A 230,686-nucleotide genomic window follows, 5' to 3' on the forward strand; every position below is an offset into this window, starting at 1 on the left:
AAAACGGCATATCGAATCAGTATTTAGACTTTTGGTCGAAGCGGCCTTTGCCCGATTACCCACAAATAGCAGATATTCCCGTGACGGTTATTGCCTCAGTTAAAAAATATGAAAATCCATCGGTGTTATTTTTTACTGATAAAGGGCGTGAAATGTGGGGAGAACTGCATTTAAACTGGGCTAATGCTTTTCCTCAAGGTGAGATAGTGCTAACCAGTAAAAGTTACCACTATCCACAAAATGATGAGCCAGAAATGGTAGTTAAACAAGTTTTGAAGCTATTATCACGCACTCAATAGCGAGATCGGATTATGTTTTTTAATTACGACTAACTATGAGTTCTTTTTGTAATAGGTGCCATTTTTTACTTATTGTGTTGTTTAATACGCTCTGCATTAAAAGAGTAAATTAAACCCTAAACAAAGCACTGCAGGTTTACTGCAGTGCTTTGTTTAGGGAAATGATATTAATTATTTTGCAGTTGCAACAAGCTTAACCCAATCGTAATTAGTGACACCTAACAAGCCGATTTGTAATGTCTGGCCTGAACTCACCTCTAAGATACAACTTTCATTGTTGCCTTTGTTGTTCGATAAGCAATCATATTGTGTTTTTGTTACCGCTGCATCCGCTCTAACATAGAGGTTAGTATTTCCCTCGCCACCCAATGTTTTTATGTTTACAGTAGTTGTGCCTGTAGGTACTACATAACTATAGCGCTGCCAAAAATCTGGAAATCCATAAGCACGAGAAGTTAATACACGAGTATCATTATCTGTAGGTGGTGCGCTATTTTCATAATCAGCCATAATAGTGACATTACTGTAGCTGCTATAGGCTTTAAGCATAACGTAATAGCGACCTTCTCCTTGACTTATATTACAGCTTTCAGTGTTACCATTTCTAAATGGTCGGCAGTCGTAATCGTTTGTGGTAGGTATTGTATTTTTCTTAACGTAGAGGTCTGCATCACCCGAACCACCTGTTATGCCGATTGAAATGTTAGTGCTATTTGCAGGTACATCAATATAGTAAATAGTCTCTTGATTTAATGCTGCACTTTGGCCTGTTAATGCTTGGCCTTTAGTTAATTCAATTTCTGTTGGTGAACCATCGGAAACACTAATAGTTTGGGTTAGTGTATTTGTATTATTGTTACTATCTTTCACAGTAACAGAAACGTCGTAGTCACCCGCAGAGACAAAACTATGCATCACAGTTGCGCCTGTATCGGTTTGATTATCGCCAAAGTTCCAACTGTAGTTAATGATTGTACCTGCGGAGCTGGAACCAGTTGCATCAAAATTACACTGTAATTGTTCACAGCTGTATTCAAAACGCGCGGTAGGTGGCAGTGGTGTATTACCGTCGTTATCGCCAACAGGCACTGTGTTATTAAAGTAAGTTGCGACTTGGGGCCAAATCTTACTTATTTTGGCGCCTTTATTGTAGCATCCGCCTAAGTGATGAAGTGCAATAACACGATTACTTGATGCTGCAACAACAGGAGAACCGGAAGAGCCACCTATAGTGTCACAATAGTATCCAATATCAGTATTACTTCCACGCCCATTCGTTGAGGGGGCATTAACTTGGCACAAACCATTGGTGTCTTGATCCGATTCAATCGACAGCTCCTTAGGATTACCTGAACCATGTTGCGGAATATAAATACGTTCACTTTGCTCTGCGTTTCGCACATCAAGCCCTAAGTAGCCAAACTGTTCAATATTGGCAAAGTCATTAACACTGAACAGCGTATAATCTAACGTGTAGTCAGTTTTAAAAAACTCTTTACCCGTTACTTTTACAATGGTTTCTCTGGTTGTGCCATTACAACTTTTATTTTGGTAGTTAAACCACACTTCTGTAGAGGCAAGCTCAGATGCAGTCTCTATACAGTGGTTATTGGTAAATAACTTATTATCGCTGCCAACGCGCCAACCGGTACATAAGCTGCGGCCACCAATTACTAAGCGTGCTACCGGGCGGCTGCGGTCAAACTCTGTTGGGTTTGAGTCGGCCCAACATTGCACGTCTTTGCGTTCATTAATGCCACATGTTGACAAGGGGGCAGGTGTATTGTCTTCGCTGAGTTTTATATTAGCGCTTTCGGTACCGTAAAAGTAACTATCAATAATACCAAACTGGTGATGCTGCTTACTGGTTTTTGGATCAGGGTAATATTCAATGATAACGCTGTCATTTGATACCGACATAGAAGAAAATGAATGCACACCATCATCCCCGTTTAAGCTATCGATTGTTGCTGCGTCCATATTATTACTACTATATTCATATCGCTCTGAGTTGTCTTCGCTTCTAACGACTAACTTTGCGTCACCATTTAGATCTACTTGGCTAAAATGTAGCTTTATGTAATCAGCATTAGGGTGCGATACAGTTTGAGTAATTACGTGTCCTTGCGCAGTTTCGATAGCAAATTGCTTAGAAAGTTTTACATGGGTAGAAGCGTGTTTGGCGATTGTGGTTTTCTTTGCTTCTTGAGTGTGTTGTAAAATAGTGAGCTCATCGATTGCAGCAAAACTGCATTGTCCATAGATAGCTGTAGCGAGCAATGCTGCGTATTTACATTTATTCATCTTTATATCCTTTTCACTAATAAGTGGTTTGATGTAACGTAAACGATCAACTGCATGCCCATATGATTTAACTTTGAGCAAATAATCAGTACCTAATTTACATACTAAGGGTAGGTCGCATTTTAATCTTCGCCAGTAAAAAATTTAAATTTTTTTAACTTTACTCGGAAATAATTGCAATTTTCACTTTGAGATCAGCTCATTTTAAAAAGAATAAATGGCTTAGTATTCAATATGAAAGTTTGAACAGAAGATGTTCACTGTTGAGTCTAATAGGCTGTTACCAATACAGGTAATAACTTTTACTAACACTCACTAAAAGTAATATTGTAGATATTGAGACTTCTGATATTAAACTTTTCTATTTTAATTTTTACAAAAATATACAAGGGCCAAGTTTTAATTCTGTTATTTGGGTCGTTATTCTGTAAAATTATCGGCTTAACATTTGTGATTTAACCGTTACATTTGTTGTTATGGTTAATTATTCAATTAATATAAGCAGACGTTATGATTTTTTATATTATTGGGTTAAGTACGCTTGTTATTATTTTGTGTGTGGCGCTTTATGTGATTTACAGCAATGTACGTAAGAGCCGAGTAAGAAAGTCAAAAGAATATAATGTGTTATTTGATAAAGACACCATTATTGATGAACTCATTGCTCAACTTAGCGAGAAAAACCAAACCCAAGAAAACCAGGAAAAAACAATTAAAGGCAAACAAGAGATCCTTGCAACTTTTATAGATTTGCATCGATCGGGTAGTTTTTGTGCGCATTTAAGCGAACAAGAAATTACGTATTTTGTTAAAAAGAAACTAAACATGGAGAGTACTAAAAATGGATAGCGAACAACAAGCAGTCGCTGAGGCAAAAAACACCTCATTTATGGCACGTTTTGGTCGTCGTAATGTGATTTTACTAACATCCGTTGTCGTGGTGTTAGCCGTGATTGCAACATTAACGTCGCAGGTTATTTCATGGAATGAAGCCGATGAACGGCTAGTTCATCAGTCAGCTTTTACCGGTAATTTAACGGTAATAAATCAAGCGGGCCCTTACTTAAAAGCATTTGGTACGACATCAGCCTATAAAAAAGTTATTTCAATTAACTTTACCGGCGATAGCAGCGCAACAGCCAGTGCCATTGTACCACTCATTCCTATTCGATTCTTAGATACCACGACCGGTGGGGCACGCGGTGTTTCCCGCTTTAGATTACCTGGCAACGTACCCGCTAGTGAATCGGGTGCTTTGCGTGGTTTATTAAAAATTCATGAAGAATTTGGCTCCCAAGAAACCCTAATTTCTAACCTTTTAATGCGTGCAACAACAGAAAATGTAAAAGCGTCGGCTCGTATGATGTCGGTGGAGCAACATTATTCAGGTGGTAATGGTCAATTAAGCCAAGATTTTTCTGATCAACTTACTAATGGTATTTTTGTTACTGAGCAAATTATTAGTACCGGTGAGCGTGATAAGTCAGATGATTTAAGTAATTTAAGTAAGCAACAACGCGTTACCATTAATATAAAGAAGGATGCTGAAGGTAATCCGCTACGTAATGCGCCTATTTTAGGCTCTTATGGGATCACAGTCGTTGATGCGAGTATTATTGATATTGATTACGAAAATAAAGTAAATGCACGTTTAGAGGCGCAAAAACAAGCGGCTGCTGATGAAGCGCTGGCAAGACAAAACCTTAAAAAAGCAGAGCAACAAGCACGTACTGAAGTGGCATTAGGCGAACAAGCGATTGCAAAGCAAAGAGCTGAGTCTGAAAAGCTAAAAATTAAAGAGCAAATTGATGCAGAACGAATAAAAGCGAATGCGATTATTTCTGCCCAGCAACGTGTAGCTGTTAAAGCGGAGCTTGCAAAAGAGCAAGAAGAAATTTTAAAACAGCAACGCTTAGAAGCATTAGGTATGGACGTTTTAGCTGAAGCACGTTTACGCGCAAAATCAGCAGCGCTTGATCCTAAGTATGTATTTGATGAAACACTTAAAGCAGAAGTTAAAATTCAAACGGCTTTATTTAATAGCTTAGGTAACAGTCGCTTAGTGCCTGAAATTGTTATAGGTGCAGGGCAGGGTGAGCAAAATAATGGTTCTGAATTTATGCGCTTACTGGCGGCCGACGCGGCATTGAGCCTTAAGAAGCGTTTAGAAAAAGAGAAAAAATAAACGTTAAAAATCATTATAAAGCCCTAGCTTTAATTGCTAGGGCTTTTTTTGTGGTATCGCTTTGTAAGTGGTGAGTTTAAAACTTAGGACACAAAGCGTGGCTAAAGCCTTTTTCGGTTAGCAAAAAAGTGGCGCTGGGCGTCGAAAATATATATTCCTCATGAAGAAGAAACGCAATTGTTCCTTTTATTTGCTCACCGTGATGATCTGAGGCATCGCTAATTAATTGTTCAGGATCTAACTGGCTTGGGCTTGGAAAGTTATTATAAAGATGCTTAAAAATTAACGTAGCAATTGTGTTAAAGGTATCGTTATTTTTCATTTTTGGAGAATCCTTAATTTATATATGTAGCAACAAACTGGCTGTTTTAAAAATGATTTTTAAATAATAACACATTAAAAATAGGTACATGATCATCCTACTATTTTTTTAAGCTTTAATTTTGCAAGCTGCTGCTTTCATTTATTAAAATGATGATTAATTGTCATGCTTACCCTGCTAAAAAGTAGTTTGTGTGTTGCTGTTGTGTTGCGCAAAATCACAAGGTGTAATTGAAGAGTTGTAAAAATACGTTATCATTGTAAAACAACATGTAAAATCAAGCAGGTACTTAGCTCACGCTGACCAAGTTCGAGTTAATAATATCAACAAGGCAAGCAAGGACAAATTATGACACCTATGAAACCTTTAGCACTAGCAGTGGCTATGGTTGTTTTTTCACATCAGGCACATGCAGATACAGATCTTGATAAAGTAAAGCAGCAATTAAGCAGTTTACAAAAACAAGTGGAAATGCTGCAAAAGCAACTTGCAAAAGCAGAGCAAAAAAGTGAAAAGACAATCGAACGCACCATTGAAGTGAAAGAAGATACAGCTGAAGTTAAAGTAGCTAAACATGAACACAAGCCTCAGGGAATTAAAGTTGGTGGTGCTGTTCGAACCAACTACAGCCATACTTCGTATGATGACGATAATAAAAATCGCGGCGGCGATTTTGACTTTGATATTTTTCGTCTAAATTTCTCAGGCGATGTGGGTGATGTAAAACTAAACGCTGAAATTCGTTTTTTTGATTACATGACAGCTGTTAAATACGCCTATGCTGCTTACGATTTTGCTGATGATTGGCAAGTTCAAGCAGGTATTACTCAGGTTCCTTTTGGTAACTGGCCTTACAATTCACATAACTACTTTTTCAGCACTAACTATTACGTTGGCCTTGAAGACGACCACGATTTAGGGGTGTTATTTAAGCGTAAAATTGCCGATAACTGGCAGCTTGATTTAGGTTTTTTCAAAAATGATGAATTAGGTGGTGTTGATGGTTATGTAGATAACCGCAGCGATCGCTATTCTTACGACATTGTTGGCTTTAGAGAAGCTGGAGATGGTGTTTATGCCGAGCCAACTAATGCTATAGGCGAGTACAATACGTTCTCAGGTCGTTACGGCTACCACCTAGAGCATGAGGGTGGTAAAACTGAAATTGGTGTGTCAGCGCTTTCTGGTGGCTTGCATGATGGTGTTGACCGCGCAGGTGACTATAACGCATGGGCGCTTCACTTAAACAGTAATATGGGCCCTTGGAACTTGCAATTACAACATGGCGAATACAATTACGATATTGATAACGTAAACCGTATTGCTGTAGGCGCTTACTCGTTTTACGATAGCATGGCAGCGGAAGCAACCATGTCGAGTGCAAACGTAGCATACAGTGTGCCGGTGCAATGGGGCGCAGTAACAAACTTACAGTTTTATAATGACTACAGCGCTATTTACGACAAATCAGACAACAGCAAAGATACCTGGATGAACGTAACCGGTTTCTCGGTCGCTGCAGGTGGTTTATTTACATACTTTGACTTAGTTCATGGTAAAAACATGCCGTTTGTTGGTGGCTCATTAGCGGGCGATAGCAGCGAAACTGAACGCCGCTTCAACATTAATATTGGCTATTACTTCTAATAAGCTAGTATTCAAAGCACACGTCTATATACTGGGCGTGTGCTGCTGTCGTTTTAAAAATTATTTTTACCCTACCAATTTCAGCACCTACAAATTGATAAATCTCTAATCAACTTCTAGTATAAAAGTTCAAATGGAATTAAATAAATAATCCATATAGCTTAGCTGGAGGCTAGACATCGATGTTTGTCGTTAATGAGCAGGTATTATCTGATGTAAACAAAAACTTTATTATTCCCCCAAAACCGCAAATTTTAGATGATCTTGATAGATTAGCACGTCAAAATGAGCCGTCTTTAATGGCTGCTGCAGATATAGTTGCTAAAGATGTGGCCATATCGTCTGCTATTTTAAAAATTGTTAATTCACCCGCTTACGGCTTAGTGCGAAGCATTGCTGACATAAAACAAGCCATCATGTTTTTAGGTTGGAATGGCATAGAAGCACTTATTCCTGCGCTTAAATTAAAGCAAATGTTTTTACAAAAAACATGTTGTATTAGTTTAGAGCGTTTTTGGGATAACGCGTCTGAAATTGCTAATGTAAACATGATTGTTGGGCAGCGAGTAAAAAATAAAATTCCAGTTGAATACTTATACACTCTCGGTTTATTTCATGATTGCGGCATAGTTCCGATGGCGATTAAATATGACGACTACGTCAATGTGCTGCATGGTTCAAATAGAAGCAGTAAAGAAAGTTTAGTTGATATTGAAGATCGTGTTTATGGCGCTAATCATGCCATTATCGGCTATTACTTAGCATCGAGTTGGCATTTACCAAGAGATATTTGCCAGCTTATTCTACGCCATCATGATTTAAGTTTACTTGAGGACACATCCGATCCTAATCAACAGCTCTGTTTTTGTGTGTTAAAGCTCTCTGAAAGCATAGTAAATAGTATTTTACGTGATGAAAAAATTAAAGATTGGGAGCGCCTTGAACCGTTTATACTTAAAAAGTTAAATATGTCTGAAGACGAATACATTGATTTACAAGAAGAAGTTATTGATTACTTAAATCAGTAAATAATCATATCGGGTTTGCAGCCTAGTTAAACGAGCGGTTATTTGTCGCTTTTATTAAAACGAATATGCTCAGTTTAATTAGACTAAAGTCTATAGGTTAGTTTTTTTCACTTATTGGTTTGTTTTTAATCGTTTGTCGAGATTAAGTAAACACTCTAAAGTTTAGTTGTCGGCAACAAGCACGACTAACCAAATAGGAAACTAATCATGAAACGCTCACTTATCAAAACCATCGCTCTTGGCTCTTTATTAACTTGCTCAGCTGCTGTAATGGCTGATCAAAGTGACTACAAGTTAATGGTTATTGAAGAGGCTGCAACAGCCCCACAAGAATTCGAAGTTGCATTTAACAGTTGCGCATTAAATGTAAAATCAAAAAACTACAGCCAAGCTGAAGAAATTTGCTCAAAAGCAATTACATTATTACAGCAAAGTACAGGCCCACGTTTTAAAGTACGTGAGCTGACCTCATTTGCTTTAAGTAACCGCGGTGTTGGCCGTTTAATGGCTAAAAACGAAACCGCAGCGTTATCTGACTTTTACGAAGCACAGCAAATATCAGGTAACGAGTTAGTGTCGCACAATTTAACACGTGCTAAGCAAGATCTTGCTCTATAAAATCTATTAGTGATTAAAAAAGCCCATGCTAATTTAGTTAGCATGGGCTTTTGCATTTATGTAGTTGGCTTATTTCATGTCTGTAAATTATTGTCGATTAAAAGTTGAGTCAATTTTTTTAATCCTTTACCTTTGTTGGTTATTTTCCATGCAAGGTATAAGTCTTGAATAGGACGTGGTTCAATGAGCTCCACAACATGAAGTTTTTTAGCTTTAATATGTTCAGCAATAAGGTTTACTGGTAAATAACCAATCCCGATTCCCGATAAAATAGCGGTAATTTTTTGTTTTACGGAGCTTACATAAAAACGTTGACTACCTTCGATTAAATTAGCTGACCACGGAATACTTTGTTTTGCAGAGTCATGAACTATCACTGTGGTGTATTGACCAAGCTCACTAGGCTTGATGGGTTTTTGCTCTTTTGCTAAAGGGTGGGTTGGGTGAACCACAAGTACATTTTGAATATCCGTTATTTTCACTGCTCTGATCCCTTTTTGAGCAGGCACGGGGGCGGGTGCACCAATCACTAAGTCAACATTGTCTTCTATTAACGCCTCCCATGTACCGCTCATGACCTCTTCTTTTACATCAATTTCAATGCTTTTATGTTCAATTAAAAATTGTTGCAAAGCAGCAAAAACATTAGTTACGTCAATAATTGAGTCACAAGCAATCCGTATTCTAGGCTCCCAGCCATTAGCTATAGTTTGTGTTTGCTCCGATAAATTATTTATAGCATTGAGCACTTTACGCCCCTCGCTCAGTAAATGTTTACCTGCGGGGGTTAAAACTGCTCGCCGACCTTGGCGCTGAAATAAAGTTACATTTAATTGCTCTTCAAGTTTATTAACAATATACGACAGGGCTGATGGCACTTTATTAAGTTGCTCTGCAGCGGCTGCATAACTGCCACGATGCTCAATGGCGTCTAATACCAGTAAAGCTTCTATGCTAATAGGGGGTGTATTCATCATCATACCAAATATTAACTGTTCAAAATATTTGAACATATAAAGCAAATAATAGGAGTTATTTAATTTTAATTCAACTTATACAATAGCTGCATAATCAACAGAAACAATACAGGTAAACATTATGACGATTAAAAATATCACAGCTGCCATCACAAAAACTGAACAGTCTTTTGCAACACTACCATTAAGGCTTATTGCAGGATTAGTGTTTAGTGCTCATGGGGCACAAAAACTGTTTGCGTGGTTTGGTGGCTATGGCTTGGAAGGCACAGGGCAATGGATGGAGTCGATTGGCTTAGCACCGGGCTATTTAATGGCATTAATGGCGGGTGGCGCTGAATTTTTTGGTGGATTACTACTCATCGTTGGTTTGCTGGTGCGTCCTGCGAGTTTTGTACTGGCTATCACTATGGTGGTTGCTATTTTTACCGTACATATAGATAACGGCTTATTTATGAGCAACAACGGTTACGAGTTTGGTTTATCGTTGTTGGCAATTACCTTGGCCTTATTTATTCAAGGAGCTGGAAAGCTATCCCTTGATGGAAAAATTCATAACAAATTAAACCAATAAGCTGAGCATATAACTGATTGAACTTTAAGCTGCCAATCTGCGTAAGGTTGGCACATTCTACATACTTAGGAGACGGACATGGGATTACTTGTTAACGGTGAATGGGTCGATAAATGGTACGACACCGAAAAAAGCGACGGTAAATTTGTACGCCAAGACAGCCGTTTTAGGGATACTATTTCATCAGCGCCACAAAGCAAATTTACCCCTGAGGCGGGGCGTTATCATTTATATGTATCGCTGGCGTGCCCATGGGCGCACAGAACGATTATTTTTCGTAAATTAAAGCAGCTCGAAGACATTATTTCTATGAGTATTGTTGAAGCGCCCATGATGGAAAACGGCTGGGAATTTGGCGAGCAGGGCGATCCACTTTATAACTTAGATTACGCCTATCAATTATATTTAAAAGCCGATCCTAGTTATGAAGGGCGGGTTACTGTGCCGATTTTATGGGATAAAAAAACGCAAACTATTGTAAATAATGAATCAATAGAGATCATTCGTATGCTTAATAGTGCGTTTAATGAGCTCACTGGCAATACTGATGATTATTATCCAGAGCCACTTCGTGAAGAAATCGAAGCCGTGAATAACCGTGTCTATAACACCATTAATAACGGCGTATATAAAGCCGGTTTTGCTACTACACAAGAAGCTTACAACGAGGCTTACACCGCACTATTTGATAGTTTAGACTGGCTAGAAGCGCGTTTAGCTAAGCAGCGCTATCTCGTTGGTGATGTTATTACAGAAGCTGATTGGCGTTTATTTACAACCCTTATTCGCTTTGATGCGGTGTATCACGGGCATTTTAAGTGTAACCGTCAAAAATTAAGCGAGTTTCACCATATTAGCAATTACGTTAACGAGCTGTACCAAGTACCGGGTGTTAAAGAAACAGTCGATTTAGAGTACACAAAGGTGCATTACTATGTAAGCCACTTAACGATTAATCCAACACAAATAGTACCGCTGGGTGCAAAGCATCATTTTGATGCTCCACACGACCGTGAACGTCCATATTAATTAATGTTTATTCTTTTTGAGGAAAGACCATGATCAATCATTATCCAAAGAATAGTTTAGGCAGTGCCGATCACGGTTGGCTTAAATCTAAACATCATTTTAGTTTTGCACATTACTATAATCCGGCACGTATGGGCTTTGGTACATTACGCGTTGTTAATGATGATTGGGTTGCACCTGAAATGGGATTTGGAGCGCATCCACACAAAAATATGGAAATTATTAGTTTCATACGCAGTGGTGCCATTACTCATCAAGATAATATGGGTAATAAAGGCATAACCGAGCAAGGTGAAGTGCAGGTAATGAGTGCAGGCACAGGCATTGTGCATTCTGAGTATAATCGTACCAATGAGCCACTTACTTTTTATCAAATTTGGATTCAAAGTAATAAACAAGATGTGCCGCCGCGTTGGGAAAGTAAAAAATTTCCGACCGACGTAGCTAACGAGCTTACGCTTTTAGTGTCGGGTTATGCAGAAGATGCGGGTAACACCTTATTTATCAATCAACAAGCACGCATTTATGGTGGAAAGATTGCAAAAGGTACCACCATCACTCAGCGTATTGATCATCAAGCTTATGTACTTGCATCTGATGGTGTATTTACTGTAGATGACAAAAGCAGTGTAATTACCATGAACAAAGGGGATGGTGCTGAGGTCACTCATGCTGATTTTATCACGCTAACTGCAACAACAGAGTGTGAAATAATTATTATTGATACATTAGCCTAGGCTATTCGGCTTAGTTGGGTTTAACTTAATGGCGCAGTAAACACTGCGCCATTGTTTTAAAAACTTACAGCACTATACTTTAAAGCTATCTACTTGCGATTTCATTTGCTTGTAAAGCGCTGATACATTTTTTGACTGCAATGTTGTTTGCTCAGAGATTTGTTTCATTTGTGCTGACTGTTCTTTTAACGATACCAAATTTCTATTAATCTCGTTTGCTACATGGGATTGTTCTTGTGTTGCTTGTGCGGTTTCGGCCGACATTTGCTGCACTTTTTCAAAGGCGTGAGTTAGGTTGCTAAAAATACTAATAACGGCATCAAAATTACTGAGTGTGGCATTAGCATTTGTTTGACTGTTTTTAATAGAATCTGATGACGCTTTTACATTGTTATTTAAGCGTTGGATCATTGTATCTATTTCATCGGTGCTTTGTTGTGTGCGAGTAGCCAACGTTCTAACCTCATCAGCGACAACGGCAAACCCACGGCCTTGCTCGCCAGCTCTGGCAGCCTCAATCGCGGCATTTAACGCTAATAAGTTAGTTTGTTCGGCAATATTTCTAATGACCTCAAGTACAGACGTAATATCGGTTGAGCTGCTTTCTAATTCAATAGAATTAGATAAAGCCGATTGAATATCATTGATTAAATCTTCAATTGCTTTACTCGATACATCAATGGCTTGAACTCCTTGCTGTACCTGCTCGCTAGAAATATCAGCTTCGTGGGCGGTATTTTTAGCCAGCTCAGCCATTTGCTGGTTTGCCATATCCATTTCATGACCAGCGCTTACAATAGAGTCAGACGCATTAGCAAGTTGCTGGGTCACGTCCATCGCGGTATCAGAGACATTATTAAGATCGCCGGTCACAGTACCTAGTTGAATGGATTGCTGCTGAATGTTTTTTATTATTTGCTGCAGGTGCGCTAAAAAGTTATCAAACTCATTACTCAGCTCACCGAGCTCGTCATGTGATGTAGTATTAATTCTTTGCGTTAAATCACCATCACCAGCGGCAATTTCTTGGATTCGTAGAGTAATATTATTTATATTGTCGGTGAGTTTTTTAGGGATGTAATAACCCACAGCTAAAGCAACAATAAAGGCAATAATAATGATAACAAACACAATTTTTTCAAAAAGTTGAATGCTAGCTTGCACTTCATGTTTTACTTTTCGGGCATAGGTTCGCGCTTCTTCGCCCGCTATATCAAGTATTTCTCTCAATTCATTAAAGCTTTTATCTGCTTGCGCTAAATTATCATCAATTAAGGCTATTTGATTAGCCGAACTTGAGTAAACTAACGCTTTTCCTTTCTCGTACCACTGTTGATAAAGTTGATCAAAATTAGCGTATTTTTGTGTCAGTTGTGGCTCATCAATTAAGTAGCTGCGGTAACTATTAAAACGACGAATAACCTGAGCTGCATTTTCTTCAAATAGTTTTTGGTTTTGTGCCAATTCGCCATGTTGGTTTACAATTTTTTGTTTTGCTAGTCGAGCTTGGTATATATCTCTATCTGCATTGAGCACCTCGGCCATTGCTTCTACATAGCGACTTAATAACTCTGAGCCGACTTTATCTTGCTGCTGTTTATTGGTATGGATGCGAAGCTCTTCACCTGCTTGATCCATCATTTCTCGTATTTGTAAAAATTCAGATTCAGTTTGATTCAAATCACTTTGCATTTTACTTTGTGAGTGACTCGAATCCATTAACGTTTTACTGTGGTCTAGCCATTGATTGTATAAAGGCTCAAAACGAGAAAAAGAGTCATGTTTTGACAATAATGCTTGTTCATCTTTTAAGTACGTTAAGTATTTGTTGAAGCGGTCTTTGACTTGTTCAGCGTTTTCTAAAAACTCTGCTTTATTGGTCTCATTATCGCCTGTGGCACTGAGTAGATTTTCCAGTGCAATACGTGCTTGGTATATGTCTCTGTCAGCATTTAAAATAACGGTAACGGCTTCAAAAAAGGTTTCGGTTTGCCTTTTCATCGCGTTGTCTTGTATGTAAGTAATTGATGCAATTGATACAAGTAAACCTGCAAGGATCAGTGCTAAAAAAGCAATAGGTAAAATAACTTTGGTTCTAATTGAGTTAATTCGCATGTTTCAATCCTTGTTAAATCACTGTATGTAGAGTAAATATTAGTCACAATAGGGAGTTATGCCAAGGAAATGGATAAATTGATTGTTGTTTTTTGTTCTACTTTAACGCGTTGAAAATTTTACCGCCAGATTTATTATCCTTACAGCGCGTATTACCTTAAAATAGCGTTAATTGGTTCATTTTTATAAAGGAATTCTGCTGTTAATGAATTCTATTTTCCCCAGCGTATTTGGCCGCCTGTTTACCCCACACCTCGCTGTTGATATTAATCAACAAGGTTTAGTCATTAACAACAAAAAGCACACAGATACACTGAATTGGTGCGATTTAACCTCGCCTATTTGTTATGAATATGGGGTGCTTGGACAAACACTACGTTTTTCAACAAAGTCTAGGCAGTATCGAGTGTGGATGAGGGCTTATGGCAGTCACCGAATACTTAAAGCCAAGACGGATCAGCTATGGGTCAATAATAATATTGAACCATTAAATGAGCTGCTAGAAAATATTAACCAATTTGCACATCATCAATTTTTGCGTCAATCCTATGTGGCAGATATAAAACAGCGCGTTAAACAACAATACAACCGCTGGTTACCTTGGATAAAAAAGAGTGAGGCATTGGCAGTTGTTAGCACGCAAATAAAACTGCTCGAACAATATAGTCAGTGGAGCGATTCATTAACTCGCTTTTTACAGCATAAATACACACAGACCCAGTTGCAGCGTTATGCTGGTTTTTTCGATAACGTTGAAGCAAACCCACTTACTGAAAAGCAAAGACGGGCATGCATTATTGATGACGATAATAACCTCGTATTAGCCGGTGCCGGCACAGGTAAAACCAGTGTAATGGTTGCGCGAGCGGGCTATTTAGTTAACAGTGAGCAAGCTAATTACGATGATATTTTATTACTCGCCTATGGTAAGCAAGCTGCCAGTGAAATGGACGAACGTATTAAAGCTAAGCTGAATACACAGGCTATAAAAACCGCTACTTTTCACAGCTTAGGTTTAACAATTATTAGTGAGGTTGAGAGAAAAACGCCTAAAATATCTAAACTTGCTGAAAACGAAAAAGCTAAAATAAAATGGGTTGAAGGGTGTTTTGAATCGCTTGCTAATGCTAAGCCACAGTATGCTAAAGCACTGGTAAACTATATAAATAACAATCTTAATGACGTTAAAAGTGGGTTTGAATTAAGCACTGCAAAGCCTAATCATATAGCGCTTCTACAAGAGATAAAAGCTGGCGGTTATTTAACCAAATTAGCGACTTTATTTAGTCAATTAATTAGCGTGTATAAAACAGCAAATATAACGCTTGAGAACGATTCAAAGCAGATACAGCAGGCTTGGAAATTATTAAAGCCATTACTAGCCAACTATAACCATTATTTACATACTCAAGGTGAAATAGACTTTGACGATATGATCCTCAAAGCCCTCGATTATGTTAATACAAGAAAGTTTATATCACCTTGGCGTTATATCATGGTTGATGAATTTCAAGATATATCGCCTACGCGTGCGGCGTTGGTTAAAGCGCTGCGCGATAGTAAGCCTAGAAGCTCTTTGTTTGTAGTAGGCGATGACTGGCAAGCTATTTACCGTTTTAGTGGTGCTGATATGCGCCTTACCACAGAATTTGCCGCACATTTTGGTTTTACCACACAAACCATACTGGATGTTACGTTTCGTTTTAATAATAAAATTAGTGAGGTTGCTTCATGTTTTATCATGAAAAACCCTGCCCAGTTAGCTAAGCAAATTAACTCATTATCACAAGTGACAAAGTCCGCTATTAGCGTATTAAAAACAGCGAATGTTGTCTCAAGCAAAAATACAAAAATAGCTGAGCTAAATAATGGGGCACTTGCCCATGTACTTGGCGCTATCAACACAAATAAGCCCGCTGTTGTGTATTTACTAGCACGCTATCGCTTTCAGTTACCTATTAAAGCCGATATTAACGCCTTGCAGCACACCTTTTCTTCATTACAAATTGAGTGTGATACCTTTCATGGTTCAAAGGGTAAAGAAGCCGATTACGTAGTTATATTAGGTATGCATGGCGGGCAATTTGGATTTCCGAGCACTAAGCCATCGCCTGCAATGTTAGAAGCTCTGTTACCCGCTAAAGATTTGTATGCCCATAGCGAAGAGCGACGCTTATTTTATGTGGCGCTCACTCGTGCTAAACACAAGGTGTTTATCATAAGTGATGACAACAACCGCAGCTGTTTTGTTGACGAGCTCATAAACGAGTATCAAATTGAGCTAAAAGAGTTAAAAAACATAGCTAGTAAAGTGGTAGCGCAGGTATAAACCGCTTAGTGGCAAACGAATAAGCTTAAGCGGTTTATTGCGTTAATTAACCTGCAACAGGGGTGTTACCTGTGGGTATTTTTTTCATACTTTTTATGAGCATATAAATACAGGTGGTAATTAAACAACCACCTAAATAAATAAGCACACCATGGCTTGCATCAGAAAAATGCGTTGCCAACAACGGGCCTAATACAGAGCCGACACTGTAGCTGAGCAGCATTATTTCAGTGGCTGACACTATTTTTGCCATAGGTAAGGAGTCGCACGCTAAAGTAATTGCAATCGGATAAAGTGCAAAACTACACGCACCTAATACAAAGTAACTTACAACTAATCCGCCAAAGCTATGTGCGTTTAATATTCCCATTACGCTGGCAGCACCAACAAAACAAAAAATAGCCATAAGTAAGCTTTTTATAATACGGGTTGATAAATAACTCACTAAAGGTTGCACCAGCATACCACCTAAAATAATCACCGCCATAAGTAAGCCGGTATATTGGGCTTGATCAGTTTGCGCGGCTATATAAACAGGTAATAACCCGTAAATAGGGCCTAGTAATAATCCTGATACTAAACAGCCTAAAATAGCAGGGCGGCTGAGAGTTTTTAACTCTTTAAGTGGCAGCTTTTGTAATTGCTGAGCATTAGGTTGGCCTGTGGTAATTAATAATGGAGCTAAAATAGCCAACGCCAAAAGGGCCACGACAAATAAATACGGTACGGCACCTTCAGTGCCAAGCGGTGTGATTGCTAATTGCCCCACAGCGCTGCCACCATATAAAGAGGTCATATATAAACCTAAGCGTTTAGCTCGCGCCTTAGGTGTATTCGCCATTAACAACCACGACTCGACCACTACAAATACTCCCGCAACAGCAATACCAGCAACAAAGCGAGCAATTAACCACATTGTGGCTGTAGGGGAAATGATCTGCGCAATAACACTGATGATCAGCAACATTAAAAATGCGATAAATGCCATACGGTGGCCAATTTTTACTACCACACGCTCAATACACAGCGCGCCAATAAGTAAACCAAAATAAAAGACGCTGGCAAGCCAAGGCGCAAGATCAATACTTAACTTAAAAGCACTCAGTGATAACGGGATCAGGCTCATTAAAAAGCCCGAAGCAATAGCAAAAAAAGATAAACCAATAACAGGGGCTAAAGGATTATTTGATTTACTATTAGCGGCAAGTTCCACCATTAGATTATTCCGATAAAAAGGGTTTAAATAATTGCTGATTTAGGTGTGATAGTGGCGCGATTATTTGAAGCAGGTTAATTTGGCTGCGAATTTATGCTGCTTTTTATACCAAGTAAAGTGTTTTTTAATTGCTCAATCAAAATAATTTTTAAAATGTTTTTTTACGTAAACTAATCGCTTAATTGCAATCTGATTGTAGAAATAAGTTAGCGTTTTTGTTTTATATTTGTTGATTTTTTAAAGAGGGTGATAACGTAGTAATGGCGGGGCATAGTTAAAAAATAAAAGCCCATGTTGGGCTTTTATTGGTGTTTATTTTAGTGCATGGCAAGCGCAAGCTTATGGTACAAACCAATACCAACAATCACATTAAACGGAAACGTTACCCCTAAAGAGCTGAGCATAGCTAGGCCAATATCAGCCTTGGGAACGGCTGCTTTAATTGCCGCAGGGGCTGCAATATAAGACGCACTAGCCACTAAGCTACCGAGTATCACTACCGAGCCTAATTCTAATTTTAATAGTGTGCCTACAGCCACGCCGATAGCACCTAAAAATAGCGGAGTAATGATAGCAAATGCAGCGAGTCTCCAATGCTGCCAAGGAAATGGGCGCAGAGTTTGCGCAGCCACTAAACCCATTTCAAGTAAAAACAATGCCAGTACTACTTTAAAACTACTGGTTAAAAGACTGGTTACTTGACTGCCTTGCTGTGTGCCATACATCATTCCGATGATCACACCGCCAACTAACAAAATCACGCTTTTGTTAGTAAGTGTTTCGTGCCAAAGCGCTTTGAGTGACAGTGTATTACTTTGGCTATGTTTTTTGTCGAGTTTACGATACAGCATTAAACCGACAATAATGGCAGGTAATTCGAGCATCACTAAATACAGTGTAACCTCAGCACCTACCTCTAATTTAGCTGACTCTGCATAAGCCAATGCAACTGCAAAGGTACCTGCGCTTACCGAGCCATAATGCGCAGCAATACTGGCGCTATTGGCCACACTGAGTCTAACAACATATTTTAAAATAGGGTAAAGAGTAAGGGGAATAAGACCACCGAGTAACATAACCGAGGCCATTTCAGGAAGAAGTTGCCAGCTTAAGTTACCATGCAGCACCATGCCACCTTTTAACCCTATGGTGAGCATTAACAATAGACTTAGTGTGTCATAAGTTGCTTTAGGTATCGCTAAATCAGAACGTAAAATCCCCGCCACTAATCCTAAAATAAAAAACATCACTACGATATCAGGCACACTGTTCTCCTTTTTGTTATTAGTTACTCAATTTGTTAAGCGGCGCTATTGTAAACCTATCTTTGTATAGCAAATAATAAAATGAATGATAGTATCTTATAGATAAAAATCTATGAGGTGAGTAATGAACATAAGGCAACTATCATTTAGGCTACTCGAAGTCTTTATGAGTGTAGTTAAAACCGGCTCCATTAGCGAAACAGCTCGGCAATTGCATTTAACCCAGCCTACCGTTTCTTTGCAAATTAAGCGCTTACAAGAAGCCGTTAATGAGCCTTTAATTGTTATGCAACAGCAAAAGTTACAGGTTACCGAGGCTGGCTTACAATTATTTAGAACTTGTGAGCAAGTGTTTGGGCACTTTGATGATTACCAAGACTATTTAGCCGAGCTTAAAGGCGGGGAGCGCGGGCGCTGTAAAATTGCCATGGTAAACACTGCACAATATATTTTGCCTAAGTTACTTGGGCCTTACAGTAATGCCCATCCCCATGTAGAGCTGCCATTGGAAATTGGCAACCGCTCTGCAGTGTTAGCGCGTTTTGAGCGTGGAGAAGACGACATTTATGTGTTTAGCCACCCACCATCACTTGAACATGCCCAAGCCGCGCGTTTTTTACATAACCCCTTGGTCTTTATTGTGCCGCTTGATCATCCGCTTGCCGATGTAAAAGCATTAACATTAGCTGATTTAATGCCATATCGATTTTTATTAAGAGAGCCAGGCTCTGCTACGCGTATGCTTTTTGAAAGCGAATTACAAAGCCGTGGTTTAGTCCTTAGTGATAGTGTGCAAATGGCCAGTAACGAAGCCATACGAGTTGCAGTTTCCTCGGGAATGGGGATTGCGGTGCTTTCCCATCATGTATTACCAAAAGGCGATAACAGTTTTAAAGTGCTCAATGTAACCGACACCTGCTTAGCCAGCCATTGGTATTTTGTAGTGCGCACAGACAGGCATATTTCTCATGCTGCGCGCAGCTTTTTAAAATTTGCCCAGCTGAATTTAGAGCAATATCTCGATAAGCAATGGGTGCGTAATGAGCTAAATGGGCTTAATTTAAAATAAAGATTTAAAGCGAAGCGAAAAAATATAAGTTGGTATTAAAGTTGCTGTAGTTATTCACATACAAGTATCTAAGTGAAAATAGTTAAAGATAGATACTTTAACGCAAAAATGGATTTGAGCTGATGACATCAATAACCTTTAAAAATCAATATAGTACTTATGTTAGTACAATAAATAAACCGGCAAAAGCTGACGAAGTTGCGGCAACTTCTGGCCCTGCGGCAACAGCTAAAACCAGCTATAGCGAACAAACGCAAATCGCAAGCGCTAAGCCACATGACAAAAGCTTTTTAGAAAATGCGCAAGAGGCGCTTATCTATCAACGATTAGGAGTTGATAAAGAAAAAATTGTTGAGTTAAAAGCAGCAATCGAAGCATTGGCAGAAAAACTTCAAGAGCAAGGTGCTGATATAGACACCATTAAAGAGCAGCTTGCAGAGTTACAAAAAATGCTGGAGCAAGAATACGAAAAAGGCACTGATCGAATGGCCATGCAACCTACGCATGAAAAAGGCAAGCTTGTAACCGCGTTAGCTTAGATAACGACACGTTGCAAGCTCATTTACTTCTGATTTTAAATAGATTTTAAGAATTATGCACAAAGAGGGCAATGAGACGCTGCGCTTTTAGAGCAGTGATCTAAAGCATATTTTTTATGGCTTCTCATTTTCTTCTCATTCAATTCTCTCAGTTCATACTGTTTTTTATGATCAATTTACAAAGAGGGCGAAGAGACGCTGTGCTTTTAAAGTAAGCATCTGAAATAAATAGATTTTTTCTACTCATTTACTCCTCATTCGCTTCTCTGTGTTCAAATAGGGTTTAGTGAATTATGCACAAAGAGGGCAAAGAGACGCTGCGCTTTTAGAGCAGTGATCTAAACCATAACTTTCATCTGCAACCAAAAAACCAAGCTTGGGCTTATAAAAAGTAACAACATGCCTACACTAAGCAAATTGCCTTTAAAGAGATTAAAGTCATCAAGAATTCTCTGCCACTTATATTTAAATAAATACCGGCCAACAAAAATATCTAAACTAAGCATTATTATTAGCCACATTAAGCCTAATTTAAAACAATCTAGGTAATTTGTAGGGGCAACCCATGGCAGGGCTAACCAAGCTATAGCAAAAATAATGGCGATGCCTGAGAGTAAACTAAGTGTTTTAGCGCGTCGTTGCCCATATAATCGATGCAGAACTCGCACCCGAATGTTGCCATTAATTATCTCGCCTAAAGCAAGTAATAAGCCTATGGCTAGGGCTTTTAATAACATGATGATTTCCTTATATTACAAAGGCCAACAGTTAAACATTTATTTCAAATAGTTTACATCAATACCCAATTATAGAGCCATTAGTTAGCCTTTTAATTTATAACCATCGGTATTTGTTGTTATTGTGCGCACTTTTTTATAAGGTGAACTTTGCTTATAAAAATAACAACGGGATCAACCGATGAAAACTCTACAACAACAACTTGGCCAGTATGGCTTGTATCATCGTTCAAAGCGTAACGTATTAACTCACTTTTTTGGTATTCCACTGATTGTATTTGCGGCATTGTGCTTACTAGCGCGTGTTGAAATTCCCATAGGGAGTTTTAATGTCGATGGGGCGCAGCTTTTTGTCCTTGCCAGTGTGGTTTACTATTTTATGCTGAGCTTTTCGCTAGGTTTAATCATGGGCATCATTTTTACTTTATTGTTAGTGGCAGCGCAGCCTATCGCCGCAATGCCCTTTACATCTTGGCTGACGATTGGTGTGGGTGTGTTTGTATTTGGCTGGCTGTTACAGTTTATTGGTCATTATTTTGAAGGCAAAAAGCCCGCCTTTGTTGATGATTTAGTGGGTTTAATTATTGGCCCTTTGTATGTCACCGCAGAGCTGTTATTTTTAATGGGTTTTTATAAAAATTTAGAACAGCAAGTTAATGAAATAGCGGGCCCAACTAAAGCATAATCAGTCAAAGACTATAAGGTAAACCATGGATTATAATAATAAAACAGTGTGGATCACCGGTGCATCATCAGGTATTGGTGAAGAGCTTGCAAAACAATTTGCAGAGCAAGGTGCGAAGGTTATTTTATCAGCGCGTAACGTTGATAAACTCAACGAGATAAAAGAACAGTTAAAAGGGCAAGGGCATCGGGTAATACCCCTTGATTTATCAAAGCCCGAAACTGTACTGCAGGATGTATCAGCGCAAATAGATAGCTTAGGCCCAATTGATATTTTAATAAATAATGGTGGCGTATCACAGCGTAGTTTATTTTTAGAAAATGACTTTAAAGTGTACCGCCAACTCATGGAAGTAAATTACTTTGGTTTAATTGCCCTCACTAAAGCAGTGCTACCTTCAATGGTGGCGCGAAAAAGTGGTTCTGTAGTGGCTATTAGTAGCGTGGCAGGCAAAGTGGGCTCTAAGTTTAGAACGGGTTATTCAGGCAGTAAATACGCTGTAGTAGGCTTTATGGATTGCTTACGCGCCGAAGTCGCGCAGCACAATATACATTGCTTAACTATTTGCCCTGGCTCAATTAAAACAGCGATTGCCCATAATTCATTGAACGGGCAAGGAGAGGCACAAAACAAACCTGAGCCTTCAATAGAAAATGGTATGAATGTAAATGTAGCCGCATCGAAAATGCTCACCGCAATCTATAATAAAAAAGACGAAGTTGTAATAGGCCAAGGGTTAAGCGGTTGGGCACCGTTTATAAAACGGTTTTTCCCTAGTTTATTTAATCGCTTAACCGCCAAGGTAGAATATAAATAGCCTGAGAATTAGTGGACTGTTAGCAAAAATTTAAGTTAAATTTGTGCTGACAGTGTACTTCTATTTTTTAAATAATGGAGACGTTAAAGTTAATGATGCATAGTGTTAAGCTAAGAGTATCTTTATCTGTAACTTTCCTTTTAGATAACAATTCGTTACGAGGCTTTTACTGCTGACTCTTTTGATTTATTGAAGATCACAATAGAAAATATAACTTCTGTTATGCCGCCAACAAAAGCACCAATGACGAAGTTAGCATTTAATAATATACAAACTACTCCCGCTAGCATAAGCACAGCACCTAAAAGCCAATAAACTTTTGCACCATATAAAGTATTAAAAATTAAATAACGCACACCTATTGCCAACAGCATTATTGGATAAAACCATTGCAGATGCAGCTTAGAAACATAGAAGGCGAGGAAAAAACCAACAAATAAAATAACGGTACTTTCTAAAGCAAGTTTGCCTAATGGGTTTGTGGAGTCATGTTGTCCAGGGCGCTTAAGTACTTTTGATAGCAACATAGCCAGCGGGTGTATAAACATACCACCAATAAACAGGGTAAGCATACTCGCTTTAGTTGAATACAGTACTGCAATTAAACCAGCAAAACACCAAACTAACCCAGAAATAAAAACACCTGTTGCGCCACCAAAATAGGCGAGATCCATGTCTTTTTGTGCTTGCTTAAATTCCATAAATACCCCGTGACCTAAAAGTGGATATCCCTCAAACAGAGGAAAGTAATTATTGGTTAATAATTCCACTAATTAACTTTAATGTAAACAACTGATTATGCGAGAAATAAAATGGCTTTTAGTGTCGCACCAATAGGGCTGTAATAACGTGATGGGGGAAATGCAAAGTGAACTTATAAGAAGTGTATTTAATTTTACTTAGTTGGGTAAATGTTTATCGAAGTTATTTAATCGGGGAAATACAAACCCCGCACTGTTAATGCGGGGGATAGGCTTAAACTTATTAGGTTTAATGTTTACTTGGCTTTTTTGGCTTCGAGCGCTTCTATTTCATTCCAAATTTTTTCAGCCTCGTCAGTTAACATCGCATAGCTTTTTATATCGCCTTTTCTTTGCGCTTGCATGCCTTGTTCTAATTTTGCGTCGTATTCTTTACGTAATTTTTTGATTGGATCTGGCTTTAAAAATGAAAACATCAACACCCTCGTTGTTTATTAGCTAGTTACAGTAACAATACGCAGTGAAGGCGCAAAAAGTTTGCTGTTACTGTAATTAGCGTATTAAAAGATTACTGTGGGTCAAGGCGCACAATGCCTTGGCCGTCTAATCCTAAGTAAATAGTGCCATCATCACCTTGTGCTAGGCTGCGAATGCGGCCAATGCCTTCCAGTAATTTACTTTGTTTAACGACATTGCCATCTGCTATTTCAAGTACGCTAATAAACGCGTATTTCATTGAAGCGAGTAAAAACTTTCCTTTAAGCTCAGGATATTTGTCACTTTTTACGAGCAGCATGTCTGAAGGGGCAATAGACGGTGTCCACTGCAATGTGGGCGCTTGCATGCCTGATTTTTCGGTTAAATCGGTAAACGAGGTGCCGCTGTAGTTAATACCGTAACTCACCACTGGCCAGCCGTAGTTAGTTTTAGGTTTAATCATATTAAGCTCATCGCCGCCACGGGGGCCGTGTTCGTGTGCCCAAAATACATTATTTTCACCATCGAACCACATGCCTTGTGGGTTACGATGCCCGTATGACCAAATCGCTGGTTTTGCGTCTTTTTGGTTTACAAATGGGTTGTCGGTTGGAATTTTACCATCGTCGTGTAAACGATAAATTTTACCGCCATCGCGGCTTAAATCTTGTGGGTTAATATCTCGTGAGCCGCGATCGCCAATCGAAAAATACACATAGTTTTGGTTATCAAACACAATACGACTGCCGTAGTGCTGGCCTTTTTTAGAATTATGTTCGCCTTTGTATAATTGTTGTGGCTCGCGTAATTGGCTGTGATCGTTACTTAGCTTTGCACGCATAAGTGCGGTGTTACTGCCAGCGCCGTCACCTTCACTGCTTGAGTAAGTGATATACAGCCATTGATTATTAGCAAAATCAGGATGCAGTTCTAAATCAAGTAGGCCGCCTTGGCCGTTGGCATCAATTTTAGGTAGCCCAGAAATTTTAGTTAAGCTGGTGGTATTTTTACGCAATAAATATAAGGTGCCACTGCGCTCGGTTATTAATAAATCACCGTTTGGTAGAGCCTCAATAGCCCAGGGAATAGAAACCCCTTGGGCAACAGTGACCGGTTTTACATTAAGCGCTAATTTATCCAGTTCTTTAAAATCAACTGCATGAGCACTAAGGCTGGTAAGCGCCGAAAATGCCAATGCAAAACTGGCTGTGGCGAGTGTAGAAAATTTTTTACGCGTTGTTACTTTGTTCATAATGGCTTCCAAAATTAACTAAATTTTAACTACCTTAGCACGCTATTAATCACAGTGTTAAGTATTTGGGATGAATGAAATTGCACGCTATTTAACCGCTTTAATGTTGGTTTTTAGCTTAATGAGTTTGTTTATGTCCCTCAGGTGTTTAACTAACTTTACGGGTATAGGAATTCAAGACCGCTTTAAAAAAATTGAATAATTACTCTATTAGGGTTGAAATTTAAAAATTCGAGCGTACACTTGTGCGCTGAAAGTTGAGCTTACACGTGTAGGCTCAAATATTTAAAGCCCAGCACATGTGTTTGCGTGAATTCGCTTAACACAAAGTGATGGGTAGTCGATTTAAGTAGAGAATTAATAACCATGCTAACTTCGGTATTAGACCAATTTTCAAAATGGTTTTTACACCATCAAAGCTTTGCCGCTTACATAGAGCCTTTAATACAGGTCGTTAAACCTGCATGGCGAGCCGGCTTTTTTCGTGCGCAAATTATTGATGTACACGCGTTGAGTGGTCAGTTTTTAAGTGTAACGCTTAAACCCAATAAACAGTGGCGCGCCCACATTGCGGGCCAGCATATTAGTTTAACGCTTGAGCTCAACGGGCGTTTGCTTACCCGTGTATTTACGCTTGCTTGCAGCCCCGCGCAATACAAAGCAACCGGATTGCTGCGAGTTTTAATTAAAACCAATGAGCAAGGACGTTTTACAGCTCAGTTGCAAAGCACATTAAAGGCGCCGTCGTGGTGTAATATTTCTGCGCCAAGTGGCGACTTTGTATTTAAAAGCTGGCATAAAGCCAGCACCTTTGTTGCTGGTGGCTCGGGTATTACACCTATGCTGGCAATGCTTAGCCAGCAATTAGCAAATACTCAGCACACCATCAAATTACTGTATTTTGCAAAAGCTAATGAGCACCAATGCGTTGAAGAACTTGCCGCATTAGCAGAGCGTTATGCGCATTTTTCTTACTTGTTACTCACTCGCGATATGAGCCCGCAATTAACTACGCATATAAACATCGATGACAATCCTGATATTTACTGCTGTGGGCCAGCAGCGTTTATGCAAAAAATTGCACATTTTGCAAACCAGCATCATTTAACCTATTACCAAGAAGCCTTTAGCCCTGCATTGCCAAGCTTAAATGATGACAGTCAATTTACTGTAAAAATTAATAATGATCACCACGACGTAGCAGCGAATGAGGTGTTGTTAACTCAGTTTGAGGCAAAAAAACTACCTGTGCAGCGAGGGTGTGGGATTGGTATTTGTCATCAATGCCAGTGCATTAAAAAAACGGGCGTGGTGCGCAATTTAAAAACCGGTGAGTTATCAGATAACGGCGAGCAGTTAATTCAACTGTGTGTTAGCCAAGCGGTCAGTGATTTGGAGTTACAGCTATGACAACCATAAATTATCAACAATTAGCCGAAGATTTAGATGGCATAAAAATGTCGACGCTTGCCAAAGTAGGGCAAAAGGATGCTAATTATATACGCTCTATTGTCCGCAAGCAGCGACTGTGCGAAATAGGTGGGCGCATTTTATTAATGCTTGGTTTTGTACAGCCTTTATTGTGGGTGGCGGGTGTGTTGTTACTGGCTTTGGCTAAAATTCTTGACAACATGGAAATTGGCCACAATGTAATGCATGGTCAATACGATTGGATGAACGACAAACAGCTTAATTCAAAAACATACGAGTGGGATATAGCCTGCGACGGCCAAAGTTGGAACCGAGTACACAATTTTGAGCACCATACTTACACTAATATTATTGGCAAAGACCGCGATTTTGGTTATGGCTTATTAAGATTAAGTAATGACTTTAAATGGCGTTTAAAAAATACTTGGCAGTTTATTACCTATTTAAATTTAAGTGTGCTATTTCAGTGGGGCGTGTCGTACCATGAGCTGGCGGGTGAGCGTGTGTTTATAGGTAAAAAGAAGCCAAACCGCAAAGGGGCTGTAGCGCATAGTACGTTAAAAAAACGCTTTTTTAGTAAAGGGGCGCGCCAATTAATTAAAGACTATGTACTGTTTCCACTTTTAGCGGGGCCTCTGTTTTTATGGGTGCTAAGCGGTAACTTATTGGCGAACCTAATTCGTAATTTATGGACATCAACCATTATTTTTTGTGGCCATTTTACCGAGCAAACGCATACCTTTTACGAGCAAGATTGTGAAAACGAAAGCCAAGGTCAGTGGTATTATCGCCAAGCGCTTGGGTCGTCAAACATTAAAGGGGCGCGTTGGTTTCATATTTTAACGGGGCATTTAAGTTTTCAAATTGAACACCATTTATTTCCAGACTTGCCATCGTCACGCTACCAAGAAATAGCACCACAAGTGCAAGCTGCTTTACAAAAGCAGGGCATTGCATACAACACCGGCGGTTTTTTTCACCAATATACCTCGGTGTTAAAACGTATATTTCGTTATTCATTTAAATAGAGGTTAATAAAATAGCCGCTACTATAATGTATGCATTAAATAATCAGCTAACCTTAAATTGTTAGCTGATTATTGCATTAAAGAGTTAGTAAGTGCTTTTTTGATTAAATAATCATCAGTACATGCAAAAAATTCGTCTAATTAATTTAAAAACAGCCTGTTTTGCTATGGTTAAATAGTAGCGGGTTGTCATACAATGGAGAAAAATAGACCACACAAGAGAGAATAAAAATGGCCGCATTTGGTACTGTGTTTATGCCGCAGATGATTCAAGCTAAGTTTTCTGACAATCAGTGGGGCGAAAGCTCAATTGTTCCTTGCGATAAGCTTGAGTTGCATGCAGGTGCACACGTTCTTCATTATTCAAGTACATGTTTTGAAGGTTTAAAAGCCTTTCGCCATGAAGATGGTTCGGTAAATATTTTTAGAATGGATGCAAACATTGCACGAATGCAGCAAAGTTCTGAATTATTAAGCTTACCAGCGGTTGATGGCGAGATGCTAAAAACAATGATCATCGATATTGTTCGTGAATACGCCGATGAAACGCCGCTTCCTCCTGGTTCTATGTATATTCGCCCAACCCACATTGGTACGGAAGCTGCCATTGGTAAAGCGGCGGCACCATCAATGAGTTCATTGCTTTATACGTTATTATCGCCAGTGGGTGACTACTTTTCAGGTGGTGCTACCGCGCTACGTGTTTTATTAGAAGAAGACGGCATGCGCTGTGCCCCGCATATGGGTATGATCAAAAGTGGTGGTAACTACGCCAGTGCATTAGGGCCAATTTCAGCAGCACGCACTAAATATAAAGCGGATCAAATTTTATTTTGCCCAGGTGGCGATGTGCAAGAAACCGGCGCGGCCAACTTTATATTAATTGATGGCAACGAAATCATTACTAAAGCACTCGACAGCACCTTTTTACATGGTGTTACTCGTAACAGCATTTTAACCATTGCGAAAGATTTAGGAATGACGGTAAGCGAGCGTAACTTTACCGTAACTGAGCTTTTAGAGCGTGCAGCAAAACCAGGCACTGAAGCAGCACTTTCGGGAACCGCTGCAGTATTAACACCAGTAGGTACGTTTATCCATAACGATAAAGAATACAAAGTGGGTAATGGTGAACCAGGGCCAACAACAGCACGTTTACGCCAAGCATTGAACGATATTCAATGGGGTAAAAGTGAAGATACACACGGTTGGTTAACTAAAATCTAATCGGGTTCTAGGGTCTGTTGACCTTTGCGGATTAAAATTTGTTCAAACTAGGGGCGGTTTAATCGCGGCGCGAGGTTTGTAACCTAGTGGGCTAAGTAAAAACCGATCAACAAAGAGTAAATCGTCCCTAGGCAGAACCCTTCGGGCAGCGCCTGTTTGGCATTGATGCTGCGTTATCGCCTATTTATGGGGAATAACCACACCACATAGGCTCTGCCTTGCCTAAATACCAAACAGACTGCTGCAAATTTAACCTTGAAAGATCAACAGACCCTAATCTATTAAAAAGCCACACTAAACAGTGTGGCTTTTTGTTATAAGCTGCAGCTTAAAATTTCATTTCAACTTTGCCATAAACATAACGGCCATTAAAACCAAATGGCGAAAAGCCCGAATACGAGAACAAACGTGAGAAGGTAGTTATATCGCTCACTAAATCACGCGTTGGATCTGGGTATACATCAAACACATTATTAGCGCCTAAGCTCAGAGTAATGTTGTTATTAAGTGCATAGGCAACATCTAAGTCGGTGATCCACTTTGGCTTGAGCACTTCGTTACGCTCTGGAATTTCTGATGGGTCTTGTGTTTCACCATAGCGAGTGCTGCGAAGTGTGGTACGCCATTCGTTTAGTGTCCATGTAGCGCTTAGGTTGTATTTATTACGCGGGGTACTTACTTCAAAACGACGCAGTTCATTACCCGAGAACAAATTATCTTGTTCAACACCTACGCTTTGTAGCTCAGCGGGTGGGGCAATAATATTAGTCACTTCGTTTTTGCCGTAGTTATAGCCTAAATTAAACGCTACATCACCGTAGTTATCGGTCATTAGGTTGTAAGAGGCAACCACATCAACGCCACGGGTTTTGCTATCAATCGCGTTTAAGAAAAACCGCCCTTGGTTAGCTCCAGTGCCCTCAAGTAAGCTTGCTACACCTGCACCCGACAGGTTATTTGATAACACAATACGGTCATCAATTAATATTTGGTAATAATCCACAGATAAGCTGAAATTAAAGTCGGTTGACCAGGTAAAACCTACCCCGTAGTTGGTGGCTTCTTCTGCATCTAAGCCCGGTGATCCCAATGCAACGGCTACATCACTACTTGGGGCAAACGTCCCTGTTTGTGTTGGAATACCATCAACAAACACGGTGGCCACTGAAGTAAAATATTGCTGTTGCAGAGAGGGCGCTCTAAAGCCGGTTGATACAGAGCCGCGTAATGCTAAATCTTCTGTTAGCGTATAACGGGTGGCAATTTTACCATTAAGCGTATCGCCAAAATCAGAGTAGTCTTCGTAACGCGCAGCGACGGCAACGTTCCAGTTATCTGTAATAAAGGCTTCTAAATCAATGTAAAGGCTAACATTATGGCGGCTGTTATCACCCGCAGACTCAGGTGTGAAACCTGGGAATACTTGCGAACCTGCAGAGCCAAATGGGCCATTAACTGGGTCGGTTACTGCGCCACCAGGGCCAAAAGTGCCTTGTGCGTATGAGGCTTCTTCGCCTGCCTGAATTTCGTAGCCTTCACGACGATACTCAGCGCCCACTGCGACGTTAATTCCGCTAGCTAAAAAGTCTGCATCAATCTCGCGGCTAAAATCAAGATTAATAGTCAGCTGATCGTAGGTAAGTGTACCGGCATCAAAACTGGTTTGACTGCTAGGTCCATATGAGGTGTTTAAGCTATCAATAACACCAAAGTTAAAGGCATCTTTGCCGTATACAGCAGAAGCGTCGTAATTCCATTCATTAGCAAAACCTTTTACGCCAAGTGCTAATGAAAAATCGTCAATATCTGAGGTGATCACCGGTAAAAAGCCATCAGGATAAATTTCTGTTACGTTACGGCTGTCTTGTGCGCGACGATAAAAACCTCCGCCTTCGCCTTCACGCTTGCTGTAAGAGCCAAACGAGTAGAGCTCTGCATCGTTAGTTAATTGATAACCGGCATTATAAAACAGCGCGAAGTCTTCAACGGTGCCATTGCCAAAGTTATGATTGTAACGATCCCATGTGAACTCACGCGGATCAAGAGAGCCATCAGGTAGGCGGGCGTAATTTTCGCGCTGGTCATAATCAGAGCGATTCGTTGAGCTACGGTCGCGATATTCAGTAGAAATACTTAAAAAGCCGTTATCGCCCAATTCAAACCCCATATTACCTTGCAGGGTTAAGGTTTGGCCGTCGGTCAGCGAACGGTCGCTGCCTTCATTAAAGGCTAAGTTGCCATTGGCATCTTCAGAAACGGATTCTAGTTGAGGCACACCCTGCATTTCGGTGATGTTTGCTCCATATACAGCACCTAGGCTGCCGCCACTGCTATTACTTTTAAGGACAATATTAATCACACCGGCAATGGCGTCTGAGCCATATTGCGCAGCGGCACCATCGCGCAATACTTCTATTCGCTCAATGGCATTGGCTGGAATAGCGTTTAAATCAACCGATGATGACCCACGACCGGTTGAACCATTTAAATTAAGCAGTGCATTACTATGGCGACGTTTACCATTTACGAGCACTAAGGTGTGATCAGGTGCTAAGCCACGCAGTTGAGCTGGGCGCACATGGTCGCTGCCATCGGTGATTGATGGCTGAGGGAAATTAAAGCTTGGTAATAAAGTGCTCAGTAGTGCATTGGTTTCAGTTTGCCCTGAACTTTTTAGGGCATCACCGCTAATGATATCAATCGGAACTGGGCTGTCTTCAACTGTGCGGCCGAGTCGGCGAGAGCCAATTACACTAATTTGTTCAATATTTTCTTCTGCTTGTGTGTCTTGCTGTGCGGCATTTACCGACCACGAGCCAAGTAGTGCAGCGGCAACACTGAGTGTAATGGTTTTTTTTGCTGTAAATAGCTGTTTTAGTTGCATGATTAGTTTCCCTCATTCAATGCTCTACAGGTAATTCAATTATTAATGAACTAATTGAAATTTCTGTTGTCAAGGTAGACCATTTTTACAACCAAGGTCAATTGAATTACATTCAATCTACAATTTATTTACAGCGGCAGGTGGACTATTTGAGTAGCCTGTAGCGTAAGTCGCCATTTACCATTTAATTTTACCTGTGAGCATATCTTTAAACATTACCCAATCGCCCCATAAACTATATAACGGGTGCTTAAATGTAGCAGGGCGGTTTTTTTCAAAAAAGAAATGCCCAACCCACGCAAAGCCATAACCAATCACTGGTAATAACCATAACAACATAAGTTGTGAGCTAAAAAACGCATAGCCTGCCAGTAACAGTACTAAGCTACTGCCTATAAAATGCAATCTACGGCAGGTTTGATTACGATGCTCTTTTAAGTAATAAGGGTAAAAGCGTTTAAAGCTTGTAAAGGATTGGATTTCTGTCATTACTTAGCCTATTGGTGTTTAAACGTTGTTCATTAATGTATTTAAGCGTAACTAAGCGCAGGTTAACAGCGATAAATGACGTTTACCGCATCTTAATAGACAAAAGCAGTAAAAGTTAATAACTTAGAGTGATTATCAACAAGGGAATAAAATAACAATGCTAAAAAAAACACTGACCTGTGCGGTTGTAATCGCACTTGCGGGTTGTTCACAACCTGCAGAAAACACCACTCAAAATGAAGTAAAAACAGCAATGAAAGCAGTTAACTCTCTAGATTACCCTGAAACTAAAAAAGGCACAGTGGTTGACACTTACTTTGGTGAAAATGTGGCTGATCCGTATCGTTGGTTAGAAGATGATATGAGTGATGAAACGGCTCAATGGGTTAAAACACAAAATAACCTAACCTTTTCATATTTAGAGCAAATACCGTACAGAGATACGTTAAAGCAGCGCCTTGAAAAGTTAATGAACTACGAAAAAATCAGCGCGCCGTTCACCGAAGGTGATTACACCTATTTTTACAAAAATGATGGCCTGCAAAATCAGTACGTTTTATACCGCAGTAAAGACGGGGGCGAGGCTGAGATTTTCTTAGATCCTAATACCTTTAGTGAAGATGGTACCACTTCAATGTCGGGCTTATCATTTTCAGAAGATGGCTCATTGTTAGCATACCAAATATCGGAAGGTGGCAGTGATTGGCGTAAAATCATTGTTATAGACACCGAAACCAAAGAGCAAGTAGAGCAAGCACTGGTTGATGTTAAATTTAGTGGCGTGAGTTGGTTGGCAAATGATGGTTTTTATTATTCAAGCTACGACAAACCAGAAGGCAGTGAGCTTTCTGCAAAAACTGATCAACATAAAGTGTACTACCATAAATTAGGTCAAGCCCAAAGCGAGGATACGCTAGTATTTGGCGATACCGCTGAGCAAAAACACCGTTATGTAGGCGCTAAAGCGACCAAAGATGGCCGTTATTTGTTTATTAGTGCTAGCGTATCGACCTCAGGCAATAAGTTATTTATTAAAGATTTAACTAAGCCAGATAGCGAGTTTGTTACCGTAGTGGGTAATACGGACTCTGATACCAGTGTGATTGATAACGAAGGCAGCAAGCTATTTTTGGTTACTAACTTAAATGCTCCGAATAAAAAAGTAGTGACGGTTGATGCAAGCAACCCGCAACCTGAAAACTGGCAAGACTTTATTCCAGAAACCGAAAACGTACTTAATGTAACGCTTGGCGGAAATACGTTTTTTGCCAACTACATGGTTGATGCTATTTCTAAAGTGAAACAGTACAACAAAAAAGGCGAATTGATCCGCGAAATTAGCTTACCAGGTGTTGGTACAGCGAGTGGCTTTGGCGGTAAAAAAGAGCAAACTACGCTTTATTACTCATTTACTAACTACAAAACACCTGGCACGACTTACAGTTTTGACGTACAAAGTGGTGAGTCTAAAGTATATCGTAAGTCAGGGATTGATTTTAATAGCGACAACTACACCTCTGAGCAAGTATTTTATACCTCTAAAGATGGCACTAAAGTACCGATGATTATTACTTACAAAAGTGATATTAAATTAGACGGTAGCAACCCAACTATTTTATATGGCTATGGTGGCTTTAATATAAGCTTAACACCTCGCTTTAGCTCTACAACAGCGGCTTGGCTTGAGCAAGGCGGCGTATACGCAGTGGCAAACATTCGTGGTGGCGGTGAGTATGGTAAAGAGTGGCATAAAGCGGGTACGCAATTGCAAAAGCAAAACGTATTTGACGACTTTATTGCCGCCGCACAATACTTACAAGATAAAAAATACACCTCTAAAAAGCGCCTAGCACTGCGAGGTGGTTCAAACGGCGGGTTATTAGTCGGTGCCGTAATGACCCAGCGACCTGACTTATTTCAAGTGGCGCTACCTGCGGTAGGTGTACTGGATATGCTGCGTTATCATACTTTTACAGCGGGCGCTGGCTGGGCATACGATTACGGTACTAGCGACCAAAGTAAAGAAATGTTTGATTACTTAAAAGGCTACTCGCCAATTCATAATGTAAAAGCAGGGGTTGAATATCCGGCGACTATGATCACTACAGGCGATCATGATGACCGCGTTGTACCGTCGCATTCATTTAAATTTGCAGCAGAGCTTCAAGCGAACCAAGCGGGCACTAATCCAACGCTTATTCGTATTGAAACCAATGCAGGCCACGGTGCGGGTACGCCAACAAGTAAAATTATTGACCTTTATGCCGACATGTACGGTTTTACGCTATACAACATGGGCATTAAATCACTTTAATGTGACTTTATAAGCTAACGAAAAGCCGAGTTACTTAAGTGACTCGGCTTTTTTAGGCTCACTACTTTATTGTATGGGAGAGAACAACCGTTGATAAGTTTTATAAGCGTATTCGTCGCTCATACCGCTTAAGTAGTCACAAATAATTCGCATGCCTTGATGGTGCTTTTCGGCTTCTAGGTAAAGTGCTTGCGTGGTTTCGGGTAATAACCGCATTGGATCGCTGGCAAATGCGGTAAACAGCTCAATAAGCAGGTTCTGCCCTTTAAATTCTATTTGCTGCATTTGAGGGTCGCGTATCAAGCGTTGAAACACAAAATGCTTAAGTATTTGTAATACGCTTTCGTATTGCTGATCTAATTTAGCGGTGTGCTTTAAAATAGGGCATTCAAAGGCATCGTTTTGTAAGTCTAAATGAATATGAATAATAAAGGTATTCACTAATTCACCAATGGCATCTTTACGCTCATGTTCGTGTTTTGAAAATAATCGCTCTGTAAGTGATTTAAGTAGCGTATTTAACCAATCATAGTTGAGTGCTTGTAAGTGCGGCAATGCATGGGTTAACCAATCGTCTAGGCTTAACACATCGGTGGCTATGGCATCTTCAAGATCGTGAACGGCATAGGCAATGTCATCAGCCAGTTCCATAATGGCACTATCGAGAGATTTATAGCGTGTTTTAGCTCGGTATGAATCTACAATATTTTGGCTGGTTAATAATGCTTTATCGTTTTGACTCAGTGGTTCAATGATCCAATTAAATATAGGTGCATCGTCATTGTAAATACCTTTAGCAGGTCGCCAGTCGTCGGCTTTTATAAACGCGCGTTGTTTATCCACTTTGGGAATGTTGTACCACAACTGATCGATAAAACCAGGGTACTTTATAAACCCTAATAATGTGCGCCTTGTTAAGTTCATGCCATAGCCATTACTATAAGGCTCTAGTTTGGCGACTATTCGTAGCGTTTGTGCGTTACCTTCAAACCCACCATGATCACGCATCATGTAGTTAAGTGCAATTTCTCCACCGTGCCCAAAGGGCGGATGGCCGATGTCGTGCGCTAAACATAAGGTTTCGAGTAATCCTGTTGACGGAAAATGTTCAAAACGAGGGTGCTGGGCTTTTAAGTGACGTAATATGCCCGTGCCTATTTGCGATACTTCTAAAGAATGGGTAAGACGTGTGCGATAAAAGTCATTTAAACCAATACCCATTATTTGAGTTTTGGCTTGAAGGCGTCTAAATGCTGCAGCATGAATAATTCGAGAGCGGTCTATTTGCCAAGGAGAGCGGTTATCGTTTGGGCGGTGCTTATATTGTTCAATTATTCTATTTTGCCACTGTTTATCCATGTCACAACCTATCTCTATATCTACGACTTTAACGCTTAGTATATTATAAATAACTCACAATAGGCGTATGAATTTTATTCAGTTGTTCGGTATTCGCGTTTATAAAGTGGCTTAGGTATAATGAGTGTTCGTATGTATGTGACTACACCATACATAACTTAGAGTTTAATTGAGATAATACATGTTAAAAACTATTTTTCAGTTGTTGTTAGCCGCCGTTGTTATTTGGGCGTTGACCCTTCCGTTTATTGATGCTGATGAACTAGTATCAGACGAGCAAACCAGCTCTAACGACATAAAAAAAGAGAAGAAAAAAGAAAAACCATTGCATAATGTTAAGTTGCCAAAATTCTCAGAATACACCGATGTAAAAGAGAAAAAACATGCGTTTTTTAACTTCATTAAGCCCCATGTAGAAGCCGAAAACAAAAAGATTTTACAGCAACGTGCAAACATTGAAATTGCGCGCATGATGCTAGAACACGACGAGCCGTTAAGTAAAAAACAAGCGAGCGATATTAAAAAAATACTTAAATTATACCGCTTACCTGAAACCTTAGACACGCTTACACTAACTCAAGCGCTGCGCCGTGTAGATATTATTCCTAAAGAACTTGCCCTAATGCAAGCTGCTAATGAGTCGGCATGGGGTACCTCACGCTTTGCCCGAATAGGCTTAAACTTTTTTGGCCAATGGTGCTACAAAAAAGGCTGTGGCATGGTGCCAAGAAGACGTAATAATGAAGCCGAGCATGAAGTGGCTGCATTTAAATCGGTTCGCGCTGCTGTAACGTCATATTTTAGAAATATTAATACGCATAATGCCTATAAACAATTACGCAGTATACGTGAAGATTTACGCGCACAGCAAAAGCCAATTAAGGCGACTAAGCTAACCCTTGGGCTGATGTCCTACTCAGAGCGTGGTGAAGCGTATATTGAAGAGCTAAATACGATGATCAATCAAAACCGAGCGTACTTTGATGAATAAACCAGTATTAAAATTAGTTACGACTATAGCGACCTGCTTTTTAGCAATAGCGGCAAATAACACCTATGCTAAAGAGTTTGTTATGTCGTATGACGGTTTTTACGACCGTTTAAAAGTAGTAAACAAAGGCGATTTTCAGTACGCCCGCGTAAACTTTTATATTAGCGATATTGGTACTAACGAAGTATGTAGTATCAAAAGCGGGACTATTTTAACTGAAAAAAATGAGTACCCGCTTAATTACACTGACAAAGCGCAACTGTTATTACCGTATGATAAGCAGCTTGATACTGACAAAGCGGTTATTGTGGTTCAGCCTAAAAATCCGATTCATGATTGTCAGTTAAAGCTTCAAATAGAGGCCAACGAGCTAGAAGGGCTAACCTTTTCAAAGCAATCATTATTAACCATTAATAATGAGCTTGAAGCGCTTTTAACAGACTTGTCGGGCTTTTTTGTTAGCAAACTAATGTGGTTTTTACTGCCTGAGCAAAAAGGGGTGGTTGTTACTTTTAATGCGCCTAAACAATTTGATGATGAGCGCATAACATGCGAAGAATCAGTATGTTATTTTGAAGTAACAGACAGCTGGCAAAACGACACCAAAGTATTGGCTGATATAAACGAGGTAGTTAAAGTAACGCCTTGGATCAGTAAGTAATAAAATTAATTGGTTTGATTATAAAGCGGGGTCAGGTTTGACCCCGCTTTTTTTATTGCTAAATTAAATAATGGCAGAGGGGCTATTCATGAGCGCGCTTTTTTCATCATGAGTAACAACTTTATTTCGGCCCGTTTCTTTAGCAAGGTAAAGGCGTTTATCAGCTTGCAATAGCAGCTCTTGCATATTTAAATCGCGAATAAGTGCGCTACTTACTCCAGCACTAACAGACAGTGCAATACTATTACCGTTAAAATAAAAGGGATATTGATCAATACTTCTGCATAGCTTTTGGGCTAACTGCCTTGCTTGAGTAAGGTTTTTTTGGTTAAGGAAAATAGCAAACTCTTCTCCGCCAATTCGAGCGGTAATGCCTGCTTCAAAAAACAATTCGTTAATATGTTGTGCAATCCACTTTATTGCTTCGTCGCCAGTTTCATGGCCATATTGGTCGTTCACTTGTTTAAAAAGATCGATATCGAGCATAATTAACGACACTCTGCTGTTAAGCGGTGCAGTGTGGGTTATTTTTTTACATAGGCGGAAAAAGCCTCGCCTGTTTAATAATTGTGTAAGCGGATCGTGATTCGCTAAGTTTATTAGTTTTGATTCTTCATTGGCAAAAGCAATAAACGGCAGAATTAACGCACTGGCTGTGGTTAAAAATAAATGCGAGACCAATAATAGTTGTAACCCCGCGGCTAAGTTCGCCTGACTAATTTGGCTAAAGTAGGGTAAAACAAGGAGTACAACTTGCAACAGCATTACTACACTGTGTAGTGAAAAGCAGGCAATTAGTAGTCGTTGCTGTACTTTAGCAACACTGGGGGTTCTGATCATTAAATAGGCCGCGTAGCTAAATAGTACGGCAGTAATGATACTGGTAATAATTTGCCCCGCATCAATGAGATACACAGCAAGTAGCAATGTGCAACATATAGCACAGGCATAATATAAAGGCGTTAGCTTTACTGCAGGCACCGTACTTTGTGGTATTAACCCTAAAATAAGCAGGAGTGGGGTTAAAATAATAAACAGGTAAGCAAAAAAGTAAGTTAAAAGTGGATAGTCAATCACCCCTCTCAAACCAATTAGGGCAATAGCGGTTATAAACGAGCAGCAGGCAGTAGCAAAAAATAAAAAGCTAGGTTGTTTTTTATATGAATACACAGAAAAAAAGAACACTGCAATAAACAAGTTAAGAATAAAACAGAGGCTAATTAATGTGGGTAAATGAAGCATGTTTTAGTTGCTCTTTTAGCTGAATAAGAAATAACGCTTAATTCATTATTAGGTAGTAACACTAAAATAGCAAGGGAGTAAAAAGTATTAACTTTATACTCCCTTGCTACAAACTTAACCCTTTAAGGTCAGTCGTTAAACTAAACTTTTTAATGCGGCATCGATTTCAGAAAAGTGAAAACGGTAATTATTTTCTAATGCTTTTTTAGGCACCACAAATTGGCCGGTTGTGAGTAGATCTGCCATTTCTCCCATTAAAACATTGAGCACAGCTGCAGGCATGGGCATAAAGGCAGGGCGTGACAATGCTTTACCCAATGATTGGCTAAATTGTTTATTGCTTACCGGATGCGGGGCAGTGGCATTTACAGCACCAGAGATATCTTGATTACGAATCAAAAATAAAATGAGCTGCACCATGTCATCAATGTGGATCCACGACATACCTTGCTCGCCATTGCCAATTGGCCCGCCTAAACAAAGCTTAAATGCAGGCAACATTTTTCCAAGTGCGCCGCCTTTTTTAGCCAGTACAATGCCTGTGCGAAGTAAGCAAACACGAGTATCGTCAGACTCAGCTTTTAATGCAGCGAGTTCCCAATCCCTACAAAGTTGGTGACTAAATTCATCGTGTGGTTCTGTGTTGTTTTCATCAACTTGGGTTTTACCTTGGCGACCATAATAGCCTATTGCACTGCCTGAAATAAACGTATGTGGCGGTGTATGACACTGATTAATTGCATCGCTTATGGCTTGGGTAATAATAATTCGGCTATCGCGTATTTTTGCTTTTTGTTTATCACTCCAGCGTTTATTAACGATAGGTTCGCCGGCTAAATTAATGACAATATCGACAGTATTAAAATCTACATCGTCTAAGCTGCTAACAGCATTTACTCTGTGGCCTAACAACACTTTAGCTTTGGTTGGGTTTCTACTTAGTACCGTAATGTCGTGGTGGTGCAACAAGAAAGGGCAAAGGTGCCTACCAATTAAGCCCGTGGCGCCTGTAAAAAATATATGCATTGCAACTCCAAAATTATAAATAAAGCGGGATGTTTAAAATTTATACTCCCCAGCTCAACGATTTGCAAATTTATACGTACTAATCATTATTATGATCACTCATAAATATTTCATTCTATTGGGTTTTGCCTTACACTGAAGCCAAATAACAGCAATAGGATAAGAGTATTGGCAAGTTTAACTGGGGTAAATAAAAGCTTAATTATTTTTGCAGCGTTGGTCATTGTATTAGCGGGCATTAAAGCCGCAAGTGCTATTGTTATTCCGTTTATTTTGGCAGCATTCATCGCCATTATTTGTAGCCCACTCATTAATTTTTTTGCTCGCTACCGTATTCCAAAAGGCATAGCGGTGGTGCTTGTAGTGCTTATTATTATGGGCTTAGGTGTTAGCTTAGGCGGTTTAGTGGGGCAGTCGGTTAACGATTTTTCAAAGCAGTTACCAGAATACAAAGCACAGTTAAAAGAAGAATTTGTATGGCTGGTTGATATGGCTTCGCAATACAATATTTTAATTAATAAAGAACAAATTTTGTCTATGTTCGACCCCGGTAAAATGGTTGATGTTGCCACCAATATGTTAACCGGCTTAGGTAGCGTAATGGCCAATATGTTTTTAATTATTTTAACGGTTGTTTTTATGCTGTTTGAAGGGCCCATACTTGGCAAAAAAATTCATTTAGCACTAGACGACCCCGACAGCAAAATTAAGCAAATTGACCGCTTTTTAGACTCTATTAACTCTTATTTGGCCATTAAAACCCTAGTAAGTTTAGCCACCGGTGTAATTGCTGGTTTTTACTTATGGATACTCGATGTTGATTACTTTGTACTTTGGGGCGTACTGGCATTTATGCTTAATTATATTCCTAACATTGGTTCAATCATAGCGGCTGTGCCAGCACTGTTACTGGCGCTTATTACTCAAGGTCCTTTAGTGGCAGGCCTCGTTGGCGCGGGTTATTTAACTATAAATACCGTAATGGGTAATATTGTAGAGCCTAAATACATGGGTAAAGGGTTAGGGCTTTCTACGTTAGTGGTGTTTTTATCGTTAATATTTTGGGGCTGGCTATTAGGCTCTGTGGGAATGTTGTTATCGGTGCCGTTAACTATGATTGTAAAAATAGCGCTAGAAGCCAGTGATGAGGGGCGTTGGTTAGCAACCATGCTTGGTACAGGTGAAGAAACCGTCATTAAATCAGAAGACTAATACCTTACTAAGGCGTGTCTAAGCACGCCTTTAACATTATTAAGTATTTATTAAATTAGCTAAGGCGCTATCTACGGCGTTTATAGCCCCCTCTAAATAGCCTGCTTCTTGCTTAGCAAACTCACTGCCCACAAAATGCACTTTTAACTGTTTAAGCTGCTCGCTAAGCCCTGAAAAATTAAATTCAGGATGCTGCGATACACCTAGTTGGTCATCCTTGTTGGCCACAAATTCATCCTCAGCCCAATCTTTTATCGTGCAATCAGTGGCAGTATAAGCCTGCTCACCATAAAAATAGCCAAGCTGATCAAGGCAGGCTTGGGTTAATTGCTCGCGAGTTACTTTACTGCGCTGTAAGTAAGGCACGCCAATAAAGCCAAATAGAGCAGGGTGAGCATGATCACTTGCTGAGGCATCATGAATTTCTACTAACGGGCCAACACGGCTAAAACATTGCCCCGATAAGTTTTTATCTCGCCAAAAAGCGTGCTCAAAAGTGGCAACAAACTTTGCTTGGCCTGCCATCCACGTCGGCACCGACGCTAAACGCTGGGCTAAAACATTATCAGCCCATAAATGCGGGGTTAAATGCTGGCTGATCATTCTAGGGGGTAACGCCAACAGTAACTGATCGCAAGTAAAGTACTGCGTACTCCCTTGGTAATTAGCGCTAATATGCCAGCCATCGGAAAGCTTTTTCACTTCGCTAACAGCGTGTTCTAATTTAACGGTGTTTGGGTCAAGCTGCTGATAAAGCGCATTAATAAGCTGGGTCATGCCGTTTTGTATTCTAAATAGCTGCATTTCACCCGCCCCTGCAATTTGCTGGGCAGGGGCAGTATGCGATGCTTGATACAACACATCGCCTTGGGTGTATTGCTCAAACACAGGGATGTTTAAAGCAGCAACTAACTGTTGAATATTAGGCTGGTGCGGAAATATCCAGGTAGGGCCTAAATCGTGGCCAATGGTGTTGTTGGCTGCCAAAAAGTGAGACGAAATACGACCGCCCAAATTGGCTTTGGCCTCTAATAATAAAAACGGAATATTTCGTTTTTTTAGGCTGTAAGCGGCATATAAGCCCGCTAAGCCACCACCAATAATAACCACAGGTTTATGCATTTTAAAATCACTTTAGCTAAATCAATCTACTGGTAGGTAGTTTGTGGTTTTTATGCAGATTTGTCAAAACGTTTTATGGGCTAAGTGAGTAAGCTTTAGTGTGCAATCATACTCAGGAAAATGAGCGACGCGCATATAGTATGCTAATTAGCACTGCTTAAAAGAATAAAACTTAATGATAGCAATGTGTTAGCTAATTTGTTAAAACTATATGTAGTAGAAAAAATAAGCGCAGCGCTGGTGGAGATATACGCGAGTCGCGCAATATAAAATTGTTAGCTGCTTTTGGAAAGAATCATGGATGTAATAGATATAAAAACATTTATCCCAAGTAAGGACTTCGAAATTTCAAAGTCTTTCTACTCGGAAATTGGATTTAAATCAGAGTACGTAACCGACGATCTCACACTTTTTGAAAACGGTGATTGTCTTTTCTTTTTGCAGCGCTTTTACAATGAAGATTTTGCCAAAAATTTTATGTTGCAAATCTGCGTTTCAGACATCTACGAAGCATATGAGTTATGCTCTAAATCCGAACACAAAACAAAGATTACCCCAATCCAACAAGAAGCTTGGGGTAAGATCTTTTATTTATGGGGGCCAGTGGGTGAACTGTTGCATATCACGCAGCTGAGCAGCTAACAAAACGCTGTTGTGGCTCCATTTGGTCGCTGGGACGCTAACACGTGGGTTGACTCGCTTCGCTCGGATTTTAGCCCATGAGCTTATTATTCAATAAAAATAATGTAGACACCCAATTTAAAACAAAAAATAGAAAACACCCATTAAAAGTGTTGATATTTTATAGACTTAAACAATTTTTGTTAATCTTTCTATGCAGTGCGGCAAGACATTACAAACAGCAACCGTCCCCATGATCGTTTATGATGCAAATCAAATTTTAGTAAAGATAGTTCTGTTTCAATGGAGATGAAGAGTGATATTAGTTTTGTTTTTTATGTTTATATCTTTTTTTAGATGGTGTTATCTTTACTTCATCTTAGTTAAGTTAAAAAGAAATAGAGCAACGGCTATCAGGATCGATATTGTAATATTATTGGTGCAAGTATACGTGGCAGTCTGTATTGAAAACTCGACTTATTTTTTATCGGATTCTGGGTTTGTTTTTGTTCTCATCGCAATGGTTGAAAGTATGGTGCTCAGGAAGAAATCATTAGATTAGTAGCAAGATCGTTCCTAATTTTTCAGAAGCTGAAGTAATTTCACTTAAGTCTCAGACGACTAAGGCAATATTTAAACATAGTGTGGTTGGCAGTAATTAAATTTCCGCACTTGTTCTGTTAACTTAAAACGACATTGATGCCACTAAAGTTAACCAAGAAAATTAAACTATAAAACTTTTTAAAAGATAAAAATGACAGGACTAATTTATCAGTGAGAATGATTGATAGAGTTTATGTCTGAAAATAATCCTTTTATGAAGAACAATTAACAACAGAGTAAAGTTGATGCATGTTTCGCTAAAGCCAGTATTCGTTAATAGGATAAGATGAGTGAGGGAATATACATTCAGTTAGTTGCTATTCTGGCAGCTTTAGGCTGGACCTTTTTACAGGTTTGTTGCCTGTTTATCGCTACACAATGTGTTTTTGGAATTGTGAATTTGGGATCTAATAGCTCAAGTATTCGTGAGAAAATATTACTGCATGCTGTTACGGGAGCTTTTTACTCTTTGTTTATTCTGCCATTTATTTCGTTAGGGATGTTTTACTTTGCCACGATTAATATTCAAGGCTGGTATGAACTCAAACCGTCAATTTGGGTGTTTGCAACTTGGTGCGGCGGATTGTTTATGTTCTTTTTTTTCATATCCTTAACGGAATGGTTTGTGCGATCTAGTAAAAATAAACAAAAGAAACGTATGAATAACGATAATTAATATTAAATCAGCCCTTAATTTTGTACCTTCAAATGTTTTATAAGTGGGTTTTATTCAGTATTAATTATATGTAGTGCCTGAGCGCATTCTTATCAAACTTTATCAGTTGTTTATGCTTTTGCTGCTATCTTTATTTATTACCAGCTCAAATCGCAAATAATATAAACAAGAATAAGGGTAAAAACTAAAATGGCTCAAAATAATAAAATTAACTATATTGAAATTCCTGCACAAAATATTGCAGCTACAAAGGCTTTCTTCAGTACGGTGTTTGGCTGGTCATTTGTAGATTATGGCCCAGAATATTGTAGTTTTACCGCGCAAGGGGTTGATGGTGGTTTCTTTAAGTCTGATTTAGTTGTTTCTACTAAAAATGGAAGCCCGTTAATTGTGTTATACAGTAATGACCTTGAAGCGACTCAAAATAAAATTGAAAAAGCTGGAGGCAAAATAATTAAGCCTACATTTTCATTTCCCGGTGGTAGACGATTTCACTTTAGCGATCCTAATGGAAATGAATTTGCGGTATGGTCAGAGTAATCACATTTCAAACTATATAACTACAAAAATGCAGTCTTTAAGGCTGCACTTCCCAAAACACCAATAAACTATTCACTTAATTACCAAGCCACAACATAAATCGCTTCCCTATGAGCTAATTAAAGAGACGTTTTAAGCTGCTGAATAAATTGCTCGGTCATGGCTATTTCACACTCTTTATAAGTTACTACAGCTTGTTGTGCATTAGGTTGTTTTAGCATGTAGCGCCATTGGCAGCTTCTTTGAATGTAGTTGTCTTTAGCGTTAATGCTTAGCTTAAATAATGACAAAATTTGGGTGTTGCCGGTTTCGCTTTCTAATGCAGATAGTTCAAAGGTACGCTTTTGGATCCAGCTATCTTGTTCTTGCTGTACTCTATTTAATTTGGCATCTAAACATTGTGTATATGCTTTGATTTGTTCGGGTAGGGCGTTTTTTTCAAGTGTGCATTCAAGCGGCGCTGCAACGCTTGGAACAGCCCAAGCAAATAACAGAGCTAGAGTAAAAAAAAGGATATAGTTATTTTTTTTCATGGTAATTAAACTCGAGAATAAATTTTGCGCCGCCCAAACGTTGCGACTGAGAAATAGTTAACAACCCGTGATACGACTTCACCAAGTCAGATACAATCGCCATGCCAACACCATGGCCACTTTCGTAAGTATCAAGGCGAGTACCGCGTTGAAGCAATGACTCGCGTTTGTCTGGTTGAATACCCGGGCCGTCATCACAAATACTAATGCTAAGTGTTTTAGCTTGTGAAACGTCAATACTTACTTGGGAGCGACAGGCTTTGCAGGCATTATCTATTAAGTTACCTAATAACTCCATTAAATCGGTTTTATCGCCTAAAAAGTAATCTTTATCACTCACTTTGCAATTAAATATGATGTCTTTATCGCGATAAACTTTACCCATTGCACTTAAAATAGAGTCGATAACCGGTTTGATGGGGGTTTGCTTTTTCCATGTATCGGAAGCCCCAGTAGCAGCACGTTTTAATTGGTGCTCGATCATCACATTAATTCTGTCGAGTTGTTCTTGTGCGTCGGCATCGTTGGCCAGTGGGCTTGATTTTAATACAGCTAACGGCGTTTTAAGTGCATGTGCTAAATCACTGAGTGAGGCTCTGTAGCGCTCTTTTTGGCGTTGCTGCGACTCTAATAATAGGTTGAGGTCGGCTTTTATTGTTTGTAGTTCAACGGGGTATAAGCCTTTAATTTCTTGAATATCGCCTGATTCAATAGCTTTTATTTCTTTATCTAAACGCTGCAGAGGTCGTGCACTCCAAATAAAACCAATGGCCATTAATCCTGCAATGGCAATGCCCATTATAAACATCCAATCGACTAAGGTTTGTTTAAACCCGTCCATTAAACGCAGTAGGGCATCGTTGCGTTTTAATAAAATAAATCGTGCTTGTTCTGATTGGTCAATATTATTAAGAATGACCGTTAAGCTTAACTGCCAATAGGCGGTGTTGTTATAAACCACGCGTCTAAAGTCTGCAGCACCGGCTTTGGGCTCTATATATTGGGGAACAAAGTTAACGTTAACCGCCGACTCAGAATGCCAAATAGGCACATCGTCACGGTAAATCATGGCGTAGGTGTCTGAGTTTAGGTTATTAAGTTCGGGCGTTAAGATAGAGCTGGGCATGATAATACCGCGCTCGGTAAAATCAACCTCGGAGATGAGTGAATACAGGTGCGCTTCGAGGTTTTTTTCGGTGGCATCAACAAGTGACGCGTAATACGCCTTACCTATGGAGTAAAACAAAATAGGTAAGGCGACTAATAAAACAAAGACAAGGATAAATCCTTGCCTTATTTTTAACGAAATTTGCGGTGCTACCACTGGCTTTTAAGCCTGTAACCACGCCCACGTAGTGTTTCTACTGGGTTAAGCACACCGTCAGGGTCGAGCTTTTTACGTAAACGCAATACAAACACTTCAATGACGTTTGAATCAAGATCGAAATCTTGGTCATAAATATGTTCTGTTAACTCAGACTTTGAAATTACTTTTTGCGGGTTAACCATTAAGTATTCAAGCACTTTATATTCGTATGCGGTTAAGCTTAGCTCTTTGTCGTTTACCCATACTTGTTGTGAACGCGTATGAATTTTAATAGGGCCGGACGTCATTTCTGGGTTTGCTTTACCTGCACTTCGACGAATAAGCGCATTACAGCGAGCAATGAGTTCTTCAACATGAAATGGCTTAGTTAGGTAGTCGTCAGCGCCCGCATCGAGGCCTTCAACTTTGTCTTGCCAGCGATCGCGTGCTGTTAAAATTAAAATAGGGATAGTGATCCCTTGGGCGCGGGCTTTGTTTATAAGCTCTATGCCATCTATTTTAGGCAGGCCTAAATCAACCACTGCCATGTCTAAAGGGTATTCTGTTATATGAAAAAGGCCCGCTTCGCCATCGTGACATAAATCAACACTGTAACGCTCTTTTTCTAATGCATTGCGCAGATTGTCTGCCAAATGTAAATCATCTTCTATTACTAAAATTCGCATTGGTTAATCCTTTTTCACTTCGCCAGTTTTTTTGTTTATCTTCAAATCGACGACGTGGCCGTCAGCTTTTAAAATTCGTACTGTATAAAATTGTGTTTCTTCTGAAATTTTTAATGTTGTACCGTCTGTAGTTTGTTTTGCAAGTATTACTGCTTTCTTTTTGCTTATCTCAATTTTATCGGGTGTGCTGTTAGTATTATTTGCATGGGCAACATTAGCCAAACAAAAAACAGCGATTAAATTGAGTGTTAATAATACACGCATTACGAAACTCCTAGAACATACCTGCTTAGCCTAAAAAACTAAGCCACTAAAATTTAATTACTCTATTGGGTATTTAAATTTTTATAAGACAAAGTCTAATTAAAAATGAGTGAACAAACCCTGAATTACTGGTTGCAGTTAAACAGGGGAACTCACGTTAATGTTAAGCAGGGAACACTTTTTTGAATGGTTTAACGATTGAGTTTTCATATACGCCACCCGCAACATAAGGATCATCTGCGGCCCATTCTCTGGCATCTTCTAAAGAGTTAAATTCAGCAATCACTAAAGAGCCAGTAAAGCCAGCATCTTGAGGGTCTTCACTATCAACCGCTGGAAGGGGGCCGGCTGTTAATAGTCGACCTTCGTTTTCTAGCGTTTGTAAACGTGCTAAATGAGCAGGGCGAGCAGCTTTTCTGTGCTCTAAGCTGTTCTGGACGTCCGTTGAATAAATCATATACAACATAAAAATACTCTCAAAACTTGTTAAATTTAATTAACTGCATACTAGCATAGCGTTGATAAATGGTGAATTAAAAGTGTTTATGGCGATGTTTACAGCAAGAATGTTTTTTTACGCGGTAATTGCTTGAAAAGCGTTGTGTAACACTGGTAGAGTCCCTTGGATAAGATAAATAATAACAAGGTTATTACATGAGTGAAAATAGAGAGCACTTTAGCTCCCGCTTAGGATTTATATTAGCAGCGGCGGGTTCTGCTGTGGGCATTGGTAACTTAGTAGGCTTTCCAGTTTCTGCGACTAAGAATGGCGGTGGTGCATTTTTGCTCGTCTATGCTTTGTTCGTCGCATTCATTTGTTTACCCGTCATGATGGCCGAAATGGCTATGGGTCGCCACGCACAAAAAGATCCTCTTGGTGCATACAAGGCGTTAGCCAATAACGATAAGAAATGGAAGTTTGCTGGCTTTTTAGCCGTGTTAACGCCATTTATGATTGCCGTTTTTTACATGGTGATCACGGTGTGGATTTTTGGTTACTTAAGCCAAACCGCATTTGGTAATTTGGATAAGTTGGCAAACCCTGGGCACTTTGATGAGTTTATTAACAGCTACACGGTGTTTGGCTACATGGCACTGGTTGTGGTGATTGTTAACTTAATATTGGTCGGTGGCGTAAAAGATGGCATAGAAAAAGCGGCTAAATTTTTGATGCCGGCGTTATTTGTCATGCTTATTATATTAGTGGGTTACGTACTCACCCTTGATAACGCAATGGCGGGTGTGAAGTACTATATTATTCCTGATTTTAGTAAAATGAATGCCAGTGTTCTTAATGGCGCATTGAGCCAAGCGTTTTTCTCATTGTCGTTAGGTATGGGTATTTTAATTACGTATGCCTCTTACATTTCTAAAAAAGATGACATTGTGGGCAGTGCGAAAATGGTTGCCATTACCGACTCATTAGTTGCCTTTGTTGCAGGCTTAATGGTGTTACCGGCTATTTTTAGCTTTGACCCAAATACCGACCCGACAAAGTTATCTGACTCGTCAGTTTCAATGATTTTTGTGTACTTACCAAAAATCTTATTAGCGTTACAACACGATATTGGCTACTTTGGCGCATCAGCCGTGGCGTTTATTTTCTTTTTGCTGGTATTTTTTGCCGCAATTACATCATTGGTATCGATTGTCGAAGTGCCGACTGCCACACTAAGTGACCGTAAAGGCATTAGCCGTAAAAAAGCGCTAGGCATACTGACCTTATCAACCGGTGTGTTAACCATTATGTGTATTATGTCGTTTGGTATGATTGACAGCCTAACAACGTTTACTAGCTACGGCAGTGGTAACAAGAGCTTTTTTGATATTGTATATGACGTGTTCTACGACACTATTTTGCCGCTCAATGGTTTAATGGTGTGTTTATTCGTGATGTATAAATGGAAGAAGGTTCGTTTAAGTGAAGAGCTAAGACAAGGTTCGCCTAATTATGCGAATAGCTTTATGGAAAAGTACGTTAACTTTTCACTGCAAACGTTTATACCAGCGATTTTACTGCTTATTTTTGTAAATACCGTTGCGACCAAGTTTTTTAATATCAGTATTTTTGGTTTTTAATTAAAACTTAATTTAATAAAGCCGCGCTTGTCGCGGCTTTTTTGTTGCGGTTAGTTAATTCAGTGCACCCGAATCTAAGTAGTCACCAATCCCTAGGGTAAACATCCAAATCCCCCATAAGCTGTGCTCAATAACACAGGCAAAAGTTGAGCGGCTTTGCGCGTAGGTATAGGCAAACAGTAAGCCACCGACAAACGCTAAACTAACAGCTATCCAATTGGCGTAAATAATATGTGCCAATGCAAATACACTGGCGCTAATAATAATGCGCAACCATTTACTGGGCATAATGCGCTTATAGCGATGAAAAAAATACGTTCTAAATATTAACTCTTGCGGGATCACCGACAATAAAGGGTAGAGCAGCAATAGCATCAGCCAATCGGTGAGGTTTTCACGCGGTAAAGTAAACCAGTGTCCTTGGTAGAGTAGGTTATAAAACACCCCTGAAAATAATGCGCCAATAAAGAAAAAGCTAAACATACGGCGCTTCACAGCAGAAAACTGCCCCATACTGGTTAATCTAAAGCGCTTAAAGTGAATGTCGTTTAGCAGCAGCATACAGCACACACTCATTAAAATGATCAGTGCTGGAATAAGCCAGTTAGATAAATACTGGCGAATATTAAAGCCAATTAAAGGCAGGATGATAAAAATAAAGGTAAATTCAAACCAGCGGTATTGATTAGCGTTCACGTTTGCTCACGGTGATTTTTATTTCACCTTAGCAAGCGATTAAGTCATCTTTATGACTATAAAACAGCCAAGCTGATTATATTTAAACCCAATGACTCTCACTAAGGCCCTTAGCCCTTGGTTAAGGTTGACTTACCCCCTTGCAACCCTTAGCCTGCCTGCTTTTATTTTTACATCATTGTATTGCCACGCTAGTTGGCTAAAGCCAGCGCGTGTATTTAGGAGCAAAAAATGAATAAGGCAGAACTTGTTACAGCCATGGCACACACGAGCGAGTTAACAAAAAAAGAGGCGCAATTAGCGTTAACCAGCTTACAAAAGGTGATTACCAAATCATTGTCTGAAGGCGATCAGGTACAAATATCTGGTTTTGGCACTTTTGCATTAAGTTATTACCCAGCCCGTACGGGTCGTAATCCACAAACCGGCGAAGCAATAGAAATAGAAGGGGCTAATAAAGCCGTATTTAAGCCAGCCAAAGCGTTAAAAGACAGCCTTTAATTGTCAGTGCTTGTAAGGGAGTTTTGTTATTCAAACAAAGCATGTACCTTGCAGGCTATTTTTATTTTTAAAAAATGGCTGTGTAGTATCTGCAACCACTGTAAATAATTTACATAGCACTCTCATCTCTTTATATAAAACGCCAATATTATCAGTATGTTATTTTTGGTATGTGATATGCAAACCTCTCTGTGTATCAAAAAATAAGATAAGGAGTATTTAATGAGTAATTTACATAGCAGCACCCGTTTACAAGGTAAAAAAATTGCCATTTTAGCCACCGATGGATTTGAACAAAGCGAGCTACTTTCGCCGCAAAGCGCATTACTAGAGGCGGGCGCCGATATAGAGGTGGTGTCTATTAAAGAAGGGCAGATCACTGGTTGGAATAAAGATAATTGGGGTGAAAAAGTAACCGTTGATAAATTAGCTGCCGATGCCAATGCCGCTGACTACGATGCACTTTTATTGCCGGGTGGTTTGTTTAATCCCGATAGCTTACGTCAAAATACAGATGCCAAAGCGTTTGTTGATGGCTTTTTTGGAGCTAAGAAAAACAAACCCGTGGCCGCTATTTGCCACGCGCCGTGGTTATTAGCTGAAATTAATAAGCTCAGAGATAAAAAGGTGACTTCCTTCCCTAGTATTAAAAGCGATTTAATTAACGCCGGAGCTCACTGGGTAGATCAAGAAGTGTGTGTTGATAACGGCTTAGTCACTAGCCGCAGCCCTGCAGATTTAGATGCATTTAATGCAAAATTTATTGAAGAAATACTCGAAGGTAAGCACCAAGCGCACTAACTCTGGGCTTTTAAATAGAAAAGGGCATATTACATGCCCTTTTTTATTGATAATGATAAAACACAGCTCGCTATTAAAGCGCAGTAGCGGCTTTCATATCGCTTACAAATGTTTTTAGCTGCGAGGTCATCGCATCTAAATCATCTAAGTTTGCTTCAATAATTTTTACCACAGCAGAGCCCGAAATAGCCCCCGCAGCACCGGCTTTAAGTGCCGCTTTTACATCTTCAGGCGTCGAAATACCAAAGCCTAATAATGCAGGTGCACTGTGGTACTCTTGTAAGCGCGTAACCACATGGGTTGCTGGCATTTGTGCTTTTGTGTCTGTACCTGTTACCCCAGCACGAGAAAGCAAGTAGGTGTAGCCACGGCCGTATGATGCACATTCACGCAGGGTATCGTCACTGGCGTTCGGTGTAGCGATAAAAATCGGGTCGATACCATTGGCCATGGCGGCTTTTCTAAACATTTTAGACTCATGTAATGGCACATCAGCCACTAAAATAGAGTCAACACCCACTGCTTTTGCATCGGTGTAAAACTTTTCTAAGCCACGTTTAAATATTAAGTTTGAATATAATAACAAACCAATTGGAATGTCGGCGTTATATTCACGGATCTCTTTAATAATATCAAAGCAGTCTTGCGTATTAATATGCACGTTTAAGGCACGAATATTGGCTTTTTGAATGACAGGGCCATCGGCAATCGGGTCGGAAAAAGGAATACCTAATTCAAGCCCGTCAGCGCCGCCATCAATTAAGCTTTTAATAATTTCGATGCTTTGCGCTTTACCTGGATCGCCAATGGTTACAAACGGAACAAAAGCACCCTGGTTTTGCTCTTTAAGCGCGGCAAACATTTTTCCATAACGGTCAGTTTTTACGTGGCTCATAGTTGACCTTCCTCTGATAATACCTTGTGTACGTGGGCTAAGTCTTTGTCGCCACGACCACTTAAATTAATAACAATGATACTGTCTTGCGTTTGCTCTTCTGCATATTCGAGGGCATAGGCTAGCGCATGACTTGATTCAAGCGCAGGAATAATCCCTTCGTGTTTAGCTAATGCTTGAAAGGCATCAAGTGCTTTGGTGTCGGTAATACCGACATATTGAGCACGGCCAGTTTCGTGCAAAAAGGCATGTTGAGGGCCAACTGCGGGGTAATCTAGTCCCGCCGATACAGAGTAAGACTCTTCAATTTGGCCATCTGTATTTTGCATAATATAAGTGTAAGTACCGTGCAAAATACCTTTTGTTCCCTTACAGATGGTTGCGCCATGCTCGTGCGTGTCTAACCCTTTACCTGCAGGTTCAACGCCAATGAGTTTAACGCTTGGCTCATCAATAAAATCGGTAAACATACCAATTGCGTTAGACCCACCGCCTACACACGCAATAACCGCATCAGGCAAACGGCCTTCGGCTTTAAGTACTTGTTGTTTTGCTTCTTCACCAATAATTTTTTGATATTCACGAACAATAGTCGGGAATGGGTGAGGACCCGCTGCAGTACCTAAAAGGTAATGAGCCTCTTGATAATTGGCAGACCAATCACGCAGTGCCTCGTTAACCGCATCTTTTAATGTACCCGAGCCTGCGGTTACCGGAATAACTTCAGCGCCCATGAGTTTCATTCTAAATACATTTGGTTGTTGGCGTTCAACATCTTTTGCACCCATATAAATGCGGCATTTTAGTCCAAGTAACGCACAGGCAAGTGCCGTTGCAACGCCGTGCTGGCCGGCACCTGTTTCAGCAATCACTTCTTTTTTACCCATACGTTTGGTAAGCAGTGCTTGGCCTAAAACTTGGTTTGTTTTGTGCGCACCACCGTGGAGTAAATCTTCACGCTTTAAGTACAGTTTTACTTTTGGGTTTTTAACTAAGTTACGCGTTAAAGTAAGCGGGGTAGGACGACCCGCATACTCGTTAAGTAATTTACTTAGCTCTGCCTGAAATTCAGGATCTTTTTGTGCTTTATTAAATTCGTTTTCTAACTGCTTAAGCGCAGGGACAAGCAGTTCGGGTACAAACATACCGCCAAACTCGCCAAAATAAGCTGGATTTTGCATTTTAACCTCAATAATTTCTGATACTTGTAAAAGCATGATGTAGTTTGTTTGCACACTTTTTACCTGGAGACTCTTCAACACCTGAATTTAAATCAAGCCCAAGAGCACCTTGAAAAAGTGCATCGCTAATATTGTCTGGGTTTAAGCCGCCAGCAAGCATAAATGGGGTCGTGGCATCGCGAAGCACCGACCAATCAAATGTTTTGCCTGTGCCGCCAGCCTGTGAATCACTGTGAGTGTCGTATAAATGGCGATCGGCACCTGTAATAGGTTGAGGTAAAGCATCTTTGATTGCCTGTGCTTTCCATATTTCACAATTACGTGGTAGTTCATTACGTAACGACGCAATGTAATGTTCATCTTCTTGGCCATGTAATTGAACAGCAGACAGTTTTAGTTGTTTAGCGTGCTCAGCAACCTCTGCTATGGCGGCATTAACAAACACCCCAACAAATTTTAGAGGGGCACTTTGGCTGATTTCTTTGGCGCAATCTAAATCGACAAAGCGCGGTGATTTTGGATAAAAAATTAATCCGCCATAAAGGGCACCGTTGTCGTAAGCCGCAATGGCATCTTGATTACGGGTTAATCCACAAACCTTGTTTTCGCCTAGAATTACGCGGCGACACGCTTGTAATAAATCAGCCTCAGCCATTAATGAGCTGCCAATTAAGAAACCATTACACAAAGGCGCTAAACGCTTTACATCTTGATGGGTATAAATACCTGACTCTGAAATAACCACTTTATCGTTAGGAATAAGCTTACGTAGTCGTTCGGTTGTGGCTAAGTCGGTGCTTAAATCGCGCAAGTCACGATTATTAATCCCAATTATTTGTGCATTGAGTGCCAGTGCACGATGCACTTCTTCTTCGTTACTCACCTCAGTTAGTACCGACATATTTAACGAATCGGCGACGGCATGCAGTGCTTTATACTGCTTATCGTCAAGCACTGATAGCATCAGTAAAATAGCATCACCACCATAAATACGTGCCATATAGACTTGGTATTCATCAATAAAAAAGTCTTTACAAATAAGTGGCTGCTCTACTTGGCTGCGCACAAACGCAAGGTAATCAAAGCTACCCTGAAAGTACTTTTCGTCAGTTAATACACTCATACAAGTGGCATACTGCTTATACGCTTGGGTGATTTCTGTTAAATCAAACGGCTGACGAATTAACCCTTTAGAAGGCGATGCTTTTTTGCACTCTAAAATAAACTGCGTGCCTGGCGCTGCCAATGCTTTGTAAAAACTACGCTCAGTCGGTTCAGCTTGATGTTTAAAGCTCTCAAGTGGGCGCGCTGCTTTGCGTTCAATGAGTTCTATTTTTTTATCGGCAATAATTTTGTCTAATACATTAGCCATGACTTACCTCAATAATTGCATTTAGTGTGTCCATGGCCTTGCCTGAACGTAATAATGAGTGTGTTATTTGTGCACCTTGTTTTAACGATTGTGCTTGGCCAGTTAAGTACAGCAATGCAGCAACGTTAACAATAATAGCGGCGTTATGTGCCTCGCTACCTTTGCCCTGTAAAATGGCAAGGCTGGCGTTAGCATTGTATTGTGGGCCTTCACCGGCTAATTGTTCAAGTGAATAGTTTGCAAGGTCAAAATCACTAGGGTTGAGCGTGTATTGGGTGATTTTGCCGTTATCCAGCTCTACAACCTGTGTTGGGCCATGCAAGGCGATTTCGTCGGTGCCAGAGCCGTGAACTATCATAGCGCGTTTAGTGCCAAGAGTATGAAGAGTTTGCGCCATAGGTAGGCACAAGGATTCATCGTATACCCCCAGCAATTGAACATCTGGGGCAGCAGGATTAGCTAGCGGCCCAAGAATATTAAAAATAGTACGGGTTTTTAAAGTCGTTCGTACGTTCATCGCATGGCGCACGCCGCTGTGATAGTGCGGTGCAAATAAAAAGGTAAAATTTGTATGTTCAAGGCATTTAGCCGCTTGTGTGGGAGTCATATCAATATTGATCCCCAAGGCTTTGAGTAAATCAGCAGACCCTGAGTTACTCGATACACTGCGATTTCCATGTTTTACCATATTAACACCGACAGCGGCTGCGACAATTGCCGCGGTTGTACTGATATTGATAGTGTTTGAACCATCGCCACCGGTACCACAGCTATCGGCAAGTTGAGTTTTAATGGTTGTAAATGCCACGGCGTTTTCACGCATTGAGGCCGCAGCACCAGCGATTTCATCGCTTATTTCACCTTTCATTTTAAGGCTAATTAACAGTGCAGAGAGCTCAATATCGCTCATATTCCCTTGCATTATTTGATCAAAAAGTGTTTTTGCTTGTGCATAGCTCAATGATTGCTTGGCAATAACGTGCTCAATAGCCTGTTGAACATTAAGCGAGTTTTGTAATTGTGTAGTCATAATGTTCCCTTTATTTGGCACGCGTTAAATAGGCAACGCTTTGCTGTAGCAGCATAGCGCCATTGGGCGTTAAAATAGATTCTGGGTGGAATTGATAACCCAGCGCAGTGTCTTGATGATGATAAATAGCCATTGGAATATCTTGATACTTTGCAATAACCGCTAAGTTATCAGGTACTTTTGTGGCCATTAATGAGTGATAACGCGCCACTGGCATAGTGCTGCCCATTCCGTTAAACACCGGGTGATCGTCTAACTCAATTATTGATGATTTACCATGTACGGTTTCACCAGCATGACCGATTACTCCGCCGTAACTTTGTGTTAGTGCTTGTTGGCCTAAACAAATGCCCAGCATCGGGAATTTACCTTTGCACAGGCTAATTAATTCCATTAGGCAGCCCGCATCACTCGGTGCCCCTGGGCCTGGCGATAAAACCAATAATACCTGCTTATGCTCTGCCTGCATTTTGTTGAATATTACTTCAGCGCTAATGTTATTTCTGTAAACAACTAACTCAGCACCTAGCATTGTTAGTTCATCAACAAGGTTATAGCTAAATGAGTCAAAGTTATCTAAAAAGTAAATTTTAATAGGGTGTGCTTCACTCATTTTATACAGCCTCATATGTCGATTTAATCGCGGTGATCACCGCTTGTGCTTTAGCGCGGGTTTCGTTAGCCTCTGACATTGGGTCTGAATCAAACACAACCCCAGCGCCAGCTTGCACATAAGCAATATTATTTTTAACAAAGGCTGCACGAATAACAATACAGCTATCCATTGCACCATCACCAGTTAAATAGCCAACTGCGCCGCCATAACTGCCGCGGCGTTTCCCTTCGGTTTGGCGCACAAGCTCTGCAGCTCTTACCTTTGGCGCGCCCACTAATGTGCCCATGTTCATACAGGCTTGATAAGCATGTAGGGCATCTAGTTCGGGTTTTAATTTACCCACCACGCGCGACACTAAGTGCATTACTTGTGAGTAACGGTCTACTTTTAAAAGCTCTTTGGCATGGCGCGTACCCGGTACGCTAATGCGGGCTACATCATTACGCGCTAAATCAACCAGCATTAAATGCTCTGCACGTTCTTTTTGATCGTTTCTAAGTTCAAGCTCAATACGGCTATCTAAATCAGGGTTGATTTGTCCATTAGCAAATTTGCCGCGAGGGCGTGTGCCGGCAATCGGATAAACCTCGACCTGTTGAGATTGAACTTCGTATTTAAGCGCGGACTCAGGAGATGCGCCAAATAATGAGAAATCTTCATCGCGCATATAAAACATGTACGGACTAGGGTTTTGTTTTTTTAGCTGGCTGTAGGCATGTAAAGAGTCAGGGCAGGGTAGTGAGAAGGTACGAGAAGGCACCACTTGAAAAATATCGCCATCGACTATGTGTCGCTTGAGCTTAATTACTTGCTGGCAGTATTGCTCATCACTAATATCGACACTCACTGGGCAGTCGCCAGTTTGGCTTGGTGCGTTAAAGTCAGCAGCATGGTCGCATAATGTATTCAAACGCTCTAATTGTTTGCCTACTTCAAAGCAGTTTGCATGTACATCAGGGCCATTAAATACGTTACCAATTAATTCCGTTGTTTGTTTTTGATGATCAATAACAACCAGTGTTTCTGCTAAATAAAAAACATAGTCTGGACAGGTGTTTTCCCCGTCGGGTACATCGGTGAGTTGTTCAAAATTAGCCACCATGTCGTAGGCAAATACGCCGCCTAAAAACACCGAGAATGGATTGTTGGTGGTACTTTTAATGCTATTTAAACAGCTGCGTAATGCACTAAAAGCGTTATCTGCAATAAGCTTACTGGCTTGGTCAATGGTGTCATCTACTGGGTGATACTCCAGTGTTAATGTGGTATCGGATAACTGTGATGCGCAGTTTTTTACATTAGCTTGTAAATAACTGAGTAACTGCTGACCATTATTTGATTGTGCTGTTACGCTCACTTGATTGCCTTGGCAGACAATACGCAGTGCACAATCAACGAGTATTAAGCTTTTTACGCTATCTTTAGAATCTATCTCTGCAGATTCAAGTAATAGTGAGTTAGGTTTATCAAGTGCGGCATACAATGCAAGTGGGCTACTTATGTAGTCTCGTACTTGCGTTATGCTGGTCACTTCACCTGGTGTTGTTGTTATATGACTAAAAATCAAACCTCATCCCCTAAAAAATAAAACCCCGCAATGCTAAGCAGTGCGGGGTTTGAATAACGATGTCTAAATTATAGATAGACCATTACCGTCCCGCTATGCCAGGCGCCACCACCAATGATGTGTAAGAGTATTTACGTTATTCATGTTTTTAATTCCTGTTAATCTTGTATTGCAAAATTTAGTGATAAAAAAACCCGCATGGTAGCGGGTTAGAATTTTTTGTTTAGACACGACAATTCATCACCCTTGATTTTAAGAGTGCCACCACCAAATGATGTTGTGAATTGTATTTTTCATTGTTGTTAATTCTTTAATGTCTAAAAGTGGCTACAGTAAAACGTATCAACTGCTTTTGTGTCAAGTGTTTATTTAAAACAATTTAGTTAAAAAACTTGTTATACTGGGTGAAACACCGTTAAACCCTAAATTTAAGTAGTTTTCATTTGATAAAATACGACCTACATAGTCACACCACGCACTCAGACGGCCACTTAACCGTTGAGGAATTATTAGCGCGAGCAGTCGATAAAAATATTGATGTATTTGCTATTACCGATCACGATACGGTGGCTGCTATTGAACCTGCACAGGCTTTTATCAAACGTGAAAACTTGCCGCTTAGACTTATTAATGGGGTTGAAATATCAACCAAGTGGGAAAGTTTTGAAATTCATATTGTTGGACTAAATATTGATACCAACGATAGCACCTTGCATACATTACTGAGCGAGCAGCAGCAAAAACGTGAAACTCGCGCAATAGAGATTGGCCATCGACTAAATAAAAACGGATTCGATGGTATTTACCAACAAGCTCGCGAGCTGGCCGAAAATGCACAAATTACTCGCGCTCACTTTGCCAGAGCATTGATTGAGCGTGGTGTAGCTAAAAACTTTCCTGGGGTATTTAAAAAGTATTTAGGGCGAGGTAAAACCGGTTACGTGCCAAGTAATTGGTGTGATATGCAAACAGCTATTGCGGCGATTCATGCCGCAGGTGGGGTGGCCGTTTTAGCGCACCCAAGTAGCTATAAAATGTCGAACAAGTGGCTACGTAAATTGTTAGTGGAATTTAAATCAGTAGGCGGAGATGCAATGGAAGTTGCTCAGCCGCAGCAGGCGCCAAGTGAACGTCAGTTTTTAGGGCTATTGAGCCAAGAATACGAGCTACTTTGCTCACAAGGCTCTGATTTTCATTTTCCGACTAGCTATTTAGAACTTGGAAAAAATTTATACTTACCTAAAGATTGCCAAGGGGTTTGGCAAACATGGGAAAAGCACGAAGGAGTTGCATTATGAGTCAATTATTTCATATACATCCAGATAATCCACAGCCTAGATTAATTTCTCAAGCTGTTGATATTATTAAACAAGGCGGCGTAGTTGTGTATCCTACAGATTCAGGATACGCGATAGGCTGTAATTTAGGTAATAAGCAAGCTAAAGAGCGCATTGAACGTATTCGTGGTATTGAAAAACATCACAATTTTACTTTGGTATGCCGTGATTTATCTGAGCTGTCTACTTATGCGCGTGTTGATAACCAAATGTTTAGGCTTATTAAAAATAATACCCCAGGGCCTTACACGTTTATTTTTAAAGGTACAAAAGAAGTGCCTAAGCGGTTATTAAACGACAAGAAAAAAACCATAGGCATACGTGTTATAGAGCACCCAATAGCGTGTGCTTTATTAGCTGAGCTGGGTGAGCCCTTAATGTCGTGCTCACTTATTTTACCGGGCGAAGAGTTTACTCAAGCTGATCCCGATGACATTTTAGAGCGCCTTGATAAACATGTGGATTTAATTATTCATGGTGGGTATTTACCTGAGCAGGCGACCACAGTGATTGATTTATCAGAAGATGATATTCAAATTCTTCGTATTGGTTGCGGTGATACAACGCCATTTGAATAACAATGAAACAGTCTGAGACGCTATCATCAACGCCAACACCTGATATGCCAGTGCAGCAAAAGCTGCCTCTGGCTTTTTTACATGGTAAAGCCGTTGTCGATAAACCCGAAGATTTATATATCCCGCCTGATGCCCTTGAAGTTATTTTAGAAACCTTTGAAGGGCCTTTGGATCTGCTGCTTTATCTAATTAAAAAGCATAAGCTAGATGTTCTTGAGTTGTCTATTTTTAGCATTACTGAGCAGTATGTAAAATATGTTGAAATGATGAGCGAGTTTCAGCTAGAACTCGCGGGTGAATATTTAGTAATGGCGGCATTGCTGGCCCAAATTAAATCTAGGCTGTTACTGCCTGTTCATGAAGAGTTAGAAGAAGAAGACGATCCCCGCGCCGAGCTTATAAAACGTCTACAAGAGTACGAACAATTTAAAAAAGCGGCCGAAAATATAGACAGCCTACCTCGTGTTGGCCGCGATATCTTTATAGCGCAGGCAAGCGTGCCAGAACTAGCAGAAAAAAACCAGCCATTACCTGAACTGGCAATCAAAGATTTATTGTTAGCGCTAAGCGATGTCATGGCGCGTGCAAAAACATTCGAGCATCATTTAATTAGCGCTGAAACCCTTTCAACGCGTGAGCGCATGAGCTTGATTTTAAATACCTTATCCCAATCAAAAGCGCCTGTTGCGTTTACTCAATTATTTACCTTTGAAGAGGGACGCAGTGGGGTTGTTGTTAGTTTTATCGCTATGTTAGAACTAATAAAAGAGGGCCTGATTGCCTGCTTACAGGTTGAACCTGATAGCCAAATATACGTGTCTCTTAACGAGTCAGCTGCTAGCTAATCCCTTCTCAACGTCATTTGCAATTATATTAACCTTATACATTTTACTGTGCGTATACGCACGATGAGTGTTTGCATATGCTATTTTAATCACCACTTAATCATTATATCGTAGTGTTATTACTAAATAAGAGATTGGCAGTAGGGAATGTTTAAAAACTCAAAAACCAGCTATGGCGTGGTGGCTATATTTTTACACTGGCTAATGGCGCTGACCGTGTTTGGTCTGTTTGGTTTAGGTTTATATATGGTTGAGCTGACTTATTATGATAGTTGGTATAAAGGATCATTAGACCTACACAAAAGCATTGGCCTTAGCTTAGCAGCGGTTTTTGTTTTTAGGCTGTTATGGCGACACTTTAGTGTTAAACCAAGTCCGGTTGGCAGTAACAAGCAGTTAAATCAATTAGCCCAAACAGCACATATTTTAATGTATCTGTTTTTACTGATCATTATGGTGTCAGGGTATTTAATTTCGACGGCTGATGGACGACCCATAGAAGTATTTGGCTTTTTTTATGTAAAAGCTATCGACTTTGCGTTTGATTCTCAGGCTGATATAGCCGGGCAAATCCATTTCTATAGCGCATGTTTATTAATTGGATTTGTAGTATTGCACGTGTTAGGTGCGCTAAAACATCACTTTATCGATAAAGATAAAACATTAATTAGAATGATCACATTACAAAAGGATGATTAAAATGAAAAAATTATTTTTAACTTCAGCGTTATCAGCAGCGATGTTTATGACAGCGACCACTGCGAATGCCGCAGATTATGTTATTGACACAAAAGGTGCGCATGCTTTTGTAAACTTTAAGATTAAACATTTAGGCTACAGCTGGCTGCACGGGCGTTTTAATACCTTTGATGGCAAATTTAACTACGATGCTAAAAATCCAAATGCGTCTCAAATTAGTGTAAATATTGATACGGCAAGCCTAGATTCAAATCACGCAGAACGTGATAAACACTTACGTGGTAGTGACTTTTTAAACGTAAGCAAATACCCACAGGCAAGCTTTAAGAGTACAGCGATTAAGTTTGACGAAGACGGTGAAGAAGCCACAGTAACCGGTGACTTTACTCTACACGGTGTTACGAAGACAATTACCTTTGAAATAGATAAAATTGGTGAAGGTAAAGATCCATGGGGTGGTTACCGTGTTGGTTTTGAAGGAGAAACTAGCTTAAAACTGGCCGACTACGGTATTGACTATAACTTAGGCCCAGCATCTACCCATGTTGATATTGGTTTATTTATTGAAGGTATTCGCCAGTAAGACTATTTTAAAAAAGCTAAGCGCTAATTAGTAATACGCTTAGCTTTTTATTATTGTAAATGTGCTTCTAATTTGGGTTTTAAATGACTTGGTAACCACCGAGTTAATATCTGTTTATAGTTTTCAGTCTGCTTAATCAGTTTGAGTTGTTGATTAAGCGTAGCAATATCCTCTGCACCTTGCTCGTTTTTAGTACAGCCAATGTAACCGTAACTTATTTCTGGTGCTTCAGTGAGCATCCGCTGGGTTAAATTATCAGTAAACCCCATTGTTTTTGCTAAATAATAATGTTCACTTGGGTAACCTAATAAAATATCAATTCTTTTAAGGTTAAGCATATATGTTAACGTACTGAGGGTATCGCGGGTTGGTCGAATGACCAGATTTATACCGGGTGTGGTGTTGATTATTTTATCAATTTCACTGCCATAGGAGCGATTCATAGATACACCTAAGGTAAGCTTTTTATTAACTAATAAATTGGTTAATGACACCGGTTTAGCGTCTTCAATCTCAAGCGCACTACTTAGCTTGGTATGCATGGCAATTGATGGCGAAAGCCCTGCTGTAGAGCTTTGATGTGTGAAATAAACACGCTCTTCGCGGTATTTATTCTTATAGAGCGACAAAGCACAAGCATTAGACTGCAGGTTTGCGAGTTCCTGAATCACTTTACCTGAGGGGATGATCACTCTTTCAAAAGTAATATGCGGCAGCTGCTGTTCTAAAAGCGAAATAATACTTTCGTCACGACCTTGGGATTTGTTCGGCCCGCTTATAATGTAGTAGGGCGCAAAATCATGTGTTAACCATTTTATTGTTCTAGCATTACACTTTGTGCATAAAAATACACAGACTAACAGTATTAACCACGAAAACCGCATTTGCACTACAACGAATAAATAAACAAGGATTTAAGTGTAGTCAATAATACACCAAAAAGTAAAATGCCAGCTTCACGCTGGCATTTAGATTTATTTATAAGTGTTTAACTTATCAATAATAATTAGCTGGCTTTGAGCCACTTTACAAATTGACGTGCATCACTTGCTTTTTGAAACAATGCATTTTTCAAACCTTGTGTATCGCTAAAGATTACACGATGTTTGTTAACCGAAATTGATTGCACTGGATGTGCTATTTGGATCATAGATCCGTTATATTTGTATGACATAATAAAACTCACTTTATTTTTGTTATTTATTCTGGGCTTTTTCTTAAAGCACATTACAGATAATAAATAATCTAATTGTGTTTAGCTTCATTACAGTGTTGACGATCTTTATGACACTTTTACGATGATATTAAAAATAAATCATCAAGGTATTAATAGGGGTTCTCGCCGTACAATAACTTAGCTTTTGAATATACGTTTTGCGGGGCTTACTGGATCAGGGTAAAGAGGTTAACCGCTAGGGCTTTTTATAGCCAAGAAGCGATACTACTTCACAACATTTTACTTTGCAAGCAATTTATTAAAATACTTTGAATCGAGTGGAATTCACATATAGCCATAAATATTAATTCGCAAAGGTCAACAGACCCTAATATATCTGACTATACTCAGTTTTTAACTGAGGGGGTCAAATGAGCTCACTATCTACGCCATATCAACATTTTTTATCTAATCCAATAGCAAAGCCGCCTTGTCGTATGCACAATGCGAATATGTATGGTTTTTTTGCTGAGATAGAATTAGCTAAATCACAAAGATATATTGATTCAACGCTAAACGTAGGCGTTAAAGGGAATATTCGTTTTAAAATACTTGGCGAGTTTGCACTTATTACATTTACAGATATTGAAAAAATAGCCTCAATGACACCGCCTTTCGATCAGCATGGTTGGATGCAAGAAACAGATATTATCATCTGGTTGCCTGTCGCTAAAGTTGAAGATGAGGATATAACCTACCTATATTGGTATCCTGCATTTATCTGCGTTAATAACATTTATGCACTCATAAATGGTCGCGAAACGTGGGGCTATAATAAATATTTATGTGATTACATTATGCCCGAGTGTGTAACTGAGCTTTCGAATTTTTCACTATCTTTAGAATGCTTTGATCATTTTTCGCCTGAATCAAAGCTGCAAATGCATGAGTTATTTACAATTACAATAAATTCTCAGGGGCACGAAAATGACTTTTTCTCTGTCCTAGATGATTTTGGCGAGCAAGTAGCAAATTTGTTTTCTCGTAAACATTTAGGCATTGATTTGTCATTATTAAAGCAGCTATTGAGTGGGTTTGTTAATCCACAAATGGATCAAATATTGTTTAAGCAATTTCCCGATGGCAGTAGTGATTCAGCGGTATACCAAAGCGTAATGCACTCACCCTCTATGATAAAAAAAATACATCGCTTTAAATTTTTGAAACCTGAGTTTACGTTACATCTTAATAAATTAGATAGTTTCCCCCTTGCCGATATGTTTGGTCTGAAGTTAGGTAGTCAAGCGCTGCACTTACCATTTTATGTTCAAATGGATTTTGACCAGTTAGCCGCAACTAAGATTTAAATTACTTAGAAGGATTTATCATGGGCCAAGAAAAAATTGTGATAATTGGTGGCGGTGTATCGGCTATGACTGCTGCACTGTATTTAACCGAGCAGCGTGATTGGCAACAGCATCGAACTATTACTGTATACCAACAAGGTTGGCGTTTAGGTGGTAAAGGCGCAAGTGGCCGTAATGCGGCTCGTGGGCAGCGTATTGAAGAGCATGGCTTGCATGTATGGTTTGGTGCTTATGTAAATAGCTTTAAAACAATAGAAACGGTTTACACTCAGTTACAACGCCCAGTCGATTCACCTTTATCTACATGGCAGCAAGCATTAAAGCCGCATAGTTTTATAGCACTAGAAGAATATATTAATGATCAATGGCAAACATGGCCAATAGATTTCCCCTTATTACCTGGAAATCCTGCGGAGGGTAGTTTGGATATTACGCCATGGGACTTTATTAAAATGACCCTAGCTTGGCTAAAAAAGTGGATACTGGATTTACAATTAGCCGCAAAAAAAGCCAATAAAAATATAAAACTGAGCACAAAAAAATCTCGTGATCAGTCTTTATTACGCCATTTACATCAACAAATAGCGGACTTGGTTGATGATACAGAGGAAACTTGGCAACACTTTGCTGATGATATAAAACAATACTCGAGTGAAATAGCCTCTACTCCCAGCTTATTAATAAGTAAATTAAATCAGTTTGCTCACGCTGACAATACATTAAAACCCCAAGTACAAGAGAAAAAAGATGGCCTTGTCATTTGGTATATAGTTAGAAAACTAAAGCGTTGGCTAAATAGCGAAATGATTGAGTTATTAGACAATAATGCGCAGCTTAGACGATTATATATTTGTGCAGACCTTGCTATTGCAATGTTGGTTGGCCTGGTCAAAGACAAAGTATATCGAGATGGGTTTGGGGTCATAAACAAATTTGATTTTAGACAGTGGCTGATAAGAAATGGGGCAAATGAGCATTACAGCGCTAGTTCTGCGCCAATACGGGGATTTTATGATTTAGTATTTGCTTACGCTGATGGAGACATCAGTAAGCCTAATGTTGAAGCCGGTGTTGCATCACTAGCTATGTTACGTATTGCGCTGTGTTATCGCGGTGGCGTCATGTGGAAAATGCAAGCGGGGATGGGCGATGTCATTTTTGCTCCACTGTATGAGCTACTAAAAAAAAGAGGGGTTAAGTTTGAATATTTCCATCAATTGCAAAACCTGGAACCCAGCCTAAATGAGCAGGGTGAACGTTTTGTTGAGGTAATTAAGTTACAGCAACAAGTTACTTTGAAATCAGATGCTGAATATCAACCACTTGTTGATGTGAAAAAACTACCTTGCTGGCCAAGTGAGCCGCTTTATGCGCAAATTAATAGTGAACATGCCGCACTATTAAAACAGCATAATATTAATTTAGAATCTTTTTGGTCTGACTGGCCAGCTCAATATGAAAACCATTTTGGGCAGCCCCTGCCAATAAAAAAATTACGCTACAAAGATGACTTTGACAGGATGATTCTTGGCGTATCTGTTGCCTCACTTGAGCATGTATGCCCTTCGTTATTAGTATGGGATACAAATTTTGCAGCTCAAGCAAAACAAGTCAAAACGGTGGCAACGCAGGCAGCCCAATTATGGCTTAGTAAGACTGACGAGCAATTAGGTTGGCAATATAGGCCACCTAGCAAAGAAGGCCCCATTCTCAGTGGCTTTAGCGAACCATTTGATACATGGGCGGCGATGATGAATTTAATCGACAAAGAGCAATGGCCTATCGATTGTTCTCCTAAAAACATTGCTTACTTTTGCAGTGTTTTTCCTTGTGACTATTACCCGCCACAAAGTGAACATCAATTTGTTTTTCAAGCAAAATCGCAAGTAAAAGCTAATCTTAAAGGTATGCTAGAAAATAACATACAGGCTATTTGGCCATTAGCGTATCAAAATAATCAATTTGACTGGTCTGTTTTGCATGGCTCTCAGTTATCAGGGGATGAACGATTAAATGCTCAATACTGGCGAGTAAATGTGGATCCCAGTGAGCGATATGTACTGTCAGTTGCGGGCTCAAGTCAATATCGTCTGGCAACCGATGAAACACAATTTACCAATCTTTTTATTACCGGTGACTGGATAAAAACAGGCGTTAATGCCGGTTGTGTTGAAGCGGCTGTCATGGCTGGTATGCAAACAGCAAGAGCAATGGTAGGTTACCCACAACACATTAGTGGCGAAGATGCATTTGCAGCCCTCAAACATTAAAATATTATTCATATAACCGTATTATCGATTGATTAGTATATAATTAAACATGCTGTTTACATTTGTCTAGCGTAAAGGTCACAAGAAATGAAAAATAAAGGCAAGCTTCTCAATAAGAAAATAGGGTTGATATGCTTACCAGGCTTTTTACTGCCACTGCAGGCGAAAGTACTTGTAGATGATAAAAGTACGAATGCGCGTAATATGGAAATCATAGAAGTTTATGCGCAAAAAAGAGCGCAAAAAATTGAAGAAGTTGGCATTTCTGTAAGCACCATTAAAGGTAATGATCTTCAAGTACAACACGTTAAAGATTCGACAGAGTTGTCTGTATTTGCTCCTAATCTAAAAATTAGTCAAAACGCAGCGGAAGGCACACCGCCAGCGGTCAACATTCGTGGTGTAGGGCTAGTTGATTACAATACGGCGAATACATCCCCTGTGGCGATGTATGTTGATGACATTGCTGTTGGCTCTGCAAGTAACCAAATTGTTAATTTATTTGATATTGAACAAATTGATATTTTGCGTGGTCCTCAAGGCACTTTATTTGGTCGCAACTCTACTGGGGGCGCTATTTTAATCCGCTCTAAACGCCCTGAGTTTGAACAAAGCGGATACTTAAGTGCTGGTATTGCTAATAACAACGCGACCAGTGTTGATGCTATGTTTAATTCAGCACTTAGTGAAAACACTGCCGTTCGTATAGCGCTTAATCATCGAGATTATGATTATTCCACTAACAATATTTTTGCTGACTCACCGAAGGCTGGCATGCGACAAACGAATGGCCGAGTTTCCTTTTTAGCTGATTTTGACACGGTACAGCTATTGATAAAAGGGCATATTTCCGATTGGGATGGCATAGTACAGCCGGTTGGCAGTATTGGGGTTGTTGCCAATCCACTAACAGGAGAGCGATGCTCGCCAGCGCAAGCGGGTTCAACCAACTGTTTTGATAATTTTGGCTTTAATGATGCCAGTGATGATTTTTATACAGTAAGCGTCAATAATAATTCGCCCCATAAAACAGATGGTAAGGGCATTAGCGCCCATGCTAATTGGCAATTGGACACACATAATGAGCTTGTTTTTTTAAGCAGTTATAACAAATTAAAACGGGACCATGCTTTTAATTGTGATGGCTCTCCCGCACAGTTATGTGAGGGCAACTTAGGGTTAAATACTGATTTGGTGACGCAAGAATTGCGATTGCAATCTCAGTTGGGTGAGCATTTTTTAACGACGGGAATATATTATTCTGATGAGGCTATTCATCAGAATAATGTGAATGATATTTTACGGGACTATCGGGGCATTTTGCCGACAAATTTAACGACTACATTTTTCTATGATAATAAAATAAACACAAAGAGTATGGCTGCGTTTACGCAATTCGATTATCAATTAAACCAACATTGGTTGATCACTGCAGGGCTTCGTTACTCTTATGAATCGCTAAACTACGACTCAGTGTCACAGCTTAATGTTATTTTAGATGTTAACGATTTAACGGGGGTTAAGGTTCCATTTTATCGTGTTCAGGGAGAGCAGTCAGATAATGGCATTTCTGGCCAGTTAGGTGTGAACTTTAAAGTCGATGATTCAACCTACGCCTATTATCGTTTTGCTAATGGCAGCAAAAGCGGAGGCTATAATGGTGGCTTTTTGTCATCACCTGAACAGGCCCAACTTGCTGACTATCAAAAAGAGCGGTTGAACTCACACGAAATCGGATCAAAGTCCTGGTGGCCACAGCGGGGGATTCGATTTAACTGGGCTGCATTTTATTATGATTATAATGATCAACAAGTCTTTATGAATCAGCCTTCAGCATCTGAGCAGAGCCCGCCAATTCAATTATTAGAAAATGTAGCTGACTCGATTATTTACGGCCTAGAGGCTGATCTTGAGTATTGGCTGACCGATAATTTGAATGTTAAGTTTGCTATGGGTTATATACCCCATGCAGAGTTTGAAGAATATGTTGATCCATTAGGGAACGCGTTAACTGATAATCGTTTGCCGTTTACCTCAAAATGGAATCTCAGTGCGGGTATTGATTACACTTTTGAGCTGGCTAATCACCCACTAACAACTCAATTATTAGTTGATTATCAATCCGACTACTATTTTGATCAGAATCAGAACCCCTATGCGATGCAAGACGGCTACAGTATTTTTAACGCTAATATACACTATCAACACGATAACTGGGGGGTTGCCATTTGGGGTAAAAACCTCTTTGGTACTCAATACAGTCACTTAAAATTTGATTTAAGTTCTTTTCTTGGCATGCTTGAAGATTTTAAGGGTGAAGGTCGGCGTTTTGGCTTGGATATTAGTTATCAGTTTTAATTTCGGTTTTTCATTTAAGGTGCGAAGTATGCCAATAAAGGCAGCTCTAAAGCTATTTATATATTGTGTATTTATATGCTTTAGCAATTTAGCAGTGGCAAATGCACTTGAGCCTTTTGCTTATACTTTGAAACAACACGATACTGATTTGTTTAATCAAGGCAGTGTATTTCAAGTAACTAATGGCGCTTTTCCTCGAGACCATAGTGAAATTGAAACCTGGCTTGAAAAAAAGCAACCACAGTCGAGAACAACGTTTTTTGGTGGTAGTTTTTGGTTTGTTATTAAGCTGGAAAACAAAACTGATTTAAATGAACTTGTGTTATATCCATATAACACGCTGCTTTCAAAAATTGAGACGCGTATCTATGATATGTCGAACTTTGGTGAGCCAATAAAGCGCTATGCAACGGGTGGCATTTACCCTAATGAGTTTGCATTTCATTATGGTAATAGAATCGAGCTTACGCCTAATCGGCCCTACATATTAATTGCAAAATTTCAAAGTGAATACTTTTATACCCCACCTAAATTAGTGCTTTCACCTTATGATGATTTTTTTGTGAAAAAAACATCAGACAACATGATTATGCTGCTGTGCTTTGGGGTTGGTATTGCATTAGGTTTATATAATTTTCTTATTTACTTGGGTGATAGAGATAAAACCCATTTATATTACGCCCTGTTTACCGCGTGCTGGGTGTTAGCCTGGAGTCAGTTTTTTCATATACCTGATCAAATTTTTGGTTTTTATAACGCCCATTTTCATTGGCTAGGTTTTACCTTAATTCCCATCACAAATATCTTATTTTTTAACAGCTTACTTAAATTAAAAGAAACGTCCCCTCAATTATCACGGTTATCAATTTACTTAGGCATTATTGCTACCGCAGGTACTCCATTTGCAATCATTTGGCCTGGTTTTGGCTTTATCTGGGCTACTTTAGTTACGGGGGCTACTTTGTGTCTGGGTATGATTGTTGGTATACGAAGTTGGTTAAGTGGCTTTAAGCCCGCTCGCTATTTTGTTTTAGCGTATTTGGCGATGGCCATTCCTAATATGGTCGGCAATTTAACTAATTTAGGGCTAATTGAACCCATAAAGATGGATCTCTATTTACTTGGGCTCATTGGTACCGCACTCGATGCAGTGCTACTTGCTTTTGCCGTGGCAAATAAATTTAGCATTATACACCATGAGAATGTTGAGTTGACTAAAAATTTAGAACACAAAGTACAGTTGCGTACTCAAGAGTTACAACAATTAGCTGAAGAACTTCGTGATGCAAGTGAAGCTAAAAGTCGATTTTTAGCCAATATGAGCCACGAAATTCGCACCCCAATGACATCAATCATTGGTTATGCTGATGGTATTATTTTAGGTGATATACAGCCTCATGAGAGAAACCATGGCATTCGGGTGATTTTGCAAAATAGTCGTCATGTTCTTGGCTTAATTAATGACATTTTGGATATGTCAAAAATTGAGGCTAACCGTCTAGAGATAGAGCTAGTTGAAACGGACTTATTTGCCACTATTGCTGAAATCGAATCGTTATTAGGAAAACAAATTCGTGATAAAGGCTTAAAATTTAAAGTTGATTATCAATTTCCGCTACCGGATTGGATTGTCTCAGATCCAACTCGATTGAGACAAATATTATTAAATTTAGCAACCAATGCGCTTAAATTTACCAGCCAAGGTTATATAAAGCTAACGGTTAGCTGTAATAAAAAACAACTGATTATTAAAGTAAAAGATACGGGAATTGGTATGACCGAAAGTGAGCAAAAAGACTTGTTTACTCCCTTTCATCAAGCTGACTCGTCGATTTCTCGCAAATACGGTGGCACTGGACTTGGGTTAAATATATCAAAAAGCCTAGCAACTAAACTAGATGGCGATATTATGGTTTATTCTGTGCTCGGAAGCGGCAGTGAGTTTTGTTTTACTATGGCACTGCATACAACGTCTCATACAAAATGGGTTAACGCATTTGACGATATTTGTAAGTCACAAAACAAAGAGCTCCCTTTAAATAGTAACCAGCGAAATTTGATTGGTAGGGTACTCGTGGCTGAAGATCACCCAGAAAACCGACAGCTGATTAAGCGTATTTTAGAACGAATGGGTTTAACCGTGGTGGCAGTAGAAAATGGCCGAGATGCCGCGCAAGCGACACTTGATGAACAATTTGATTTGATTTTATTAGATATTCAAATGCCAATTATGGATGGTGAACAAGCAATTAATATTATGCAAGCCACGGGTGTAACGACCCCGATTGTGGCGCTTACCGCCAATACGATGAAGCATGAGGTCGATCGCTATTTAAGACAAGGTTTTACCGATCATATTGCCAAACCTATCGATAGACGGTGTTTTAGCAGTAAAATCGCAAGTTATCTTGATATTGATATATGCGAAAATATTAAGCTGCCTGATGATGAGTTTGCACTGCTCAAGCAAGAATACATTAAAGGATTAAAAAAACAAAAACACACATTACAATCGCAATTTAAGCAGGGTGATATAACCGGTTTTGCACGCAGCGTACATATGATTAAGGGAACGGCAGGGATGTTTGAATGCCAAGCGCTGTATCAACAAGCTGTTGAGTTTGAAAAACGATTAAAATCCGCTAACGCCGTGCTTGATAGACATCAAGTAGAGGCTTTACTCAATACAATTGACGTTATTTTAGAAGCTTAAAACCATACTTTTTAAAGCCTTGTTTCCTGTGTTGTTATGATCTGTTTATAATAGGAAGATAATTTTTAAAATACAGTGTTATTAAAAAGGAAATTTTGTGAAGCTATCTGTTTGTATTATATGTAAAAATGAAAAGGATAAAATTGAGCGTTGTTTAGAGTCAGTAAAGTGGGCAGATGAAATCATTGTACTTGATTCAGGTAGCACTGATGAAACACGTGCTATTGCAAATAAATACACAGATAAAGTATTTGTGCGTGATGACTGGCAAGGGTTTGGTGAGCAAAGACGTAGAGCAGAAGCATTAGCAACTAACGATTGGATTTTTGCAATTGACTGTGATGAAGTTGTCAGTGAGCGTTTAAAGGAAGAAATAATAACGACATTGGCAAAATGCAATGAGAGAAATATTTTAAAGCTTAACCGTTTAACGTATTTTTGTGGCCAATTTATTCGACACAGCGGCTGGTATCCTGATCGTATTGCGCGTATCTACAATAAAAAAATAACAGGTTATAACCAAAACTTAGTGCATGAGTCTGTTGTAATGCTTGATTGTAAACCAATTGAGCTGAAAGAAAATATATTACATTTTCAGCATGAAGATATTTTTGGCTATATGAATAAAAGAAACCATTATGCGCACATAGGTGCAGAGCAAATGGTAAATAAGGGTAAAAAACCATCACTCTTGAAGGCAAGTAGTTCCGCTTTTTTTTCTTTTATCCGCCATTATTTTTTAAGACGTGGCTTTTTAGATGGTAAAGCAGGATTTGTTATTGCGGTTATACAAAGCCAATATAGTTTCAATAAATACTTATTTGCCTATTACAAATAATCTCACTTAGCAGGTTAATTTTATAATCATCCGGTGGCTAAAATTAATCTGCAGTTATGCTCTACTCAGTAATGTTCTATTTGGTCGGGTGTTAAATAAAATGCCTGATGCCACCTTGGTTAAAAAATCGTTCCCTTATTTTTACTAATAGTGAATACCGTGCAGTTATTCGCTGCGGTGATATCAATTATAAAAATGCAATTACAGACACCTATTAACGAACATGCTTTAATGAAAAGAGGATGTTTTTCTAGGTGTTAACAATGCAATATCAACATATTACTGTGCCAGAAAATGGTGAACATATACTTATTGATGAACAAGGACAGTGGCATATACCCGAACACCCTATTATTGCTTATATTGATGGTGATGGCGTCGGGCTCGATGTCATGCCAGTGATGCGAAAAGTAGTGGATGCCGCCATAGAGCATAGTTATGGCCCAAGACGCAAAATTCATTGGATGCAAGTTTACAATGGTGAGCAAGCTGCCAAGCTTTATGACGGTGATTGGTTCCCTCAAGAAACGATTAATGCAGTACGAGATTGTAAAATCGCGATTAAAGGCCCTTTAACAACACCGCTTGGAGGCGGATTTCGCTCGCTCAATGTCGCGCTTCGCCATGAAATGGATTTGTATGTAAATATGCGAACCATTAAAGGATTTAGTGCATTACCGTCACCATTAAAAAACCCATTTACCACGCATATTACCGTGCTGCGTGATAGCAGTGAAGATGTGTACTCAGGAATTGAGTGGCAAGCGGGCAGTGTTGAAAGTGAAAAAATGCTCGATTTTTTATGTGAAGAAATGGGCGTAACTCGGCTTCGTTTTACCCAAGAGTGTGGTTTAGGTATTAAAAATATCTCTAAAGAGGGATCAGAGCGATTAATACGCTATGCAATTAATTATGCCCTAAAAAATAATAGTGAATCACTCACTTTAGTTCACAAAGGCAATGTACTTAAGTTTACCGATGGCGCATTTAAGCGCTGGGGATTTGCGCTGGCCAAACGTGAATACGCTGCCGTTGAGCATCAAAACGGGCGCTGGCTTGAAATACAACGTGCTGATTTACCGCCGCTGGTTATTAAAGAAGTGATTGCCGATAATATGCTTCAGCAGTGTTTAATGGATCCTGCTCAATTTGATGTGGTGGCCACCACTAATCAAAACGGAGACTTTTTAGCCGATATGCTCAGTGCACAAGTCGGTGGAGTAGGGATTATGCCGGCAGCAAACTTAAATACCGAAGTTGCGTTTTTTGAACCCACACATGGTACATTTGAGCGCATAGCAGGACAAGATAAGGCAAATCCGAGCAGTAGCTTATTGAGTGCGGTGTTAATGCTTAAGTTTATGGGATGGAGTGAGGCTGCTTATTTAATTGAAAACGCGCTTGAAAGCACATTTGCCAGTGGACAGGTTACATTTGATTTAGCTCAATCAAATCATAACTCGACAACCTTAAGTTGCAAACAATTTGCCAACAAGGTTATCGAGCACTTTTAAAGGGCAGCATTTTACGCTGCAGAGGCGTTAGCTGTTTGCTCGCGATGAACGCATGGACGCTCTGTCAGCTCTGCAGCTCTGTGGTAAAGTTTATGGGCGCTTGGCTCATCACAGAGTGTGCCACTAAGCGTATCCATTAAAGCAACCACGATAATCGCAGGCACTTGGCAACAGTATTCATCTAAAACGGCTGCGGTTGTTTGTGCATCTACATGACAATGTGGATGACTCTTACGTTGATATGCATTTAATAAAGTATTCACGTCGAGAATGTCGTTTTCTTGGTGTTTTGTTTTACGACATGCACACCCAAACTCATCAACTAGCGTGGCTAACGCTTGGTAAACGTGTTGCGTTTGAAGTGTTGTTTTACGACACAATTGTTGTTCAATGAATTGATGTAAATTTGCATCAATGAATAATCCGTCTTGTTGTGTGAAGCTTGCTGATGTTTGCATAATTATTACTCTTAGTTTGTTGGCTTAACTTCACTCTAGCGCTAAGTGTAATATTAATGAAATTGTTGTTTTCAATAACTGATATTGATTTGATCAATATTTTAATTCTTTACCTATCAATCACTGTATTTGCAAACGCCAACAACTCGCGTCTAAGCCATTGGTGCGCTGGTGTATGATGTAATAACGGGCTCCATATCATTTTTATTTCTATGGGGACGATTTGAAATGGCACAGGGCTAATCACTAAATTAGTATGGCTAGTTAAAAGCTTTGCTTGACGACGCGGAAGGGTTGCAATAAGTTGCTCAGATTGACACAGTAAACTGGCAATCATGTAATGACGAGTAAATACGCGTATTTTACGTGTTTGTTCTAATTGCCATAATGCCTCATCGACCCAGCCTAATTTTTGTTTACCTGATTTATTGGTTACAGCGGGTTCGGGGCCCCAGCCGGCTCGATTAACCCAAATATGTTCACTTTTTAAGTATTGGTCTAAGTTTGCATCGTTTAAAAATGGATTATGTGGATGGGTTAAACAACAGTAGTTATCTCGCCATACAGTAGCTTGATGAAAAGAGCGCGGCAGACCATTAAAACGGTTTATTGCCAAATCGATAGTGCCTTTTTCCATATCCTGTAGGTTCACGTCGCTGGGGCTAAGTACATCGAAGTCAATGCCCGGATTTTTAGCTAGCTGCTCGCAAATAAAGGGGGCAATTAGCGTCGATTCTATATAATCGTTTGCCATAATACGAAACGTCACGTGGGCGGTAGCCGGATTAAACTGCTCACTGGGCTGCGTGATCTCTTCTGCCATTTTTAACAGCGCTTCAATTTCGGGCTTAAGGGCAATGGCTTTAGCTGTTGGGGTCATGGAGCCAGCTGCACGAACAAGCAAAGGATCGTCAAATAAGTCTCTTAGGCGTTTTAACGCATTGCTCATAGCCGGTTGTGTTAATGCGAGTTTATTGGCCGCTTTAGACACACTTTTTTCATCTATTAATACATTTAAATAGACGAGTAGGTTGAGATCGACATTTCTTATATTCATATGATCAATTTTATTTATTTGCTGTATTAATTATCTAAATTAAAGCGTGCTTGCTAAGGTGTAAACCTCTAATAAAAAATAATCAGCATAATTGCTAAAAATAGAAGCGCCTATACTATGCCTAGCACGTCGTTAACGTCTACCCACAATCCTATACAAGAACTCATAGCCACTAAGTTAGCACGCGCTGTATTTGCTGGCTTTGAAGCTATGTTTGCACAGTTCTTAAATATTACCTTAGGGGCACAAAGTCGCTTTGAACAACGCCAATATCATGAGGTGCAAGCGGCAATGCGAGCGCGCTTGCAAGTGTATGAGCGTCAAGTAAAGCAGGTGAGTGAGGCCGTTAAAGTGATTGCCTATGATGAACTAAACTGTCCACAAACATGGCAACGAGCAAAAAATATTTATGGCGAAATGGTTAAAGAGCATGAAAACCAGCCAATTGCACATACGTTTTTTAATTCTACTTTTGGCGCTATTTGGGATGATAAAAAAATTCGTACGGTGCATTTATTTGTCTTAAAAGCAAAGTACCGGGGGCAACCACGTTCTTATGAAGGGCTTGTGAGTCGTATTTCCTTAAAAGAAGGCTTTGATAGCGCAGTTAAAACTTTAGTCAATGAACAAGTGTTTAGAGTGCCATTTAAAAATTTAAACGAGGACTTAGCTAAACTACAAGCAACGTTAACCCAAGGGGCGCAGCAACAATGCAGACAAGTGTATGAGCTAATAAGTTTAAATGACGGCTATATTGAGTACGCCAATTCACACTTTTACCGAAATAAAGCGTGTTATGTAATAGGACGATGTATTGCTAAAAATGGCGATAATATGCCCTTTGCAATAGCCATTTTAAATACCCCTGACGGGCTTACAATTGATGCTGTGATGATGGGCGCTGATCAGCTGAGCTTGTTATTTGGCTTTGCGCGCACGTACTTTATGGTAGATACCGACCAACCTGCAAGGTATGTAGATTACTTAAGTGTGTTAATGCCTCACAAACAACGGTTTGAATTGTTTAATGCGATAGGTTTTATTAAACATGCGAAAACAGAATTTTATCGCTATAAGGTGGATACGACTAAAAGTAGCCCCGAGCAATATAAATATCATTTAGCGCCAGGTACACCAGGTATGGTGATGCTTGTTTTTACAATTGATGGCCTAGACTATGTGTACAAAGTAATAAAAGATAAATTTAGTGCACCAAAAACAGCGACAAAACAGCAGGTAAAAGATAAATATAACTTTGTAAAACAGGCTGATAGAGTAGGGCGATTAGTTGATACTCATGAATTTAGATACCTAGCCTTTGATTTAAGTCGTTTTAGTAATGAACTGCTTACTGAAATGAAAAAACACATTGGTGATAGCTTAATTATTTCGGGTAAAGCGTTAATACTCAAACATGTCTATGTTGAGCGAAAAATGACACCGCTTAATTTATATATCGGTCAATGTACCAGTAAATCACTGCAGCAGGTGATGGTTGATTATGGTAAAGCGATTAAAGAGCTTGCCAGTGCTAATATTTTTGCCGGTGACATGCTAATGAAAAACTTTGGTGTGACACGTTGGGGGCGAGTGGTGTTTTATGATTACGATGAAATTTGCCCTCTTACTGATTGTAATTTTAGAGAAGTGCCAAATACTGACAACGCGTTAGAGGAAATAAGCTCACATTCTTATTTTGATATAGACCAAAATGATATATTCCCGAGTCAATTTAAGGTGTTTTTTAGTGCCAGCAGCAGTGCCTTTAGCCATTTTAATCATTATCATAATGATTTATTTACGGCAAAGTACTGGCAAATGACTCAGCAAGGTATTGAGCAAGGTCAGCTTCCTGATGTATATCCTTATAAACAAAGCTGGCGCTTTAATAATTTATAGTTTTGTTTATCTTTCAAGGTTAAATTTGAAGTTGTGTTTTTAGGCAAGGCTTCCCCTGCAATTGCTGATAACGCAGCATAAATGCAGAAAATGTACTGCCCAACGAGTTCGGTCTAAATTGAACAAAGGTTAGTCCACAAAGGCCAATAAACTGATTAAATCAGCACTGAATTTTTGTGCTTAAGGCGCTGTTAACTCCAAAAGGAGTATTATGAGTTTAAATTAGTTGGCTTCGCTTTTTTGTCAGGCTTTGTGTTTGCCAGTGCTAAAACCCCGAGGTTACATCAATAAAATTACTAACCACTACACACTTTAAATATATTACACAGAAAATAACGAGTTAGTTGAAGCCGAAGTATGGCGAAAATCAAATAGAATAAAATACGAGGAGATTTATGCAGTACATTTCACATCAAGATCAGCAGTTAGCGTTTGAACAAACCGACAAGCCGAAGATTAGCAGTAATGAAGTACTGGTAAAAGTAGCAGCGATTGGCGTTAACCGCGCCGATTGTATGCAGCGTCAAGGTAAGTATCCTGCTCCTGAAGGGGATAGCCCTATTCTAGGACTCGAATGTGCAGGTACCGTGTGTGAGCTTGGCAGTGAGGTAGACCCTAAATGGCAAGATAAGCGTATTTTTACTCTATGTGCTGGAGGTGCTTACAGTGAATATGTCGCGGTAGATGCGCAGCAATTAATGGAATTGCCAGATAATATTTCTATGGCACAAGGTGCTGCTATTAGTGAAGTGTATTTAACTGCCTTTGGCGCACTCTTTGAGTTAGGAAAACTACAATCAGGGCAAACGGCGCTTATTCATGCCGGTGCCAGTGGCGTAGGCGGAGCGGCTATTCAAATGGCAAAAAGTGCCGGTGCACAGGTGGTAATAACAGCAGGGTCTGATGAAAAATGTGAACACGCTAAAGGCTTGGGTGCTGACCATGTGATTAATTATAAAACCACTGATTTTGTTGAATATATGAAGGCACATAACTTAAGTGCAAACGCTATAGTCGATCCGGTTTCTGGCCGCTATTTGAATAAAAATGCCAAAGTGGCCGCAATGGATTGTCAGATTGTGATGCTCGCATTTTTAGATAGTCGCTTTGCCGAAGTCGATTTTGCACGCTTATTACAAAAGCGCATTTCGTTTCATGCCTCGACATTACGTAATCGCAGTATCGCGTTTAAACGTGCGTTAAGAGATGCATTTGTAGCGCGCTTTTATGATGATATTGCCAATCAGAAATATGACTTTAATATTTATAAAATCATGCCATGGCAACAAGCTAGTGAGGCACATGCCATTTTAGAGGGTAATGAAAACTCAGGTAAAGTTGTATTGTTGGTAGAGTGAAACAAGTAATGCCACAGGGATTAATATTGTTAATCCCTGTATGAGGCCATATACTTTAACAAACTATTTCGATTTTAAGGTTAATAATGAATCCAATTATTGCAATATTAAAAGAGCACAATGTCAGCGATGAAAAAGTAGCGGCATTATTTGAAGCATTTACCCAAAACCCAATGATGGCTATGGCTTTAGTACAAGAGCTGGGTATTCCACCAGAAAAACTTCAGCAATTGATGGCGGTAGTAATGACCCAACCTCATTTAATTAAAGAAGCAACGGATGAATTAGGTTTAGATTTTGCAAAAGTACAAGAAGCGAAAGATAAACTAAATCAGTAGTTTTTTATTGTTAAATATAGGTGTGTCAGCACACCTATATTCCCTCCTTAAACATGTTTTGTTACATACTTGATTGAACTGCTTGCGATTATTTTACTCTGATGAAGTAATTACCCACAGCAGAGTGTACAGATGAATCTAATAACAAAGTTATATAAAAAAAATCGTTCCTTAATCGTATTTATTATTTTAATGAGTGTGTTTCGTAGTGCCGTCGCCGATTGGTACGAAGTACCTACAGGTTCAATGAAACCGACCATTGAAGAAGGCGACCGAATCCTTACCGATAAAATGGCGTATGATTTACGTATACCATTTACGCATTTATCCCTGATAAGATTGGCAGAACCACAAACCGGCGATATTATTGTATTTGATTCTAAAGTGGCGGATAACCGTTTAATAAAACGCGTTATTGGCACACCAGGTGATATAGTTTCATTGCAAAATAACGAATTGACCATTAATGGCGAGAAAGTAAGTTATAGCACTTTAAACGAGAGTATTCGGTGGCTAGATAAAACTGAGCACTTAAAGGGGCATGCTCATACCATACGGCTTACCAAATCGGCAGCAAGCTTAGTGCAGTTTCCGGCAACACCAATAGCAGCAGATCATTATCTGGTTATGGGTGATAACCGCGATAACAGTGCGGATTCGCGGGTCATTGGATTAGTTCCACGTGATGAGTTGCTTGGTCGGGCAGAGCGTGTGATTGTCTCGCTTGATTATGATGATTACTACTTGCCAAGAAGTGACCGGTTTTTGAAGCGTTTAGAATAAAAAACTAACTATTACAATGGCTAAGCAAGATTGGTTAGCCATTGCTGTTTCTGCAGGTAGGATTATTTAAGGCATTAATCAATATCAATCGAGTAAGCTTCTAACAGCTTGTTAAGCTTAACTTGCTCTGAAGCATCAAACTCTATACCAACGCTAAGGCGGTTGCCTTTCATTTGGTTATTCCTAATGTAAGACGTAATAATAACAGGCTCGTTGTCTAATGGAGAAAGTATATGCACAAAAACTTGACGTTTTTTTAGTGCAACAAATCCAGAGCTTACGTGAATAGCAAAGCGACAACCACTCGGAGAAATATCAATAATTAAACCGTGCAATAAGCTTTTATTATCAGCATCAATATCGCCTTTATGTAAACTAATTTTAGCCGGAATGTGTGTAGGCAACCTGCTAGTTTCACGTAATTGTCGGCTTTCAATTTTTTTAGGGTAAGCTAAATAAATTAATCGTTCAGGGCGAAATGAAATCGCTAATATGCTGGTTGAAAAAGCAACACATTCGCCCCGTTCGTCTTCAATGATATAACGTACAATAGCCCCATTACCTTCAACTAAAATGTCGCTGTAATCATTTTTACCTGCTTGAGCAGGGTATTTTAATATTAAATATTTACCGGTGTCGTAGCCGATTAAAGTGAGTTTAAAGCGAACCTGAATGGGATTGTTAAATTGTATATCAATTAGCTTTCCCGGGAGTAAATCGAGGAAAAACTTCTTTTGATCTTCAGTTGGTTTATCTTTAACAGTAGTATTATTTTTATTTGTTTCCACAAACACTTTCTCAATATTAACAGACGCTTAATTATCTTTTAATATAGTGTAAAAATCACTAGTATAAAAGAGGGCATTTAGTAAAAGAAAATAATACTTTGTGCTTGTAATAGTGAGCGGAGTTAGTATTTTACTCCGCTGTGGAGATTAGATTGTTACTCTTTTGGCAACAAAACAGTATCAATGACATGAATCACGCCGTTGATGGCTTTTACATCTGCCATTACTACGTTTGCATTGTTGATCATAACAGAGCCATCATTGGTGGTTACATTCACAGACTGGCCTTGCACGGTCGTTGCACTGTCTAATTTTACAACGTCTGCAGCCATTACTTTACCTGATACCACATGGTAGGTAAGAATTGCAGTTAACTTGTCTTTATTTTCGCTCTTAAGAAGGTTTTCAACGGTACCTGCTGGTAGTTTAGCAAATGCTTCATCAGTTGGCGCAAATACAGTAAAAGGGCCATCTCCTTTTAACGTATCAACGAGGCCTGCCGCTTTGACAGCTGCAACGAGTGTTGAAAAAGAACCATTGGCAGCAGCTACATCAACGATATCTTTTTTCATACCATGATGATCGGCATGAGCTGCTGAAGATAGGGTTAAACTTGCTAATACAAAAGTCAGAACAGACGCTATTTTCTTGAACATGTTACTTTCCTTTAAATTGATTAGTTGTCGGTTAAATGTTACGCCGGGTTGCTAGCTTACGATCATTTTAAAAAAGGGTGGGTCATTGCCTTATCACAATAAAGGTATTTAATAAAAAGCAAAGCCTGCTATTAACCCTCCTAGTGAAAGCTTTTATGAGTAAACACGGTCTGTTTATTTTCAATTTTTTATATCCAGTTCAGCGATATAACGTCATTAATTAACAATAGGAAATAAACCATGAAAAAACGGGCTATTTTTACAGCGCTCATTGCATCACTTTCTTCATTAGCGTCTGTTGCTGGACAAACTGAAATGCAGATAAATACTCATAATCAACAGCTTGAAAATGTGACTATGGTGGCACAATTAACGGGTGAAATGGCACAGCGTATAGTCAATGCAGCGTCTGCAGCGGCGCACAAAGACAATTTAGCTGTATCAATAACCGTTGTGGATGCATCTGGGCAAACGCTGGCAGTACTTCGTGATCATCGTGCCGGTGTTCATACTATTCGTGCCAGTTATAAAAAAGCCTATACCGCCAATTCGCAAAAGCGAGAAACCGCAGTTATAGCAAAAGGCATAAAAGAGGGCACTATTCCAGCAGACCTTCGTTATTTAGATGAAAACATTTTAATATTGGATGGCGGGGTGCCTATTTATATAAACGATACTGTGGTGGGGGCTGTGGGAGTTGGCGGTGCTCATGGCAGTGAGGATGTACGTGTTGCAAAAGCAGGGATCAAAGCGTTATGGTTAGCGCAGTAGAAAAACAGATCACGTTACTAAATATCCCCAAAAGTGATAGTAAAGGAGTTTACAGATTATGAACGAGACTGATTTAGCGCACTTAAAACGCACCGTAGTACTAGCTAAAGAGGCGTTAGAAGCAGGAGATGAACCGTTTGGCTCTGTGCTTATTGATGCTGAAGGAAATGTATGTATGGAAGATCGTAACCGTGTTGCCGGTGGCGATCATACACGTCATCCTGAGTTTGAAATTGCTCGTTGGGCAGCCAACAATATGACCCCTGAGCAACGCGCTGGGGCTACTGTGTATACCTCCGGGGAACATTGCCCTATGTGCGCCGCAGCACACGCATGGGTAGGTTTAGGTCGAATTATGTATGTCAGTTCATCTGCGCAATTAACTAGCTGGCTTAGCGAGCTCAAAATGACTAAGTCGCCGGTTAACCCGTTACCTATTGAAGCGGTTGCTCCTAATGTCGCTGTTTATGGGCCCGTACCAGCACTTGTTGAGCAGGTTCACGCCCTACATCGTCAATTTCACCAAGCAGATTAACAGCGCAGCAGCGCATGGTATTTAGACTAAAGCGACTACCTGTTATAGTTAACGGTATTCACTTTTATTAAACGCAGCACAAGGGATTATTATGATCGTTAACCTGTTCGATAAGTTAATATTTGCTTGCGCTTTTATTGTTTCATTGCAACTACCGCAGCTGAGTGATCATTACCAACAACATTTAGCGGGCTTATACCATGCAACAAAATGGCAAGTCGACGGCTATGCAAAAACGGCCAAGCAATATAACTTTTCTAGCACGCAAGCGATGATAAACCGCCATTTAGCAAACACTGAACCTAGTGTCAGAGCCGATGCAAATCAAAAACAGCAAACATTACTGCAATTTGCCGATTTAAAAAAAGGGATGGCTATTTTTGAACAAGGTAATTTAGTGCAAAAAATGCTGTATATGTTCTCCCCTGAGCGCGTTGACAGATTACAAAGTACACTTGATAACTTTAAGTTAGGTATTCCTTTAACCACGAGTGCAGTGTTGTTTGCATTGGTATTAGCTATTTTATTAAATCAATTACTTATGCTGCCACATACTTTATATGTTAGGCGTAAAAAGCGTATTGCATCCGATGCGGTAAAATTTAATAGCTGATCGTCAATGAGTTATCATTGGTGATTTTCACTGGCCCTTTTAACAACAAATGCGCCACGAATGTCACCCAGTTTAAAATCAGTTGCCTGATCATTAGGGTATAAAGTCGCTATTTTTTTAGAAACTGTGGGGTCAATCTGACTGCCATGACACGCTAAACACGCTTTTTGAGTAGGAATCGCTTTTACAAAATACCAGCCATCCGGTCTTTGCTCTTGATATTCTATGCTTGCTACCGGCTCGCCATTGAGCTTACGTTGTTCAAAGTTTAATAAAACATTTTTGAGCCATGCATCGGGTTGATTATCTGAGTTACGAGTTTTCAAAGCACTGCGGCTAATTTGCCAAGGACTATTGCTATGTTGTGAAGCGATAGCGGGTGCAGCTGTATTACATACACTTATTGCCGCTAGTGGGCCGCTTTGTTTCATAGTACTAACCAGTACCTGTTTTAAATCACTTGAAAATGCCTTAATGGTTTGTCGTGCCTCGTCGGTATTGCTAGCAAAAGCAGCGAATGAAAGAAATAAACTGGAAAAAAGCAAAATAATGCGCATAATACACCTCTAAATATTAGAAGGTTCTAATATACAGGGTGTCAGGTGTTTTTCAAGTAAATCGTTTAGCGTTTAAGCACTTTTTTACTTAAGGTACCGCGCCTAAAATCGATAAACAGTTTCAAGAGAAAAGATATGCACAATAAGCACGATGAGAATAAAATAATAAACCAACAAAATAACCATGATGCTGGTGGACTTAATGTACAAGATCCATTAGCCGCTATTAAAGCAATTCGACTCGAACAGTTAGCGCAATGTCTGCTTAAAACACAAAAAGAAATACAGCAAATGCAAAACAAAAAATAGCCTTGGGCGATAAAAACTTGCTAAGTTAACGTTATTAATTTTAAAGGCTGGATAGTGCAATTAATCCGTTATCTATAAAACATCCGCATCAAATTATTACTTTTATAGCTTGGCTGTGCGCTTTAGCTGTGATGTTAATAGGGCTACTTGCGCCTGAAAATAAACGTGTTTTAATGCTATTGACACTGAGTTCGCTCTGCTTACTTGTGTTTAATAGTGTAACGATGTCAGCTTGGGTATTTAAACGTTTTAAAGACCAACAATTACGCTTTATTGCTCTTTTAGGCAGTGGCGCTTTTATGTTGTGTATCGCGGGTGATGTGGTTAATTTTAATTTACCCCAACACTATTATCGCTATAGTACCTTGATAAAACATGATTACTTAGTGGATTCAATCTTATTTTTTGCACCTGGTTACAGCCTTTTATTTATAGCCTGTGTGTTAGCTTTTAATATAAAACGTCGGGTGTCGTTTATAAAAAGTGCACTTTTTTTTGTTGTTGTGTTGGTGCTAAGTAGTGCGTCGCTCTCTTCTATGTATCTTGAGGGGGCAGGAGATACTATTTTAGCTATGACTGGGGTCTATAGTTTAGTGATAACGGCTGTTGGGCTTATGGGTCTGGTATTAGTTGTTGGCTATGGTGGGATTAACGCACCCAAACCAATAGTGTGGGTGAGCTTAGGACTTTTCCTTGCTGCATTGGCTGATGCCATTATTGGTGCTTTTTGGATTTATGGTAATCAGGGGCAAGGCTTTTACCCTCAAGTGCGCTATATAAACTGGTTTGTGTATATTAGCTCGCAAAGCTTGGTGATTCACTTAGCAAAAGTTGTTGCAGTAATACCAAATCGCAATAATGCTTAATTATTTTTCAGGGAGCAAACCAGAGAATAGCGGCGTTAAAAATTCTCATTAGAATAGCTAAATAACAGGTGAAAAAAAAGCCGCTAAATATTAGCGGCTTTAAGCGATAATAATTACATTACGCGCATACCCGGCTCAGAGCCGTCGTCTGGGTTAAGAATGTAAATTTCTTTACCACCAGGGCCTGCCGCAAGTACCATGCCTTCAGACATTCCAAAACGCATTTTACGTGGTTTAAGGTTAGCAACCATTACCGTTAATTTACCTTCAATGTCTTCTGGTGCGTAAGCCGATTTAATTCCAGCAAACACTTGGCGAGTTTCACCGCCTAAATCAAGGGTTAATTTAAGCAGCTTGTCAGCGCCTTCTACGTGCTCTGCTTTGGCAATTTTAGCAACACGCAGGTCTACCTTTGCAAAGTCATCAAACTCAATCTCTTCGCTAATAGGCTCTTTCGCAAGCGGGCTATTAGGATCGATTTTGTCTTTTTCAGCAACTAAGCTTTCTTTTGATTCTTCAACCATTTTATTCACTTTATCCATTTCTACACGTTGCATTAACGGCTTAAATTTATTGATAGGGTGGTTTACTAACGCTGTTTGCGCACCCTGCCAAGATAATTCATCATTTAAAAAGGCTTCAACATTACTTGCCATGCCAGGTAGCACTGGTTTTAAGTAAGTGATCAACACGCGAAATAGGTTAAGTCCTAGTGAACAAACCTGATGCGCTTCTTCTTGCTTTGACTCATCTTTAATAAGCACCCAAGGCGCGGCATTATCAATGAACTGGTTTGCTTTATCAGCAAGTGCCATGATTTCACGAATTGCACGGCTGTATTCACGGTTCTCGTAATATTCGGTGATTGTCGCTGATGCGTTCTGGAATTCTGCAAGCAATTGAGGTTGCATAACTGTATTGCTCAGCTTACCGTCGAACTTTTTAGTAATAAAACCAGCACAACGACTGGCAATATTCACTACTTTACCCACTAAGTCTGAGTTTACACGTTGTGCAAAATCTTCAAGGTTTAAATCTAAATCGGTAATGCCACTATTAAGTTTAGCTGCGTAGTAGTAACGTAAAAATTCTGGGTCTAGGTTATCTAAATAAGTACGCGCTTTAATAAACGTGCCTTTTGATTTAGACATTTTTGCGCCATTGACCGTAACAAAACCATGGGCGAATACGTTAGTTGGCTTTCTAAATTGAGCGCCTTCTAACATAGCAGGCCAAAATAGGCTGTGGAAATAGATGATGTCTTTACCAATAAAGTGATAAAGCTCAGCGTCTGAACCTTCTTGCCAAAATGCATCAAAGTCGATGCCCTGTTTATCACATAAGTTTTTAAAGCTCGCCATATAACCAATAGGCGCATCTAGCCATACGTAAAAGTATTTACCCGGTGCGTTTGGAATTTCAAAACCAAAATAAGGTGCATCACGGCTAATGTCCCATTGCTGGAGACCATCGGCAAACCACTCATCTAACTTGTTGGCCATTTCTTGTTGAATTGTGCCTGAGTGTAGCCACTCTTTAAGCATGTCTTCAAAGGCGGGTAAGTCAAAAAAGTAATGCTCAGAATCTTTTAAGATAGGCTCAGCACCCGACATAACAGAGCGTGGGTTGATTAGCTCGGTTGGGCTGTAGGTTGCGCCACAGGCATCACAGCTATCCCCGTTCTGATCTTCTGATTTACATGTAGGACACGTGCCAGTAACAAAGCGATCTGGCAGAAAAATGCCTTTTTCTGGATCGAATAACTGTGAAATAGTGTGCTTTTTAATATGGCCTGCATCGTTAAGGCGATTATAAATAAGCTCACTAAATTCTTTATTCTCTTGGCTATGGGTACTGTGGTAATTATCAAATTTGATATTAAAGTCAGCAAAGTCGCGTTGGCGCTCGATACTAACGTTTTTTACCATTTCCTCAGGCGTGATCCCTTGCTTTTGCGCATTAAGCATAATAGGTGTGCCATGAGCATCATCGGCGCACACATAGTATGCTTCGTGGCCTTGTAGTTTTTGAAAACGCGACCAAATATCAGTTTGAATATACTCTAATAAATGCCCTAAATGGGTAGGGCCATTGGCATAAGGTAATGCGCTAGTAATCAGGATCTTTCGCTGTGCCATAATCATTCCGAATTAAGCGTTCCTAGTCAGGAACAGATGAAAATTATTACATTATCGATAAGCAAAGTGATAACAGAGCACACTGCTTATCGATATTTACTAATTGACTGGTGTTAATGCCCTGAATGTTACATAATTCCGTGGCACTTTTCATCAAAGAAACGCTATTTTATTGCTATGTTTGGACTGTCGAAACTATTCTCTGCAAAATCGGTGCAAAAACAACCGATTATTTCTGCTCTAGCGGCCTATCGCAGTGCCGCTTTCGCTGTGGGTATTGAGCAAGATTTCATTGCTGATATCACTCAAAACACCGATAAATCAATTACGGTTAAACTCAATCTCCCTTTTGCGGCGCAATCTGAAATGCCGCATGTGGCTCAATTTTTGACTGAGCGTTTAAAGATTGATGTAAACGTAACGGCTAGTGTTCACCTTAAAGAGGCTGCGAAATTTAAAGCCATTAAACATATTGTTTTAGTCGCCTCAGGCAAAGGTGGGGTGGGTAAATCTACTACGGCCGTTAATCTGGCGGGCTCGCTTAAAAATGAAGGCGCAAAAGTAGGCATACTGGATGCCGACATTTATGGTCCGTCAATTCCTATGTTGTTAGGATTAGTTGGCAGTGAGCCGGTTACAAAAGACAATAAACAATTACAACCGTTTGATGCCAATGGTATTAAAGCGCAATCTATCGGTTTTTTAGTCCCCAGCGATGATGCCACCGTATGGCGCGGCCCAATGGCCTCAGGCGCGCTTAGTCAACTTTTAAATGAAACCGATTGGGGTGAACTTGATTATTTAATTGTAGATATGCCGCCAGGTACCGGTGATATTCAATTAACCATGAGCCAAAAAGTGCCAGCCAGTGGCACCGTGATTGTCACGACGCCACAAGACTTAGCGCTTGCTGATGCGCAAAAGGGTATTGCTATGTTTAATAAAGTAAATGTGCCAGTGCTCGGTTTGATTGAAAATATGAGCCATTACATTTGTGGGCATTGCGGCGAGGCCAACCATGTATTTGGTAAAGACGGTGCACAAAAATTAGCCCTTAAGCATGGTGTGCCTGTGCTTTCGCATATTCCGCTTGCGATTGATATCAGAGAATCCTCTGAGCAAGGTAAGTTGATTGCCGATGATACAGATGCGGTTATTAGCAAAACTTACAGCGCGGCCGCACGATTGATTGCCAGCACGCTTTACTATCAACAACATCACAACGCGATTGACGTTGTGATTACGGAAGATTAAAAATGAGACTTTCAGATACACATATTAAAGAATACTTAAACGATGGGCGCATTGTTATCGAGCCCGCGCCAACGAGTGAAATGATTTCAGGGGTTACCGCTGATCTTCGCTTAGGTAATAAGTTTAGAACATTTCATGCCCATAATGCCGCTTATGTTGATTTAAGTGGTCCAAAAGATCAGCTTAATAAAGCGTTAGAATCAATCATGAGCGACGAAATTGTATTAGCTGAAGGCGAAGCGTTTTTTCTACATCCTGGCGAGCTTGCGTTGGCAATAACCTATGAAAAAGTAACCCTACCTGCAGACATTGTTGGTTGGTTAGACGGGCGTTCATCGCTGGCACGTTTGGGTTTAATGGTGCATGTTACAGCACACAGAATCGATCCTGGTTGGAGTGGTAATATTGTTTTAGAGTTTTATAACTCGGGTAAGCTGCCGCTTGCGCTCAGACCTATGATGAAAATTGGCGCAATGAGTTTTGAAACACTTACCGGTCCGTGTGAAAGCCCTTATAACACCCGCATTGATGCAAAATATAAAGATCAGAATAGTGCGGTAGCAAGTCGTATCAGTGACGATAAATAACTAAGCTAAACAATAGCTTATTTTTCTAGTTGATGAAGCGCATAACCTAATAGTTGAAAATAATGGTTAAGCGCTTCATTGGCGTGTAACGCGTGATTTAGCTCAGGATAAATTAAGTTATTATTACTCAAACCGCCGACTAAAAAACTGTTTTTGATTGTTTGATGCTCGTTGATACAGGCTTCAAAACACCGAGCAGCAAGCTCCTCTGGCATACTCATATACTGCTGATTATGCGCTTTATCAAACGCAATGCATTTATTTACAAATTCATTGGCATGTTCACCGCTTTGCTCTAAAAACACCTGTTTATAAAATTGATTAAGTGCATCATTAAGTGGATGGCTTAAGTCGGGAGAGTGTGATAACCATAACTTAGAAGCGAAACCAAAGCGGGTTTTTGATTTAAACAAATGCTCACTAATATGATGATCAAAAGCATGAAACCATTCATGGGCTAAAGCGCCACCGCCTGCATTTTTAGCCAGTGCTAAGGTTTGGTCATACGCATTATAATGTGCTTGCACGCCTTTTTGTCCACCGTGACCAAAAGCGAAATTAAGTTTGCCACGCAGGCCAATGGCTGTGGGTGGTAAATGCAAAATCTGCGCTAAATCAGCCAGCGCATCATAAATTAAGTTGGCACTAATAAAGCGCTCTTCTTTAGTAACCCATTTACCAACCACCATAGAACGAAAACCAAAAGTGGTTCTTATATCATTAAAATCGACTTGATCGTCAAAACGATAGTCGGGGCCTTGGCGAGAAAATCCGCGTTTTAATCGAGATGTGGTATTACGCATCGGTTATTTTATTTCAGCTCATACATTACAAGTAACGTGCTTTTACGTGAGCGGGCATGTGTTGGGTTTGTTTTTTTATTAATTCCTCTAATAAACCATACAAGGGCGCAGGGTTTAGTGCTTCTATGAGCCATAAACTATGTGCTACTGCTTCTAGTGTCGATAAACTATCTGCTCTAGGGGCTTTACGAATAGCATAACGGTTGGTGGGAATATGGTTAAAGCTTACCGTTTTAAACTGTTGTAATAACGGGGTTAATTGCAAAATTTTAAAGGCTTTATTCCATGTACCATCAATCACAATTAAATGCGTAATCTCTTGTAGATTTTCTTTACTATTCGGTCGGTCTAATTTTACGGCGCTCTCGCTTGGGTAGAGTAATACGCTCGATTCTATAGGCAGGTTTTGTAAACAGGCGAAGTCTTGATTATTTTCGCCTCTAATAATTTTACAGTGGGTTAAACCCAAAGCTAATAGCTGCGCCGTATTTTTGCTAACTTTTGCTTCACTGGGGTGCTGCAAAATAATAACCTGTGTTTGGTTATTAACACGGGTAATTGCGCTGCAAATACAAGTGCTTAGCGAAAAGTTACACTGTTTACAAAGAGGACGTGCCATTGAATACACTATTTCGTTGGTACATTTGCCGTAATTATACATTTTTGCACTAATAAAGTTGGTTTTTTTTGTGCTTAGATATAGAGTAAGAGATAAGAAGAAAATCGATGGACCGTATTGAAGGGCATGAATATGACAGAGATCAATATTGACGAATCCGCTTTAGAAAGTATGGAATCGCTATTAGGTGAACAATTTCCAGATACGCTGGAATTTTGTTGTGCGGAATTTGAGCGATTGGGGAACGAAGCAATTGCTGCGCTTGGGCAAGATAAAGAGGCTGCTATTCGCCACTCTCATAGCCTTAAATCAAACGCCGCTCAATTTGGTGCGGCAAGTTTAGCCGAAGTTGCTCGTTTAATTGAATATAATTTAAATAACGGGAATGACGAGCAGGCTGTTAATGCAGCCGATGGATTAATGGCGCAAGTTACTGGTTCACAAGCAAAACTAAATGCATGGTTAGCTGGGCGCTAAACGCGTTTCAATAGTAATAAAAAAGAGTGTTAACGTGAATTTTTTTCAGTTTTAAGCGCTTAATTTTCCTAGTAATTCACGGCTTTACTGCGTTAGTCTAATGGCTAACTTGCTCTTTAGAGGTAACAATGTCAGAAATAAAAAAGAGTCATAAATTAGACGGCGTCTGTTATGACATCCGAGGTCCCGTTTTAGTGCAAGCTAAAAAAATGGAGGATGAGGGCCAAAAGGTATTAAAGCTTAATATAGGCAACCCCGCCGCATTTGGCTTTGATATGCCAGAAGATATGCATCGCGATATCATTCGTAATTTATATTCAGCTCAAGGATACTGTGACTCTAAAGGTCTTTACTCTGCGCGTGTTGCTATTTATCAGCACTACCAACAGCGTGGCTTACACAATTTAGACGTTGATAATATTTACATTGGCAACGGTGTGAGTGAGCTTATCCAAATGGTTACTCAAGCACTGTTGAATAATGATGATGAAGTGTTAATTCCTGCCCCAGATTATCCGCTTTGGACAGCCTCGGTAAAATTAGCAGGTGGTAATCCGGTTCACTACTTGTGTGATGAAGAGCAAGATTGGTTTCCTGACATTGATGATATTAAAAGTAAAATCACCTCTAAAACCAAAGCATTAGTGCTGATTAATCCCAACAACCCAACTGGGGCTGTGTACAGTGACGCTTTACTTGAAGAGTTGATCAATATTGCTCGAGAGCACAAGCTTTTGCTGTTAAGCGATGAAATATACGAGAAAATTCTATACGACGGCGTTACCCATACTTCTATTGGTTCATTATGCGATGATCTCCCTATCATCACCTTTAATGGCTTAGCTAAAACATACCGTGCTGCTGGGCTGAGAATGGGCTGGATGGTGTTAAGTGGTCGCACCGCATTAATGACAGATTTAATTAAAGGCTTAGATATTCTTGCCTCAATGCGTCTTTGTGCCAATGTGCCCGCACAATATGCAATTCAGCAAGCATTGGGTGGCGTTCAGTCAATTGATAGCTTAATTGACCCCGGTGGGCGTTTATATGTGCAACGTGATATTGCTTGGCGCGGCTTAAATGCGATTGATGGAATTAGTTGTAAAAAGCCTAAAGGGGCGCTTTATGCTTTCCCTAAAGTGGATACCGCTAAATTCAATATTAAAAGCGATGAACAAATGATGTTTGATTTGTTAAAAGCAGAAAAAATATTGTTAGTACATGGGCGCGCCTTTAACTGGCCAGAGCCTGATCACTTTAGATTGGTGTTCTTACCTAATAAAGATGATTTATCGAGTGCAATGATGAAAATGCAGCGTTTTTTCAAAGATTACCGACAAGAATAAAGAAAAAAACGAGCCAAGAGGCTCGTTTTTTCGTTAATGCACTAAAGTAAATGGTCGTGTTTCAAAGCATGCAATAGGGCACTGCATACGTTGCCTTGGGATACCTGCTTCCATAAAGACGTGGCCTTGCACAGTAAACCCATTATTTTTGAATCGTTCTACTTCGTTTAAAATACAATTAATACTGATTGCTTCAATACCTTGCTCCGCTGCTAATTTAACAATGAAATTAAGCAGTGACTTATAAACATTGCGGTTGCGATGCTGCGGCAATACGGCGATTCTTCCAATTAAACCATCATTACATAATCGACCTGTGGCAACAGGTGAGTGCATATTATCGGTGACCAGAATATGTTGAGCGAGTGCATCTAAGTTATCAAACTCAATACGCTTAGGAATATGTAACTCATATACAAACACTCGCTCCCTTATATGTTGCAGTTGACTTTTTTCACTTTGCCAATCAACTTTGTCAACGGTATAAACCATGACCTCCTCCTAGCTAAACCAAATACCCTCATTAACCAGTGTAGTAAAAGTTTCGATAAAATCTAGGCTAGGTGTGGTTGCATTAAGCACGCTGCTATCAAATTCAATAAAATCAGTAAGCTGTTTTACCGCTTCTAAATCAGATAAGGGTAAAGCGTAGTTTTCGCCATTGATACTTAGAAGTAACTCTGTATCCATACATTGATAAATAGCACGTGTGCCCCCTAAACGCTCAAATGTTACTTGGTTTTCAAGCAGTTGTTGTATTTGTGCGACACTAAATGGGTCTTCTTCAGGGGCTAAGTCCATATCATGCTTAGGTTGGCTAAGGGTATTACCTAACCAGTGTTTAAATAAACTATCGTCTTCTAGCAATGCTTGCATTAACGTTTTTACTTTATCGACTTCGCCTTGGGTTAGCTCACCTTTGGAATCACGTAGGGCGAGGGTATGGTCGGTATACCTTTTTTGGCCGCTTTCTGTGTCGATAATATGATCAGCAAAACTTGAAAGTAAATCTTGTTGATTAGGTGCTCTAAAACCGACTGAATAGTTAAGTGCATTCTCAACCGCATAGCCTTCATGAGGACAACCGGGTGGTATATATAAAATATCACCGGGCTCCAGAATACAATCAATTACTGCACTAAAAGCTTCAACTTGCAGTAATGTTTTATTTTGAGCAAATTGTTTTAGTGTTGGGTCGGGTAATCCTACCCGCCAATGGCGCTTACCTTCACCTTGAATAATAAATACATCGTATTGGTCTAGGTGTGGGCCAACACCGCCACCTGGGGTTGAGTAGCTGATCATCAAATCATCTATTCGCCAATTAGGTATAAAACGAAAAGGTTCAAGTAACTGAGCAGCCTCTGGATGCCAATGATCCACTGCTTGCACGAGTAGTGTCGAGTGCTGATCAGTGAGTATTTCAAAATCGTCAAATGGTCCCTGATGCGATTGCCATTGTTGATTGTGGTTAGTAATAATACGCGATTCTATGCTGTCTTCCATAGCAAGGCCTGCGAGTTCATTCGCATCAAGTGGGTCTTGAAAATCTTTAAAACCAGCTTTGATCAACAGTGGTTTTTTTTGCCAATATTGACTTAAAAACGCTTGCTCTGATAATTCATTTATTTTTAATTGATACATAGAATGCCTATAACGTTAAGACCTAAATGAAAAAAGCGAAAGGCAGGTACCTTTCGCTTTTTATTAGTAGATTTGAGTGATTAAACTAAATCATCAATAAACTCAACAGCGCGACCAATGTAGTTAGCCGGCGTTAGTTTTTTCATTTCAATTTTTGCAGCTTCTGGTAGGTCTAAACCATCGATGAAATCAGCCATAATTTCTTGATTTACACGTTTACCACGGGTTAAATCTTTTAGCTTTTCATATGGTTTTTCAATACCGTATTTACGCATAACGGTTTGAATTGGCTCAGCGAGCAGCTCCCAGTTTTGGTCAAGCTCATCTGCCAAACGTTGCTCGTTTACTTCAAGTTTGCTTACACCTTTAAGGGTTGATTGGTATGCAATTACCGCATAACCCATACCTACACCTAAGTTACGTAATACGGTTGAGTCAGTTAAATCACGTTGCCAGCGAGACACAGGTAGTTTTTGTGCTAAATGACCAAAGATAGCATTGGCTAAGCCTAAATTACCTTCTGAGTTTTCAAAATCAATCGGGTTCACTTTGTGTGGCATAGTTGATGAGCCAATTTCACCGGCAATGGTTTTTTGCTTAAAGTGATTAAGTGCAATGTAGCCCCACATGTCGCGGTCAAAATCGAGCAAAATGGTATTAAAGCGTGCAATTGCATCAAAAAGCTCTGCTATGTAATCATGCGGTTCAATTTGCGTGGTAAACGGGTTGAGTGTTAAACCTAGGCTAGTTACAAACTTATCGGCGTGGGTATGCCAATCGTAGTCAGGGTACGCACTTAGGTGTGCATTGTAGTTACCCACAGCACCGTTTACTTTACCTAGCATTTCTACTTGTGCAATTTGGTCACGTTGACGCTTTAAACGCATGTAAACATTTGCAAACTCTTTACCCATAGTCGAAGGCGTTGCAGGCTGTCCATGTGTACGAGTCATCATTGGAATGGCTTTGTACTCAATTGCTTTTTCTTTAATGGCGCTTAATAACTCATCACAATAAGGTAAAACGACGTGGTTACGCGCTTCAGTTAACATTAAACCATGAGATAGATTATTAATATCTTCAGAAGTACAGGCAAAGTGAATAAATTCGTTAATTGCGTGTAGCTCAGCATTATCAGCTACTTTTTCTTTTAGTAAATACTCTACGGCTTTAACATCATGGTTTGTCGTGCGTTCGATGTCTTTAACCCGCTGAGCATCAGCTTCACAGAAGTTATCTACAATTGCATTCAACAGCGCATTTGCTTCGTCGCTAAAAGCGGGGACTTCTTTAATCTCGCTTGCTGCAGCTAACGCTTGCAACCAACGCACTTCAACGGTTACGCGGTATTTGATTAATCCAAATTCGCTAAAAATACTGCGTAGTTCAGTGGTTTTGCTGCCGTAGCGACCATCAACCGGAGAGATAGCCGTTAACGCTGAAAGCTCCATAATAACTCCTAAATTTTAGTTTGAACGATAATTAAATTTTTGTTTTAGCTATGGCGAGAATTTTTCTTTTCGCAAAAAAGAAATGACGACGTTTGCCGCCCATTTGTCGCCATAATACTGCACTGCGAATTCCGGCTAAAAGTAATGCGCGGATTTTATTTTGCGTGAGCTGCTGTTTTAATAACTCGGGTTTACCATAAACCTGAATTCGGTGCCCAAGGGGGCTTAGCACCGACGAGTATATATCTGCTAAACCGGCAACAACACTGTCATCGGTAATAGCAAAATGATCTAAACGACGATGAATATCATCAATACGTTTACCTAATTCATTGAGGCTTTTACTGTTAGCACTAAGCGCACGCTCTAACTGCATTAAACCACCTACATATTTGACTATTTCTACATCTTTTTGAGCACCGGCACTCAGTTGTGCCATCAATGTTTTATAGCCGTCACGTAAGTTATGTTCACCTTGATAAACATCTTCTGGGGAAGCTGGCGAGGTTTGTACAATACTCGATAATAAAATCGATAAATCTTGTTCATCAGCGCGGCCATATTGGGCAACCTTCTGAACTTGCTTAGCCACTTGGCACATGGCAGCAAGCGCCATGACTTGATGTTGATTCATTATTTGATCACCGAGTCAATAATACCACCACCTAAACACACTTCATTAGCGTAAAATACCGCAGATTGTCCTGGGGTTACCGCTTTTTGTGGCTCATCAAATAATACGCGTGCCATACCATCTTCACCGACTAACAAGGTACAGCTTAGGTCTTCTTGACGGTAGCGTGTTTTTACGGTGCAACGAGTAGTACCTTGAGGACCAACACGATCTACCCAGTGTAATTGGTTGGCATTTAGGCCATTACTGTAAAGGCGAGGGTGATTTTTACCTTGGCCCACAATCAATACATTGCGTTCAACATCTTTGTCTACAACATACCAAGGTTCGCCTGAGCCTTCTTTCATACCACCAATTAACAAGCCTTTGCGCTGACCTAAGGTGTGGTACATTAAACCTTCATGTTCACCAACGTTGTTACCATCTGTGTCTTCAATAACACCAGGTTGAGCAGGTAAGAATTTTTGTAAGAAATCTTTAAATTTACGCTCACCGATAAAACAAATACCAGTACTGTCTTTTTTATCGTGGGTAATTAAATCTTGCTCTTCAGCAATACGGCGCACTTCTGGCTTGGCAATATCTCCGACAGGGAACAGCGTTTGCGCGATATGTTCATGACTCAATGTGTACAAAAAGTAGCTTTGATCTTTATTATCATCTAGGCCACGGCACATAACATATTTATCATCTCTGAGCTCACGACGCACGTAGTGGCCCGTTGCTATAAAGTCAGCACCAAGTGCTTGAGCCGCAAATTCTAAAAAGGCTTTAAATTTAATTTCTTTGTTACACATGATGTCTGGGTTAGGTGTGCGACCAGCTTTGTACTCTGCTAAAAAGTATTCGAATACGTTGTCCCAGTATTCCGCTGCAAAGTTAACGGTATGAAGTTCAATACCTAATTTGTCACAGACAGCTTGGGCATCTTTTAAATCTTCAGCGGCAGCGCAATATTCATCATTGTCATCTTCTTCCCAGTTCTTCATAAACAAGCCTTCTACTTGGTAGCCTTGTTGTTTTAATAAATATGCAGATACAGAAGAATCAACACCGCCGGACATACCAACGATGACTTTAATGTGACTATTTTCGCTCATGAATAATTTCGCTTATACAGATTACTGTTAACTTGGAAAGGCCGCGATTATAGCATGTATTTTGTAAGTGCTTAAAGAGAGGAAGGGCTATTGAATAGATTTTGTTGCTTTTTTTTATGTTGGTTAGGGATGATTTACTCTTTGTTAGTCGATTTTTACTTAGCCGATTAGATTAGACATTTTGTGGTGATATTATAGCCCCTTTGTTTGAACACATTTTAATTTGCAAAGAACAACAGGTCCTAGATGTCAGACCATTAAATTATAAACACTCATTTAAGTTATAAATGATGAGTAAATGTTGTTTATTTAAGGTGTTAGTACTATTTATAGAATATCAAAGAATATATTTATTATTGTTCATTAACAAACCTTTACAACCAAATGATTATGCAATACCTTTAGATGAGTTTAAATTGAATAAACACTCAAATAAGTATTTATAATATAGTCAATGGAATGAATATATGAATTATGCTTCTCAAGCACAAAAGGTAAAATCTTACGTTGTTGAGTTATCAACAAAGGTACAACGCGATGATTGCTTAGTAGCAGAACAATTACCACATAACGTTAAAGAATCAGCTTACAAACTGTTTTATCAAACCATTAGGGTTCCTCGCCCTTACCGCTTTGAAGAACCCAACCCTATTTCAGCGCTATTTAGGCTCATTGAACATTCTTTAGACTTTATTAATCCCTTTCAACAAGTCATTTTAAAGCAGCTAGAAAAGTGGTGGTTAGAATGGCATTTTGTTGCCACTATGAATGCTTCTCTTGAAATGAAACACGTTGAGCAGCAGCGTTTTGTTAGTAGTGCAACTGAACATCCAATGCGAAAACATGAGCTGAGCCATTATGCAAAATTATTTACTATTTTGCCTTTGCCCGTGTGTAATGTTTGTATGGTAACCGGCGATATTTTAAAGCTTAATCAACGCTTTGTAGATGTATTTGGCTATACAATTGATGATATCCCTAATTTAAAACAGTGGTGGAAGGTCGCGTATCCTGAGCCTAGTTATAGAGAGTCTGCTCAAACGATGTGGGGTGAGTCTTTAGCGCAGGCAAATAAAAATAATGACGATATTCCTGCTAATGACTATCAAATTGTATGTAAAGATGGTTCGAAAGTGATAATGCAAGTGTCAGGTATTAGTGTAGAAAGTGAATTTATTGCTGTATTTAACGATGCGACGGAGCGTTTGAAAACCCAAGAGATACTCAGCGATATGGCCTTTTTAGACTCATTGACTAAAATTGCCAACAGACGCCGTTTTGACGAAAAATTACATGCTGAATTTAAAAAACTGATAAAAGTAAATACTCAACTTTCTATGATCATTATTGATATAGATAATTTCAAAAAATTTAATGATAGGTATGGTCATATTGCAGGGGATAAGTGTTTACATAGCGTAGCGCAAAAGCTAGCAGAAACAGTCAGTCGTCCTGAAGACTTTGTAGCGCGCTATGGCGGAGAAGAGTTTGTTGTTTTACTCCCACAAACAGATAATCAAGGTGCACTCTTTATTGCAGAACAAATACAAAAATCTATTGAAGATTTAGCGATAGCTCATGAAGATAGTTTTACTGGCTTTCTCTCTGTGAGTATGGGAGTTCATACGGTAAAACATGGCGAAAAAACTAACCATGTCGATTTCTTTAAAGCAACGGATAGTGCGCTGTATTATGCAAAAAGGCAGGGCAGAAATTGTATTGCCTTAGGAAGGCATGAATAACACAGCATGTTTAACCTTTGCTTTTAATACCAGATAAGCAAAGGCTAACGTAAAGTATTAACTGTTGGTTGGTGGCCCACTGATTTTATATTGACCTGTTTCAATTCCATCGAGTGTGTATTTACCAATACTATAGCGAATTAACCGTAACGTTGGGTGGCCAATGTGTGCGGTCATTCGTCGAACTTGACGGTTCTTCCCCTCGTTTATAGTGATACTCAACCAAGATGTTGGAATTGATTTACGTTCTCTCACTGGGGGAGTGCGTGGCCAAAGCGCTGGTTCATCGATTAACTTTACCTGTGCAGGTAAGGTTAATCCATCTTTGAGTTCGACCCCTTGACTGAGCGCATCAATAGATGCTTCTATAGGCACCCCCTCAACTTGTACCCAGTACGTTTTGTTGGTTTTTTTACCAGGAGCGGTTAAGGTATTTTGTAATTTCCCGCAATTGGTCAATAATAACAAGCCTTCACTGTCTCTGTCTAAGCGACCCGCAGCATAAACATCTTTAATAGGAATAAAATTAGCCAGTGTTTGTCTATTTTGCTCGTCTGTGAATTGGCAAAGGACATCATAAGGTTTGTTAAATAAAATAACTTTTTTATCGCTTTGGGCTATCTGCGGCTTAATTGCTCTTTTTATCGGGCTCTTTGTTACAGCACTGCGCGAATATGTACGACCTGTATTGCGTTTACTTGTTGAAGATGACGTGTTTGTAGCTTTGTGTTTCATTAAATACACCGTGCAGGTTTAGGTAAGCCCGCAATTTTAGTGGCTTGTTTGGCCGGTCCCTTCGGAAAAAGCTTATACAGGTACATGCTATTACCTTTATCCTCACCGAGCGCTTTAGCCATCGCTTTGACTAACATTCTAATGGCTGGACTGGTGTTATATTCTAGATAAAATGCGCGCACAAAGTTAACAACTTCCCAATGCTGCTCGGTTAATATAATGCTTTCATGTTGTGCAATAACATCGGCTAACTCTTTTGACCAATCAGTATGATCTAGCAGGTAACCTTGCTTATCTGTGTCTATTGTTTGATTATTAAATTCCAGCATAAATCACCAAGTAATTGATTGTTTAGATGATAAACTTAGGGTAACGAACTCATCATAGCTAATCGCTTTATCATTCAAATTTAAAGAGATATCACGCGCCGCTGCATCGTCCTTTAAAATATAAAGCGAATCGGCAAATTGCCTGTACTGCCCTTTAGCAAAACAGGCATCACCCACTAATAAAACCGAGTCTGTTAGCATAATCAGATTATCGAGACTGTTTGCACTGTAGTAATTCAGTGGTTTTGAAAATATATGTAAAGTGCTCATAGCGTTACCACGTGCTGCTGATTTTGAATTAACTGTTTTTGGGCATTAAAGTTAACGGTTTTTACTTCAATAAGTAGCTCATTTTTACTTAAACCGTAGTCAATGAGTGACTTCTCACACACATAGATATTGTCAACATCATATATTTCTAGTGTTTTAATATTTTTAAAAAAATCTTTAAGCCCCAAACTCTTAGGGCTTTGATTTTTTTTAAGAGCTAACACCGCAGGACCGCTAAACAACCAACTTATATTTTGATCAACTGCGGCAAAAATAAGCGTCATATCGAGTGCATCGCGAATATGCATGTCATCAAATGGACTTGATTGACTGATAACGAGTACATTAATCATTTAAATTGTATCCATTTATCTGCTTCACTGGCTAACATAGCAAATTCAGCGATGCCTGCTACAGCGAATACACCAGTATTTTGCATATCTAAGCCACGCTTTTCAGCTGCGGTAACGCACAGCATTAAATTAATATTTTTGTCGGCTAGCTGCTGCCAAAGTGAGGATAAATTTAACTCATCAGAGGCAAGTTCAAAATGCGTTGAAGCATGATAGATACCATCTTGGTATAAAAATATTGCATTAATACTATGCCCTTGTGCTAAACAGGCGTGAGCAAATTTAACAATTCGCTGTGTGGTATCGTGATCCGATGGTGGAGTATGTAAAGAAAGTACAAAGCGTGCCAAAACTATTCCAATAAAAAAGCCCCAATAAAGGGGCTATTTTAACAGAACTATTTAATTAGTCATTATTTGCGCCAAGTAACGCAAGTAAAGACGTAAATAAGTTATAAACGCTCAGGTATAAAGAAACCGTTGCGCGGATATAATTCGTTTCGCCGCCATTAATGATTCTGCTCGTATCGAACAAAATTAGGCCAGACATGATTAGTACCACGGCTGCGTTTAGTACCATAAACATTAAAGAGCTACCTAGGAAAATATTTACAATACTTGCCACGATAACCACAATTAAGCCCACAGTTAAAAAACCACCCATGAACGAGAAATCTTTTTTAGTGTTAAGTGCATAAGCAGATAAACCAAAGAAGATTAACGCCGTAGAACCTAGCGCTTGCATAATTAGCATAGGGCCATTAGGTAATTGTGCATAGTGATTAAGGAGTGGGCCTAAACCAGCTCCCATTAATCCTGTAAACGCAAACACCCAAAATACACCAGATGCTGTGTCGGCTTTTTTGTTTACAACAAAAAGAAGGCCAAACGAAACCAGAGTGAACACTAGTCCCATGAAATAAGGTAATTGCAGTGCCATTGAAATGCCGGCGGTGACGGCACTAAATGCAAGTGTCATTGCAAGTAGAAAATAAGTGTTTTTAAGCACTTTGTTTGTTTCAATGGTCGACATTACCGGCTTTGCAGTATTGTACGATTGATTAAATGCCATTGTAGAGCTCCTGTAAGTGAAACTAAGTAGTTCCTGTAATTTAACTAAAATTAGATTACCAACTCTTATATGTTTGGGCAAACCTTTGTAGATCAATAGACAACTAAATTTAAATAAAAGTTCACTCGGCGTATAGGAATCGCCCTTTTTGCTTTATGTTTAAACAAATTAGTTGTTTTTTAATCACTTGAACAAATAATTGAAAAAAAAGCTTCACAAAGCCCATGGGTTTCCCTATTATTCAGGCCGTGCGGAGAGATGGCAGAGTGGTCGAATGCACCGGTCTTGAAAACCGGCAGGGGTTTATAGCCCCTCTAGGGTTCAAATCCCTATCTCTCCACCACCTTATTAAAATAACTATGAGTACACGCTTACTTGTAGTTTATGCACTTTCGGAGAGATGGCAGAGTGGTCGAATGCACCGGTCTTGAAAACCGGCAGGGGTTTATAGCCCCTCTAGGGTTCAAATCCCTATCTCTCCACCATTATATTAAAGCCCGCTTATTAGCGGGCTTTTTTGCGTCTAATTTTCTCTATACCTAACCTCAAAACCAAGTATATTTAGTTAAAAAATACGACCATAGTCTCTATTTATAAGCTACAGCTCTTAGGGCATGCTAAGAAATAAGATTTATGCTTGTGTATTTAAGGTTCTTACTATGAAACATCAACTTGCTAAAAGCGTCGCACTTTCATTATTATCTCCTGTTATTATCGGCAGTATGCTAGGAATATATTACGCATTGACTATGCGTGGTGACGCGGTGTCTATCTTTTTAGGGCTATTGATGACGGCCATTGCTAATGCCCACATAGTAGGGTTAACGATGGCTGCGTTTGTGGTGCCAGGCTACTTACTTATGTTTAAGTATTCTAAGGTGAATTATTCTGGGGTATTAACTCTTGGCTTACTGGGTGGCGCTATTTTTAGCTATCTGCTTAGTGCGACTACTGGCGAGATATTTTTAATCAATAGTGTGATGTCGGGATTTGCTGCAGGACTGTTTTTATTTGGCTTGCGTAAATCGGTACAAAGCTAATTGCAGAATATTTAATCAAGTGTGTCGTAAAACCATGTAATTTCCTTTTTTTTACCCGCAAAAGGTTTCAATTTTTAGTGACAAAGAGTACCTTTAGCTACTGTATGTTTAATAAGAAGTAGTTTGGTATGCAAAAGCACGATTTTTACCAGTCATTAGTTAAGCAAACTGAATCGCTGATAGGCGGTGAATCAAACATAATTGCCAATATGGCAAATATTAGCGCGCTGTTATTTACTTCTTTAGAAGATGTGAATTGGGCGGGCTTTTATTTTATGGATTCACCGACAGAATTGGTACTTGGTCCATTTCAAGGCAATCCAGCTTGTATTCGTATTCCGGTAGGGAAAGGGGTATGTGGCACTGCTGCGGCAACCGAGCAAACCCAGTTAATTTCAGATGTGCATGCGTTTGACGGTCATATAGCCTGTGATGCGGCGTCAAATTCTGAGATAGTTGTACCTATCATGAAAAACGGCCGTGTATTTGCGGTACTTGATATAGATAGCCCAAGTATTGGCCGATTTGATACTGATGACCAAGCAGGGCTTGAAGCACTTGTAAAATGCTTAGAGGCTAGCCTGTAATGAAAGATTTGCTAAATGTTCAAGATTACCTATTCGCCGTTCAAGATGTAGGTGATTGGGAAGGTGAAGAAGAACATGTAGCGGAAACGCTCAATGATTTGATTCACATGGCCTGGGATCGTCTACCTGATGATTTAGACTGTGATTCAATTGATGAAATTATAAATGGTATTTGGGAACATTTACGTGGTGATATGGCTGTGATTGAAACTGACTTTGAAGAGTTAGTTGATTGGAGCATCCACTATGTTGATTCTGCCCTTGATGAAAAGATGTGATTAAATAGGTTCTAAAATGGAAACCACAAACAAGCTAAAAGATATTAATGAAGTATTGGAGTTCTTATACCAAGAATTTCCACAATGTTTTAAACAAAAAGAAGGCATTCAGCCGCTTAAAGTAGGTATCTTTAAAGATATCGCTGAGCGTATTGAAGGGTCTGAAAAAGTTAGTAAAACACAAGTACGCCAAGCACTTAGAAAATACACATCTAACTGGCGCTATCTTGAAGCGGTTACTAAATCTGAGTTCCGTATTGATCTTGACGGAAATCAAGGCGAGAAAGTTGAGCAAGAGCATATCGACCACGCACAAAAAGCGTTGGAAGAAAGCCGTGCTAAAATGGCAAAGCGCAAAAAGCAGCAACGCCCACGTCAAGACTCAGATGCAAAATCTTTTAAGAAGAAGCCAGCGCATTCAGCTAAAAATCCATCAGCTGCAGCAAAACCTACCAAAGCCGCTGCGCCTAAGCGTTCAGGAAAAGTTGAACCTTTACCTGCAGGCGAGGTCAAGGTTAATAACAAGGTTAAAGTTAAACTTGGCCAAGCACTTGTTAATGCAGTAATCACTGAAGTAAACAAAGACGATGTTCACGTTGAACTAGTGACAGGTATGCAAGTAAAAACCAAAGCCGACAGCTTATACATTATTTAAGTTGCGAAAAAAAATTAAGGAGTTGTGTATGAGTAAAAAGTTTACGCTCATTCCGTTAGTTGCTGCGCTGTTTTCAGGTTCGTTATTTGCTGCAGTAGAGCCGGTAACATTAGAAGACTTACCCTTGTTAAAACAAGAAAGTCAGCACGGTACAGCCAGCAAACGAGTGGCTAATCTATTTACTCGTTCACATTACACACCCGTTCGATTTAACGATGAGCTTTCGAGTAAAGTATTTGATCGTTACATCGAATCCCTTGATTTTAATAAAAGCGTGTTTTTAAAAAGCGATATAGACTCATTTGAGCAATATCGTAACCGTTTTGATAACGCGCTGCTTAGCGGCCAGTTAGGGTTTACGTTTGATATTTTCAACTTAAGCCTTAAACGCCGTTTTGAACGTTATGAATTTTCACTGTCGCTACTTGAAAACGAAATGACGTTTGACGAAGAAGATGAATATTTTTATGACCGCGAAGATGCACCGTGGGCAACTACCCAAGCTGAGCTTGATGAAATTTGGCGCGAACGGGTAAAATATGATGCACTGCGTTTAAAAATGACTGGCAAAGATTGGCCAGGCATTAAAGAGGTGTTGACTAAGCGCTATAAAAACGCAGAAAAACGCCTTGTTCAGTCAAAATCTGAAGACGCATTTCAAATTGTAATGAACTCGCTAGCACGCAGTATTGAAGCGCATACTTCATACTTGTCACCTCGTCGTGCTGAACAATTTAAAATGGACATGGACTTAGAGCTTGAGGGGATTGGCGCAGTATTAACGCCTGATGAAGACTACACGGTTATTCGTAGTCTAGTTCCAGGAGGCCCTGCAGACAAATCTGAGCAGATTAAAGCCGATGATCGCATTATTGGTGTGGCTCAAGAGGGCGAAGAGTTTGTTGATGTTATTGGTTGGCGTTTGGATGACGTGGTTGATCTTATAAAAGGTCCTAAAGGCACTAAAGTACGTTTACAATATTTAAAGGGTGCTGATGCTCACGGTACGCCAAAGGTAGTTGAGATAACCCGTGATAAAATTCGTCTGGAAGACCGAGCAGCAAAATCAGAAGTATTTGAAGCCAGCTATTCAGATCTGACTAGTAAAATAGGGGTAATCGAAATCCCTGGCTTTTACAACAACCTTTCTAAAGATGTAAAAGTAGAACTTGCTAAATTAAAAGAGCAAAAAGTTGACGGTATTATTATAGACCTACGTCAAAATGGCGGTGGTTCGCTATATGAAGCGACGCAGCTGTCAGGCTTGTTTTTTGATCAAGGCCCAGTGGTACAAATTCATACATTAAATAATCGCATTGAAGAGCAAAAAGACCGTGATGGCATTACCTATTACGATGGCCCACTGACGGTACTTGTTGATAGATACAGCGCGTCTGCATCTGAAATATTTGCAGCGGCAATGCAAGACTATGGCCGCGCAGTTATTATAGGTGAACAAACCTTTGGTAAAGGCACTGTGCAGCAGCATAAAGGCCTCGCACGCGCTTATGATTTATACGATAACCCGCTAGGCAGTGTGCAATACACCATTGCTAAGTTTTACCGTATCAACGGCGGTAGTACGCAGCATAAAGGTGTGATCCCAGATATTACGTTCCCATCTGCCATTGACCCAGCTGAGTGGGGCGAAAGCAAACAAGACAATGCATTGCCATGGGATAGCATAGTAAAAGCACAGTATAAACAAATAGGGCGTTTAGATCCGGTCATCAATCATCTTGAAAAACAACATGATGAGCGAATTAAAACAGAGCCTGAATTTAATTATGTATTTGAAGATATTACCCGTTACAACGAAGAAAAAGATCGTAAAACGATTTCTTTAGTTGAGAAAAAACGTATTAAAGAAAAAGAAGAAAATGAGGCACGTGCATTAGCTCGTACTAACGAGCGTTTAAAACGTTTAGGTAAAGAGCCAGTAGAAAACCTTGACGATGTACCAGAGGTGATTGAAAAGCTCGACCCATTCCTTGAAGAAGCGGCACTAATAACGCAAGATTATATTAGATATGGTCGTATGGCTAAGCGCTAATTAAGGCTTTGCTCGTTAAAAAAAAAGGCGCTTAGGCGCCTTTTTTACTATCGATAATTTGCTAAATTGTTATAATCGCGGATTACCAAAAGTTGAGCTAGATCAACACTGCTCAATAAATGCGCGTACGTGCTAATAAAAATAATCAACATGCATCGAATGTGTGTAGGAGTCTATATTTTGAAGCCCATTGAAGAAAAACCACTTAAAAGTGCCACACTTTTTGATGCACTCATTCCAATTGCTGTATTAATTTGTTTGTTAGGTGCCGCCGTGTACTTATTTGGCGATGATTCATCATCAGGCCCGAATCAAATTGCATTACTGTTTGCAACTTTTGCTGCAGCACTGATTGGTTTAAAAAATGGCTACACATGGAAAAAATTAGAAGATGCAATGATTGAGGGAATTACCTTATCTCTTAGCGCTATTTTAATTTTACTCATGGTGGGGGCACTTATCGGAACATGGTTATTATCAGGAACGGTTCCGACCTTAATTTATTACGGCTTACAAATTATCAACCCTAGCTGGTTTTACGCCGCGAGTTGTTTAATTTGTGGCATTGTAGCAATGAGTATTGGTAGTTCGTGGACCACGGCAGCGACCATAGGTGTCGCATTACTTGGCGTTGCTTCTGGACTTGGCCTAGAGCCGACAGTTACCGCCGGTGCAGTTATATCAGGCGCTTACTTTGGCGACAAGCTTAGCCCGTTGTCAGAAACAACCAATTTAGCACCGGCTGTTGCTGGCGCTGATTTATTTGAACACATTCACCATATGTTATGGACAACTGTTCCAAGCTTTGTGATTGCATTAATCATTTTTGTATTTATGGGCTTCAATGCCACCGCGGCAGGCGAGTCGGGTCAAATTGATGAAATAACATCAATTCTTCAACAAAACTTTAATATTGGTTTAGAAATGTTGGTGCCTTTAATCGTGTTACTAGTTTTAGCAATAAGAAAAATGCCAGCGTTTCCGGCTATTTCTATTGGTGCTGTAATAGGGGCTGTATGGGCATTGTTATTTCAATCTGATTTAATTGCTAACCAAATAGATATGACTCAAGGTGAGTTTGTTGGTTACTTTAAACTGGTTTGGACCACTTTTTTTGACGGTTTTACTATTAGTACCGGTGATGCAAAAATGGACTCGTTACTCAGTGGCGGCGGCATGTCAGGCATGCTAACCACGACATGGTTGATCATGACGGCACTTATGTTTGGTGCGATTATGGAAAAAACGGGTCTACTTGATATATTTGTTAAAAGTATTCTTAAAATCGCAAAAAGTACCGGTTCATTAATTGCTTCAACTATTGCTACCTGTATTGGTACCAATATTATCGCAGCAGATCAGTATATTGCTATTGTTGTACCCGGGCGTATGTTTAAAGAAGAATATAAAAAGCGCGGGTTAAAGCCGGTTAATTTGTCACGCACACTAGAAGATGGTGGCACAATTACCAGCCCGCTCATACCATGGAATACCTGTGGTGCGTATATGCAAAGTGTCCTATTAATCAATCCGTTTGATTATGCACTTTATGCATTTTTCAACCTTATAAATCCTTTCTTAGCCGTTATCTATGCTTACTTAGGTATTAAGATACTGCGTATCAAGCCTAAGCAAACGGCTTAATTTAAGTAGCTCCTTTTATCACTAAAAGGGGCTATTTTTTTGGAGTGATCATGACTGAACTACAAAAACCTCAAGCAGAATATTTAAAAGACTATAAAGCCCCCGATTTTTCAATCGAGCATACTGAGCTGACTTTCGACTTACAGCCATTAACGACTCAAGTAAATGCTTTATTAACGCTTAAACGCGTGGGTGATTCAAATGCCCCTCTGGTATTAGATGGCATTGACTTAACCCTGATCTCTTTATCAATTGACGGTGCAGAGCTCACAGATTATAAAATTATAAATCAGCAATTAATCATTAATAATCTGCCTGATGAATGTCAGTTAAGCATAGTGACGCAAATTTCACCGCAAACAAACACATCACTTGAGGGATTGTACTTATCGGGAGGCGCTTATTGTACTCAATGTGAAGCGCAAGGGTTTAGAAAAATAACCTACTACATGGATCGTCCTGATGTACTTTCAACTTTTGATGTCACTATTATTGCCGATACGGCATTTCCGCATTTGCTCTCTAATGGTAACCAAGTGGACAGTGGTGAAACGCAAGATGGACGCCATTTTGTAAAATGGCAAGATCCGTTCAAAAAGCCGAGTTATTTGTTTGCTCTAGTGGCAGGGGACTTTGATGTTTTACACGATAAATACACTACCCGCAGTGGTAAGGATGTCACCCTAGCGTTATTTGTCGATAAAGGAAACTTACCTAAAACAGAGCATGCTATGACGTCGCTTAAAAAAGCAATGGCTTGGGATGAGTCACGTTTTAATTTAGAGTATGACCTTGATATTTATATGATTGTTGCCGTTGATTTCTTCAATATGGGAGCAATGGAAAATAAAGGGTTAAACATTTTCAACAGCAAATGCGTGCTGGCAAATCAAGAAACGGCAACCGATAAAGATTACCACACCATTGAGTCTATTGTTGGCCACGAGTACTTTCATAACTGGACCGGAAATCGTGTAACTTGTCGTGATTGGTTTCAGCTGTCTTTAAAAGAAGGTTTAACGGTATTTAGAGATCAAGAGTTTAGCAGTGATTTAGGCTCTCGTGCGCTAAATAGAATTGACGCGGTAAAAGTGATGCGCACTCATCAATTTAGCGAAGATGCCGGCCCAATGGCACACCCAATACGCCCAGAAAAAGTCATCGAAATGAATAACTTTTACACCGTTACAGTGTATGACAAAGGGGCTGAAGTTATTCGTATGATGCATACATTGTTGGGTGAGGAAAATTTTCAAAAAGGCATGACACTGTATTTTCAGCGTCATGATGGACAAGCGGTTACCTGCGATGATTTTGTTGCGGCAATGAGTGATGCATCATCAATTGATTTATCACAATTTAAGCGTTGGTATAATCAGTGTGGGACACCACGTTTAAACGTTACCAAAGCGTATGATGAAAGTGCACAAATCTTCACGCTCACTATAGAGCAACTTGCGCCCCTGAATCAGCCTGATAATGCGATGTTACATATTCCTTTTGCGATTGAACTTTTAGATCAGCAAGGCCAAAGTATTGCATTGCAATACCAAGGTAAAAAGGTTGATAGCGTATTAAATGTTACTCAAGCTAAACAAACATTTCATTTTAATAATATTGAACACAGTCCAACCGCCGTATTGCTAGAAGATTTTTCAGCACCGTGTATTTTGAATCAACAGATCACTGAAGCTGATTTATTACATATTATGCGTTTTGCACGCAGTGACTTTTCACGCTGGGATGCACAACAACAATTGTTTATTAATGCACTCAAGGCAAACGTTATTTCAGCTAGTAATGCACCACTAAGCGATGCCGTTATTGATGCACTTAGGGTGCTAATATCGCAACGAGAGGGTGATTTAGCGCTGATTGCTGAACTCTTAAAACTGCCTAGTTTTGATACTTTAGCTGCGGAGTTTGACGTTATTCCGGTTGATGACATTATTGCCAATATTGAGCTATTCGAACAACAAATTGCCAAACAACTACATACTGAGTTATTAAGTTGTTATCAGGCAATCACCGATGATGGTAGTGTGAGTGCCAAAGCGGTGGCTATTCGCGCTTTAAAACAACTTTGCTTGCACTATTTAGCAAAAACAGATAGTGCTAAGGCGGCAAGCTTAATTGAGCAGGCAGCAGCATCAACAAATATGACTAATGTGCTTGGCGCTTTGAGCAGTGTAGTTAAAGCTGCGCACCCATTATCAAATCAATTACTTGCGCATTTTGACAGCCAATGGCGCCATGATGTGCTAGTAATGGATAAATGGTTTGCTTTACAAGCAATGAATAGCGCTGATGATGCCATTGAGAAAATTAAGGCCTTGTATACACATCCATGTTTTGATCTTTCAAATCCGAATCGAGTTCGTGCATTAGTGGGGAGTTTTTCGCACTTTAATACCGCACAATTTCATCGCTTAGATGGTCAAGGTTATACATTACTTGGCGATTTATTAATTAAGCTTAATGCGATTAACCCGCAAAATGCATCACGTATGTTAACGCCGTTTATGTCATGGCGCCGCTATGATGAAACCCGCGCCAGTGCAATGAAAGCGCAATTAGAGCGCCTTTCGAATTTAGAAGGTTTAAGCGATGATTTATTTGAAAAGGTTGAAAAAGCTTTACAATAAATCATGATAGAACATTATTTTTATATAAATTTGAGCTATAACGAGTGCATGGATTATTACCATGGCCGGTATAGCTCAATTCAAGTAACAGCTGATAGCGGCAAAACAATTCGTTTTGCTGCGCATTATCTTCGGCCCTTCATGTCTAGTTTAGGTATTCGTGGTCGGTTTAGACTTATTTTAAGTAATGAAAACAAGTTCATCCGTCTCGAACGAGTAGCCTAGCTGTTGTTTTTTGTGATATAGATATACACAAATATTGCCTTTTTGTTAATTTCGATTTGTTCTATTGTTAATTTACGTGTATAAATTATCTGGTATGACGTCTTACCAATACGTAAACGTTAAACAAATAAAAAACTTATAACTGATTGAAGGCGACCATTTGTAATTTGTTTAATTCGCTTCTATCGTTACGATTACACTAAAAACAATAACTTGATCACACAAAAAATACCCGCGACAGGGGGGAACCAAAATGATAAGAAGATCGCTTTTTGTTAAAAATAAAATAGTACTCGGCTTAACAGCTGCGGCTATCGGTTTATCAGCAGCACAGACACAGGCTGCAACATTTGAGGTAGGCGGTTTTGATATCGCTTTCGACTCTACTTTTTCTTATGGGCAAAGCATTCGCGTAGAAGACCGTGACTTTAACCTCATTGGTAAAAGTAATAACCCATCATTTGATTGGACAGGTTATAACCCAGCAATCAATACAATTTATTCATCTCAAGATGTCTGGGCTCAACCGGGCTCTTACTCAAATAATGGTGATGCAGGCGATTTAAACTTTGATAGCGGCGAAACTTTTTCAAAGCTATTAAAAGGTACGCATGACCTATCAATAAGTAAAGATAACTACGGCTTATTTACTCGTTTTATGTATTTTTATGATTTTGAATTAATGGACGGCGATCGTGCCTACGTTAATCCAACATCTGGTCAGGGTGTAGATCCGTGTGATGATGATGATACTAAAGAGCAAAGCTGTGCTGACATTCGTTTACTTGATGCGTATGTGTGGGCAAACTTTGATTTAAATGAAGGCAAAAACCCGCTTTCTATTCGAGTTGGTCAACAAGTGGTTAACTGGGGGGAAAGTACATTAATCTCTCATGGTATTAACGTAAACCCGGTTGATATTGACCGATTAAAAGCACCAGGTGCTGAACTAAAAGAAGCGTTTATTCCGGTTGGTATGTTGTGGGCCTCATTAGGGCTTACAGAAAACATGACCTTAGAGGGCTTTTATCAGTATCAATGGCATGAAACACGTTTACCTGCAGCAGGGACTTATTTTTCTACCAATGATTTTGCGGCTGAAAACGGTTATCAACAAAATGTACAGCTTGGTTTTACCTCAAACCCTGATATTGACTTAGCGTTTTTAACAGATAACTTGAATAACCTGATGGCAACTTATGGCCAAGTGGCTGCGAGCCAAGGTATTGACCCTTCAAGTGCAGCTGGACAACAATTACTGGCCAATATGTACTTAGCGTACCCAACTAAGGTTGCTCTTAAAGGTAAAGGCTATGATGGAAAAACAGAGCCTGATGATGGCGGTCAATATGGTCTGCGCTTAGGTATGTTTTTACCAGAGTGGAACGATACAGAAGTGGCACTTTATCATGTAAATTATCACAGCCGCCGTCCACTTATTTCGGGCCGCGTATCTAATTTCACGCAAGCATCATTGCAACAAGATTTAGCGATGATTGCCACCACTGAAATTACCTCTGATAACGTCTCTGACTTAAAAGCATTTGCTAAAGCGACAAACGAATACCCTGAAGATATTAAACTATATGGTTTGAGTTTTAATACCTCGCTGGGTGAAACCGCGTTTGCAGGTGAATTCACTTTCCGTGAAGACGAACCATTACAAATCGATGACGTAGAATTACTTTATGCAGCTATGCCTGAGCAATTAGCGATTGCCGGCTTACGCCCTGAATTTGCGGGTATTTCGCAAATGAGTATAGGTGATGCTGCAAGTGTTGTAGGTCCAGGCGAGCTAGCTAAAGGTTACATTGAACGTAATACTTCACAGCTACAGTTTACGGCAACGCATTTATTCGGCCCTTCATTAGGTGCTGATAGCTGGGCAGTTGTCGGTGAAATTGGTGGTGTTCGCATCAACAATATGCCTGAATACGATGAAATGCGTTTAAATGTTTCTGGTACTGGTCGAAGCGGCATCATGCAAGGCCCAGGTAGTTCAGACTATTCTGCATTGCATATGGCTTTATCAAATGGTCCTGAGCAAAAATCGTTTGCTACGGCGTCGTCTTGGGGTTATCGCTTAATTGCCAAAGGTGATTACTTTAATATTTACAATGGTATTAACTTCTCACCTCGTTTTGTGTTCTCGCATGATGTTAATGGTAATACGCCTGATCCAATGTTCTTATTCATTGAAGATCGTAAGTCACTAGGTGCTACTATGAGCTTTAATTACCAAAATGCATGGTCTTTAGATGTAAGTTACAACTCATTTTGGGGTGGTGGCGACACCAACACTTTCTCTGACCGAGATTACGTTTCTTTTAACTTAAAATATTCTATCTAGGGGTAACATTATTATGATTAAAAAACCTACCCTCATTGCTACAGCGTTTTGTAGTTTGTTTGCAAGTCACACAGCACTGGCTAAAATTAGTCCAGAAGAAGCTGCGCGTCTAGGTAAAGACCTAAGCCCAATTGGGGCAGAAAAAGCAGCTAATGCAGATGGTTCAATCCCAGCGTGGAACGGCGGTATTACTGCTGCACCAGCAGGTTATGAGCCGGGTATGCACCACTTAGACCCTTACGCAACTGATGAAGTATTGTTTACTATAGATAAAAGCAATATTGATAAGTACAAAGAAAATTTAAGCCCAGGGCAAATAGCATTATTTGAAGCGTACCCAGATACGTTTAAAATGCCTATTTACAAAACACGTCGTTCAGCGTCATACCCACAGTTTGTATACGATGCGACAAAGAAATTTGCTACTACAGCTGAATTAGTTGAAGGTGGTAACGGGATTAAGAACACAGCAATTGGTATTCCATTTCCAATTCCTAAAACAGGTTTAGAAGCAATTTGGAACCATTTACTTCGCTATCGTGGTCAATCAATTGAGCGCTTCGGTGGTCAGGCAGCGCCAACAGCATCGGGGTCGTACAACTATGTTGGCTTTGATGAGCAACTATTAGTTAAATATTCTGATCCAAGTGCAACGCCGGCTGAACTACAAGACTCTAATATTTTGTTTAAGTTTAAACAGCAAGTGACAGAGCCAGCACGTTTGGCAGGTACGGCATTGTTAGTACATGAAACCATGGATCAAATATTAACACCACGTCAAGCGTGGACGTATAATTCAGGTCAGCGTCGTGTTCGTCGTGCACCTAATGTAGCGTATGATGCTCCGGGTACAGCAGCAGATAGCTTACGTACAACCGATGATTTTGACATGTTTAACGGCTCGCCAAATCGTTATAACTGGACGCTAAAAGGCAAGCAAGAGCTTTACATCCCATACAATAGCTACAAGCTTCACAGTGATAAGCTAACCTATGATGATATTTTAAAGCCGGGCCACATCAACCCAGAGCATACACGTTATGAAAAACACCGTGTGTGGGTTGTTGAAGCGAACTTAAAAGATGACACGCGCCATATTTATAAAAAACGTGTGTTCTACATTGATGAAGACAGCTGGCAAGTACATGTTACCGATATATACGATAATCGCGACCAACTTTATCGTGTAGCAATGGCTTATGGCCTTAACTACTACGAAGTACCGACTCAGTGGAGTACGCTTGAGGTATACCACGACCTTAACTCACGTCGCTACTTAGCCATTGGTTTAGATAACCAAGAAAAGATGTATGATTTTTCTCAGTCATTTAATGATAATGAGTTCACATCGAGCGCTTTACGTCGCGCTGGTAGATAGTATAAAAGCAGGCACCTAGTTTCCTAGGTGCCTTTTTTCTTTCACATCGCGTTTGTCTATTAACGCACAGGTTTTCCTCTTTATAACAGACAAACAAATCCTCAGTTCAAGGCGAATTTAATTTATGAAGTATTTGGTTTATGCCAGCCTGATCCTAAGCGGTGCGAGTTTTGCACAAGACGCACCTTTAAGTGCGATTAGCGCGATTAATGCAGATAAAACACTCCTTACCGATATCACACAAACCTCAGCAGGGCTCATTGCTGTGGGTAAACACGGTACGGTAATTAAAAGTGTTGATGGTAACAATTGGCAACAAGCACAATCAGTGCCTACACAAGTATTACTAACGGCGGTTGAATTTACTAATGATTCTCACGGCTGGGCATGTGGACATGACGCCACAATTATAAATACCACCGACGGTGGTGAAAACTGGCAGTTACAACAAGCAAAGCCCTCACTTGATAAACCCTGTTTAGATATTTATTTTAAAGACGATTTACATGGTTATGCTGTGGGCGCCTACGGTATGTTTTATCAAACCAGTGATGGCGGCGAATATTGGCAAAAACGGTTTTTAGATTCACTGTTATTTAGTGAAGATAGAGCGTACTTAAACGATTTAAAAGAAACCGATCCCGAAGGGTATGAAATAGAAACCTCGTCTATTTTGCCACATTTTAACCGCATAGAACCGACTAGTACGGGTTTAATACTAGTGGGAGAGATGGGCTTAATGGCAAAAAGTGATGACGATGGCCAAACATGGCAACGGATAGATGAAATTTATCCTGGCTCGTTTTTTGGTTTTGCTTTTGATTCATCGCAACAAATCGTCGCGGGGCTACGCGGTAATATTTTCGTAAATAAAACCGACAGTGGACAATGGCAGCATTTAGAAAATGACAAAACCGCCACTATTAATAGCATTATCAACTACAACAATAAACAATGGCTATTACTGGCTAATAGCGGTGTTATTTTTCATCTAAAAGATGATGAGCTGTCATACGAGCAATTGGCCGATGGCAAAGCAATACTTGATGGTGTAATTGTTAAAGATAGACTTATTATGGCGACAGAAAATGGCATTAAAGTGAAGGAGTTGACCCCTTAATGCAAGCAATTTTAGATTTCTTAGAAAAAGCGATTTTTAGGCACCGCACAGTAGTACTCATAAGTTTTGTGCTAATTACCTGTTTGTTGGTTTTTAAAGCAACACAGATTCAACTTGATGCGTCATTTAATAAAAATATCCCGCTCAATCATGAATACATGAAGGTATATACTAAACATGAGAAACAGTTCGGTGGTGCAAATAGTATTTTAATTTCTGTATGTGACGACAGCGGAGATATTTTCAATCCTGAATTTTTTACCCAATTAAAAGCAGTGCACGATCAGCTTTATTTTATTCCTGGGGTAAATCGTCCTTTAGTAAATTCTATCTTTTCACCCAGTGCCCGTTTTGTTGAAGTCGTTGAAGACGGTTTTGCCGGTGGCCCTATCATTCCAGCTAACTTTAAAGCAGACAAGCAAGGGTTAGGCGTTGTAAAAGAAAACATTGAAAAGGCAAAAGTAGTTGGTCGTATGATAGCAAGCGATTATTCGTGTGCCATGGTCACCGCCCAACTGTTAGAGACTGATCCGCAAACACAAGAAAAATTAGACACCCTCGCGTTTGCAAAAAAATTAGAAACCGAGATTCGTGAACCTTTAAGTACTGATAATATCAGTATTCATATTATCGGTTTTGCAAAAATGGCTGGCGATATCGCTGAAGGCGCAAAAGGGGTTGTTTTATTTTTTGCCATCGCGATTGCGTTTACATTCGTCATGGTATGGCTGTTTTGTGGCAGCTTGAAACTCACTATTTTACCAATTGTGTGTTCTATTATTGCCGTTATTTGGCAGTTAGGCTTATTGTCTAGTTTAGGCTTTGGCCTTGATCCTATGTCAATTTTAGTTCCTTTTTTAGTCTTTGCAATTGGTGTAAGCCACGGTGTGCAGATGATCAACGCCATTGGTAAAAAAGTCACTGAGGGCAAAACGACCGCCGTGTGTTGTCAATCTAGCTTTAGAGCTTTGCTGGTGCCAGGTGGGATTGCGTTGTTATCAGATACGGTTGGCTTTTTAACACTTTTAACTATAGATATCGGCATCATTCGTGAACTGGCTATTACAGCAAGTTTAGGGGTGGCTGTTATTATATTTACTAATCTTATTTTATTGCCTGTATGGGCATCGTATATGCGTTTTGAAAACAGCATCCATATTCAATCGGGTGATGCCAACAAACCTAATATACTCGATGCAATGCGCGATTTATTAGTTAAAGCAACTGACCCTAAAACAGCAAAAATGATCATAGGTTTTACCTTGGTTTTATTTGCATTGGGTTATTGGCAAGCAGATAAAATGCGTATTGGTGATTTACACGCAGGTGCGCCATCGTTGCACCAAGATGCACGTTATAACCAAGATACCTTTTTAATATCGGACAAATACACCATTTCGTCTGACATTTTAAAAGTGATTGTGGAAGCATACCCTGCGGCCTGTACAGAGCACGATGTAATGGAACGTATATCGCGTTTTCAATATAAAGTTGAAAACTTAGCGGGCGTGCAGTCAGCAGTGAGCCTGAGTTCAGTGGCACAATCAGTCAATGCCGGTTACAACGAGGGCAATTTAAAGTGGCAAAGTTTGCCGCGCAATTCTGCCAGTTTAGTGCAATCAACGTCACGTGTAGAAACCAGTACAGGGTTATTAAACGGTGATTGTTCGGTAATGCCGGTGATTATATTTTTAGACGATCACAAAGCACAAACAATTGATAACGTGATTGCAAAAGTAAAACAATTTGCCGATGAAGAGGGCACAGATAAACTTGCCTTTAAATTAGCGTCAGGACCAGTTGGTGTTATGGCTGCAACGAATGAGTCTGTTTCAGCAGCGCAAATACCTATGATGTTGTATGTTTACGGTGCGGTTATTATTTTATGCTTACTTAGTTTTAAGAGTGTAAAAGCAACAATTGCGGTGGTATTACCCTTGTACATAGTATCAACCCTTGCACAAGCACTGATGGTACAGCTTGAGATTGGTCTGACTGTTTCAACGTTACCAGTGATTGCTCTGGGTGTAGGTATTGGTGTTGATTACGGTATTTATATTTTGTCATCGATGATGGGGCAGTTAAAACAAAACGTACCATTGAGTATTGCTTATCGTAATGCATTAGTTGAACGTGGTAGTGCGGTGTTATTTACCGGTATTACATTAGCGATTGGTGTAAGTACGTGGATTTTTTCTGATTTGAAGTTCCAAGTTGATATGGGAATTCTGCTTACCTTCATGTTTTTAGTAAATATGTTGGGCGCAGTGTTACTTTTACCAGCAATTGGCAGCTTGCTCTGGACTGACCAGAAAAAATAAGGTGAATAAATTTGCTCCAAAATGGCCAGTAATGGCCATTTATATCTATATTTTGTGAATAGATGACCAAATAGCTGAAATGCTTAAAATGTTTTCATCGAAAAGGCTGTTTATTAGTTTCAAAAGGGTTAGAATTTAACTGACTCCACGCTAATAAATGGCTGTACAAATACTCTGCTAAACTAGCAGTGATAGATTAAGGAACATACAATGACACGAAATGAAGGCCAAGCCTCGGTTATTTTAGATAACGTCTGTAAGCTTATCCAGAAAAAAGTTCGCGCTGATAATGTGTTACTCGTTGAGAAATTCGCCAAAGCCTTGTACAGCAATATGTCTAAAGAGGATTTGGCAAATCGCAACGACAGTGACTTATATGGTGCTGCACTTAGCCTTTGGAATTCGCTAGAAAAAAATACATCAGATGACGCAGTTATTCGCGTTTTCAACCCTGAAGTGGCAAAAGATGGCTGGCAGTCATCGCATACCATTGTAGAGATCATTGCTAAAGATATGCCATTTTTAGTTGACTCTGTGCGTATGGCCATGACACGAGAAAACATTGCCTCTCACTTACTTCTACATAGCCCACTGAAAATTCAACGTGATAAAAACGATAAAATATCAGGGTTATCAAGCTTAAAAGCAGAGCAAGAATCAACATCAACAAAAACAGTATTCTTCATAGAAATTGACCGTCAAACAGATGCTACTGTTATTGAGTCTTTCAAAAAAGAACTTGAATCTGTACTCGTTGATGTATCGGTTGCGGTTGAAGATTGGCAGCCTATTCGCGAAAAACTAATCGCAGTTAGCAAAAGCTTGCCTAAAAGCCACAAAGATAAAAATGATAACGAAATAAATGAAACCGTTGAGTTCTTAGATTGGCTAGTAAAAGACAACTTTACATTAATGGGTTACCGCCAATATGAGCTCTCGCCAGTCCAAGGTGATTATCAATTAAAAGGTAAAATGGATACCAGCTTAGGGTTAATGAAAAACTCAGATGCTGAGCATACACGTTTGCTTTCTGAGTTACCTGAAGTGGCTCGTCAAGAAGCACGTAGTAGTAACTTATTAATTTTAACAAAAACCAATTCATTATCTCGAGTTCATCGCCCAGCCTATATTGATTATGTGGGTGTTAAGCGTTTTGATGACAAAGGTAATGTGATTGGTGAAGACCGTTTTATAGGTTTATTCTCATCTAACTTTTATAACAACAGCGCTGCTGATGTCCCGGTTCTTAAAAGCAAGATTAATCGCATTATGGATATGTGTGATTTTGCTAAGGGTACACATGCATACAAAGCGGTATTAAACATCTTAGAAACCTACCCACGTGACGAATTAGTGCAAGCTCGCGAACATGAGCTACTTGAAGTTGCTATGGGCGTGTTACAAATTCAAGAACGCGATATGTGTCGTTTATTTGTTCGCAAAGATGCATACGGTCGCTTCCTATCTTGTATGGTGTATGTACCACGTGAACGTTATAACACGGCGCTGCGCCGCGAAACGCAGGCTATTTTAGCGAATGCATTTAATTCTGACGTTAAAGTCGAATTTACTACCTATTTCTCAGAGTCAACACTGGCGCGTACTCATTACACCGTTCGTGTGACCGATAACAATATTGAATATAACGTGAAAGACATAGAAAATAATCTAATTGAAGCCGCTCGTACCTGGGAAGATAAACTCCAATCAGCCTTACTCGAATCTGCTGGTGAAGCACGTGGTAACGAATTAAACCGTAAATACTGCAACGCTTTTGCACGTTCATACAAAGAAGAAGTACTACCAAGTGCCGCTGTTGTTGATATTGAAAAGCTAGAAATGCTAAACGATGACAACAAACTTGAGATGTTGTTTTATCGTCCACAAGAAGAGGCGAGCAGCAATATTGTTCGTTTAAGCTTATTCCACAAAGATGAGCCAATTCACTTATCAGATGTGATGCCAATGCTGGAAAACTTTGGTTTACGTGTTGTAGGTGAAACACCTTACTCAGTTAAAACCAGTGATGGTGGCATTAATTGGATCATGGACTTCTCAATGCTGATTGATAGCAAAGGGATGGCCGATTTTGATAAAATTTCCGCACGTTTTCGTGCCGCACTAACCAGTGTGTGGGCAAATCGTTTAGAAAACGATGGTTTTAACCGTTTAGTGTTAATGGGTGGGTTAACCGGTCGCGAAGCATCAATTTTACGTGCGTACGCTAAATACATGCGCCAAATTGGGGTTACTTTTTCGCAAACGTACATCGAAAGCACCTTTGCTAATTACCCACACATCGCGGCTAAAATCGTTAATTTATTTGCTAAAAAATTCTCAGTTAAAAGTCCTGCAAGTGCTAAAACACTTGAAAAACTAGGCTTAGAAATTTATGCAGAGTTAGAAAACGTAGCGAATCTTGATGATGACCGTATTATCCGTTTATACGTTGATATGATTGTTGCAACGCTGCGTACAAACTACTTCCAAAAAGATGCTGAAGGTAAGTTTAAGTCATACATTTCACTTAAAATTCAACCAAGTTTAATTCCAGAAGTACCACTGCCTGTTCCTGCGTTTGAGATTTTCGTTTACTCGCCGCGTGTTGAAGGTGTGCATTTACGCTTTGGTAAAGTTGCGCGTGGCGGCCTTCGTTGGTCAGACCGTCGTGAAGACTTCCGTACTGAAGTTTTGGGCTTGGTAAAAGCGCAGCAGGTTAAAAATACCGTAATTGTACCGGTTGGTTCAAAAGGTGGCTTTGTATGTAAACAACTACCTAGTGAGCGCGAAGCGTTTATCAAAGAAGGCCAAGAATGTTACAAAATCTTCATTCGTGGCTTATTAGATATCACAGATAATATTGAGCGCGGCGAAGTTGTACCTGCTGTTGATGTTACTCGTCATGATGAAGACGATGCGTACCTAGTGGTTGCAGCGGACAAAGGAACTGCGACTTTCTCTGATATCGCGAACGGTATCGCAATCGAATATAACTTCTGGCTGGGTGATGCGTTTGCATCAGGTGGTTCAGTAGGTTACGACCATAAGAAAATGGGTATTACTGCGCGTGGTGCATGGGAGTCTGTTAAGCGTCATTTCCGTGAAATGGATATTAACTGTCAAACCACAGACTTTACTGCCGTTGCCATTGGTGACATGGCCGGTGATGTATTTGGTAATGGTATGTTGTTATCAAAGCACATTCGTTTGCAAGTGGCGTTTAACCACTTACATATTTTTGTGGATCCAAACCCTGATGCAGCTGCTTCTTACCCAGAGCGCGAGCGTTTATTTAATTTGCCACGTTCATCATGGGAAGATTACAACAAAGAGTTAATTTCAAGCGGCGGTGGTGTGTTCTCTCGTGCAGCCAAGTCGATTACGCTAACCCCAGAAATGAAAAAAATGTTGGGCACTAAAAAAGCCAGCATGACGCCTAATGAATTGATCAAAGCCTCACTTATGATGGAGTTTGATTTATTGTGGAATGGCGGTATTGGTACATACATTAAGCACTCTAAAGAAACAGATGCGGATGTAGGGGACCGTGCAAACGATGCACTGCGCATTAATGGTAAAGACCTTGGTGCTAAAGTCTTTGGCGAAGGCGGTAACTTAGGGGCAACCCAGTTAGGTCGTATTGAATTTGCTGCTAAAGGTGGCCGTGTAAATACTGATTTTATCGATAACGTAGGCGGTGTTGCGTGTTCAGATAACGAAGTAAACATTAAAATCTTACTTAATGGTTTAGTTGCCGAAGGTGATTTAACACGTAAGCAACGTGATGAGTTACTTTACTCAATGACCGACGAAGTATCTGAATTAGTGCTTAAAGACTGTTATCGTCAAACACACACTTTATCGATTACCCAATCGAAAGGGACCTCAACGCTTAAAGAAAAAATTCGTTTTATTCATGCGCTTGAAAAAGAAGGCAAGTTAGACCGTGCGATTGAGTTTATTCCGACGGATGAGGAGTTAGCAGAGCGTGCTGCCGCAGGCAGAGATTTAACACGTCCTGAGCTTTCAGTGTTGGTCTCTTATGCGAAAATGGTTCTTAAAGAGTCATTAGTAACCGACGAAATTACCGAAAACCCTTACTATCGTCAGTTATTGGTTAAATCATTCCCACGTCCATTACGTGAGAAGTTTAACGATGCTATGAATAATCACCCACTACGCAAAGAGATCATTGCCACTAAGTTAGCAAATAATATTGTTAACGATATGGGCTTAAACTTTATGGTGCGTATGAATGAAGAAACAGGTGCAAACGAAGCTGAGATTGCATTATGTTATTCAATCGCAAGTGAAATATTCCAAATGCGTGACACTTGGTTATCAATTAGTGACTTAGATAACAAGATACCGTCTAACGTACAAACAGAAATGTTGTACCAGTTACGTCGTACTGTTCGTCGTGCAACTCGTTGGTTCTTACGTCACCGTACGAAAGCACAAACAATTGAGCAATCAATTGAAGCATTTGCACCAACATTTGCCGATTTAAGTGAAAACTTAAATAAATACATTGTTAAAGCAGAAAGCGATCGTATAGAAAGTGCACGTGAAGAGCTAACGCAAAGCGGTGTTCCGGTTGAGATTGCTCAGCGTATTGTATCGTTATCAAGCTTGTTCTCTGTAATGGACTTGACACAAATTGCGCAAAACTCTAATCGTAAAATCGATATGGTATCGCACACTTACTTCAAACTTGGTGCGCAAATGGGGCTACATTGGTTCTTAGACCAAATTACTAATCAACCTGTTTCAAACCATTGGCAAGCACTTGCGCGTGCTTCATATCGTGAAGAGTTAGATTGGCAACAACGTACATTATCTGAAGTAGTGTTAAACAGCTTTGAAGGTGATAGTAGTGATGTTGATGGCCAAATTGAACAGTGGATGGATAGCCAAGATCTGTTGTTACAGCGCTGGAAACAAATGCTAACTGAATTTAAAACATCGCAAAGTCATGACTTTGCAAAATTCTCAGTTGCACTTAGAGAGCTTATGTTACTAGGCCACAACTGTGATACCTCTGCAAAGTAATAAACTGCAACTGATTAAAATTAATCGTTAAACAGTTTTTTGTTATATAATACCTCAGCCTTGTCTGAGGTATTTTTTTGTCTACAACTTTAAGAGGATTATATTCATGTTTTACGATTTAGCTCGCCGTTTTATGTTTACCCGTGATGCGGAGTGGGCCCATGATTTTGCTCTTAATAACTTACGTCGCTTTGCTAATACACCGTTAAGTGCCGCGTGGTCACAAAGCGTGGCAAATAAGCCTGTGAACTTTTTAGGCCTCGAATTTAAAAATCCCGTAGGGCTTGCCGCTGGTCTTGATAAAAATGCCGAGTGTATTGATGCATTTGCCCAAATGGGGTTTGGTTTTGTCGAAGTAGGCACAGTAACACCGCGTCCACAAGCAGGTAACGATAAGCCTCGTATGTTTAGATTGCCACAGTCGAATGCAATTATTAATCGCATGGGCTTTAATAATAAAGGCGTTGATAATCTAGTAAATAACGTAAAAGCAGCAAAGTATGATGGCATTTTAGGTATTAATATTGGTAAAAATAAAGATACGCCGAATGAACAAGGCAAAGATGATTACATTCACTGTATGCGAAAAGTGTTTGAGTATGCATCTTACATAACCGTCAATATTTCATCACCTAACACACCAGGATTGCGTGACTTACAATATGGCGCAGCATTAGATGACCTATTGCAAAGTTTAAAAAATGAACAGTTAGATTTAATTGCCAAGCATAATAAAAATGTACCTATGCTGGTTAAAATTGCGCCAGACTTAGATCCTATTCAAATTGAACAAGTGAGCGAATCATTATTAACGAATAAAATTGATGGTGTGATTGCCACAAATACCACCCTTGAGCGTAGCCTAGTGCAAGGTCAGCAGTATGCTGATGAAGCAGGGGGGTTATCGGGTGCTCCGGTTAGAGAGCGTTCAACTCATATTGTTTCTGAACTAAAACGTTTAACTAATAATCAATTACCTATCATTGGTGTAGGCGGTATTGATGACGTTCAATCGGCTAAAGAGAAGATGAACGCAGGGGCTGATTTGATTCAAGTTTACACTGGATTTATTTATAAAGGACCACAATTGGTCAAGTCGATCATTAAAGGCTTATAAGGATCTTTTATCTAAGCTTTTGATCGTTCGATAAATGTTCTAAAAAGACATTTTAAAAATGGTCAAAAGCAGCTATACTCTAAGCTTATTGTCTTATTTACATATTAAGTACTAGGAAGGGAGGAGCATATGTTACAAGCGTCAAAGCAATGGCAGTGGATAGTGTGTGCTAAAAAAAACCGCTTATTGCTAGATTTAAATGACGATTTGCAACTATGCACCCCTTATAAACTAAGGCAATTAACGGATTGCACCTTTAAAAACCCTTACTTTAGTTTAGAAGACGCCGCTTTTTATGAGCAGGTATATTATTACCTCGAGCAGTTTAACTTATGGAATCCTGCGCAATTATGTCAAATAGCGCTCAATGCCACCGCGGTTAAGTTTCAATTAAAGCCCGTTTTAGCTAAAAGTTGGTTTTTTAAAACTTACACGGGTACAACACCTAGTACTGAAGCCGTTATCAACTTGAGCTCTGAATCTCAAACTGGCGAGTTTTTAATTGTGGAGCATTGCCCTGATGCTTCTGTGTGTATTAATTTAAGCGAAACCTTTGCGCTTGACGATAATTTATCACTCTCACAGTTTGAAGTGATCCGCGTATTAAACAACCGTGTTCACCCGCTTATTATCTCACAGTACGATAGTCAAACCGCTTAATCTAATTTAGTTTTCCCACCGTGTTTATGGCGTATTTGTACGCAAACCTATGTTATAATCCCGCGCAATTAGCTATTAAGGGTTTTTACTTTGCAATTTATCGCACTTACTTCTATCGGAATCGAAAATTTATTGGTTGATGAACTTACAGAGCTTGGCGCTACGGTGTCAAAACAAACTGTGGGTTCTGTTCGCTTTGAGGCTGACTCATTGCTAGCGCAAAAGGTGTGTTTATCAACACGCTTTGCTACGCGTGTACTTATGCTTATTGAAGAAAAAGAAGGCGTAAATGACAAAGACAGCTTGTATAAATTTGCACGCTTACAACCTTGGCAAGAGTGGTTTGGGCCTACGCAAACCTTTGCTGTTGACTTTAATGGCACAAACGACTCGCTTAAAAATACCCAGTTTTCAGGGTTAGTGATTAAAGATGCGATTGTTGATTATTTTAATGATCTGTATGAACAGCGCCCAAATGTTGATAAGCAAGATGCCAATGTACGAGTGGTTGCACGTTTAAATCGCCATGGTGTTTCACTTTATATTGATTACTCTGGCCCGCGTTTATCAGAGCGTGGTTACCGTCAAGGTCAAGGTAAAGCACCAATTAAAGAACATTTAGCTGCAGCAATTATTAAGCGCAGTGGCTGGCTTGAAAATGTTAATCAGCCTTTATTTGATCCCTGTTGTGGTGCTGGTACTATTTTAATTGAAGCCGCTGGAATGGCGCGTAATGAAGCGCCAGGTCTATTTCGTGAAGGCTTTGCGTTTGAGCGTTTACCTAGCTTTAGAGTAGCAAAATTCAAAGAACTTAAAGAGCAGCTTTTAGCAAATATTACCGACCCTAAATTGTGGTTGATTGGCCATGATTACGACGCAAATGTCCTTGATAAAGCCATTGCCAATGCGCAGCGCGCAGAACTTGATACGGTAATTAAGTTTAAACAAAGCGATGCAACTAAATTGACTGCAGTTGCTAAATTGCCGGGTGTTGTTATTTCTAATTTACCTTACGGTGAGCGAATTGGCTCTATGGCTGAGCTGGTTAACTTACATCGCAGTTTAGGTGTTGGCTTTAAAAAACACTTCAACCACTGGAAACTAGCTTTATTAGGCATGGATGAAAGCTTGTTTAAACTGCTTAAATTGGTTAAGCAAAAACGTTATAAATTTAAAAATGGCCCACTTGATGTTGAATTAAACTTGTATCAACTTGATGACAAGCAAGTGAGTCTTACCACGGATGATAAACCGGCTTTAAACTTTGAAGGCTCAATGGCTTTTGCTAATCGCTTGAAAAAGAATAAGCAAGGCTTAAAAAATTGGCTTAAGCAAAATCAAGTACATGCCTATCGCGTGTATGATGCAGATATTCCTGAATATAACGTTGCGGTTGATATTTATGGTGATTCAGCGGTTATTTTTGAATACGCAGCACCAAAAGAAATTGATGAAAAAACCTCAGAAAAACGCTTGCAAGACGTTATTAGCTTAACAGCGCAACAATTGGATATTGCACCTGAAAACATTGCGGTAAAAGTACGTAAAAAGCAAAAAGGTGAAGAACAATATACCCCCATGGCTAAGCAAAACAGAACCATGGTGGTAGAGGAGTTTGGTGCTAAGTTTAAAGTTAACTTATTTGATTACTTAGACACCGGACTATTTTTAGATCACCGTCTTGCACGTCGTTACATTCAAGAAAATGCAAAAGATAAGCGCTTTTTAAATCTGTTTGCCTACACGGGAACAGCGTCGGTTCATGCTGCATTAGGCGGTGCAAAAGCGATTACTACCGTTGATTTATCTAAAACCTACCTAAAATGGGGGCAAGATAACTTTGCGCTTAACGATATTAGCAATACGCGTTATCGGTTTGAGCAAGCAGACTGTTTAAAATGGTTAGAGCATGCAAAAGGCCAATACGACTTGATCTTTTTAGACCCTCCAACATTTTCTAACTCTAAGCGAATGAAAGATGCGTTTGATGTACAAAATGATCACATTAAGCTGTTAACTTGGGTTAAAAAAATATTGAGCCCATCGGGTACGCTTATATTTTCTAACAATAAACGCGGCTTTGTGATGGACGAAGTAGGGTTAATGGGCTTAGGCTTAAAAGCGGAAAATATTTCAGAAAAAACCTTATCTCCCGATTTTAAACGTAATAAAAAAATTCATAATAGCTGGTTAATTAAACATGGCTAATTGGGTTTTATATCACACAGACGGTTGCCACTTGTGTGAGCAAGCTGAGCAACTGTTAAAACCGTTACTTTCATCAGCTGATGAATTACAACTTATTGATATTATGAGCGATGACTCATTAATTTTAGAGTATCAAATCAGTATTCCGGTTTTAAAAAATCAACAAGGCCAGCAATTGTTTTGGCCGTTTACTGCACCTCAGGCGCAGCAGTTTTTAGCGCAAGCAGAATAAGAGTAAAGATTAATTATGGATTTAATTAGAATTTCAAAAGCACAATTAGCCTACGGTACGCACCCATTATTAGATAATGCCGATGCGGTTATAGAAAGCGGCGAACGTGTGTGTATTGTAGGGCGTAACGGTGCGGGTAAATCAACGCTTCTAAAAGTCTTAGATGGCCAAGTAATACTCGATGACGGCGAAATAAACCAAGTCGGTAGTTTAAAAATATCGCGTTTAGAACAAGATCCGCCTAAAGGGGCAAGCGGTACTGTATTTGATTATGTTGCCCAAGGTATGCCGGAAATTGCTAACTTACTGATTGATTTTCATCATGTAAGTACACAATTGCAAACAGATTGTACTGATCAGTTACTCAATAAATTAGAGCGCTTATCAAATAAGTTAGAAGCAGCTGATGGCTGGCGTTTTGATAGCCGTATTCAACTGGTTTTAACCCAACTAGAATTAACCCCCGATGCAAAACTAGAATCACTTTCTGGTGGTTGGTTACGTAAAGTTGCACTTGCGCGTGCGCTAGTGAGCGAGCCTGATTTATTATTACTCGATGAGCCTACCAACCACTTAGATATGACAAGTGTAATGTGGTTAGAGCAATTTTTAAAAGAGTTTAAAGGCGGGATTGTATTTATATCGCATGACCGTGCTTTTATTCGCGCCGTTGCAACACGTATTTTAGATTTAGATCGCGGTAAACTAATTTCTTATCCAGGTGATTATGCCACTTACTTAGAACAAAAAGCGCATGATTTAAAAGTGGAAGAAACGCAAAATGCATTGTTCGATAAGCGTTTAGCAGAAGAAGAAGCGTGGATCCGCCAAGGTGTTAAAGCGCGTCGTACGCGTAACGAAGGGCGAGTTCGTGAGCTTAAACAATTACGTAATGAGCGTAAAAAACGCGTTGATCAAGTAGGCAAAACCGATTTCAATATTGAAACGGCTGATCGTTCAGGTAAATTAGTGTTTGAAGCGAAACACTTAAACCATGCATTTAAAGATAAAATCATTGCTGATGACTTCTCTACTTTGGTTATGCGTGGTGATCGTATTGGATTAGTCGGCCCTAACGGCATTGGTAAAACAACACTATTAAAATTACTATTTGGTGATTTAAAAGCTGACAGTGGCGAAATAAAGCAAGGTGTTAATCTAGAGTTTGCTTATTTTGATCAGTACCGTGAAAAGCTTGATGAAGAAGCGACCGTTCAAGATAACGTGGCTGAGGGTAAGCAAGAAGTGATGATGGGCGGGCGTTCTCGTCATGTATTAGGTTATTTACAAGACTTTTTGTTCCCGCCAGCACGTGCTCGTACCCCCGTAAAAGCGCTCTCAGGTGGTGAAAAAAATAGATTACTTCTGGCTAAGTTATTCTTAAAGCCATCAAATATATTGGTTCTTGATGAGCCTACCAACGACTTAGACATAGAAACGTTAGAGTTACTAGAAGATATCATCAATCAATACCAAGGTACTGTGCTGATAGTTAGCCATGACCGTGAGTTTATTGATAATACGTGTTCGAGTGTATGGGCCTTTGAGGGTAACGGCAAGGTAACAGATATCGTTGGCGGTTACAGCGATTATGAAGCCTATACCAACTATTTAGCAGAGCAGCAAAAGCAGCAGCAACAGCAGCCAGTTAAAAAGGTTGAAAAATCTGAGCCGGCACCCGTTAAAAGTAATAACAAAGCAAATAAACTCTCTTACAAATTAAAACTTGAACTAGAGCAACTACCTAATAAAATGGAACAACTTGAAGCTGAGCTTGAAAAACAACAAGAACGAGTAAGTCACGAAGACTTTTTCAAGCAAGACAGTGATGTAACAGCTAAGGAATTGAACCATTTAGCCCAACTCGAGTCTGACCTTGAAGCCGCTTTTGAGCGTTGGGAAGAACTTGAAGAATTAAAGAATCAGTAGTAAGGAATAAAATGAAATATAAATTACTCGCGGCCAGTGTTTTAGCAACACTGAGTACATCGGCATTAAGTGCTACCTATGCGTTAACGGAGTTAGGTAACTTTGAAAACGCAAAACATACTTATGTTACCGATGTGAGTGAAAACGGACATGTCATTGGGCTTGCTAATGGCTTATACAATATCCCAATTGATATTAGTTATATTGATTTTACCGATAGTTTAATTAAGAACGCTTATACTAATGAAGTAAATTCATTTGAACTAAGTGACAAAGAAATTACGTTTACACTTGATGACATCGAAAACAACGACGCTATTTATACCAATGCTGATGCGCATACTTTTATGGTTCGTTTTTTGTCAAACTTATCTGCTAACTTTGAATATCAAAAAATTAGCTCAATTGTTGCTACAAATTACAACAGTGGTGTAATTACAGAGCAATCTTTGTTTGATGTGGCTTCGGTTGATTATGATGGGTTAACGCGATCGACCAGCAATTTTTATAATGCTGTTGCACAGGACGGTACGACCGTAGGTTGGGGCAGTGCACCGTTTGATAAAATCACTTTTACACCAGATGGTGAAACTGAAGAAGAAACTTGGTTTACCCGAGAGTTTATAGAACGTGGTATTTTAATTTCTGAAGGCGGTGTAGAAGTGCCGCTTGTTCCAGAATTTACTGAACATGGTGGGACGAGTAAAGCGTCTGATATTGTTGCCACTGACACGGGTTACGTTGTTGTTGGTAATGTATCAGTGAGTATCCCTTCAGAGAGACAAACCTTAATTGCTGATAATTGTGATGGTCTTGATGAACCACTGATGGCCTGTGTTGAGTCTTATAATAGTGGAAGAAATAGCCGTAGTCGTGGTGTGTTTAATAAAACAGCGGTTAAGTGGACACTAGACAGTGCCTATAATGTAACCTCAACAGAATTGTTAGGTTTAGCGCTGACACCAAAAGAAGATGAAGACAGTAACCCATTTATTAGTAATGCATTAGCGGTTAATAAAAATGGCGTTGCGGTCGGTTTCTCAGATACTCGTGATATCGATAATGAGAATAGAATTTTCAGTATGCCATCTTATTTTAAAGATGGTGAGGTGGTTGACTTTATTGATCAAAAAGGTGATTGGCAGGGTGGTAAAGCATTTGCTATTAACGATAATGATATTGTTGTAGGTTATGCGACAAAGCCTATTGAACGCAACTTTCGCAATAAACTTTTTTACCATGATATAAATACAAACACGACTGTGTTTCCAGAAGATTACTTTTTAAGTTCAAGCTCATATGCAAATGACATTAATAATCAAGGCTACATTGTTGGTGAAGGTGAAATTGGTGAGTCTGAGAACACCCGCCGTTCAGAAGCCTTTATTTATAAAATTGGCGATGACAAGATCACTAACCTAAATAAATTACTGCCTTGTTATGACAGTGATGGTGAAACCAGTTTCAGCTATAAAATGGTAGAAGCTAAATCGATTAATGAAAACAACGAAGTATTTGGTGTTGCGACTAAAACAGTTGAAAAACGAAATTCATTGGGCGGAGTTGTTACCGATGTAAATGGTAATATTGAATATGAAAGTGTAGCCGTTGCGGTAAAACTTTCGCCTATCCCTAATGGTGAAGTTGAGAATTGTAAAGCCCCAGATGCTGAATTTTACGAACGCAGTTCTGCGAGTTTTTCTTGGTTTGGTTTATTATTACTACCACTTGTTGGTTTAAGACGTGTATTTAGATTTTAAATGAGCTTAAATCGTTAAACAGAACGACTAAAAAACCCAACTTGTTAAGTTGGGTTTTTTTTGTCTATAGTAATGTAAGCATTTAAAGGAAGAGAGGCTAATTATTTCTCATTCCCCATGCCCGCCTTACAGAGCGGCGCCACATTAGATCTATTCCAAAGTAGCCAATAACACTGGCGATAGAGGCGCATACCAAAGAACCGACTAAGAATGCAGGGCCAATTGTCGTTAAGCTTTCTATAAACCATGCCCAACTGGCTTCGAACGCAAAGTGTTGTTCTGGTTGATTAAGTACTAATGTACCAACAAGGTAGGAGCCGTAAAAAATTGGCGGCATAGTCAGTGGATTAGTGATCCATACTAGCGCAACAGAAATGGGTAAATTAACTCTCAAAATTATCGCTGCGGCAGCCGCGAGCACCATTTGAAAAGGAACAGGGATGAAAGCAAAAAAAAGCCCAACAGCAAAAGCACCTCGTGCCGAACGTCTATTTAAATGCCAAAGGTTAGCATCATGTAAAAGACGGCCAAATATTCTTAGCGATTTGTGATGTCTAATTTTATTTGGATCGGGTAAAAACCGTTGGATCGTTTTTTTAGCCATTTAAAGCAACCATTTACTTCTGTGTGGATGAGTCTTGGGTTTGTTATCGGAGTTGTTGTTACCGTATTTTATTACCAAACCCTTGAATTTACAGTTATCACAATTTCAATCCTCATTGTGAGCACGTATTTTAAGCCGTTTTTAACTGTATTGTTAGGCTTTATTTGCGGTATTTGCTGTGTAGCGGCACATTTTATCTTGTTTTATTCATTTGAATTACCTAATGAGCACGAAAAATATGCTTATTCAGTCAATGTTGTTGTCGAAGAGGTTATTTCTTCAACACCTCCACAATACGTAAAAGTGAAAATAACCCGTTTGGAAGATAGCGAATATAGTCAGTTTAGAGCACCTAATGCCTTATTAAGTATTAATTCAACACAACCTATTCAGCCAGGTGATGCTTTTACTGCTCAAGTTAGGTTAAAAAATTTTAGGGGGATTAAAAATTTTACTGTGTTCGACAGTCAACTCTATGCCTTTACACAAAAAATAGCGTTTAAAGGCACAGTATTAAATAAGCAGTTAGCGATTTACAACCGCCCACAAAATAATCATATCGCGGATTATCGGACTTATGTCAAAAAGCTCGTAAGTAGTGCTGAGCTTAATTGGCTATATTATGTGCTCTTAACCGGAGACAAGTCGTTAATGACCTTTGAGCATAAACAATTAATGCAAAGTCTTGGGTTAAGTCATTTACTGGCTATTTCTGGATTGCATATCTCTTTGGTTTTCGGCTTTTGTTATTTTTCAGTGCGCTGTTTACTTAAGTTGATTAAGCCTGAACTAAATCAATCATTAAATATTGCTATTTTTTATAGCGCTGCTGGCTTTGTTGCCGCTTTTATTTATGTTTACTTGAGTGATTTCATTATTTCGGCAACCCGCGCCTTAATTATGTTGGGTTGTTATTTGTTGCTTTATTATTTAGCGAAGCAAGCGCTTAGATGGCGAAGTATTTTATATGCGTTGGTTATTATTCTAGCGGTTAATCCATTTAGTTTGCTTAATCCTGGCCTGTATTTTTCCTTTTTAGCGGTATGTATTATTTTTATGGTTTTAAAACAGTTTCCGCTGCGAGGTCATTCATTGTTAGCCAATATTCGCACTCTTTTTGTTATTCAACTGGGATTATTTATTGGCTTATTACCGCTGTCATTATACTTTTTTAATGGCGTGAGTTTAGCAGGTTTAGTTTTAAATCTTGTCGCTATTCCCATTTTATCTTTTGTATTAATGCCTGCTTTATTTTTAAGTGTGTTGCTGGGGTTATTAACCGACTGGCATGCGTTTATTGTGTTGTATGATTTTCCACTGACCTATATTTATCAAATGTTGCTGGCTATACCGCAGCACATACGTTGGCTTAATGTTGGTCAGGTAAGTATAACCACTGTGGTGCTGCTTTATAGTGTCGTTCCTTTACTTTATTTTATTGAGCTTCGCGTACTGGCGTGTATTCCGCTTTTGACTCTACTGTCTAATTATTACTTTACGCAATCTAGCCTTTGGCAGTTGAACGTATTTGATATAGGCCATGGCCTTATGGTACTGATAAAAAAAGATAAGCATGCGTTTATTTATGATTTTGGCCCGAGTTACTTTAATCGCTTTAGTCGTGTGCCTAGTGTATTACTACCCTATATTGACGCCCATAATCTAACGGTAAGTACCGCGATTGTCAGTCATCAAGATAACGATCATGCCGGAGGTGTTGCGCATTTTAAAGCGGCCGGTTATGCATGGAGTTTTGATTATTTTCATCCAAATGGTGTATATAACGACTGTATAGCAACAACACGCGATTTTAATGGGTTGAGTATTCAAACCTTTGCTAAAGAGGAATTTAATAATAGTAATGATAATTCCTGTATCGTTAAAATCTCAGCTGCAAACTATAGTGTGCTACTTACCGGTGACATATCAAAAACGCGAGAGTCGCAATTAATTAAAAAGAAAGATGATTTACAAAGTACCGTTTTGATAAGCCCACACCACGGCAGTGACAGCTCCTCGGGTGACGAGTTTATTAAGGCAGTAAACCCAACGATTGTGATTCATTCAAGTGCCTATCAAGGTCAGTGGCAATTTCCAAGTAAAGCGGTAGTTGAGCGTTACAATAAAATAAACGCCAAACAATATAGCACCGGTGATGTAGGACATGTTAGGGTTGATTTTTATGCTAAGCACCATGAGCTTACTACAGCGAGGGCGCAGGAAAGTTATTGGTTTATCAAAGATTGACGTTTTGTTTTGCTGTTGCTAAGGATACAATAGAGGCTGTCAGTGGTTTTAGAGAGTGTTATGGATCAAAGTACTACACAAATTTATAAACGGCTTGTTTCTTACGTTGGTGCCTATAAGTCGGTTGCCATCGTCGCAATTATTGGAATGATAGGTTATTCAGGTATGGATGCATTATTCATCCAACTGATGAAGCCGTTTATTGATGAAGGTTTAAATGAGCGTAATAGTCAGGTACTTACTTATGCGCCATTTGTGGTTATTGCGTTGGTGATCGGGCGTGGCGTATTTAATTTTATGTCATCGTACTGTTTAAGCTATGTTGGTTCGCAGGTAGTGCGTGCGCTTCGCCAAGAACTATTTGAGCATATATTACATTTGCCAGTATCGTTTCATGATAAAAACTCGACTGGCGACCTTATTTCAAAAATTACCTTTGATACAGAGCAAGTACAGCAAGCGATTACCAAAGCATTGCTTATTGTAGTTCGTGAAGGCGCTTTTGTGGTGTTTTTACTTGCAGTTATGTTTTATACCAGCTGGCAATTATCGTTAATCTTTTTAGTTATTATTCCATTAGTGGCTATTATAGTGGCGGTGGTATCTAAACGTTTTCGTCATATATCTAAAAATATTCAGTCTGCGATGGGGCAAGTTACCCGCAGCTCAGAGCAAATGCTCAGTGGTCACAAAGTGATCCACGGCTTTGGTGGTCAAACTCAAGAAATCGATCAATTTTCTAAAATTAATAATCATAATCGCCAGCAACGTATCAAAATGGATGCGACTAAGGCGTTAAGTGTCTCTATCATTCAAATTTTAGCCGCCAGTGCAATGGCCGTTATTTTATGGGTGGTGTCTATGCCCTCAATGATAGACAGTATTAGCTCTGGGGATTTTGTAGTGCTCATTTCTTCGATGATGATGTTACTACGCCCGTTAAAACAGCTTGCCAATGTGAACAGCGATTTACAACGCGGTATTTCAGCTGCGCAGAGTGTATTTTTAGTGCTAGATGAAGAAATAGAAAAGGACACAGGCACCTTATCGGTTGATAAAGTTAAAGGTCATATTGAGGTAAAAAATGTCACCTTTAAATACCCAACCAAAGACGAGCCGGTATTAAATAATTTGTCTATGACTATTAAAGCGGGCGAGAGCATTGCGCTTGTTGGCCGCTCAGGCTCGGGTAAATCCACCATATCAAACTTATTACCTCGCTATTATGATTTAGAAGCGCCCAGTGAAATATTACTGGATGGTATTGCTTTAAATGAATATAAGCTCACCGATTTACGTCGTCAATTTGCTTTAGTATCGCAGCAAGTGGTGCTTTTTAATGACACGATTGCAAATAATATCTGTTATGGCCTCCAACGCGATGTATCGATGGAAGAGCTTCATGCTGTGGCTAAACAAGCTCATGTCTGGGAGTTTGTTAAAGATTTACCGGAACAACTTAACACTATGGTTGGTGAGAATGGAGTGATGCTTTCAGGTGGTCAGCGTCAACGTATCGCGATTGCTCGCGCAATATTAAAAGATGCACCAATTTTAATTTTAGATGAAGCGACCTCGGCGCTGGATACTGAATCAGAAAAACTCATTCAACATGCCCTCGATACATTAATGAAAGACAAAACGTCTATTGTAATTGCGCATAGGTTATCGACTATTGAAAATAGTGACCGCATTTATGTAATAGACAGTGGTCAAGTTATTGAAAGTGGTACCCATACAGATTTACTTGCTAACGATGGCACTTATTCTGCGTTATGCAAAATGCAGTTTGGTGAGCAAGGGTGAGTAAAATAGAGCAAAGCTGGTATAAACCTTTTAGCTTAATTACGTTATTGCTATTACCACTGTCCGCTATTTTTGGCTGTATTTCTTTGCTACGTAGATATTGCTATAAGTTCGGCTTTTTTAAATCGTTTATCAGCAAAACACCGGTTATTGTGGTTGGTAATATAAGCGTTGGCGGTAATGGTAAAACGCCGTTTGTATTGTGGCTTTATGATTATTTAACTGCTAAAGGCTTATCTGTTGGTTTAATTAGTCGAGGTTACGGCGGGCAAGCAACTCATTACCCGTTATTGGTTACTGCACAAACGACTACACGAGAGGCTGGTGATGAGCCGGTGCTTTTATTTAATCGTTTACAGTGCCCATTAGTGGTTGGCCCTAATAGGCAACACAATATAGAAAAGCTCAACGCAAACTTTAAGCTTGATGTGATCATTTCTGATGATGGCATGCAGCATTACAAAATGGCACGCAGCATAGAATGTTGTATTGTTGATAGCGAAAGAAAATTTGGTAATGGTTTGCTAATGCCCGCAGGGCCACTGCGCGAAACCGTCTCTCGATTAAAGAGCGTAGACGTAGTAATTGAAAATGGCTCTGAGGATGAGTTTAGTTATCGCTTGCAGCCATCGGTTATTAAACGCGTTGCCGATAACACGGATATAGCGACGCCTTTAAAGGCTGCGCATGCGGTGAGTGCTATTGGTAACCCAGGTCGTTTTGAGGCTTCACTGCAAGCACAGGGTATTAAATTACTGTCTACACATCATTTTCGCGATCATTATGCTTATAGCGCTGATGATTTCGCTCAATTTGGCGATGACTGTGTATTAATGACAGAAAAAGATGCGGTTAAATGCCGTGATTTTGCAAAACCTAATTGGTATTACCTGCCTGTTGATGCTCAACCAACAGCGGCGGTAATAAACACATTAAATTTACTATTAAAAGAAAAAGGGATCCATCATGGCCTTTGATACAAAGTTACTCGAAATTATTGCTTGCCCTGTGTGTAAAGGTAAGTTGCGCTTTGATAAAGAAAACCAAGAGCTGATCAGTACAGCTGCAAAGCTTGCTTACCCGGTACGCGATGATATTCCGGTATTACTTGAAAATGAAGCCCGAGAATTGTCTCTTGAAGAGGTAGAAAAGTGGAATTCGTAGTTGTTATTCCTGCGCGTTACGCTTCTACTCGTTTGCCAGGTAAACCACTTGCTGATATTTGTGGCAAGCCAATGATCCAACATGTCTATGAAAAAGCGTGTTTGTCGGGAGCGAGTAAAGTGGTTATTGCCACCGATCATCAAAAAGTATTTGATGCGGCTAAACACTTTACCAATGATGTATTGATGACTCGAGAAGATCATCAATCAGGGACTGAACGGTTAGCAGAAGTCGTTGATTTACTAAATTTATCAGAAGATACTATCGTGGTTAATGTGCAGGGCGATGAACCATTATTATCCCCTGATAACGTGTCACAAGTGGCTACATTATTAGCGCAATCAACCGCGCCTATGGCAACCCTCAGTGTTGCCATTGAAGAGCGTGATGAGGTGTTTAACCCTAACGCGGTTAAAGTGGTCAGCGATATCAATAAAAATGCCTTATATTTTTCAAGAGCCAGCATTCCATTTGATAGAAGTGCCATGATGGCAGAGCAGCAACCACTTAATTTAGCGCCTTTTCAACGCCATGTGGGTATTTACGCGTATCGCGCAGGGTTTATAAAGCAATATATTCAATTATCGGTATCACCATTAGAAGTTTTAGAATCACTAGAGCAGCTAAGGGTGCTTTACCATGGCTATGCGATTAAAATAGAGCAAGCGCTGGTGACCCCTCATGCTGGGGTTGATACACCAGAGGATTTAGCTAAAGTCGTTGCGCATATTCAAAGTAAAGCGCGTGAATAAAGCAGATACGCCTGTGTTAAAGGTGCAATACACGCACGATGATTTTTATATTATAACTAAACCTGCAGGGCTTAATTTTCATTCAGAAGAAAGCCCTGGTTTTGTGGTTCTTGCTGAGCAACAACTAAACGAAAAATTGTTTGCGGTTCATCGTCTAGACAAAGTGACTTCAGGGCTGATCATATTAGCGCGGCATAAAGACGCTGCGGCAAAGTTTACCCAGATGTTTACTGAGCATACTATTAATAAATTTTATTTAGCTGTAAGTGATTCTAAGCCTAAAAAAAAGCAAGGTTGGGTTAAAGGAGACATGGCGAAGTCACGTCGGGGTACTTTTAAATTATTAAACTCGCAAATAAACCCCGCTATTACGCGGTTTTATTCATTTAGTTTTAAAAGTGGTTTTAGAGCTTACCTATTAAAACCCTATTCGGGTAAAACCCATCAGCTCAGAGTTGCTTTAAAGAGTTTGGGTGCCCCCATAATGGGTGATGCAAGTTATGCAGGCAGCCCTGCAGAGCGTACCTATTTACATGCATTTTCGCTGGATTTTTTATGGAAAGGGCAAAAAATACAACATACCCTGTTGCCAGAATCTGGTGAAGAGTATGCGCAATTGATTAAACATCAAGATTTTAATTCTTGGCAAACGCCGTGGAAACTGGATTGGTAAATGAGTGAACAAGTAACTGATATCCGCTTTGGTGGTATTAAACGTCTGTATGGTCAACAGCAATTTGAGTGGTTACAGCAAGCACATTTTTGTGTTGTGGGTATTGGTGGTGTAGGCAGTTGGACTGCTGAAGCACTAGCGCGTACCGGCGTAGGTAAAATCACCTTAATTGATTTAGATGATATTTGTGCAACTAATGTAAATCGTCAAATTCATGCCTTAACAGGCACAATAGGAGAAGCTAAAGTTGAGGCGATGAAAACTCGCTGCAAGCTTATCAACCCTGAGTGTGTGGTGAATGTGATTGATGACTTTATTAGCCTTGATAATATTCAAGAACATATTCAAGGTTTTGATTATGTAATAGATTGTATTGATGCGGTTAAAGAAAAAGCGGCGTTAATAGCTCACTGTAAACGTAATAAAATGCCTATAATTACAACTGGCGGTGCAGGTGGTCAAACCGATCCGAGTCAAATTACTTTTGGCGATGTGGCAAAAACCACTCAAGATCCATTACTTGCAAAAGTGCGTTACATTTTGCGTAAACAATATAATTTCAGTTCAAACCCAAAACGTAAATTTAATATTGACTGTGTATATTCCACTGAACAGCTTGTTTACCCAGGTAGTGACGGCAGTGTGTGTCATGCGAAGCAAAATGCTGATGGCAGTATGAACATGGATTGTAATAATGGCTTTGGCTCAGTGACGATGATCACCGGTAGTTTTGGTTTTTTTGTTGCCGCTAAAGCGGTTCGAAAATACTTAGACAAGCGTGCGCGTCTAAATACTTAGATAAAGTGTTTTGGTTTAATAGTATTTAAAAAGCGCTTAAAGCGCTTTTTGTTTGGCCATGGTTTGTATTGTTTCAACCATGGCTTTTACTCCATTACCCCTTGACGCACTCAAATGACTGATTAAGCCAAGCTTTTCAAATTCATCATAAGCATTTACTGCTAACACTTCTTCGGGTGTTAAACCGTTATACAGGGCTAAAATTAACGCCAATAAGCCTTTTACTATGCGAGTATCAGAGTCTCCAATTACAACCAGTGCATTCTCGGTTAGGTCAAACTCAACAAACATCCATACTTTACTCTCACAGCCTGGCACTAACGCATCATCTGTTTTTAATATATCGGCTAAAGGTGGCAGCGTTTTACCGAGTAACATAATTTCACGGTACTTTTGTTGCCAGCTACTACTGCTTTGAATACTTTTAGTTACGAGTTGATATGTGTGTGTCATTATTTATCCAAATTAGTCTAATAAAGCAATGCATTCTTTGAGTGCGGCAATAAATTGGTCTACATCTTTAGTCGTATTATAAAAAGCAAAACTCGCTCTCAGTGAGCCATTTAGGTTTAAATGACTCATTAAAGGTTGGGTACAATGATGACCACTTCGTACAGCAACACCATAGCCGTCAAGTAAAGTTGACAGATCATAAGGATGTTCATTTTTATAATTAAAGCAAAGTGTGCCAATATTCGATTTGAGGTCGCTGTAGATAATAATACCGTCTATTTTGCCCAATGCGTTCGCTGCATAAATAAACAACTGCTGTTCATAGTGCTGTAATGTTTGCAGATCAAGCGCCATTAAATACTCAAGTGCAGCGCCAAAACCTAAAACGCCGGCTATATTTGGCGTTCCTGCTTCAAATTTAGCGGGAGCGTCACGATAAGTACTGTGCGTTAAGGTTACTTTCTCAATCATTTCACCGCCTGTTTGATAAGGCGATAGTGCATTAAGGGCTGTATAACGGCCATATAAACCGCCTAGCCCTGTCGGCCCCACCATTTTATGAGCAGAAAACACGTAAAAATCACAATCGAGCTTTTTTAAATCCGGTCTTAAATGCAGCGCCCCTTGTGCGCCATCCACTAAGGTTAGCGCACCTACCGCCTTCGCTGAGGCTATTAAGGGGGCTAAATCAGTAATATTGCCTAGTGCATTAGAGGCGTGAGTAATAGCCAGTAGTGCAGGGTTGGTGCGCTTAATCACTTCACAACACTGTGCTATATCAAATGTAGCATCTGCGTTAAGTGGTAAAGTTTTTAATGTTGCCCCGGTTTGCGCTGCCAGTTCTTGCCACGGCACGATATTAGCGTGGTGTTCGATTGGGCTAATTAAAATAGTGTCAGTAGCTGTTAATGTATTTCTTAAGCCATGAGCAACTAAGTTAATCGCTTCAGTGGCACCTTTGGTCCAGACTATTTCGCTACTGGTTACTTGAAAATAATCGGCAACGCGTTGACGTACTTGCTCATAAGCCGCTGTAGCTTGCTCACTCAGCGTATGACGTCCACGGTGAACATTTGCATTCTGTAAGGTGTAAAACTGTGTCGTAGCGTCAATCACGCATTGTGGTTTTTGTGTTGTTGCTGCTGAGTCTAAATAAACCAAAGGGTAGCCATTAATTGTCTGATTTAGAGTAGGAAAGTCATTACGGATTTTTTTAGGATCAAACGAGGACACAGACATAGGCTCATAAAGTTAATCAAGTGGGCAGGAATTGTAATCTGTTTAAGATAATTCTCAAGTAGCAGGTAATAAAAAAGGCCGCAGAGGCGGCCTTTTAAACTAACTTAATGCTTAGCGCTTGTCAGTTGCTTTATAATCACGGTGTGTTTCACCTGTGTAAAGCTGACGTGGACGGCTGATCTTATGACCAGGTTGAGAAAGCATCTCGTCCCAGTGTGAGATCCAACCTACAGTACGTGCCATTGCAAAGATTACAGTGAACATGCTGGTAGGGATGCCGATTGCTTTTAAGATAATACCTGAGTAGAAATCTACGTTAGGGTAAAGTTTCTTCTCAACAAAGTACGGGTCTTCAAGGGCAATTTGCTCTAGTTTCATTGCGATATCAAGTAATGGATCTTGAATGTTTAGCTCTGCTAACACTTCATGACATGTTTGACGCATTACTGTTGCACGAGGATCGAAGTTTTTGTAAACACGGTGTCCAAAGCCCATAAGACGGAACGGGTCCGCTTTATCTTTTGCTTTTGCTACGTATTCGTCAATGCGATCAACTGAGCCAATTTCTTCTAACATGTTTAAACATGCTTCGTTAGCACCGCCGTGAGCAGGGCCCCAAAGTGATGCAATACCCGCAGCAATACATGCATAAGGGTTAGCACCAGAAGAACCTGCTAAACGTACTGTAGAGGTTGATGCGTTTTGCTCATGGTCAGCATGAAGCATGAAGATTTTATCCATTGCTTTAGCTGTGACAGGGTTTACTTTGTATTCTTCAGCAGGCACAGAGAACATCATGTGTAAGAAGTTTTCTGCATAGCTTAAGTCATTGCGTGGGTATACAAATGGTTGACCGATGTTTGTTTTGTACGCCATTGCTGCAATTGTTGGTAACTTAGCAACTAATTTAATAGCGCTTGTTTTACGTTGAACTGCATCAGTGATATCCAGATCTTCATGGTAGAAAGAAGATAAAGCACCAACCACACCACATAACATCGCCATAGGGTGAGCGTCAAAACGGAAACCTTGGAAGAAGTTTGCGATTTTTTCATCTAGCATAGTGCTACGAGTGATTTTTGTAGCGAAATCATCGTATTGCTCTTTAGTTGGTAACTCACCATTTAATAGTAAGTAGCATAACTCAACGTAGTTAGAGCTTTCTGCTAACTGTTCGATTGGGTAACCACGGTGTAATAAAACACCCTTGCCACCATCGATGTAAGTGATGGTAGATTCACAAGAACCAGTCGACATGAAACCTGGGTCATAAGTAAAGTGACCATGTGAGCCGAGTGTACGTACGTCAATTACATCTTGGCCAGCAGTACCTTGATAAATTGGAAGTTCGATTGGATCTAGCCCATCAATATGGACCGTGGCTTTCTTATCTGCCATCTATGTATCTCCTATTAAGATAACTATTCTGATTTTTATATTCTAAAATCTATTCTAAGCACATCTTTACATTTTAACGTGAAAGAGGGGTATAAAGTCAATTTTTATAAGTATTATGCACATATGTATAATAAATATTCGGTATAGATTGAATATTATACCATTGGCTAATTCGCAAACGACTCAAAGTAAACAAGAATTGTAAAAGAGTCTCCGGCTATATATACTAACGGAGGTTTTTAACCAATTTGTATTTGGGTAAACTTTTTTTTACATAATAATTTTCATAAAAAGTGAACTTTATTAGTATCAATACGTTTATTTTGATAGTTCCACCAGAAACATTTGGTGGGTTTTAGAAAAACAAGTAGATGAGCCCCACTGCGGGCAAGATGGGCAAGTAACTGTGAAAAAGCAAAGACCTGTAAATCTAGATCTAACAACTATATCTATGCCGGCAACGGCTAAAGCTTCAATTTTTCACCGCGTCACCGGTGTTGCATTATTTTTTGCTTTAACGTTTGTCATTTGGGCTTGGTCAGAGTCTCTTTCTTCAGCTGAAGGTTTTGAATTCGTCAAGAGTCTGTTTAACGGATTCATTGCCAAATTTATAGCTTGGGGCACCCTTTCTGTATTGGGTTATCACCTTATCGGTGGTATCCGTCACATTATTATGGATATGGGGCATTGGGAAGAACTTGAATCAGGCAATACTAGCGCTAAAATTGCGATGGCACTTGGCGTTGTGTTTGCTGTATTGGCAGGGGTGTGGATATGGTCTTAAATCAAGCAACTCTTAAACGTGATGGCGTACAAGATTTTGTATCTTTACGCACAACGGCATTAATAATCAGCGCGTATGCAATCTTTATTATTGGCTATTTTTTAGCAATGCCAGAAGTCACATATGAAGCCTGGACAGGCCTATTCTCAAACCTAGCAATGAAAGGGGCAACGTTAATCACCCTAGTTTGCATTATGGTTCATACCCGTATCGGCCTTTGGCAGGTTCTTACCGACTATGTAAAGAACGCTAAATTGCGTGCTTTTTTAGGCTTTGTACTAAACCTAATGGCTGTTGCTTACGTAGCTGTGGGTTTAATCGTTTTATGGGGTGTTTAAGTGAAATATTCTGTTCGTGAATTTGACGCCGTAGTAATTGGTGCCGGTGGTGCAGGTATGCGCGCTGCTCTTGCTATTACTGAATCTGGCAAAACATGTGCGCTAATCTCTAAAGTTTTCCCGACACGCTCACACACTGTATCTGCTCAAGGCGGTATTACAGTCGCGTTAGGTAACTCGCATGAAGATAACTGGGAATGGCATATGTATGATACCGTTAAAGGTTCCGATTTTATCGGTGACCAAGACGCTATCGAATACATGTGTCAAACTGGCCCAGAAGCTATTACTGAATTAGAAAACATGGGCTTACCATTTTCGCGTTTTGAAAATGGCCGTGTTTACCAACGTCCTTTCGGTGGTCAATCGAAAAACTTTGGTGGTGAACAGGCTGCGCGTACTGCAGCAGCAGCTGACCGTACGGGTCATGCATTATTACACCTTCTTTATCAACAAAACGTTAAAAACAAAACCAATGTATTCTCAGAATGGTATGCACTTGATTTAGTTAAAAACGATAATGACGATGTAGTAGGCTGTACAGCGATTGAAATTGAAACAGGTGAAATCACCTTCTTCAAATCAAAAGCAGTTGTGTTAGCGACAGGTGGTGCAGGTCGTATTTTCGCATCAACAACCAATGCTCACATTAATACCGGTGACGGTGTTGGTATGGCTGCACGTGCTGGTATTTCTATGCAAGACATGGAAATGTGGCAGTTCCACCCGACAGGTATAGCTGGCGCTGGTACGCTAGTAACTGAAGGTTGTCGTGGTGAAGGTGGTTATCTTTTAAATAAAGATGGCGAACGCTTCATGGAACGTTACGCACCAAATGCTAAAGATTTAGCGTCTCGTGACGTTGTTGCTCGTTCAATGATGACAGAAATTCGTGAAGGTCGTGGTTGTGATGGTCCTTGGGGTCCTCACCTTAAGTTGAAACTTGACCACTTAGGCGAAGAAACGCTTAACTTACGTCTTCCAGGTGTATGTGATCTTGCTAAAACATTTGCTCACGTTGACCCTGCAAAAGAACCGATTCCAGTTATCCCAACATGTCACTACATGATGGGTGGTGTGCCAACAAACGTAAATGGTCAAGTACTTAATATCGATGCTGCTGGCAACGAAAAAGTAGTACAAGGTTTATTTGCTGTTGGTGAGATTGCCTGTGTATCTGTACATGGTGCTAACCGCTTAGGTGGTAACTCATTACTTGATTTAGTTGTATTTGGCCGTGCAGCAGGTAACTTCTTAGGTAAATACCTAAATGACGTTGAAATTTCTAAAGCGGCTTCAGAGTCTGACCTAGAAGCGTCTCTTGCGCGCTTTAACCGTTGGGAAAACTCAACAGCTGGTCAAGGCGAAGACCCAGTTCAAATCAAGAAAGACCTACAACAATGTATGCAGCTTAACTTCTCGGTATTCCGTGAAGGTGACTCAATGGCTACAGGTCTTACTGAACTTAAAGAAATCCGTGAACGTTTACAGCACGCGCGTCTTGATGACAAATCATCAGACTTTAACACCATGCGTATTGAATGTTTAGAACTAGACAACTTAATGGAAACAGCTTACTCAACTGCAGTAGCTGCAAACTTCCGTACTGAAAGCCGTGGCGCACACTCTCGCTTTGACTTCCCAGATCGTGATGACGAAAACTGGTTATGTCACTCAGTATTTAATCCGGTAACGGATGAAATGAGCAAGCGTAAAGTAAACTACGAGCCTAAAACACGTGAAGCTTTCCCACCTAAAGCACGTACCTACTAGGAGCGAGACGATGGCACAAGTACAATTTTCAGTTTATCGTTACAATCCGGATGTTGATAACGCACCTCGTATGCAAGATTACACTTTGCAAACTGAGGAAGGCCAAGACATGATGGTATTGGATGCACTTTTACTATTAAAAGAGCAAGATCCTACACTATCGTTTCGTCGTTCATGCCGTGAAGGCGTGTGTGGTTCAGACGGCGTAAACATGAATGGTAAGAACGGTTTAGCATGTATTACTCCTTTATCTACGCTGCAAAAAAATGGCAAAGGTAAAATCGTAGTGCGTCCATTACCTGGTCTTCCTGTTGTTCGAGACCTTGTTATTGACATGAGTCAGTTCTACACTCAATACGAAAAAGTAAAACCGTATCTAATTAATGATGAGCCTGCTGCAGGTGAACGTCTTCAATCTATCGAAGAACGTGATAAATTAGATGGGCTTTACGAGTGTATTTTATGTGCATGTTGTTCTACATCGTGTCCTTCTTTCTGGTGGAATCCAGATAAGTTTATAGGTCCAGCAGGCCTTCTTCATGCTTACCGTTTCTTAGCTGATAGCCGAGACACAGCAACAGAAGAGCGTTTAGCTGACTTAGACGATGCATTCAGTGTGTTCCGTTGCCACAGTATCATGAACTGTGTTAGCGTTTGTCCTAAGGGTCTTAATCCGACCAAAGCAATTGGACAAATAAAATCTATGTTATTAAACCGCTCGGTTTAATTTCTAGTAGACGAAAGATGGCTAATAATTTATTAGCCATCTTGTTATATAACTATTAATTTCTGCGCTAAAAAAAAGGGCTTATAAATGCACGAAGGTGTGATGAAGGCATGGCTAGAATCTTCACATTTAAACGGCGGTAACGTTGCTTATGTTGAAGAGCTTTATGAAGCGTATTTAGACGATGCGACTTCGGTGCCAGAAGAATGGCGAGAAGTGTTCGAACAGTTACCAAAAGTAGATGGTGTGGATGTTGAAGTAAAACATTCAGAAGTTCGTTCACAATTTGCGGCGCTTGCTAAAAACAAGCATAGAGAAGTAGTGGTAGCAGAGGGCAGTGGTGGCGACCTTAAACAGGTTAAAGTACTGCAACTTATTAATGCTTTCCGTTTTCGTGGACACCAAAATGCAAACCTAGATCCACTAGGTATTTGGCAACGAGAACGTGTACGAGATTTAGAGCTAGAGTACCACGACTTATCGGATGCTGACTTTGACCGCGAATTTAACGTAGGATCGTTTGCCGTTGGCCGCGATACTATGCCTTTAGGTGAGTTATACCAAGCACTAAAAACCACTTACTGTGGTTCTATTGGCGCCGAGTATATGCACATCACATCAACAGAAGAAAAGCGTTGGTTACAACAGCGTTTAGAGTCTGTTCAGTCTAGGCCAAAATTTGATAAAAATGAAAAGCTACGAATCCTCAAGGGATTAACAGCGGCTGATGGTCTTGAAAAATATTTAGGGGCTAAGTTCCCGGGTGCTAAGCGTTTCTCACTTGAAGGTGGCGATGCGTTAGTGCCTATGTTAAAAGAGCTTATTCACCGTGCCGGTGAAAGTGGCCAAAAAGAAGCCGTTATTGGTATGGCTCACCGTGGTCGCTTAAATGTTCTTGTTAATGTGCTAGGCAAAAATCCATCAGAACTTTTTGATGAGTTTGCTGGCAAGCACAAAGAAACGTTAAGCTCAGGTGATGTTAAATACCACATGGGTTATTCATCAGATTTCGCGACTAAAGGTGGCAACGTGCACATGGCACTTGCGTTTAACCCGTCGCATTTAGAAATCGTAAATCCGGTGGTTATGGGCTCTGTGCGTGCACGTCTTGATCGTCTTAATGACAAAACAGGCAGCAAAGCACTTCCAATCACTATCCACGGCGACTCAGCAATTGCAGGTCAGGGTGTTGTTCAAGAAACGTTTAACTTATCGCAAACTAATGCATTTAGTTGTGGCGGAAGTATCCGTATTGTTGTTAATAACCAAGTTGGTTTTACAACAAGTAAAAAAGACGATGTACGCTCAACTGATTACTGTACTGATATCGCAAAAATGGTTCAATCGCCAATTTTCCACGTAAACTCTGATGATCCTGAAGCGGTTGCTTTTGTAACTCAACTCGCGCTTGATTTTAGAAATCAGTTTAAACGTGACGTTGTGATTGACCTTGTTTGTTACCGTCGCCATGGTCATAACGAAGCTGATGAGCCTAACGCTACACAGCCAATTATGTACCAAAAAATTAAAAAACACCCAGTACCTCGTTTAATCTACGCGGATCAGCTGATTTCTGAAGGTTCTTTCACAGAAGATGAAGTGAAAGCGCTTGCTGATGATTACCGTAATGGTTTAGACGATGGCAACTGTGTAGTTGAAGAAATACAGCCAGAAACATCACACTCTTCAGATTGGGCTAAGTATGTAGGCCATGAATGGAGTGTTGATTACGATGCTAGCGTTTCGGTAGAAAAGCTTAAAGAACTTGGTAACATAGTTGCAAGTTACCCAGAAGAGTACAAAGCACAATCTCGTGTTAAAAAAATATACGATGATCGTAAAGCAATGGCTGCTGGCGAAAAACCACTTGATTGGGGTATGGCAGAAACTTTAGCGTATGCAACTATTGCAGCTGAAGGCACTGATATTCGTCTAACTGGACAAGATTCAGGTCGTGGTACCTTCTTCCACCGTCATGCGGTTGTTCATAGTCAAAAAGATGGTGCAACGTATTTACCATTACAGAACCTTAGTGAAGATCAAGGTACGTTTGAAGTGTTCGACTCAGTGCTGTCTGAAGAAGCGGTATTAGCATTTGAATATGGTTATGCAACTGCAGAGCCGACTTCATTAGTATTGTGGGAAGCACAATTTGGTGATTTCGCTAATGGTGCACAGGTGGTATTTGACCAGTTCTTAAGTTCAGGTGAGCAAAAGTGGGGTCGCTTATGTGGCTTAACGTGTTTGTTACCTCATGGCTATGAAGGTCAGGGTCCAGAGCACAGCTCGGCTCGTCTAGAACGCTTTTTACAGCTTTGTGCTGATCACAACATGCAAGTATGTGTGCCATCAACACCGGCGCAAGTGTACGCAATGTTACGTCGTCAATCAGTTAGACCACTGCGTCGTCCACTGATTGTAATGACACCTAAATCATTGCTACGTCATCCACTTGCAACGTCATCGCTAGAAGAGCTTTCTGAGGGTGTATTCCACAACATCATTGATGAAATTGATGAGATTGATGCTAAGAAAGTAGAACGTGTTGTATTTTGTAGCGGCAAAGTTTACTACGAACTATTACAAGAGCGTCGTAAACTTGAGCAAGACAATATTGCAATCGTTCGTGTTGAGCAGCTTTACCCGTTCCCACATGACGAAATGAAAGCAATTATTGAACGCTACCAGCACGTTACTGATTTTGTGTGGTGTCAGGAAGAGCCGCAAAACCAAGGCGCTTGGTACTGCTCACAACATCACTTTGTTGATGCAATTCCTCAAGGTGCAAAATTGAAATATGCAGGTCGTAAGGCGTCAGCATCTCCTGCATGTGGATATATGTCAGTACATACTAAAGAACAACAAGCGCTCGTTGCCGACGCGCTTACTATAGAAAAGAAAGGATAAGCAATGAGCACAGAAATTAAAGTTCCTGTTCTTCCTGAGTCGGTTGCAGATGCTTCCGTTGCTACATGGCATGTAAGTGTTGGCGACAAAGTAAGCCGTGACCAAAACTTAGTAGATATTGAAACAGACAAAGTGGTTTTAGAAGTGGTTGCACAAAATGACGGTGTAATCACTGAAATTTCACAAGAAGAAGGTGCTACGGTTCTTGGTGACCAAGTGATCGGTTTAATTGGTGATGCGCAAGAAGCATCACCAAGTAAAGAGCCAAAAGAAGATAGTTCAGCATCAGAAAAATCAGAAGACGCGCCGGCGGCGCAATCAGCACCAGCATCAGAAGGTAAAGAAGTGGATATTAAAGTACCTGTACTTCCAGAATCAGTTGCAGATGCAACAATTGCTACTTGGCATGTTCAACCAGGTGACGCGGTAACACGCGACCAAAACTTGGTTGATATTGAAACAGATAAAGTTGTACTTGAAGTGGTTGCCCAAGAAGACGGCGTTATGGGTGAAATCATTCATGACGAAGGCGACACTGTTCTTGGTGAGCAAGTAATTGGTAAAGTAAAAGCAGGCGCTGCACCCGCTAAATCTGACGCTAAAGCGGACGCACCAGCAGCCAAAGAAGAAAGCTCAAGCGAGGGTTCAGATGTGTTAACGCCATCTGTTCGTCGTTTAATTGCTGAGAAAGGCCTTGATGCATCAAAAATCAAAGGTTCAGGTAAAAATGGTCGTGTGACTAAAGAAGATGTTGATCAATTCTTAAAATCACCTGCTCCAGCAGCAAAAGCTGAAGCAGCGCCAGCAGTACCTATGGGTGACCGCACACAAAAACGTGTGCCTATGACACGTTTACGTAAAACCATTGCGAATCGTCTTCTTGAAGCGAAAAACTCAACTGCAATGTTAACTACATTTAACGAAGTTAACATGAAGCCAATCATGGATCTTCGTAAGCAGTACCAAGAAGTATTTGAAAAGCGCCACGGTATCCGTTTAGGTTTCATGTCTTTCTACGTGAAAGCAGTGACTGAAGCGTTAAAGCGTTTCCCAGATGTAAATGCATCAATTGATGGCGATGATATTGTTTACCACAACTATTTCGACATCAGCATTGCTGTTTCTACACCTCGTGGCTTAGTAACACCTGTTCTTAAAGACTGTGACAAGCTATCTGTTGCAGAAATCGAAAAGGGGATTCGTGAGCTAGCGCTTAAAGGTCGTGATGGTAAGTTAACGCTTGACGATATGACCGGCGGTAACTTCACTATCACCAACGGTGGTGTATTCGGTTCGTTACTATCTACTCCAATTATTAACTTACCGCAGTCTTCAATTTTGGGTATGCACAAAATCCAAGATCGTCCAATGGCTGTAAACGGTAAAGTTGAAATCTTACCTATGATGTATTTAGCGTTATCTTACGATCACCGCCAAATCGATGGTAAAGAATCAGTTGGTTTCTTAGTAACAATTAAAGAGTTACTTGAAGATCCAACACGTTTACTGCTGGATGTTTAATTAAGTAGTATGAAATATAAGCTGTGAGTTAAAATCACAGCTTTTTTTTTGTGCCTATGGTCATACTGGGGTTTTCATGTAGCGCCATGAGATCTATACTAGGCACGCAATTTGGGATAGTTGTTTATTTGCATAAATATTCAACTCTTTTAATATAAAAAATTGGATAAAGCATCATGAATTTGCATGAGTATCAGGCAAAACAACTTTTTGCCGAATATGGTTTACCAGTTTCTCAAGGTTTCGCTTGCGATACACCTGAAGAAGCTGCAGCAGCTGCTGAAAAGATTGGCGGCGATATGTGGGTTGTTAAAACTCAGGTTCACGCAGGTGGACGTGGTAAAGCTGGCGGTGTAAAGCTAGTTAAAACTATCGACGAAGTTAAAGCGTTTGCAGCTAACTGGTTAGGTAAAAACCTAGTTACTTACCAAACAGACGAGAAAGGCCAGCCAGTTGCTAAAATTTTAGTAGAAAGCTGTACTGACATCGCTAACGAACTGTACCTAGGTGCTGTTGTTGACCGTGCTTCTCGTAAAGTTGTGTTCATGGCGTCTACTGAAGGCGGCGTTGAAATTGAAACTGTTGCTGAAGAAACACCAGAACTTATCCACAAAGCTGAGATCGATCCATTAGTAGGTCCTCAAGCTTACCAAGCACGTGAGCTTGGTTTTAAATTGGGTCTTAACCCAACGCAAATGAAACAGTTTGTTAAGATCTTCATGGGTCTTGGTAATATGTTCAACGATTTCGATTTCGCATTACTTGAAATCAACCCGCTAGTAATCACAGATGAAGGTAACCTTCACTGTCTAGATGGTAAAATCGGTATCGATGGTAATGCACTTTACCGTCAACCTAAAATCCGTGAAATGCACGATCCATCTCAAGAAGATGCACGTGAAGCTCACGCAGCAAGCTTCGAGCTTAACTACGTAGCCCTAGATGGTAACGTAGGTTGTATGGTTAACGGTGCAGGCCTAGCAATGGGTACTATGGACATCGTAAACCTACACGGTGGCAAGCCAGCTAACTTCCTAGATGTTGGCGGCGGCGCAACGAAAGAACGTGTATCTGAAGCATTCAAAATTATCCTTTCAGATGACAACGTTAAAGCTGTTTTAGTTAACATCTTCGGCGGTATCGTTCGTTGTGACATGATTGCTGAAGGCATCATTGGCGCAGTTAAAGAAGTAGGTGTAACAGTACCAGTAGTTGTACGTTTAGAAGGTACTAATGCTGAACTAGGTCGTGAAGTACTTGCTAAGTCTGATCTAAACATCATCGCTGCTGAATCATTAACAGACGCGGCTGAAAAAGTTGTTGCTGCTGCGGAGGGCAAATAATGTCTGTATTAATCAATAAAGATACAAAAGTTATCTGTCAAGGTTTCACTGGTGGTCAAGGTACTTTCCACTCAGAGCAAGCGCTTGAGTACGGTACACAAATGGTTGGTGGTGTAAGCCCAGGTAAAGGCGGTCAAACGCACCTTGGTCTTCCAGTATTTAACACAGTACGTGACGCTGTAGAAGCAACTGGCGCAACTGCATCAGTTATCTACGTACCAGCACCTTTTTGTAAAGATGCAATCTTAGAAGCAATCGATGCGGGCATCGAGCTAATTGTTTGTATCACTGAAGGTATTCCTACACTTGATATGGTTGACGTTAAAGTTAAACTAGATCAAACAGGTACACGTATGATCGGTCCTAACTGTCCAGGTGTTATCACTCCTGGTGAGACTAAGATTGGTATCATGCCTGGTCACATCCACAAGCCTGGTAAAGTAGGTATTGTTTCTCGTTCTGGTACTTTAACGTACGAAGCGGTTAAGCAAACTACAGATGCTGGTTTTGGTCAGTCTACGTGTGTTGGTATTGGTGGCGACCCAATCCCAGGTACTAACTTTATCGACGTTTTAGAAATGTTCGAAAAAGACGACCAAACTGAAGCAATCGTAATGATTGGTGAAATTGGTGGTACTGCTGAAGAAGAAGCTGCAGAGTACATCAAAGCTAACGTAACTAAACCTGTTGTTTCTTACATTGCTGGTGTTACTGCACCAGAAGGTAAGCGTATGGGTCACGCTGGCGCAATCATCGCAGGCGGTAAAGGTACTGCTGATGAGAAATTTGCTGCATTAGAAGCTGCGGGCGTAAAAACTGTACGTTCACTGGCTGATATCGGTAAAGCACTTAAAGAAAAAACAGGCTGGTAATCAGCGTTTATTCTTTAAAAAAGGCTCGCAATTGCGAGCCTTTTTGTTATCTATGACTAGAGCGTATTACCCTTAATCTTAAAACGGGTAACTAATATGTTGAAAAAATCGCAGAGATAAATCTTGGCGCTGCTTATTAATAGCTAATTCATCACAGAATGCATGAACGGTTTTCTCTACTTGGTTCATAAAGCGACCATAGCCAATCTCATGTTTGTTATGTGCGGCGGCAACAATCACAAAATGTAGCGTCTCTACGAGTTTATTTTCATCAAAAAATACTTTTATTTGCGGCGCTGAATCTTCTATATCAAAACTAATTTTTTGTAACTCACCATTTCCCTCATTTCTATCTACTTCACTATTACGAATTATTGGCATTGCCCCATTGGCAACCATCGCTGCATGGGTGAGTTTATTATCTTCACAAAGTTGAGTAAATAACTGCAAAAAGTGGTTATAAAACGGTTTATAAGTATGGCTATTAATTTGTGTTTGAAATTGCGTTTTAATATTACGTGACACGGGAATAGAGAAGGTGACGTAAGTCATTTCAGCATGGCTACTAGGTATTGCGCATTGTCTGGATTGATAACGAGGGTATAAACTTCTTAGTTTATATCCATAGCTTTCTTTATTACCTTTTTCTTTAGCGAATAAATCATAGGTTAAATGTTGATGATCGCGCAGTTTAAAGCTTGGCTGGTCTAAAAATAACTGATCTTGTAAATGACTCAATACTTTTTGTACATTTGTATGAAACTGCGCTGAGTGGGCACGTATATCTTCACCAGTAGCTAAAAACAATAGGCGTATTTTTTTACTTTGCTGATTTTCTGTGTGATGAAGTTTATGCGCTTCATGGTAACGAGGGTTATAAAAAAACAACATTTGCTTATCGGTTTCAAGTTGGTAAGACTCATCATGAAATCTCACCACTGGGAGTTTATCATTTGCGAGTAAATGGACATTATGCAGTTCATATTCATCACATGATGCAAATAACTGACGCGCAATTCGTTCATAGCAAGCATTAATATTACTGAAGTTTTTATAAAAATCTTCATTAGGTGTAATTTCGGCTAATAAGTAATGATTTGCACGTGCATTACTTGGAATATATATGCGGTGTTGATTTAATGAGGCCATCTTCGTTCCTTTAAGTTGGGGTTATTCGTTTACTATAAATCGCTTTAATGACTTTAATATTGCGCTAAAACAAATTTTGCTCATAAACTATCCCTTATCTAACAAACTTTGGTAATAACTGCATAAACCCGCATCTATTACTGTATGTTAAGGTTGGTTTTTGTAATAATGCAGTAGTTTTGTTATCACGCAATATACAGAGGTTTATAATCCTATGGCGGAAATCGAGAATCGCCCAAATAACTTTATTAGAACCCGAATTGATGAAGATTTAGCAAGTGGAAAACATGCCACAACGCATACCCGTTTTCCACCTGAACCTAATGGCTTTTTACATATTGGCCATGCAAAATCAATTTGCCTAAATTTTGGTATCGCCAAAGACTATAACGGTTTATGTAACCTTCGTTTTGACGATACAAACCCAGAAAAAGAAGATATTAACTACGTTAATTCTATTAAAGAAGACGTACAGTGGTTAGGGTTTAATTGGGATGGTGAGATTAAGTATTCGTCAAACTATTTTGATCTACTTTATGGTTATGCGGTAGAGCTTATTAATAAAGGCTTAGCGTATGTTTGTTTCTTAACTGCAGATCAAGCTCGCGAATACCGTGGTACATTAAAAGAGCCTGGTAAAAACAGCCCATACCGCGAAACATCACCTGAAGAAAACCTCGCATTATTTGAAAAAATGCGTAACGGTGAATTTAAAGAAGGTGAATGTGTCCTTCGCGCTAAAATAGATATGGCCAGCTCATTTATGGTGCTGCGCGATCCAATTATATACCGTATACGTTTTGCTAATCATCATCAAACAGCGGATAAGTGGTGCATTTACCCAATGTACGACTTCACGCATTGTATTTCTGATGCACTTGAAGGCATTACTCATTCATTATGTACGCTAGAGTTCCAAGATAACCGTCGTTTATATGACTGGGTATTGGATAACATCAGCCTTGAATGTCACCCGCAACAAATTGAGTTTTCACGTTTAAACCTTGAATACACAATTATGTCAAAGCGTAAGCTTAATGACTTAGTGGTTAATAAGCACGTAGAAGGGTGGGATGATCCGCGTATGCCAACCATTGCGGGTCTGCGTCGTCGTGGTTATACACCGGCATCTGTGCGTGAATTCTGTCAGCGTATCGGTATTACTAAGCAAGAAAATATGGTTGAAATGGGTATGCTTGAAGCGTGTATCCGTGATGACTTAAACGAAAATGCACCGCGTGCAATGGCCGTGCTTGATCCGGTTAAAATTGTGATTGAGAATTATGAAGCCGATAAAGTAGAAACGCTTTCTGTGGCTAATCACCCAAATAAAGAAGAAATGGGTCGCCGTGAAGTGCCTTTCACGCGTGAAATTTTTATTGAACGTGAAGATTTCCGTGAAGAAGCGAACAATAAGTTTAAACGTTTAGTGCTTGATAAAGAAGTACGCTTGCGTGGCGCTTATGTAATTAAAGCAGAGCGTGTTGAAAAAGACGACAATGGTGAAATTACAACTATTTACTGTACTTACGATCCTGAAACATTGGGTAAAAATCCAAGCGATGGTCGTAAAGTAAAAGGGGTTATTCATTGGGTATCTGCGCCTGAGTCAGTGACAGCTGAAGTACGTTTATATGACCGTTTATTCAGTGTGCCTAACCCTGCAGCCGCAGAGGACTTTGAAAGCACGTTAAACCCAGACTCATTAGTGGTTATTTCTAATGCTAAACTTGAACCTTCATTGGCTAATTCTGTACCTGCACAAGGTTTTCAGTTTGAGCGTACCGGTTATTTCTCACGTGATACTAAATCAGAAAACCTGGTATTTAACCAAACGGTAGGCTTACGTGATTCGTGGGCTAAAATAGAGCACAAATAATATTGCTCTATTTTTTAGTTATAAAAAAACCTGCTAAATCGCAGGTTTTTTTTTATTAAACTAAATAGGCTTTTAACTATTGCTTTGCGCAAACGCTTTACACGCGTCTTTATCTTCACATTCGCCATATAGGTAAAGAGAGTGATTGGTCAGCTTAATACCGTTTTCTTCAGCTATTTCGAGTTGACGACGTTCAATTAAATCATCTTCAAACTCAACAACCTTGCCACATTTTAAACACACTAAGTGGTCATGGTGAGTGCTGCCAGAAAGTTCAAATACTGACTTACCGCCTTCAAAGTGGTGACGGCTTACAATTCCTGCATCATCAAATTGATTTAAAACACGGTAAACAGTCGCAAGACCAATTTCTTCGCCTAGATCTAATAAAACCTTGTAAACATCTTCAGCGCTTATGTGTTGGTTATCTGGAGATTGAAGAATCTCTAAAATTTTAATACGCGGTAAAGTTACCTTTAGCCCGGCTTTTTTAAGTTCCAAGTTATGATCAGTCATTAAATCTGTCTCAATTTTATTTAGTTATACTAGACATCTTGCAAGATGTACTCGTCACAATAACAGTTAGGATAACGTGCCTTAGCAGGAAGTGCAAAGAACAATTGATCTATATCAATATTAACGCGGAAAATGCTAACTGTTTGATAATATTTTAAACAGTTAGCATTTAAAAGGGGGGGATTAATCTGCTAACTCACTTAAGCACATTTCATCATATACCTGAGCACACCACTGCTTAACACGCTGCTCAGTCAATTCTGGCTGACGGTCTTCATCAATACCTAAACCAACAAAATGTTTGTCATCAGCCATGCCTTTTGATGCTTCAAAATCATAACTGTCTGTTGGCCAATGGCCAACAACAATAGCGCCACGTTCTGTTACGATATCGTTGATCATGCCCATAGCATCTAAGAAGTATTCTGCATAGTCTTCTTGGTCGCCACAGCCAAAAATAGCCACTAGTTTACCTTCAAAGCTTACTTCTTCAAGCTCAGGAAAGAAATCATCCCAATCACATTGCGCTTCACCATAATACCAAGTTGGAATACCGAATAAGATCAGATCAAACTCAGCAATCTCTTCTTTAGAGCTTTTTGCAATGTCATGCACAGCAACGAGCTTTTTACCCAATTCTTTTTGGATCATTTTTGCTACGTGTTCTGTGTTACCTGTGTCACTTCCGAAAAAAATGCCTACACTTGCCATGGATTTAAACCTTTTATCTATCAATAGCCAATCTTTCTTGTAAAATTGTTTCGATCAACGCACTGCGGCTAATATTTTGTGCATCTGCCATATCACTCAGTGCCTGATACAGCTGTGACGAAACTTTAAATTCAACACGCTTTAAACCACGTGCCTTATCTCTTTTTATTTGATTACGTTTATTAACCTTTAACTGCATATCCCGAGGAAGGGGATTAGTTTTAGGTCTACCTGGACGTTTCTCGTATTCAAATAAATCAAGCGTTGTTCTATCTGTTTCTGACTTGGCCATGCTTAACCTACACCCGCACCTTGCCAAAATACCTGAATAAGTCCTTTGGCAATAAAGCCAGAGCAACCTAAAAAGAGTACCAGCCACACAATATAACGACCAAATTTAGGCACATTGCCGCTTTTCAGTACGTCTTTAATTGCCAAGCCGATAAAAATAAAAATACCTGCTAAGCCAAAATACAACCCTAAGGTATCAAATTCGTTAATAAACTGACTGACCATCGACGTATAACCTTTAAATTAAACGGCGCGTACTATAGCACATAAATCTTTAATTATTTAGTGTGATAAATCAAAAACACGCCATAAAAATAACATTAAACTGCAGTTAAAAAATCATTGATTGCTTTGTTTACAGCCTGTGGTTTTTGGGCATGTAACCAATGACCCGCACCATGAATGATTTTTGCACTGACGTTTTTAAACAGCCCATTAATCGCTTCGCGATGCTCGGTTAAAATGTAGTCAGAGTCATTACCTTTAATAAACAGAGTTTCGCACAAACAAGAATTATTTGCATTAATGTTTGCTGTAATAGTTGAATATTTATCATCGAGCACAGGTAAATTAAAGCGCCAAACAAAGTGCCCATCATCATTTTTATATAAGCTTTTTAATAAAAACTGACGTACACCTATCTCCTCTATATACGGTTGCATTACTAAATCAGCTTGCTTTCTATCACTAATATCTGCATTTTTAACTGCATTTAAAGCCTCAAGTATTTGAGTATGGCGCGCAGGGTAGCTCACAGGCGCAATATCAAGAACCACTAGTTTATCGACTAAATCAGTATGGCTCAGTGCTATTTGCATCGCCACTTTGCCGCCCATAGAGTGCCCAACCAGATGCGCTTTTTGTATGTTTAATGCCGTCATTAATTCAACAACATCATTAGCCATTGCAGTATAATCCATTTCATCGCTGTGGGGCGAAAGGCCATGATTACGTAAATCAACGTTGGTTACACAAAAATGCTCGCTTAATGGCTTTGCAATTACATTAAGGTTTTCTAAAGAGCCAAACAGTCCATGGATCAAAATAACATTTGGACCTTGACCAATTTGTTTGTAATTTAATTGCATAGACGCCTCCTTCAATTTTGCGCATAGTTTGCCGAGCATTACCCTAAAAAGCAAAAAATACAGATATTATTTGTATGTTGGACTCAAAAATACCTAGCTTCCTGATTATTTAGTAATTATTAATTACAACTATGTTTAGGGTCGCGTGGGTTGTAACTCGCATTTCTAACTGGATTGGGTATATACCCAAACCATCACAAGATACAGAATTCAGCGTTTCACCGGGGCTTAATATCAAGGCGTTAGTTTGCAACAATGGTGATCCCTTTTAAAAATTAACAACGATGAGAGTAAGTTCCTGTGAAACGCCCAGAGGGTTGGTTTAAAAGCGATTTATACTGCGTTATTGGTTTTAGCAATAGAACGACTATTGTTTGCAATCAATGCCTTGCCTAAATCGCTTTTAATTCCAACTGAAACTCGCATCTTGAGGTGATTTGGGTATAATCATATCGAAAGAAAAATGTGACCCGTAATGACAGGAAGAACATGAAACAAATCGACATAGACGACGAGTTATATCAGTACATTGCAAGCAATACACAGAGTATTGGTGAGAGTGCATCCACTATTTTACGTCGTTTATTAAATCTCAACGGCGAAAAAATTAACACCACTAAACTAGACACTGATCATAAAAATGAAACCGTTAGTGTGTCTAATTCATCACTTGAACAACCTATAGCAGACGTTGAACAGCCAACCCAAGTGGTAAAACCGCCGGTAAATAAAAAAAATGCAAACGTATTTAATATTTTAAATAAAGAAGAATTGGCGATGCAAAAAGGCGTTGTAGGTCGTTTTTTATTTATTTTAAGTGCATTTTATCGAACGCATAAAACAGACTTCTCTGCGGTGCTAGATATTAAAGGTCGAGATCGTGTTTACTTCGCGACCAGTAAAGAAGACTTAGTGAATAGCGGTAGTAGTATGAACCCAAAAAATATCACTGACAGTGAATATTGGGTGATGACCAATTCTAATACCACGCGTAAAAAAATGATGCTGCATGAAGTTGCACTTAGTTTAGGCTATAGCAACGAGCAAGCTGAAAAAATTCGTGATTATCTTTAAGGAAAGACCATGGCAATTCATTCCGGCGCAGGTAAAACTGCACCACAATCGGCTTTAGTGAATGTACCAAAGTTAGTGTCTGCGTATTATTTAAATGAGCCTGACTTAGAGCAAAACCCCGAGCATTGTGTTGCATTTGGCACCTCAGGGCACCGAGGCTGTGCCTACGATGTAAAATTTAACGAATCGCACATATTATCAATCACCCAAGCTATTTGTGATTACAGAAAACAGAACGATATATTTGGTCCGTTATTTTTAGGTAAAGATACCCACGCACTGAGCGAGGCGGCCTTTAACTCAGCAATTGAAGTGTTGGTTGCTAATGAAGTCCAAGTGATCACCCAAGAAAATGGTGACTTTACTCCAACGCCAGTTATTAGCCATGCTATTGTTAGTTATAATAAAAATCATCCTAATGAGCTTGCCGATGGCATTGTAGTGACTCCATCTCATAATCCACCAGAAGATGGCGGTTTTAAATATAACCCGCCCAATGGCGGTCCTGCAGATACAGACGTTACAAAATGGATTGAAGACAGAGCCAATCAATTATTATTAGAAGACTTAGTTGAAGTAGAACTGTTTCCTTTTGCTAAAGCTTCACGTTCTGGTTTTATTCGCTACGAAGATTTAATGATGCCTTATATTGATGATTTAAAAAACATTATTAATTTAAAAGCGATTAGCGATGCAGGCATCAAGATTGGTATTGATCCATTAGGTGGCTCAGGCATTAACTTTTGGCCAGTGATTGCGCAAAAATATAATTTAGATTTAACGGTCGTTAATGACAGTGTTGATCCGCGTTTTGCATTTATGCCGCTTGATAAAGATGGCAAAATTCGTATGGATTGCTCATCACCTTATTCAATGGCTAATTTAATTGCCCTTAAAGATGATTTTGATTTATCGATTGGTAATGACCCTGATTATGACCGTCACGGCATAGTAACACCAGATGGGTTAATGAATCCTAATCACTTTTTAGCCGTAGCGATTGACTATTTACTAACGCATCGCGATTGGGATGCCAGTGTTGAAATCGGTAAAACGCTGGTTTCTAGCTCAATGATTGACAAAGTGACTGAGCGCAACAAGCGTAAAGTAAAAGAAGTACCCGTTGGCTTTAAATGGTTTGTTGAGGGTTTAAACAAAGGCAAATTGGCCTTTGGTGGTGAAGAAAGTGCTGGAGCGGCTTTCTTACGTTTTGATGGCACGGTTTGGTGTACAGATAAAGATGGCTTTATCATGGGCTTACTCGCCGCTGAAATTCTTGCAGTTACGGGTAAAACCCCGTCTGCGCTGTATAAAGAACTAGAGCAAGAGTTTGGTGCGCCACTTTATAAACGCCTAGATGCGCCAGCAACGCCTGAGCAAAAGTCGCGATTAAAAGCACTCAGTGCTGATGACGTAAAAGCAGATACCTTAGCGGGTGAGCCTATTTTACAAAAGCTAACTCATGCGCCAGGTAATAATGCAGCTATTGGTGGGCTAAAAGTGGTAACTGAAAGCGGCTGGTTTGCGGCGCGTCCGTCAGGTACGGAAGATATTTATAAAATTTACTTAGAATCATTTAAAGGCGAAGAGCACTTAGCCTTATTAGAAAAAGAAGCTAAAAAACTGGTTGATTCAGTGATTAGCTAATATGCAATTACAACTAAAAACGGCTGATTTTATCAGCCGTTTTTGTATCTATAATTTACAAAAAAAAAGGGCTTTTATCGTTATGTCAGCCACTGCAGAATATATTAATCAATTAAAACAAGATGGTGATTTTTTAACGCTTTCGCGAAACCATGAATGGCATTTAGAGGCAGGTCAATTTACGCTTAACAACCAGACTAAAGTAACCGTGCATGACACCGGTGTGATTGAGTTTGAGCCTGATTGTGTTACCTCAAAAAATGTGGTGCTATCCAGTGCCATTCATGGCAATGAAACAGCCCCCATTGAAATTTGCGATGAACTCATTAAACACATTATTAGTGGGCAACTTGAATTACAACAACGTGTTTTATTTATTTTTGGTAATCCTCAGTCAATTAATATTGGTAAACGATTTGTAGAAGAGAACTTAAACCGCTTGTTTAACGGCCACCACACTGTTGATGGTATAGCGATGAACGACGAACGCGTTCGCGCTGATAAACTTGAGCAATATGTTAGCGATTTTTACACCCGTTCAGAGCAGGGTACGTATCGCTGTCATTATGATTTACATACCGCTATTCGCGGTTCTAAAAACGAAAAATTTGCTGTTTACCCATTCTTACATGGCAAGCCTTGGAAAAAGTCGCAACTGCAATTCTTATTAAGCTGTGGTGTAAATACAGTATTGATGATGAAGTCGCCTGCTACCACGTTTAGCTACTATTCGTCGTTTGTGCATGGGGCTGACTCATTTACTGTAGAGCTTGGGCAAGTGAAACCCTTTGGTGAAAACGACATGTCACGCTTTGCAAAAACAAAACAAACTTTAACTGCATTAATTAGCCAAAAAGAAGTAAAATACCCAGAATTTAATGCAAGCGACTTTGAGTTGTTTTCTGTTCATCGTACTATTAACCGCACAGAGCAAAACTTTAGTTTTCCGTTTTCTGACGATGCCGAGAATTTTACAGGGTTTGCAAAGGGTGAGCTTTTAGCCACCGATGGCGACAATGCCATATATGCCGACGTAGAAGGGGAAGCAATTATTTTTCCTAACGCACAGGTTGCCATTGGGCAACGTGCATTACTTACAGTAGTCCCTATGCAAGTGGATAGCCGCTTTAGCTAAATCAACACGTCAGACCACTTGTTATTAAAGTTTAACCAACTGATTAATAAGTGGTTAATTATATGTATAGTTAACTTGCCAGTTTTTTGCTCATTATTTACTTTTCTTTGGTCACAGTTTTGTTGAATAACACTTTACGTTAACGTAAAGTGTTGGCAGCTTTAATTAAATACAGTGCAGATGTTGCAAAGTTTATTCAGCAACTATCACCCATAATAATAATCCAAAGGGGCGCTGTGATACCGACAACAAAAGAAGGTAGGTTATGAGTAATCCCAATAACGTATCGCTGAATATTAATCATGAGCTTGAGTTTATTGACGGCCACGCACTTAATATTCCAACCCTGAGTATTTTAACTGAGGACGGCGACATTCATCCTAGTGCTCCTGCACCTGATATTTCTAAACACACCGCTATTAAATTATACGAAACCATGCGTTTTATTCGTTTATTGGATGAACGTATGCAGGGTGCTCAACGCCAAGGGCGTGTTAGCTTTTACATGCAGTGTTTAGGGGAAGAAGCGGCGGTAACAGCCTCTGCTGCAGCCCTTGAACAAGATGACATGATCATGGCGCAATACCGTGAACAAGCAGCCTTACACTATCGTGGTTTTACCCTTGATCAATTTATGAACCAAATGTTTTCTAATGAATTAGATTTAGGTAAAGGCCGTCAAATGCCGATCCATTATGGTTCTAAAGCACTTAACTACATGACCATTTCATCACCTTTGGGAACACAAATTCCACAGGCTACGGGTTACGCATATGGTCAAAAAATAAAACACATTGATGCTAAAACAGGTGAACTAGCAAGTACTATTGATAACGTTACTATTTGTTATTTTGGTGAAGGGGCTGCTTCAGAAGGTGATTTTCATGCAGGCTTAAATATGGCTGCAGTACATAAAGCACCGGTTATCTTTTTTGCACGTAACAATGGTTATGCTATTTCAACCCCAGCCGATGAGCAATTTAAAGGCGATGGGATTGCATCGCGTGGTGTGGGTTATGGTATTAAAACCATTCGTGTTGATGGCAGTGATGCGCTCGCCGTTTACGCGGCAACTAAAAAAGCTCGCGAAATTGCTGCAACACAAGGTGAACCGGTATTAATTGAATCGATAGCGTATCGTTTAGGTGCGCATTCAACATCAGATGATCCAAGCGGTTACCGTTCAAAAGATGAAGAAGCAAACTATAAAACATGCCCAATTGAGCGCTTTAGAAAATGGTTAGTAAAACAAAATTGGTTAGATGACGCAGAAGATATCAAAGCGAAAGAAACAATTCGTGATGATATTTTAGCGGCACTAAAACGCGCTGAAGTAATTGATAAGCCGGCGTTAGAAGAGCTAATTTCAGATGTTTACGATACGCCAATTCCATCTTTACAACGTCAATATGATGAACTTAAAACGCATATAAAAGCACATCCAGACGCCTATCCAACAACAGCAGGGAGAATTAAGTAATGGCTAAAATGAACATGCTACATGCAATTAATTCTGCTTTAGATATCACCATGAATGAACATCCTCAAGCGTGTATTTTTGGTGAAGACGTGGGTTATTTTGGCGGTGTTTTTAGAGCAACATCAGGGTTACAAGAAAAGTACGGTAAGCATCGCGTATTCAATACCCCGCTCACAGAGCAAGGTATTTTAGGCTTTGCAAATGGTTTGGCAGCCTTTGGTGCCCCCGCGCTTGCTGAGATTCAATTTGCTGATTACATCTTTCCTGCGTTTGATCAAATTGTGAATGAATCGGCTAAGTTTCGCTACCGTAGCGGTAATGAATTCAACGTAGGTAATCTAACAATACGCACACCTTACGGCGGCGGGATTGCTGGTGGTTTGTATCACTCGCAATCGCCAGAAGCATATTTTGCTCATACGCCAGGGTTAAAAATTGTCGTGCCGCGTAACCCGTACCAAGCTAAAGGCTTACTGCGTGCGTGTATCAAAGACGATAACCCAGTGCTATTTTTTGAGCCCAAACGTTTATACCGCGCCTCAACCGGTGAAGTGCCAGAAGAAGATTACAGCATTGAACTTGGTAAAGCTGAAGTGGTTCAAGAGGGTACTGACGTTACTTTATTAGCGTGGGGTGCACAAATGGAAATTATAGAAGCAGCGGCAAAGCAAGCCAGTGAACAGGGCATTAGCTGTGAAGTGATTGACCTTCGCAGTATTTTACCATGGGATGTTGAAACGATTGCTAAATCAGTGACTAAAACAGGCCGTCTTATTGTTAGTCATGAAGCACCTATTACTAACGGTTTTGGCGCAGAAATAGCCGCAACCATCTCTCAAGAGTGTTTTCTGCATTTAGAGTCGCCTATTTTACGTGTTTGTGGTCTAGATACGCCATACCCGCTGGCGCTCGAAAAAGAATATGTTCCAGATGCATTAAAAGTAATGGCCGCAATTAAACAATCAGTGAACTTTTAGGGGTTTCCATGGCTAAAGATTTTATATTACCCGACATTGGTGAAGGCATAGTTGAATGCGAAGTAGTCGAATGGCTGGTACAAGAGGGCGACACTGTAAAAGAAGATCAGCCTATTTGTGATGTGATGACAGATAAAGCCTTAGTGCAAATTCCAGCGGTACACGATGGGGTGATCACTAAGCTGCATTGTAAAAAAGGCGATATTGCTAAAGTACATGCGCCGTTATTTGCAATGGATGTTGCCGGTGAAGCGCCTAGTGAAGAGACTCAAACAGCTTCTTCACCAACAAGTACTCGTGAACACTTAGAAGACTTTATTTTACCCGACATTGGTGAGGGTATTGTTGAGTGTGAAATTGTTGAATGGTTAGTGGTAGAGGGCGATGAAATAGAAGAAGATCAAGCCGTTTGTGATGTAATGACCGATAAAGCGCTAGTACAAATACCGGCTAAATACACCGGTACAGTGCAAAAGCTGTATTATCAAAAAGGTGAAATTGCAAAGGTGCATAGCCCATTATTTCAAATGACGGTTGCAGGGCAAGTCGCAAAAGAAGACGTTGATGTTAACCAAGCAGTTGTAAAAGCACAAAGTAACGCAACGTCAGACGCACCTGCTAAGCAAACGCAAAATGCAATAGTTAACAAAAAAGCGGTTGCATCACCGGCGGTTAGGCGTAAAGCGCGTGAGCTTGACGTTGATTTAACCTGCGTACCAGGTAGTGGTAAAAATGGCCGTATTTATAAACAAGATATTGAAGCGTTTATAAAAAATGAAGTGCCATCTGGCATGGATACCTCTGAGCTTAACAAGCCACAAACGACTCAGAGTAACGCAACTAGTTCGGGTGGAACGCGAACAGAAGCGATTAAAGGCATTAAAGCGGCCATGGCAAAACAAATGGTGGCGTCGGTTTCTACTATTCCACATTTTACCTACAGTGATGAAATTGACTTAACTGATTTAATTGCACTTCGAACTGATCTTAAAGAGCAATATAAAGCACTGGGCGTTAAGTTAACTATGATGCCGTTCTTTATTAAGGCGTTATCGTTGGCAATGACTGAATTCCCGGTACTCAACTCAAAAGTAAACGATGATTGCAGTGAAATTACCTACTACGATGATCACAATATCGGGGTTGCAGTGGACTCTAAAGTGGGCTTATTAGTACCAAATATTAAAGCCTGCCAAACTAAAAGTATTGTAGAGGTAGCTAATAATTTAACGCAATTAACTGACTCAGCTCGAGAAGGCCGCGTAGCGCCAGATGATTTAAAAGGCGGTACTATTAGTATTTCTAATATTGGTGCGATTGGTGGCACTATAGCTACGCCAATTATTAATAAGCCAGAAGTGGCGATTGTTGCCTTAGGTAAATTACAACACCTTCCGCGCTTTGACGAGCAAGGGCAAGTGGTATCGCGTGCAATTATGCAAGTAAGTTGGTCAGGGGATCACCGTGTAATTGATGGCGGCACTATCGCGCGCTTTAATAATTTATGGAAAGAATACCTAGAACAGCCAGCTAAAATGATGATGGCAATGCGCTAACTCTTTATATTCATTTATAAATTAAAAAACCAGCAACTAGCTGGTTTTTTTATAACTTAATAAATAAAAGCTAGACTGATTTAGCGCAGAAAATACAGGCCATAACCAACTAATAACGCGGGAATAGCGGTATATAGCGTGGCAATAATAGCCGCTTTGGGTGTCATGGCAATGGCTGGGAAAAGCGCATCGCCATCGTTGGAAATGGCATTGGCCGCTAATGCGCTAAACGGAATAACCCCTTGAATATATAAAGTGGTAACAATTATTTGCGGGCCACAGCCAGGTAAAAAACCAATTAAAACCGCTATGAGCGGGGCCATATAAGCATAATTTAAAAACCATGTTTTTAAGTCAAGGCCAAACACGGTAACCAGTAGTTCAAATAATATAAAGGAGGCAACCACCCACGCGGTTACAAAATGAGTATCTTGCAGTACTTTTGTGAGTTTTGAAGGTGGACTGCATATATCATCTTCTGAGGTTACTTCTTTATAGCTTTCACCTTTTGAAGATAACGCCCACATAAATACGACAAACAACGCCATTAATGCGCCAAAATGAGTAACAGTGAATGTGGTGTACTGCCCAAATTGGCTCAAATCAATATTAAAAGCGAGTAAAAAGGCAATGAGTAACCCCGGAATAATAGCGATGTACCAAATAGGCTTACTGAGCGTAATTATTTTCGTCGGTAAAAGGGTAACCTGTGGTGTGTGCTTTTGATCAGTTGGGCATAAGTAGCCTGTTTTATGAAGTGTGTTGACGATTAAACCCGTTACTGAGCCAACCACAAACCCTATTGCCATGATGGTTAAACCCTCGGTAGGGCGAGTCGCTAACAATAAAAACGCGGCATCACCCATAGTGGCCGTTAATACAGCAACAATTGCGCCAAAGCTAGCTTGGCCTTTTGTAAATTGAGTCACCACAATAATCGCGCCACCACAGCCTGGTAACATGCCTAAAAAAGCAGCAAAGCTGACCTCTAATACCGGTGACTTAGCATTTAGGTAACGAAGCTCTAGTTGGGGTAAATGATCAATCGCGTAGTAGTAAATAAATAAGGTTGCAGCAACAAACACACTGACTTGAAAAAAAGCATCACTCAGTGCAGTAATTGTTATGGCGCGTAAATCGGGCAGGGCTAAACAGACTAAAATTAACAGAGGTAAAATTAGGCGTTTATTTTGATGAAAAACACGTTTTGCAGCTGGCGAAATAACTCCTAAATGGGATGTTAAAAACATACAGTACGACCTAATTAAAGAATGAGATCGCACTGTACTATTTTATTAAATGATAATCAATATCATTTACGTGTTGTCGCAGTAGTTACTTTTTACGTTGAAACTCTGAGTTTTCATTCCACGTAGGCCACTGAGTTTGTTGTGAAATATCAAAACCTACTTTATAAAATAATTGTAAATCTTGAACCGCACCTGATAAATCCCACTCATCACGGTATCTATCACAAGGTTGATGGTAACAACCACGCAGTACTAAGCTCATACGCTTACGGTAGTTTGCGGTTTCATCGTCAAACGCTTGTGTACCGCCACCGGCATACATGGCAGGAACACCCATATTAGCAAAGGCAAAGTGATCTGAGCGGTAGTAACCACCTGAAGATGGTTTAGGGTCGCCCGATACTGTTCTGCCTTGCTCTTTGGCCGCAGTTGCTAATAGCTCATCCATTTGTGATTTACCAATACCCACCACACTAATATCTTTTACTTTACCTAATAGGTTTAAGCTGTCCATATTAATATTTGCAACGGTTTTATTAGCTGGAATAACTGGATTCGCAGCATAATATTTCGAGCCTAATAAACCTTGCTCTTCAGCGGTTACCGCTAAAAAGGTCATTGAACGGTCAGGGCGTTTACCAAGTTTGGTAAAGGCTTCGGCAACTTCTATCATACCGGCTGTACCTGTTGCGTTATCGTGTGCGCCGTTATAAATTTGATCGCCTTTACGGTTTTTATCCGTTCCTAAATGATCCCAATGCGCAGAGTAAATAATATGCTCATCGGGTGTTTTACTACCAGGAAGAGTGGCAATAAAGTTATAAGATACCGATTTTTTGATGGTGTTTTTTACATTTACAGTGGCTGTTAAATCGCCCATATCAACATGGTAAGCACCTTTGGCAGCGTTTGCTTTGGCGGTTTCAAAATCAAGGCCTGCTTTAGAAAAAAGCTCTTTTGCTACATCAACAGTAACCCAACCTTCAACAGCAACACGGTCCATATTATTGTTTTCTTTTACGAAACCAAATTGCTCGCCACTCCATGAGTTCTCAACCACAGACCAAGGGTAAGACGCTGGAGCAGTTTCATGAATAATAATAGCGCCTGCAGCGCCTTGACGGCTTGCTTCTTCGTATTTGTAAGTCCAACGCCCGTAATAGGTCATTGCATCGCCGGTGAATAAAGCAGGATCTTTAGTTGCAAAACCCGGATCGTTTACCAGCATAACAACGGTTTTACCTTTAACATCTAGGCCTTCGTAATCATTCCAGTTATATTCAGGTGCGTTAACACCGTAGCCCACAAATACAAGCTCCGAGTTTTCAATTCCTTCTTGCGCACTAATACGGCTACTACCCATAACCATGTCTTTTTTGTATTGGTAGTCTTTACCGCCAATATTAAGCACCATATCAGAGTCTGCTTCTAACGATACAAGCGGCACTTCTTGGAAAAAGCTGTCGCCATTACCCGGCTCAAAGCCTAAAGCAGTAAATTCTTTTGTTAAGTAATCAAGCGTAAGCTTTTCACCTTCAGATGAAGGAGCACGTCCACCAAATTCATCAGAAGCTAACACTTTTACATGCTTAGCAATTTCATCCGCTTGAATGCTGTTGTAGCCTTTAGCGACATCATCAGATGTAATACTTGTTGTTGCACAGCCGGCTAAAATTGCCGTTGTTATTAGGGTCAAAGAAAAATAACGTTTCATATTGGCTCTTTTTTTGTTCTAAGTGGCGTTAGTATATGAACTTCTGTTAATTAGAACCAGTTTTTGCGGTAAACTGTTGCTGATAAAAATGTACAGTAAAGGTAACAATGAAGCGTTTTACTCCCCCAGAACAATTTCAAGTAACGAGTATAAATGGAGGTGCATTTGAGCACCTTCGTCAGCTGTTTAAAATAGATCAGCAAACAGACTGGCCTGAGCCTGCGTACTTTACCCCGTATTTAAACGCCATCAATGCTAATAATCTGCCCATTCGTTTTGTCGATGATGCCAAGGTTGATTTTGCTGAGCGCTATTATGAACAAGTCATTTTTGAAACAGGGGACGTGCCCACCCGACAACAAAACTGGCATGATCTGTTTGGTGGTTTTATTTGGTGCTTATTTCCAAAAACAAAAGCCCTTATTAATCAGCGTCATGTTGATGAAATAGCGTTGCATGGGTTAAAACAACGAAGTAAACACCGTAACGCACTGACCTTGTTTGACGAATGCGGTGTGGTTTTAGCTATTAGCGAATCACAGTGGAAAGAGTGGTTAAGAGATCATCAATGGAAAACAGCCTTCATCGAACATAGAGAGCAGTGGGGTAAAACCATTGCACCTTTCATGTTTGGCCATGCCAATTATGAAATGTTAACCAAACCTTATATTGGACTGACTGGCAAAGCCTTATTTGTAAATGTACCGGATGAAATATTTTGTAAAGATTTAGTAACTCAATACCAGTACCTAGATCAGCGCCTTTATGAGATGATTAAAACTGATGATTGTTTAGCCGATAACAAACAGCTTTCACCTTTACCTTTATTAGGTGTTCCTGGTTGGTGTGATGAGAATAACAATCCATCATTTTACGATAACACGGACTATTTTAGACCGAAACGAAGGACACGAAAATGATAGAAGTTACCGCGCTTAAAAAGAAGTTTAAGCTCACTAAAGATCATAAAAAAAATAAAATAGATGATATAGACCCCCGTGAAGATAAAGATTATTTTCACTCGGTTAAAAATGTCAGCTTTAGCTGTGCAAAAGGCGAAGTATTAGGGCTGTTAGGGCCTAATGGTGCAGGCAAAACCACAACATTAAGAATGATCTCTACCGCTTTAAAACCAGATGATGGCAGTATTACTATTGCAGGAAATGACATAATTAAAAAGCCACTCATTGGGCGTAAATCTATCGGTTTTTTATCCGGCTCTACTGGTTTATATGGTCGTTTAACGGTAAAAGAAAACATAGAGTACTTTGCAAAACTGCACGGCATGAGCAAGCCGGCTATTAAGGCACGCTGTGAAGAGTTATTTACCTTACTTGATATGCATAAATTTATTGATAAACGCGCTGAGAACCTATCAACCGGCATGAAGCAAAAAGCCAACATTGCGCGTGCTGTGGTACATCACCCAGACGTTGTTATTCTCGATGAGCCAACTACCGGCCTCGATATTATGACCACCCAAACGGTGATCAACTTTATTAAAGGCTTAAAAGCACAAGGTACTCCTGTTATTTTTTCTACGCATCATTTAGATGAAGTTGCGCTTTTATGTGACCGCGTTGCGGTAATTAATGAAGGCGTTAGTTGTTTTGATGGCACGCTTGCTGAATTTAAACAGGCAGGCAACAGTGAAGAATTAAACCAAGCGTTTATGAACATATTAACGGAGAAATATGATGTTTGAAGTATTTAAAAAGGAATTAACCGAGCTACTACGCGATAAAAAAACTTTATTGTTCGTGGTGGTATTTCCTATTGTGGTTTTCCCGTTGTTATTTGCTGTGGTTGCGTTTATATCCTCGCAAGCTGCGCTTGATGCTGAACAAAAAGTAAATACCTATGTGATTATCAATGGCGACTATGCACCAGAATTTACTGATAAAGTGTTTTATCACAAAAGCTTTGAGTTATATAAAGGTGATAAAACTTTCAACAGTGTTGAGGAGCTAAAAGCTGGTGTAAACGCCGGCGATATCGACATGGGAATATACCTGCCAAGTGATGCAGTGCAAACATTAAATGAGCAAAAGCAAAGCGAATGGCAAGTTGTATTCAATGATTCAAAATCAATTAACTTCTTATTTGAGCGTGTCAAAGAGCTTGCTAAAGAGTACAGTGATACTTTACAAGAAAGTAAATTATTGAGCTTTGGTATAGATAAAAGCGCACAAGAAGCTATTTTAAAGCCAGTTAATGTAGTTAAAGTAGACACTGCCGATAAGCGCGAAAACCTAGGTGAAAAAGTGGGTGGGTTTTTACCTTATCTACTTATTCCGTTAGTACTGGTAGGCGCAACGTATCCGGCTATTGATTTAGGGGCCGGTGAAAAAGAACGAGGTACCTTAGAAACTTTATTACTTACACCTATTACTCGTACCGAGCTAGTATTGGGTAAATTCATTACTCTACTCACTACGTCAATTGCATCAACCACGATAACCGTTATTAGTATGGGGTGTTGGATAGCCTTAGCGCTGGCTTTTGCTGATCTTGAATTTATCAAAGCCGCTTTTAGTACATTGGCTATCACAGACTTACTAATGATTTTTGTCTTATTATTGCCTATAGCTGCCACCTTTTCTGCATTAGCTCTGGCAATATCAATCTATGCACGCTCGTTTAAAGAAGCGCAAAATTACATGACGCCATTAAGTATGGTCGTGTTTTTCCCGATTATTATTTCAATAATGCCTAACATGGAACTGACTTCTAAAACGGCGTTTATTCCGGTAACTAACGTCGCCTTAGCGATTAAAGAAATTGTTAAAGGCACCGTTGATTACACGCTGGTGGGATTGATATTCCTAGCAACAGCACTCATCGCTGGGGCACTCCTGGCATTTTGTGTGAAATGGTTTAACCGTGAAGATGTGTTGTTTAGATAATTCATAAGTATAAAAAAGGTCGCAGAGCGACCTTTTTTATTAATTATTATTAGGTTTTAGTGCTGAAATGAGTACTTAAAAAATCGAGCTTGGCTTACAGGAATTAATAAAAAACCGCTGTATGAAAAAATCATACAGCGGTTTTTTTAATTAATTTTAAGCTTATGCATTAAATTGATTTTTGATTGTTTCAATCGCGCTATCAATATCTATCATTAGCTTTTCACCAGTGCGGCGGTTTTTAAGTTCTACCTTGTTTTCATCAAGGTTACGCTCACCAATTACAAGCGTGTAAGGTACACCGAGTAATTCCATGTCGTTAAACATAACACCAGGGCGCTCTTTACGGTCATCAAATAGCACATCTAAACCTGCATCTTTCAAACCTTGATATAGATTATTAGCAATATCAGGGATACGATGCGATTTATGCATATTCATTGGCACAATTGCTAAATCGAAAGGGGCGATGGCTTTAGGCCAGGTAATACCGTATTGGTCGTTATTTTGCTCAATAGCTGCAGCAACAACACGCGATACACCAATACCATAACAACCCATAGTCATTGTTTGGTTTTTACCCGATTCGCTTAATACACCTGCTTTCATTGCTTCTGAGTACTTAGTACCTAGTTGGAAAATATGACCAACTTCAATACCGCGCTTAATTTGCAACGTGCCTTGACCACACGGGCTAGGATCGCCCTCAACAATATTACGGATATCAGCAACTTCGTAGTCTGTTACGTCGCGATCCCAGTTAATACCACTAAAGTGCTCATCGTCTTTGTTGGCACCAGCTACAAAATCAGCCATTACATTCGCTGTTCTATCAACAATAATTGGCATGTTTAAGCCAACAGGGCCTAAAGAACCCGGTTTTGCGCCAATGGCAGCCACAATATCTGCCTCGGTTGCCATTTCTAATGGTGCAGCAACCAGTGGGTGTTTTTCAGCTTTAAGTTCATTAAGCTCGTGATCGCCACGCAGTACTAGTGCAACTAAGCCACGTTTTCCGTCTTCATCAGGGGCGCCATAAACAATCAGTGTTTTAACACCGCGATGTGGTTTTACACCATAGTGTTTTTTCAGCTCATTAATTGTTTTAGCATCAGGCGTTGGGAATGCTTTTAGCTCTTTGCTTGCTTCAGGGCGCGATTCAGTTGGCGCTAGCGCTTCTGCTTTTTCAATATTAGCGGCGTAGTCACTAGCATCACTAAAGGCAATAGCGTCTTCGCCAGATTCAGCAAGTACGTGAAACTCATGCGATACACTACCGCCTATAGAGCCGGTATCAGCAATAACAGGGCGGAAATCAAGGCCTAAACGTTCAAAAATATTACAGTAGGCTTTGTGCATAACTTGATAAGTTGCATCTAAACATTCATCGGTTAAATGGAATGAGTAGGCATCTTTCATAGTAAATTCACGAGCACGCATAACACCAAAGCGCGGACGACGTTCGTCACGTACTTTAGTTTGTACTTGGTACAAAGTAATAGGCAGTTGCTTGTAGCTGTTAATTTCTTTGCGGACAAAATCGGTGATCACTTCTTCATGGGTAGGACCCATAGCAAATTCACGATTGTGACGATCGGTAAAGCGCATAAGCTCTGGACCAAACTCACTCCAGCGGCCCGATTCTTCCCATAAGTCAGCCGGTTGAATTACTGGCATGAGCATTTCAATTGCGCCTGCTTTATCCATTTCTTCGCGTACAATGTTTTCTACTTTTCTAAGCACACGTAAACCAGAGGGTAGCCAAGTGTATAAACCCGAAGCGACGCGACGGATCATTCCGGCTCTAAGCATTAATTGATGCGATACAATTTCCGCATCTGATGGCGTTTCTTTAAGTGTAGCGAGTATATATTGACTAGTACGCATGTTTTTTCCGAAATAGAGTAATATGTTCTTTTAATTAAGGCGCTCAGTTTACCAGCGGATGCATTGACACTAAAGCGCTAAGTGATTTTTTATCGCATTTTATAGCTATAGCAGGGTTTTAAAGTTAGTTTAACTGGGCTCTATATGAGTAACCAGATGATGAGAGTCAGTCACTTGCCAGGTAATGTTGTATTCATACAAATTCATACCATAACTTTGCATGCCTTGTTTTTGCTTTTTATACGCTGGGCGAGGATCTTGTTTTAGCACATTGCTGATAAACGCTTGTAGCTCAGGATAGTGGCTTTGTTTATTTATAAATTCCAAAGCTTGCTCACTAAATTCAACACTCATGTGAGTTTCTGGGCGCGTGTCGGCAAAGCCTGCACTGGCATCAGGTAAAGCGTCTGAATAGGGCAAATAAGGCTTAATATCAACAATAGGTGTACCATCAAGTAAATCAATACCGGCGAGCAATAACGCTAACTGCCCATTTTTGTATTCAATTCCCTCTAACTTGACAGCACTCATCCCTATAGCGTTAGGTCTGAATGTAGCGCGTGTGGCAAAAACGCCTTTACGCTCATTGCCACCAAGGCGCGGCGGGCGCACCATTGCTGAATAGCCTTTATCTGCGGTTTCATGAAAACGAAATAATAGCCAAATATGGCTAAATTCATCTAAACCACGAACAAACTCTTCACGATTAAAATCTGGAGCAAAAATAAGTTTAGCTTTTGCTTCTGGCACTAATCGAGGTTGTCTAGGAATGGCAAACTTTTGTTTATACGGTGATTGAATATGGCCAATAGCCGAAATCTGATAATCGCTCATAATGCTCGCTAACAAATAAAATAGGGGGGTATTCTACCTGTAATTACCATTGGTGGCATTAGCTTAATATAATCAGCATAAAGAGAGTTTAGACTGATTGGTTTAAATGTGGAATAAAAAAGGGCAAGACTAAACCTAGCCTTACCCTTACATTGCAACTATTGAGTTGTTATTAAAACATATATTGGAAAGATACTGACGCAACGTCCATTTCTGGATCAATATCATCATCTAATTCGTAACGCTCATACTCTAAACGCACTTGCATATTGGTTGTGAAAGCATATTCAATACCTGCACCATAAAATACGTCACCACCGTCTTGTGATACGCTAACGCTGCCTACTGGTAGTTCTTGAGTTAAATCAGCATCCCATTCAAACCAACCGCCTTTTGCATAAACAGAAAAATCTTCAGTGATTGGCGCTGCAAAACGCGCTGCTAGTGATACCCCATCAATTTCTGCTTTACTGTCTATGTCACTCACTTCATCAAAATTTTGATAGGCAAGTTCAAGGCTTAAATGTTCATTAAATTGAGTACCGATATAACCTTTTAACATTTGCGCGTCGTCATCGAAATCGGTGTCGTTTTCGCTATCTTCAAACTGAAATGAATATTGGCCGTAACCAATACCCGTATAAATACGTGGAGAGTCCATGTCAGTAACATCAGCCTGTGCTGCTGAATTAAAACCCAGTGTTGCTAAAGCAAGTGCAGAAAGAGAAAGTGTTTTAATCATTGTATAGCTCCTTTAAAAAATAAAATCTAATGTTCGATAGATTCATCAAACGTCGATTTACTAATTGCAGTGAACATGCCAACAATTTTTTTGTTTAATATTTGCTCTTAAAGTGTGTTTATTGAACTTTTTTGGTGGTTTAAGTACGCAAAACATCCAGTTGTTAAGCGTACTGTTAATTTGTAAAAAAATAAAAATTGTAGAATTTACAGCTTGTTGTAGTTTATACATACCTGCAAAAGGTACTTAATTAAACTTGATAAAGTAAGTTTTCTGTTTCTATCGCTATTTGTTTCATTTTGATGGCGTAATTTTCTAGCTTTTTATCTTCGTCAGTAACAGATGTGAATTCAGGCACGGCAACAGGGTAACCCGTCTCATCCATAGCAACAAAACTTATAACACAATGATTAGTTTCAACTAAGTTTTGGGTTTTAGGATCGCCACAGCGTACTTGTATGAAAATTTGCATACTGGTTTTACCGGTGTGTGCAATTTTGGCTTCCACTTCAACAATTTGGCCAACCAAAATAGGACGGCTAAACTTAACGCCCGCAACCGATACGGTTACGCAGTAATGACCGCTCCAACCTGCAGCACAGGCATAGCCTGCTTGGTCAATCCACTTCATGACCACACCACCATGCACCTTACCACCAAAATTTACATCTGTAGGCTCTGCTAAAAAACGAAAAATTACACTCGACGACGCCATAACACACTCTCATTTATTCATATTACTTAACAGCATAGCGCAAAAAAGGGGCCGAAGCCCCTGCAATTTAGGATAAGTTTATAATTTCTTTAGAAAGGTTGTTACATATTGGGGTAGTTAGGACCGCCAGCACCTTCAGGAGTGACCCAAGTGATATTTTGGCTTGGATCTTTAATATCACAGGTTTTACAATGCACACAGTTTTGTGCATTGATCACAAAGGCTTGCTCGCCTTCGACTTCTTGTACTTCATAAACGCCGGCAGGGCAGTATCGCTGTGCAGGTTCATCAAATTTAACTAAATTTACCTTAATCGGAATTGATGCATCTTTGAGTTTTAAATGACACGGCTGCGATTCTTCATGATTAGTGTTTGATAAAAATACCGAAGAAAGCTTATCAAAGCTGAGTTTGCCATCAGGCTTTGGATAGGCAATTTTTTCAGCTTGATCAGCGTCTTTTAAAGTGGCGTGATCGGGTACGTTATCTTTAAAACTAAACGGTAGGGCACCCTTAAATATGTTTTGATCAAGGGTGTTGTATGCACCGCCTGCAAATTTACCTAATGTATGCATTGCAGGGCCAAAGTTACGAGATTGATACAGCTCTTTATACGCCCATGACTTTTTAAACTCAGCGGTGTACTGGGTTAAATCAGTGTTAGCTAAATCGTTTTGTAGCGCATTAAAAATGACCTCAGCGGCTATCATGCCTGACTTCATAGCCGTATGATTACCTTTAATTTTTGCAAAATTAAGCGTGCCTGCATCACAGCCCACTAACAAGCCACCCGGGAAATGCATTTTAGGCAAAGAGTGTAAACCGCCTTTGGCAATGGCGCGCGCACCATAAGCAATACGCTCACCCCCTTCAAGGGTGTTTTTAAATACCGGGTGGTGTTTTAAGCGCTGAAACTCATCAAATGGGCTTAAATGTGGATTTGAATAATTTAAATCAACAATTAAACCAACCACCACTTGGTTGTTTTCGCTATGATACATAAAAGCACCACCGCCAGTATCGCCACTCAATGGCCAACCGGTTCCGTGAACTACTTTACCAAGCTGATGTTTAGATTCATCCACTTGCCAAATTTCTTTAAAGCCTAAACCGTAATGCTGTGGCGAGCTTTCATCGTCTAAAGCAAACTGATTGATCAGTTGCTTACCTAAATGGCCGCGACAGCCCTCAGCAAATACCGTGTATTTAGCACGTAACTCCATACCCGGCATGTAACCGTCTTTTTCGTCGCCGTTTTTATCCAGCCCCATATCACCGGTAATAATGCCTTTCACAACATCATCTTCAATAATAAGTGAATGAGCACTAAAGCCTGGAAATATTTCAACGCCCAAGTTTTCTGCTTGCTCAGCAAGCCAACGACATACATTCCCCATAGAAACAATGTAGTTACCGTTATTATGAAATGTGTTAGGGGTTGCAAAATGAGGGATAGAGGTTGCTTTTTGTTCGTTATTAAACCAATAAATTTCATCACTTTGGACTTTAGTCGTAACAGGCGCGCCCAATTCTTGCCAGTTTGGCAGTAGCTCATCCAATGCTTTGGTTTCAAAAACAGCACCCGATAATACATGCGCGCCCACTTCAGAGCCTTTTTCAACCACACAAATCATGCACTCTTGTTGTTTTTCTTGTGCTTGCTGCGCGAGTTTAATTGCTGTTGAAAGCCCAGCAGGGCCTGCCCCTACAACAACAACATCAAATTCCATGGTTTCGCGTTCAATCATAATAACCTCTTTATCTATGACGGACTCACTTTTGCCCTGTAGGCAAAAAGTAAGCTAAGCAACCTGTTATTTTGTGATGCAAATTAAACGTTACAGGTTGTGAATAGTTTAAGGTTATTTTAGGTTGACGTTTACGTCAACAGGAAGTAGTCTGATTTCATAAAATAAATAGGTTGACGTATACGTTAGCTTATAGGTTTAAATAATTATGGAGTCCCTATGAAAGTTCTCGTACCAATAAAAAGAGTGATTGATTACAACGTAAAAGCTCGCGTTAAACCTGATAACAGCGGTGTTGATTTAACAAACGTAAAAATGGCAATGAACCCATTTTGTGAAATTGCGGTAGAAGAAGCGATTCGTTTAAAAGAAGCGGGTACTGCAAGCGAAGTGGTTGTTGTGACTATTGGCGCTAAAGCATCACAAGAGCAATTACGCACAGCACTTGCCCTTGGCGCTGATAAAGCGATTCATGTTGAAACCGAGCAAAACCTAGAATCTCTCCATATTGCAAAGTTACTTGCGAAAGTGGTTGAGCAAGAATCTCCTGAGCTGGTTATTTTAGGCAAGCAATCTATCGACTCTGATAATAATCAAACGGGCCAAATGCTCGCTGCATTAACTAATCGCGGCCAAGGTACATTTGCTTCAAAAGTGGTTATTGAAAATGGCAAAGTGAATGTAACCCGCGAAGTTGATGGCGGTTTGCAAACTGTTGCACTTAATTTACCAGCGATTGTAACCACCGATTTACGTTTAAACGAGCCTCGTTATGCGTCGCTACCTAATATTATGAAAGCTAAACGTAAACCGCTAGAAGTTATTGCGGCTGATTCGTTAGGTGTCGATTTAACACCGCGTATTGAAGTCGTTCGTGTAGAAGAACCAGCAAAACGCAGCGGCGGCATTATTGTTGAAGACGTTGCACAGCTTGTAGAAAAACTTAAAACAGAGGCAAAGGTGATTTAAATGAAAACTCTTGTAATTGCAGAGCACGATAACGGTGCCTTAAAACCAGAAACCTCAAAAACCATTAACGCCGCTAAAAAATTAGGCTTTGATGTCGATGTATTGTTAGCCGGTATAAACTTAGGTGCCATGAGTGAGTCACTTGCGAGCATTGAGGGTGTTACAAATGTATTACTTGCAGATAACGTGGTGTACGAGCATCAACTTGCTGAAAGCATGACAGATTTAGTGTTATCACTAGCTGACAGTTACAGCCATATCGTGGCTAGTGCCACAACGACAGGTAAAAACTTTATGCCGCGTGTTGCCGCATTATTAGATGTTGCACAAATTTCAGAAATTATTGATGTTATTGACGCAGACACGTTTAAACGTCCAATCTATGCGGGAAATGCCATAGCAACGGTTAAATCACTCGATAGTAAAAAAGTGATCACCGTGCGTGCAAGTAGCTTTGATTTACAAGGCGAACAAGCGCCAGCTAATGTCACAACCTTAGATACGGTCTCTGATTCACAGTTAAGTAGCTTTGTTAGTGTTGAGCAAACCGAATCTGAACGCCCAGAGCTCACTGCAGCTGATGTGGTTATTTCAGGTGGTCGAGGCATGCAAAATGGTGAAAACTTTGCGCTACTTAATGGTATTGCCGATAAGCTGGGGGCTGCAATTGGCGCTTCACGTGCAGCGGTTGACGCAGGCTTTGTCCCTAACGATATGCAAGTAGGGCAAACAGGTAAAATTGTTGCGCCTAATTTATATATTGCCGTAGGTATAAGTGGTGCCATTCAGCATTTAGCAGGCATGAAAGACTCAAAAATTATTGTGGCCATAAATAAAGACCCAGATGCGCCTATTTTCCAAGTGGCTGATTACGGTTTAGTTGCTGATTTATTTGATGTATTACCCGAGCTTGAGCAGGCTTTATAAAGTTAAATAATCACAGCATTATATAAAGTTAAATATTCTGATTTAAAGCCGCCGTTTCATTACTGATTCTGCGGCTTTTTTAATTCAATAACGCCACTTATCTAAATTACTTGCGCTTGGCTTTTTTTTATAACAAAGTGACAGCGTTGTCATTTGTAGTCATACAAATTATTAAATAGGAGCCAAAATGACAAGGTATAAAGCGCTTGATGCTATGCGGGGGTTAACCATCGCATTAATGATACTGGTAAATACACCGGGTTCGTGGTCCCACGTGTATGCCCCTTTACTTCATGCCGATTGGCATGGATGTACACCAACGGATGTAATTTTTCCGTTTTTCATGTTTATTATTGGCTCTGCGATGTTTTTTTCATTTAAAAAAACCAACAGCACAGCTAATGCAAGCCAAGTGTTACGGCTGATAAAACGCGGAGCAATTATTTTTGCTGTTGGCTTAGCGTTAAATATTTATCCCTTTACCACGAGCATTGAAAACTTAAGAATACTGGGCGTATTACAGCGAATAGGCATTGCCTATATTTTAGCGTCTTTGTGTGTATTGTTACTCAATAGGCGAGGGGTGATCAGCTTATCGGTTGTTATTTTAATTGCATATTGGTTACTGCTTTTAAGTGTTGGTACTAATAACGCTTATACGCTAGAGAATAACTTGGTTAGATCGGTTGATATAGTGGTGTTAGGTGAATCGCATTTGTGGCAAGGTAAAGGATTAGCGTTTGATCCAGAAGGGCTTTTGAGCACCTTACCAAGTGTAGTAAGTGTTTTATTTGGCTTTGAGGTTACCCGTTTACTTACCAGCTCTAGCAGTCAATGGATAAGTATTAAGCGTTTGTTGTTCATTGGGGTTATTGGTATCGCTTTAGGGCAATTAGGCTCGCTGATTATGCCAATTAATAAATCGCTTTGGACCAGTACCTTCGTTATTTACACCTCAGGGATTGCCTGTATTGTACTGGCCTTTTTTGTGTGGCTTTGCGACATAGTAAACCCCGAACGTCTTGTTAATCCATTAATTGTATATGGCTCGAATCCGTTGTTTATTTATGTGTTATCGGGTGTGTGGGTACTGAGCTATTCACTGGTTAATATTGGCGAGCTAAACTTGGAGGATTGGATGTATGAGCAACTCGCTTTAGTTATGAGCGCTAAATTGGCATCGTTCACCTTTGCTTTATTACATGTTATTGGCTTTTGGTTAATTTCAAATATGCTTTATAAGCGCAAGATATTTATAAAGATTTAGGACAATAAAAAACCAACCCTTAGGTTGGTTTTTTTATTTAACGTTACAAAGCGTGGCTTAGTACGTTGCGCTGCCTTTAGTACGAGGGAATGCAATTACATCACGTACGTTACCCATACCGGTAACATAAGCAACTAAGCGCTCAAACCCTAAACCAAAGCCAGAGTGTGGCACGCTACCGTATTTACGTAGGTCGCGGTACCAGCTGTAGTCTTCTTTATTTAAGCCCATTTCGTCAAGGCGTGCATCTAATACATCAAGACGCTCTTCACGTTGTGAACCACCAATGATCTCACCAATGCCAGGTGCTACTACGTCCATAGCCGCAACAGTTTTGCCGTCTTCGTTTTGACGCATGTAAAATGCTTTAATATCGCGCGGGTAGTTTTTAATAACAACCGGTGCTTTAAAGTGTTCTTCTGCTAGGTAACGCTCGTGCTCAGACTGTAAATCTACACCCCATTCAACAGCGTACTCAAATTTCTTGCCACACGCTTTTAGAATCTCTACAGCGTCTGTGTAATCAACTTGTGCGAAGTCTTTTTCAACAAATTCTTCTAAACGGCTAATGGCTGTTTTTTCGATACGTTGAGCAAAAAACTCCATGTCGTCACGGCGTTCTTCTAATACGGCTTTAAACACGTACTTAAGCATGTTTTCAGCCAATTTTGCGATATCTTCTAAATCAGCAAACGCAACTTCTGGCTCTACCATCCAAAATTCAGCTAAGTGGCGAGATGTATTTGAATTCTCTGCACGGAACGTAGGACCAAAGGTGTAAATTTTTGACATAGCTGATGCATATGTTTCACCGTTTAGCTGGCCAGATACCGTTAGGAATGCTTCTTTACCAAAAAAGTCTTCGCTGTAATCAATCTCGCCTTTATCTGTCATTGGCAGGTTTTGCATATCAAGGGTCGATACGCGGAACATTTCACCCGCACCTTCACAGTCACTGGCTGTGATGATTGGTGTGCTGATCCAGTAAAAGCCTTGCTCATGGTAAAAACGGTGGATCGCTTGCGCTAAACAGTTACGCACACGCGTTACTGCGCCAATCATGTTGGTGCGCGGGCGAAGGTGAGCGTGCTCACGTAAATACTCAATGCTGTGGCGCTTAGCCGACATTGGGTAAGTATCTGGATTTTCAACCCAACCTAACACAGTCACTGAGTTAGCTTGAATTTCGAAAGATTGACCTTGTCCTGCTGATTGTACTAATACACCGGTAACCGATACAGAACAGCCTGCTGTTAAGCTTGTAACTTCATCATAATTATTCAGTGAATTAGGAACTACCGCTTGAATAGGATCAAAACACGAACCGTCATGAACGGCTAAAAATGATATTCCTGCTTTTGAATCGCGGCGTGTACGGATCCAGCCCTTAATTGTTACTTGGCTGTCTACCGCAACATTGCCTTTTAATAGCTCTGAAATCGCTAAATGGCTCATCTTCACTCCAATGATATAAGTTGCCTAACTATATAAATTAACTGTGCGTTACTCATGCATTTATGCATGTAAGATCACTGCACTTGAACCTTGTATAATACCTAGTAAAGTAAAATAAAAAAACTGTTGTGGGCAACTCTTTAAAAGTTTTTAGTCATGCGCAGTTTTTTTAACCAGTTTTTAGTGTTAAATAGCCACTATTACCATTTGTTACTCTGAAAATTCATCAATTTGTGGCATTATTAGTAAACAAGTCGAATTAACGTTTACCATTAATAAAAAAATGGATGCTATGAAACAAGTTTTTATTTTACGAGGACTGCCAGGCAGTGGTAAGTCATATTATGCGCAAAATCTCGCTGACGAATTGTCGGGCGCAGATGAAAGCAACTATTTTATTTGCTCAACAGATGATTACTTTGTAAACGAGCAGGGTGAATATCATTTCGATAAGTTTAAATTATCGCAATACCACAACCTAAACCTAGCACGTTTTATTAACGCGTTAGCACAAGGCATTGAACTGGTGATTGTTGATAACACCAATATTAAAAAATGGGAATTTATTGCCTATTCGCAAGCAGCGATAGCTTTAGGGTATCAAGTAAAAGAAGTGATTGTTGGTGAAGTAAAAGACAAATCAATGCAGCACTTATATGCCAAGCGCAATAGCCATAACATCCCGCTTAAAACCATTAGTAAAATGGCCTACATGTTTGAGTGGTAATGGTTAAATTTTAGCTAACACGTCTATATCAGCGTGGGTAATGGCATCTAAATGAGCGGTGATTTTTTCGCTGCTCCAATCCCACCATGCAATCGCTAAAAGTTGATTGATAGTTGTTTCATTAAAACGCTTTTTTATCACTTTTGCAGGATTACCGCCTACAATGCTGTAGGCAGGTACATCAGTGGTTACCACAGATTTACTCGCTATAATGGCGCCGCTGCCAATTTTTATCCCCGGCATAATGGTGGCATTGTAACCAATCCATACATCATTACCTATTTCAGTATTGCCCTTAAATGGTAAGTCACCTTGTTGAGGTGCAGACTTTTCCCAACCGTTACCAAATATAAAAAATGGATAAGTAGAAAAGCCGGAGGTTTGATGGTTAGCCCCATTCATTATAAAAGTAACGTCTTTAGCTATGGCGCAAAACTTACCAATAATGAGACGGTCTCCGATAAAATCGAAATGGTAAAGTACATTTTTTTCAAAATTCTCAGGGCCATCTGGATCGTCGTAATAAGTATAATCACCTACTTCAATATTGGCCGAAGTGATAAAATTTTTTAAATAACCTACTTGAGGAAAACCGTCCATAGGTGAAGGATTATTTGGGTTTGGTCCGTTCATGGTTTCCTCTCAAGTAAGATAAATAGGCTACTAGCTTTTAAATGCCGCCAATGGGTGAGACGTACTGAGCGATACATGCACCTTGTCACCTGGGTGTACAACCACTTCATGGCTTACTCGGCTAGTTACCACGGTTTCGCATGCAAGTTTAACAGCGCATAAACGGCTACCGCCTTCAAAGCGTACCCAAATTACTTCACCATTATTACCAATACTGCTTTGTACTAGTAACACATCGTCTGGGCGTAATAATACGTCAACCTCACCAGTGTCACAATCAACGCCGTTTGCAGGCACATTACCAATATCGGTAAGCGCTTGGCCGTTATTTAGGGTTCCTTTTATAAAGCTGGCTTCACCTAAAAAGCGGGCAACAAAGCGGTTGTTTGGTGTACTAAAACACTGCTCTGGGGTGTCAATTTGTTGTATTTTACCGCCTTTTAAAACACCCACACGATCGCCCACCGATAGTGCTTCTTCTTGGTCGTGCGTTACCCAAATTGCCGGTACGCCAGCTTTTTTAAGCGCATTTCGTATATCCCAACGCAACATATCTTTTAAGGCGGCATCAAGGTTAGATAACGGCTCATCAAGTAATACAAAGTCAGGCTGGTGGGCAAGGGTGCGTGCTAATGCTACGCGTTGCTTTTGCCCGCCTGACAGTGTGGCTGGTTTTTTATGCCTAAATGCATCTAAACCAAGAAGTTTTAGCCAGTGATCGGCAGGGCTGGTGTCTTTTAATTTAAAACATACGTTTTGTTCAACTGTTAAATGGGGAAACAACGCAAAGTCCTGAAACACCATACCCACGCTACGTTTTTCAGGCGCCACGGTATGTTTTGGCGTAGCAGTCCATTTAGCCACTTTAATTTCACCGTCGCTAATCGGTAAAAGCCCCGCTAACGCTTGTAAAATCGTACTTTTTCCGCAACCTGTTGGACCAACAAGCATTAATATTTCGCTTTCACCTAGGGTGAAATTTAAATCGCTAACAACACGATTACTGCCATAATCTATAGACAACTGACTTACAGATAGCATTTTTTATAAATCCTTAATGTTCAAACTGGTTGCGTTTTTCGCCAGACATCATAATAGCTAAAGCACCCGCAGAAATCACCACCAATAATAAGCCAGGAATAGCAGCACGGCCAAAATAACCGGCTTCGTAAACACGCCATAAGTAAGTAGAAAGCGTTTCAAAGCCGGTGGGGCCTAATAAAAGTGTGGCTTCTAATTCGCGCATTGATTCTAAAAAGACCAAGGCACCACCTGCAATAATACCACGCATAGTTAGGGGTAAAGTAATACGCGTAAAGGCTTCGCGCGGGCTTGCGCCTAATACCCGCGCTGATTTTACCAAACTCGGGTCAAGGTGCTCGGTGCTGGTACGCACAGAACCTACCGCAAGTGGTAAAAAACGTAGCATATAAGCAATAATCAATAAGCCCAGCGTTTGATATAAAAAGGGCAGTTGTAAGCCGCCATACACAAGCGCTGTGCCCATAACAATACCCGGAATACCAAAACCAAAGTAAGTAACGCGTTCCATTACTTTACCGGCCTTACCACTTAAAGCCGCATGGGCAACCGGAATGGCAACAATAACTGTAATAATAGCGGCAATGGCTGAAGCGTAAGTTGAATGCCAGGCAATACTAAAATCAAACGAGTTAAAGCCATCACGCACTAACCACAAAGTAAATACTGCTAAAGGTAGGCCAATAGCGAGTAATAAAATAGGCGCAAAGGTGGCAAACATAGCGCCTAGTTGCCATTTTTTAGGGAATAAAATAAGCGAACGACCTTGACGCTCTGAGGCGGTTTTTATTTGTGATTCAATCATTAATAAAAAGCCAACAATCACCATCAGTTGCAGTGACAACATAGCCGCACGGCTTAAGGCAAAGGCATTGTATTCCACATAAATAACACGGGTAAACGTATCTAAGCGCATCATTGCGGGGGTACCAAAGTCAGATAAGGTATACAGCGCAACCAATAATGACCCTGCAGCAATGCCATTTATTACGCGGGGTAAAATAACTTTAAATACGCTTTGCGTCATCGACATACCCAGTGTGCGAGCAGCGTTGACCATACTGGCATCTAAACTAAGTAAAGACGAACGGGTAGTCATCATAACAAACGGAAAAGTATACAAGGTCATGACAATGGCGGCTCCCGTTAACCCATACATAGAAGGGGTTTCAAAACCAAGTAAGTTGTTTATTTCACCGCCGGGACCAAATGCAGCATAAAGCGTAAAAGCGCCAATGTAACTAGGAATAGCAAGCGGGGCTGCAAACACCACCAGCCAAAACTTTTTAAACGGTAACTGCACATAGGCGCTAATGAATGCTAAGGGCACACCAATTAAAATTGAACCTAATACGGTTAACCCCATTAACGACAGGGTATTGCCTAAAATAGTTAAATTATGGCTATCAAAAAAAGAGCTTGCGTCAGAGGCAAGCGTAATTAAAACAAAAATAGGAGTCAGGGTTACTAGCGCTGCAAGCAGCGCCATTGGGTAAGATGTAGGTATTCGCATTATAAAACGCCGCTGCTGCGCATTAAATCTATAGTTGGGCGTAAATCAGCCAACTGAGTTAAATCAATTTTAGGTGGCGAAATACTGGTTAACTTAGGCAATCCATCGGGTTGAGTAATGCCATTAACCAAAGGGATTTCATAGGCTTCGCTTGCTAAATAACTTTGCACTTCAATGCTAAGTAAATAGCGCATAAAGTTGATTGCCAGTGGGTCTTCAGATAACGATAAAATACCTGAAGCGTTAACTAAACAGCCAGCATCATTTTGCGTAAAGGCTAAATCAAGTTTTGCATCTGGCTTACCTGATTTTAAGCGCAGCGTGTAGTAATGATTAGCAAAACCAATGTCTACTTCACCACGTTCAACGCCCATTACCACACCGAGTTCACCTGCGTAGGTTTTAGAACGTTTTTTAACTTTTTTGAGCCACTTAGCCGTTTTATCATCACCTTCTAAAAGTCGCATAGCAGTAATAAACGATTGAAAAGAAGCATAAGCAGGCGCCCAACCAATACTTAAATCACTGTCGGCAATGTCCATAATGCTTGTTGGAATTTGCTCTTTGGTTAAACGCTCAGTATTAAAAGGCAAAGTACGTATACGACCAGTAACAGGTGCCCATTCATCGTATCTAAATTGTGGCTGTAATTGCGCTGATAAATCACTCGGCATGGGCTTGGCAAGGCCGGCATCGGTAACTAAACCAATTGCCCCAGAGTCGACTGCCCAAAATAAGTCGGCACGTTTAACCCCTGCATTTGCTTCGGCAACAATAGTGTTGGCAAGCGCTGCGGTAGGGCCGCGACGAATGGCAAGGTCAAGATCAGGGTTCTTTTTTTGAATGGCTTGTAATACGTTTTCGTATAAGCCACCCTCACCACGGCCTAAATAAAGCGTCAATGCACCTTTTAATTTAGGCAATGTATCAACAGACACGGGGTTTGCAATAGCAATATCAGCGGCAAAAGCGCGTGAAAGCGATAGCGGTAAAGCACCCGCTACCCCTAACGCAGCTAAGCCTTGAATAAAGGTTCTGCGTTTCACTTAAAATACATCCTTACGTGCTTTTTCTGCTTTTTCAATCAGCGTTTGAGCGCGGCTTAGTTTGGTTTGCATATCAACAACCACATCACGAACTTCATCAACACTTTTATTATTAGAAATTGCTTGTGGAAGTGTTACGTTAAAGTCTTTTTCTAGAACTTCTACTAACTTCGCGTCTTGTTCAATTAGTGTACCTTCAACACCTTCAAATAAATGTAGGTAAGTATCGTGCACTATGTTGGTGGCTTCATCGCTTAAACGTTCTGCGTATTTAGCGACCACTCGGTCTAATTTATGTTTAATTTCGTCGATAGTCGCGCTTTGCGTCATTTCTTTGGTTGCTGTTGCTTTAACGCTATCTAATAACCCTTTTTGTTGAAACTTAGCCGCCAATTTAACTGCGCCTAATCCTTGCCATAGGGCATTGTTCATTGCTTGTTGTTGTTTGCGTACTTCTAGCGCTGGTTTTTTATTATCGATAGCCATTTTTATGCCATACAAACCTTGCCAAATAGAGGCATAGACAGGCACGTAATTAGTTTCTATTGCGCTGTGGAATTTAACTGACTCCCAGTACTCAACCAAATCATCACTATTGACTGCTTTTGCGCCTTTTTTCTCGTAATCGCTTACCATGGTATCGACTTTAGAGATCATCCATTCAACGTCTTCATTGTAAGTTTTTAAATTAGCTTGAAGGTGATTAACATGCTCACCAATAGGGCCATTAGCAAATACAGGTTGTGCAAAAATCGCAGAGGCGAGTAAAAAACTTGCACTTAATGTCTTGGCAGGCTTAAGTAATATTTTCATAGCAAGTGAGTCCATAAATGTTATTGTAAATGATAGGCATTATCATATCCCTAAAGATCACTCAGATCAACACACTAAATGACAGGTCAGGGCTAAAAATACCAATGTTTTGGGACGAATAGGCAGCAAACTAATTATTTGCATAAATTTTAACGTAACCCTTAATAATAGTTAACCTACCTATACGTAATGTTTACCTTTTATGGCGTTATAAATAGCATCACATAAAGCGCGAATACTGTTTTTGTCACTTATATACGGTGGCATTAGATAAATTAGTTTACCAAAGGGGCGTATCCATACTCCTTGAGATACAAAATAAGCCTGAATTTTAGCGACATCAATGCTACCAGCCTCTTCTGTTAGCTCTACTACGCCAATAGCTCCTAAAGTACGTACATTCGCCACGGCCCTGAGCGCTTGGCATTTATGCAGCTGCTGTAATTGAGTATTTATTTCGCTGATACGGTGTTGCCAGTTTTGGCTTAGTAATAAATCAATACTGGCGCAGGCAACAGCGCAGGCCAGCGGATTTCCCATAAATGTAGGCCCGTGCATCAAAACCCCAGCTTCTCCTTCGCTGATTCCTGTGGCTATTTTGTCGCTAGTTATGGTTGCCGAAAGGGTCATTGCGCCACCAGTCAGCGCTTTACCTATACACAGTATATCGGGCTCTATATTGGCATGCTCTACAGCAAACAATTTGCCGGTGCGGCCAAATCCGGTGGCAATTTCATCGCAAATAAGCAGCACATCATATTGAGTGCAGAGCTTACGCACACAGGCTAAATACTCAGGATGATAAAAATTCATCCCCCCGGCGTTTTGCACTATAGGTTCAATAATAAAGGCGGCGACTTGCTGGTGGTACTTTAAAAAATAGCTTTCGAGTTCATCGGCCTCAGCTTGATTAAACGCACTATTAAATTGGCTAATAGGGGCAGGCACAAAAATATGCTCAGGCAAAAAACCTGCGTACAAACTATGCATAGAATTAATAGGATCGCACACACTCATCGCTGCAAACGTATCGCCATGGTAGCCTTTGAACGGGGTCATTAATTTTTGTTTTGTTGTAACCCCTTGGCTTAACCAATATTGCAGCGCCATTTTTATAGCTACTTCCACACTTACTGAGCCACTGTCGGCTAAAAACACCTTTGTTAATCCCTCTGGCGTTATCGCTACCAGCTTTTTACAGAGCTCTACTGCCGGCTGGTGGGTTATGCCACCAAACATTACATGGCTCATTTTATCTATCTGGGCGTGCATCGCTTCATTTAAAACCGGATGGTTATAGCCGTGAATAGCACTCCACCATGAGGCCATACCGTCAATGAGTTGTTCGCCCGTTTCTAAGTGAATAAGGTTGTGACTTGCATGCGTTACGGGGTAAACCGGAATAGGTTGAGTCATTGAGGTGTAGGGGTGCCAAATGTGCTGACGATCAAAATCAAGGTCTATCGTTTGTTTATTAATCATATGTAAACTTTAACTAAGTGGGCTTCGTTGACAATGGTACGGCAATACGTATTCTAAGCCAATAACACAAAGAGCAAAAAATAAAAGAGAGTATTATGGAGCTTGCAACAGTTCGACACGATTGGACCCACAGTGAGGTGAAAGCCTTATTTGAAATGCCATTTAACGATTTATTATTTAAAGCCGCCTCTGTGCATCGCGCTAATTTTAATCCAAACGAAGTACAAATTTCTACGTTGTTATCTATTAAAACCGGTGCCTGCCCAGAAGACTGTAAATATTGCCCGCAATCAGGGCATTACAAAACTGATTTAGAACGCGAGCGCCTAATAGAAGTAGAAAAAGTGGTAGAGCAAGCGCGGTTAGCAAAACAAAAAGGCGCTACCCGTTTTTGTATGGGGGCTGCATGGTCAGATCCAAAAGACAGAGACATGCCATACATTTCGCAAATGGTAAAAGAAGTAAAAGCCCTTGGCCTTGAAACCTGTATGACTTTAGGCATGTTAAATAACGAAAAAGCCCATGAACTGCGCAGTGCAGGGCTTGATTACTATAACCACAACCTCGACACCTCACCTGAATACTATGAGCAAATTATATCAACTCGGACATTCCAAGATCGTTTAGACACCATTGGTAATGTGCGAGACGCTGGTATGAAAGTATGCTCCGGCGGTATTGTCGGTATGGGTGAGCAAGCAAGCGACCGCTATGGCTTATTAATGCAGTTGGCTAATTTACCCCAGCAGCCCGAAAGCGTGCCAATTAATATGCTAGTAAAGGTAAAAGGGACACCGCTTGAAAACGTTGATGACTTAGACCAGTTTGAGTTTATTCGTACCATTGCCACAGCACGTATTATGATGCCCCATAGCTACGTACGTTTATCAGCAGGGCGCACAGCAATGAACGAACAAATGCAGTCAATGTGCTTTTTTGCCGGTGCTAACTCTATATTTTATGGTGATAAACTTCTTACTACCGAAAACCCAGAAGCAGATGCCGATATGCAATTAATTAAAAAGCTGGGTATGAACCCTGAAACGGCCGAAGACTATTCAGATGAAGCCGTTGCTGCGTCTTTATCTTCTAAAGTGGCCGATAAAGCCAGTTCAGAATTGTTTTACGAAGCGTAAAGTGCTCAGTACTATGGTAATGGTTTAAAGTATTGCGTTGAAGGTTAAAGCATTTATGTCATTTGAATTTATAAATACCCATTTAGATGAACGCAAAGCACAGCAGCTCTTGCGTAAACGCTATGTAGTGCAAAGCGCAACGGCGCGCACTATTACGGTTAATGATAAAACCTACCTTAACTTTGCGAGTAACGATTATTTAGGGTTTGGCGATTCGCCGGTGGAGTTAACCAGCGCGCCATTACTCGGTAGCCACAGTTCAGCATTAGTGACGGGTTATCAACAGCCACAGCAAGCGCTTGAGCAAGCTTTATGCAGTGCTTTGGGTTATGAGTCAGGTATGTTGTTTAATTCGGGCTTTAGCGCAAATAGCAGTGTGATTAAAGCCTTGTTCCAAGATAAAGCGACAGCGCAACACAGTGCGATTTTTCAAGATAAACTCAATCATGCCAGTTTAATTGATGGCGCATTACACGCCAACGCCGCGTTAATACGCTTTAACCATAACGATATAAACCATTTACGCTCACGGCTAGAAAAATCAAAAGCGCGCAATAAGCTCATCGTGTCTGAAGGTGTGTTCTCCATGGATGGTGATACCGCGCCAATTAAAGCGCTATTTGCCTTAGCAAAGCAGCATAACGCGTGGTTAATGATAGACGATGCCCATGGTTTTGGTGTTTTAGGAAAATCGGGGCTAGGCAGTTGTGAAGCCTTAATTGCAGCCGACACCTTGCCCGATATTTTAGTGATCACCTTTGGTAAAGCGGTTGCTAGTAGTGGGGCGTGCGTATTAGGTTCGCAGCATTTTATAGATTACATGCTTCAGTTTAACCGTGATTATACCTACTCAACCGCTATGTCACCGTTTATTGCCGCTCATACTTTGGCGCGTATTAAAAGCATAAGAGACGCCAACGACAGGCGAGCCAAATTAAACGCTAATATTGCGCTGTTTAAACGCCTAGCTAAAGAGCTGCACATTGCGCTAATGGACTCTAACACCGCGATTCAACCAATTGTTTTAGGCTGCGCCGAGCAAACGTTAAAAGCCAGTGAGCAACTAAAGCAGCAGGGTATTTGGCTAACGGCTATTCGCCCGCCAACTGTTTTACACAATACCTCGCGTTTGCGTATTACCTTAAGTGCAGCCCACACCCATGACGATATAAAACAACTCGTTGGTGGTTTACAAAAGGTTATTTCATGATAAGCCCGCAGGCAATTAAAACTAAGCTACTTAATCCCACTACAGTGTATTTAGCGACTCGGGCTTTAAAAAAAACCACGGCGCATAACTTTTCAAAAGCAGCAAACAAGTATAGCCAGCATGCTAATGTGCAAAAACAAGCGGCAAATGATTTATTTAAACTCATTAGTGCAAACCCTAAAAAGCTCTGTGTTGACCTAGGGGCAGGGCCGCTTGTTAATACTCAGGCTTTAAGGGCATTATTTGGCCAAGTTGTTGCCATAGATTTAAGTTTTAACATGCTAAAAAGTAGTGATTTAAACACCCCAAAACTGTGCGCCGACATGGATAATTTACCGCTGCAAGCTAACAGTATTGACGTGCTATTTAGTAATTTTGCGCTGCAGTGGTCTGCTAATTTAGAAGCCTTAATGCACTCGCTTTACCAAGCATTAAAACCAGGCGGGCAAGCCTATATTAGTACGGTTGTTGCAGGGTCATTAAACGAGATCAAAACCGCCTTTGCAGTGCTTGATTCACATAATCATATTAATCAGTTTGCAAGCCATAATAATATAAACCAATCGGTTGAAAAGGCCGGGTTTAAGATCAACGCATCAAAAAAAGTCATCTATACCGATCAGCACAGCAGTGCATTAGCGGCTATAAAATCGATTAAAGCCATTGGTGCCACCACACAAAATCATGCAACAAGTCGTCGTGGTTTATTAACCAAATCAGCGCTGCAAAAAGTATGTGATGCCTATCCGATTATAAACAATAAAGCCCATGTATCTTACCATGTGGTATTGTTATCATTAGAAAAAGCCCAGTAAAAATAATAAGGCCATGCCATGAACCAGTTTTTTATTACCGGTACCGATACCGACGCCGGTAAAACTCATGTAACCAGTTTGCTGTTAAAGTTACTCGCGCAACATAAAAAGCGCGCAATAGGTTTTAAACCGATTGCCTCTGGGTGTGAAATGGCGTTTGAGCAGCTCGTAAACGCAGATGCACTAATGCTAATGGAAAGTGCCACAGTCAGTGCTAAATACGACATAATTAACCCATTTGCATTTGCGCCGCCAATAGCTCCCCATATAGCTGCAGAGCAAGCGGGACTAAACATAACAGTAGAAAAGCTCAGCACGGCTTATCAACATGTTAAGCAGCAAGGTGCCGATTACCTGTTAACAGAAGGCGCGGGCGGCTGGGCATTACCTATTAATAACAACGAATATTTATACGACTGGGTAAAAGCAGAGCAACTACCCGTAATATTAGTAGTAGGGATGAAACTAGGCTGCATTAATCATGCGTTACTCACTGCAGCACATATGCAAAGTATGGGTGTTAATTGCATTGGTTGGATTGCTAACCAAGTTGATGCCACTATGGATGAATACCAAGCAAACCTAGATTCACTGAAAACACGTTTACCATTTCCACTGCTTGCCATTAGCCCATACACAGAGCAAACCCCTAAATTACAAATTTATAAAACCCTGCTTGAAAAATTATCCATAAATCCATAAATAACCCTTGTGTTGTGACATAGTTTGTCACAGAATAGCGCTGACGTTATGACATAGTGTGTCATAGCGCAGTGATTGCTCAAAGCCGATCAAACATAGTAAATCGCTCAGCAATAAATGTTATTTTTGGAGAACTCGTATGAAACGTGTATTTTTGTTTTTATTAACTAACCTCGCGGTTATGTTGGTATTAGGTGTGGTGCTTTCAATCATAATGAGTGCGCTGGGCTTAAGCCATCGTAGCCTTGGCGGAATTTTACTAATTGCGACTGTATTTGGTTTTGGTGGATCGTTTATTTCGTTATTTATGTCGAAATGGATCGCCAAAAAAACAACCGGTGCGCAAGTGATCACCCAACCTCGTACCGAAACCGAACAATGGCTGGTAAACACTGTGGCTGCTCAAGCTAAAAAAGCCGGTATTAACATGCCAGAAGTGGCGATTTACGACAGCCCAGAAATGAACGCGTTTGCAACGGGCCCGAGTAAAAATAATTCGCTGGTGGCGGTAAGTACGGGTTTATTACATAACATGAGCCAAGATCAAGCCGAAGCCGTACTTGCGCACGAAGTATCGCATGTGGCTAATGGCGACATGGTAACGCTCACGCTTATTCAAGGTGTGGTTAATACCTTTGTTATTTTTGCCGCTAAAGTACTGGCTGGCATTGTTGACAACTTTATCAATAGCGATGAAGAAGAGGGTGGCAGCAGCTGGACTTACTTCTTATTCGATATGTTATTCCAAGTATTATTTGGCGTATTGGCAAGCATAGTGGTTGCCCATTACAGCCGTAAACGTGAGTTTGCAGCCGATAACGGCGCAGCTCAGTTGGTAGGCGCAGACAAAATGCGCTCAGCCCTTGAGCGATTAAAGCAAAACCACCCATCGCAATTAGAAGGCTCAATGATGGCCTTTGGTATTGCCAGTGGTAAAGGCATGGCTGAGTTGTTTTCATCTCACCCACCGCTTGACGCACGTATAGACGCACTACGTCGTTAAAAAAATTCAAGTTTTTCACAGTACTTGTAAACAAAAAGCCTGCATTTGCAGGCTTTTTTATTTTAATGTTTTTTATTGCGATTGAATTATGTCAGTAATGCCCTCTGGCGAGAGTATTTCAATCCAGTAACCGTCTGGGTCTTTAATAAAGGCAAGGCCTTTCATTGAGCCGCCATCTGGCTGTTTTACAAACTCCACATCGTACTTAGCAAAGCGCTCGCAGGCTGCGTATACATCGGGTACGCTTATACCAATATGGCCAAACCCTTTTGGTTCTTCATTTCCACTGTGATAACCGCTAAAGCTGTCGTCGTTTTCAGTTCCCCAATTATGGGTAAGCTCAATCAGCGCAGGGCGGCGAAACACCCACTGTATTTTTTGTTTATCATCGCCTTTTGGCATATCTTGCTCATAGCCTAAAAAGTACAAGGTAAACTCCATGCCAGGAAAGTCGTACTTACCTAACAGCTTCATGCCCAATACGTTTTCATAAAATGCCAGCGACGGTTTTGGATCTTTAATACGCAACATAGTTTGCTGCATCACATAGCCCTCAGTGGCCTGTGCAATTTGCTCTGGAGATTCGTTATAGCTAGACATGAGATAATCCTTAAAAAATGACTGAAAAAACCTTAATGGATTTAAAAAGGCAAGGTATACGCTCATCATAATAAACAGCAGCAAAAATTAAAACCATCGAGCTAAATTACTTGCAAGTCAGTTGAGTGCTTTATAAGCGAAAAAATGGCACATTTAGCGATACTGTTCATTTATACAGTGTTTATTTTTGTCCCATAACATTATTAAAAGTCGTTTTGGTGTATTTTAACAGCGAGTGTTTTATAGCCTACGTAATTACTTGTTTACATTGAAGTTGTTTAGTGGAATTATTGAACAATGTAATATACGCCGTTTTGGGGTGTTATAACCCCCCAAAGTGGTGTTCAATAAGCTGTTAGCTAGAAAGGAAGGTTCTGAGTTCATGGATGATTATGCGGTTATAAATTTCATTATAAATCTCCTTTTGTTTTGTGCTTTAGTGTGGCTAGTCGTGAAGCGGGACAAAAACTCATTTATAGTGCAAGATGATAAAGTTCTAATCAGAGGCACTGTTTTTTCTAGGCTTTTCAACTTTGGTGTTAAAACAGTAAAACAATCAGATATTATTAAAGTCCAAGTGGCTGGTAAAATAGTTAGCGTATTTAATCAAAGTAATAATGCTTATGACATATTTACTTTTATAGAGTCTTCTAACGATGTACTTAGTCAAGCTAAAGTTATATTCCCAAATGCGCAAGTGGTTGTAATTTCTAGCTAACAAGGCAATCAAGCAGGACTAAAAACAGTTGGCTCTCGCTCGTGCCTCGCTGATTTTAGCCAACAATTTTTTGCCTCTTATTGGGGCGTTATAGCGCAAGTCGAGTTATGAGAAAATTTATCTATATCAAGCTTTACAAAGATAGAGTTGAAGCCAGAATTGTAGGTGTAACTACTGATGAAGTGTTTTCTACTGAAGCGCTAAGCCACCCTAGAACTATGGCTGGTGATTACGAACAATTAATTGAGTTATATAAAAATGTAATTGGTCATTATAAGACTTGGACAGATTATATATTTAAGCCTAATTTACTCATTCATTTCGTTGAAAAAACTGAAGGTGGCTATACGAGTTCAGAAACTAAAGCTATGAAAATGGCTAGTGAACAAGCTGGTTCTAATTTTTCATGGTTGTGTTTGGACGTATATGGGCCACTTTCAGATCAAGAGTTACGTGATGTGCGTAAAGCGCTATAACAAGCAATTAAACAGGGATAAAAAACTTGCGGGCTATTCGCTTCGCTCAATTTTAGCCCACAATTTTTTACCCGTTAATCGGGCGTTAGGCCACAAGGAATATATAGTGAAAATTGAAAGTATATGGATCAAAAACTGGCGTTCAGTAAAAGAAGAAAAGCTAGAAGCACAAGATCTGATGGTTATCATTGGCCAAAATAACCACGGGAAATCGAATCTCTTATCTTCTGTCTTGTTCTTCTTTGGTGAGATAAAGCAACAAGACCTGGATTTTTATCATGGTTCTACTGAACTATTTGTGGAAATTGAGTTTGGTGATCTTGATGGATCAGACAAAACTACCTTCAAGAAGTATTTAACCTCTGAAGAAAAAATAGTTGTAAGAAAAACTGCCTTTCTAGGCGGTAGTTTTGAATACCGAGGGTACATAGAAAACCCATCGGATGACTGGCTTCAAGAAGCAAATGCTTCTGCTTATACTAAAAGAGAACTTGCTTCTAGTCTGCCATTCCATCCTCATATCCCCGATTCTGGTCGAATTACCAAACAAAATATCATCGATGCCCAAAACGAATATATCCAGAATAACAGGGAAGATATTCAATTCTCTTTTGAGCTTGAGGCGACAAACTTTCTTGGATTGAAAACTGTCGCAAAAGGAATATTTGGTGAGGTTTACTTTATACCAGCAGTAAAAGAAGCCTCGGATGATTTTTCTTCTAAAGATTCTAGTGTTTTCGGAAAAATGTATGCTGATGTTGTAGCTTTAATGTCTGAACACAATAACGACTGGAAGGAAACAAAGGAAAAACTCGGGAAACTATTTTCCACCCTGAACAGAAAAGATCAGGAAGGCAATGACAATAATGATAGACCTCAGCAATTAACTGACTTTGAGCAAGAGTTAACTGATGAGCTTGTTGCATGGGGTGCAAAAGTAGATATTGAAGTTAACGCCCCTGATATTGAAAATGTATTTAAAGCAAATACGCAGGTTTGGGTTGATGACGGTGTTAGAACTGATATAAAACGAAAAGGGCATGGTTTACAGCGAGCTCTGACAGTTGCGCTAATACAAGTAGTTGCTAAGAAGGCTCTTGCTGAGGCGGAGTCAGCGGAAGAGCAAGGAAATAGGAAAGCATCTAATTCAAGATACTTCATATTCGAAGAGCCTGAGCTTTATTTGCATCCCCAAGCACAAAGGTCGTTATTCGACTCATTCGTAGCTTTGTCTGAGTCAGGGAGTCAAGTTATTCTTTGTACTCACTCAAGCGGTTTAATTGATGTAGAGCGTTATAAGTCTATTTACATAGCAACAAAGGATGATGAGTTAAACGGAACTAAGGTTAAACAGTGCACCGAAGACTTATTTGAAGGGGATTCAAAGAAAGATTTCAACCTTTCCTACTGGATCAACCCTGATCGTGGGGAATTATTTTTTGCAAGTAAAGTTGTTTTGCTAGAGGGTGCTACAGAAAAAACTGTATTTCCTCTGTTGGCGAAAGAGCTTGATGTTTTCAGATACGAATATACGTTAATCGATTGCGGCTCAAAAGATAATATCCCTCTTTATGTTAAGCTCATGAATAAGTTTTCTATCCCATATGTGGCTGTTTATGACCGAGATCATCAAGCTCACAAAGGGGTGGATGCAATTGCGTCAGCAGATCGATCAACACAAAAAATTGTTGATGAGATCGATAATAACATAGGTTCTTCAGTGGTATTAGAAAACGATATAGAGGAAGAGCTAGGATTACCAAATGGCGGTAGCAGCAAACCTTATGTCGCATTAAGTCACATCACAGCAGAAGGTTTTTCGGTCACGCCACAAATGGCTCAAAAGATCAGAGAAGTTTATGACGCAGAGGCCTAACAAGTTGCTGCACTCGGAAAAATTACTCGCTACGCTCCTAATTTTCTGGTGAGCAAGGCGTTATATTCCACTCAAAGTATGGATGCTATGAATAAGTTTATGAGCACAAATAACAAATAGGGTCAAATCTTGACTTCAGACATCAATAACAAATGGGGTCAAATCTTGACTTCAGACATCAATACATGCGGCAATCTTATAAGCTGCTTTTAAAATGCTAGTGACTCACTAGCTAATTAATCTTTGTGTTAAATTAAGGAAAAGGATTTTTAATGGAAGGTATTAATTATGAAAGGTATTAAACTTATTTGGTTTTGGTTTACGCTAGTTGTGTGCCCATTTTTAATTATTTTAGGTGTGGCTACCTTTGCACAGTTATTAGGGCAGTACATGTATTCTCAGCAATTTAGTTTCTCGTCACTATCAAGCTTTCAAATTGCGTTTATGGGGGGCGGAATTTGTGCGTTTTCTGTATTTTTAAACACATTAAAAGAAGCAAAAATACGCTTTTTTGCAAAATGAGTTAGTTAATAAGAAAAAGTACGTTTGTTGGTGGGCTCGCTAGGTTTGCTTGGTTTTGAGCCTGTTTTAAAACGGGTGTAAAATTAACAGCTATTAAATGGATGATTCAAGGATGAACAAAGGAATATTAAAATCGTGGAATGACGAGAAAGGCTTTGGCTTTATTAAATCAACCACACTGCAACACGATACCTTTATACACATATCGTCGCTCAAACATATGAGCCGTAAACCTAAAGTGGGCGACATTATTTACTTTGAGGTAGCGACTGAGCCTAACGGTAAAAGTAAAGCTGTAAATTGCCGAAAACCAAATGGGGTCAAATCTTGACTTCAGACATCAATACATGCAGCAATCTTATAAGCTGCTTTTAAATGCTGGTGACTCACTAGCTAATTAATCTTTGTGTTAAATTAAGGAAAAGGATTTTTAATGGAAGGTATTAATTATGAAAGGTATTAAACGTATTTGGTTTTGGTTTACGCTAGTTGTGTGCCCATTTTTAATTATTATAGGTGTGGCTACCTTTGCACAGTTATTAGGGATGTACATGTATTCTGAGCAATTTAGTTTTTCGTCTATATCTAGCTTTAAAATTGCTTTTATGTGTGGCGGGATTTGTGCGTTTTCTGTATTTTTTAAGCACATCAAAAGAGGCAAAAATACGCTTTGTGCAAAATGAGCCACTTAATATGGGATAATACCGTTGTTAAAGTGGACTATCCAAGGTTTGCTTGTTTTTTCTGTCTCTCGACAAACTAATATTCGGTTTTTAAAAGCTATTATGCAGCAAGGAGTAGTATACACATGGATTTTAAGGTTGATTTTTCTTCTTATTCTTTGGATGACCTTTACTCGTCAGCTAAATTGATTGATCGTGAATTGTATCCAGAAAGAGCAAGAGAAATTGATGAATTAATTCGTCAAAAACAAACTGAACCATCTCTACAAAGTAAGCACATAAAACAGGTAGGAGAAAAAGCTTCTAGATCAGTACGGTTACTCGCTGCGCTTATTGATGGTTTTTTTGCCATGATAGCTATTATTGTGCTCATATACTTTATTGGTTTTGATTTATTCAAAAACCCTACATTGATGTCACTGTTTGGTTCTTTTTTGTATGGCCTGTTTTTTACCGTTGCTTTGCATGGTTATTTTCTTCACTTTTATGGCCAAACAATCGGTAAACACTTTATGTCAATTCGCATCGAAAACTTAGATGGCACTAAAGCTAGTTTTGCAACTATATATTTTAAACGTATGCTGCCAATGCAACTTATGGGCTTAATTCCGGCAATAGGTCAGTTAATAGTGGGCTTTATTAACCCCATGTTTATATTTGGTAAAGAAAAACGATGCCTGCATGACTATATAGCTAAAACAAAAGTGAGCTACACAAATAGATAGCAATTTTTTCTTTTTAATAATATTTAAAGATTTACTTAAATAGTACCAAGTTTTAGCTACGACTTTAGAGAGGAAAATGTACTGTATAAACCCCCTAAATTTAATGCTTAAGTGATTTATAAAATTCCTATTGGTTAATTTTTATTAAGTTTTGTACCCTTTTTGTTTACATTTTAATTTCATATGCTAATTTTTAAATGCTCGATTGAGCGAATAACAATCAAATTTAAGGATTAAAAATGAAAAACATACTAAAAACACTATTTATTTGTGGTACTGCGCTTACAGCTAACTCTGCTTTTGCAACTGATCTAGTTTGCGATGTATATCCAAATGGCTCTGGTGGAAACTCAATGAACGGAAGAGCAAACTGCTTTACCATAGATTTTAGTTTTGGTAATGAAACAACAGGGAAGTACTATTTACAGAACATTTCAAAACCTATTAACAAAGTAATTTGGCAAGGCGATGCATCTTGCACAGGTGGTACATCGTGCAATATGAATGTAAGAGCTTACAGAAGCTATAGTGCATCTGCTTTAATTTTATATAAAGATGGAACGTATGAAACGACAAATACGTCTCGTATGAGTTATGAAACAGGGCATTAGTAATCATCGCTCAAAATAGAAAACAATATAGATCAGTATTTATTGTTTGAATGCATATAGCGGCTTAGTTTTAGTCGCTATTTTTTTACAGGATTAAGCGTTACTCAGTCAGAAATAAGGAAATACTATGAAACAGATAATGTTGATGTCGTTTATGTGTTTGCTAATTAGTTGTTCGAGTTTAGCAACCAATAGCAAAGAGTTAAGTAAATCTGAGCAGAATGAAAAATTTATTACTCTTGTCAGTCACGCTAAAACCTATGATCTCTCCCATGTTTGGGATGAAAGCTCTCCCATAGCATCTGTTAACCCAAAATACTCAATGACACTTAATGCAACTCATGCCGATACACGGGGTACATTTGGTGATAACGGACAACTCTCATTCGCATCAGAAATAATGCAATGGAGTGGTCATCATGGAGGTCCTACTATTGATGCGTTAGGTCATATTGGTCGAGACGGTTTATTGTATGGTGGAGTAAATGCTGCGCAAGCGACTAATGATCGCGAAGGAATAGGGCGCAGCGGTGTAGGGGCTGAGCTGGCTATTGATCATTACCCTGTTAGCTTATTGAGTAACCGAACTGTATTGCTTGATGTGGCACGCTTTATTAATGGTGACGAAACCCCATTGGGAGCGGGTTTTGATGTAACGGCTTCACATTTAAAAATGACAGCAAAATCACAAGGGGTAAAAATTAAAAAGGGTGATACCGTTTTTATTAGAACTGGATGGGGGCAATATTTCAGTGATAACCCACAGCTATACATTGCTGATAATGCCGCAGGTGTTGGTTTAAGTGGTACACAATTTTTAATTAAGGCTGGCGCAAGTGTTGTAGGCAATGACACCCTAACATTTGAAAAGCGCCCCCCCATTGCTACAGATCCTTCATTTCAGGTTTTTCCGGTACATATGATGTTATTAGCAGATAACGGCATTTATATAATAGAAAACTTGTTCCTTGAGGAGCTAGCAAAAGAAAAAGTCTATGAGTTTATTGCCATTGTGCCGCCACTTAAAATTCGCGGTGGTACAGGATCAGCATTACGAGTCTTTGCGCTTACAAGTGACTAATAATTAAATAAAAAAATGGGGTTAATGGTGGTGGCTGTGTATGCATAGATTGTTTAGCGTTGTTTTTTGAAATAAGTAACATACACAAAGGTTATTTGTGTTTTTCTTTACAGAATATAAAAATATTATCTGTAAAATTAAAAATAATAAAGTAGGCGACTCAAGGATGGACAAAGGAATATTAAAATCGTGGAATGACGAGAAAGGCTTTGGCTTTATTAAATCAACCACACTGCAACACGATACCTTTTTACACATATCGTCGCTCAAACATATGAGCCGTAAACCTAAAGTGGGCGACATTATTTACTTTGAGGTAGCGACTGAGCCTAACGGTAAAAGTAAAGCTGTAAATTGCCGTATTGAGGGCGTACTCGCACAACCACACATAAAAACTTCATCAAGGCCGGTTAGAATAAGCAAAACCTCAGGTAAGAACTCACCGTTAATGAAACTTATAACGCTTGCCATTATTTTTAGTATTGGTTTTAGTGTGTATAAAACCGGTTTTTTAAATACCAAGCAAACAGCAGTCGTGACTAATGCTAACTTAGAGTCATTTATGCCCGCTAGTTCAAACTCAATTACTAAAACACCACCAACATTTCGTTGTGATGGCCGCCAACATTGTAGCCAAATGACCTCTTATGCAGAGGCATTATTTTTTATTCAACATTGCCCCAATACCAAAATGGACGGGGATAAAGATGGCGAGCCTTGTGAACGGCAGTTTGGGAATAGGTAGTTTTTATATTGGGGTTATTAATAAACTAAAAATTAGTTGATACTTGTTAAGTGGAATACGATTTTTAGTAATACAGTTATAAATAGCTGGTGGATTAAAGCCATTTATCATGGAGGTTGTTATGTCTAAAGTAATAATTGGATGTGCTGTCATATTTTCGTTTGTTTGTATGTTACTCGCCGCCGCACCTTTTACGCCTGCAATATCAGGATCATTTATTATGCTTTTATTTGCTGGGGCTATTGGTTACAAGGGCTATTTGCAATCAAGTTTGATACTGCTGTTAATTAATACGCTGGCAGTTATTGGCAGCCCAGCTATAAATATAGAAAACACCGAAACATTACTGTTTTTACCAATATTATTTTTAATCTCATTTGGTGGTGTTTTAGTAGGCGTAAGAAAGTTAACTTTAAAACACGTTTTGTAGACGAGAGTTTTGCCAACGTTTGAAGCAAGCTTTTTGTTGTTAAGCAATAAGGTGTAGCAGCGCTTCGCTCCCTGTTTTTTCTCTAAAAGCAAAGCGTCTGTTACAAATTTAAAACTAAAGCGCTTCAAAAATGGCTGCAATACCTTGCCCGCCGCCAATACACATTGTGACTAACCCATATTTACCTTGAATTCGTTTGAGTTCATACAAGCATTTGGTGGTTAGTATGGCGCCCGTTGCGCCAACAGGGTGGCCTAATGCAATGGCACCGCCATTCGGGTTCACCTTATGCGCAGGGAAATTTAACTCGTTTGCAACGCACAGAGCTTGTACTGCAAAGGCCTCGTTAGACTCAATTACATCCATATCGTCAATGGTTAAGCCGGTTTTTTCAAATACCTGTTGTACTGCAGGAATAGGGCCGATACCCATTAAAGTAGGATCAACGCCTGCTCTAGCATAACCCACTAAACGAGAGAGCGGTTTTAAGCCTTGCTCATTGGCTTTTTGCTCTGACATAAGTACCAACATGGCTGCACCATCGTTTATACCGGATGAGCTTGCTGCGGTAACGGTGCCATCTTTTTTAAAGTAGGGCTTTAAAGTGGCAAGTTTATCGGCTGTGGTATCGGCGCGAACGTGTTCGTCGGTGTCAAAAACGTTCGTGCCTTTACGTGATTTAATCTCGATAGGCACAATCTGCTGTTTAAAATGACCTGCAGCAATCGCTTTTGCGGCTTTATGATGGCTTTTTGCTGCGTACTCGTCTTGCTGCTGACGGCTAATTGAATATTTTTCTGCGATGTTTTCAGCAGTTATTCCCATCGGGTTATTATCCCATGGGTCTTGTAAGGTAGTGGTGAGCTCATCGACCATAGTGCTATTGCCCATTTTTTGCCCCCAGCGGTTACTTTCGAGGGTATAGGCAGAGCTACTCATGCTTTCTGCTCCACCAGCAAGGGCTGCATCTACATCACCTAATTGAATTTGTTGTGCCGCTTGTATAATGGCTTCAAGGCCAGAGCCACATAAGCGATTAAGCGTTACAGCGTGGCTGCTTATAGGCAACCCAGCATCGAGACCAATGACTCTTGAAAGGTATGCGTCTTTAGGGCCGTTATGAATAACTTTGCCTACCACACATGAACCAACTTGGTCAGGGGTAAGCTGAGACCGATTTAGGGCTTCTTTAGCGCACAAAGTGCCAAGCTCAGCTGGGCTAAAATCTTTGAGGCTGCCACCAAAGCTACCAATTGCTGTGCGTACAGCACTTAAAATTACTACGCTGTTGTTTGTATTTTTTGTCATTGTGTTCTCTTATTATTTTTATAATCACTTTGTGCTGGTGTATGTTTAATAGACTAATGCGATTAATAGTTTTATTAATGCATCAAAGCATAATTTCTCAATAAACTAAAGGCGAGGTTGGTTCAGCTGTATATGTATTTTAATAAAGGGAATAGTAAAGTAGGTGAGTAGTAATAATATTTTTGTTTAAATTTATGAAATAGGGCTCTCATTATGAGAGCCCACAGGTGTTTATAAATCAATCATTTCAATATTAACAACGACATTTTTAAAACCCGCATCTTCAAACTCTTTTTTTAACTTTTCTGCACTAGAGTACTCACTAGATGAAACACTTCGCTTACTTCTTTGGTTAGTGACAATTGGGGTTTCGTCACCAAAGTAAACACTGCCCGCAAATTGGCTTTGTGCATAAAAGTGGCCTGTTAGGGTTGTTTTTTTAGGTCTTAAAACATGGCTTAAATAGTATTGCATTGTTGATAAGCTTGTTTGTTGTATCATCCAAGGCCAATCCCATTTTTTATTCTCACCTGGTATATAGCGGTGTTCCCATTGATACTCAATGCTTTTATCTTGACCTGCCCAACGGCCAATTACAAAATTAGCAGTGTCGTTAGGTCTGTTTTCTGGGTGGGTTAATAAAGCATTGCCTCCCCATCGCATAAAGCCATTTATAGATAGATCATAGGTAATATCAGCATCGAATGCATAAGGATACGATATTGATGATTTAAACAAATCGACCTTTGCATTAAGCTGTGTGTATGCTGGTACATTGGTTCTTGCCTGTACAACTACTCGCTCAGCTTCTGAGCCGCCATTACTTGTTCCCCATGCTTGCTCCGCTGCGATTGTGACTGATAACGAAGTGTCTGATCCGCCAGTAACAGAGGGAGACTTCCATGTATTAGATAATGTAACAGACTCAGAAATACTGTAATCATTGGTTTTAGACCAGTTGGTTGCCGCATCGTATTCAATTGTAACCACTGACATTTGAGCTGCTGACGTGTCATTCACTGCAGGGACTGTTAACGTTTTTATTAGTTCTTTGTCGGCAGCAACAATATCACCTGTTATTTTATATGACTCGTTATCCATCACATATTGAAAGTTAGATACGGTAATAGCTGACTTTTCATCACATCGATAACCATCACAACTGCCACCATTGTAACCTTGTATTTTCCACCCTGAGCCCGTTTTGGTTACCTCCATGTCATCACCCACATAGCTAGAGCGATTTCCACCAACCCACGCAAATCCCATTGTATGGGCAAGGTATGAAAGGGGTTTTATAAACCCCTCTTTTTGATTCACTAAGTCCCATTCAATTTGGCTTTGACTGCCTGGCGATACTTTTACGGGACTTAATGTAGGGATCTCATTAATAGGATCGTTAGGGTAGCACCAAGAATTTACAGCAGTCCCTTGTTTTATTTCACCTGCGTAGCCAGAACCCATAATAACCCAGCCATTAGCTAATCCCGTTATTTGCCACTTACCCATTTTGTTAGTAAGTTCATTTCTGTAGGTTTGCGCTTCAGCCTTTGTAATTAGTCTATTATCAGCTGAGCAAACTCCAGCACCTAAGCTTTCGTTTTTAAGTTGATCTGGATAAATTGCAGTTGTATTAGCACTTACAAAACTTGTATGCGACAACAGCAATAGGGGTAATATTTTTTTCATTAAGTTACATCCTTTAAAATTATATTTAAATGAGGTCCTAATTAAATAATCTAATTTTGGACCGATTTTGATTCTAAAGAACTCGCTTTATTTTTATAGAGTGTTATATGAAAGTTGATTTTTCAAAAATATTAGTTGCTTAAGCATTACAAAAATTAATTAAATTATTAATGCTGCGGTAGCTACATTTTGATTCCTTTGAGAGAGTGCTCTAAAAAATCAATTAAATAGCGTGTGCTTTTTGGAATTAATTTATCAGGCCATATCAGGTTTACATCTCGCTTTATGGGTTTGAATTGCGTTAATACTTCAACCAAGCTTTCGTCTTTTATATGCGGTAATAAACAATATTTAGGGCCATAATATACACCTCTTCCTTCAATAGCAGCTAAGGCACACATTTCTATATCGTTAGAAATAAAGTTAGGTTGAGGTTTAAAAATTACCTGTTCATTTTTATTTGTTTTAAAGGACCAGTTTTCGAATGGCGAGCACGATATGTGGGGTAGTTTAGCTAAATCGTCAAAATTACTTGGTATGCCATATTGCTCAATTAAACTCGATGAACAAGCTAAAACAAAACTCATTTGGTTAATAACTTTACATATATTTTGAGAGCTATCTAGTTTTCCAATTCTAATGGCTAAATCAAACTCGGTAGCTTTTAAATCAAGGCGTTCATCCGATAGCATCATATGAATTTTAATATTTGGATAAAGTAATGTGAATTGATTTATAACGCCTGAGAAGTACACACTCTTTGTAAAGTTTTGCGGCGCTATTAGTTTAATTTTACTCACTTTATTTTCACTGAAATTCTTAAAATTGCACAGCGTAGTTTGTAAACCTTCTACATGGGCTAGGCAGTGGCTATAAAAACTCTTTCCAGGTTCTGTTAATCGCAAACTTCCTTTTTCACGATAAAACAACGCTAACGATAAGTCTTCTTCAAGTTTTTTTATTTTTCTTTGTAAAGTGGGTAAAGGAATATTTAACTTTACTGACGCTTCATTAAATGTTTTGTAATGATTTACTTTTATAAAAAGCGCTATGATATCAAGCAAGGTAAATCTCCTGTATTAATTTAAGACATGAAATTGTATTTAGTACTTAATAATTAGTTAAAGTTATAAAACTAATTATTTAATTAAAGTACTCATTAGTCCCTTTTGTGGCAACAAGAAATTTACCTTTGTATTAGAATATTTAATAAATTATTTTGAGCGAAGGTGTACTTACTTGAGGTATTAGTAATTAAAGATTCTGCAAATAACGCGTTTTTTAAAATAAAAACTCAGTAGAAACAATGCGTAATATTTTACGATACGTTTTAATAGACAAACAATAAACGAGTAATTACGCTAGACACACTTTTTTGGTGAATAATCATGATGCATAGGATCTGATTACCTAAATGGAATTTGCCACGATAAATCAACAGAACCGAAGGTATTAAAGATGAATGTGTTTATAAAATGGTTGATTTTAGCTGCATTAATTATTGCTGCTATTGCCTGTTATTCTTATGGTAGCACTACTGGCTTATTTATTTTTATTATTGCGGGCTTTGTTTTTGAAATGGCATTTTGGTTTAAGGTGTTTCCTATAAAAAAGAAATCGTCATGATAGGAAGCCTATTTAACCGTCTTAAAAAATGAATTGTTTAAGTGGGCTTGCAGCTTTGAGCATAGAATAAATAATTAGTCTGCTATTACTTTGCTTAAATATTAGAAAGGCTGCATTTTTTGCAGCCTTTTGGTTTTTTAAACTCAGTGGGTAACTCTATCGCCCCAAATGTCTTCTAGGCGACTATCACGGCCACAACGCCAGCGATAGGTGTTATAACGAATAGGATTATTTTTGTAATAATCTTGGTGATAACTTTCATCGCCTTTTATCGGGTAAAAGGTTTTAGCATCGAGAATAGGGGTTACTACCGTTTGCTCAGGAAATTCGTTAACTACCGCTTGTTTAGATTGCTTAGCTAATTGTCGCTGTTGCTCATTAGCAACAAAAATCGCACTACGGTAGCTTGGGCCTTTATCACAAAACTGACCTTTTGCGTCAAAAGGATCAATATTCACCCAGTAATGGTTTAAAATATCTTGATAGCTTAATACATTAGTGTTGTAGGTAACCAGCACAGCTTCGTAGTGGCCTTGGTGATTACCATTGTAGGTTGGATTTTTAAGTTCACCACCAGTAAACCCTGAGATCACATCGGTTACACCTTCGAGTTTTTCAAAGTCACTTTCCATACACCAAAAACAGCCACCGGCTAAAATAGCTTGTTCGGTTTTAGCGTATGTTAATGAGCTAAACAAAATCCCCATAGAGGTCAATACTAGCGCTAATGTGTGTTTCATAAAAATGTTCACCTTTAGTTATGTATAAATACTTGTATAGTAAGACCCACTAACTTTAAAAACTCTTTCATTACAAAGTTGCTTAAGGGTTTGAACTCACTTTATATAAAACGGATGCGAGATATGAAAAGTTTAATGACGAATGATCATTTGCATGATGAATTATTAATCATTTTACAAAACAACTTTGCTCCCTCAGGGTATAAACTACCAAACGCTGATGAGTTGATACCTCATAATCAAAATGCCCAATACCATGGCTATGCATTTACTTTAAAACAAAAACGTATAATTTACAGAAAAGCTAAAGTTACACCCGACAGACCTGGCGCTTTTTTAGCACTATGGAAACGCCCAGCGGATTTGAGTAATTTTAAACCAATTCCATTTGCCAATGAGTTTGACTATTTATTAGTAGCTGTTTCAAGTGATGGATTAACCACTATTAATAACCAAGTAGCAAATATACAAAAAGGTTTCTTTTTATTTCCGATTGAATTGTTAGTTAAAAAAGGCATCGTCACAGGTAGAAACTATAAAGGTAAAACGGCTTTTAGAGTATTTCCGCCTTGGAGCGAAAGTAGGGCATTAAAAGGGATTGGCGCATTTAGTAACTCTGCTAAAGTTACTCAGCGTTGGCAATGCGATTATTTTTTAAATCAGAACCAACATGGCTTAGTTGATTTAATTAAGTTAAACAATATTTTAGCTAACGCTGTTTAAATTTGAATTATTAAGTCACTCTACGAGCATTGTCATATATAAGGTTGTTTACTAAAGTGAAATTATAACCTTATGTGAATTTGAAAGGGGAAACCATGAACCAGTTAACCGAAAAGTCAATTAGTTGTCCTTACTGTGGTGAGTCAATGGATGTATTAATTGATGTAGCCGACCTTGATGAGCAATACATAGAAGACTGCCAAGTGTGTTGTAAGCCGATTTCGTTTGTTGTATTTGAAGATAACGACGAACTTAATGTAAATGTATACAGTGAAGATGACGCGTTTTAAAAGGCCAAGTAAGACTTATTTAATTATCGTGGTTAATTAAATCTTTAATGTTGACTCGTTATAGTTTTACTAGTTATGGCTCATTATATGAATTTACAAATCGTCACCGTTACATCTACAAATACTACATTAACACACAATCTATATGGATATAAAAATGCATAAAATTATATTATGTCTCGCTATTTTAATTACGCTGATCTATTCACCTTTACTTTATTCGAAAGAGAATGATATTCAGTTTAAATGGAAGTTAATTGAAATTATTGCATCAGATATAGATACAATAAAAATTGATGATGGTAATTTTTTTAAAATTGATAATTCAGGTATTCTACAAATAATGAAAAAACATGGGAATAGATAATACCCTCACACGAGGGAAGGCAAAATATTACATGTAACTTCGGGAGAAGTAGTTAGAAAATGGGAAGTGTTACATGTTGATGAGCATAACCTCCGTCTAGACTCCCCACTCGGTATTTATGTTTTAAAACGTTAATAATGAAAATCTTTAAGGCTACAAATAACTGCAGCCTTTTTTCTATTATAAGTACCTTATTTATCTTGCTGTTCACGCGCTAATTGATTAGGTAATAACTGCTCTACAATTTCTCTCGCTGGTAAGGTGTAACGTACACCATCAAACATAACCGACGTAAACTCGTTAATATTAGTAATGCCGGTAAGGGTCCAACCTTCACCACGTTTTGGGCAGTAAACAGTAGTAGTTGGTTGTATTACTTTAAAATTGTCACTCATAGTTTATCTCAATTAATGCTTGTGAATACGGTATGGTAAGTTAATAATGACGCTCTATAAAGTGCTATTTAAAGCGCGTTTACTTTATTTGGCGTAGGCATGTTTAAAACTATAAAATTACCCCGCGTTACCTTACGTTTAATTACCCACAAACACGGCGCAGCGCTATTAACAATTTTAAATAATCCACTCGTTTATGAGTTTAACGATTATAAAACCCCGCTAAATAAACAGCATATTAAGCAGTTAATTCAAGATGATATCTCGAGTTATTACCAAGGTGAAGGTGTTCGGCTTGCGATTGAACATAATATATCTGGCGACCTAATTGGTACCTGTGGTCTATATAACATAAATAGCCAAACCAAAAGTGCTTATTTGGGCTTCGAACTCGATCCTTTTTATTGGCAGCAAGGTTTAATGCAAGAAGTGCTGCGCGGTTTTATGAGCCAGATACCGAGAGTATTAAAGATAGAGCAATTATATGCAGAAATTCACGGACATAACGTTCGTAGTTATAATTTACTGACTAAGCTTGGGTTTGTGTTAAACGAGCAATTAAACAATGGTATTTGGCATAAGCAATTAACTAAAATGGGTGACGCATGAGAATAAAAAAAGCGATTATTTTAAATGTGTTGCTTGCTGTTAGTGTATTTGGGGTTACAACAATTGGGTTTAGTTATTACAAAAATGATGTATCAGATTTTGTTGATGTAACCCTAGATTCAAAGGTGCTTAATGAGTCTCGTAAGGTATTTATAAGGTTCCCCGATGATTTTGATAAAAATAAAGCGTATCCACTTATTATAAAAACAGATGGTAATTTTAATTTAGCTAATTGGGATAAAGCGCTAAAAGCATTAAATCCTGAAAGTATATTAAATGAGGCTATTTTAGTTGCTATACCTAATCAGTTTTTTACTGATACCCGAAATCGTGATCTTGTACCACCTTATGCAAGGAAGGACGTAAATACAAATCCTCGACCTAAACATGAAACTTCGCCAGAAATTTTTGGTAAAGCTGATTTGTTTTTAGCTTTTATAGAGCAAGAGCTACTTACTTATTTAGAGGCTAACTACAGGTTAACTGAAAACCGTATATTAACGGGATTTTCGGCAGGGGGCAGTTTTACTTTATATACGCTGCATACCAAACCATCGCTATTTAATGGTTACTTTGCATTTAGCCCTGCGGCTTGGTATGACGATATGACCGTAGTAAATCATCTTAATACCTTTTTACAAGTTAAAACACAGAGCTACTATAGACCCGCCTTATTATATTTTACTGTTGGCGGGGCTGAGCATAAATTAATGCTTGAGGCGTATAATAACTTGGAGCAAAGTTTAGTAAGCCATACTAGTAACTGGTTAGTGTGGGGCAGTAAAGTAAACCCTGATGCAAAGCATAATGATAATCCAGCATTGAGTATTACGGGGGCTTTAATGGCCTATGATGAATTTATTAATTAATAATATTGTTAAACTTTAATTAAGAGTAGTACTAGCAAAACGGCTTAACTGTATATATGTACAGTTAAGCCGTTTTGCTATAAATTATTTTATGGTGTAAATGGCTGGTGGATGTAAGGTAGCACATGAAAGAACACATCATACTTAACTGTGTTTAAATGTAATCTTAGCAATGGCGTAATATAAATTATCGATTTACTCATAAGTGGAGTGGTGGGTTTATAACGCTTATTGAGTTTGGCTATCTGGATCGTTAAATAAAGAATTTAAATAACAAAAAAGGTGGGCGGTGCTTTATTTATATCAGCACCGATCTATACGTTTAGGACTTAATTACAAAAGCGCTATTTTATTACTTAAATGTCTAAGCATATTTTCAGCATTTGGTAAGGGATCGTTTAACCCATCGATTAAGGTCATAAAATAACAGTCCATCATTACGCTTGCTTTTGTTTCATCAAACTTCGGTTGTTCACTAAAAAGCAGTTGTTTAAATTCATCCATCTGCGCTTTAAAAAAAGACGTTCTCCAAATGATGTCGCTAATTAATAGCTTACTAAATTCACTATTTTCACAATAAAAAGAATAAAGCGGATGAGCGTAATGACGTAACTTTAAGCGAGGGGAGTGCTGCGTATCTAACTGCTTTGCTTGGTTAATAATAACGGCTATTTGTTGTTGCATACCGGCCATCAATAAATCAATTTTATTTTCAAAATGACTAAACACTGTACCTACAGCAACATTGGCTGCAACCGCTATTTCTCTTGTTGATGTGTGATCGTAACCTTGCAGCAAAAATAATTCCCATGCTGAAGCTAAAATTTTATCGCGTGTCTTTTCTTTTTTACTCATTATATTTCAATGCTTTACTTGTTTGTTAAATAAAAGGGCTAAATCATTATTTGATTAATTGAGCGCGCTCAATTAATATTATGAGCACGCTCATTTTTATAAGGATGTTACATGAAGTTTATCAAACGTGTTATTGGTTATGTACTTTTTATTCCACTAATTTATTTTTATTCTTATTTGCTAGGGCCAATATTAAAAGCAGTTTTAGTCCCAGGAGGGGTTGCTTTTTTATGGCTTATTCTAGGGCCAACAGAGGGGACGCGTGCGTTAAAAAAAGCATTTAAGAAAAAATAGCTCAAGCTTCAACTAAACAAATCGAAAAAAAGCCCTGCTATTTTGCAGGGCTTTAAGTTTAGCTTTGTGATTTTAAGCTTGAAAGCTCAACTGATATTAAAGAACGTATCTAAAACCAAAAGCAATACCGTCATCTTCCGATTGCTCCATTAGCGCTTGCTGCTGTTTATTATTACTTTCAAAATCACCAAAGTCTTTACGTGCTTCTACATAAAGTTGTGTGTCTTGGTCAATTAAGTAATGCACACCAATAACTGCAAACTGACGCTTAAATACATCGTTAGGATCGGCATTAAAGTTTGGTTGAATTACGTAGTCATCACCTGCATCAAATAAGTTATAGGCAATGAATGGTCTAAAATCGTTATCAAAGCGATACGATACAAATGTTTCAATACCAATCGCATCTTTAATTAAACGACCTATGTTATCTGTATCGTGGTTTTCGTTTTTGTTGATATTAGCGGCTACATACAAGCCTGGCGCATCAATATTGCCCCAAATAACACCTGCACCATAAATTAAATCGTCAACAGAGCGGGTTGTTCCGTCGCCATACGTTAATTCAAACTCGCCGCGGTTAATACCCGCGGTCAGTTTTAGCTTATCAGTCACGTTATAGGTTACTGCACCGCCAAACGTATAGTTAAATTCAACTTGTTGTGCAGCAGCATCTCCAGACTCAAAATTTGCTTGGCATTGTGATTCTGTAATATTACTTACATCACAAGTATAAAAAGCGCTGTTTTTTAACTGAGTTTGAACACTAAAGTCAAAGTCGTTGTAGCTATTACGGTATTGCAGTGTTTTATCACCACGACCAGTACCATTTACTGCACCATCGTCTTTGTTGTAAGTGTAAACACCGGCAGCGTTACCATCCCATACATAGCTGTAGTTTGTAGCATACACAACATCAAACCACGCACCCCATTGTTTACCAATCGTAATTTGGCCGTATTTATCGTGTTTAAGTCCTGCATAACCTAAACGATTATATAAAAACTCATCTTGAATAGATTCAAAACGGTTGTTGTATACAATATCGCTACTGCCAACAGGGTTGACACCCCATTCAACTAAAGCCATTGCTTCCCAGCCGTTTTTTAGTTGGCGTTTAAAATCAAAATTAATTCGTGAGGCACCATTGACGATTTCGTTTTGACCTTGAGTATTTATCACTCGCGCATCAATATATCCGCCTACTGCGACTGTATTTTTTTCATCCTTAAACACTTCTACTGCTGAAACACTTGGAGCAGCTAAAATACCCGCAATTGCTAGCGATACTAATTTTCTTTTCATTGTGTGTGCCTTGCCTAAATTAAAGACGTTTTTATAATTACTAAATTCGAAGTCGTGCAGACTAGCAAAGCAATAAAAGGCTCAAAAGTGAAAAATTATCAATGATAATTAGCACAAAACACGCAGCTTGTTCATTTTAAGTTAATGCTGTTTTTATTTTGTAGCCGTATAAACTGCCATTTAATTTTGGAATAAGACATTAGACTTAAATGCAGGAGAGGGAGTGTTGAATTTTTTTCATAGTTGCGACTGTCGGCATGGGTAGAGCTAAAACTCTAATACTATAAAAAACGTTAATATAGCCGTATTAATTGTTAATAAAAGTAAAATGCGACCAAGTCGCCTGTAAACGCGATTAAATAATTTATAAAGGGTTTTATGCTAGTTGTTTTTTTATTAAACATTTTTTTACTGCATCAACAGTACAATACTGAGTTTTACTCACCTTTTTAGCACATTTACTCGCCCAGTACTTTGGCTATTTAATTGCTTTTATAGTTAATAAACAGCCACCGTTTACTTTGAGTTTGGTGCTATAAACTTTCATAGAAAAAAACGGTGATTTGGTTTAAACTGCGCGCAATTTAAATACTTCAGTCTCCCTTGGAGGGTAGCGCTATTATTAGTACAGCTAACATCACCATGCAATTTGGTGCTAAACCGTTATTTGAAAATATCTCAGCTAAATTTGGCGAATCAAACCGTTATGGTTTAATTGGTGCTAATGGTTGTGGTAAGTCGACCTTTATGAAAATCCTTAGTGGTGAATTAGAACCATCTTCGGGTAACGTAAGTACTGATCCAAATGAGCGCGTTGCTAAACTAAACCAAGATCAATTCGCCTACGAAGAATATTCTGTTATTGATACCGTGATTATGGGTCATAAAGAATTGTGGGATATCAAACAAGAACGTGACCGTATATATAGCCTACCTGAAATGAGTGAAGAAGACGGCATGAAAGTAGCCGATCTTGAAACTGAATTTGCTGAAATGGACGGTTACTCGGCTGAATCTAAAGCGGGTGAGTTACTATTAGGTGTGGGTATTGCTACAGAGCAGCACTACGGACCTATGTCAGAAATTGCACCAGGTTTTAAACTTCGTGTGCTTCTAGCTCAAGTGTTGTTTTCAGACCCTGATATCATGCTGCTCGATGAGCCTACCAATAACTTGGACATTTATACAATTAAGTGGCTTGAAGATGTATTGAATCAACGTGACTGTACCATGATCATCATCTCGCATGACCGTCACTTTTTAAATTCGGTATGTACGCACATGGCCGATATTGACTACGGTGAACTACGTATTTACCCGGGTAACTACGATGAATACATGTTTGCAGCTACTCAAGCACGCGAACGTTTATTAAGTGAAAACGCCAAAAAGAAAAGCCAAATAGCAGAGCTTCAACAATTTGTATCGCGCTTTTCTGCCAACGCATCAAAGGCAAAGCAAGCCACTTCACGTGCAAAACGAATTGATAAAATTCAATTAGACGAAGTAAAAGCGTCGTCACGTCAAACACCTTTTATTCGTTTTGAACAAGAAAAGCAGTTATTCCGTAACGCGCTTGAAATGACCAGCTTATCGCAAGGCTTTGAAGAAACTTTATTCTCAGGATTAGAAGGCCTAGTTGAAGTAGGTGAACGCATTGCTATTATTGGTGAAAATGGTGTGGGTAAAACAACATTATTAAACACTTTAGCAGGACGTTTAGCGCCTAAAAGCGGTGAGTTTAAATGGTCTGAAAATGCAAACATTGGCTACTATGCACAAGATCATGCCGATGAGTTTGAAAAAGACATGAATTTGTTTGAGTGGATGGAGCAATGGCAACAAGAGGGCGACGATGAGCAAGTAGTGCGTAGCTTCTTGGGTCGTATGTTGTTTTCACAAAACGATATAAAAAAATCAGTAAAAGTAATATCTGGTGGTGAGCAAGGTCGTATGCTGTTTGGTAAAATCATGATGCATAAACCAAATATCTTATTAATGGATGAGCCAACCAACCACATGGATATGGAATCAATTGAAGCGCTTAACTTAGCACTTGAAGCGTATGAAGGTACCTTGATGTTTGTGTCACACGACCGTCAGTTTGTATCATCAGTTGCCACCCGTATTTGGGAAATTAAAGACGGTAAAGTTATCGACTTTAGAGGTAACTACTCAGAATATTTAGCGAGTAAAGAAGCTTAATTGCTGATTGTTTCGCTGTTTAAAAAAAGCCATGTTTAACATGGCTTTTTTATTGCCTGCTGGTCGCATTAGTGCAGCATTTAAGTATATAATACCCGCCATAAAACCGGACATAAGTCCGCTATTTTTAAAATACATTACTGAGGAGTATTTATGACTGTTGGCATTATTATGGGTTCTAAATCAGATTGGCCAACCATGGAACACGCCGCCCTTATGCTAGAAAAATTTGGCATTGAGTATGAAACTAAAGTGGTTTCTGCCCACCGCACTCCTCAATTACTTGCCGATTACGCAAGTTCAGCCGCAGAACGCGGTATTAAAGTTATTATTGCAGGCGCAGGTGGCGCGGCGCACTTACCGGGAATGGCGGCAGCGTTTACATCTCTGCCAGTTTTAGGCGTACCCGTTAAATCTAAAGCGCTAAACGGTGTAGACTCTCTGTTATCTATTTGCCAAATGCCAAAAGGTGTTGCGGTAGGTACTCTTGCTATTGGTGAACCCGGTGCTGCAAACGCAGGTTTATTAGCGGCACAAATTTTAGGATGTCAAAATCCAGAAATCTTCGCAAAAATCGAAGCGTTCCGTAAAGAACAAACTGAGACTGTTTTAGCTAACCCAAATCCTGCAGAGTGATCATGAATATTTTAATTTTAGGGGCAGGGCAGCTAGCACGAATGATGAGCTTAGCCGGTGCACCGCTTAATTTAAATGTGGTTGCTTATGATGTAGGCAGCAAAAAGATTGTACATCCGCTTACAAACGAAGTGTACCCAACATCGCTCGAACAGGCGATAGAAAACGCTGATGCTATTACGGCCGAGTTTGAACATATTCCAGATGATGTACTTACACAGTGTTGTAATAGCAATAAGTTTTATCCGGGCAAACAAGCCATTAAAACCGGTGGCGACCGTGCGCTTGAAAAAGCGCTCCTAGATAAAACCGCTGTTGCATGCGCGCCATATCAATTAATTACAGAAAAAGCGCATCTTGAACTCGCGGTTCAAACACTTGGTAAGCCATTAGTCATTAAAACATGCCAAGCGGGTTACGATGGTAAAGGCCAATGGCGTTTAAAATCAGACGATCAAATTGAGCAAATTTGGGCTGAAATGGCTGATTTTATTGCATCAGGCACTGAGCACGCTCCGCACACCATAATTGCAGAAAAAATGATCCCGTTTGATCGTGAAGTCTCTATTATTGGTGCGCGCGATAAACACGGCCATGTTGCTATTTATCCATTAACTGAAAACGAGCACACCGAGGGTGTGTTAACGCTTTCGGTTGCAGGTAAAAACAATAATAGCCAACTAGAACAACAAGCAATCACGGCATTTACCCGAATTGCGAATGAGCTTAATTATGTGGGTGTACTCGCCATTGAGTTTTTTGATGTGCAAGGTACATTACTGGTTAATGAAATTGCGCCGCGAGTTCATAACTCAGGCCATTGGACGCAACAAGGTGCTCATTGCTCGCAATTTGAAAACCATATGCGCGCTGTTGCCGGCTTACCTTTAGGTAGTACGCAACTTAAGCAACCGACTGCTATGATAAATGTATTAGGCCAAGCACAAATCCCTACTGATGTGTTAAAAACAGCAGATGTAACCAGCCATTGGTACGGTAAAAGTGTAAAACCTGGTCGTAAAATGGGCCACATTAATGTATCTGCTGATAATTTACAGCAATTAGGTGAACGCCTTGGTGAACTCGCAATGTGTTTACCAGAGCAAGATTACCCCGGTGTATTAGCTACCAGCAAATCGCTATTATAAGTTAAAAAACAAAGCGATAAATTGAACTTAACCTCAATATATCGCTTTACCTTCTAAAGGTTCTTTTCAATGATCCATCCAAAGTTTCGTACTATTGTGTTTGCCTTTTTTATGGCACTTTTCATGTCAGGTTTTATGTCGTTAGTTATTTCTCTATTTAATGTTGGTATAGTCGATAACATCGTATCTATCTGGCTTAAAGCGTGGTTATTTGCCTTTTGTATTGCCTTTCCAACGGTTATATTTGTTGCCCCCGTTGTCCATAAACTGACTAATAAACTCATTCGCGCTTAACGTTATGATTATCGCTAAATTACATAAACCTGTATTTATAATATTACTGGCTTTGTGCATCACTCCATTTATTGGCGCTGGTAGTGCCTTGGTTATGGGGGCGTTATTTGCGATTACCTTGGGTAACCCGTTTGCTGAGTTATCACAAAAGGCCAGCAAATGGATGCTAAAGTTGGCGGTTGTGGGGCTGGGGTTTGCTGTTGATTTTAATCAGGTAATTGAGGTTGGTCGCAGCTCTTTAGTGTTAACAATTGTCAGTATTACTGCCATAATTGGGCTTGGCGAAATTTTAACTCAAGTGTTTAAACTTAATCGTAACACAGGCGTGTTAATTTCCTTTGGAACCGCTATTTGTGGTGGTAGCGCTATTGCGGCCATGGCACCGGTTATAAAAGCCAAAGATCATGAAGTGGCTGTGGCGCTGGGTATCGTATTTTTACTCAATGGTGTAGGGTTATTATTATTCCCTGCAATTGGGCATTATTTTGAACTAACCCAAGAGCAGTTTGGATTATGGGCTGCACTTGCAATTCATGATACCAGTAGCGTGGTAGGTGCATCGGCTACTTATGGTGCAGTGGCACTGAGCATAGCAACAACAGTGAAGCTTACTCGTGCTATGTGGATTATTCCATACACTACGCTTGCGGGTGTGTTTATGCGCTCAGATGAAAAGGCGAGTATTCCATTATTTATTGTAGGCTTTTTATTAGCCGCATTAATTAATACCTATGTGCCGTCGCTTTCATCTTATTGGGAGTTGATAAACATTGCAGCGAAGCAAATACTAGTGATGACACTGTTTTTAATTGGCAGTGGTTTATCGTTATCGGTACTAAAGCAAGCGGGAATTAAACCGTTTTTAATGGCTGTGATTCTTTGGATCGTGGTTAGCAGTGTTATTTTATTATTAATTATAGATGGATTCATATAATGAGACATGATCTCGGTATTAAAATTATTGGTGGCTTTTTATTGTCACTGGTTTCAGCAAGCTATGTTCACGCAGAGTCATTACGGGTCGCAACGTTTAATGTCAGTATGGATGCAACCAATTACACCGCTAAAAATGAAAAAGTAAAAAGCGATGCCTTAGTTAACGCGCTGCGCTCTGACCACCAGCAAATTAAAAATATTGCTGAAATAATTCAACGCGTTCGTCCAGATGTGGTGCTTTTAAATGAATTTGACTACGTCCCTAAATCACAAGGGATAGAATACTTTAAAACCCATTACTTAAATGTAGGGCAAAATGATCAAGCGGCTATCGATTATCCTTATGTTTACATTGCACCAGTTAACACAGGCTTAGCCACAGAGTTTGATTTAGACAACGATGGCAAAAAAAATGGTGTGATGGGCGATGCGCAAGGTTTTGGATTTTTTGAAGGCCACTACGCAATGGCGTTTTTGTCTCGTTACCCCATTGATTTTGACAACATCAGAACCCTGCAAACGTTTAAGCACAAAGATTTACCGAATGTGAAAATGCCGGTAGACCCAAAAACTAATACAAATTGGTATAACGAAGAAGAATGGAATGCTTTACGTTTAAGCTCTAAATCGTTTTGGGATATACCGGTAAAAGTAAATGATAAAGTAGTTCACATGTTAGCCTCGCATCCTACGCCGCCTGTGTTTGATGGTGATGAAGACAGAAACGGCATTCGTAATCATGATGAAATTAGATTAATTGCTGATTACGTTAATAACGAAAGTTACCTGTATGACGATAACGGTAAAAAGGGCGGCCTTGCAGCAAAATCACGCTTTGTGATTTTAGGTGACCTAAATGCCGCCCCTGAGGGCGATAAAAAGCGCACAAATACAACAGATCAGTTACTTAAAAGTCCGATGATTAATGCCGGTTTTATTCCAACCAGTGAGGGCGCTAAAGAGCAATACCCACAAGCTTATGCTAAAAATTACACTGCTAATTGGCAGGCACGCGTTGATTACGTTCTGCCTTCAAATTATGGACTAACCATTAAAGATGGTGGCGTATTTTGGCCGAAAAAACAAAGCGAATTGTACCGTTTAATCAAAGATAGAAACGCATCAAGTGACCACCGTATGGTATGGCTTGATTTAACGGTTGAATAAACGGGTTACTCACCCCGATATCAGCGTTGTTTATCTTAAATAATTGCAATTATAAAGGTGCTTCTGCTTAAATACGGTTAATTATAATAACCGTCAAGAAGCACTATGATTTTTAAATTTTCATCTTCTAAAACACTTGTTGCAATGGCTGTTGCGTCAAGTGTTATGTTAGCGGGCTGTACAGCAACCGCCACCACTTCTAATGACTCAGCTATTCAAACAAATACCAAGGTTGCAAGTGTTGTTAACACACCTGCAGACATGGGTGTCTCAAAAATTACGCTTGAACAAGCGATGGCTCACCCTGATTGGATTGGACGCCAACCGCAAAGTGCATTTTGGAGTGCTGACTCAAGTACCGTTATTTACGCGCGTAAACAACAAGGTAGTGAGCTAAGAGATTTATTCACTCAAGCTGTAAACGCTCAAACAGCAGAGCAAGTGGCTTTAAATCAGCTTCACAGCGTAGGCTCAAGTAAAGCTGTTTTTTCTAACGATAAATCACTTCAAGCTTATGTGTTTGAAGGCAACATATTTATTAAAAACGTAAAGTCAGGTGTAATTAAGCAAATTACGCAAAGCTCAGCCACCGAGTCAAAACCACAATTTTTAAACGATGGTAATTTAGCGTATCGCCAAGGTAATATCTTTTTTAAAGTAGATTTAACCACAGGTTTAACCCGTGAAATTGCTAATTTAAAGCTGGCTGACAAACCACAAGGCGTAAAAGAGCCAACAACTTATATTGCCAAAGAACAACATAAGCTGATTGATTACATTGCACTGCAGCATAAAAACAAACAAGATAAGTATGCGCGAAATGAGCAAGTTAAAACCCAAAATAGCTCAATTGCCAACACGCATTACTATTTAGGTGATGGCAACACGGTTGATGAAGCCCAGCTTTCTCCAAATGGCGACGCGTTAATTGTGGTTGTTCAAGAAAAAAGTTCATGGCGTGGTGAAGGCGATATTATGCCTAACTACATCACTGATGATGCGACTATAGAGCCTAAAAAAGTTCGCCGTCGTGTGGCTGACGCTAAAGAGCAAACTTCTGAAATTGTTTATATTAACCTTGCAGATCAAAGCCAAACTACTTTAGGGTTTAATACCTTGCCTGGTTTTGATGAAGATGTACTCGCTGAGGTTAAAAAAGAAAACTATGCCCGTGAAGGCAAAACGTATAAGTCTAAGAAGCAACCGCGTGGCATTAATGTAATTTCAGACTGGGGATGGGATCAATCGCCTATCAGCTGGAACGATGATGGCAGCCAAGTGGCGATTATGCTTGAAGCATGGGATAACAAAGATCGTTGGTTGGCCACCGTTGATTTTGAAAATAATAAACTCGTATCTCAACACCGTTTACATGACGATGCGTGGATTGCGTATGCGTTTAACGACTTTGGTTGGTTAAATGACTCAACTACGCTGTATTATTTATCGGAAGAGTCGGGGTACAGTCAGCTTTATAAAAAGCCTTTAAATGGCAAGGCTACGGCTTTAACACAAGGTCAGTTTGAAGTGTCTGACTTAACGCTTACTGATGACAATAGTGCTATTTACTATAAAGCGAATATTGAGCATCCGGGTCTTTACGAAATATACCGTGTTAATCCACAAACAGGTGTTAGTGAGCAAGTAACCGACTTAAACGGTATGACGGATTACACCTTAAGCCCTGATCAATCTAAGTTATTACTTAGACATTCTAAAATCACTATGCCGACTGAACTTTATGTGGCAGAGGCTAAAGCAAACACAACCGCGACTCGTTTAACCAATACGGTATCTGATGCGTTTTTAGCTAAAAAACTCACAGCGCCTAAAATTGTTGCTGTGCCATCAAGTCATACAGATCAGCCCATATACGCCAAAGTCTATTACCCCGCTGATTACCAAGAGGGTGAAACAGGCAAAACCCGCAAAGCAGTTATTTTTAACCACGGTGCAGGGTACTTGCAAAATTCACACATGGGGTGGTCTGGCTACTTCCGTGAATTTATGTTCCATTCATTACTAGCAGATGAAGGTTATATAGTAATGGATATGGATTACCGCGCATCTAAAGGCTATGGTCGTGATTGGCGAACGGCTATTTATCGCCAAATGGGAACACCTGAAACACAAGATCTAGCCGATGGCGTAAAATGGATGGCGGATAATGCCAATGTTAATACCCAAGCGGTAGGGACTTACGGTGGCTCTTATGGTGGGTTTATGACCTTCATGGCGTTATTTACCGCACCAGACTTGTTTCAATCAGGCGCAGCGCTTCGTCCAGTGACTGATTGGGCTCATTACAACACAGGTTATACGGCTAACATTTTGAATCACCCTGATGTTGACCCGATTGCCTATGAGCGTAGTTCACCTATTTATTATGCAGAAGGGCTTAAAAAGCATTTATTAATAAATGCGCCTATGGTTGATGATAACGTGTTCTTTCAAGATTCAGTGCGTTTAGTACAGCGTTTAATAGAACTTGAAAAAGAAAACTTTGAAACAGCAATCTTCCCAGTAGAACCGCATGGTTTTGTTCAGCCTTCGAGCTGGTTAGATGAATACCGTCGAATTTATAAACTGTTTAAAGAAACGCTTTAATCGACTAAAAATAAAAACGCCACTTATGTGGCGTTTTTTTAACTGTGTTTAGTATCGTTTTTGATGTGTTTTACAACCAGCGGCACAGCTAATATAACCCCACCAATTGCGCCAATTAAATGCGCATCAACGGCCACCGTTGATTGAATAAGTTGACCAATTTCTGCGCTTGGACCATTAACTTGCTCAAGAATAAGTTTTATCCATACGCCAATAAACAAGATATAACCTGATTTTAACCCAACAGTGACATCTTTTATGGCCCCCCACACGATCACGCCATGCAATAGCGCACTCAGCCCTGTATAAATAATGATTGTTGGACAAAACCAATAAACCCCCAAGCCACACCAAAGCGCAAGGAGTGCAATATTAAAGCTGTATTGCTTAGGTGTAGTGTATTCACCATGCAATAACCAAATAAGTGCTATACCAGCACAATTTAAACCTAGGTGTACCCAGTTAGCATGTACAAATTGACTCGTAAATAAACGCCACAGTTGGCCTTGTTCAATTAATGGGCGATTAAACTCAAGCTCATTGTTCATACCAAGCCATGCTAAGAGCGTACTTAATACAATTAAACACAAGGGGGGTAAAACATAACGCGGCTGAAGGGGTAAATTAAGCATTTAATGATCATTTTTTTATATTTATTTTTGCATATTGTGCCTGTTTAACTTTAAGATGCCAATTATCTTCCATGCAATTTAAGTTTAATCAGTAATTATGAATTTTAAGCTCAACTCTTTATTTGCTCTCTCTTTAAGTGCACTGTCTTTACCTTTATTTGCACAGCAAGCAAGCCAAATTGAAACCCGTGAACCAGAAGCCGCCACAGGGGTAGTACAAAAGCAGTTAGTACCTGGCGATAAATACATGGTTGCAGCTGCAAATCCTTATGCCTCACAAGCGGGTAAGGCCATTTTAGCCCAAGGCGGAAGCGCCGTTGATGCGGCTATTGCCACCCAATTAGTGCTTACATTAGTTGAGCCGCAATCATCAGGCATTGGTGGTGGTACGTTTATGATGTATTACAACAAAGCTAACAATAAACTAACCAGTTTTGATGGTCGCGAAACAGCCCCCAGTAATGCCGATGAAAACCTGTTTTTAAATGAACATGGCAAAGCTGTTAAATGGATTGAAGCAGTTGTAGGTGGTCGCTCTGTAGGTGTACCAGGTATTTTACATGCGTTTGCCAGTGCCCATAAACAATATGGTAATTTGCCATGGGCAACGTTATTTAAGCCAGCTATTGCGCTAGCTGAACAAGGGTTTGAAGTATCTCCACGATTACATGGCTTACTCGTTAGGCAGTTAAACCCTGGTGTTATGAGTATGCCGGTCATAAATGAGTATTTTTTTCCCAATGGTGAAGTGATCAAAGTAGGCAGTATTAAAAAAAATCAGCCGCTTGCTAATTTATACAAAGACATTGCCTCACAAGGGATTGATGCTTTTTATAAAGGTGATAATGCAAAAGTCATGGTAAGTGCAGTGCAGAAATCAAAAATTGCACCGGGTAAATTATCTGAGCAAGATCTTGCTAACTACACCAGCAAAGAGCGCGCCCCTGTATGTATTAAATACCGCGTTTACAAAGTGTGCTCAATGGCACCACCTAGTAGTGGCGGTGTTGCAGTGCTACAAATTTTAGGCTTGCTTGAACACAAAGACATGGCCAATATTAAAGCTAATAGCGCAGAGGCTATTCATTACTTTAGCCAAGCATCGCGCATTGCGTTTGCCGATCGAAATAAATACATTGGCGATCCTGATTTTACCCAAGTCCCTACCGAGGAGTTATTAAACAAAGACTATATCGCCACCCGCGCAAAATTGATCACTGAAAAAGATCAAAAAGCATTTCCTGGTGATCCAGTTGATTACTTAAGCTACGCAAATGATGACTCTTTTGAACTTCCGTCTACGTCACATGTCTCGATTGTTGATAGCAAAGGCAATGCTGTTTCGATGACCAGCTCTATAGAAATGGCGTTTGGTTCGACGGTCATGGTTAATGGCTTCATTTTAAACAATCAGCTGACTGATTTTTCACTCTCGCCGCGTAAAAATGGCAAGTTAGTAGCTAACAGAGTAGAAGCCCATAAACGTCCGCGCAGCTCAATGTCACCCGTGATGGTATTTAATCAAGATGGGAGCTTACGTTTAGTGGTCGGCTCTCCTGGTGGTAGTCGCATTATTGATTATGTAGCGCAAGTTGTTATTGGCGTTTTAGATTGGGATTTGAATGCGCAACAAGCCATTAATTTACCGCGAACCACTAATCGCAACGACTACACCAGCGTAGAAAAAGGCACTGCACTTGAAGCGGTGGTACCAAAGCTTAAAAAGCGCGGCCATGATGTGCGCGTGATTGACTTAAACTCTGGGCTGCATGCGGTAGAAGTTAAAAATAACCGTTTGTATGGCGCCGCCGATCCTCGCCGGGAAGGGATGGCATTATCGGATTTAAGTAATAATAAAGCCTCATTTAAATTCTAAAACATGTATAATCAACAGCAGGTTTGCAGCTAATGTATTACCTGCTGTTATTTATGTAACAGCTTAATAGTTAATGATTATTTGATTGAAAATAGTATGTTAACTAACGTAAAAAATTAGCAAATCTAAAAATAACTGACACTGTTGTAATCATTGCACACAGCAAACGCTGGTCTAATGCCCGTTTTAATTTTTATAAACTCACAACAGCCAGCTAACATATTCACCAAATATGAGTGGCTTTATACTAAAGTAGCGCTTGTATTTGTAAATTTTCAATGGTCTGACAAGCTTAAATGTCATTGCAATTTAGCCTTTAACAATGATAATGGCAGATCATTACTTAAGATTCAGTAAAGCTTGGAAATATGACTACAAATACCGATCCAAATTATCTTTATATTCCTTATTCTGGCCCAGGCCTAATTGAAACCCCGCTATTGAATAAAGGAAGTGCTTTTAGCCAAAAAGAACGTGAAAACTTTAATCTTGCTGGTTTACTTCCTCCTCGTTACGAAACAATAGAAGAGCAAGTTGAGCGTTGTTACCAGCAGTACTCAAGTTTTAACGACAACTTAAATAAGCACATTTATTTACGCGCCATTCAAGATAACAACGAAACGCTTTATTACCGCTTAGTGCGCGATCATATCGAAGAAATGATGCCTATTATCTACACCCCAACGGTGGGTGATGCGTGTGAAAAGTTTTCTGATATTTATCGCAGTGCCCGTGGTTTATTTATTTCCTATGAAGATCGCTTTCACATTGACGATATTTTACGTAATGCCACAAAAGGCAAAGTAAAAGTGATTGTTGTTACCGACGGTGAGCGTATTTTAGGCCTTGGCGACCAAGGTATTGGCGGTATGGGCATTCCAATTGGTAAACTTTCTTTGTATACCGCGTGTGGCGGTATTAGCCCAGCCTATACGTTACCGGTTATGCTCGATGTGGGAACCAATAACGAAAAATTATTAAACGACCCAATGTACATGGGTGCCCGCCATAAACGTATTGCACAAGATGAATACGATGAGTTTTTAGATTTATTCATTAAAGCTGTTAAACGTCGCTGGCCAAATGTGTTACTGCAGTTTGAAGATTTTGCTCAGCCTAATGCAATGCCATTATTAAAGCGTTACCGCAACGAAATTTGTAGCTTTAATGATGATATTCAAGGCACTGCATCGGTCACTGTGGGTTCTTTATTAGCAGCATGTCGTGTTAAAGGTGCTAAATTATCAACTCAAAAAGTTGTTTTTGTAGGCGCAGGCTCTGCAGGCTGTGGTATTGCTGAACAAATTGTTAGCACTATGGTTGCTGAGGGTATTAGTGAAGCACAGGCACGTAGCCAAGTCTTTATGGTTGACCGTTTTGGCTTATTAACAGATGGTATGCAAGGCTTACGTGACTTTCAACAAATGCTTGCACAACCAACTAGCTGCTTAGCTGATTGGACCTACAGCGGTGAATACGCGTCGTTATTAGATGTAATGCATTGTGCTGAACCAGATATTTTAATTGGTGTATCAGGCCAACCTGGTTTATTTACCGAGCAAGTCATTCGCGCTATGCATGCTAAATGTGAATCGCCAATTATTTTCCCGTTAAGTAATCCATCTAAGCAAGTTGAAGCGTATCCAGAAGATGTAATTAAATGGACCGATGGCAAAGCAATTGTTGCAACTGGCAGCCCATTCGACCCAGTTGTTTATAACGGTGTGACTTACCCAATTCCACAATGTAATAATAGTTACATATTCCCGGGTATTGGCTTAGGTGTTATTGCCGCCAAAGCGACGCGTATTACCGATGCGATGCTAATAATGTCGAGCGAAATGTTGGCTGAGTCGTCACCTTTAGCTAATACAGGTAAAGGCAGCTTACTACCGGCACTGACTGAAATTGAAACGCTTAGTAAACGTATTGCGTTTGCAGTGGCTAAAAAAGCAATTGAAGAGGGCGTAGCCCTTGAAATTTCAGACGATGCGCTGTGGGCAGCCATCGACAAAAACTACTGGTTACCAAAATACCGTAACTACAAGCGTTGCAGCATTTAATTACAGTAGAGATTAAAAAAACAGGCTTTTGCCTGTTTTTTTATGCTTGTTCATCTTTAATTAACCGCATAAGGTGTTAACTGAGGCAATCAAATTTAAAAGGATAGACTTATGAAAACGCTTTCGATTTTAACCGCCGCATTACTCAGTACATCAGCTTATGCGAGTAACGCCCCAGAAGAGCCGCATATTTATGTTAAAGGTGAAGCTTCACTAACGACGATGCCGGATCATGTTTTATTAACGGTGGGCATTACTGAAATAGATAAAGACTTAATTGCAGCAAAAAAACAAACCGATACCACTATGGCCAGTGCAATAAGTTTAGTAAAAAAACTAGGGGTAGATGATGCGGATATTAATGCCGGTCAAATTTCTATATACCGTGATAACCAATATAATCGTGAAACAGGTAAACAAGAGTTTACTGGCTTTAAAGTATCAAGAACGCTCACCATTAAACTTTCTGCAATTAATAAATACCCTGAATTACTACAGAGCTTAGTTAATAATGGTATTAATGAAATTAGACAAACGCAATTTTTAGCTAGCAACTACGATGAGCTGCATAAAAAAGCACAAAAAATGGCAATTAAACAAGCCAAAGTCGCGGCAAAAGAGCTAAGTGACGACTTTGATGTAGAGTTAAAAGGCTTATATAGCGCGTCTTTAACCCCGCTTGATATGCCATCTACACCGTACATGCGCAGTGAAAAAGTAATGATGGCAGACAGTGCACCTGGTAATTATGTCCCAGATGCCTATCATGCGGGTGAAATTACTATTAGCGCGTCAAGCTATGCAATTTATTATATAGATTAGGGTTTTATGATCTTTCAATGCCAAATAGGCGCTGCCGAGGAGCGATAACTCTTTGCCCCTCGGCAGAATAAATAGCTCTACAGAGCCTACTCGCTAATAGGTCGGTGCTGCTCAAAACGTGCCACCAACTGCTTACCTTGTAACTCACTAATTCGCACTATTGCTTGTAGCATATTTCTAATTTCTCGCCGGTCATACTCATTACAAATGTGCTGATTAATATCATCAACAATGGCACCTAAATAATTAAACACACTGTTTCGAGCTTCAACATCCTCGTTGGCAATAAACAAAATATTTTTAAATGCTTCAATAACATTGGTCATTACATAGGCATCTGCTTTGGCATAATTGCGCAAAGGAGTGAAGTTATCGTGCAGTAATTCATCAAAACTGGTTTCATGAAAATAGAGCAAAGGGGCTTCTTCTGGTTGATAACATGCGTAGTTAATCGCATTAATCTTTAGGCGAGCAATCAATAAAATACTCAGCATATCAATAGCTTTAACCGCTGTGCCCGGATCGTTAATCCCTGGGCTCATTGCTTTAACCGCAATTTCAGAAATTTGGGTTAATCCATAACGGTAATGATCGCTAATGTATTCTTCTATATAAAAAATAAAGCAGTCTAAGATTTTCTCTATTAACTCTTCGTTTTCACAAATGTCTTTATTACACTTTAAGAACGGGTAGCCTTTAACGGTAAAGTAACCTTGCTTAACGGTAATAAAAAGTTCTATTTTTTCTTCAGCCAAAATAGCACACAGCTTATTTGTGTGAACCCCTTTGTAGTAACCCTCAGTAGTACTTTTTATTGAATGCCAATTTGAAAATTCAGGAAAGTTATCAACGGGGTTATCGCCTTGTTTGTTGATGATGTCTTGGATCTCTTGTTTGGTTTGTCTAAATAAACCATTTAATACGTTATCAACCTGAATCGCTTTTGAAATAGAGTGAATAAAGAAAACGAATAAGCCCAAAGAAATCAAACCAAAAATTAATGCAAAGAGCACCCCTAATGAGGGTATTGCCGTATTTCCGTTATCTAACTTATTAATATTAATGAGCATTATAATAGAATAAATAATACTGCCTAAATAAAACCCTAATACCATTTGATGCGATTTACGGGTAATAAGCCCAGGAACGACTCTGGGTGACAAGCTAGCGCTGGCAGCATTTAAAACCACCATCACCATAGAAAAACTAAATACGGTTAACGAAATAATACTGCCAGCTAAGGTGCTTAATATGGTTCGTGCGTTTTCTGCACTGTCTACTAATACAAATGAGATTAATGATTTAAATTGCTCAATAGGGGCTAAATACTCAACAGACATAGTGAGTACAGCAAAAATTAAAAACGCAACAGACAGGAGTGAGGGATAAAAGCCAATACTGTTTATTATTTCACGATAGTGATTGGTGATTTTTGTTCTTAAATACATATTATCCTTACTTATTACTATTCCAATGTATAAATTACTCTAGCATAGTTCATGATAAAACTACTGATTTACCGCTTAACTTATGTGTTATTATTGCTGAAAAATTAAATGGACTATACTGTGATCATATCGAGCTATGCGGCCTTATTGGCCCTTTATTATATTTATTTGAGTGTTAATGTTATAAAAATACGTAAAGCCGAAGGGATTTCGTTAGGTAATGGCAGTAATACCGCGCTTGAACGTGCAACCCGAGCCCATGGTAATTTTATTGAGTACGTGCCCATTAGCTTAATTTTAGTTTTTTTATTGGAGTATCAAGGGTTAGCTAGTCATTATGTACATGCACTAGGCGGTTTATTATTTATCAGCCGTGTTGTTCATGGTTCTTCCATTATTAACAATAATTTAAAGGCACGTGGATTGAGCATGATGATCACCTTTGCTATTGTGATAGTAAGCGCGGTGTTATTACTTTTAAGTAGATAAACGATTATGCGGTTAGCTATTGTTTTTACATGTGTTTATTTTTTCAGTTCGCTGACATCATTTGCATGGGCAATAGAAAATAATAGCAAAAACACCGTTTCTAGTTTGCATGTTGTATACCCCAAAACAATGCGCATTGGTGAAGATGAAATATTATATCCGTTAGTACTATTAAGAACAGCTCTGCAATTCAGCGGAGAAAATTTTACATTACAACCCTCAAGTATTTCGATGCCACAGAGCCGCGCGTTAAAGCAAATTATTCATAATGATGAAATAAACGTAGCTTGGACCATGACCTCTAAACAGCGTGAGCAACAATTACTACCCGTTAGAGTGCCTATATTTAAGGGGTTATATGGGTGGCGTGTTTTGGTAACTACACAGGATAAAGTGAATACCTTATTAAACATCAATACCCTGAGCGACTTTAAAAGCATACATTTTATTCAAGGGCATGA

216 protein-coding genes, 2 tRNA genes and 1 pseudogene (2 of these 219 cut by a window edge) are annotated in these 230,686 nt (G+C 39.7%); 136 read left to right on the forward strand and 83 right to left on the reverse strand.

What is annotated here, in order from left to right:
- Nucleotides 1–299: the 3' end of an alpha/beta fold hydrolase gene (locus BM380_RS00900; RefSeq protein WP_064662553.1), read on the forward strand. The gene continues 514 nt to the left of window position 1, outside the view; 299 of the gene's 813 nt are visible here — the last part of the coding sequence; its start codon lies beyond the left edge, outside the window; it ends in the stop codon at nt 297–299.
- A 171-nt stretch (nt 300–470) separates the two neighbouring features.
- Here BM380_RS00900 and BM380_RS00905 read toward each other — a convergent pair whose 3' ends face one another.
- Nucleotides 471–2,603: a pre-peptidase C-terminal domain-containing protein gene (locus BM380_RS00905; protein ID WP_090492366.1), complete on the reverse strand. Its 2,133-nt coding sequence runs from the start codon at nt 2,601–2,603 to the stop codon at nt 471–473.
- A gap of 510 nt (nt 2,604–3,113) precedes the next feature.
- On the opposite strand from BM380_RS00905, the gene BM380_RS00910 reads away from it, so the two are divergent.
- Nucleotides 3,114–3,452, forward strand: a complete 339-nt coding sequence (locus BM380_RS00910; RefSeq protein WP_090492368.1) for a methanolan biosynthesis protein EpsI — start codon at nt 3,114–3,116, stop codon at nt 3,450–3,452.
- Entirely contained in the window at nt 3,445–4,788 is a 1,344-nt protein-coding gene (locus BM380_RS00915; protein WP_013465129.1) for an SPFH domain-containing protein, read from the forward strand. Before BM380_RS00910 ends, BM380_RS00915 begins: the two co-directional genes overlap by 8 nt.
- Before the next feature lie 76 nt (nt 4,789–4,864).
- On the opposite strand, the gene BM380_RS00920 is transcribed toward BM380_RS00915, so the two are convergent.
- Nucleotides 4,865–5,110, reverse strand: coding sequence for a hypothetical protein (locus tag BM380_RS00920; RefSeq protein ID WP_090492370.1), 246 nt, complete (start codon nt 5,108–5,110; stop codon nt 4,865–4,867).
- Between the two features lie 348 nt (nt 5,111–5,458).
- Between BM380_RS00920 and BM380_RS00925 the strand changes: the two genes are divergently transcribed.
- The 3 genes from BM380_RS00925 to BM380_RS00935 all read left to right on the forward strand — a co-directional run bounded on the left by BM380_RS00925 (nt 5,459) and on the right by BM380_RS00935 (nt 8,403).
- Nucleotides 5,459–6,757 carry a porin gene (locus tag BM380_RS00925; RefSeq protein WP_090492372.1) on the forward strand — a complete coding sequence of 433 codons (1,299 nt, stop codon included), beginning with the start codon at nt 5,459–5,461 and terminating at the stop codon, nt 6,755–6,757.
- 182 nt (nt 6,758–6,939) lie between these two features.
- Nucleotides 6,940–7,785: an HDOD domain-containing protein gene (locus tag BM380_RS00930; RefSeq protein WP_013465126.1), complete on the forward strand. Its 846-nt coding sequence runs from the start codon at nt 6,940–6,942 to the stop codon at nt 7,783–7,785.
- A 207-nt stretch (nt 7,786–7,992) separates the two neighbouring features.
- A complete protein-coding gene (locus BM380_RS00935) occupies nt 7,993–8,403 on the forward strand; it encodes a hypothetical protein (RefSeq protein ID WP_013465125.1) in 411 nt (136 codons plus the stop codon).
- Nucleotides 8,404–8,477: 74 nt separating this feature from the next.
- Here the strand turns inward: BM380_RS00935 and BM380_RS00940 are convergent, their stop codons facing one another.
- Entirely contained in the window at nt 8,478–9,377 is a 900-nt protein-coding gene (locus tag BM380_RS00940) for a LysR substrate-binding domain-containing protein (protein ID WP_024601610.1), read from the reverse strand.
- Between the two features lie 124 nt (nt 9,378–9,501).
- On the opposite strand from BM380_RS00940, the gene BM380_RS00945 reads away from it, so the two are divergent.
- From BM380_RS00945 to BM380_RS00955, 3 genes are all read left to right on the forward strand, one after another.
- Nucleotides 9,502–9,954 (forward strand): DoxX family protein, encoded by a 453-nt coding sequence (locus BM380_RS00945; RefSeq protein WP_058154782.1) that lies wholly within the window; start codon nt 9,502–9,504, stop codon nt 9,952–9,954.
- 78 nt (nt 9,955–10,032) lie between these two features.
- Complete coding sequence (locus tag BM380_RS00950) at nt 10,033–10,983, forward strand: glutathione S-transferase family protein (RefSeq protein WP_024601612.1); 951 nt, start codon at nt 10,033–10,035, stop codon at nt 10,981–10,983.
- A gap of 29 nt (nt 10,984–11,012) precedes the next feature.
- Nucleotides 11,013–11,720, forward strand: a complete 708-nt coding sequence (locus tag BM380_RS00955) for a pirin family protein (RefSeq protein WP_090492373.1) — start codon at nt 11,013–11,015, stop codon at nt 11,718–11,720.
- Between the two features lie 72 nt (nt 11,721–11,792).
- On the opposite strand, the gene BM380_RS00960 is transcribed toward BM380_RS00955, so the two are convergent.
- On the reverse strand, nt 11,793–13,835 hold the full coding sequence (locus tag BM380_RS00960) for a methyl-accepting chemotaxis protein (RefSeq protein ID WP_090492375.1): 2,043 nt from the start codon (nt 13,833–13,835) through the stop codon (nt 11,793–11,795).
- Nucleotides 13,836–14,040: 205 nt separating this feature from the next.
- Between BM380_RS00960 and helD the strand changes: the two genes are divergently transcribed.
- A complete protein-coding gene (gene helD, locus BM380_RS00965) occupies nt 14,041–16,164 on the forward strand; it encodes a DNA helicase IV (protein WP_090492377.1) in 2,124 nt (707 codons plus the stop codon).
- Between the two features lie 46 nt (nt 16,165–16,210).
- Here helD and BM380_RS00970 read toward each other — a convergent pair whose 3' ends face one another.
- Nucleotides 16,211–17,380, reverse strand: coding sequence for an MFS transporter (locus BM380_RS00970; protein WP_024603123.1), 1,170 nt, complete (start codon nt 17,378–17,380; stop codon nt 16,211–16,213).
- Between the two features lie 317 nt (nt 17,381–17,697).
- A complete protein-coding gene (locus tag BM380_RS00975; RefSeq protein ID WP_090492379.1) occupies nt 17,698–18,645 on the reverse strand; it encodes a sodium-dependent bicarbonate transport family permease in 948 nt (315 codons plus the stop codon).
- Between the two features lie 124 nt (nt 18,646–18,769).
- Here BM380_RS00975 and BM380_RS00980 point away from each other — a divergent pair, with 124 nt between their 5' ends.
- Both BM380_RS00980 and BM380_RS00985 read left to right on the forward strand, forming a co-directional pair.
- A complete protein-coding gene (locus BM380_RS00980) occupies nt 18,770–19,714 on the forward strand; it encodes a LysR family transcriptional regulator (RefSeq protein WP_024603121.1) in 945 nt (314 codons plus the stop codon).
- A 122-nt stretch (nt 19,715–19,836) separates the two neighbouring features.
- On the forward strand, nt 19,837–20,253 hold the full coding sequence (locus tag BM380_RS00985; protein WP_090492381.1) for a hypothetical protein: 417 nt from the start codon (nt 19,837–19,839) through the stop codon (nt 20,251–20,253).
- Nucleotides 20,254–20,591: 338 nt separating this feature from the next.
- Here the strand turns inward: BM380_RS00985 and BM380_RS00990 are convergent, their stop codons facing one another.
- Complete coding sequence (locus BM380_RS00990; RefSeq protein WP_090492383.1) at nt 20,592–20,990, reverse strand: hypothetical protein; 399 nt, start codon at nt 20,988–20,990, stop codon at nt 20,592–20,594.
- 181 nt (nt 20,991–21,171) lie between these two features.
- On the opposite strand from BM380_RS00990, the gene BM380_RS00995 reads away from it, so the two are divergent.
- Complete coding sequence (locus BM380_RS00995; RefSeq protein WP_090492385.1) at nt 21,172–21,675, forward strand: Mpo1 family 2-hydroxy fatty acid dioxygenase; 504 nt, start codon at nt 21,172–21,174, stop codon at nt 21,673–21,675.
- Between the two features lie 25 nt (nt 21,676–21,700).
- A complete protein-coding gene (locus BM380_RS01000; protein WP_090492387.1) occupies nt 21,701–22,492 on the forward strand; it encodes an SDR family oxidoreductase in 792 nt (263 codons plus the stop codon).
- Between the two features lie 155 nt (nt 22,493–22,647).
- Here BM380_RS01000 and BM380_RS01005 read toward each other — a convergent pair whose 3' ends face one another.
- The 3 genes from BM380_RS01005 to BM380_RS01015 all read right to left on the reverse strand — a co-directional run bounded on the left by BM380_RS01005 (nt 22,648) and on the right by BM380_RS01015 (nt 24,922).
- A complete protein-coding gene (locus BM380_RS01005) occupies nt 22,648–23,262 on the reverse strand; it encodes a DUF7010 family protein (protein ID WP_254772041.1) in 615 nt (204 codons plus the stop codon).
- A gap of 227 nt (nt 23,263–23,489) precedes the next feature.
- Complete coding sequence (locus BM380_RS01010; protein ID WP_010390276.1) at nt 23,490–23,669, reverse strand: DUF6435 family protein; 180 nt, start codon at nt 23,667–23,669, stop codon at nt 23,490–23,492.
- 92 nt (nt 23,670–23,761) lie between these two features.
- Complete coding sequence (locus BM380_RS01015; protein ID WP_090492391.1) at nt 23,762–24,922, reverse strand: PQQ-dependent sugar dehydrogenase; 1,161 nt, start codon at nt 24,920–24,922, stop codon at nt 23,762–23,764.
- Between the two features lie 366 nt (nt 24,923–25,288).
- Between BM380_RS01015 and BM380_RS01020 the strand changes: the two genes are divergently transcribed.
- The 3 genes from BM380_RS01020 to BM380_RS01030 all read left to right on the forward strand — a co-directional run bounded on the left by BM380_RS01020 (nt 25,289) and on the right by BM380_RS01030 (nt 28,608).
- Entirely contained in the window at nt 25,289–26,332 is a 1,044-nt protein-coding gene (locus BM380_RS01020; RefSeq protein WP_090492393.1) for a flavin reductase family protein, read from the forward strand.
- Entirely contained in the window at nt 26,329–27,381 is a 1,053-nt protein-coding gene (locus BM380_RS01025; protein WP_024603114.1) for a fatty acid desaturase family protein, read from the forward strand. The genes BM380_RS01020 and BM380_RS01025 overlap by 4 nt, the downstream gene beginning before the upstream one ends.
- A gap of 225 nt (nt 27,382–27,606) precedes the next feature.
- Nucleotides 27,607–28,608: a branched-chain amino acid aminotransferase gene (locus BM380_RS01030; protein ID WP_288369064.1), complete on the forward strand. Its 1,002-nt coding sequence runs from the start codon at nt 27,607–27,609 to the stop codon at nt 28,606–28,608.
- Nucleotides 28,609–28,936: 328 nt separating this feature from the next.
- Here BM380_RS01030 and BM380_RS01035 read toward each other — a convergent pair whose 3' ends face one another.
- Together BM380_RS01035 and BM380_RS01040 are read right to left on the reverse strand one after the other, a co-directional pair.
- Complete coding sequence (locus BM380_RS01035) at nt 28,937–31,492, reverse strand: TonB-dependent receptor plug domain-containing protein (RefSeq protein WP_090492395.1); 2,556 nt, start codon at nt 31,490–31,492, stop codon at nt 28,937–28,939.
- Nucleotides 31,493–31,669: 177 nt separating this feature from the next.
- Nucleotides 31,670–31,981 (reverse strand): Mpo1-like protein, encoded by a 312-nt coding sequence (locus BM380_RS01040; protein WP_090492397.1) that lies wholly within the window; start codon nt 31,979–31,981, stop codon nt 31,670–31,672.
- A gap of 157 nt (nt 31,982–32,138) precedes the next feature.
- On the opposite strand from BM380_RS01040, the gene BM380_RS01045 reads away from it, so the two are divergent.
- Nucleotides 32,139–34,295 (forward strand): prolyl oligopeptidase family serine peptidase, encoded by a 2,157-nt coding sequence (locus tag BM380_RS01045; protein WP_090492398.1) that lies wholly within the window; start codon nt 32,139–32,141, stop codon nt 34,293–34,295.
- A gap of 66 nt (nt 34,296–34,361) precedes the next feature.
- On the opposite strand, the gene BM380_RS01050 is transcribed toward BM380_RS01045, so the two are convergent.
- Nucleotides 34,362–35,654 carry an anti-phage deoxyguanosine triphosphatase gene (locus BM380_RS01050; protein WP_090492400.1) on the reverse strand — a complete coding sequence of 431 codons (1,293 nt, stop codon included), beginning with the start codon at nt 35,652–35,654 and terminating at the stop codon, nt 34,362–34,364.
- Between the two features lie 181 nt (nt 35,655–35,835).
- On the opposite strand from BM380_RS01050, the gene BM380_RS01055 reads away from it, so the two are divergent.
- Nucleotides 35,836–36,645 carry a glucosaminidase domain-containing protein gene (locus tag BM380_RS01055; protein WP_090492402.1) on the forward strand — a complete coding sequence of 270 codons (810 nt, stop codon included), beginning with the start codon at nt 35,836–35,838 and terminating at the stop codon, nt 36,643–36,645.
- On the forward strand, nt 36,638–37,306 hold the full coding sequence (locus tag BM380_RS01060; protein ID WP_016900395.1) for a DUF2987 domain-containing protein: 669 nt from the start codon (nt 36,638–36,640) through the stop codon (nt 37,304–37,306). The genes BM380_RS01055 and BM380_RS01060 overlap by 8 nt, the downstream gene beginning before the upstream one ends.
- Before the next feature lie 63 nt (nt 37,307–37,369).
- On the opposite strand, the gene BM380_RS01065 is transcribed toward BM380_RS01060, so the two are convergent.
- Both BM380_RS01065 and BM380_RS01070 read right to left on the reverse strand, forming a co-directional pair.
- The gene (locus tag BM380_RS01065; protein WP_090492404.1) at nt 37,370–38,548 is read right to left on the reverse strand and encodes a GGDEF domain-containing protein; all 1,179 of its coding nucleotides are present in this window, start codon (nt 38,546–38,548) and stop codon (nt 37,370–37,372) included.
- A gap of 135 nt (nt 38,549–38,683) precedes the next feature.
- The gene (locus tag BM380_RS01070; protein ID WP_036954506.1) at nt 38,684–39,574 is read right to left on the reverse strand and encodes a TIGR01777 family oxidoreductase; all 891 of its coding nucleotides are present in this window, start codon (nt 39,572–39,574) and stop codon (nt 38,684–38,686) included.
- A gap of 168 nt (nt 39,575–39,742) precedes the next feature.
- Here BM380_RS01070 and BM380_RS01075 point away from each other — a divergent pair, with 168 nt between their 5' ends.
- Nucleotides 39,743–40,786 (forward strand): AI-2E family transporter, encoded by a 1,044-nt coding sequence (locus BM380_RS01075; RefSeq protein ID WP_013465095.1) that lies wholly within the window; start codon nt 39,743–39,745, stop codon nt 40,784–40,786.
- 39 nt (nt 40,787–40,825) lie between these two features.
- Here BM380_RS01075 and BM380_RS01080 read toward each other — a convergent pair whose 3' ends face one another.
- Nucleotides 40,826–41,908 (reverse strand): flavin monoamine oxidase family protein, encoded by a 1,083-nt coding sequence (locus tag BM380_RS01080; protein ID WP_090492406.1) that lies wholly within the window; start codon nt 41,906–41,908, stop codon nt 40,826–40,828.
- 297 nt (nt 41,909–42,205) lie between these two features.
- Between BM380_RS01080 and BM380_RS01085 the strand changes: the two genes are divergently transcribed.
- From BM380_RS01085 to BM380_RS01095, 3 genes are all read left to right on the forward strand, one after another.
- Nucleotides 42,206–42,550, forward strand: coding sequence for a VOC family protein (locus BM380_RS01085; RefSeq protein ID WP_090492408.1), 345 nt, complete (start codon nt 42,206–42,208; stop codon nt 42,548–42,550).
- Nucleotides 42,551–43,418: 868 nt separating this feature from the next.
- Nucleotides 43,419–43,808 carry a hypothetical protein gene (locus tag BM380_RS01090; protein ID WP_090492410.1) on the forward strand — a complete coding sequence of 130 codons (390 nt, stop codon included), beginning with the start codon at nt 43,419–43,421 and terminating at the stop codon, nt 43,806–43,808.
- A 189-nt stretch (nt 43,809–43,997) separates the two neighbouring features.
- Nucleotides 43,998–44,348 carry a VOC family protein gene (locus BM380_RS01095; RefSeq protein WP_090492412.1) on the forward strand — a complete coding sequence of 117 codons (351 nt, stop codon included), beginning with the start codon at nt 43,998–44,000 and terminating at the stop codon, nt 44,346–44,348.
- A gap of 119 nt (nt 44,349–44,467) precedes the next feature.
- Here BM380_RS01095 and BM380_RS01100 read toward each other — a convergent pair whose 3' ends face one another.
- From BM380_RS01100 to BM380_RS01120, 5 genes are all read right to left on the reverse strand, one after another.
- Nucleotides 44,468–44,881 carry a hypothetical protein gene (locus tag BM380_RS01100; protein WP_090492414.1) on the reverse strand — a complete coding sequence of 138 codons (414 nt, stop codon included), beginning with the start codon at nt 44,879–44,881 and terminating at the stop codon, nt 44,468–44,470.
- Nucleotides 44,868–46,205, reverse strand: coding sequence for an ATP-binding protein (locus BM380_RS01105; protein ID WP_028835133.1), 1,338 nt, complete (start codon nt 46,203–46,205; stop codon nt 44,868–44,870). Before BM380_RS01105 ends, BM380_RS01100 begins: the two co-directional genes overlap by 14 nt.
- Nucleotides 46,199–46,873: a response regulator transcription factor gene (locus BM380_RS01110; protein ID WP_090492416.1), complete on the reverse strand. Its 675-nt coding sequence runs from the start codon at nt 46,871–46,873 to the stop codon at nt 46,199–46,201. The genes BM380_RS01105 and BM380_RS01110 overlap by 7 nt, the downstream gene beginning before the upstream one ends.
- A 3-nt stretch (nt 46,874–46,876) precedes the next feature.
- Entirely contained in the window at nt 46,877–47,137 is a 261-nt protein-coding gene (locus BM380_RS01115) for a PepSY domain-containing protein (RefSeq protein WP_016900388.1), read from the reverse strand.
- Between the two features lie 163 nt (nt 47,138–47,300).
- Nucleotides 47,301–47,603 carry a YciI family protein gene (locus BM380_RS01120; RefSeq protein WP_016900387.1) on the reverse strand — a complete coding sequence of 101 codons (303 nt, stop codon included), beginning with the start codon at nt 47,601–47,603 and terminating at the stop codon, nt 47,301–47,303.
- Nucleotides 47,604–47,791: 188 nt separating this feature from the next.
- Here BM380_RS01120 and BM380_RS01125 point away from each other — a divergent pair, with 188 nt between their 5' ends.
- The gene (locus BM380_RS01125) at nt 47,792–49,216 is read left to right on the forward strand and encodes a sodium-dependent transporter (RefSeq protein WP_013465088.1); all 1,425 of its coding nucleotides are present in this window, start codon (nt 47,792–47,794) and stop codon (nt 49,214–49,216) included.
- Between the two features lie 54 nt (nt 49,217–49,270).
- Here the strand turns inward: BM380_RS01125 and BM380_RS01130 are convergent, their stop codons facing one another.
- Nucleotides 49,271–49,912, reverse strand: coding sequence for a CPBP family intramembrane glutamic endopeptidase (locus BM380_RS01130; protein ID WP_024603097.1), 642 nt, complete (start codon nt 49,910–49,912; stop codon nt 49,271–49,273).
- A gap of 231 nt (nt 49,913–50,143) precedes the next feature.
- Here BM380_RS01130 and BM380_RS01135 point away from each other — a divergent pair, with 231 nt between their 5' ends.
- Together BM380_RS01135 and BM380_RS01140 are read left to right on the forward strand one after the other, a co-directional pair.
- Entirely contained in the window at nt 50,144–50,413 is a 270-nt protein-coding gene (locus BM380_RS01135) for an HU family DNA-binding protein (protein WP_058154739.1), read from the forward strand.
- Between the two features lie 222 nt (nt 50,414–50,635).
- The gene (locus tag BM380_RS01140; RefSeq protein ID WP_013465085.1) at nt 50,636–51,214 is read left to right on the forward strand and encodes a type 1 glutamine amidotransferase domain-containing protein; all 579 of its coding nucleotides are present in this window, start codon (nt 50,636–50,638) and stop codon (nt 51,212–51,214) included.
- A 73-nt stretch (nt 51,215–51,287) separates the two neighbouring features.
- Here the strand turns inward: BM380_RS01140 and trpA are convergent, their stop codons facing one another.
- From trpA to BM380_RS01170, 6 genes are read right to left on the reverse strand one after another with little or no spacing between them, the layout of a single operon-like run.
- Nucleotides 51,288–52,109 (reverse strand): tryptophan synthase subunit alpha, encoded by an 822-nt coding sequence (gene trpA / locus BM380_RS01145; protein WP_090492418.1) that lies wholly within the window; start codon nt 52,107–52,109, stop codon nt 51,288–51,290.
- Entirely contained in the window at nt 52,106–53,290 is a 1,185-nt protein-coding gene (gene trpB, locus BM380_RS01150) for a tryptophan synthase subunit beta (RefSeq protein ID WP_010390233.1), read from the reverse strand. The genes trpA and trpB overlap by 4 nt, the downstream gene beginning before the upstream one ends.
- Before the next feature lie 7 nt (nt 53,291–53,297).
- Nucleotides 53,298–54,662 carry a bifunctional indole-3-glycerol-phosphate synthase TrpC/phosphoribosylanthranilate isomerase TrpF gene (gene trpCF, locus BM380_RS01155; RefSeq protein ID WP_090492420.1) on the reverse strand — a complete coding sequence of 455 codons (1,365 nt, stop codon included), beginning with the start codon at nt 54,660–54,662 and terminating at the stop codon, nt 53,298–53,300.
- A complete protein-coding gene (trpD, locus tag BM380_RS01160) occupies nt 54,655–55,692 on the reverse strand; it encodes an anthranilate phosphoribosyltransferase (RefSeq protein ID WP_064662524.1) in 1,038 nt (345 codons plus the stop codon). The genes trpCF and trpD overlap by 8 nt, the downstream gene beginning before the upstream one ends.
- 10 nt (nt 55,693–55,702) lie before the next feature.
- Nucleotides 55,703–56,305: an aminodeoxychorismate/anthranilate synthase component II gene (locus BM380_RS01165; protein ID WP_013465081.1), complete on the reverse strand. Its 603-nt coding sequence runs from the start codon at nt 56,303–56,305 to the stop codon at nt 55,703–55,705.
- Nucleotide 56,306: 1 nt separating this feature from the next.
- A complete protein-coding gene (locus BM380_RS01170; RefSeq protein WP_090492422.1) occupies nt 56,307–57,875 on the reverse strand; it encodes an anthranilate synthase component 1 in 1,569 nt (522 codons plus the stop codon).
- A gap of 443 nt (nt 57,876–58,318) precedes the next feature.
- On the opposite strand from BM380_RS01170, the gene BM380_RS01175 reads away from it, so the two are divergent.
- The 5 genes from BM380_RS01175 to BM380_RS01195 all read left to right on the forward strand — a co-directional run bounded on the left by BM380_RS01175 (nt 58,319) and on the right by BM380_RS01195 (nt 61,917).
- The gene (locus tag BM380_RS01175) at nt 58,319–59,173 is read left to right on the forward strand and encodes an RNase RNM (RefSeq protein WP_013465079.1); all 855 of its coding nucleotides are present in this window, start codon (nt 58,319–58,321) and stop codon (nt 59,171–59,173) included.
- Nucleotides 59,170–59,790: an L-threonylcarbamoyladenylate synthase gene (locus BM380_RS01180; protein WP_090492424.1), complete on the forward strand. Its 621-nt coding sequence runs from the start codon at nt 59,170–59,172 to the stop codon at nt 59,788–59,790. The genes BM380_RS01175 and BM380_RS01180 overlap by 4 nt, the downstream gene beginning before the upstream one ends.
- Before the next feature lie 2 nt (nt 59,791–59,792).
- Nucleotides 59,793–60,635, forward strand: a complete 843-nt coding sequence (locus BM380_RS01185; protein WP_024603088.1) for a segregation and condensation protein A — start codon at nt 59,793–59,795, stop codon at nt 60,633–60,635.
- Between the two features lie 147 nt (nt 60,636–60,782).
- Nucleotides 60,783–61,334: a cytochrome b gene (locus BM380_RS01190; protein ID WP_090492426.1), complete on the forward strand. Its 552-nt coding sequence runs from the start codon at nt 60,783–60,785 to the stop codon at nt 61,332–61,334.
- 1 nt (nt 61,335) lies between these two features.
- Nucleotides 61,336–61,917, forward strand: coding sequence for a YceI family protein (locus BM380_RS01195; protein ID WP_013465075.1), 582 nt, complete (start codon nt 61,336–61,338; stop codon nt 61,915–61,917).
- A 50-nt stretch (nt 61,918–61,967) separates the two neighbouring features.
- On the opposite strand, the gene BM380_RS01200 is transcribed toward BM380_RS01195, so the two are convergent.
- The gene (locus tag BM380_RS01200) at nt 61,968–62,801 is read right to left on the reverse strand and encodes a transporter substrate-binding domain-containing protein (RefSeq protein WP_090492428.1); all 834 of its coding nucleotides are present in this window, start codon (nt 62,799–62,801) and stop codon (nt 61,968–61,970) included.
- A gap of 122 nt (nt 62,802–62,923) precedes the next feature.
- Nucleotides 62,924–63,091, reverse strand: coding sequence for a hypothetical protein (locus BM380_RS18290; protein WP_007375427.1), 168 nt, complete (start codon nt 63,089–63,091; stop codon nt 62,924–62,926).
- Between the two features lie 413 nt (nt 63,092–63,504).
- On the opposite strand from BM380_RS18290, the gene BM380_RS01205 reads away from it, so the two are divergent.
- The 6 genes from BM380_RS01205 to icd all read left to right on the forward strand — a co-directional run bounded on the left by BM380_RS01205 (nt 63,505) and on the right by icd (nt 74,133).
- Entirely contained in the window at nt 63,505–64,440 is a 936-nt protein-coding gene (locus BM380_RS01205) for an acetoacetate decarboxylase family protein (RefSeq protein ID WP_090492430.1), read from the forward strand.
- A gap of 20 nt (nt 64,441–64,460) precedes the next feature.
- The gene (locus BM380_RS01210) at nt 64,461–66,710 is read left to right on the forward strand and encodes an NAD(P)-binding protein (RefSeq protein ID WP_090492432.1); all 2,250 of its coding nucleotides are present in this window, start codon (nt 64,461–64,463) and stop codon (nt 66,708–66,710) included.
- A gap of 87 nt (nt 66,711–66,797) precedes the next feature.
- Nucleotides 66,798–69,068 carry a TonB-dependent receptor gene (locus BM380_RS01215; protein WP_090492433.1) on the forward strand — a complete coding sequence of 757 codons (2,271 nt, stop codon included), beginning with the start codon at nt 66,798–66,800 and terminating at the stop codon, nt 69,066–69,068.
- A 28-nt stretch (nt 69,069–69,096) separates the two neighbouring features.
- Nucleotides 69,097–71,781, forward strand: a complete 2,685-nt coding sequence (locus BM380_RS01220; RefSeq protein ID WP_090492435.1) for a 7TM diverse intracellular signaling domain-containing protein — start codon at nt 69,097–69,099, stop codon at nt 71,779–71,781.
- Nucleotides 71,782–71,878: 97 nt separating this feature from the next.
- Nucleotides 71,879–72,619: a glycosyltransferase family 2 protein gene (locus tag BM380_RS01225; protein WP_090492438.1), complete on the forward strand. Its 741-nt coding sequence runs from the start codon at nt 71,879–71,881 to the stop codon at nt 72,617–72,619.
- Between the two features lie 263 nt (nt 72,620–72,882).
- Nucleotides 72,883–74,133, forward strand: coding sequence for an NADP-dependent isocitrate dehydrogenase (gene icd, locus BM380_RS01230; protein ID WP_090492440.1), 1,251 nt, complete (start codon nt 72,883–72,885; stop codon nt 74,131–74,133).
- Between the two features lie 11 nt (nt 74,134–74,144).
- Here icd and BM380_RS01235 read toward each other — a convergent pair whose 3' ends face one another.
- Nucleotides 74,145–74,591: a hypothetical protein gene (locus BM380_RS01235; protein ID WP_013465068.1), complete on the reverse strand. Its 447-nt coding sequence runs from the start codon at nt 74,589–74,591 to the stop codon at nt 74,145–74,147.
- Nucleotides 74,592–74,700: 109 nt separating this feature from the next.
- Nucleotides 74,701–75,648: a LysR family transcriptional regulator gene (locus tag BM380_RS01240; RefSeq protein ID WP_090492442.1), complete on the reverse strand. Its 948-nt coding sequence runs from the start codon at nt 75,646–75,648 to the stop codon at nt 74,701–74,703.
- A gap of 117 nt (nt 75,649–75,765) precedes the next feature.
- On the opposite strand from BM380_RS01240, the gene aceK reads away from it, so the two are divergent.
- From aceK to lepB, 4 genes are all read left to right on the forward strand, one after another.
- Nucleotides 75,766–77,547: a bifunctional isocitrate dehydrogenase kinase/phosphatase gene (aceK, locus tag BM380_RS01245; RefSeq protein ID WP_090492444.1), complete on the forward strand. Its 1,782-nt coding sequence runs from the start codon at nt 75,766–75,768 to the stop codon at nt 77,545–77,547.
- Nucleotides 77,548–77,942: 395 nt separating this feature from the next.
- Nucleotides 77,943–78,905, forward strand: a complete 963-nt coding sequence (locus BM380_RS01250) for a zinc-binding dehydrogenase (protein WP_090492446.1) — start codon at nt 77,943–77,945, stop codon at nt 78,903–78,905.
- A gap of 86 nt (nt 78,906–78,991) precedes the next feature.
- Complete coding sequence (locus BM380_RS01255) at nt 78,992–79,243, forward strand: DUF2999 family protein (RefSeq protein ID WP_090492448.1); 252 nt, start codon at nt 78,992–78,994, stop codon at nt 79,241–79,243.
- A gap of 132 nt (nt 79,244–79,375) precedes the next feature.
- Entirely contained in the window at nt 79,376–80,026 is a 651-nt protein-coding gene (gene lepB / locus BM380_RS01260; RefSeq protein WP_090492450.1) for a signal peptidase I, read from the forward strand.
- A 74-nt stretch (nt 80,027–80,100) separates the two neighbouring features.
- On the opposite strand, the gene BM380_RS01265 is transcribed toward lepB, so the two are convergent.
- Together BM380_RS01265 and BM380_RS01270 are read right to left on the reverse strand one after the other, a co-directional pair.
- The gene (locus BM380_RS01265; protein WP_036954571.1) at nt 80,101–80,814 is read right to left on the reverse strand and encodes a flagellar brake domain-containing protein; all 714 of its coding nucleotides are present in this window, start codon (nt 80,812–80,814) and stop codon (nt 80,101–80,103) included.
- 155 nt (nt 80,815–80,969) lie between these two features.
- The gene (locus tag BM380_RS01270; RefSeq protein ID WP_090492453.1) at nt 80,970–81,470 is read right to left on the reverse strand and encodes a fasciclin domain-containing protein; all 501 of its coding nucleotides are present in this window, start codon (nt 81,468–81,470) and stop codon (nt 80,970–80,972) included.
- Nucleotides 81,471–81,710: 240 nt separating this feature from the next.
- On the opposite strand from BM380_RS01270, the gene BM380_RS01275 reads away from it, so the two are divergent.
- The 3 genes from BM380_RS01275 (at nt 81,711) to BM380_RS01285 (ending at nt 83,389) form a co-directional block, all read left to right on the forward strand.
- Nucleotides 81,711–82,241: a GlcG/HbpS family heme-binding protein gene (locus BM380_RS01275; protein WP_090492455.1), complete on the forward strand. Its 531-nt coding sequence runs from the start codon at nt 81,711–81,713 to the stop codon at nt 82,239–82,241.
- 58 nt (nt 82,242–82,299) lie between these two features.
- Nucleotides 82,300–82,776 (forward strand): nucleoside deaminase, encoded by a 477-nt coding sequence (locus BM380_RS01280; RefSeq protein ID WP_090492456.1) that lies wholly within the window; start codon nt 82,300–82,302, stop codon nt 82,774–82,776.
- Between the two features lie 91 nt (nt 82,777–82,867).
- Nucleotides 82,868–83,389 carry a DUF2937 family protein gene (locus BM380_RS01285; RefSeq protein WP_090492458.1) on the forward strand — a complete coding sequence of 174 codons (522 nt, stop codon included), beginning with the start codon at nt 82,868–82,870 and terminating at the stop codon, nt 83,387–83,389.
- A gap of 14 nt (nt 83,390–83,403) precedes the next feature.
- Here the strand turns inward: BM380_RS01285 and BM380_RS01290 are convergent, their stop codons facing one another.
- A complete protein-coding gene (locus BM380_RS01290; protein WP_090492461.1) occupies nt 83,404–83,946 on the reverse strand; it encodes a Tll0287-like domain-containing protein in 543 nt (180 codons plus the stop codon).
- A 135-nt stretch (nt 83,947–84,081) separates the two neighbouring features.
- Between BM380_RS01290 and BM380_RS18295 the strand changes: the two genes are divergently transcribed.
- On the forward strand, nt 84,082–84,255 hold the full coding sequence (locus tag BM380_RS18295; protein WP_175527437.1) for a hypothetical protein: 174 nt from the start codon (nt 84,082–84,084) through the stop codon (nt 84,253–84,255).
- A 224-nt stretch (nt 84,256–84,479) separates the two neighbouring features.
- A complete protein-coding gene (locus tag BM380_RS01295) occupies nt 84,480–85,121 on the forward strand; it encodes a hypothetical protein (protein ID WP_254772042.1) in 642 nt (213 codons plus the stop codon).
- Between the two features lie 113 nt (nt 85,122–85,234).
- Here the strand turns inward: BM380_RS01295 and metG are convergent, their stop codons facing one another.
- Entirely contained in the window at nt 85,235–87,259 is a 2,025-nt protein-coding gene (metG, locus tag BM380_RS01300) for a methionine--tRNA ligase (RefSeq protein WP_013465054.1), read from the reverse strand.
- A 177-nt stretch (nt 87,260–87,436) separates the two neighbouring features.
- Between metG and apbC the strand changes: the two genes are divergently transcribed.
- Nucleotides 87,437–88,513, forward strand: coding sequence for an iron-sulfur cluster carrier protein ApbC (apbC, locus tag BM380_RS01305; protein ID WP_090492465.1), 1,077 nt, complete (start codon nt 87,437–87,439; stop codon nt 88,511–88,513).
- A 2-nt stretch (nt 88,514–88,515) separates the two neighbouring features.
- Complete coding sequence (dcd, locus tag BM380_RS01310; RefSeq protein ID WP_013465052.1) at nt 88,516–89,100, forward strand: dCTP deaminase; 585 nt, start codon at nt 88,516–88,518, stop codon at nt 89,098–89,100.
- A gap of 17 nt (nt 89,101–89,117) precedes the next feature.
- Here dcd and BM380_RS01315 read toward each other — a convergent pair whose 3' ends face one another.
- Entirely contained in the window at nt 89,118–89,903 is a 786-nt protein-coding gene (locus BM380_RS01315; RefSeq protein WP_090492467.1) for a CLCA_X family protein, read from the reverse strand.
- Nucleotides 89,904–89,928: 25 nt separating this feature from the next.
- The gene (locus BM380_RS01320) at nt 89,929–90,522 is read right to left on the reverse strand and encodes a tRNA-uridine aminocarboxypropyltransferase (protein ID WP_090493036.1); all 594 of its coding nucleotides are present in this window, start codon (nt 90,520–90,522) and stop codon (nt 89,929–89,931) included.
- Between the two features lie 132 nt (nt 90,523–90,654).
- Between BM380_RS01320 and BM380_RS01325 the strand changes: the two genes are divergently transcribed.
- Both BM380_RS01325 and BM380_RS01330 read left to right on the forward strand, forming a co-directional pair.
- The gene (locus BM380_RS01325; protein WP_013465049.1) at nt 90,655–90,999 is read left to right on the forward strand and encodes an Hpt domain-containing protein; all 345 of its coding nucleotides are present in this window, start codon (nt 90,655–90,657) and stop codon (nt 90,997–90,999) included.
- 128 nt (nt 91,000–91,127) lie between these two features.
- The gene (locus tag BM380_RS01330; protein WP_016900382.1) at nt 91,128–92,345 is read left to right on the forward strand and encodes a pyridoxal phosphate-dependent aminotransferase; all 1,218 of its coding nucleotides are present in this window, start codon (nt 91,128–91,130) and stop codon (nt 92,343–92,345) included.
- A gap of 33 nt (nt 92,346–92,378) precedes the next feature.
- Here BM380_RS01330 and BM380_RS01335 read toward each other — a convergent pair whose 3' ends face one another.
- From BM380_RS01335 to mnmA, 5 genes are all read right to left on the reverse strand, one after another.
- On the reverse strand, nt 92,379–92,837 hold the full coding sequence (locus BM380_RS01335) for a GNAT family N-acetyltransferase (RefSeq protein WP_013465047.1): 459 nt from the start codon (nt 92,835–92,837) through the stop codon (nt 92,379–92,381).
- A 9-nt stretch (nt 92,838–92,846) separates the two neighbouring features.
- Nucleotides 92,847–93,989, reverse strand: coding sequence for a ribosomal protein uL16 3-hydroxylase (locus BM380_RS01340; protein WP_090492469.1), 1,143 nt, complete (start codon nt 93,987–93,989; stop codon nt 92,847–92,849).
- Between the two features lie 80 nt (nt 93,990–94,069).
- Entirely contained in the window at nt 94,070–95,440 is a 1,371-nt protein-coding gene (gene purB, locus BM380_RS01345) for an adenylosuccinate lyase (protein WP_013465045.1), read from the reverse strand.
- A 31-nt stretch (nt 95,441–95,471) separates the two neighbouring features.
- The gene (gene hflD, locus BM380_RS01350) at nt 95,472–96,074 is read right to left on the reverse strand and encodes a high frequency lysogenization protein HflD (RefSeq protein WP_008113587.1); all 603 of its coding nucleotides are present in this window, start codon (nt 96,072–96,074) and stop codon (nt 95,472–95,474) included.
- On the reverse strand, nt 96,074–97,174 hold the full coding sequence (mnmA, locus tag BM380_RS01355; protein ID WP_008113585.1) for a tRNA 2-thiouridine(34) synthase MnmA: 1,101 nt from the start codon (nt 97,172–97,174) through the stop codon (nt 96,074–96,076). Before mnmA ends, hflD begins: the two co-directional genes overlap by 1 nt.
- A 467-nt stretch (nt 97,175–97,641) precedes the next feature.
- On the opposite strand from mnmA, the gene BM380_RS01360 reads away from it, so the two are divergent.
- The gene (locus tag BM380_RS01360; protein WP_028835167.1) at nt 97,642–98,916 is read left to right on the forward strand and encodes a sensor domain-containing diguanylate cyclase; all 1,275 of its coding nucleotides are present in this window, start codon (nt 97,642–97,644) and stop codon (nt 98,914–98,916) included.
- Nucleotides 98,917–98,973: 57 nt separating this feature from the next.
- Here BM380_RS01360 and BM380_RS01365 read toward each other — a convergent pair whose 3' ends face one another.
- From BM380_RS01365 to BM380_RS01390, 6 genes are read right to left on the reverse strand one after another with little or no spacing between them, the layout of a single operon-like run.
- A complete protein-coding gene (locus BM380_RS01365) occupies nt 98,974–99,651 on the reverse strand; it encodes a pseudouridine synthase (protein WP_090492470.1) in 678 nt (225 codons plus the stop codon).
- A complete protein-coding gene (locus BM380_RS01370) occupies nt 99,651–99,980 on the reverse strand; it encodes a TusE/DsrC/DsvC family sulfur relay protein (RefSeq protein WP_008112024.1) in 330 nt (109 codons plus the stop codon). The genes BM380_RS01365 and BM380_RS01370 overlap by 1 nt, the downstream gene beginning before the upstream one ends.
- Nucleotides 99,981–99,983: 3 nt before the next feature.
- Nucleotides 99,984–100,250, reverse strand: coding sequence for a DsrH/TusB family sulfur metabolism protein (locus tag BM380_RS01375; protein ID WP_090492472.1), 267 nt, complete (start codon nt 100,248–100,250; stop codon nt 99,984–99,986).
- Nucleotides 100,247–100,603: a sulfurtransferase complex subunit TusC gene (gene tusC, locus BM380_RS01380; RefSeq protein WP_090492474.1), complete on the reverse strand. Its 357-nt coding sequence runs from the start codon at nt 100,601–100,603 to the stop codon at nt 100,247–100,249. The genes BM380_RS01375 and tusC overlap by 4 nt, the downstream gene beginning before the upstream one ends.
- Complete coding sequence (tusD, locus tag BM380_RS01385) at nt 100,600–100,953, reverse strand: sulfurtransferase complex subunit TusD (RefSeq protein ID WP_090492476.1); 354 nt, start codon at nt 100,951–100,953, stop codon at nt 100,600–100,602. Before tusD ends, tusC begins: the two co-directional genes overlap by 4 nt.
- Nucleotides 100,954–101,008: 55 nt before the next feature.
- A complete protein-coding gene (locus tag BM380_RS01390) occupies nt 101,009–101,674 on the reverse strand; it encodes a Bax inhibitor-1/YccA family protein (RefSeq protein ID WP_008112034.1) in 666 nt (221 codons plus the stop codon).
- Between the two features lie 252 nt (nt 101,675–101,926).
- Between BM380_RS01390 and BM380_RS01395 the strand changes: the two genes are divergently transcribed.
- The 21 genes from BM380_RS01395 (at nt 101,927) to BM380_RS01495 (ending at nt 130,928) form a co-directional block, all read left to right on the forward strand.
- A tRNA-Ser gene (locus tag BM380_RS01395) sits at nt 101,927–102,017 on the forward strand.
- 51 nt (nt 102,018–102,068) lie between these two features.
- Nucleotides 102,069–102,159 (forward strand) — tRNA-Ser (locus BM380_RS01400).
- A gap of 174 nt (nt 102,160–102,333) precedes the next feature.
- The gene (locus BM380_RS01405) at nt 102,334–102,714 is read left to right on the forward strand and encodes a hypothetical protein (RefSeq protein WP_008112036.1); all 381 of its coding nucleotides are present in this window, start codon (nt 102,334–102,336) and stop codon (nt 102,712–102,714) included.
- A 128-nt stretch (nt 102,715–102,842) separates the two neighbouring features.
- On the forward strand, nt 102,843–103,301 hold the full coding sequence (locus BM380_RS01410; protein WP_008112037.1) for a GAF domain-containing protein: 459 nt from the start codon (nt 102,843–102,845) through the stop codon (nt 103,299–103,301).
- Nucleotides 103,301–103,579: a hypothetical protein gene (locus tag BM380_RS01415; protein ID WP_008112039.1), complete on the forward strand. Its 279-nt coding sequence runs from the start codon at nt 103,301–103,303 to the stop codon at nt 103,577–103,579. The genes BM380_RS01410 and BM380_RS01415 overlap by 1 nt, the downstream gene beginning before the upstream one ends.
- 16 nt (nt 103,580–103,595) lie before the next feature.
- Entirely contained in the window at nt 103,596–104,234 is a 639-nt protein-coding gene (gene proQ / locus BM380_RS01420; RefSeq protein WP_090492478.1) for an RNA chaperone ProQ, read from the forward strand.
- Between the two features lie 28 nt (nt 104,235–104,262).
- The gene (prc, locus tag BM380_RS01425; protein WP_090492480.1) at nt 104,263–106,287 is read left to right on the forward strand and encodes a carboxy terminal-processing peptidase; all 2,025 of its coding nucleotides are present in this window, start codon (nt 104,263–104,265) and stop codon (nt 106,285–106,287) included.
- 180 nt (nt 106,288–106,467) lie between these two features.
- Nucleotides 106,468–107,931 carry a Na+/H+ antiporter NhaC gene (nhaC, locus tag BM380_RS01430; RefSeq protein ID WP_175527438.1) on the forward strand — a complete coding sequence of 488 codons (1,464 nt, stop codon included), beginning with the start codon at nt 106,468–106,470 and terminating at the stop codon, nt 107,929–107,931.
- 50 nt (nt 107,932–107,981) lie between these two features.
- Nucleotides 107,982–110,576 (forward strand): aminopeptidase N, encoded by a 2,595-nt coding sequence (pepN, locus tag BM380_RS01435; RefSeq protein ID WP_090492484.1) that lies wholly within the window; start codon nt 107,982–107,984, stop codon nt 110,574–110,576.
- Between the two features lie 3 nt (nt 110,577–110,579).
- Nucleotides 110,580–110,801, forward strand: a complete 222-nt coding sequence (locus BM380_RS01440; RefSeq protein WP_016900377.1) for a DUF2835 family protein — start codon at nt 110,580–110,582, stop codon at nt 110,799–110,801.
- 253 nt (nt 110,802–111,054) lie between these two features.
- Complete coding sequence (locus BM380_RS01445) at nt 111,055–113,151, forward strand: DUF1302 domain-containing protein (RefSeq protein ID WP_090492486.1); 2,097 nt, start codon at nt 111,055–111,057, stop codon at nt 113,149–113,151.
- Nucleotides 113,152–113,164: 13 nt separating this feature from the next.
- Nucleotides 113,165–114,529, forward strand: a complete 1,365-nt coding sequence (locus BM380_RS01450) for a DUF1329 domain-containing protein (protein ID WP_008112052.1) — start codon at nt 113,165–113,167, stop codon at nt 114,527–114,529.
- A 124-nt stretch (nt 114,530–114,653) separates the two neighbouring features.
- Nucleotides 114,654–115,649, forward strand: a complete 996-nt coding sequence (locus BM380_RS01455) for a WD40/YVTN/BNR-like repeat-containing protein (RefSeq protein WP_090492488.1) — start codon at nt 114,654–114,656, stop codon at nt 115,647–115,649.
- Nucleotides 115,649–117,970 (forward strand): efflux RND transporter permease subunit, encoded by a 2,322-nt coding sequence (locus BM380_RS01460; protein WP_058154688.1) that lies wholly within the window; start codon nt 115,649–115,651, stop codon nt 117,968–117,970. Before BM380_RS01455 ends, BM380_RS01460 begins: the two co-directional genes overlap by 1 nt.
- Before the next feature lie 210 nt (nt 117,971–118,180).
- Complete coding sequence (locus BM380_RS01465; RefSeq protein WP_090492490.1) at nt 118,181–123,022, forward strand: NAD-glutamate dehydrogenase; 4,842 nt, start codon at nt 118,181–118,183, stop codon at nt 123,020–123,022.
- 106 nt (nt 123,023–123,128) lie between these two features.
- Nucleotides 123,129–124,139, forward strand: coding sequence for a quinone-dependent dihydroorotate dehydrogenase (gene pyrD, locus BM380_RS01470; protein WP_090492492.1), 1,011 nt, complete (start codon nt 123,129–123,131; stop codon nt 124,137–124,139).
- A gap of 129 nt (nt 124,140–124,268) precedes the next feature.
- Complete coding sequence (locus tag BM380_RS01475; RefSeq protein WP_090492494.1) at nt 124,269–124,799, forward strand: cell division protein ZapC domain-containing protein; 531 nt, start codon at nt 124,269–124,271, stop codon at nt 124,797–124,799.
- Between the two features lie 90 nt (nt 124,800–124,889).
- Nucleotides 124,890–127,007: a bifunctional 23S rRNA (guanine(2069)-N(7))-methyltransferase RlmK/23S rRNA (guanine(2445)-N(2))-methyltransferase RlmL gene (gene rlmKL, locus BM380_RS01480; RefSeq protein ID WP_090492496.1), complete on the forward strand. Its 2,118-nt coding sequence runs from the start codon at nt 124,890–124,892 to the stop codon at nt 127,005–127,007.
- Nucleotides 127,000–127,239: a glutaredoxin family protein gene (locus tag BM380_RS01485; protein WP_090492498.1), complete on the forward strand. Its 240-nt coding sequence runs from the start codon at nt 127,000–127,002 to the stop codon at nt 127,237–127,239. Before rlmKL ends, BM380_RS01485 begins: the two co-directional genes overlap by 8 nt.
- Nucleotides 127,240–127,254: 15 nt before the next feature.
- Nucleotides 127,255–129,168 carry an ATP-binding cassette ATPase Uup gene (locus BM380_RS01490; RefSeq protein WP_024603048.1) on the forward strand — a complete coding sequence of 638 codons (1,914 nt, stop codon included), beginning with the start codon at nt 127,255–127,257 and terminating at the stop codon, nt 129,166–129,168.
- Nucleotides 129,169–129,179: 11 nt separating this feature from the next.
- Nucleotides 129,180–130,928, forward strand: a complete 1,749-nt coding sequence (locus BM380_RS01495; RefSeq protein ID WP_090492500.1) for a DUF3466 family protein — start codon at nt 129,180–129,182, stop codon at nt 130,926–130,928.
- Between the two features lie 97 nt (nt 130,929–131,025).
- Here BM380_RS01495 and BM380_RS01500 read toward each other — a convergent pair whose 3' ends face one another.
- Nucleotides 131,026–131,532 (reverse strand): DUF2062 domain-containing protein, encoded by a 507-nt coding sequence (locus BM380_RS01500; protein WP_024603046.1) that lies wholly within the window; start codon nt 131,530–131,532, stop codon nt 131,026–131,028.
- Here BM380_RS01500 and BM380_RS01505 point away from each other — a divergent pair.
- The 7 genes from BM380_RS01505 to tcdA are packed head-to-tail and all read left to right on the forward strand — an operon-like array spanning nt 131,512 to nt 138,972.
- A complete protein-coding gene (locus tag BM380_RS01505; protein ID WP_090492502.1) occupies nt 131,512–133,779 on the forward strand; it encodes a DNA internalization-related competence protein ComEC/Rec2 in 2,268 nt (755 codons plus the stop codon). The genes BM380_RS01500 and BM380_RS01505 overlap by 21 nt on opposite strands.
- Nucleotides 133,780–133,839: 60 nt before the next feature.
- Nucleotides 133,840–135,585 carry a lipid A export permease/ATP-binding protein MsbA gene (gene msbA, locus BM380_RS01510; RefSeq protein WP_013465021.1) on the forward strand — a complete coding sequence of 582 codons (1,746 nt, stop codon included), beginning with the start codon at nt 133,840–133,842 and terminating at the stop codon, nt 135,583–135,585.
- A complete protein-coding gene (gene lpxK / locus BM380_RS01515; protein ID WP_090492505.1) occupies nt 135,582–136,562 on the forward strand; it encodes a tetraacyldisaccharide 4'-kinase in 981 nt (326 codons plus the stop codon). The genes msbA and lpxK overlap by 4 nt, the downstream gene beginning before the upstream one ends.
- Nucleotides 136,552–136,749 carry a Trm112 family protein gene (locus tag BM380_RS01520; RefSeq protein ID WP_008112074.1) on the forward strand — a complete coding sequence of 66 codons (198 nt, stop codon included), beginning with the start codon at nt 136,552–136,554 and terminating at the stop codon, nt 136,747–136,749. The genes lpxK and BM380_RS01520 overlap by 11 nt, the downstream gene beginning before the upstream one ends.
- Nucleotides 136,737–137,501: a 3-deoxy-manno-octulosonate cytidylyltransferase gene (kdsB, locus tag BM380_RS01525; RefSeq protein ID WP_024603043.1), complete on the forward strand. Its 765-nt coding sequence runs from the start codon at nt 136,737–136,739 to the stop codon at nt 137,499–137,501. The genes BM380_RS01520 and kdsB overlap by 13 nt, the downstream gene beginning before the upstream one ends.
- Nucleotides 137,494–138,174, forward strand: a complete 681-nt coding sequence (locus tag BM380_RS01530; RefSeq protein ID WP_090492507.1) for a TIGR01621 family pseudouridine synthase — start codon at nt 137,494–137,496, stop codon at nt 138,172–138,174. Before kdsB ends, BM380_RS01530 begins: the two co-directional genes overlap by 8 nt.
- Nucleotides 138,175–138,972, forward strand: a complete 798-nt coding sequence (tcdA, locus tag BM380_RS01535; RefSeq protein WP_024603041.1) for a tRNA cyclic N6-threonylcarbamoyladenosine(37) synthase TcdA — start codon at nt 138,175–138,177, stop codon at nt 138,970–138,972.
- A 36-nt stretch (nt 138,973–139,008) separates the two neighbouring features.
- Here tcdA and BM380_RS01540 read toward each other — a convergent pair whose 3' ends face one another.
- From BM380_RS01540 to BM380_RS01550, 3 genes are all read right to left on the reverse strand, one after another.
- Nucleotides 139,009–139,425 (reverse strand): SufE family protein, encoded by a 417-nt coding sequence (locus BM380_RS01540; protein ID WP_024603040.1) that lies wholly within the window; start codon nt 139,423–139,425, stop codon nt 139,009–139,011.
- Between the two features lie 12 nt (nt 139,426–139,437).
- A complete protein-coding gene (locus BM380_RS01545) occupies nt 139,438–140,664 on the reverse strand; it encodes an aminotransferase class V-fold PLP-dependent enzyme (RefSeq protein WP_090492509.1) in 1,227 nt (408 codons plus the stop codon).
- Between the two features lie 111 nt (nt 140,665–140,775).
- Complete coding sequence (locus BM380_RS01550) at nt 140,776–142,062, reverse strand: citrate synthase (protein ID WP_013465014.1); 1,287 nt, start codon at nt 142,060–142,062, stop codon at nt 140,776–140,778.
- A 406-nt stretch (nt 142,063–142,468) separates the two neighbouring features.
- Here BM380_RS01550 and sdhC point away from each other — a divergent pair, with 406 nt between their 5' ends.
- The 8 genes from sdhC to sucD all read left to right on the forward strand — a co-directional run bounded on the left by sdhC (nt 142,469) and on the right by sucD (nt 152,327).
- The gene (gene sdhC / locus BM380_RS01555; RefSeq protein ID WP_076916082.1) at nt 142,469–142,846 is read left to right on the forward strand and encodes a succinate dehydrogenase, cytochrome b556 subunit; all 378 of its coding nucleotides are present in this window, start codon (nt 142,469–142,471) and stop codon (nt 142,844–142,846) included.
- The gene (sdhD, locus tag BM380_RS01560; RefSeq protein ID WP_013465012.1) at nt 142,837–143,184 is read left to right on the forward strand and encodes a succinate dehydrogenase, hydrophobic membrane anchor protein; all 348 of its coding nucleotides are present in this window, start codon (nt 142,837–142,839) and stop codon (nt 143,182–143,184) included. Before sdhC ends, sdhD begins: the two co-directional genes overlap by 10 nt.
- Nucleotides 143,185–144,957, forward strand: coding sequence for a succinate dehydrogenase flavoprotein subunit (gene sdhA, locus BM380_RS01565; protein WP_090492511.1), 1,773 nt, complete (start codon nt 143,185–143,187; stop codon nt 144,955–144,957).
- A 10-nt stretch (nt 144,958–144,967) separates the two neighbouring features.
- On the forward strand, nt 144,968–145,684 hold the full coding sequence (locus BM380_RS01570) for a succinate dehydrogenase iron-sulfur subunit (RefSeq protein ID WP_008112091.1): 717 nt from the start codon (nt 144,968–144,970) through the stop codon (nt 145,682–145,684).
- 87 nt (nt 145,685–145,771) lie between these two features.
- Nucleotides 145,772–148,591: a 2-oxoglutarate dehydrogenase E1 component gene (gene sucA / locus BM380_RS01575; protein ID WP_024603038.1), complete on the forward strand. Its 2,820-nt coding sequence runs from the start codon at nt 145,772–145,774 to the stop codon at nt 148,589–148,591.
- A gap of 3 nt (nt 148,592–148,594) precedes the next feature.
- Nucleotides 148,595–150,112, forward strand: a complete 1,518-nt coding sequence (odhB, locus tag BM380_RS01580; RefSeq protein ID WP_090492513.1) for a 2-oxoglutarate dehydrogenase complex dihydrolipoyllysine-residue succinyltransferase — start codon at nt 148,595–148,597, stop codon at nt 150,110–150,112.
- Nucleotides 150,113–150,288: 176 nt separating this feature from the next.
- Nucleotides 150,289–151,455 carry an ADP-forming succinate--CoA ligase subunit beta gene (gene sucC / locus BM380_RS01585; protein ID WP_008464053.1) on the forward strand — a complete coding sequence of 389 codons (1,167 nt, stop codon included), beginning with the start codon at nt 150,289–150,291 and terminating at the stop codon, nt 151,453–151,455.
- Entirely contained in the window at nt 151,455–152,327 is an 873-nt protein-coding gene (gene sucD, locus BM380_RS01590; RefSeq protein WP_024603036.1) for a succinate--CoA ligase subunit alpha, read from the forward strand. The genes sucC and sucD overlap by 1 nt, the downstream gene beginning before the upstream one ends.
- 78 nt (nt 152,328–152,405) lie before the next feature.
- Here the strand turns inward: sucD and BM380_RS01595 are convergent, their stop codons facing one another.
- Nucleotides 152,406–153,476 carry a DUF3083 family protein gene (locus BM380_RS01595; RefSeq protein ID WP_024603035.1) on the reverse strand — a complete coding sequence of 357 codons (1,071 nt, stop codon included), beginning with the start codon at nt 153,474–153,476 and terminating at the stop codon, nt 152,406–152,408.
- 214 nt (nt 153,477–153,690) lie between these two features.
- Between BM380_RS01595 and glnS the strand changes: the two genes are divergently transcribed.
- The gene (gene glnS, locus BM380_RS01600; RefSeq protein WP_013465005.1) at nt 153,691–155,355 is read left to right on the forward strand and encodes a glutamine--tRNA ligase; all 1,665 of its coding nucleotides are present in this window, start codon (nt 153,691–153,693) and stop codon (nt 155,353–155,355) included.
- A gap of 72 nt (nt 155,356–155,427) precedes the next feature.
- Here the strand turns inward: glnS and fur are convergent, their stop codons facing one another.
- The 5 genes from fur to BM380_RS01625 form a co-directional block, all read right to left on the reverse strand.
- Complete coding sequence (fur, locus tag BM380_RS01605) at nt 155,428–155,871, reverse strand: ferric iron uptake transcriptional regulator (RefSeq protein ID WP_013465004.1); 444 nt, start codon at nt 155,869–155,871, stop codon at nt 155,428–155,430.
- A 183-nt stretch (nt 155,872–156,054) separates the two neighbouring features.
- Nucleotides 156,055–156,582: a flavodoxin FldA gene (gene fldA / locus BM380_RS01610; protein ID WP_008113772.1), complete on the reverse strand. Its 528-nt coding sequence runs from the start codon at nt 156,580–156,582 to the stop codon at nt 156,055–156,057.
- 13 nt (nt 156,583–156,595) lie between these two features.
- On the reverse strand, nt 156,596–156,874 hold the full coding sequence (ybfE, locus tag BM380_RS01615) for a LexA regulated protein (RefSeq protein ID WP_008113775.1): 279 nt from the start codon (nt 156,872–156,874) through the stop codon (nt 156,596–156,598).
- Nucleotides 156,875–156,876: 2 nt separating this feature from the next.
- Nucleotides 156,877–157,098 carry a DUF2788 domain-containing protein gene (locus BM380_RS01620; RefSeq protein ID WP_008113777.1) on the reverse strand — a complete coding sequence of 74 codons (222 nt, stop codon included), beginning with the start codon at nt 157,096–157,098 and terminating at the stop codon, nt 156,877–156,879.
- 95 nt (nt 157,099–157,193) lie between these two features.
- Entirely contained in the window at nt 157,194–157,961 is a 768-nt protein-coding gene (locus tag BM380_RS01625) for an alpha/beta fold hydrolase (RefSeq protein ID WP_090492515.1), read from the reverse strand.
- 489 nt (nt 157,962–158,450) lie between these two features.
- Between BM380_RS01625 and seqA the strand changes: the two genes are divergently transcribed.
- The 6 genes from seqA (at nt 158,451) to BM380_RS01655 (ending at nt 165,830) form a co-directional block, all read left to right on the forward strand.
- Nucleotides 158,451–159,035 (forward strand): replication initiation negative regulator SeqA, encoded by a 585-nt coding sequence (gene seqA / locus BM380_RS01630; protein ID WP_090492518.1) that lies wholly within the window; start codon nt 158,451–158,453, stop codon nt 159,033–159,035.
- A gap of 9 nt (nt 159,036–159,044) precedes the next feature.
- Complete coding sequence (pgm, locus tag BM380_RS01635) at nt 159,045–160,682, forward strand: phosphoglucomutase (alpha-D-glucose-1,6-bisphosphate-dependent) (RefSeq protein ID WP_090492519.1); 1,638 nt, start codon at nt 159,045–159,047, stop codon at nt 160,680–160,682.
- An 82-nt stretch (nt 160,683–160,764) separates the two neighbouring features.
- A complete protein-coding gene (gene astE, locus BM380_RS01640) occupies nt 160,765–161,817 on the forward strand; it encodes a succinylglutamate desuccinylase (RefSeq protein WP_090493038.1) in 1,053 nt (350 codons plus the stop codon).
- A 265-nt stretch (nt 161,818–162,082) separates the two neighbouring features.
- Nucleotides 162,083–163,297, forward strand: coding sequence for a thiamine pyrophosphate-dependent dehydrogenase E1 component subunit alpha (locus BM380_RS01645; protein ID WP_090492521.1), 1,215 nt, complete (start codon nt 162,083–162,085; stop codon nt 163,295–163,297).
- Nucleotides 163,297–164,274 (forward strand): alpha-ketoacid dehydrogenase subunit beta, encoded by a 978-nt coding sequence (locus BM380_RS01650; protein WP_090492523.1) that lies wholly within the window; start codon nt 163,297–163,299, stop codon nt 164,272–164,274. Before BM380_RS01645 ends, BM380_RS01650 begins: the two co-directional genes overlap by 1 nt.
- Nucleotides 164,275–164,282: 8 nt before the next feature.
- Nucleotides 164,283–165,830, forward strand: a complete 1,548-nt coding sequence (locus BM380_RS01655) for a dihydrolipoyllysine-residue acetyltransferase (protein ID WP_090492525.1) — start codon at nt 164,283–164,285, stop codon at nt 165,828–165,830.
- Between the two features lie 80 nt (nt 165,831–165,910).
- Here the strand turns inward: BM380_RS01655 and BM380_RS01660 are convergent, their stop codons facing one another.
- Together BM380_RS01660 and BM380_RS01665 are read right to left on the reverse strand one after the other, a co-directional pair.
- Nucleotides 165,911–167,080, reverse strand: a complete 1,170-nt coding sequence (locus tag BM380_RS01660) for a putative manganese transporter (protein ID WP_090492527.1) — start codon at nt 167,078–167,080, stop codon at nt 165,911–165,913.
- An 85-nt stretch (nt 167,081–167,165) separates the two neighbouring features.
- Nucleotides 167,166–168,794: a M28 family metallopeptidase gene (locus BM380_RS01665; RefSeq protein WP_024603030.1), complete on the reverse strand. Its 1,629-nt coding sequence runs from the start codon at nt 168,792–168,794 to the stop codon at nt 167,166–167,168.
- A 107-nt stretch (nt 168,795–168,901) separates the two neighbouring features.
- Between BM380_RS01665 and BM380_RS01670 the strand changes: the two genes are divergently transcribed.
- From BM380_RS01670 to BM380_RS01680, 3 genes are read left to right on the forward strand one after another with little or no spacing between them, the layout of a single operon-like run.
- Entirely contained in the window at nt 168,902–169,714 is an 813-nt protein-coding gene (locus BM380_RS01670) for a DUF3025 domain-containing protein (protein ID WP_028835198.1), read from the forward strand.
- A complete protein-coding gene (locus tag BM380_RS01675; RefSeq protein WP_090492529.1) occupies nt 169,711–170,499 on the forward strand; it encodes an ABC transporter ATP-binding protein in 789 nt (262 codons plus the stop codon). The genes BM380_RS01670 and BM380_RS01675 overlap by 4 nt, the downstream gene beginning before the upstream one ends.
- Nucleotides 170,492–171,700 (forward strand): ABC transporter permease, encoded by a 1,209-nt coding sequence (locus BM380_RS01680; RefSeq protein WP_090493040.1) that lies wholly within the window; start codon nt 170,492–170,494, stop codon nt 171,698–171,700. The genes BM380_RS01675 and BM380_RS01680 overlap by 8 nt, the downstream gene beginning before the upstream one ends.
- 162 nt (nt 171,701–171,862) lie before the next feature.
- Here BM380_RS01680 and BM380_RS01685 read toward each other — a convergent pair whose 3' ends face one another.
- The 5 genes from BM380_RS01685 to BM380_RS01705 all read right to left on the reverse strand — a co-directional run bounded on the left by BM380_RS01685 (nt 171,863) and on the right by BM380_RS01705 (nt 177,626).
- Complete coding sequence (locus BM380_RS01685; RefSeq protein WP_033103411.1) at nt 171,863–173,587, reverse strand: proline--tRNA ligase; 1,725 nt, start codon at nt 173,585–173,587, stop codon at nt 171,863–171,865.
- 129 nt (nt 173,588–173,716) lie between these two features.
- Nucleotides 173,717–174,421 (reverse strand): tRNA (N6-threonylcarbamoyladenosine(37)-N6)-methyltransferase TrmO, encoded by a 705-nt coding sequence (tsaA, locus tag BM380_RS01690; RefSeq protein ID WP_090492532.1) that lies wholly within the window; start codon nt 174,419–174,421, stop codon nt 173,717–173,719.
- Nucleotides 174,422–174,593: 172 nt separating this feature from the next.
- Complete coding sequence (locus tag BM380_RS01695) at nt 174,594–175,163, reverse strand: outer membrane beta-barrel protein (protein WP_013464990.1); 570 nt, start codon at nt 175,161–175,163, stop codon at nt 174,594–174,596.
- A 250-nt stretch (nt 175,164–175,413) separates the two neighbouring features.
- Nucleotides 175,414–175,878 (reverse strand): acyl-CoA thioesterase, encoded by a 465-nt coding sequence (locus tag BM380_RS01700; RefSeq protein WP_024602547.1) that lies wholly within the window; start codon nt 175,876–175,878, stop codon nt 175,414–175,416.
- Between the two features lie 101 nt (nt 175,879–175,979).
- On the reverse strand, nt 175,980–177,626 hold the full coding sequence (locus tag BM380_RS01705) for an electron transfer flavoprotein-ubiquinone oxidoreductase (protein WP_090492534.1): 1,647 nt from the start codon (nt 177,624–177,626) through the stop codon (nt 175,980–175,982).
- A 219-nt stretch (nt 177,627–177,845) separates the two neighbouring features.
- On the opposite strand from BM380_RS01705, the gene BM380_RS01710 reads away from it, so the two are divergent.
- The 3 genes from BM380_RS01710 (at nt 177,846) to BM380_RS01720 (ending at nt 180,789) form a co-directional block, all read left to right on the forward strand.
- The gene (locus BM380_RS01710; protein ID WP_013464986.1) at nt 177,846–178,595 is read left to right on the forward strand and encodes an electron transfer flavoprotein subunit beta/FixA family protein; all 750 of its coding nucleotides are present in this window, start codon (nt 177,846–177,848) and stop codon (nt 178,593–178,595) included.
- On the forward strand, nt 178,596–179,522 hold the full coding sequence (locus BM380_RS01715) for an electron transfer flavoprotein subunit alpha/FixB family protein (RefSeq protein WP_090492536.1): 927 nt from the start codon (nt 178,596–178,598) through the stop codon (nt 179,520–179,522).
- 187 nt (nt 179,523–179,709) lie between these two features.
- Nucleotides 179,710–180,789, forward strand: coding sequence for an acyltransferase family protein (locus BM380_RS01720; RefSeq protein WP_090492538.1), 1,080 nt, complete (start codon nt 179,710–179,712; stop codon nt 180,787–180,789).
- 57 nt (nt 180,790–180,846) lie between these two features.
- On the opposite strand, the gene asnS is transcribed toward BM380_RS01720, so the two are convergent.
- Nucleotides 180,847–182,244: an asparagine--tRNA ligase gene (asnS, locus tag BM380_RS01725; protein ID WP_013464983.1), complete on the reverse strand. Its 1,398-nt coding sequence runs from the start codon at nt 182,242–182,244 to the stop codon at nt 180,847–180,849.
- Between the two features lie 292 nt (nt 182,245–182,536).
- On the opposite strand from asnS, the gene BM380_RS01730 reads away from it, so the two are divergent.
- Nucleotides 182,537–182,971, forward strand: a complete 435-nt coding sequence (locus BM380_RS01730; RefSeq protein ID WP_013464982.1) for an AAA family ATPase — start codon at nt 182,537–182,539, stop codon at nt 182,969–182,971.
- Between the two features lie 3 nt (nt 182,972–182,974).
- Here BM380_RS01730 and BM380_RS01735 read toward each other — a convergent pair whose 3' ends face one another.
- From BM380_RS01735 to bioA, 6 genes are all read right to left on the reverse strand, one after another.
- Nucleotides 182,975–183,604 (reverse strand): Vat family streptogramin A O-acetyltransferase, encoded by a 630-nt coding sequence (locus BM380_RS01735; protein ID WP_090492540.1) that lies wholly within the window; start codon nt 183,602–183,604, stop codon nt 182,975–182,977.
- Between the two features lie 30 nt (nt 183,605–183,634).
- Nucleotides 183,635–184,645: an ABC transporter ATP-binding protein gene (locus BM380_RS01740; protein ID WP_090492542.1), complete on the reverse strand. Its 1,011-nt coding sequence runs from the start codon at nt 184,643–184,645 to the stop codon at nt 183,635–183,637.
- Between the two features lie 13 nt (nt 184,646–184,658).
- Entirely contained in the window at nt 184,659–186,158 is a 1,500-nt protein-coding gene (locus tag BM380_RS01745) for an ABC transporter permease (protein WP_090492544.1), read from the reverse strand.
- Nucleotides 186,158–187,204, reverse strand: coding sequence for an extracellular solute-binding protein (locus BM380_RS01750; protein WP_036957285.1), 1,047 nt, complete (start codon nt 187,202–187,204; stop codon nt 186,158–186,160). Before BM380_RS01750 ends, BM380_RS01745 begins: the two co-directional genes overlap by 1 nt.
- On the reverse strand, nt 187,205–188,017 hold the full coding sequence (locus tag BM380_RS01755; RefSeq protein WP_013464977.1) for a hypothetical protein: 813 nt from the start codon (nt 188,015–188,017) through the stop codon (nt 187,205–187,207). It abuts the gene before it with no gap.
- A 180-nt stretch (nt 188,018–188,197) separates the two neighbouring features.
- A complete protein-coding gene (gene bioA, locus BM380_RS01760) occupies nt 188,198–189,499 on the reverse strand; it encodes an adenosylmethionine--8-amino-7-oxononanoate transaminase (protein WP_090492546.1) in 1,302 nt (433 codons plus the stop codon).
- 95 nt (nt 189,500–189,594) lie between these two features.
- On the opposite strand from bioA, the gene bioB reads away from it, so the two are divergent.
- The 5 genes from bioB to htpX all read left to right on the forward strand — a co-directional run bounded on the left by bioB (nt 189,595) and on the right by htpX (nt 194,365).
- The gene (gene bioB, locus BM380_RS01765) at nt 189,595–190,635 is read left to right on the forward strand and encodes a biotin synthase BioB (RefSeq protein ID WP_090492548.1); all 1,041 of its coding nucleotides are present in this window, start codon (nt 189,595–189,597) and stop codon (nt 190,633–190,635) included.
- 55 nt (nt 190,636–190,690) lie between these two features.
- Nucleotides 190,691–191,845 carry an aminotransferase class I/II-fold pyridoxal phosphate-dependent enzyme gene (locus BM380_RS01770; protein ID WP_090492550.1) on the forward strand — a complete coding sequence of 385 codons (1,155 nt, stop codon included), beginning with the start codon at nt 190,691–190,693 and terminating at the stop codon, nt 191,843–191,845.
- Entirely contained in the window at nt 191,842–192,660 is an 819-nt protein-coding gene (locus tag BM380_RS01775) for a methyltransferase domain-containing protein (RefSeq protein WP_090492552.1), read from the forward strand. The genes BM380_RS01770 and BM380_RS01775 overlap by 4 nt, the downstream gene beginning before the upstream one ends.
- Nucleotides 192,661–192,678: 18 nt before the next feature.
- Nucleotides 192,679–193,362 (forward strand): dethiobiotin synthase, encoded by a 684-nt coding sequence (bioD, locus tag BM380_RS01780; RefSeq protein ID WP_090492554.1) that lies wholly within the window; start codon nt 192,679–192,681, stop codon nt 193,360–193,362.
- Nucleotides 193,363–193,501: 139 nt separating this feature from the next.
- Entirely contained in the window at nt 193,502–194,365 is an 864-nt protein-coding gene (gene htpX, locus BM380_RS01785; protein WP_090492556.1) for a protease HtpX, read from the forward strand.
- A 72-nt stretch (nt 194,366–194,437) separates the two neighbouring features.
- On the opposite strand, the gene gloA is transcribed toward htpX, so the two are convergent.
- The gene (gloA, locus tag BM380_RS01790; protein WP_090492557.1) at nt 194,438–194,965 is read right to left on the reverse strand and encodes a lactoylglutathione lyase; all 528 of its coding nucleotides are present in this window, start codon (nt 194,963–194,965) and stop codon (nt 194,438–194,440) included.
- 382 nt (nt 194,966–195,347) lie between these two features.
- Between gloA and BM380_RS01795 the strand changes: the two genes are divergently transcribed.
- The 11 genes and pseudogenes from BM380_RS01795 to BM380_RS01845 all read left to right on the forward strand — a co-directional run bounded on the left by BM380_RS01795 (nt 195,348) and on the right by BM380_RS01845 (nt 202,832).
- The gene (locus BM380_RS01795; RefSeq protein ID WP_090492559.1) at nt 195,348–195,683 is read left to right on the forward strand and encodes a hypothetical protein; all 336 of its coding nucleotides are present in this window, start codon (nt 195,348–195,350) and stop codon (nt 195,681–195,683) included.
- 107 nt (nt 195,684–195,790) lie between these two features.
- On the forward strand, nt 195,791–196,159 hold the full coding sequence (locus BM380_RS01800) for a hypothetical protein (RefSeq protein WP_028835737.1): 369 nt from the start codon (nt 195,791–195,793) through the stop codon (nt 196,157–196,159).
- Between the two features lie 106 nt (nt 196,160–196,265).
- Nucleotides 196,266–198,035, forward strand: a complete 1,770-nt coding sequence (locus BM380_RS01805; RefSeq protein WP_090493042.1) for an ATP-dependent nuclease — start codon at nt 196,266–196,268, stop codon at nt 198,033–198,035.
- Between the two features lie 288 nt (nt 198,036–198,323).
- On the forward strand, nt 198,324–198,557 hold the full coding sequence (locus tag BM380_RS01810) for a hypothetical protein (RefSeq protein ID WP_090492561.1): 234 nt from the start codon (nt 198,324–198,326) through the stop codon (nt 198,555–198,557).
- 112 nt (nt 198,558–198,669) lie between these two features.
- Nucleotides 198,670–198,864, forward strand: a pseudogene (locus BM380_RS01815) (cold shock domain-containing protein); the annotation flags it as partial.
- Nucleotides 198,865–199,006: 142 nt separating this feature from the next.
- Nucleotides 199,007–199,240: a hypothetical protein gene (locus tag BM380_RS01820; RefSeq protein WP_090492563.1), complete on the forward strand. Its 234-nt coding sequence runs from the start codon at nt 199,007–199,009 to the stop codon at nt 199,238–199,240.
- A gap of 125 nt (nt 199,241–199,365) precedes the next feature.
- A complete protein-coding gene (locus BM380_RS01825) occupies nt 199,366–199,965 on the forward strand; it encodes an RDD family protein (protein ID WP_090492565.1) in 600 nt (199 codons plus the stop codon).
- Between the two features lie 239 nt (nt 199,966–200,204).
- Nucleotides 200,205–200,576: a hypothetical protein gene (locus BM380_RS01830; protein ID WP_090492567.1), complete on the forward strand. Its 372-nt coding sequence runs from the start codon at nt 200,205–200,207 to the stop codon at nt 200,574–200,576.
- Between the two features lie 127 nt (nt 200,577–200,703).
- Nucleotides 200,704–201,657, forward strand: coding sequence for a cyclase family protein (locus tag BM380_RS01835; RefSeq protein ID WP_090492568.1), 954 nt, complete (start codon nt 200,704–200,706; stop codon nt 201,655–201,657).
- Between the two features lie 166 nt (nt 201,658–201,823).
- Entirely contained in the window at nt 201,824–202,402 is a 579-nt protein-coding gene (locus tag BM380_RS01840; RefSeq protein WP_090493045.1) for a cold shock domain-containing protein, read from the forward strand.
- A gap of 121 nt (nt 202,403–202,523) precedes the next feature.
- Nucleotides 202,524–202,832, forward strand: coding sequence for a DUF6419 family natural product biosynthesis protein (locus BM380_RS01845; protein ID WP_090493047.1), 309 nt, complete (start codon nt 202,524–202,526; stop codon nt 202,830–202,832).
- 114 nt (nt 202,833–202,946) lie between these two features.
- Here the strand turns inward: BM380_RS01845 and BM380_RS01850 are convergent, their stop codons facing one another.
- The 3 genes from BM380_RS01850 to BM380_RS01860 all read right to left on the reverse strand — a co-directional run bounded on the left by BM380_RS01850 (nt 202,947) and on the right by BM380_RS01860 (nt 206,893).
- A complete protein-coding gene (locus BM380_RS01850) occupies nt 202,947–204,140 on the reverse strand; it encodes an acetyl-CoA C-acyltransferase family protein (RefSeq protein WP_090492570.1) in 1,194 nt (397 codons plus the stop codon).
- A gap of 231 nt (nt 204,141–204,371) precedes the next feature.
- Nucleotides 204,372–205,829 carry an aerolysin family beta-barrel pore-forming toxin gene (locus BM380_RS01855; RefSeq protein WP_064663960.1) on the reverse strand — a complete coding sequence of 486 codons (1,458 nt, stop codon included), beginning with the start codon at nt 205,827–205,829 and terminating at the stop codon, nt 204,372–204,374.
- Nucleotides 205,830–206,011: 182 nt separating this feature from the next.
- Complete coding sequence (locus BM380_RS01860; RefSeq protein ID WP_090492572.1) at nt 206,012–206,893, reverse strand: LysR substrate-binding domain-containing protein; 882 nt, start codon at nt 206,891–206,893, stop codon at nt 206,012–206,014.
- A 394-nt stretch (nt 206,894–207,287) separates the two neighbouring features.
- Between BM380_RS01860 and BM380_RS18300 the strand changes: the two genes are divergently transcribed.
- The gene (locus BM380_RS18300; RefSeq protein ID WP_167380509.1) at nt 207,288–207,455 is read left to right on the forward strand and encodes a hypothetical protein; all 168 of its coding nucleotides are present in this window, start codon (nt 207,288–207,290) and stop codon (nt 207,453–207,455) included.
- 143 nt (nt 207,456–207,598) lie between these two features.
- On the opposite strand, the gene msrA is transcribed toward BM380_RS18300, so the two are convergent.
- Complete coding sequence (msrA, locus tag BM380_RS01865) at nt 207,599–208,195, reverse strand: peptide-methionine (S)-S-oxide reductase MsrA (protein WP_090492574.1); 597 nt, start codon at nt 208,193–208,195, stop codon at nt 207,599–207,601.
- 123 nt (nt 208,196–208,318) lie between these two features.
- Here msrA and BM380_RS01870 point away from each other — a divergent pair, with 123 nt between their 5' ends.
- Together BM380_RS01870 and BM380_RS01875 are read left to right on the forward strand one after the other, a co-directional pair.
- On the forward strand, nt 208,319–208,918 hold the full coding sequence (locus BM380_RS01870; protein WP_090492576.1) for a MepB family protein: 600 nt from the start codon (nt 208,319–208,321) through the stop codon (nt 208,916–208,918).
- A gap of 95 nt (nt 208,919–209,013) precedes the next feature.
- Nucleotides 209,014–209,208, forward strand: a complete 195-nt coding sequence (locus BM380_RS01875) for a CPXCG motif-containing cysteine-rich protein (protein ID WP_090492578.1) — start codon at nt 209,014–209,016, stop codon at nt 209,206–209,208.
- 558 nt (nt 209,209–209,766) lie between these two features.
- Here BM380_RS01875 and BM380_RS01885 read toward each other — a convergent pair.
- Nucleotides 209,767–209,970 carry a hypothetical protein gene (locus BM380_RS01885; protein ID WP_036982727.1) on the reverse strand — a complete coding sequence of 68 codons (204 nt, stop codon included), beginning with the start codon at nt 209,968–209,970 and terminating at the stop codon, nt 209,767–209,769.
- A 99-nt stretch (nt 209,971–210,069) separates the two neighbouring features.
- On the opposite strand from BM380_RS01885, the gene BM380_RS01890 reads away from it, so the two are divergent.
- Both BM380_RS01890 and BM380_RS01895 read left to right on the forward strand, forming a co-directional pair.
- Nucleotides 210,070–210,579: a GNAT family N-acetyltransferase gene (locus BM380_RS01890; protein ID WP_090492581.1), complete on the forward strand. Its 510-nt coding sequence runs from the start codon at nt 210,070–210,072 to the stop codon at nt 210,577–210,579.
- The gene (locus BM380_RS01895) at nt 210,576–211,448 is read left to right on the forward strand and encodes an alpha/beta hydrolase (RefSeq protein ID WP_036956496.1); all 873 of its coding nucleotides are present in this window, start codon (nt 210,576–210,578) and stop codon (nt 211,446–211,448) included. Before BM380_RS01890 ends, BM380_RS01895 begins: the two co-directional genes overlap by 4 nt.
- A 333-nt stretch (nt 211,449–211,781) precedes the next feature.
- Here BM380_RS01895 and BM380_RS01900 read toward each other — a convergent pair whose 3' ends face one another.
- Nucleotides 211,782–212,303 (reverse strand): TetR/AcrR family transcriptional regulator, encoded by a 522-nt coding sequence (locus BM380_RS01900; protein WP_090492583.1) that lies wholly within the window; start codon nt 212,301–212,303, stop codon nt 211,782–211,784.
- Nucleotides 212,304–212,414: 111 nt separating this feature from the next.
- Between BM380_RS01900 and BM380_RS01905 the strand changes: the two genes are divergently transcribed.
- Nucleotides 212,415–212,597 (forward strand): hypothetical protein, encoded by a 183-nt coding sequence (locus BM380_RS01905; RefSeq protein ID WP_024602491.1) that lies wholly within the window; start codon nt 212,415–212,417, stop codon nt 212,595–212,597.
- 96 nt (nt 212,598–212,693) lie between these two features.
- Here BM380_RS01905 and BM380_RS01910 read toward each other — a convergent pair whose 3' ends face one another.
- On the reverse strand, nt 212,694–213,902 hold the full coding sequence (locus tag BM380_RS01910) for a porin (RefSeq protein WP_028835233.1): 1,209 nt from the start codon (nt 213,900–213,902) through the stop codon (nt 212,694–212,696).
- Nucleotides 213,903–214,520: 618 nt separating this feature from the next.
- Between BM380_RS01910 and BM380_RS01915 the strand changes: the two genes are divergently transcribed.
- The 7 genes from BM380_RS01915 (at nt 214,521) to BM380_RS01945 (ending at nt 222,895) form a co-directional block, all read left to right on the forward strand.
- Complete coding sequence (locus BM380_RS01915) at nt 214,521–216,107, forward strand: ABC-F family ATPase (RefSeq protein ID WP_076916071.1); 1,587 nt, start codon at nt 214,521–214,523, stop codon at nt 216,105–216,107.
- A 153-nt stretch (nt 216,108–216,260) separates the two neighbouring features.
- Nucleotides 216,261–216,743, forward strand: coding sequence for a 5-(carboxyamino)imidazole ribonucleotide mutase (gene purE, locus BM380_RS01920; RefSeq protein ID WP_013464946.1), 483 nt, complete (start codon nt 216,261–216,263; stop codon nt 216,741–216,743).
- Between the two features lie 2 nt (nt 216,744–216,745).
- Nucleotides 216,746–217,891, forward strand: a complete 1,146-nt coding sequence (locus BM380_RS01925; protein ID WP_028835234.1) for a 5-(carboxyamino)imidazole ribonucleotide synthase — start codon at nt 216,746–216,748, stop codon at nt 217,889–217,891.
- 69 nt (nt 217,892–217,960) lie between these two features.
- A complete protein-coding gene (locus tag BM380_RS01930) occupies nt 217,961–218,185 on the forward strand; it encodes a DUF2798 domain-containing protein (RefSeq protein ID WP_090492585.1) in 225 nt (74 codons plus the stop codon).
- Between the two features lie 4 nt (nt 218,186–218,189).
- Nucleotides 218,190–219,119 carry a YeiH family protein gene (locus BM380_RS01935; RefSeq protein ID WP_058154615.1) on the forward strand — a complete coding sequence of 310 codons (930 nt, stop codon included), beginning with the start codon at nt 218,190–218,192 and terminating at the stop codon, nt 219,117–219,119.
- Nucleotides 219,119–220,288 carry an endonuclease/exonuclease/phosphatase family protein gene (locus BM380_RS01940; RefSeq protein ID WP_033103442.1) on the forward strand — a complete coding sequence of 390 codons (1,170 nt, stop codon included), beginning with the start codon at nt 219,119–219,121 and terminating at the stop codon, nt 220,286–220,288. The genes BM380_RS01935 and BM380_RS01940 overlap by 1 nt, the downstream gene beginning before the upstream one ends.
- A 105-nt stretch (nt 220,289–220,393) precedes the next feature.
- Nucleotides 220,394–222,895: a S9 family peptidase gene (locus BM380_RS01945; RefSeq protein ID WP_090492587.1), complete on the forward strand. Its 2,502-nt coding sequence runs from the start codon at nt 220,394–220,396 to the stop codon at nt 222,893–222,895.
- A 38-nt stretch (nt 222,896–222,933) separates the two neighbouring features.
- Here BM380_RS01945 and rrtA read toward each other — a convergent pair whose 3' ends face one another.
- Entirely contained in the window at nt 222,934–223,527 is a 594-nt protein-coding gene (gene rrtA / locus BM380_RS01950; protein ID WP_090492589.1) for a rhombosortase, read from the reverse strand.
- A gap of 97 nt (nt 223,528–223,624) precedes the next feature.
- On the opposite strand from rrtA, the gene ggt reads away from it, so the two are divergent.
- The 3 genes from ggt (at nt 223,625) to BM380_RS01970 (ending at nt 228,288) form a co-directional block, all read left to right on the forward strand.
- Nucleotides 223,625–225,403, forward strand: a complete 1,779-nt coding sequence (gene ggt, locus BM380_RS01955; protein WP_090492591.1) for a gamma-glutamyltransferase — start codon at nt 223,625–223,627, stop codon at nt 225,401–225,403.
- 368 nt (nt 225,404–225,771) lie between these two features.
- The gene (locus tag BM380_RS01965; protein WP_028835240.1) at nt 225,772–227,466 is read left to right on the forward strand and encodes an NAD-dependent malic enzyme; all 1,695 of its coding nucleotides are present in this window, start codon (nt 225,772–225,774) and stop codon (nt 227,464–227,466) included.
- A 111-nt stretch (nt 227,467–227,577) separates the two neighbouring features.
- Nucleotides 227,578–228,288, forward strand: a complete 711-nt coding sequence (locus BM380_RS01970) for an SIMPL domain-containing protein (RefSeq protein WP_013464937.1) — start codon at nt 227,578–227,580, stop codon at nt 228,286–228,288.
- Between the two features lie 86 nt (nt 228,289–228,374).
- Here BM380_RS01970 and BM380_RS01975 read toward each other — a convergent pair whose 3' ends face one another.
- Complete coding sequence (locus BM380_RS01975) at nt 228,375–229,736, reverse strand: DUF2254 domain-containing protein (RefSeq protein ID WP_028835242.1); 1,362 nt, start codon at nt 229,734–229,736, stop codon at nt 228,375–228,377.
- A 120-nt stretch (nt 229,737–229,856) separates the two neighbouring features.
- On the opposite strand from BM380_RS01975, the gene BM380_RS01980 reads away from it, so the two are divergent.
- Nucleotides 229,857–230,225 carry an MAPEG family protein gene (locus BM380_RS01980; RefSeq protein WP_090492593.1) on the forward strand — a complete coding sequence of 123 codons (369 nt, stop codon included), beginning with the start codon at nt 229,857–229,859 and terminating at the stop codon, nt 230,223–230,225.
- Nucleotides 230,226–230,231: 6 nt separating this feature from the next.
- Nucleotides 230,232–230,686, forward strand: partial view of a type 2 periplasmic-binding domain-containing protein gene (locus BM380_RS01985; protein WP_090492595.1) — the 5' portion only. It continues 445 nt past the right edge of the window; the window shows 455 of its 900 coding nt (coding positions 1–455); the start codon lies at nt 230,232–230,234; its stop codon lies beyond the right edge, outside the window.

This window comes from Pseudoalteromonas sp. DSM 26666 (genome assembly GCF_900116475.1).
Classification (GTDB): domain Bacteria; phylum Pseudomonadota; class Gammaproteobacteria; order Enterobacterales; family Alteromonadaceae; genus Pseudoalteromonas; species Pseudoalteromonas tetraodonis.

Bases quoted from the DNA above. Each gene is read 5' to 3' on its own strand.
- BM380_RS01215 (WP_090492433.1), top strand. From the start codon at position 66,798: ATGAAAAATAAAGGCAAGCTTCTCAATAAGAAAATAGGGTTGATATGC.
- BM380_RS01965 (WP_028835240.1), top strand. From the start codon at position 225,772: ATGACTACAAATACCGATCCAAATTATCTTTATATTCCTTATTCTGGC.
- BM380_RS01320 (WP_090493036.1), bottom strand. From the start codon at position 90,522: ATGGCACGTCCTCTTTGTAAACAGTGTAACTTTTCGCTAAGCACTTGT.
- BM380_RS01495 (WP_090492500.1), top strand. From the start codon at position 129,180: ATGAAATATAAATTACTCGCGGCCAGTGTTTTAGCAACACTGAGTACA.
- apbC (WP_090492465.1), top strand. From the start codon at position 87,437: ATGTTTGGACTGTCGAAACTATTCTCTGCAAAATCGGTGCAAAAACAA.
- BM380_RS01250 (WP_090492446.1), top strand. From the start codon at position 77,943: ATGCAGTACATTTCACATCAAGATCAGCAGTTAGCGTTTGAACAAACC.
- pyrD (WP_090492492.1), top strand. From the start codon at position 123,129: ATGTTTTACGATTTAGCTCGCCGTTTTATGTTTACCCGTGATGCGGAG.
- sucA (WP_024603038.1), top strand. From the start codon at position 145,772: ATGCACGAAGGTGTGATGAAGGCATGGCTAGAATCTTCACATTTAAAC.
- BM380_RS01715 (WP_090492536.1), top strand. From the start codon at position 178,596: ATGAAAACTCTTGTAATTGCAGAGCACGATAACGGTGCCTTAAAACCA.
- BM380_RS01095 (WP_090492412.1), top strand. From the start codon at position 43,998: ATGGCTCAAAATAATAAAATTAACTATATTGAAATTCCTGCACAAAAT.
- BM380_RS00990 (WP_090492383.1), bottom strand. From the start codon at position 20,990: ATGTTATTAAAAGCCCTAGCCATAGGCTTATTACTTGCTTTAGGCGAG.
- BM380_RS01360 (WP_028835167.1), top strand. From the start codon at position 97,642: ATGAATTATGCTTCTCAAGCACAAAAGGTAAAATCTTACGTTGTTGAG.
- BM380_RS01830 (WP_090492567.1), top strand. From the start codon at position 200,205: ATGAAAAACATACTAAAAACACTATTTATTTGTGGTACTGCGCTTACA.
- sdhD (WP_013465012.1), top strand. From the start codon at position 142,837: ATGGTCTTAAATCAAGCAACTCTTAAACGTGATGGCGTACAAGATTTT.
- BM380_RS01090 (WP_090492410.1), top strand. From the start codon at position 43,419: ATGAGTGAGGGAATATACATTCAGTTAGTTGCTATTCTGGCAGCTTTA.
- BM380_RS01110 (WP_090492416.1), bottom strand. From the start codon at position 46,873: ATGCGAATTTTAGTAATAGAAGATGATTTACATTTGGCAGACAATCTG.
- BM380_RS01255 (WP_090492448.1), top strand. From the start codon at position 78,992: ATGAATCCAATTATTGCAATATTAAAAGAGCACAATGTCAGCGATGAA.
- BM380_RS00930 (WP_013465126.1), top strand. From the start codon at position 6,940: ATGTTTGTCGTTAATGAGCAGGTATTATCTGATGTAAACAAAAACTTT.
- BM380_RS00905 (WP_090492366.1), bottom strand. From the start codon at position 2,603: ATGAATAAATGTAAATACGCAGCATTGCTCGCTACAGCTATCTATGGA.
- BM380_RS01655 (WP_090492525.1), top strand. From the start codon at position 164,283: ATGGCTAAAGATTTTATATTACCCGACATTGGTGAAGGCATAGTTGAA.
- BM380_RS01855 (WP_064663960.1), bottom strand. From the start codon at position 205,829: ATGAAAAAAATATTACCCCTATTGCTGTTGTCGCATACAAGTTTTGTA.
- BM380_RS01045 (WP_090492398.1), top strand. From the start codon at position 32,139: ATGCTAAAAAAAACACTGACCTGTGCGGTTGTAATCGCACTTGCGGGT.
- BM380_RS01085 (WP_090492408.1), top strand. From the start codon at position 42,206: ATGGATGTAATAGATATAAAAACATTTATCCCAAGTAAGGACTTCGAA.
- BM380_RS01315 (WP_090492467.1), bottom strand. From the start codon at position 89,903: ATGCGTAATACCACATCTCGATTAAAACGCGGATTTTCTCGCCAAGGC.
- dcd (WP_013465052.1), top strand. From the start codon at position 88,516: ATGAGACTTTCAGATACACATATTAAAGAATACTTAAACGATGGGCGC.
- BM380_RS01710 (WP_013464986.1), top strand. From the start codon at position 177,846: ATGAAAGTTCTCGTACCAATAAAAAGAGTGATTGATTACAACGTAAAA.
- BM380_RS01700 (WP_024602547.1), bottom strand. From the start codon at position 175,878: ATGGCGTCGTCGAGTGTAATTTTTCGTTTTTTAGCAGAGCCTACAGAT.
- BM380_RS01675 (WP_090492529.1), top strand. From the start codon at position 169,711: ATGATAGAAGTTACCGCGCTTAAAAAGAAGTTTAAGCTCACTAAAGAT.
- astE (WP_090493038.1), top strand. From the start codon at position 160,765: ATGTCAGCCACTGCAGAATATATTAATCAATTAAAACAAGATGGTGAT.
- BM380_RS18290 (WP_007375427.1), bottom strand. From the start codon at position 63,091: ATGTCATACAAATATAACGGATCTATGATCCAAATAGCACATCCAGTG.
- BM380_RS01845 (WP_090493047.1), top strand. From the start codon at position 202,524: ATGTCTAAAGTAATAATTGGATGTGCTGTCATATTTTCGTTTGTTTGT.
- BM380_RS00940 (WP_024601610.1), bottom strand. From the start codon at position 9,377: ATGAATACACCCCCTATTAGCATAGAAGCTTTACTGGTATTAGACGCC.
- BM380_RS01290 (WP_090492461.1), bottom strand. From the start codon at position 83,946: ATGCGCATTATTTTGCTTTTTTCCAGTTTATTTCTTTCATTCGCTGCT.
- BM380_RS01185 (WP_024603088.1), top strand. From the start codon at position 59,793: ATGAAACAGTCTGAGACGCTATCATCAACGCCAACACCTGATATGCCA.
- BM380_RS01365 (WP_090492470.1), bottom strand. From the start codon at position 99,651: ATGAAACACAAAGCTACAAACACGTCATCTTCAACAAGTAAACGCAAT.
- proQ (WP_090492478.1), top strand. From the start codon at position 103,596: ATGGAAACCACAAACAAGCTAAAAGATATTAATGAAGTATTGGAGTTC.
- BM380_RS00935 (WP_013465125.1), top strand. From the start codon at position 7,993: ATGAAACGCTCACTTATCAAAACCATCGCTCTTGGCTCTTTATTAACT.
- BM380_RS01670 (WP_028835198.1), top strand. From the start codon at position 168,902: ATGAAGCGTTTTACTCCCCCAGAACAATTTCAAGTAACGAGTATAAAT.
- BM380_RS00945 (WP_058154782.1), top strand. From the start codon at position 9,502: ATGACGATTAAAAATATCACAGCTGCCATCACAAAAACTGAACAGTCT.
- BM380_RS01905 (WP_024602491.1), top strand. From the start codon at position 212,415: ATGAAGTTTATCAAACGTGTTATTGGTTATGTACTTTTTATTCCACTA.
- seqA (WP_090492518.1), top strand. From the start codon at position 158,451: ATGAAACAAATCGACATAGACGACGAGTTATATCAGTACATTGCAAGC.
- BM380_RS01405 (WP_008112036.1), top strand. From the start codon at position 102,334: ATGAAACATCAACTTGCTAAAAGCGTCGCACTTTCATTATTATCTCCT.
- BM380_RS01835 (WP_090492568.1), top strand. From the start codon at position 200,704: ATGAAACAGATAATGTTGATGTCGTTTATGTGTTTGCTAATTAGTTGT.
- prc (WP_090492480.1), top strand. From the start codon at position 104,263: ATGAGTAAAAAGTTTACGCTCATTCCGTTAGTTGCTGCGCTGTTTTCA.
- purB (WP_013465045.1), bottom strand. From the start codon at position 95,440: ATGGAGCTTTCAGCGTTAACGGCTATCTCTCCGGTTGATGGTCGCTAC.
- BM380_RS01140 (WP_013465085.1), top strand. From the start codon at position 50,636: ATGAGTAATTTACATAGCAGCACCCGTTTACAAGGTAAAAAAATTGCC.
- fur (WP_013465004.1), bottom strand. From the start codon at position 155,871: ATGACTGATCATAACTTGGAACTTAAAAAAGCCGGGCTAAAGGTAACT.
- BM380_RS01180 (WP_090492424.1), top strand. From the start codon at position 59,170: ATGAGTCAATTATTTCATATACATCCAGATAATCCACAGCCTAGATTA.
- BM380_RS01850 (WP_090492570.1), bottom strand. From the start codon at position 204,140: ATGACAAAAAATACAAACAACAGCGTAGTAATTTTAAGTGCTGTACGC.
- asnS (WP_013464983.1), bottom strand. From the start codon at position 182,244: ATGAGCCATTTAGCGATTTCAGAGCTATTAAAAGGCAATGTTGCGGTA.
- trpA (WP_090492418.1), bottom strand. From the start codon at position 52,109: ATGAGCCACGTAAAAACTGACCGTTATGGAAAAATGTTTGCCGCGCTT.
- BM380_RS01930 (WP_090492585.1), top strand. From the start codon at position 217,961: ATGATCCATCCAAAGTTTCGTACTATTGTGTTTGCCTTTTTTATGGCA.
- BM380_RS01935 (WP_058154615.1), top strand. From the start codon at position 218,190: ATGATTATCGCTAAATTACATAAACCTGTATTTATAATATTACTGGCT.
- pgm (WP_090492519.1), top strand. From the start codon at position 159,045: ATGGCAATTCATTCCGGCGCAGGTAAAACTGCACCACAATCGGCTTTA.
- BM380_RS01680 (WP_090493040.1), top strand. From the start codon at position 170,492: ATGTTTGAAGTATTTAAAAAGGAATTAACCGAGCTACTACGCGATAAA.
- BM380_RS01455 (WP_090492488.1), top strand. From the start codon at position 114,654: ATGAAGTATTTGGTTTATGCCAGCCTGATCCTAAGCGGTGCGAGTTTT.
- BM380_RS00970 (WP_024603123.1), bottom strand. From the start codon at position 17,380: ATGGTGGAACTTGCCGCTAATAGTAAATCAAATAATCCTTTAGCCCCT.
- BM380_RS01235 (WP_013465068.1), bottom strand. From the start codon at position 74,591: ATGCAAACATCAGCAAGCTTCACACAACAAGACGGATTATTCATTGAT.
- BM380_RS01285 (WP_090492458.1), top strand. From the start codon at position 82,868: ATGATCGTTAACCTGTTCGATAAGTTAATATTTGCTTGCGCTTTTATT.
- rrtA (WP_090492589.1), bottom strand. From the start codon at position 223,527: ATGCTTAATTTACCCCTTCAGCCGCGTTATGTTTTACCCCCCTTGTGT.
- BM380_RS01200 (WP_090492428.1), bottom strand. From the start codon at position 62,801: ATGCGGTTTTCGTGGTTAATACTGTTAGTCTGTGTATTTTTATGCACA.
- BM380_RS01740 (WP_090492542.1), bottom strand. From the start codon at position 184,645: ATGCTATCTGTAAGTCAGTTGTCTATAGATTATGGCAGTAATCGTGTT.
- BM380_RS01500 (WP_024603046.1), bottom strand. From the start codon at position 131,532: ATGGCTAAAAAAACGATCCAACGGTTTTTACCCGATCCAAATAAAATT.
- trpCF (WP_090492420.1), bottom strand. From the start codon at position 54,662: ATGGCTAATGTATTAGACAAAATTATTGCCGATAAAAAAATAGAACTC.
- BM380_RS01620 (WP_008113777.1), bottom strand. From the start codon at position 157,098: ATGGTCAGTCAGTTTATTAACGAATTTGATACCTTAGGGTTGTATTTT.
- BM380_RS01650 (WP_090492523.1), top strand. From the start codon at position 163,297: ATGGCTAAAATGAACATGCTACATGCAATTAATTCTGCTTTAGATATC.
- BM380_RS01945 (WP_090492587.1), top strand. From the start codon at position 220,394: ATGATTTTTAAATTTTCATCTTCTAAAACACTTGTTGCAATGGCTGTT.
- BM380_RS01195 (WP_013465075.1), top strand. From the start codon at position 61,336: ATGAAAAAATTATTTTTAACTTCAGCGTTATCAGCAGCGATGTTTATG.
- icd (WP_090492440.1), top strand. From the start codon at position 72,883: ATGCAATATCAACATATTACTGTGCCAGAAAATGGTGAACATATACTT.
- sucD (WP_024603036.1), top strand. From the start codon at position 151,455: ATGTCTGTATTAATCAATAAAGATACAAAAGTTATCTGTCAAGGTTTC.
- bioA (WP_090492546.1), bottom strand. From the start codon at position 189,499: ATGATTAATAAACAAACGATAGACCTTGATTTTGATCGTCAGCACATT.
- BM380_RS01545 (WP_090492509.1), bottom strand. From the start codon at position 140,664: ATGTCTGTGTCCTCGTTTGATCCTAAAAAAATCCGTAATGACTTTCCT.
- BM380_RS01755 (WP_013464977.1), bottom strand. From the start codon at position 188,017: ATGAAAATATTACTTAAGCCTGCCAAGACATTAAGTGCAAGTTTTTTA.
- BM380_RS01870 (WP_090492576.1), top strand. From the start codon at position 208,319: ATGAAAAGTTTAATGACGAATGATCATTTGCATGATGAATTATTAATC.
- BM380_RS00955 (WP_090492373.1), top strand. From the start codon at position 11,013: ATGATCAATCATTATCCAAAGAATAGTTTAGGCAGTGCCGATCACGGT.
- BM380_RS01685 (WP_033103411.1), bottom strand. From the start codon at position 173,587: ATGCGTACTAGTCAATATATACTCGCTACACTTAAAGAAACGCCATCA.
- trpD (WP_064662524.1), bottom strand. From the start codon at position 55,692: ATGACTACACAATTACAAAACTCGCTTAATGTTCAACAGGCTATTGAG.
- lepB (WP_090492450.1), top strand. From the start codon at position 79,376: ATGAATCTAATAACAAAGTTATATAAAAAAAATCGTTCCTTAATCGTA.
- BM380_RS01820 (WP_090492563.1), top strand. From the start codon at position 199,007: ATGAAAGGTATTAAACGTATTTGGTTTTGGTTTACGCTAGTTGTGTGC.
- BM380_RS01570 (WP_008112091.1), top strand. From the start codon at position 144,968: ATGGCACAAGTACAATTTTCAGTTTATCGTTACAATCCGGATGTTGAT.
- BM380_RS01735 (WP_090492540.1), bottom strand. From the start codon at position 183,604: ATGAACGGACCAAACCCAAATAATCCTTCACCTATGGACGGTTTTCCT.
- bioD (WP_090492554.1), top strand. From the start codon at position 192,679: ATGAACCAGTTTTTTATTACCGGTACCGATACCGACGCCGGTAAAACT.
- BM380_RS01070 (WP_036954506.1), bottom strand. From the start codon at position 39,574: ATGCATATATTTTTTACAGGCGCCACGGGCTTAATTGGTAGGCACCTT.
- sucC (WP_008464053.1), top strand. From the start codon at position 150,289: ATGAATTTGCATGAGTATCAGGCAAAACAACTTTTTGCCGAATATGGT.
- BM380_RS01475 (WP_090492494.1), top strand. From the start codon at position 124,269: ATGTTACAAGCGTCAAAGCAATGGCAGTGGATAGTGTGTGCTAAAAAA.
- BM380_RS01550 (WP_013465014.1), bottom strand. From the start codon at position 142,062: ATGGCAGATAAGAAAGCCACGGTCCATATTGATGGGCTAGATCCAATC.
- BM380_RS01010 (WP_010390276.1), bottom strand. From the start codon at position 23,669: ATGTTTTCATTTTTAAAGCCAGATCCAATCAAAAAATTACGTAAAGAA.
- BM380_RS01490 (WP_024603048.1), top strand. From the start codon at position 127,255: ATGGATTTAATTAGAATTTCAAAAGCACAATTAGCCTACGGTACGCAC.
- BM380_RS01665 (WP_024603030.1), bottom strand. From the start codon at position 168,794: ATGAAACGTTATTTTTCTTTGACCCTAATAACAACGGCAATTTTAGCC.
- trpB (WP_010390233.1), bottom strand. From the start codon at position 53,290: ATGCAAAATCCAGCTTATTTTGGCGAGTTTGGCGGTATGTTTGTACCC.
- metG (WP_013465054.1), bottom strand. From the start codon at position 87,259: ATGGCACAGCGAAAGATCCTGATTACTAGCGCATTACCTTATGCCAAT.
- glnS (WP_013465005.1), top strand. From the start codon at position 153,691: ATGGCGGAAATCGAGAATCGCCCAAATAACTTTATTAGAACCCGAATT.
- BM380_RS01810 (WP_090492561.1), top strand. From the start codon at position 198,324: ATGAAAGGTATTAAACTTATTTGGTTTTGGTTTACGCTAGTTGTGTGC.
- BM380_RS01910 (WP_028835233.1), bottom strand. From the start codon at position 213,902: ATGAAAAGAAAATTAGTATCGCTAGCAATTGCGGGTATTTTAGCTGCT.
- tcdA (WP_024603041.1), top strand. From the start codon at position 138,175: ATGAGTGAACAAGTAACTGATATCCGCTTTGGTGGTATTAAACGTCTG.
- BM380_RS01165 (WP_013465081.1), bottom strand. From the start codon at position 56,305: ATGAGTGAAGCACACCCTATTAAAATTTACTTTTTAGATAACTTTGAC.
- BM380_RS01975 (WP_028835242.1), bottom strand. From the start codon at position 229,736: ATGTATTTAAGAACAAAAATCACCAATCACTATCGTGAAATAATAAAC.
- BM380_RS01060 (WP_016900395.1), top strand. From the start codon at position 36,638: ATGAATAAACCAGTATTAAAATTAGTTACGACTATAGCGACCTGCTTT.
- BM380_RS01660 (WP_090492527.1), bottom strand. From the start codon at position 167,080: ATGTTTTTAACATCCCATTTAGGAGTTATTTCGCCAGCTGCAAAACGT.
- BM380_RS01135 (WP_058154739.1), top strand. From the start codon at position 50,144: ATGAATAAGGCAGAACTTGTTACAGCCATGGCACACACGAGCGAGTTA.
- BM380_RS01625 (WP_090492515.1), bottom strand. From the start codon at position 157,961: ATGCAATTAAATTACAAACAAATTGGTCAAGGTCCAAATGTTATTTTG.
- tsaA (WP_090492532.1), bottom strand. From the start codon at position 174,421: ATGAGCGATTATCAGATTTCGGCTATTGGCCATATTCAATCACCGTAT.
- BM380_RS01125 (WP_013465088.1), top strand. From the start codon at position 47,792: ATGAGTGAAAATAGAGAGCACTTTAGCTCCCGCTTAGGATTTATATTA.
- BM380_RS01730 (WP_013464982.1), top strand. From the start codon at position 182,537: ATGAAACAAGTTTTTATTTTACGAGGACTGCCAGGCAGTGGTAAGTCA.
- BM380_RS01280 (WP_090492456.1), top strand. From the start codon at position 82,300: ATGAACGAGACTGATTTAGCGCACTTAAAACGCACCGTAGTACTAGCT.
- BM380_RS01840 (WP_090493045.1), top strand. From the start codon at position 201,824: ATGGACAAAGGAATATTAAAATCGTGGAATGACGAGAAAGGCTTTGGC.
- BM380_RS01035 (WP_090492395.1), bottom strand. From the start codon at position 31,492: ATGCAACTAAAACAGCTATTTACAGCAAAAAAAACCATTACACTCAGT.
- purE (WP_013464946.1), top strand. From the start codon at position 216,261: ATGACTGTTGGCATTATTATGGGTTCTAAATCAGATTGGCCAACCATG.
- BM380_RS01450 (WP_008112052.1), top strand. From the start codon at position 113,165: ATGATTAAAAAACCTACCCTCATTGCTACAGCGTTTTGTAGTTTGTTT.
- fldA (WP_008113772.1), bottom strand. From the start codon at position 156,582: ATGGCAAGTGTAGGCATTTTTTTCGGAAGTGACACAGGTAACACAGAA.
- BM380_RS01020 (WP_090492393.1), top strand. From the start codon at position 25,289: ATGCTAACTTCGGTATTAGACCAATTTTCAAAATGGTTTTTACACCAT.
- BM380_RS00995 (WP_090492385.1), top strand. From the start codon at position 21,172: ATGAAAACTCTACAACAACAACTTGGCCAGTATGGCTTGTATCATCGT.
- tusC (WP_090492474.1), bottom strand. From the start codon at position 100,603: ATGATTAATGTACTCGTTATCAGTCAATCAAGTCCATTTGATGACATG.
- BM380_RS01335 (WP_013465047.1), bottom strand. From the start codon at position 92,837: ATGGTTTATACCGTTGACAAAGTTGATTGGCAAAGTGAAAAAAGTCAA.
- BM380_RS01645 (WP_090492521.1), top strand. From the start codon at position 162,083: ATGAGTAATCCCAATAACGTATCGCTGAATATTAATCATGAGCTTGAG.
- BM380_RS01540 (WP_024603040.1), bottom strand. From the start codon at position 139,425: ATGACACACACATATCAACTCGTAACTAAAAGTATTCAAAGCAGTAGT.
- BM380_RS00960 (WP_090492375.1), bottom strand. From the start codon at position 13,835: ATGCGAATTAACTCAATTAGAACCAAAGTTATTTTACCTATTGCTTTT.
- hflD (WP_008113587.1), bottom strand. From the start codon at position 96,074: ATGAATCAACATCAAGTCATGGCGCTTGCTGCCATGTGCCAAGTGGCT.
- BM380_RS01595 (WP_024603035.1), bottom strand. From the start codon at position 153,476: ATGGCCTCATTAAATCAACACCGCATATATATTCCAAGTAATGCACGT.
- BM380_RS00920 (WP_090492370.1), bottom strand. From the start codon at position 5,110: ATGAAAAATAACGATACCTTTAACACAATTGCTACGTTAATTTTTAAG.
- BM380_RS01340 (WP_090492469.1), bottom strand. From the start codon at position 93,989: ATGTATCAATTAAAAATAAATGAATTATCAGAGCAAGCGTTTTTAAGT.
- BM380_RS00925 (WP_090492372.1), top strand. From the start codon at position 5,459: ATGACACCTATGAAACCTTTAGCACTAGCAGTGGCTATGGTTGTTTTT.
- BM380_RS01445 (WP_090492486.1), top strand. From the start codon at position 111,055: ATGATAAGAAGATCGCTTTTTGTTAAAAATAAAATAGTACTCGGCTTA.
- BM380_RS01705 (WP_090492534.1), bottom strand. From the start codon at position 177,626: ATGATTGAACGCGAAACCATGGAATTTGATGTTGTTGTTGTAGGGGCA.
- BM380_RS01120 (WP_016900387.1), bottom strand. From the start codon at position 47,603: ATGTTGTATATGATTTATTCAACGGACGTCCAGAACAGCTTAGAGCAC.
- BM380_RS01325 (WP_013465049.1), top strand. From the start codon at position 90,655: ATGACAGAGATCAATATTGACGAATCCGCTTTAGAAAGTATGGAATCG.
- bioB (WP_090492548.1), top strand. From the start codon at position 189,595: ATGGAGCTTGCAACAGTTCGACACGATTGGACCCACAGTGAGGTGAAA.
- BM380_RS01025 (WP_024603114.1), top strand. From the start codon at position 26,329: ATGACAACCATAAATTATCAACAATTAGCCGAAGATTTAGATGGCATA.
- BM380_RS01795 (WP_090492559.1), top strand. From the start codon at position 195,348: ATGGATGATTATGCGGTTATAAATTTCATTATAAATCTCCTTTTGTTT.
- BM380_RS01100 (WP_090492414.1), bottom strand. From the start codon at position 44,881: ATGAAAAAAAATAACTATATCCTTTTTTTTACTCTAGCTCTGTTATTT.
- BM380_RS01330 (WP_016900382.1), top strand. From the start codon at position 91,128: ATGTCAGAAATAAAAAAGAGTCATAAATTAGACGGCGTCTGTTATGAC.
- BM380_RS01440 (WP_016900377.1), top strand. From the start codon at position 110,580: ATGATAGAACATTATTTTTATATAAATTTGAGCTATAACGAGTGCATG.
- BM380_RS01720 (WP_090492538.1), top strand. From the start codon at position 179,710: ATGACAAGGTATAAAGCGCTTGATGCTATGCGGGGGTTAACCATCGCA.
- BM380_RS00950 (WP_024601612.1), top strand. From the start codon at position 10,033: ATGGGATTACTTGTTAACGGTGAATGGGTCGATAAATGGTACGACACC.
- BM380_RS01825 (WP_090492565.1), top strand. From the start codon at position 199,366: ATGGATTTTAAGGTTGATTTTTCTTCTTATTCTTTGGATGACCTTTAC.
- aceK (WP_090492444.1), top strand. From the start codon at position 75,766: ATGCCTAGCACGTCGTTAACGTCTACCCACAATCCTATACAAGAACTC.
- ybfE (WP_008113775.1), bottom strand. From the start codon at position 156,874: ATGGCCAAGTCAGAAACAGATAGAACAACGCTTGATTTATTTGAATAC.
- BM380_RS01040 (WP_090492397.1), bottom strand. From the start codon at position 31,981: ATGACAGAAATCCAATCCTTTACAAGCTTTAAACGCTTTTACCCTTAT.
- BM380_RS01270 (WP_090492453.1), bottom strand. From the start codon at position 81,470: ATGTTCAAGAAAATAGCGTCTGTTCTGACTTTTGTATTAGCAAGTTTA.
- BM380_RS01875 (WP_090492578.1), top strand. From the start codon at position 209,014: ATGAACCAGTTAACCGAAAAGTCAATTAGTTGTCCTTACTGTGGTGAG.
- BM380_RS01065 (WP_090492404.1), bottom strand. From the start codon at position 38,548: ATGCTTCATTTACCCACATTAATTAGCCTCTGTTTTATTCTTAACTTG.
- helD (WP_090492377.1), top strand. From the start codon at position 14,041: ATGAATTCTATTTTCCCCAGCGTATTTGGCCGCCTGTTTACCCCACAC.
- BM380_RS01485 (WP_090492498.1), top strand. From the start codon at position 127,000: ATGGCTAATTGGGTTTTATATCACACAGACGGTTGCCACTTGTGTGAG.
- BM380_RS01210 (WP_090492432.1), top strand. From the start codon at position 64,461: ATGGGCCAAGAAAAAATTGTGATAATTGGTGGCGGTGTATCGGCTATG.
- BM380_RS01940 (WP_033103442.1), top strand. From the start codon at position 219,119: ATGAGACATGATCTCGGTATTAAAATTATTGGTGGCTTTTTATTGTCA.
- htpX (WP_090492556.1), top strand. From the start codon at position 193,502: ATGAAACGTGTATTTTTGTTTTTATTAACTAACCTCGCGGTTATGTTG.
- BM380_RS18295 (WP_175527437.1), top strand. From the start codon at position 84,082: ATGCACAATAAGCACGATGAGAATAAAATAATAAACCAACAAAATAAC.
- BM380_RS18300 (WP_167380509.1), top strand. From the start codon at position 207,288: ATGAATGTGTTTATAAAATGGTTGATTTTAGCTGCATTAATTATTGCT.
- BM380_RS01050 (WP_090492400.1), bottom strand. From the start codon at position 35,654: ATGGATAAACAGTGGCAAAATAGAATAATTGAACAATATAAGCACCGC.
- BM380_RS01925 (WP_028835234.1), top strand. From the start codon at position 216,746: ATGAATATTTTAATTTTAGGGGCAGGGCAGCTAGCACGAATGATGAGC.
- BM380_RS01055 (WP_090492402.1), top strand. From the start codon at position 35,836: ATGTTAAAAACTATTTTTCAGTTGTTGTTAGCCGCCGTTGTTATTTGG.
- BM380_RS01190 (WP_090492426.1), top strand. From the start codon at position 60,783: ATGTTTAAAAACTCAAAAACCAGCTATGGCGTGGTGGCTATATTTTTA.
- BM380_RS01220 (WP_090492435.1), top strand. From the start codon at position 69,097: ATGCCAATAAAGGCAGCTCTAAAGCTATTTATATATTGTGTATTTATA.
- BM380_RS01460 (WP_058154688.1), top strand. From the start codon at position 115,649: ATGCAAGCAATTTTAGATTTCTTAGAAAAAGCGATTTTTAGGCACCGC.
- BM380_RS01115 (WP_016900388.1), bottom strand. From the start codon at position 47,137: ATGCGTGTATTATTAACACTCAATTTAATCGCTGTTTTTTGTTTGGCT.
- BM380_RS01275 (WP_090492455.1), top strand. From the start codon at position 81,711: ATGAAAAAACGGGCTATTTTTACAGCGCTCATTGCATCACTTTCTTCA.
- BM380_RS01745 (WP_090492544.1), bottom strand. From the start codon at position 186,158: ATGCGAATACCTACATCTTACCCAATGGCGCTGCTTGCAGCGCTAGTA.
- BM380_RS01520 (WP_008112074.1), top strand. From the start codon at position 136,552: ATGGCCTTTGATACAAAGTTACTCGAAATTATTGCTTGCCCTGTGTGT.
- BM380_RS01410 (WP_008112037.1), top strand. From the start codon at position 102,843: ATGCAAAAGCACGATTTTTACCAGTCATTAGTTAAGCAAACTGAATCG.
- BM380_RS01895 (WP_036956496.1), top strand. From the start codon at position 210,576: ATGAGAATAAAAAAAGCGATTATTTTAAATGTGTTGCTTGCTGTTAGT.
- BM380_RS01015 (WP_090492391.1), bottom strand. From the start codon at position 24,922: ATGAACAAAGTAACAACGCGTAAAAAATTTTCTACACTCGCCACAGCC.
- BM380_RS01000 (WP_090492387.1), top strand. From the start codon at position 21,701: ATGGATTATAATAATAAAACAGTGTGGATCACCGGTGCATCATCAGGT.
- BM380_RS01465 (WP_090492490.1), top strand. From the start codon at position 118,181: ATGACACGAAATGAAGGCCAAGCCTCGGTTATTTTAGATAACGTCTGT.
- BM380_RS01695 (WP_013464990.1), bottom strand. From the start codon at position 175,163: ATGATTAAAACACTTTCTCTTTCTGCACTTGCTTTAGCAACACTGGGT.
- ggt (WP_090492591.1), top strand. From the start codon at position 223,625: ATGAATTTTAAGCTCAACTCTTTATTTGCTCTCTCTTTAAGTGCACTG.
- BM380_RS01080 (WP_090492406.1), bottom strand. From the start codon at position 41,908: ATGCATAAACCTGTGGTTATTATTGGTGGTGGCTTAGCGGGCTTATAT.
- BM380_RS01370 (WP_008112024.1), bottom strand. From the start codon at position 99,980: ATGCTGGAATTTAATAATCAAACAATAGACACAGATAAGCAAGGTTAC.
- BM380_RS01970 (WP_013464937.1), top strand. From the start codon at position 227,578: ATGAAAACGCTTTCGATTTTAACCGCCGCATTACTCAGTACATCAGCT.
- mnmA (WP_008113585.1), bottom strand. From the start codon at position 97,174: ATGAGCGAAAATAGTCACATTAAAGTCATCGTTGGTATGTCCGGCGGT.
- BM380_RS01205 (WP_090492430.1), top strand. From the start codon at position 63,505: ATGAGCTCACTATCTACGCCATATCAACATTTTTTATCTAATCCAATA.
- BM380_RS00915 (WP_013465129.1), top strand. From the start codon at position 3,445: ATGGATAGCGAACAACAAGCAGTCGCTGAGGCAAAAAACACCTCATTT.
- BM380_RS01390 (WP_008112034.1), bottom strand. From the start codon at position 101,674: ATGGCATTTAATCAATCGTACAATACTGCAAAGCCGGTAATGTCGACC.
- BM380_RS01295 (WP_254772042.1), top strand. From the start codon at position 84,480: ATGTCAGCTTGGGTATTTAAACGTTTTAAAGACCAACAATTACGCTTT.
- BM380_RS01240 (WP_090492442.1), bottom strand. From the start codon at position 75,648: ATGAATATAAGAAATGTCGATCTCAACCTACTCGTCTATTTAAATGTA.
- BM380_RS01800 (WP_028835737.1), top strand. From the start codon at position 195,791: ATGAGAAAATTTATCTATATCAAGCTTTACAAAGATAGAGTTGAAGCC.
- msbA (WP_013465021.1), top strand. From the start codon at position 133,840: ATGGATCAAAGTACTACACAAATTTATAAACGGCTTGTTTCTTACGTT.
- BM380_RS01900 (WP_090492583.1), bottom strand. From the start codon at position 212,303: ATGAGTAAAAAAGAAAAGACACGCGATAAAATTTTAGCTTCAGCATGG.
- BM380_RS00910 (WP_090492368.1), top strand. From the start codon at position 3,114: ATGATTTTTTATATTATTGGGTTAAGTACGCTTGTTATTATTTTGTGT.
- BM380_RS00985 (WP_090492381.1), top strand. From the start codon at position 19,837: ATGACATCAATAACCTTTAAAAATCAATATAGTACTTATGTTAGTACA.
- BM380_RS01775 (WP_090492552.1), top strand. From the start codon at position 191,842: ATGATAAGCCCGCAGGCAATTAAAACTAAGCTACTTAATCCCACTACA.
- odhB (WP_090492513.1), top strand. From the start codon at position 148,595: ATGAGCACAGAAATTAAAGTTCCTGTTCTTCCTGAGTCGGTTGCAGAT.
- gloA (WP_090492557.1), bottom strand. From the start codon at position 194,965: ATGTCTAGCTATAACGAATCTCCAGAGCAAATTGCACAGGCCACTGAG.
- pepN (WP_090492484.1), top strand. From the start codon at position 107,982: ATGACTGAACTACAAAAACCTCAAGCAGAATATTTAAAAGACTATAAA.
- BM380_RS00980 (WP_024603121.1), top strand. From the start codon at position 18,770: ATGAACATAAGGCAACTATCATTTAGGCTACTCGAAGTCTTTATGAGT.
- BM380_RS01770 (WP_090492550.1), top strand. From the start codon at position 190,691: ATGTCATTTGAATTTATAAATACCCATTTAGATGAACGCAAAGCACAG.
- BM380_RS01375 (WP_090492472.1), bottom strand. From the start codon at position 100,250: ATGAGCACTTTACATATATTTTCAAAACCACTGAATTACTACAGTGCA.
- BM380_RS01890 (WP_090492581.1), top strand. From the start codon at position 210,070: ATGTTTAAAACTATAAAATTACCCCGCGTTACCTTACGTTTAATTACC.
- BM380_RS01415 (WP_008112039.1), top strand. From the start codon at position 103,301: ATGAAAGATTTGCTAAATGTTCAAGATTACCTATTCGCCGTTCAAGAT.
- msrA (WP_090492574.1), bottom strand. From the start codon at position 208,195: ATGAAACACACATTAGCGCTAGTATTGACCTCTATGGGGATTTTGTTT.
- BM380_RS01885 (WP_036982727.1), bottom strand. From the start codon at position 209,970: ATGAGTGACAATTTTAAAGTAATACAACCAACTACTACTGTTTACTGC.